Source organism: Synechococcus sp. GEYO (assembly GCF_900473955.1).
In the GTDB taxonomy this organism is placed as follows: domain Bacteria; phylum Cyanobacteriota; class Cyanobacteriia; order PCC-6307; family Cyanobiaceae; genus Synechococcus_C.
The window spans coordinates 1-170106 of the sequence record NZ_UCNL01000006.1 but is presented as its reverse complement, the minus strand read 5'-3'; the positions used below and the strand labels follow the sequence as shown (position 1 = coordinate 170106).

Here is a 170106-nt window from a genome sequence, read left to right as displayed (position 1 = left end):
ACGATTCAGGTCAACTGAATCGGAAAGCCCCCTCTCACGAGGGGGCTTTTTGCTGGCTAGCTGGTCGGTCAGTGAGCTGTTGGGTCAGTCATTCAGTGATCCGCTTTGCCATTGCAGGCTTCTGCGGCGAGCCACGGGAAAACCAGAAACACTCACCTGCGCAGGGAGATCATCACTGTCCATGGGCTGCATGGTGTTGAGATCAATGGTCGTTTCCCGAATCAGCTTCGAGGGTCGAGACCACTCAAGAAGCGTCAGAGATGGTGGTGAAGTCACACTGCTGCCGATGATTCGGCGTGGTCCGCTGCCCATTGCTCCCAGGCTTAGCAGCCGTAAACCCAGTGATTCAGAGGGGTACCAGGCGTGGTGGTGACCAGAGATCACCAGATCAACCCCACCCCTCCGCATTAAACCGGCTAGCTCCTGAGGATTGGCGATGCATTCTCCAGAGCGCGCCCGTCCTTCGCTGAAGGCTGTGAGTGGCAGATGGCCCATCACCAGGCAGAGATCGTCAGGTTGGCGATCGGTGCAGTTCAATGCTGCTTCGATCCATCGTCGTTGTGAAGAATCAACGTTGGCTGAAGAGGCATCGATTACGACCAAAAACAGCCCAGGACGTCTCCATACGTACTGAAAGGGAAATCGCTCGCTTTGAATGAACCCGGATTGCAGATCTCCGCGATTCTCGTGCCAGAACAGACCAGCCTGCTGGCGCTCACGCCCATAGATCCAGCCTCCTTGATCTTTTTGACTCGATCCATCGTGATTGCCAATGGCGGGGAGCAAAGGAATCCCTGCTTGCTGAAGCGGTGCTCGAACCGTTTGTTCAAGACCAGCCCACATCGCCTTGAGCAGGCTGTTGGTCAGCGATCTTTTCTGGCCAGCCACCATGTCTCCAGCACAAAGCACGAGGTCGGGTTGTTGCCGCAACAGCAACGCCACTCCACGCTCAACGGCCCTGCTGTAACTCGTGCTTCCGTAGGAACCGTTGAGGTCGCTGATCAAGCCCAGTTTCAACCCGTCAAGGGTCTGAGTGGAGGCTGAGCCCAGTTGTTGTGATCCTGTCTTTCGCGACAGGCTATCCAGGATGCCGCCTGAAAGCGCTGCGCCAGCGATCAGCCTTAGAAAAGTTCGGCGTCCGGTCGGGTTCATCTGCCGAGTTTATGGCCGGAATCAATGCATGGATGGCATCAGATTCCGGATGATTTGCTGAAGGTTGAGTCCTGTAATCACTTCAACAGCTGGCAAGAAGATGTGTCCACTCAGTAAAACTGTCATGGGAGCATCGAACGCATTGCCGGAATTTTGTGACAGCGGATTGTTTTCGGGCTGGCTAGTCTCAGCCTGTTTGATTAGCGAGGGTCGTTCGATCTCAGGTTGCTCGAATTCCTGAGCAGGAGGAATTACTTTTTCGGCCCAACCACATCGACAGCGGTGCGTTGGACGACAAGCTGGTAATTACTCTGTAAGAGTTTGTTGATCTCCTCTTGTACCAAGGTGACCTGTTTGTAGCTCGGAAGGTCGGGATCTGTCACACGAACAATGATCCGAATAATTCCTTCTTCTTGACCCTTACCCTTTTGGGTTGTTTTCCAGTCAATGTCAACATGTTCCACATCAACTAATTCCGAGTCGCTGAAGGTCAGAGTTTCATTGACAAGAAATTTACGAACCGTTTGTTCGACCATGGATTGCCTATTTTCTCGATTGGCTTGAGTCAGTAATCCGATGAAGCTGCCTCCCAGCGGAATCAGCAACAGGCCTGTGAGTGTGAAGCTGGCCACACTTAGTCGACTTCGGATCAGCTCATGGCGGAATTCGGGGTCTTTCCAGGCCATCAGGACCAACCCGCCCGTGAGAATTCCCAGAAGATTGGTGGCGAAAAGCAATCCAGCTCCGCGGGCATCACTCCAGCTCTGGTGAGAGAGCAACAGTCCCATCACGCAGACAGGAGGCACTAGAGCCACGGCGATTGCCGTTCCCGCCAGCGAACTCACGGCATCGCTTCGCAACTTCGCATAGGTCGCTAGACCTCCTGCCACGAGTGCGATTCCCAGATCAAGCAAATTGGGCGAGGTCCTGGCCAGAACCTCAGTGCCGAACTGTGGCAAGCCAGTCACCGAACCGAGCAGAAAGGAGAGCAACGTGGTGCTCAAAACCCCCACCAGTAGAGTGCGCAGAGATCGACCCAGCAGCCTTACTTCCCCCAGCAGGATGGCGAAGGCTGCCGCCCTGAGAGGCATGATCCATGGCGCCACCACCATGCCGCCGATGACCACTGCAGAGCTGTTAGCAAGCAGGCCCAGGGTCGAGATCAGGCTTGCTCCAATACTGAGCACAATGAACACCTCGTCCAAGGTGGCATCGCGCATGTGACTGCGACGTAGTTGACTGATTTTGCGGCTGGACAAGCTGCCCGACTCCATGAACTCGTCAATGGTGAGAGCAGTCTGATTGTTGGCGCTCACCTGTTCAGGTTCGAGTGACGCAAAGATTTCCGATCTAAGGATTCACGAATTGTTCTGAGCTTTTCAACGGTTGGTTGTCTGCTGTTCTGTGCATCACAAGCTGAGCCAACGACTCAACGAATGCAATGACGTCACTGCTGTACATCGTTTTATGAGTTTTTCTGGATTGTCGGAAGGTCGTGCTTTTGGCAACGAGCGATGGGGAGAGTTCACTCAGCCAAAATCAAGGGTGATCGTATTCGCCAGTGCTAACTTCCAAATCATTAAAGATTTTATTGCTGTTGTAATGCTGGATTCCAGCAGTCCTTCCATTAAGTTGTGGAGCCGTCTTCTGCGCGATGTCTCCCTCTGACTTGTCTTCTTTGGAGTGGGAAGCAGATGGCGAAATGTCTGCCCAAGACACCTGGGATCTTGTGAATCGTTTGGCGAAAGTTGAAGAACAGGAAAAAGCATCGAGTTTGTTGCAGCTGTCTTCAAAGCACAGCCATTCCAAAGGGAGGAAGTCTCAGCTTGAAAACTAATTCGGCAGCTGTCAAATTTTAAACATCAATGAATGTTTTCTTGAATTGAGTCATAAAGACTTTAAAGCGGTTAGTTGGTGTGAATTAGCATCATTCTTTTTTTATTGGCTCGCTCCTTGATTGCATTGTTTTGGGTTTCAGGAGGATGACTCGTTTAATGTCTTGCCTTAATCAAAATCTTTGTGCGAAGCATAGTAAGGCTTGATATTTGAGCTAATTGAGGTTGCTACTTCAACTCTCAACCATTGCTTCTGCTGTCTCTTACCAACTGTTCTGTGAAGTCACAGGCAACATTTATTTGCGACGCTTGGTCAGATCACCGAAGTCATCGTCGTTGGGTTGCATGAATTGCCACACGACTGGCACCGTGAACACCACAACAAGCCCGATGGTGGCCCAAATTGCAACGGTGTAGTCGCCCATTGAATCCATTCCTGCAGCGGTGACCATAACGGGAAACCGTCTGAACAGGCCATCATCCGCAATCCATGATTCCCAGCCAGTGAGGATGCGATGCCTTGATCGCGCTGTTATCCATTGTCTGGATTCAGTTGATGCCCTTGTGTGGTCTTTGTCCGCCGACGCTTCCAGGAGGTGTGTGCATCGCGCTTGGTGTTCCTCTCCAGCAGGCTCTCCAATGCTTGGAGCCATGACCTATGGCACTTATGGGGCTTGAATCGTGCTCTTGTGGACAGTGCGGTCTTCCTGGGACAAGTTGTTCGGCATTCACCTCTACATGTCCCACTGGATCGATTAGGATTAGATCACGTTGGCCCTAAGAAGGGCGCAGTTCGATCTCAAACAGGCAACGGGGTTTGAGGCGCTGTAGGAGGTTCTAATGAACACCCTCGCAATGATCAAAGAGAAAGAGCTTAAAGCTCGTCGTCTTCATGACGCTCAGCATTCTTTTGCTGCTTCGTCTGAGGGTTGTGATGTCACGTCGGCACACATGTCACCCACCAAGCTGGTGGATTGCACAATCTGATTTCAGTGATCGGATTTCGTGAATCCTTGCCCCGCCAATGCGGGGCTTTTTTTATGCGAGCAAACTTGCTTCATGCTCATTGCCGACGGACGATATCTGAGTGGGTGTCTTGATTGTGTTCGTTTAGAACCCTCCGAATCGAAGGCACACTTCCAGGGCTCCAAGTCCGAACAGGAACGTGCCACCAAGAAACGCCAATTCTTTTTTACTCTTAGCCATTAGTCGAAGGGCGGGGCCCAGAAACAACGTTGGGCCAAATCTAAAGGAAATCTGAAGACCCAGCATTTCGAAAGGTTGCCGTTTTAGCGCTCTCGCCTGCTTGCTTTGCACAGGTTCATGACATAGGCGTCACAAACCAGCTGGTTTGTGGTGTTGCTTGACAGATCTAAATACTTTTCAGAAGGAATAATCCGGAGCTACCAACCTTTGCGCTGAAATTTCAGGAGAGGCTGCGGGCTGAGCTGTTTGGGTTGGGCCACGATCTCTCTAACCCGTGCGTCAGCTCCAAGCCGATCTCTTAGAAGCGGATGCATGGAAGCCGGAGCTGCAGGCAGAGCAGGGTGAAAGAGGGCGAGACGGTCTGTTTTGGTTGGGCGTCAAAAAAAACCTGTTCCAGCCGAAATCTTCGACTGCAACAGGGTTCAACACCGAAGCCGATGACCTGACTTGAACAGGCGACCCACGCTTTACGAAAGCGTTGCTCTACCGGCTGAGCTACATCGGCGACTTTAGGAAATTAACATTCAGGTTCACGCAAACAGCTTTTGAGCGCTGAACCCGAGGGAGATCAGGGGTTGGACCCGGCCATGCGGGAACGGCTGCTGCGTGAATCACGCACCCCCTGGCGTGGGCTGCGACGGTTGCTCTGGATCGCCTTGTTCGCTTCCGGAGGTCTCGGCCTCTTTGTAATGAGCTTCAGCATCAGTGCTGGCACCCGTGATGTCGGGACCGACCTGGCCATTCAGGTCGGGGCTGTGGTCCTCTTCGGGGGACTGCTCTGGTTCGATCGCGATCGGGGCGACGGCTGAAGCTATTTCATCGTCGTTTTCTGCAGAGCTGATTTTGCTCTTTTCCGAGCTCCGTTCAGGTAAGTCTGAATTGGCTGCCGTCTCTGCGGATTCTGATTGGGTGCTCAGTTCTGAATCGCGAGCTGGTTGCTGAGTACATTGCTGATCAGTTTCAGCATTGCTGCCGGTGACATCGCTGTCTGCAGCGCCCGCGCCATTCTGATTGTCGTCGTCGGGCTCTTTGAGGAGCTCTTGTTCAACGTCGAAGGCTTCGACGTCAATAGAGGCCACTGCGTCATCCGCGTCTTGATCGTCTGCTGAGATGACCTCTTGATCCTCGTTGTTCGTTTCAGGCAAGTCCTTCACGACGACCTCATCAGCATCGGTTTCAGCAGGATCAGTTTGGGGATCGGGCGCTGGATCAGGTGCTGATGGCTTGAGTTCGTCTTCGCTCTCGTCTCTGGGTGATGCGTTTGATGGCTGTCCAGGTTTCTCTGCGGCCTCCCATTCCAGAAGCGGCGGTTGCAGCAGCCCAAGGCCAAGGGACAGGTGGGTGGTCTGCAGCTCGGCAGGGATGATTGGTGTGAGGTCTGTGAAGCTCTGGTCGCTGCGCGTCAACAGCCAGATGGCCTGGAAGAGCTGTTGCCATTGCCAGAGGATGAGCGTCAGCAACGGTCCAGCCAGCAGCAACGCCGTCAGCCGGCTGCTGTTCTGCGTGGGCGAGAAGTTCACGACCAATAGAGCCGATTGGTCGACCCACCAAAACAGCGGCAGTAACAGCGCAATGCAGATGATCAAAGCTGCTTTCAGGCCAAGTGGCTGCTGAATGGCGCTGATGCGGCATTGATCAAGACTTCGCTTGGCAGGCGCAATGCGAACCAGGAGCAGTGATGCCCAGTCCGCGGAGCGCCGCCACAGCAGCACGCCAGGTGCGACGACAGCCAGGCCCCAGATCAGCAGACGCTCGAGAGCTGGGACCGGACCGTATGCAGGTCCGGCCAAGATGAGCCGCATCAGCTCGAGCTCCAGAGGAATGACGGCTAGCGCCATCAACTGAAGCCAGAGCAGTGGCTCTCGGCGGCTGATCATCAGGTGGTGAGCTTGCGGCGCTGAGTGACCATCTTGAAGGCTTCGATGCGATCGCCTTCTTGCCAGTTAGCGAAACGATCGGTGCCCACACCACACTCGAAACCAGTGGCCACTTCCTTGACGTCGTCTTTGTTGCGACGCAGTGAGTCGAGATCGCCGGCATAGACAATCTCCTTGCCGCGGTGGACCCGAACCTTGCAGTTGCGCTGAATTTTGCCAGTGGTGACATAACAACCGGCCACAGCACTCTTGCCAATGGTGAACACGGCGCGGACTTCAGCTTCACCCAGGGCTTCCTCGACAAGCTCGGGTTCGAGAAGACCTTCCATCGCCAACTGGATGTCTTCCAGCAGCTTGTAGATCACGTCGTAATCACGGACATCCACGCTGTTGGCATCAGCAGCCTTTCTGGCGCCTGAAGCCATCGAGGTGTTGAAGCCAATGATCACGGCTCCGGAAGCAGCCGCGAGGTCCACATCGGTCTCGGTGACTTCCCCAGGTGCTGAAAGAAGAACTCGCACTTGGACTTCGTCCTTGGGCAGCTGCTCCAGAGAACCGAGAATGGCTTCCACAGAACCTTGGACGTCGGCTTTGAGGATGAGGTTGAGCTCCTTGAGTTCTCCTTCATTGGCCTGTCCAGACATTGCCGTGAGCGAAACCCTGCGAGACGCCATTTGCTGGGCGAGGCGGGTCGCTCGGGCGTCGGAGGCTCGATCGCCGACAACGGCCCGTGCGGACTTCTCATCTGCGTAGACCTCGAATTCATCGCCGGCGGTGGGGACTTCGCTGAATCCGAGAGCTTCCACTGCGAAGGAGGGACCGGCGTCCCTCAGGCGCATTCCCGCATCGTCGACCATCGCCCGTACTTTTCCAAGCACTGGCCCAGCTGCCACCACATCACCTGTGTGCAATGTGCCGTTCTGAACCAGGAGCGTGGCCACAGGACCTTTGGCCTTGTCGAGGTGCGCTTCGATCACCGTGCCGCGGGCCATGCGATCGGGATTGGCCTGCAGGTCTTCCACTTCGGTGACCAGCAGCAGCATTTCCAGCAGCTTGTCAATGTTCTCTCCCTTGATGGCGCTCACAGGCACCATCACCACATCGCCGCCCCACTCTTCTGCAAGCAGGTTTTGTTCAGATAACTCCTGCTTGACGCGGTCAGGAGAGGCTCCTTCCTTATCGATCTTGTTGATGGCCACCACGATCGGCACTTCTGCGGCGCGGGCGTGGCTGATGGCTTCCAGCGTCTGCGGTCGGACACCGTCATCGGCTGCCACCACCAGAACCGCGACGTCCGTGACCTTGGTTCCCCTTGCACGCATAGCCGTAAAGGCTTCGTGACCAGGCGTATCCAGGAAGGTGAGCTTGCGCGCTGCGTTGTTGTGTTCGATCTCGACCTGATAAGCACCGATGTGCTGGGTGATTCCACCGGCTTCTCCAGCGGCGACCCTTGCTTTTCGGATCGCATCCAGAAGACTTGTTTTGCCGTGATCGACGTGGCCCATCACGGTCACGACGGGTGGACGTCGGATCAGGTGTTCCCGATCTGCTTCTTCGATCATCTCGACGGTCTTCTTGGCCGCCTCCTCAACGTCGTCTTGAAGGACCGGCACACCGAATTCCTCGGCCACCGTTTCGATCGTTGGCATATCCAGGGTCTGGGTGACCGTGGCGATGATCCCCTTGAAGAATAGGGATTTGATGATTTCTGAGCTTTCCACGCTGAGCATGTCGGCGAGCTCCTGCACCGTGAGGTTGTCCTCCGGCACAACAATCATCTCCGGCCGCACTTGCTTGGCTTCTCGTGCTGCACGCAACTCCATGGCCCTGCGGCGCTGACGCTGGCGAGCGGTTTCCTTGCGCCGCTTGCGCATGGCCGCCACAGGTTTGGGTGTGGTTCTCTGCTGGGATTTGGGTTTGGCGGGACGAGCAAGGCTCGCCGACAACACCATGTTTTCCTGTTCACCGGCAAAACCACCGGTCTGCGCTGCCAGCGAATCATCGTTTTCGCCGATGATGTGGACCTTCTGGCGTTGCTTCTGAGGAGAGCGATTGCGCAGTGCCTCGAGCTTTGCACTGTCATCCCAGTCGGGGCGGCCGGGGCGTCGTTGTCCGCCAGGACCTGCTCCAGGACGGAAGCCCGGACGACGTGGGGCCGTTGCAGGAGAGGGGGTTGGCCGATTAACCGGTGGTGTGGCCTTGGGGCCATCCCCACGGGGAGAGACAGGAGTGCCATCGGGACGGCGCGGTGGCGGTACGGCTGGTCGACCCGTGGGCTTCTGCAGTTGCATGAGCTCACCGGGAGCCACCGGCTTACGCATGCCGGGCGGCATTGCAGGTCGATTGGAGCCAGCTCCACTGCGAGGCCCCGCACCAGGCCGCCCTCCTTCACCGCGGTTGCTAGTGCTATCGCGACGGATCGGCTTTCCCACCAACTCAAGGGTGCTTCCGGGGCGTCCGGCACCTGGGCGGCCAGATGGTGAACCCGGTCGAGTGGGTGCGCCTGGACGTTGTGCTCCAGCTGGCCGCTGGGGTGAGCCGGTGCGCTGACCAGCGGGAGCTCCGGGTCGGGGAGCCCCTGGTCTTGGGGGGGCACCTGTTCCAGGCCGCTTCGGTTGGGGGCGTCCAACCAGTTCAGGCTTAGCCAGCCTCTGCGGGGCTGGCACTGTTCGGTTCACCGGTGATTTGGGCTGGGGCCGCCCCGGTGGTGGAGAAGTTGGGCGCGCACCTCCTTCGCTTTGCGCCCGACGGATCGGCGCCGTATTGCGGGGTTTCGCTGCTGTTGAGGGTGAGGGCGCACTGGGTCTGGACGGCGGCGCGGTTGGCCTGCTTGCCGTGCGATTTGGTGCTGGGGCAGCAGCGGGTCGAGGTTTCGGCTGCTGGGGTGCCTGAGATTGGCGTTCAACCGGTTTCTGAGCAGGCTGCTTTAGAGGAGGTTCCTTGCGAACCAGTGTCTGTGGTGGTGCTACAGGTTTTTGCGCCGTTGTTTTCGGGGGCGCACCGGCCTGAGGTGCTGCAGGTTTTGCAGGAGCGGCGGGCCTTGCAGGCGGTCGCTGGGGCGAAGCTGCAGCACGGGTGGGTGCTGCTGGAGCAGGAGCCGGTTTCGGCTGTGCTGGCTTGACTGGTGCAGAGGCTTCAACGCCGGCGGCCTTCTTCACCGAAAGGATTGACTTCCCGGGTGCGGGTTTCGAGGGAGCTGCAGCAGGACGGGGAGCACCACCGCTCTTCAACATCGTGCGGATCTTGCCTGCCTCGGATTCGCTGATCGAGCTGCTGTGGCTCTTGGCCGCAATGGACAGCTTCTCAGCGGCATCCAGCACGTCTTTGTTGTCCAGGCCAAGGTCCTTGGACAGCTCATAGATTCTGACTTTGCCGCTGCTGGTCATTCAGGTCTCCGGTCGGTCCGGGCACGTGGTGCTCGGGGCACCACACAAGGTGGGGCCAGTGTTCATCTTGCCTCAGCGGCTGATTCCTTGTCTGGTTTCAGCCGCGTTCTCAGCTCCTCAATCGCGCTGTCGGGCACCTGGCATCGCAGGGCTTTGTGCAGGCGTTTTCGGCGCTGTGCTTCCTCAAGACAGCTCTCCTTACGACAGAGATAGGCCGAACGACCCATGCCCTGATCCAGGAGAACCCCGTCCCGATGGTCGCGGATGACCCGCCAAAGAATGCTGCGATCAAACAGCTCTCGGCAGGCGACACACCGACGCAGGACAGGGCGTGAGGTGTTCACCGGGTTCCTTCCTCGTTGGAATCACTAACCACCTCTTCAGTCTCACCCTCTTCCTGCTCCGTGGCAGCGTCCGATGGCTCTGAGTCAGCGGCCTCTGATTCAGCTGACTCCTCGTAAACGTCAGCATCAGCCATTGCTTCTTCCGATTGTTCGCCGTACTCCTCCTCGTCTTCCGGCAGGGGATAGAGCTCGCGCAGGCGGGCATCTTCTTCCGCTCTGGCGGCCTGCTCAGCAGCGAGTCGTTCCTCGGCTTCATGCTGCAGGGCCTCCTCCTGCTCGCGTTGGGCGATCAGTTCCGAAACAACGGCATCCTCGGCGGCCTGGTCGTATTCGCTCGCGTTTTTAATGTCGATCTTCCAGCCGGTCAGTCGTGCTGCCAGCCGCACATTCTGACCTTCGCGCCCAATCGCCAGGCTCAACTGATCCGGGGGAACCAGCACGTGGGCATGTTGACCGACGGGGTCGACAAGCCGAACGACATCAACTCTTGCGGGACTGAGCGAGTTGGCGATGTACTGGCCAGGATCCTGTGACCAGCGGATCACATCGATTTTCTCTCCGCGGAGTTCATTCACCACCTGTTGAATCCTGGAGCCGCGGGCGCCGATGCAGGCTCCGACAGGGTCCACTTCGCGCTCGATGCTGTCCACGGCAACTTTGGTGCGGGGACCCACAGACCGTGAAGGGGGATTGGCTTCCCTCGCTACGGCAACGATGCGCACGGATCCTTCTTGGATTTCCGGCACCTCATTTTCAAAGAGATACACCACAAGACCGGCATTGGCTCGGCTCACGAACAGCTGAGGACCTCGCCTTGGTACCTCGCTGACCTCTTTGAGGAAGACTTTGAAGGTGGCGTTAGCGCGATAGTTGTCATTGGGTAGCTGATCACGACGAGGAAGCTCCGCTTCCACTTCAGGGCGCCCCAAGCCTGAACTCACAGCCATGATCACGGACTGGCGTTCAAAGCGGATCACTCGGGCCGTCAGGACTGGATCTTCAAGGTCGGCGAATTCCTCCTGAATCATCCGCCGCTGTTGATCACGCAGCTTCTGGGCCAACACCTGCTTGGTTGTGGCCGCAGCCATGCGGCCGAAATCCTCTTTCTCGGGTGTGACATCCAGGACAACCGTGTCTCCCGCCTGGGCGTCTTCAGCCACCTGCATCACTTCAGCCAGTGCGATCTGATGGTCTTCGCTCTCAACCTCCTCGACGATGATCTTGCTGGCGAGCACCCTGTAGCCCTCTTCTTCCAGATCGAGAGCGACGTCGAAATTACTGAAGTATTCCTCGTCGAACGGGTCTTCCCCGATGCCCAGATACAAAGTGCGGCGGTAGCGCTCATAGCCCTTGAGCAGTGCTTCCCGCAAAGCGGCTTCAACCACCTGAGGAGGAAGCTTCTTCTCCTCACTGATGTCATCAATCAGGTTGGTGAGGCCGGGAAGAAGAACGAGTGCCATGGCGGTGACGAGGAGGAGTGAAGGAGAGGAAAATCGGGAGCGGTTGTGATCTGTTCAGCCTGTGGGGCTTGTGAGTTCAACGCTGATCACTGAATCCCTCGGGATCCGTTTGACCCGGCCGCGCATGTTGATTTGCACGTGGTCTTCGGTGCGTTCCAGCAGGGTTCCCGACAAGCGCTGCTCCCTGCCTTCGTCGTCCTGATGGACGACATCAACGGGATAGCTCCGGAAGGTCTGAAAATCCCTGTCCGACTGGAGCCTGTCCCCAATCCCGGGGCTGCTGATTTCCAGAACATAGGCCTCCGTGAGCAAAGCAGAGGCTTCGATGGCCTCTCCCATTGGTGTACTGAAACCAGCGCAGTCATCCAGGGAAACGTCATCTCCATTGCCGCGTCGGATCTGCACCTGCAGAGTCATCGGCTGCAAATGGGTCAGTACTTGGGCACTAACCAGTGCAAATCCATGGCTTTCAGCCGTGGCCTTGGCCAAAGAAATGAGATCCGGAAGAAGTGGATGAGGCAAGGGCGCGGGAAGGGTGGTCTCGGGCTCAGGCCCGATGGTGGATGCGTTTATCACCCTCCCGGAGAGAGGATCTCACCGGGCCGTGATTTCATTTTAAAGGATTGCCAACCCCCCAATTTCCGTGTGGAGTTCGCTCACCTTTAGATCCGATGCGTCGCTCAGTGGCCGGCTGCTGTTTCCAGCTTCTCCAGCAGCACATCCACGGGGATCTGACTGGAAAAACGACACGCAAATGTTTCTGTGGCATCCAGACTGCCGTGCTCCCAATACTTATTGCTTCCGGTTCCACCACCGCAGAACCCGTAGTACTCACACTCTTGTTTGCATCGCATCATCCCGGAAGACATGTCACGAAGTAGTTTCTGAAACGGCTCTGTCTGGGTGGCTTCCATCAGCGACACATCGCGGATGTTGCCCAGATTGAACAGGCCATAGCGTTCGGTTTCGACCGACAGCAGTTCTGGATCGAAGGTTGAGAAGTTTCCTTTGGCGTCCACGCTGAGAATGGAGTAGGGACGATTCATCTCGTTTTGCAGTAGGCGTTGGCCTCCGGCGATCATGCCCATCACCTGATCGAACTCACGAACCTGGAGAGGGAAACCATCCTTTTCATTGCAGGCCCAGAACCGTGAAAGGAAGTTTCGATAAAGCCTTTCCTTCAACAGGCCCTGCATGGACGAGCTGGTGTGTACTCCCTCCTGCTCTTCCACGTTGAAACCGAGTTGATGAATCCCTTCATCACGAAAGAAGCTGTACATCCGGTCTGGTTGCTCCAGAGCATCAGCGGTCAGCACGGCAATCGCATGGAAGTTGATGCCGCGCTCGCGCAGTGTGCGGATACCGCGCATGGTCTGGGCGTAAGAACCCTTGCCGTTCCTGAAACGTCGGTGGCTGTCGTGAATGTCTTCAGGCCCGTCGACACTCACTCCAACCACAATCTTGTTGCGCACAAAGCAGTCGCACCAGTCTTCGTTGATGAGCGTTGCGTTGGTTTGCAGGTGTTGTTCGATCACCACCCCTTGCTCTTGCAGGTCGGCGGTCTGGCGCTGGATGATCGCGCTGGCCTGGTCATAGAAGCTGGTCGGTAGCGTCAGTGGCTCACCGGCGTGCCAGAGGATCGAGAGATGGGGCCCCCAGAACGGGCTTTCATAAACTCTCTCCAGCAGTAGTGGTAGCTGCTGCTGAAGGTTGAACACATTGCGCCGCTGGCGATCCGGCAGGTAGCAGTAGCTGCAGTCGAGGTTGCAGAGCGACGTCGATTGGATCACCAGCAGGCCGATCGGGCCGTAATCGGAATGGTTCACCAGTTGGCGAATCCACCGCGGTAGCCGTTGGCGAAGCCTCCGCCACCATTGCCCCAAGCCCGTCGCCGGACTCCGCCGCCATTGCCCCAGGCCCGGCCGCCGCCGTTGCCCCAGGCACGAGCGATCTCCTCGTCAGTCAGAACGCCATTGCGTTGCATGACGGCCCAGGCCTCAGGACTCATGCGCTCGATGCGTTGTTCGAGAGAGTTGTCCAGATCGGGTTCGTTGTGCACGGCGGCTCTGGACGATTCACAGAGCACCGCACTTGTTGCCAGAACGGCGGCGAAGGTGAGAAGGCTTGTCTTGTTCATTGTTGAGAGAAACGATGGATCAATCAGAAATCAAGGTCAGGACTGCGGATTGAATTCAGCGGTAGTGGAGAGCACGATCGTGAAGAAGCGGTTGATTTGTTCGTCCTTCAGGCCCACGGTGCTGCCAGTGCCGATCCAGGTGTTGATGGCCGAGCGGACTCCGTCGTCGTCGTTGATGTATCCCGAGAGCAGACGGCCGATGCCCAGATTGCTGATGTTGAGCAGATGGGGCGTGGTATCAGCCACAACGCAACCCACTCCGGAGCGGGCATAGGGCCTGTCAGGCACCAATGAGGCTTCCGGTGCCGTCGCAGCCTTATTCGCTCTCAGCCAAAGACTGTCGCCGCCAAGAATCTCAACGCTGCCGTCCTTGACGGCCGCCAGAGCTTGATCAGGCGTGTCGAAAAACTGGAAATTGGCGTCATCCACCGATGCCGCCAGCACGTTGGCCGCCATGCTGTCTTTCACGACACCGACCGTTTTGCCGTTCAGGCTCTTGGGAGTGCCATCGATGCCCGCTGGGGCCAGGAGCCTCACGCCGCCTACGGAGAACGGCAGTGTGTAGGTCAGTGAGCGCTGTCTCTGCCAAGTGAAGGCAACACCGCAGGCGATGTCAGCAGCTCCGGAGCGGATCATGTCCAGGCCGTCGCGGGCGGAACTTGCAGCGACTGGCTCAATGCTGACGTCTAAATCTTTTTTCTTCGGCGAAACATTGATCTGATCCCGAATCGCTTCGAGAACCACGAATGACAGCCCGTCGTAGTTGTCACCGTCCTTCTTGATCATCGGCAATGAATCACCAATGACCACAGCTCTCAGCTTGCCGGTGTCATAGACACTCTTCGCTGAGGAACTCTGGCTGGAGTTATCCGCTGCAGGCTTCTCGATCTGACAGCCCACAAGGGCGATTGTGGACAGAGCGAGCAGGCCTTTTGCGGCCTTCTGGATCAGGTGCATGGTGATGACACCGTCGGATCGGTTTGATCACACCACTAGGCACGGCTGACCGATGCGACCAGTTCGACAAATTGGAAACCTGCCCGATCAGGATCATCCTGTCGTTTTGATCAATCCCTGCGGCTGAGCACCGATCGGCCAATGGAAGGCCGAATTCTGCACAGCTCTTCCGGTGAATGACCCCAATTCTGGATTCGCTCTCGTTGATTCAGCCCAAATGTTCTGATTTGCCCCCCTAGCGTAAGCGAAGTTATTTCGCTCTTGTCTGTGGTTCCTGGCCGATTGTCCAAGCAATGGGTTCTCAGGTGGTTGGGAACCCTTTCCATTGCTCTGTCATTCATTTTCCTGCCGGCCAGGGTGCTTGCAGCCAATGCACTTCCCGGTACTCACAGTTTTGTGGCAGATGCAGTGCGCAACGTTGCTCCGGCAGTGGTCCGAATCGATACGGAGCGGGTCGTGGAGCGCCAGCCCTTTGATCCCAATCTGATCGACCCGCTGCTGAGGGATTTGCTCGGAGAGCCCGGCTATGGACCGGAGCGTCAGCGTGGTCAGGGTTCCGGAGTTGTGATCGACCGGGAGGGGTTGGTGCTCACCAATGCCCACGTTGTGGAGCAGGTGGAGGAGGTCAATGTCACCCTGGCCGACGGCGATCAACGCGATGGTGTTGTGATCGGGCGTGATCCAGTCACGGATCTGGCGCTGGTTAGGCTGGAGGGTGGTGAGTCTCCTAAGCCGGCCAGGCTCGGTGACTCCGATGCGTTGGATGTAGGTGACTGGGCCATTGCTCTGGGCACGCCCTATGGCCTCGAGCGAACCGTCACCCTGGGAATTGTCAGCAGCTTGCATCGCAACATCAGCAGCCTCGGTTTCAACGACAAGCGTCTCGATCTGATCCAGACCGATGCAGCGATTAATCCTGGAAACTCTGGCGGTCCACTGGTGAATGCTGATGGTCGCGTGATCGGCATCAACACCCTGGTGCGATCTGGCCCTGGAGCGGGACTTGGCTTCGCGATTCCCATCAATCTGGCGAGCCGTGTTGCTGAACAGCTGCAACAGGCCGGAGAGGTCGTTCATCCCTATCTCGGTCTTCAATTAATTCCTCTCACGGCCAGAATCGCTAGGGAGCACAACCGCGATCCCAATGCCCTGGTTGAGCTGCCTGAACGTTCCGGTGCTCTGGTTCAGTCTGTTCTGCCTGATAGTCCTGCTCAGCGAGCCGGCCTGCGTCGCGGTGATTTGGTGGTCAAGGCAGGAGAGGTTCCTGTGGATGATCCCCAGACACTGCTTCAGCAGGTCGATCAGGCTGAGATCCATCAGCCGCTCACACTGCAGATCATCCGTGGTGAAAAAGACCTTCAGCTGCCTGTCAAACCTGAACCTTTGCCGGGATTCGGCTGAAACCCTTGCTACGGTCTCGCCGGTTTATACCTGAGCGATGTCAGATCTTCAGAACCAGATGAAACAGGCCGTCGCAGAAGCGGCGGTGGAACAGTTCCGTGACGGCATGATCGTGGGGCTGGGATCGGGTTCCACAGCAGCTCTGATGATCAAGTGTCTCGGGCAGCGCCTGGCATCCGGACAGCTCAAGGACATCGTCGGTGTCACCACGTCGTTTCAAGGTGAGGTGCTTGCTGCAGATCTTGGTATCCCCCTGCGCAGCCTGAATGCTGTAGATCGAATCGATCTGGCCATCGATGGTGCCGATGAGGTGGATCCTGCGTTCCAGCTAATCAAGGGCGGCGGTGCATGTCACGTCCAGGAGAAGCTTGTCGCGGCTCGCGCTGAACGTTTCGTTGTTGTTGTGGACTCCACCAAGCTGGTGGACCGCCTGAATCTTGAATTTCTTCTGCCCGTTGAGGTTCTGCCGGGAGCCTGGCGTCAGGTCCAACAACAGTTGGCCGCGATGAATGGACAAGCCGAACTGCGCATGGCTCATCGCAAGGCCGGTCCAGTGGTGACCGATCAGGGCAATCTTGTGCTGGATGTTCGCTTCGAAGCAGGGATCACCAATCCTGTGAATCTGGAACGAAGCATTAACAACATCCCCGGTGTGTTGGAGAACGGTTTGTTTGTGAACCTCGCTGATGAGGTGCTCGTTGGTGAAGTGAACGACGGCGTGGCCGATGTTCGTCGATTGGACAAAGCCGGCTGATCGTCAGTTCAGCCGGACCTTCACCGAATTCGCGTGGCTGTGCAGTCCTTCGCTGTCGGCGAGTTCCACCACAGCTCCGCCCGTGGCTTCGAGGGCTTCCCGGCTGAATTCGATCATTGAGGTGTGGCGCATGAAGGTTTCCACGCTCAGAGCGCCGCTGTAACGCGCCGAACCGCACGTGGGCAGGGTGTGATTGGGGCCGGCTAGATAATCACCGACCGCTTCCGGGCTCCAGGGACCGATGAAAATGGCGCCTGCCTGCTGAATGCGATCCGCCAACATCCTCGGTCGCTCCACAAGTAGCTCCAGGTGTTCCGGTGCAAATCGATCGCTGAGGCGTGCGCAGGTTTCAAGGTTGTCGCAGACCACGACCAGCCCCCACTCACCGAGGGATTGCCTGCAAATGGCCTCACGGGGATGCCTGCTGAGTTGAGCTTCGAGCTCCACAGGCAGGGCATCAGCCAGAGACTGGGACGTGGTGAGCAGGATGGCGGCAGCCAGTGGATCGTGTTCTGCCTGCGCCAGAAGATCCGAAGCGACCTGAGCAACGCTGGCCGAGCCGTCGGCGATGACCAGCACTTCGCTGGGGCCAGCGAGGGAATCAATTCCGACCTGCCCGTAGACCAGCTTTTTAGCGAGGGTCACGTAGAGATTTCCTGGACCACTGATGACATCGACGCGGGGGATGGTTTCGGTGCCCAGGGCAAGAGCCGCGACCGCCTGGGCGCCTCCGATTCGATAGACCTCTTGCACCCCTGCCAGGTGAGCTGCCGCCAACACTGTGCGGTTCACCTGTCCAGTCCTTCCTGCTGGAGTGACCATCACCACTTTTTCCACACCGGCTGCTCTTGCAGGCACTGCATTCATCAGCACCGTGCTCGGGTAGGAGGCCCGCCCGCCAGGCACATAAAGACCTGCGGCCTGCACCGGTCGCCATCGCCGCCCCAGTCGTTCGCCATGAACGCCTTGCACATCAAGATCCTGAGGCTTCTGACGCTGGTGAAAATCCTGGATCCGACGATGGGCGAGTTCCAGGGCGTCTCTCAGATTTGCCGGGCTGCTCTCCCAGGCTTGTTGCAGCTCAATCGCTGGAACGCGCAATGGTTCCGGACGGAAACCGTCGAACTGTTCAGTCAGCGCAATCAGGGCATGATCACCTTCATGGCGGACGCGTTCGATGATGGCTTCGACCGTTGCCGTCGCCTCCCTCTGGGCCTGACCAGTGGTGCGGGTTGAAATCCGATCGAGCTGTTGCTCAGCCCCGGCTGCGCTCTCGAGGCACCTGGGCAGACCGCTCGCCGCTGGCTCCGTGCTCAGGGTGCTCATCAACGCCAGTCATCAGGTCTCTTCACGCTAGGGCCACTGCGTAGGACTTCGATGAGGAGCCAAGTGGTCCTGAGTTAGGGTTATGGATCGTCGATGAGAAATCCGCCTCTGTGGCCAATAACAAGTCCTCAAAGAAGCGCGTTGAGATCGCTGAGCGCAATCGCCTCGAGAACAAGGCCTATAAATCGGCCATGCGCACTCTGATGAAGCGTTGCCTGAGTGCCTGTGACGCTTACACCGCCACACCCGGCGATGAAGCGAAAGCTGGCGTTCAAAACAGCATGAATGCTGCTTTCAGCAAGATCGATAAGGCTGTCAAGCGTGGCGTGCTGCACCGCAATACCGGCGCTCACCAGAAAGCAAGGCTGACGGTTGCCGTGAAAAAAGCGATTGATCCAGCTCCCGCTGCGGGCTGACTCGCGATGTCCGGATCGGGTCTAAGCACTCAATCCCTGCAAAATGGATCCTGAAGGCGCGTTTCAGGATCCGATGGCCACTCCGGTGTTAATCGACAGCCACTGCCACATCGTCTTTCGAACCTTCGAAGAGGATCTTGAGGCTGTGGCCGAACGTTGGCGGGGGGCCGGTGTGACGTCGCTACTGCATGCCTGTGTCGAGCCGAGTGAGATCCCGGCCATCCGCTCGCTGGCGGATCGATTTCCGGAGATGCGTTACTCCGTAGGTGTTCATCCATTGGATACCAAACACTGGAGTCAGGACACACCCGATGTGTTGCGCCTGGCAGCACTCGATGACAGTCGGGTGGTGGCCATCGGCGAGCTCGGTCTCGATCTTTTCCGAGACAAGAATTTGGATGAGCAGCTTGCGATCCTGCGGCCCCAGCTCGATCTTGCTGTGGAGCTCAACCTGCCGGTGATCATCCATTGCCGCGATGCAGCAGAGCCGATGTTGACTGAACTGCGTGCGCGACGGCTCGAAGGACGTTGTCCGGCCGGCGTGATGCATTGCTGGGGAGGAACCCCTGAGGAGATGCACCAGTTTTTGGAGCTGGGGTTCTACATCAGCTTTAGCGGCACCGTGACGTTCCCTAAGGCAGTGCCGACCCATGACTGTGCGCGGGAGGTTCCTCAGGATCGATTCCTGGTAGAGACCGATTGTCCGTTCCTGGCGCCGGTGCCTCGTCGGGGCAAACGCAATGAGCCTGCGTTTGTGGCTTCGGTGGCCACACGTGTGGCCGAACTACGCCAGCAGTCGCTTGAGCAGGTCGCCCAGGACAGCACTGCCAATGCAAGGCGTCTGTTCAGGCTTCCCTGACCTTGGAGGTTGCTTCAACACGAAAGTGTAAGATGACTTATTGGCCTGGCCAAGCATGGTTTTCTGTGCTTGGGCTCCCGAAGCGTCCATTACCGTCCGGTGCATTGACGACGTCAGCTGTTCTGACCCGAGTCTTCTGAAGCCAGCAATTGCGGAGGTCGTCCCTGCCTAAGGGGCGGCAGCCGCTGTTTTGGTTGAAAGCTCACTCCACGGTTGAACCGGCTGCCTCCTTCAGGCCCCACTGTCCCCTCCGATACCTGCAGGTCTCCGCATGAGCAGCAGCGCGATTCAGGTCGCCAAGACCGCCACCTATCTGCCTGATCTGGTGGAGGTACAGCGTGCCAGTTTCAAGTGGTTTCTTGAGAGAGGTCTAATCGAGGAGCTTGAAAGCTTCTCGCCGATTACCGATTACACCGGCAAGCTCGAACTCCATTTCGTAGGTAGCGAGTACCGGCTGAAGCGCCCTCGCCACGACGTGGAAGAGGCCAAGCGTCGTGATGCGACGTTTGCTTCACAGATGTATGTGACCTGCCGTCTGGTCAACAAGGAGACCGGCGAGATCAAGGAACAAGAGGTGTTCATCGGCGAGCTGCCATTGATGACTGAGCGGGGGACGTTCATCATCAACGGCGCAGAGCGCGTGATCGTGAACCAGATCGTGCGCAGCCCTGGGGTCTATTTCAAAGATGAAATGGACAAGAACGGACGTCGCACCTACAACGCCAGCGTCATCCCGAATCGCGGAGCTTGGCTGAAGTTTGAGACCGACAAGAACGATCTTCTGCACGTTCGGGTTGATAAGACCCGCAAGATCAACGCTCACGTGCTCATGCGTGCCATGGGCCTCTCGGACAACGATGTGATCGACAAGCTCCGGCATCCGGAGTACTACAAAAAGTCGATTGAAGCCGCCAACGACGAGGGCATCAGCTCCGAGGATCAGGCTTTGCTTGAGCTCTATAAAAAGCTGCGTCCGGGTGAGCCGCCATCAGTCAGTGGGGGACAGCAGCTTCTGCAGACCCGTTTCTTTGATCCCAAGCGCTACGACCTCGGTCGAGTGGGTCGCTACAAGATCAATAAGAAGCTCCGTCTCACGATTCCAGACTCAGTGCGCACCCTCACCCACGAGGATGTGCTGTCCACCCTGGATTATCTGATCAATCTTGAGCTGGATGTTGGTGGTGCCAGTCTCGATGACATCGATCATCTGGGTAATCGCCGGGTCCGCTCCGTGGGTGAGCTGCTTCAGAACCAGGTGCGTGTTGGTCTGAATCGCCTTGAGCGAATCATCAAGGAACGGATGACGGTCGGTGAGACCGACTCGCTCACCCCTGCCCAGCTGGTCAATCCCAAGCCGCTCGTCGCAGCCATCAAGGAGTTCTTCGGCTCCAGTCAGCTGAGTCAGTTCATGGATCAAACGAATCCATTGGCTGAACTCACGCACAAGCGTCGTATTTCAGCTCTTGGTCCAGGAGGTCTGACCCGGGAGCGTGCAGGCTTTGCTGTGCGTGATATCCATCCTTCGCACTACGGCCGTCTCTGCCCGATCGAGACGCCTGAAGGCCCTAACGCCGGCCTCATCAATTCACTTGCCACCCACGCCCGGGTGAATGAATATGGTTTCATCGAAACCCCCTTCTGGAAAGTCGAGGAGGGGCGGGTTCTCAAGCAGGGCGATCCGATTTATCTGTCGGCTGATCTTGAGGACGAATGTCGTGTCGCCCCTGGAGATGTGGCGACCGACAGCGACGGAACGATCCTCGCTGATCTGATTCCTGTCCGATACAGGCAGGATTTTGAGAAGGTCCCCCCCGAGCAAGTGGACTACGTGCAGCTCTCACCCGTGCAGGTGATCTCTGTTGCTACCTCCTTGATTCCTTTCCTGGAGCACGACGACGCCAACCGCGCATTGATGGGCTCCAACATGCAGCGTCAGGCTGTGCCGCTGTTGCGTCCGGAGCGTCCGCTGGTCGGGACAGGCCTGGAAACTCAGGTTGCCCGCGACTCGGGGATGGTCCCGATCTCCAGGGTGAATGGCACCGTCACCTTCGTTGATGCCACCGCGATTGTGGTGCAGGACGAAGAAGGTCTCGAACACACCCATTTCCTCCAGAAGTACCAGCGTTCTAATCAGGACACCTGTCTGAACCAGCGTCCGATTGTTCGCCAGGGAGACCCGGTGATCGTGGGTCAGGTGCTTGCCGATGGTTCCGCCTGTGAAGGCGGTGAGATCGCTCTTGGTCAGAACGTGTTGATCGCTTACATGCCCTGGGAGGGTTACAACTACGAGGACGCAATCCTTGTGAGTGAGCGTCTGGTCAACGACGACCTCTACACCTCGGTGCACATCGAGAAGTACGAGATAGAGGCTCGTCAGACCAAGCTGGGGCCAGAGGAGATCACCCGAGAGATTCCCAACGTTGCAGAGGAAAGCCTCGGCAACCTCGATGAGATGGGCATCATCCGCATCGGTGCATTTGTGGAGAGCGGCGACATTCTTGTCGGCAAGGTGACGCCGAAGGGTGAATCCGATCAGCCCCCTGAGGAGAAACTGCTGCGCGCGATCTTTGGTGAAAAAGCCCGTGACGTGCGTGACAACTCACTGAGGGTGCCGAGTACCGAACGTGGACGTGTCGTGGATGTACGCATTTACACCCGCGAACAGGGTGATGAGCTGCCCCCCGGCGCCAACATGGTGGTGCGTGTGTATGTGGCTCAACGCCGCAAGATCCAGGTTGGCGACAAGATGGCCGGCCGCCATGGCAACAAGGGAATCATCAGCCGCATCCTCCCGCGTGAGGACATGCCCTACCTCCCCGATGGCACTCCTGTGGACATCGTGCTGAATCCTCTCGGCGTTCCCAGCCGAATGAATGTCGGCCAGGTGTTCGAGCTCCTGATGGGTTGGGCCGCTTCCAATCTCGACTGCCGAGTGAAGGTCGTGCCCTTCGATGAGATGTATGGCCCTGAAATGTCCCAGCAAACCGTCGAAACCTTTTTGAAGACAGCGGCCAAACAGCCTGGGAAGGAGTGGATCTACAACCCGGATGACCCCGGCAAGCTTCAGCTGATCGATGGCCGCACCGGTGAGCCTTTTGATCAGCCTGTGGCGGTGGGTTACTCCCATTTCCTCAAGCTGGTTCACCTGGTGGACGACAAGATCCATGCCCGCTCAACCGGCCCCTACTCCCTGGTCACCCAGCAACCTCTGGGGGGCAAGGCCCAGCAGGGTGGTCAGCGTCTCGGAGAGATGGAGGTGTGGGCTCTCGAGGCCTACGGCGCCGCTTACACCCTCCAAGAGCTGCTGACTGTCAAGTCCGACGACATGCAGGGACGCAACGAGGCTCTCAACGCCATCGTTAAAGGCAAGCCGATACCCCGCCCTGGGACGCCGGAATCGTTCAAGGTGCTGATGCGCGAGCTTCAGTCGCTGGGTCTTGACATTGCCGTGTTCACCGATGAAGGCAAGGAAGTGGACCTGATGCAGGACGTGAATCCACGTCGCAGCACCCCCAGTCGGCCTACCTACGAATCTCTGGGTGTCGCTGACTACGACGAGGACTGACGGATCAACGAACGAACCGACAAACCGCTCCCTCTTCCTTAACCGTCAATGACCAACAGCAACCTCCGGACCGAAAACCACTTCGATTACGTCAAGATCACACTCGCCTCACCTGATCGGGTGATGGAGTGGGGTCAGCGCACCTTGCCCAATGGCCAGGTGGTGGGCGAGGTCACCAAGCCTGAGACCATCAACTACCGAACCCTCAAGCCCGAGATGGACGGGCTGTTCTGTGAAAAGATCTTCGGTCCTTCCAAAGACTGGGAATGCCATTGCGGCAAATACAAGCGGGTGCGTCACCGCGGCATTGTCTGTGAGCGATGTGGCGTTGAGGTCACTGAAAGCCGGGTGCGCAGGCACCGCATGGGCTTCATCAAGCTTGCAGCCCCTGTCTCGCATGTTTGGTATCTGAAGGGCATCCCCAGCTACGTGGCAATCCTGCTGGATATGCCTCTGCGCGATGTGGAGCAGATTGTCTACTTCAACTGCTATGTGGTGCTGGATGCCGGTGATCACAAGGATCTCAAATACAAGCAGTTGCTTACTGAGGACGAGTGGCTGGAGATCGAGGATGAGATCTATGCCGAGGATTCTGAGATTGAGAACGAGCCGGTGGTAGGTATCGGTGCGGAAGCACTGAAGCAGCTGCTCGAAGATCTCACCTTGAATGAGGTGGCTGAACAGCTGCGTGAGGACATCGCCAGCAGCAAAGGTCAGAAGCGCGCCAAGCTGATCAAGCGCTTGCGCGTCATCGACAACTTCATTGCCACCAATGCCCGCCCCGAGTGGATGGTGCTCGATGTGATTCCGGTGATTCCTCCTGATCTGCGCCCGATGGTGCAGCTGGATGGTGGTCGTTTCGCCACCTCAGATCTCAATGATCTCTATCGCCGGGTGATCAACCGCAACAACAGGCTTGCGCGTTTGCAGGAGATCCTTGCCCCAGAGATCATCGTTCGCAATGAAAAGCGGATGCTGCAGGAGGCCGTGGATGCCTTGATCGACAACGGCCGCCGTGGTCGCACCGTCGTCGGTGCCAATAACCGTCCTCTGAAGTCACTCAGCGACATCATTGAGGGCAAGCAAGGTCGCTTCCGTCAGAACCTGCTCGGTAAGCGTGTCGACTACTCCGGTCGTTCCGTGATTGTGGTCGGTCCGAAACTGAAGATGCATCAATGCGGCCTGCCGAAGGAGATGGCGATTGAGCTGTTCCAGCCGTTCGTGATCCATCGTCTGATCCGTCAGAACATCGTTAACAACATCAAGGCCGCCAAGAAGCTCATCCAGCGTGCGGATGACGAGGTGATGCAGGTCCTTCAGGAGGTGATCGAGGGGCATCCGATCATGCTCAACCGAGCACCGACTCTGCACCGACTCGGCATTCAGGCTTTTGAGCCCAAATTGGTGGATGGCCGTGCCATCCAGCTCCATCCTCTCGTCTGCCCTGCGTTCAACGCTGACTTCGACGGTGACCAGATGGCTGTTCACGTGCCCCTGGCGATCGAAGCCCAGACCGAGGCCCGCATGCTGATGCTGGCGAGCAACAACATTCTCTCTCCCGCCACAGGCGAACCGATCATCACCCCATCGCAGGACATGGTGCTCGGTACGTATTACCTCACGGCGCTTCAGCCGCAGATGAGTCCGATTGAATTCGGGGACCGCAGTCGCACGTTCTCTGGTTTAGAGGACGTCATTCATGCTCTGGAAGACAATCGTCTGGGACTGCATGAGTGGGTCTGGGTTCGCTTCAACGGTGAGGTTGAGGACGACGACGAGCGCGACGAGCCCCTGAGCAGTGAAACCCTCTCCGACGGCACGAGGCTTGAGCAGTGGACTTACCGCCGTGATCGTTTTGATGAAGATGGAGCTCTGATCAGCCGCTACATCCTCACCACCGTGGGCCGTGTGGTGATGAATCACACCATCATTGATGCAGTGGCAGCCACCTGAACGATCAAGACCGACCTACTCCAACAACACGATTTCTCAGCGCTGTCATGACCTCCACTCCTTCCAAATCCCGTAAATCCTCCAAGTCTTCCAAGGCTGCCAAGGCCGCTAAGGCCGCAGCAGCAGCCGCTCAGGCGGCGCGTGCCCTAGCCAAAACTCCCCCACCCTTCCGCAACCATGTGGTTGATAAGAAGGGCCTTAAGCAACTGGTTGCCTGGGCTTTCAAGCATCACGGCACGGCGGCCACGTCTGCCATGGCAGACCAGCTCAAGGATCTTGGCTTCAAATACGCCACTCAGGCTGCGGTTTCCATTTCTGTGGATGATCTGAAGGTCCCCGAAGCGAAGCAGGATCTTCTAGGGGAGGCGGAAGAGTTGATCACGGCTACTGAGGAGTCTTATCGCCTTGGTGTGATTACGGAAGTTGAGCGTCATACCAAGGTCATCGACACCTGGACGGAGACCAACGAGCGTCTGGTGGATGCGGTCAAGAAGAACTTCAACCAGAACGATCCACTCAATTCGGTGTGGATGATGGCCAACTCCGGTGCTCGGGGCAACATGTCCCAGGTGCGCCAGCTGGTTGGCATGCGTGGCCTGATGGCCAACCCTCAGGGGGAGATCATTGACCTGCCGATCCGCACCAACTTCCGTGAAGGCTTGACCGTCACCGAATACGTCATCTCCTCCTATGGCGCCCGTAAGGGTCTTGTGGATACGGCACTGCGGACAGCTGACTCCGGCTATCTCACACGCCGGCTGGTCGACGTTGCCCAGGACGTGATCGTGCGCGAGGACGACTGCGGCACTATGCGTCGGATCGTGGTGAAGGCAGAGAACGGCAAGTTCGGCAATCGTCTGGTGGGTCGTCTCACTGCTGATCAAGTGTTGACTGGCGAGGGTGAGGTGCTTGCCGAGCGCAACACCGAAATCGATCCCCCCCTCTCGCAGCGGTTCCAGAAGGCCGGGGTGGAGGCAGTGAGCGTCCGCTCACCGCTCACTTGTGAAGCCAACCGCTCGGTTTGCCGCAAGTGCTACGGCTGGGCACTGGCACACAACGAGCTGGTGGATCTCGGCGAAGCCGTCGGCATCATCGCTGCTCAGTCGATTGGTGAGCCAGGAACGCAGCTCACCATGAGAACGTTCCACACAGGTGGTGTGTCAACCGCCGAATCCGGCGTGGTCCGCTCCAAGGTTGAGGGCACCGTTGAGTTCGGTGCGAAATCACGCGTGCGTCCTTACCGCACCCCCCATGGGGTCGACGCCCAGCAGGCTGAAGCTGATTTCAAACTCACCATCAATCCCTCCGGCAAGGGCAAGGCTCAGAAGATCGAGATCACCAGCGGTTCGCTGCTGTTTGTAGACAACGGCCAGGAGATCGCCACGGACGTGACCGTCGCTCAGATCGCTGCTGGTGCAGTCAAGAAGAGCGTTGAGAAGGCCACCAAGGACGTGATCTGTGATCTGGCTGGACAGGTCAGCTACGACCCCACGATTCAGCCCAGGGAAGTCACCGACCGCCAGGGCAACATCACGCATAAAGCACAGCGTCTCGGAAGGATGTGGGTGCTCGCCGGGGATGTGTACAACCTTCCCCCCAATGCCCAGCCTGTGGTCACCGCTGGCGCGCAGGTCACGGAAGCTCAGGTGCTCGCGGAAGCAAGTCAGGCCAGTGAGTACGGCGGTGCCGTCCGCCTGCGTGAAGCCCTTGGAGATTCACGTGAGGTGCAGATTGTCACCACGTCGATGACCTTGCGTGACTTCAAGCTGCAGGGTGAATCCACTCACGCTGGTGAGATCTGGAATCTGGAGGCCAAAGACGGCACTAGATACCGCCTCAACACGATCCCCGGCAGCAAAATCGGCAGTGGCGAAGTTGTCGCCGAACTCAACGACGATCGCTTCCGCACCCAGACCGGTGGACTGGTGCGTTTCGCTCCTGGTCTCGCCATCAAGAAAGCCCGATCTGCCAAGAACGGCTACGAGGTCAACAAGGGCGGAACCCTGCTCTGGATTCCCCAGGAAACCCATGAGATCAATAAGGACATCTCCCTGTTGATGATCACTGACGGTCAGTGGATCGAAGCCGGTACTGAGGTGGTGAAAGACATCTTCAGCCAGACGGCTGGCATCGTCACCGTCACTCAGAAAAATGACATCCTGCGCGAGATCATCGTGCGCAGCGGCAGCTTCCATCTCTGCACTGAGAAAAAAGCTCTTGAGCGTTTCACCGGTGACGGTGTGATGGTCAATCCCGGTGAACCGATCGCCAAGGGCATCAGCACCGACGCCATGGTGTACGTGCAGACCGTTGAAACCCCAGAAGGCTCAGGTCTGCTGCTGCGTCCAGTTGAGGAATACACCATCCCCAACGAGGCACAGCTCCCTGATCTTGGACATGTCAAGCAGCCGAATGGTCCTCACCTCGGCCTGAAGGCAACCCAACGCCTTTCGTTCAAAGACAACGAGCTGGTTAAGTCCGTTGAGGGTGTGGAGCTGTTGCGCACACAGCTGATGCTCGAAACATTCGACACCACGCCACAGATGACGGTGGATGTGGAACGCGTGCCAGACAGGCGTGCCAAGACGATCGAGCGCCTTCAGCTCGTGATCCTGGAGAGCATCCTGGTCCGTCGCGACACGATTTCCGATTCCAGTCACGGTTCCACCCACACCGAACTCCAGATTGAGGACGGTCAGTCGATCAAGGCTGGTGACGTGGTGGCCACCACGCAAATCCTCTGCAAGCAGGAGGGTGTGGCTCAGATGCCTGAAGCCACTGAAAGTGAGCCGGTGCGCCGCCTGATTGTTGAGCGCGCGGAAGACACCGTGACCATCAGCACGTCCGCCAAGCCTGCGGTGACGGTGGGTCAGCGCATTGTTGACGGCGATCTTCTCGCCGAAGGTCAGCCCGCTGATTGTTGCGGCGAGGTGGAACAGGTGGATGCCAAGTCCGTGACGCTGCGCTTGGGGCGTCCCTACATGATTTCACCGGATTCCCTCCTGCACGTCCGCGATGGCGATCTGGTGCAGCGGGGAGACGGTCTTGCATTGCTGGTGTTTGAACGTCAGAAGACCGGTGACATTGTTCAGGGTCTGCCCCGAATCGAAGAGCTGCTGGAAGCCCGGCGCCCGCGGGAGTCAGCGATCCTCTGCAAAAAGCCCGGCACCGTTGAGATCAAGCAGGGCGAAGATGACGAAACGACTGTGGTGACAGTCATCGAGACCGACGATGCCATCGGCGAGTATCCGATCCTGCTGGGCCGCAATGTGATGGTCAACGATGGCCAGCAAGTGACGGCCGGCGAGCTGCTGACGGACGGTCCGATCAACCCCCATGAGCTGCTGGAGTGTTTCTTCGAGGATCTGCGCAGCCGCAAGCCGTTGATGGATGCTGCCCAGGAGGCAATCGCCAACCTGCAGCATCGTCTGGTGACGGAGGTTCAGAACGTCTACAAATCCCAGGGCGTGTCAATCGATGACAAGCACATCGAGGTGATCGTGCGTCAGATGACCAGCAAAGTGCGGGTCGAGGATGCGGGCGACACCACCTTGTTGCCTGGTGAGTTGATTGAGCTTCGTCAGGTGGAGGACACCAATCAGGCGATGTCGATCACTGGCGGAGCTCCCGCCGAATTCACCCCGGTTCTGCTGGGGATCACCAAAGCCTCCCTCAACACCGACAGCTTCATCTCCGCTGCTTCCTTCCAGGAGACAACACGGGTTCTGACTGAAGCTGCCATCGAGGGCAAGAGCGACTGGCTCCGTGGTCTCAAGGAGAATGTGATCATCGGCCGTCTGATTCCAGCAGGCACCGGTTTCAGTGGCTTTGAAGAGGAGCTTCGTGCCGAAGCCGGTCCCCATCCCGACATCCTTGCCGAGGACCCCGTCGGTTACCGCCGTATGCAGAACCTCCGTCCGGACTACACCGTCGACATGCCTGCAGCTCCCGTCAAAGATGCCACTGCGGTTCTGGATGACCCGAGCGATGCCGATCTTGAGGCCACCCGCAGCCGTCATGGCATCGAGGGGGGTGCCAACTTCGCCGCTTTTGCCCGCCCTGATGCTGACAATGAGCTGAAGGAAGAGCAGGTGGTCGATGCTGAGGCGGTTGAGGGGCTTCAGGAGGAGGGACTTCTCAGCGATGAGTGAAATCTGTGGTCGCCTTCGCGTCCATCACCCTGTCCCTTTCAAACTGTGCGCTGAAGCCGGCTCTGTCCATGCTTGAACCCACCACGATTCCCGTTCGTCGTCTGCCTCGGTATGGGTTCCACACTCACACCGAGCGTCTGAATGGACGCATGGCCATGCTCGGTTTCATTGCCTTACTTGCGGTGGAAATCAAGCTTGGACACGGTCTTCTGATCTGGTGAGCAAAGCTCTGCTCGGTTGCAGCGCAGCCGAGCTCCAGGACTGGGTGGTGTCCCAGGGGCAGAAAGCCTTCCGCGGACGTCAGCTTCACGACTGGCTCTATTCCAAGGGTGCACACTCCTTGGATGACATCACTGTTCTGCCCAAGGCCTGGCGAGCCACGCTCAACGATCAGGGGGTGAGCATTGGTCGCCTGAAAGAGGTGCATCGCTCTGTGGCTTCCGATGCCACCACCAAGTTGCTTTTGGCCACTGATGACGGTGAAACCATTGAAACTGTGGGTATTCCCACGGACCAACGTCTGACCGTTTGTGTGTCCAGTCAGGTGGGCTGCCCAATGGCCTGCCGTTTTTGTGCCACGGGAAAAGATGGGCTGCAGCGTTCATTGCGGACCCACGAGATCGTCGACCAGGTCCTCAGTGTGCGGGAGGTGATGGATCGCCGTCCTTCTCACATTGTGTTCATGGGAATGGGCGAACCTCTTCTCAACAGCCGTGCAGTGCTGGAGGCGATCCGCTGTCTTAGTGATGATTTGGGAATCGGCCAGCGCCGGATCACAGTGAGCACCGTTGGCGTGCCAAAAACTTTGCCTCAGCTTGCTGAGTTGGCCATTGAAACCCTCGGCAGAGCTCAATTCACCCTGGCGGTGAGTCTGCACGCGCCCAATCAGCAGCTGCGGGAAGATCTCATCCCCACCGCCAAGGCCTATCCCTATGACGCTCTGCTCGATGACTGCCGCCACTATCTGGAGGTCACCGGCCGGCGGGTGAGCTTCGAATACATCCTGCTTGGACAACTCAATGACCGCCCGGAGCATGCCGAGGAACTGGCTGATCGTGTAGGCGGCTTTCAGAGTCACGTCAATCTGATTGCTTACAACCCAATTGAGGAAGAGGAGTTTCAGCGGCCATCACGTGAACGCATTGAGGGATTTCGCCGCGTGCTGGAACGTCGTGGCGTCGCTGTCAGCCTGCGCTCCAGCAGAGGCCTTGATCAGGATGCGGCTTGTGGTCAGCTGAGGCGATCGCGACAGAAGTAAGGGAGACTGCGAAGATCTGCGCGCCTCCATGGCTCCGATCGACTGGATCATTCTGATCGTGTATTTGGCGGCGACGCTGGCCCTCGGTCTCTGGTTGGCGCGACGCAATCGCGGTGAGGACGATTACTTCGTGGCAGGCCGGCGGCTCAGCGGCTGGCTCGCCGGTGCGTCAATGGCGGCCACCACGTTTTCGATCGATACCCCTCTTTATGTTGCGGGCATCGTGGGCACGCGGGGCCTTGCGGCGAACTGGGAGTGGTGGGGCTTCGGCCTGGCGCACGTGGCTATGGCCGTGGTGTTTGCTCCGTTATGGCGACGTAGCGGCGTGCTCACTGATGCCGCATTCACGGAGCTGCGATATGGAGGCCCTGCTGCTGCCTGGCTACGCGGTATCAAGGCTTTTCTGCTGGCGTTACCGGTGAACTGCATCGGCATCGGTTATGCCTTCCTCGCCATGCGCAAGGTGGTCGAGGCACTGGGCATCGTCTCCGATCAGCCGATTCAGGCAGCCGCTGGCCTCTCCGACACGTTGGTGCTGCTGATCATCGTGGCCGCCCTTGTGCTCGCATACACCGTTGCCGGTGGATTGTGGGCCGTGGTGATCACCGATTTCATTCAGCTCCTGCTGGCACTGCTGGGGGCAGGTGCTGTGGCGTGGGCTGCTGTTCATGCTGCCGGGGGAATGCAATCACTGCTGGATCAGCTGGATGCGCTGGGCCGCCCTGAACTGTTATCGATCGTGCCCTGGCGCTGGGGATCCGATGGTTTCGACTGGATCGGTGGTGCGGGGATCAGTGTCTCCACCTTTCTGGCTTATCTCACCGTGCAGTGGTGGAGTTTCCGCCGCAGTGACGGCGGTGGTGAGTTCATCCAACGGATGCTTGCCACCAAGGATGAACAGCAGGCGCGGCTCGCAGGCTGGGTGTTCCTGGTGGTCAACTACCTGCTGCGCAGTTGGCTCTGGGTGATTGTGGCTCTGGCTGCCCTGGTGCTGCTTCCTGACCAGGCCGACTGGGAACTCAGCTATCCGACACTCGCGGTTCAGTTTCTGCCCCCGGTGGTGCTCGGACTGGTGGTGGTCTCTCTGGTGGCTGCCTTCATGAGCACCGTGAGTACATCCGTCAACTGGGGAGCGAGTTACCTCACTCACGATCTGTATCAGCGCTTCCTGCGGCCCAATGCTTCTCAGCGTGAGCTTCTGTTGGTGGGTCAGCTGATGAGCGTGTTGCTGCTGGTACTGGGTGTGGTCACCGCGTTGATCAGCGACAGCATCGGCACGGTGTTCCGGCTGGTGATCGCCATCGGCACCGGCCCGGGTGTCGTCCTTGTGCTGCGCTGGTTCTGGTGGCGGATCAATGCCGCAGCCGAGCTGGCCGCCATGCTCTGCGGGTTTGTGGTGGGCCTGGTGACCTCGGTGGTTCCTCTGCTTCAGATCGCTGACTATGGAGAACGCTTGATTGTGACCACAGGCTTCACGGCGGTGGTCTGGATCACGGTGATGCTGTTGACCCCGCCGGAGTCCCCGGCTGTTCTGGAACGGTTCGTGCTGAAGGTTCGTCCTCCGGGACCTGGCTGGAGCCAGTGGCGCCGTGGCCTTGAGGCGACCGCATCAGAATCCCTCTCAGATCTGCTGGCTCGTTTTCTATTCAGTTCGGGGTTGCTGTTCGGAGCTTTGCTTGGATCAGGCGCATTCCTGTTGCATCAGCAACTGATGGGTTGGTTCGGCATGGTTCTGGCAGTGGTGTCTTGGATGCTTCTGCGCTGGACCGGACGATCCGCTGCTCCGGTCTGATCGGGCGCCAGTCACAATGCTCAGACATCCGGCAGCGATTTGGCTTTTTTCCGCAGCACCTTGCTTCCCATCTTGATCGTGGCACTGTTCGCGCTCGCCCTTATCGCTGTGAGCGCTCGCATCTGGCTCCCAGGCGACATGCTGGCGCCTGCTCCGATCAGCTGAGATTACGATCGGTTGATGGGCGATTCATCCAGCATCCAGAACGAGGACCCCATGGCTGAGCTGGCCATTGATCCTGATGTGCTGGCGCGTGAACTCGCCGCAGAGCTCATGGGCGATCCCCTCGATGAGATTGCCCCGGATGATCCGGAAGGCGATGCCCTAGAGGCGGTTCGAGCTTGTGATGAGGGCCTGGAATGGCTCAAGCAGGGGCATGACCAGCGCCTTCAGGGACTGAGGGTGTTCTGTGAACATCGCGACCCCCGTGCCGTTCCCTTGCTCCTGCCACTGCTCGATGAAACCTGTCCAGTGGTGCGGATGAGTGCTGTTTATGCACTGGGTCGGAACCCTTCCCTGCAGGCTGTGGAAGCTCTGCTGCGGCTTCTGCAGCTCGACAGCAATGCTTACGTCCGTAAGGCCACGGCCTGGAGTCTTGGTAATTACCCGGATGCGCCCGTGCTCAATCCATTGATCAGGGCCCTGCAGGTGGATGTGGCATCCGTGCGTCTTTGGGCTTCTGTGTCACTCGCGGAGGCCGGCAGCACCTCTCCAGTGAAGGCTGATCTCGCGGCAGGTCAGCTGCTGCTGAGCCTGAAGATCGACAGTGAACCCGTTGTGCGCAGCAACTGCATTTGGGCCCTGGGACGGCTTCACGATCAGCTTGTGAAACCCCGCCAGGATGAGATGGTTGAAGCATTCGTGGCAGCTCTGCTTCAGGATCGTGAAACTACGGTGCGTGATGAAGCCCGCACTGCCCTTGAGCAGCTCGATAATCCCGAGCTCGTGGATCGTCTTCAGACTCTGCTGGACGAAGGTCTGTTGATCTGATCCGATCACGTAACAGGGAACTCCGGCTCCTATCACTTCCCCTTAACATGCGTTTAATTCTGTGATGGAGCATGCCTCAGCGCACAGTGCGATTTCGCATTCGCCCCGATGGTCGTGTTGAAGAGCGGGTTGAAGGGGTCACCGGTGAAGCCTGCCTGCAACTCACGGATCGTCTTGAAACAGCGCTAGGCACTGTTGAACGACGCCAGCCCACTTCCGAAGCTTTCACTTCGACCCAGCCCGTCACTCAGTCCCAGTCCCAGTCCGTCGAGCCTTCCTGATGTCTCATTTCAGTACCGTTAAAACCGAACTCCGTCAGCTGGCTCCGCTGCGTGGAGCTCTCGAGGATCTGGGCTACACGCCCGGCGACAGTCAGCAGACTGTGCGTGGTTACAAAGGGCAGACTGTCGAAGCTGAGCTGGCAGTCGCCGTTGACGGTGGTGCCGACTTTGGGTTCCGATGGAACGAATCGAATCATGCCTACGAGTTCGTCACTGATCTGGACCTGTGGCGTCAGCCTGTGCCTGTTGAGCGTTTTCTCTCCCGTCTGACGCAGCGCTATGCACTGAGGTCAGTGCTGGAAGCCACGCGTCATGAAGGATTTGATGTCACAGAGCAGCGTGATTGCCAAGATGGATCTATCGAGCTGGTGGTGACCCGTTGGGACGCCTAAACCAGGTCTTTTGTCCAGAAGGTTGATCCTGTGAATAATCCAGCGGCTGTCGCCTATGTCGCAACTTCCTTTGATCAAGACGAGCGAACAGGATTGGAGCCTGTTCTGGGTGGCAGGCTTCAGCCCAAGGCGGTGTGGGTTGATGAAGCGGCCTGTATTGGTTGCCGTTACTGCGCGCATGTGGCCACGAACACCTTTGTGATTGAGCCTCATCTCGGGCGCTCCAGGGCAGTTCGTCAGGATGGCGATACCTCTGATTGCATCCAGGAAGCGATCGAGACCTGTCCTGTGGACTGCATCCACTGGGTTACTTTTAATGATCTGCCAGGGCTCAAGCGTCAGCTGGATGCCCAGGAACTGCTGCCGATGGGTGTTCCGTCGCCAGCTCGACCACGTCGTCAGCTTCCTCGCAACACTCATCACGGCTGATGGGGAGTTCCGGTCTGCCAACCCGTCGCTTCGGGCGCACCGAGATTTCAATGCCAGTGCTGTCACTGGGAGGCATGCGCTTTCAGCAGAGCTGGAGTGATCTTGAGGCCGATGCGATCACAGCTCAATCCCAGCAGTTGTTGCGCAGCACGCTGAAACGAGCAGTGCAGAAGGGGTTTCATCATGTGGAAACCGCCCGCCACTATGGCAGTTCAGAGCGACAGCTCGGCTGGGCCCTGCCGGATTGTCCTGATCCATCGCGAATCTTGCAGACCAAGGTTCCACCTCAGTCAGATGCGGCGCTTTTCGAAGCTGATCTTGAACTGTCCTTCACCCGTCTCGATGTGGATCGTGTGGATCTGCTTTCGATTCACGGTATCAATCTCCATTCCCATCTCGATCAGACGATCCGACCAGGAGGCTGCCTTGATGTCGTGCGTCGCTGGCAGGCCGAAGGCAGGATCGGTTATGTGGGCTTCTCCACCCATGGAGACACCGATCTCATTGTTGATGCCATCGAAACGGGCGTTTTCGATTACGTGAACCTGCACTGGTACTTCATCCGTCAGGACAACGAGCCGGCGATCGCAGCAGCCAGTCGTCAGGACATGGGCGTGTTCATCATCAGTCCCACCGATAAGGGAGGGCACTTGCACACCCCCGGACCCCGCCTGCTGGAGCTCACGCAACCCTTGCATCCGATTGTGTTCAATGATCTCTTCTGCCTCCGTGATTCGCGGGTTCACACGTTGAGCATTGGTGCTGCACGTCCCCAAGACCTTGATCTGCATCTCGAGGCGGTTTCTCTGCTGGATCAGGCGGAGGAGTTGGTGGCGCCGATCGAATCTCGCCTTCGACTTGCGGAATGCGATGCCCTTGGTGCCTCATGGCTGACAAGTTGGAGAGAGGGATTGCCCGAATGGCAGGACACGCCAGGGGAGATCAACCTGCCGATGCTGCTTTGGCTTCACAACCTGCTTGAGGCATGGGATCTGGAGGGCTTCGTCAAGGCGCGTTACGGCTTGCTGGGTCGTGCCGGTCATTGGTTTCCGGGAGCCAATGCCGATGCGCTTGATGCCAGCGTGAGTGAGGAGCTGCTGTTGTCGGTTTTGAATGACAGTCCCTGGAGGGACCATATTCCCAGCCTTCTGCGCAGACTGCGTGAGCGGGCGGGCGGCTCTGCTCAGGAGCGACTGTCGTCGGCTTGAACCCCGAGGGGCATTTTGCTGGGCATGCCTGTGGCCCGTGGGTAGGCCCTGGGTGTTGCCGCTTCAGGACCAATCCTGATCAGGGTGCGAGCTCCTCGCTGGCAGGGCAGTTCCATGCGTTGCAGCCTCATAGAGCGAGCTCTCAGCAGTTTCAGTGCTGATTTCAGCTCCATGTCATCCGTGTCCTGCCAGCGCCCGCGATAGAGCAAGCCCTCTCCGCTCCTGCGCAACAACGGCACGAGGTATTCCGCCACCACCGGAGCTGCGCCCACGGCACGGGCCATCGCAAGATCAAACGTGCCTCGACAGCTGGGATCCTGACCCGTGCGTTCCACCCGTTCTGTGCGGACCAGCACCCGATCGCCGAAGCCCATCGACTTCGCCATTGCAGCCACGGCAGCGGTCTTGCGTCCCACTGAATCCACCAAGGTCAGCTCAGCGCCTGGAAGAGCAATGGCCACAGCCAGGCCAGGGAAGCCTCCGCCTGTGCCCACATCGATGCAGCGGCGAGCAGTGTCTGGGCTCATCAGCTCGGGTAACAGAGGCCAGAGGCTGTCAAAAACCTGAGCAATCCAGAAATCTTCCCCCTCCACCAGCCGGGTGAGATTGACGCGGCTGTTCCAGTCTTCAAGCAGCTGCTGAAGCTCAATGAACTGTCTTAGCTGTCCGGCATCAGGGCTCCATCCGAGCAATTTCCAGAGCTCGGGTCCCGGATTGGCGAACGGCGATGTGTCCGGCATGGCGGCCTAACCGTCACACCTTTCTAGAATGGCGTTGATGCCCAGGTGCTGCCCAACGCAATGGCCCCTCAGGCTCAGGACATCACCTATTACGAGCGACTGGGTGTCTCTCGCAGTGCTGATGCTGATGCTTTGCGCCAGGCCTTCCGTCGCTTGAGCAAGGCGGTGCATCCAGACACCACCCGTTTGCCGGCACAGGATGCGGCTCGCCAATTTCGGCTGCTGCGAGAAGCGTATGAGCAGCTCGCCGATCCACGTCGTCGTCGTTTGTACGACGCTGCGCTGCGGGAAAGGGACGCGATACAGCAGACCGTGATGCCTTCCCTGCCGGTTCCTCATGCGATCGGTCAGCGTCGTCCCCTCTCCGGTGGTGAATGGCTCTCACTGCTCTTGTTGCTGGGGTCTTTGCTGCTCTGTCTGCTGCTTGGCGTTGGTGTGGCCTGGAGCCGAGGACTTGAACTTCAGGTGCAGCCGAGTTGGCTAGTGGAGGAGCAGACTCAGCTCATGGATGCGCAGCCCGGTGATTCCGATGGCATCACTTCCTTCAGCGGACACGCCGCTCAACCAGCATTCCCTGCAGGCACTTGAGCAGTGGTTGCAGTCGCTGGGCGCCACCCGCAGTAATCAGGACCCCTGCGACTGGGTCTGGGAGCAGCCAGCCTGGAGTGCACTGCTGAGGCTCGATCAGCAGGATCTTGGAGTGATCTGGACTTCGGAGCAGCCAACCCGCTCCTGTTCCTACCCCTATGGCCTGACCCGAGAGGATGTGGAATCTGCACTCCGTCTTGGTCCGTGAACATCGGTGGTTTCGACCAGGGCTCATCGGCCAGGCAGAGCATCAAGCCCACTGTGCAGAGCGTCGTAGCACTGATCCAGCTGGTCGTCGCTGATGCAGAGCGGCGGCAGCAGGTAAACCACATCCCCGAGAGGACGGATCAGCACGCCCTGATCTCTCACGAGGCCGCGGAGCACCTTGCCTGCAGGATTGAGATACCCCTGCTCACCGTCGGTGACGAGATCAAAGGCGGCGATGGTGCCGCAGAGCCTGACGCGTTGCACCCTGGGATGGTCGGACAACCGCTCCAACCTGACCTGATGGCGTTGTTCGAACTGCTCATGACAGGCAGGGTCCGCTTCGAGCAAATCCAAGCTGGCATTGGCCGCTGCGCACCCGAGTGGGTTGGCCGTGAAGCTGTGGCCATGCCACAGGGTTTTGGTTGGATCGCTGCCGAGGAATTCCTGAAAGATTGCTTCGCTGGCCATCGTGATGCCCATCGGCAGGAATCCGGCAGTGAGTCCTTTGGATAGTGCCACCAGATCCGGCTGGATTCCCGCTCGCTGGGATGCCAGCAGGCGGCCGCAACGACCAAAACCGGCGAGGACCTCATCGGCGATCAGCAGGCTGCCGGCGCGTCTGACCTGTTGTTCCACGGCCTGCAGAAACTGAGGCCGAACCATGCGCATGCCGCCAGCACCCTGGATGAGCGGTTCGAGAATCACCGCCGCGGTGGGCGTTTGCAGAGCCAGTGCCAGGTCATCAAGAGCCCTCTGTTCACTGGCTTCTACCGTTTGGTCATTCCAGTGGGTCTGTGGCCAGGGAACCCGTCGCACCGGAAACAGCATTGGATCGAACGGTTCACTAAACAGACTGCGTGCTCCGACCGCCATCGCTCCGAAGGTGTCGCCGTGATAAGCCCCATCGAATGCGATGAGTTGCTGGCGTGGTTCGCCGCGGTTGTGCCACCACTGCACGGCTGTTTTGAGGGCTACTTCCACCGCGGTGGAGCCGTTGTCTGAGAAGAAAACACGATTCAGTCCAGTTCGCTGGGCCAGGCGTGATGCCAGTCGTTCCGCCTGAGGATGGGTGAATTCCGCGAAGATCACCTGCTCAAGCGTGGCGGCCTGCTCAGCGATTGCAGCAGCAACCACCGGGTTGGCATGGCCGTGAAGCGTGACCCACCAGCTGCTGATCGCATCAATCAGTGGTGGTCCTTCAGCTCGATAGAGCAGGGCCCCTTCACCGCGTACCACCTGCTCCAGAGCCGGCGTGGTGGTGATCGACGTGAAGGGTGGCCAGAGGTTGGGGTGATGGTTCCGTGACACTGGGCACGCTTGAAGGCCTGTGGTCATCATGGGCGCAGGACTGCGAGGCCAGCTATGGCCATGAATCAGACAGACACCCATCGAGTGCGTTCAACATCCAATCGATTTGTGGAGCCGGCTTTGCAGCGCCCTCGCTGTGGACCTGGCAGCGATGGTTGTCGAAGCATTTTTTTTGAAGGTGGATGGCCCTCGATCAAGGCGCGGCTTGAAATGCGTGGCTGGTCACCTTCCCAGATTGAACAGATTCATGAACAGCTTCGTCAGGGATGGACTCTGTCCATGGCCGTGCGCCACGTGGCCCTACTGATGGGCAGATGCCCTTTGAGATCTCGACCCATGGGTTGAAATCACTGCCTGAGCTCTCTACTCGCAGACCTTGCTGTCTTGTTCTCCGAGGGTTGCGATCGGCCCGCAGTTGAACCAGCGCACAAGCTGCACTTCAACATCGGTGAACAGCACGAGGATGCCGCCGCAGAGGAGCGCAACGGCCACTGTGGCCCAGGTCTGACGTCTTGTCATCGGTTGTCCGGAAGGTTCGCAAATGCCTCGAACTTAGGGCCGAGGCCCTGGTTGCACCATGCATGGCGCAGAGTTTCCGCATTGAGAGGATGCAGGGGGGGCAGTTCCGCCAGCACAGGAACATTGCCAATCTCACTGAGAGTTCGCGGATTGTCGGCATGGGCAGGACCATTCAGAATCAAGCCGACCACAGGGATCTTGCGGTTGCGTAGCGCTTCAAGACTGAGCAGGGTGTGATTCAGTGTGCCCAGCCCGCTGCGGGCCACCAGAACAACGGGCAGCATCCACTCCTGCAGCTGATCGATCTGCTGCCAGGAGCGAGTGAGTGGGACATGCAGTCCGCCGGCGGTCTCCACCACCAGTGGCCTGGTCCCCGTCGCTGGAAGCGTCAGTTGCGTCGGATCAAGGCGTCTGTTTTCGAGTTCCGCTGCCCAATGGGGTGAAACAGCTGCCTGGAAGGCATAGGTCTCGGCGATCCAGCGATTGGAGGGAAGGTCGATCAGCTCCACCACCCGCTCACGATCACCGCCGTTCTCCAGACCGCTCTGCACCGGTTTCCAATACACAGCATTCAGCCCCTGGACCAGCAGTGCACTGACCACTGTTTTGCCCACATCCGTGTCGGTGCCGCAGACCACAAGGCGCAGTGCAGCTGAGCTCGGTCTCATCGTTGGATCAGCAGCAACTGGATCACCCAGGTGAGTCTGAGCTGTCCCGCACTATCGTGATCGGGCCAGGCCTGCTGCAGTGCGCGCCAGTCTCGAACCGGCAGCGACGGCTGCGTGCTGCAGTCCGCTCCAACCTTGCGTAGCGGTTTCAGCAGCTTGGTCAGGGTTGGAGCTACAGCATTGCAGTGCATGTCTTCCTGCATCCTGATCTGATCCGCCCTGACCCATCGGAGCAAGGCTTCCATCTCTGGGAAGGCAAGAGCTGTGCAGGGGACGCCGGTGGTTTCCGCGGCCCGATGCCACTGAGGGAAGCAACCTTCGACCGGCAGTGCTACCGCCAACCATCCCCCCGGAGCCAGCTGATGCAGCCAATGCCGGATCACCTCACCGGGTGTCGGTAACCAGTGCAAACAGAAGCTCGATGCCAGAAGACTGGGAGCCTCAGGCCATCGTGGCAACGGTCTTCTCAGATCCCATTGCTGGGTTTTGGAGGAGAGCGGTTGTTGGCGAAGCATGGCCTCGCTGCCGTCCACACGCAGCACGCGTTGCCCTGGGTGCCGGGCTTCCAGCGCCTCAGCCAGGTGTCCGGTGCCGCTGCCGAGGTCGACCCACAGTCCTCTGGGGACGACCTGTTGTCTGCAATGATTCGCCAGCTGACCGGCCACAGCATGCTGCAGCGTTGCTGAGGCGTTGTAGTTCTGCGCCGACTGATCGAAACGGCTGAGGACTTTGTCGCCCCAGTTGTCGATGGGGGCCATCAGTTTGCTCGACAGTTGTGATCCAGCCACTGCTGGACCCGCACGAGCAGATCCGGGACCAGCAGTGCGTGACCGACATCCTGGAGCTGCCATTGCTCGGGCGCATCCTGCAGGTGGCTCGTGAGGGCTAAAAGGTGTTCACGGCTTGCTGCCGGCGCAACGATCGCATCATCCATCCCATCCACCACCAACACACGGGCGGTTTTTGGCAGGCCCGTTGGCAGGCCCGAGGTTTTGATCAGGCGCTCAAGATCATCTTTTAGACAGTCCCTCCCACGCTGGGAGAGTCCGTGCTGTTCCGGTCCAGGTGGCAGATCGCACAGATCAGCGGGTTGCGCTGCGCGTTTCAGGAAGGTTCTGAGCATCTTGGCCTCACCGGGACTGCCGATCGCGTTCTGCATGCCCCGAAGGCCAGTGCGCAACGCCCTCCCCTCTGGCCCCTGCGGAACGAATCGCCCGAAGCTGGCGAGCAGCACCACATCCGTGGCCTGGTTCAGCACAGAGGGTTCCAGCAGATGGGGGCCGAGGGAATGGGCGATCACGACCCTGCGCTGCATGGCCCTGCATGGGTTTGTGCCGCCGCTGGCTGGCTCTGCCCAGTTTGGATCGCAAGATCGCCTGTTGCCGTAGCCGCGTTCGCCGCTTTGCCAGAGCCAGCCGCGATGGCTGAAATGACGCTCCCATGGAGCCCAAGCTGTGCTGTCGCTGCTCCAGCCATGCATGGCGATGACCTGTTTCATCAGGAAACGCGGCCATCGGAGAGGGCCCTCAGCAGTGATTCCAATGTCTCATCGGGAAGGAGGCGATGCAAAACCAGACGTAGCCGGGCACTGCCTTCCGGAACGGTGGGTGGGCGGATTGCAGCGGTCAAAAGGCCCGAGAGTTCGAGATGGCGTTGCAAATTCAGACATCGCTGATCCTCTCCAACGAGCAGTGGCACGATCGGCCCGCCACCTGTCGGTCGCGCCCAGCCTGCTTCGACGAGGCGGTCACGCCAGGTGTTGCTGCGTTGCACCAGTTTCTGGCCCCAGTCCGGGTTGTTTCGCATCAGCTCCAGAGCGGCAAGAGCTGCTGCAGCCAGTGGTGGTGCCAGTGCAGTTGTGTAACGGAAGGCTCCGCTTTCCTGAAGCAAGTGCTCTCCAAGCTCGCCATTGCAGGCCAGGAAGGCTCCGCCGCTGCCGAAAGCCTTGCCGAAGGTGCCGCTGAGCATCGTCACTCTCCGTTCTCCAAAGCCGAGGCCACGGCCTCCTTCGCCAAGTACACCGAGGGCATGGGCCTCATCCAGGAGCAGGCTCGCGTTATGGCGCTCGCAGAGTGTTGCCAGCTCATGCACCCTTGGACTGGTGCCTTCCATGCTGAACAGGCTTTCAGTGATCACCAGCAGGTGCGCGTCTGGATGCTCGCTGCGACAGCGCAGCATCAGACGCTCCAGCGATTCAAGATCGTTGTGGACAAAACGCCGGAGTCGGGCACCGCTGGCTTGCACGCCCACCAGCAGTGAGTGATGAATCAGCCGATCCGCGACAACGGTGGTATGCCTGTTCGCCAGGGCTTTGACCGCCGCAAGATTTGCCTGAAACCCGCTTGGGAACAGCAACACTTTGTCGCGGCCGAGCCATTGCGCCAGCTCTGACTCCAATTGGTCATGCACAGGCCGGCTGCCGCTGACCAGCCGTGAGCCGCCTGCTCCCACGCCGCTGCATCGCAATTGCGCCTCGGCCGCGGCGATCAGGGAAGGATGCCGGCAGAGGCTCAGATAATCGTTGCTCGCCAGGTCAAGCAGCTCCGGGCCACATGCCGAACCAGCGTTGACGGCCTGCACAAGCTCCTGCTTCCTGGCAGGCGACCAGGTGCGCAGCTGACGGCGACGGGCCGGAGGAGTGCTCATGCATGCAGTCTCGGTCCACGCCGATCGTGTTGGGGATGCACTGCCCTTTTGGCGGCGTCCCTAGGATTGACTCATGGCGGATCAAGACAACCAGCCTTCAGAGCCCGTGCAGGGAGGGTCGCCGGATCCGTCGCAGTTGTTTCCTTTTCCGCTGGATGACTTTCAGCTGGAGGCGATCGACGCTCTGAACCAAGGCCATTCCGTGGTGGTCAGTGCGCCCACAGGATCTGGAAAAACCCTGATCGGTGAGTACGCCATCCATCGCGCCATGGCACATGGCCAGAAAGTTTTTTACACCACACCGCTGAAAGCTCTTTCCAATCAGAAGCTGCGCGATTTCCGAGAGCAATTTGGTGCGGAGAACGTGGGCCTGATGACCGGTGATCTGAGCGTTAACAGGGATGCCTCAATCGTGGTGATGACCACGGAGATCTTCCGGAACATGCTCTATGCCGAGGCGGACGAGCACGACGATCCACTCGCCGACGTGGAGGCCGTGGTGCTGGATGAGTGCCACTACATGAATGACTCTCAGCGCGGCACCGTTTGGGAGGAATCAATCATTCACTCACCGCCGCCTGTCCAGCTCGTGGCGCTCTCGGCCACGGTGGCCAATGCCGGGCAGCTCACAGATTGGATCGAAAAGGTGCACGGTCCCACCACGCTTGTGCTGAGTGACTTTCGGCCTGTGCCATTGCATTTCGGTTTCTGCAGTGCCAAGGGGCTGCACCCGTTGCTCAATGAGCACGGCTCAGGCCTTCATCCCAACTGCAAGGTCTGGCGAGCTCCCAAGGGACACAAGCGCAAGGGCCGTTCCCCCAGGCCTCCCCAGCCCGAACCGCCACCGATCAGCTTTGTGGTGGCCCAGATGGCCGAGCGCGATATGTTGCCAGCCATCTACTTCATCTTCAGTCGTCGTGGTTGCGATAAGGCCGTTCGCGACCTGGGGGTGCAGTGCTTGGTGACCGAGGCGGAGCAGGCCCGAATCCGTGAGCGTCTCAACGCCTACACATCAGCCAATCCTGAAGCTGTTCGCGATGGCATTCACGCTGATGCCCTGCTGCGTGGCATTGCTGCGCACCATGCAGGAGTCCTCCCGGCCTGGAAGGAGCTGATTGAGGAGTTGTTCCAGCAAGGTCTGGTGAAGGTGGTCTTTGCCACAGAAACACTGGCGGCGGGCATCAATATGCCCGCGCGCACCACAGTGATTGCGTCACTGTCCAAACGCACAGAGCGTGGCCATCGCCCCTTGATGGCCAGTGAGTTTTTGCAGATGGCTGGTCGAGCAGGACGGCGTGGACTTGACTCCCAGGGCTATGTGGTCACGGTGCAGAGCCGTTTCGAAGGAGTTCGCGAAGCCGGTCAACTGGCAACGAGTCCTCCAGATCCGCTGGTGAGCCAGTTCACCCCCAGTTATGGGATGGTCCTCAACCTGCTGCAGCGCCATGATCTGGCCAAGGCGCGCGAGCTGGTGGAACGCAGCTTCGGCCGCTATCTGGCCAGCCTGGACTTGGTCGAGGAGGAGGAGATCCTTGAGCAGTTGCGTCTGCAGCTTGGGCAGTTGCAGGGGGCGGCCGGTGATGTGCCGTGGGAAGACTTCGAGGACTACGAAAAACGGCGTGGGCGCCTGCGCGAAGAGCGGCGACTGATGCGCATCCTTCAGCAACAGGCCGAGGAAACCCTGGCGCATGAGCTCACGCTGGCTCTGCAGTTTGCGAGCGTCGGAACGCTGGTCAGCCTGAAGGCCCCGCAACTGCGTGGTGGCGTTACTCCGGCGGTGATCGTGGAGAAGTGCGAGGGGCCGGGACAGTTCCCGCTGCTGCTCTGCCTCACCATCGACAACGTTTGGTTGATGTTGCCCTGTCAGGCGGTGGTGAGCCTGCATGCGGAGCTGAGCTGTCTGCAAGTGGATGGCGTCTTAGCTCCAGAACTCGGTCGTTCCGGTGAGCTCCGCCATGGGGATCAGAGCAGCGGTGGTCTGGCTCTGGCAGTGGGGCATATGGCTCAGCGCCATGACATGACGACTCCTCAGTACGACCTGGCAGGGGAAGTGCTCTCCCAGGCGCAGACGGTGCAGACCCTTGAAGCCGATCTCGAAGCTCACCCCGCCCATCGCTGGGGAGACCGTAAGCAACTTAAGAAGCACCGCCGGCGCATGGAGGACTTGGATCTGGAGATCGCCGAGCGGCAGCAACTGCTTCACCATCGCGCCAACCGTCACTGGGAGACCTTTCTCGCTTTGATGGAGATCCTTCAGCACTTCGCAGCTCTTGATGAGCTCGAACCCACGGAGATCGGTCGCACCGTGGCGGCTCTCCGAGGCGACAACGAACTCTGGCTTGGTCTGGCCCTGATGAGCGGTCACCTTGATGATCTGCCGCCGTCAGAGCTAGCCGCCGTGTTTGAAGCGATCAGCACGGAGGTGAACCGTCCGGACCTCTGGAGCGGATTCCCAGCGCCACCCCTTGCCGAGGAGGCACTGCACGACCTCTCCGGTTTGCGACGTGAGTTGCTGCGCGCACAGGAACGTCATCAGGTTGTTGTCCCGGCCTGGTGGGAGCCCGAGCTGATGGGACTGGTGGCGGCATGGGCCAGTGGCACGGCCTGGAATGACCTGATTGCCAACACCTCTCTGGATGAAGGTGATGTGGTGCGGATCATGCGCCGCACGGTGGATCTGTTGGCACAGGTTCCCTACTGCGAAGCGATCAGTGAGCAGCTACGCAGCCATGCCCGTCAGGCCCTCAAGGTGATCAACCGTTTTCCTGTTGCCGAAGCTGATGATCTGCAGAAGGCTGCCGCAGCGGAGTCAGAGGGTCTCAATCCCGCTACGGAACGGGCCGCCTGATAGCGGTTTCTTCAGCTCTGCTGACGTGCCATGTCAGCGGGATCGACGATGCGGTCGAAGTCCTCAGCGCTGACATAGCCAAGGTCCAGAGCCGCATCGCGCAAGCTCAGACCCTGCTCATGGGCGTATTTCGCAATTGAACTGGCCTTGTCGTATCCGATCATCGGAGCCAGAGGTGTCACCAGCATGAGGGACTGCTCAACATCACGCTGAATCCTGGCCCTGTTCGGTTCGATTCCCTCGACCATGGCCACCCGGAAGCAGCGGCAGGCATCCGTGAGCAGGGTGATCGAGCGAAGCAGATTGAAGCCGATCAGCGGCTTGTAGACATTCATCTGTAGGTGGCCGCCAGCTCCGGCCATCGCCACTGCAGCATCCAGGCCGATCACCTGAGTGCAAACCATGGCCATCGCTTCGCACTGGGTTGGGTTCACTTTGCCCGGCATGATTGAACTTCCCGGCTCGTTCTCGGGCAGATGCAACTCTGCGAGTCCTGCGCGCGGACCACAGGCGAGAAGGCGGATGTCATTGGCGATCTTCAGCAAGCTCCCGGCAAGCAGGCGCAGCTGTGCCATCGCATGGACTAGCCCGTCGTGGCTTGCCATCACAGCAAATTTGTTAGGGGCTGAGCTGAAAGCGAGTCCCGTGAGTTGCGCCAGTTCCTGAGCAGCCTGTTCGGCGAAACCATCGGGAGCATTCAGGCCTGTTCCCACCGCGGTGCCGCCGAGTGGCAATGGATAGACCTCCGCGAGACTGCATGCAACGCGAGCGCGGGCGGCCGCGATCTGGTCGCGCCACGCTGAAGCCTCCTGTCCAAGGGTGAGCGGAACCGCATCTTGCAGATGGGTGCGGCCGATCTTCACAAGGTCTTTCCAGAGCTCGGTTTTGGCTGCGAAAACATCGATCAATCGATCGAGTTCAGGAAGCAGTCGATGTTCGACACCAGCGGCGGCTGCCACGTGAATTGCCGCAGGGAAGGCATCGTTTGTGGATTGGGAACGGTTGACATGGTCATTGGGGTGCACCGGCCGGTGGCTGCCAAGCGGCTCACCGGCAGCCTGAGCCGCCAGGTTGCTGATCACCTCATTGACGTTCATATTCGTCTGGGTGCCGCTGCCGGTTTGCCAGACGCGCAAGGGGAACTGATCATCATGCTGACCGTCTGCAATTGCTGAAGCCGCCGTCGCGATGGCGGCACAGTCGCTCTCACTGATGACGCCGAGGCGGGCATTCACCCTCGCTGCGGCCTGTTTGATGCGGGCGAGGGCATGAATCAGCTCCGCAGGCAAGAGGTCATCAGCAATGTCGAAGTTCTTCAGAGACCGTTGTGTTTGCGCTCCCCAGAGAGCCTCTGCGGGGACTTCCACGGCCCCCATGCTGTCGTGTTCGATCCTGGTCGCTTCTGACATCGCAGGGCAGGTGAATGCGTTAAGAACGTGGACCCGCTCCGGGTCTGAGCACGAGGACAATGATCAGCAGCATGCCGCTGACGCTGACGACCACGTAAATCCAGTCTGCATAGGGGGTCCAGAACATGGTTCAGACCGGGCCTCAAAGCCCCAGGCGTTCCCAGATCACCCCCAGATTTGCCTGGTGTAGATCGGTGCTGAAGCAATCGTCTAGTTGCTGGGGGCTCAGCTTGGCTGTGACTTCGGGGTCAGCTTCAAGGTTGCGGCGGAAATCCCCCCCATCGTTATTCCAGGCGCTGTGAGCATTGCGCTGCACCACTCGATAGGCATCTTCCCTGCTCATACCTGCATCCACCAGCCCGAGTAGCACCCGCTGGCTGAACACCACGCCGCCGTACACGTTCATGTTGCGGAGCATGTTGCCCGGGTACACCCCTAGACCTGCCACCACAGCTGTCATCTCCCGCAGCATGAAATGCAGTGTCACCGAGCAGTCGGGGAGCATCATTCGCTCGGTTGAGCTGTGGCTGATATCCCGCTCATGCCAAAGCGCCACATTCTCCAATGCGGCGATGACATAGCTGCGCAGCACTCTGGCCAGGCCGCTGATGCGTTCACTGCGAATGGGGTTGCGTTTGTGCGGCATGGCCGAGCTGCCTTTCTGACCTTTGGCAAAGCTCTCTTCCACCTCGAGCACGTCCGTCCGCTGAAGGTTGCGGATTTCAGTGGAAAAGCGATCCAGTGAGGCGCCGATCAGTGCCAGGGTCTGGACATAATCCGCATGTCGATCGCGAGAGATAACCTGGGTGCTCGCGGTATCGGGGGTGAGGCCCAGCCGATCGCAGGTGAGACGTTCCACCTCTGGGTCAGTGTTGGCATAGGTGCCCATGGCTCCGCTCACCTGACCCACTGCCACATCCCGCTCCAGTCGTTCGAGTCGCTCGGCATTGCGGCGGGTCTCGGCCAGCCAGCCAGCCAACTTGAAGCCAAATGTGATCGGTTCACCATGAATGGCATGGGAACGACCGATCATCACGGTGGACTTGTGTTCAGACGCCAGTTTGGTGATGGCCGCGTCGAGGGCGCTGAGTTCCTTCCTCAGCAGAACGACGGAAGCCTTGAGCTGCAAGGCCAAACCGGTGTCCAGCACATCGCTGCTGGTCATTCCTACGTGGATGTAGCGACCTGCATCGCCGACGTGCTCGTTGACGTTGGTGAGAAAGGCGATCACGTCGTGACGCACTTCCGCTTCGATTTCGAGGATCCGTGCTGGCTCAAAAGCCGACTTGCTGCGGATGTCCTCCATGGCCTCGTTGGGAACGCGTCCCAGGCTGCAGTTGGCCTCACAGGCAGCCACTTCAACATCAAGCCAGCTCTGGTACTTGGCCTGATCGGTCCAGATCGCGCCCATTTCGGGCAAGGTGTAGCGCTCGATCAAGGAATCGCAGACAAACGGTCAATCCTCGAACATACGGCGACGCAGGTTCTTTTCCAGGTTCTCAGGCAGAACGCAGGCGCCGATGTTCCACTTCCCATTGCACGTGCTGTCCCCACGCTTGTTGTCGAACCGTGCAGCGTCCACCTCGACATTCGATCACTTGGAAGGGGGGGAGATCGTTTGGGTGATTTTCGATGATGACGAAAGTTCCGGGATGCAGGAGTTCCACCACGTTGAGAGGGCTGGGGCGGTTCCGTGGCTGCTGCTTGGCGGACATAACCGTGTCGCGGTTCGGGTCGATCCTCAAGGAGTTGTCTGGGTTCTTGGAAGAACCACGCAGGTTTGTTCGGATTTCGCCTCTGCTTTTATGAAGAAATGGCTCGTAAACGCCGACTGGATCTGCATCTGCTCACTTTGGGCCTGGCTGCATCACGCCAGCAGGCCCAGCGATTGATTCGTGCCGGCAAGGTTCGTGATGTTCATGGACAGCGTCTTGAGAAGCCCGGCCAGGAAGTGGCGGAAGAGTCGCTGGTTCAGGTGGAGCAACCGCCGCGATTCGTTTCAAGGGGTGGAGACAAGCTGTTGGGCGCTTTGCAGGTCTTCCCCGTTGAGGTGAACGGACGCGTCTGTCTCGATGGTGGAATCTCAACTGGTGGTTTTACCGATTGCTTGCTGCAGCACGGCGCTAGCCGTGTCTATGGCATTGATGTCGGTTACGGCCAGACCGCCTGGAGCCTGCGCACCGATGAGCGAGTGGTCTTGCGTGAACGGACCAACTTGAGGCGTCTGACAGCCGAGGAGCTGTATGGGGAAGCCGATCAACGCCCGACACTGGCCGTGGCCGATGTGTCGTTCATCTCGCTCTCGTTAGTACTTCCAGCTCTGCGTGGTCTCATGATCACTGAGGATCTTGATGCCAAGGACTGCGAGGCCATCGTGTTGGTGAAACCTCAGTTTGAGGTTGGACGGCAGAGGGTCGGTAAAGGCGGTGTGGTGCGTGACCCAGCGGCCCACATTGATGCCATTACTGACGTGATCGAAGCTGCTCAGCCGCTTGGCTGGAAGCCATCGGGGCTGGTGGCGTCTCCCCTGACCGGACCAGCCGGTAACCATGAATATCTGCTGTGGTTGACCTCTTACATCGACCACGAGGTCGACACGCCAATGATTGAGAAGCTGGTCTCAGCAACCTTGAGTGAGTGATGTCAGCAGCATCTGACTCAGAGCGCTGATCCGTCGCGATCGCCTGTACGGATCCGAACCACGGTGTCAACCGGTGAGATAAAGATCTTGCCGTCTCCGATTTCACCGGTCTTCGCGGCTTCGGCAATGGCATTGACCACGGTGTCAACACGAGCATCGTCGATGACCACCTCGATCTTGAGCTTCTGCAGGAATTCCACTGTGAATTCGGAACCGCGATAACGCTCAACCTGCCCTTTCTGGCGGCCGAAACCACGGACTTCGCTCACGGTCATCCCGACGATTCCCGCATTCACCAGTGCCAGCTTGACGTCTTCAAGCTTGAAAGGGCGGATGATCGCTTCGACTTTTTTCATTGCTGTTATCCGGCTTTGGACAAGCTAAGAGCTCAGGCGTGTTGGGTAGGGATCAGGGAAGGAAGTGGATTCATGCTCAGGCCGGCTGCGGAGGCGTCAAACATCAGTGTTTCAGCATCCGTCCGACTCACAATCACGTGACCTTCGGCGAGGAGTTCCCAGTGCTCGGATTCGAAATGGGTCTGAAGCCAGAGGATTCCATGAACGCTGGCTGGGACCAACCGGAAGGAAGGGCCTTCAGCGAGCAAGCGGAGATCCATGTAGAAGCCTCAGTCGACAACCCCATTACGGCTTGCCGATGCTTTCGCGGATGTACGCGTTGATACCGAATCAGGAGTTGAGTGGCTTCTTGGCCTGTTCGCGGCGGTGCTGATAAACGCTGCCGCGGTAATGGAGTTCCACTGTTGACTCAGCCGCCGCTGCATGGCAAAGAGGCGCGTCGTAGTGCTGACCGCGATAGGTGTGATCAACCCTGGCCGGGCTTAGGCGCTCATGCTGCGCCGGGTTGTAAGGGATGCCGCGATAGGTGCGTTGTGTCGTGGTCATAGGAGTGGCCTCGAAGAGGGTGGTGAGTGCTCCGATCGTTGATCGGGACCGCTTCGTGGGAAGGAGCGTAGCTTCGCCACGCGGGTGGCTACTTCCGGCTGAAGAGGTCTGTAAGAGCAGGCCCGAGCCCAACGATTTGTCCTTCAATGCATTACTACCGTATAAATGTTGTTCATGGTGAACAGTTTGGAGTGAATCAAGGCTCGAAATCGCGAATTTCCAAGGTTTGTTCTGCGCTTGCGACACTCATGTCGGGTTTTAAGGTCTTCACAAACCGTTGTGTCGTCTCTCGATCATGAGCGCATCCCCCGCGGAGACCACCCGCACTCCCCTTTATGGGGAACGGGCCATTGCCGATGCAGAGCTCCTCTGTTTTGAGAATCCTCGCCAGGGCCGTGCCTATGAGGTCTCGATCGAGCTGCCGGAATTCACCTGTCTCTGTCCTTTCTCTGGTTACCCCGATTTCGCTGTGTTGCGACTTCTGTATCAGCCTGGGCCTCGGGTCGTTGAGCTCAAGGCCATCAAGCTCTACGTGAACAGTTACAGGAATCGCACCATCTCCCACGAAGAGGTCGCCAATCGCATCCTCGATGACTTGGTTGAGGCTTGCGATCCGGTTTGGATGCAGTTGGAGGCTGATTTCTATCCCCGCGGAAACGTGCACACCGTGGTGCGCGTCAGCCATGGAGAGCGCCAACCCTGTTAATTATCAGGGGAAGCTCTGTGGCAAAGCCCGCAAGGTTTCGATTGCAAAGGCCGCCGACGTGAAGCTTGGCTTGCTGTGTCTCAGCAACAGCCCAGATCTGGCGTGTGGCCACCATGCTCAGCCCACCCCCTAGCAGCGTGATTGCAAAGCCTGCATAAACCAGTGGCACGCCTGGATCACGCTTGAGCAGCAGTCCGCTGGCCGGCATGATCTCGACCACTCTCAGCGGCAGTCCTCGCACCTCAGCCCCGTCTCCACCGGGCCTGAGATTGGTGATCAAACTTCCGTCTGAGTCAAACACCTGCACCGGACCTTGTTCACTGCCGGTGCTGAGGAACACCGGTTCACTCCCATCTGGACGTGTGGGGAGCACGAGTCCCCAGATCTGGTCGCCAAGTTCTGGAAAGTTGCTTAATGGCAGTTGCAGCAAGGGGCTGCGGCCAAGCTGCACTGTGATCGTCGCCAGCGACCAGTCCGCTTGGTAAACGGTGATGCCCTGATATCGCAACGGATGATTCACGCTGATCGTGCGTTCCTCTGGTTGATTCCCTTTAGGGCTGAGCAGCAAAGTCGAGCTGAATTGTTCCGGTCGGCCGGCGGGATCTCTCTCAATGGCGAAATCCTGCAGGGTGAGGCTCAGTCTGTTCTCGCCGGCTGGACTCAGCAGATCAAGTGAGCGTCCAGGGGCGAGAAAGCGCTCAAGCCGTTGTCCTGCCAGTGCACCCCAGGCTGCTCCAATCAGCAGCAGGACCAGACCTGTATGAACCAGCAAAGGGCCCACGCGACCGACGACGCCTCGTCGGGCGGCGAGTCGACCGTTCTGCTGTCTCACGTTCCAGCCCTGTTCCCTGAGCTCCAAGGCCAGATCATTCAGTGCGGCGCTGCTGTCGCTGCAGGCGACGGTCTCTGCCAGGGCCAGTTTGCTCAGTTGGCGTGGGCGGGAATAATCCGTCCAGCGCAGAGCCGCTTTCAGTGACGGCCATTGACGCCTCCAGCTGCACAAGGTGAGTGCCAGCCCGAGCAGTGCCAACAGTGAGAGAAACCAGACGCTTGAGTAAACGTGATTGAGCTGCACTTGCAGCATCAGGTTTCCGTTGATCAATCCCAGCCATGGGTCGGCATTGAAGCGTTCCAGGTAGAGCTCAGGTGCTTCCTGTTGAGGGATGATCGTGCCTACGGCACTGGCCAGTGCAATCAGCAGCAACAGCAGAATGGCCAGACGCAGGCTCGAGAGCAGTGCCAGCAGTCGTTTGAACAAACGCATGCTTAGACCAGCCTCGTCAGCAAAGTGAGCGTGCCGATCGTGAGCAGCACGACACCACTGATGCTGGGGATCCAGCGACTGATCGAGCGCATCGCCATGAGCTTGGGAAGGGACGCCGCCATGCTTCCAGCAAGCAGCAAAGGCAGCACCTGGCCGATTCCGAAGCTGCTGAGATAAACCAGTCCTGTGATTGCGTTGCCACTGCTGGCAATCCAGCCCAGCAGAACGGCCAATACAGGGGTAGTGCAGGGAGAAGCGGCAAGACCGAAGGCCAGGCCAGCGGCAATCGGTGCCAGCGGTGCTGGCACCTTGCGGCTCCAGGCATTGGGATCCGGGCCTGCCGGCAGGGGCAGTCGCACAACTCCAAGTAGGTTGAGCCCCATCACCACGGCCAGCAACGCAACCAGGGTGGGGATCAGACCAGGCACCTGACCGTAAATGCCACCCAGCAGTCCGCTCAGGCTGCCCAGCATCACCAGGGCCCCCACGATGCCTCCGCAGAAGGCAAGGCTTCGCTGCCAAGCAGGTTGATCGCTTTCAAATCCGGCCAGGTACGCCAGCGTCACCGGCAGCAGCGACAGTGAGCACGGTCCAAGGCTGGTGAGGGCTCCCACGACCAGAACGGCACCAAGACTGAGCGGACCAGGCTGCTGAAGTGCATGGTTCAGTAGGTCTTCACCGCTTCGGGCCAGATCGGACAGTGCCAGGTCGAGGAAGGCGATGGTGAAGCCGGTTCAGAAAAACTCAGAGTTCAGCCTATCGATCAGGGCGTGAACGGCGTTGATCCGATGCCAGTCGTTGAGCTTGGCCCCGCCCACCGATCAAGCCTGTGGATTCCAGAGAGCAGCGGATCAGAAGTCCCACGATCATCAAACTCGAAAGCAGTGAGTTGCCTCCATAGCTCACCAGCGGAAGTGGCAGTCCGGTGGTCGGCATTGCTCCGGATGCCACGGCCACGTTCATCACCGATTGGCCTACCAGGAGTGCCGCGCAACCGATGGCAACGAGCCTGGCCTGATTGCTGCGGCATCGGAGGGCAACGCGCAGTCCCAAATAGCCGATCAACATCAGGAAGAGAAGCAGCAGCAAGGAGCCCACCAGTCCGAATTCTTCGGCGTAGACCGCGAAGATGAAGTCGGTGCTCTGAATCGGCAGATATTGAAGTTTCTGGGTCGAGAGACCAAAGCCCTGGCCGAAAACCCCGCCCGAGCCGATCGCCAGCAAGCTTTGAATGAGTTGATATCCATCACCCTGCGGATCCTTCCATGGATTCAGAAAGGAGATCACGCGTAGACGTTGGTATTCGTTGATCAGGATGCTGGCGGTGCCCAGCAGTGCTCCTCCGATGGCCGTTCCGAACAGCTGAAACAGCGGAAGTCCTGCTGAGAAGGCCATTAGCCAGATCAGAAGGCCGCTTAACGCAGCTGTGCTCAGGTTGGGTTGCTTGAGAATCAGCAGCACCAGAATCCCAAAACTGCCCAGCCAAAGCAGCTTCTGATCCAGCCCGGTCCGTTTCCAGTGTGCAAACAGGTTTGCAGCTTGCAGCACGACAAACGGTTTCACGAGTTCGGAAGGCTGAATCTGAATTGGTCCGATCACCAGCCAGCGGCTGGCGCCGTTCACGGTGGTTCCCATCACCAGGGTCGCTGCAATCAATAGGCAGCCGATCCAGAGTGCGGGCCCCGCCCATTTCAACCAGCGCCGCAAATTGATCGATGCGGTGAATGACATCAGGCTCCAGCTGGCTGCCATCCACACCAGCTGCCTTTTGACGTAGTACGCCCCTTCTCCTTGTTCACGGGCCGCGACCCACCAGCTGGCTGACGCGAGCACCAGCAGGCCTGCCAAGCTCCAGATGGCCGTGAGTGTCAGCAGCAGGCGTGCTTCCGCAGGCCAGAGCGACCAGTCGAGCGGAAGAAACCGCTCCCAGAAAGACTTGGATTCAGCAGCAGCCTTCTGCTGTTCCCGCAGGGTGCCCTGACGTGAGGATCGACTCCTTTTGGAGATCACGGTGGGGCTGCTCAAAACGATCGGAGGTGTTGCATGTATTGAGCCGTCCTTAGGCCGGTTTGCCAAGGGATCACAACAAAAAACCCGACCAGAGGCCGGGTTTGAACACACCTTTGAATTGAATTTCAGTTGCCGACGTTGACCTGTTGCCCGCCGGTGCAGAGCTCCACCTTAATGATGCGTCCACCCTGTTTCTGGATGCGCTGTTGTTCAGCGAACCAGCTGTCGTAGGGAACCCACTTGGTGAAGAAGGTGTTCTGCAATTCGCGCTGCGTCCGAACCTTCTCAGGGCTGGGGATGCAGGCGGTGACTTTGAACAACCGCATGGGGCTCAGTTGCCGAGACCGGAACAGATGTAGTCGAAGTACACACCCATTTCGTTGCCAGCATCAGGGCCAACCAGTGAGGCGGTGACCTCTTTCATGGCCTGAATCGCCTGAACTGTTGCTCCGATGGGGACTCCCAGGGAGTTGTAGGTCTCTTTCAGACCATTGAGCACACGCTCGTCAAGAATGGAGGTGTCGCCAGCGAGCATGGCGTAGGTGGAGTAACGCAGGTAGTAATCCAGATCGCGGATGCAGGCTGCATACCGGCGAGTGGTGTACATGTTGCCACCAGGACGAGTGATGTCCGAGTACAGGAGCGCCTTGGCCACAGCATCGCGGATGATGGCGGAAGCATTCGCACTGATGGTTGCGGCAGCCTTCACGCGCAGTTCACCGCTTGCGAAGTAGCTCTCGAGGTTGCTCATGGATGCCGTATCCAGGTAGAGACCTTGGACGTCGGACTTGTTGATGACGTTGGTGATCGCGTCTTGCATGGACTCAGGAGTGACGTGAAGGGGCGTTGGTTCCGGTGATCAGGCGAGAGCGCCCACCACGTAGTCGAAGTAGAAGCCGGCTTCCTCGGCATCAGCACCACTAAGGATGCCCATTGCCACGGTTTTCATCTCACGAACGGCTTCAGCCATGGCCTCGAGGGGAGTTCCGAGGGATCGGTAGAGCTCACGGGCTCCGATCACGCCGATCTCCTCGATCGGGGTCACGTCACCAGCGACTACGCCGTAGGTCACAAGACGGAGGTAGTAGTCCATGTCCCGCAAACATGTTGCGGTCATGGCTTCTCCGTAGGCGTTGCCGCCAGGAGAGATGACATCAGGACGCTTCTGAAAGAGCTGTCCGCCTGCAGTCTTGACGATGCGTTCACGGCTCTCGCTGAGAACCTGAGCGACTCGCAGGCGACGTTGGCCTCCGCTGACGAACGCCTTGATCTGGTCCAGTTCTCCTGGACTCAGATAGCGGGCTTCGGCGTCCGCGTTGATGATCGAGTTGGAGACGATGCTCATGCAGTTCTACCTCGAAGCAAGCAGCCACCCGTAGGAGGCCGATATCCGGTGAGTGGTGTGGTGATCTCGATTGAGATCGTGAAGCAGCTTAAGGGCCGCAGTGCCTCGAATCGCGGAGATCCGAGTCGGAATGCCATCAGATGTTGTATCTGTTGATCTTCCGTTGTGGAATGCATGCTCCTCGCAAGGCGAGGGACACATCTGCCTCCTTAATTCTCAGGCAGCGATCTGGAGAGTCTGTGTCCTGGTAACAGATCTTCATTGCCAGTGTGCCTTGCGCTGTTTGAACTTCTTGTTGTTTATTGAGGTTCTTTTTTATAAACAGCCAGCACAAACTAGGAGGGCTTAGTCAATTCGACTTTTACGTTAATTGATGTTATTTGACAGTAAAACTCTCTTTTGAACGGAATGCTCAGAGTGCTTTGTCGGGTCGTGGGGTCAGGCCCGCATTGCCGCCGTAGAGACTTGCCGTTCGAGTGATGGTTGACTGCGGCACGCCACTGCGTGAGCTCAGTGTGCTGAGCCCAGGTACATCCGAAGGCTCAGAACCGTTTTCGGCGCGGAGTTCCAGCAGATTGCGCACGGCAGTCGGTTGGCCAGATGCAGCTCTCACCTGGAGGAAACGGCTGGTCTCCGATGGGGTGGAGGCTCTCCCAAGCAGAGCGATGCTCGCTGCGGTGGCAGCACGAAGTGGCGCCATCCGCGAGAGTCGATCCTGAAAGGGTTCGCTCAGGGCAACTGATTCGACGAAGCCATCGAGATCAATCTGCCCGTTTCTGAGCAATGACTCCGCTGAGGTCAGGCGCTCTGTTTCCAGTGGCACGCGATTCAACAGTTGTCGGTAAGTCGCATCAAGGATCTCGCGCAGCTCGGATTCACTAGACACCCGCGCGAGGGATGCCTGGGTGGGAAGGCCCTCGCGTCGCTTGTAACCACTGGCATCGCCAAGAGGAAGTGCCGCCTGAAGCCCAGCTTGTCCACGGTTGGACTGGGATGGACGGGACCACTGGTTCAGCGTGGCTGCGGAACCGGATGAGCGCCGAAGCATGAAAGCGGCCAGCTGTTCCGGGGGAGTGAAGCCGCTGATGTCGGCTGTCCACTTTCCGCCGAAGCGGCTGCGCTGACTCTTGTCAGCGATATTTCTCTTGGTGACGTCACCGGTCGTTCGGAGTGCTTCGCGACGGATCGCTTCTGGCCGTGGAGTCATTGACACGTTGACTCTGGCCCCGATCGAGGGATCCAATGCCCTGCGTAATCCCGGAGCACGACGGGTGGTCAGGTCTTTGGGCGTAATGAAGCGTTCGTATGGAACGGTGTCTTCACCGAAGCAGTCGCTGTAGTCCTTGCTGTCGATCAAGGCATCGACCAAGCCGTAAAACCCTCGGCGAGCTGCGGTGTCGAAGAGAGCATCGATCTCCCAGCGACCGAAGGTAGGCCTGCCCAGAAGGCGGCGGTGCATCACTTCGATGGACTTGGCGATGTAAAGGCCTTCCCAGTAGCGACGGCGAAAGGCATCCGAGCTAGCCACGCTACGGATGAAGTCGCGGAGGCTGATGTCTCCGTTTTCCAGACGGGCTTCCTGGGAGTTGAGGCGTTCTCCTTCGTAGCCGGAGTTGCCAAGCACCTGGATGTAGACGGCTTTGATCACTGCCTGGGTTGAGGATTCGGTGTTGCGAATACTCGGCTGGCCGCCGCGGCGTGGAAGGGCCGAACCGCCTGTGGAGATCTGTTGGAGTCGAACCACTCGCGGTCCCACCTTGCGAGGCCGGCTGCCCCGGAACTGAGGACTGTCCATTTGTCCCGGTTGCGCCATGCCATTGCTCACCAGCAGGCGGCGTGTGTCATAGCTGAAGGGTGCGGGACGCGTCGTCACCGAAGCCGTGTCTGAAGGGAAGATCGCTCCGTACTGATTGCCGACGGGATCATTGCCGCCGCCGTAAACATGCTGATCAGCAAGAGGCTGCCGGTAAGAGGCATATAGCGTGACGTATTGGGGTGCTCCCTCGAACGGTGCGCTGAAGCGAAACAAACGTCGGTTCGAGCCCCAGCCAGCACTCTCCTGTGCCTCTTCACCCAGGTCGCGCAAGTAAGGAACAGTCTCCTCACCAAAAGTTTGCGCATATTCGCTGCTGTTCACGATCACATCAATCAGACCTTTCAGTCCCTGGTTGCTGACGATCGAAAAGGCTTTGCGGAATTCCTCGAGCGAGCTGACGCCGCGTCCAAGGAAATGGCGGTAGGCCAGTTCCACCACCCGGCTGTTGACAAAGGGGCCGTAAAACTGATTCCGGTATTCCTTGCTTCGGCCCAGCGCGCGGATGAATTCCCGCATTGAAATCTTGCCCTGCACCAGCTGGCTGGCTTCTGAAGGACAGGGGGTCTGGGAGTAGCCCTTTGCGATGTCGCGCTCAAAGACCTGTCTGTAGGCGGCTCGAATGATTTCAGCTTTCTCCGCTCCGGACAGGCCAGGGCGCATTTCGAAACGCTGTGCTGATTCGGATGCCAGGGCGTAGATCGCTGGGAGCTGAAGCCCTTGGCTGACACGGCTGCCGAGTTTCTGTTTTGTGGAAGGCGTCGCAATGGCGAGTTCCTTCAGGAGCACGTTGAAGCAGTCGATGGTGAGTCGGCGGGCCTCTGGGCGCTCCCGAAGCAGCTCTGCGCAGGCTCCTCGCATCTCCTGAAGGGCCACATTGGTGGCGGTCAGAGAACAGTTCTTGAGAAGGATGTCGCGCAGTCCGCGCGTATTCACCGCAAGGATGCTTGGATCTCCGGCCACCAATGCATAGCCCACATAGCGAAGAAACCAGCCCAGGTCGCGCACAGATTTGCGCATGAATGCAGGGCCGTACTTGGCCACGCTGATGGCGGTGAAACCCGTGGGCAGAACGACGCGTACATCGGCATCGCCGCCACCGACATCGAGGAGCCGGGTGAAGAAATTGCCGCGCTTGGTGATGCTGCTGTCACCCGTGAAGGTGCGCACGGATTGTTCGAAGGCGGCCTGGTCAGCCGCCAGCGGGGCGGTATCGACGGCCTGTGCCCGGGACACTTCGCCTGTGCTGAGTGGCGCCTCGAGGAACGAAAGTGGAGTTCCTCCGACAAAAATCCTGTTGGCCGCGCGGGCAACGATCGCTTCAGCGTTGCTGGCGATGATCTTTGAAGCTTCCAGGCGGTCATTGCCGCTGCGGAAGAACGTGATCAACGTGTCGAGTTCGCCCCCGTCAGGGAAACGGTCCTGTTGTTCCGCCTGACGAACGCTGGAGAGCGGCAGGGTGTCGAACAGCTGTGGGGAAACCCTTGGGCTGCCGCTGCTGGCGGTCACGGTCATGAACGGGAGCAAGCCGGATTCGGCCACGTTACGGCTCGTCCCGAGGGCTCTCGAACAGGCATGAACAAATGTTTGCAGGGGTTGCTCCTTCAGACCCGTTTTCGATGCCCACCCTGAAATGGTTCAGACCGAATAATGAGATCGGAAACCGACGCGCCGATGAACCCCAAGCCCTCGGATGCCGCCACCCCTGTGGTGAGTGACTTTTATGACCGGTTCCCATATCCGGGGGATCCGCTTCAGGACGGCCCGCCTCCTGGCTACAACTGGCGCTGGTGCCATGAAAGCGTTCTGGCAGCAGTGCATGGTGCAGTGCCGTCGCAGGCTGATCCAGCGGCTTCTCTGCGAATTCTTGATGCGGGTTGTGGGACGGGCGTCAGCACGGATTACCTCTGTCACCTCAATCCAGGAGCGCAGATCCTGGCGGTGGATATCAGTGCGGGAGCTCTTGAAGTAGCCCGTGAACGCTTGCAGCGATCCGGTGCCGCGGATCAGGTGGATGCGTTGCGTCAGGAGCAGCGCAGTCTTCTCGATCTCAAGGGTGAGGGACCCTTTGACTACATCAATTCCGTGGGGGTTCTGCATCACCTGCGCGAGCCGCTGGCGGGAATGAAGGCTCTGGGTTCGCTGTTGGCAGAAACAGGATTGATCCACTTGTTCCTATACGCCGATGGGGGACGTTGGGAGATTCATCGAACCCAGCGTGCGTTGTGCCGATTGGGTGCTGGTAGCGGAGCCGAAGGTCTGCGTCTTGGCCGTGAACTCTTTCAGGTTCTGCCAGAGGGCAATCGTCTGCGCCAGAGCTATGAGCAGCGTTGGCTGATCGATACCGCAGCCGATTCGAATTTCGCTGATATGTACCTCCATCCGCAGGAGACCAGTTACGACCTCAGGCGCCTGTTCGACCTGATCGAAGCCGCCGGACTTCAGTTCGCCGGCTTCTCGAATCCCGCCGTATGGCATTTGAGCCGTTTGCTGTCAGGTGAACTGCTGGAGCGTGCAGCCATGCTCCCTGAGCGTGAACAGTGGCTGCTGGTTGAAGACCTCGACCCCGAGATCAGTCATTTCGAGTTCTTTGTGGCCAAACAACCCGTGCAATCCAACCGCTGGGAGGACGATTCAGCCTTGCTCCAGGCCATTGGTCGGCGACAGTCGTGTTTATGGGGTTGGCCTTCCTCCAGCCTTTTGGGTCCGGATCTGGAGCCGATTGCTCTCTCGGCATCCGAGCTGGCATTGCTTGCAGCTGTTGAGCGCCAGCCCAAAACGGCTTTGGGTGACCTCAACCTCGGGCCTGAGACCGTTTCAGTGGCAAGAGGTCTCTTGTCGCGCCGGCTGCTGCTTCTGGAAGCTTCCAGAACCTGAGCGTGAGAAAACGCGTGATAGATTCCGCGCGCTTCCTCAGGCACTGTTTGCTGGCTAACGACCCCACAGAATCACCCGCGGCAACCGTTGCGATCGATTCTGGAATGGCCGACTACGCCAGACTTCAACAACGCCTGATGCTGGCCACTCTGGCGGTTTCACTAGTTGCGGTTCTTGTCGCTCTGGTTGGTTTCGACGCCATGGTTGCCCGCAGCCTGTTGGTGGGTTCTTGCGCTGGTGTTCTCTACCTGCGCCTCCTCGCCCGCAGCGTGGCTCGGCTCGGCGGAGGTTCCCGTCAAGTGGGTCGGTTTCAGCTGGTTGTGCCTGTGCTGCTCGTTGTTGCAGCGGCCAAGTTCCCTCAGCTTGAGATCCTTCCTGCTTTCATCGGCTTCCTTCTCTATAAACCCGCCTTGATTCTTCAGACCGTCATTGACGGCTGAGCTCGCGCATCCCCTTCTGCTTTCAATGGCTTTGCTGCCTTTCACACTGCCTTTCGCTGAACTGGAGGTCGGGAACCATCTGTATTGGCAGATCGGCAACCTCAATCTTCACGGCCAGGTCTTTCTGAGTTCCTGGATCCTGATCGGCGCTCTCCTTGCTCTCGTCCTTGTTGGTACGCGCAAGTTGGATCGCGACCCAAGAGGCGTGCAGAACCTGCTCGAATTCCTCTGGGATTACTTGCGTGATCTCGCTCGTGATCAGATCGGAGAAAAATATTATCGAGAGTGGCTGCCCTTCATTGGAACCCTGTTCCTGTTCATTTTCGTGAGCAATTGGGGTGGCGCTCTGATCCCTTGGAAAGTTTTTGAACTTCCTGAAGGTGAACTGGGTGCTCCTACGGCAGACATCAACACCACAGTGGCGATGGCTCTGCTCGTCTCTCTCGCTTACTTCTATGCGGGATTGAGCAAAAAAGGTCTGAGATTTTTTGAGCTCTATGTAGAGCCAACTCCGATCATGCTTCCCTTCAAGATCATTGAGGAGTTCACAAAACCTCTTTCACTGTCTTTCCGACTTTTCGGAAACATCCTGGCAGATGAACTTGCGGTTGGAGTTCTTGTTTATCTGGTTCCTCTAATCGTTCCTCTGCCTGTGATGCTGCTTGGATTGTTCACCAGTGCGATCCAGGCTCTTATTTTCGCGACATTGGCTGCCTTCTATATCGGTGAAGGTCTGCATGAACACCACTAGGTGACAAATGCTCGCCGTTAAGGCGATCTGCTAAACACTTCTGCGCGTAGGTCCGACGCTCATGACTCGGGCCCGCTCTCTTGCAACAGAGAGTGTCCCTGCGCAGGGGGAACCAATCCCCACTTCATTTGCTCAGCGCTACTGCGCATCCCCCCCCAACGCTCTCAACATGGATTCCATTACTTCCGCAGCTTCCGTCGTTGCTGCTGGCCTGGCTGTTGGCCTGGCGGCTATCGGCCCTGGTATCGGTCAGGGCAGCGCTTCCCAAGGTGCTGTTGAAGGTATTGCCCGCCAGCCTGAAGCTGAAGGCAAGATCCGCGGCACCCTGCTGCTTTCTCTGGCATTCATGGAGTCGCTGACGATCTACGGCCTGGTTGTGGCTCTGGTGCTTCTGTTCGCCAACCCCTTCGCCGGTTGATCCATCTCCTGGGAGCTCCCTCAGCTTGATGGCAGCTCCCAGGTGTGATCCTTCTTCTCTTCATCAGCTTTTCCTCAGCGCTCCTCTTTCATGACCTGGCTTCTGCTTGCTGAAGCAGCGGTGCCGGAGGGAGGTCTTTTTGACCTCGATGCCACCTTGCCTTTAATGGCAGTCCAGGTGGTTCTCCTGACCTTCCTGCTCAATTCCCTCTTCTTCCGGCCGGTCGGCAAGGTCGTGGAAGATCGTGAGGGTTACATCTCCACAAGCCTTGCTGATGCCAAGCAAAAGCTTGAGCAAGTCCAGCGTCTTGAGGCTGAACTCACTGAACAACTCCGAGGCGCTCGCCAGGCCGCTCAGGCCGCCATCCTCGAAGCTGAGCAGGAGGTCGACAATCTGTATCGCGAGGCCATCGCGACAACTGAAGCTGATGCCAATCGCACGAGGGAACAAGCCCGTCGTGAGATTGAGGCACAGCGAGAGCAGGCTCAGTCGCAGCTGATGGGCAAGGTCGATGAGTTCAGCACAAAGATCATTCAACGTCTGCTGGCTGTTTCATGATGTCTCTTGTCACCTTGTTTGCTGCAGAGGGTGGTTTCGCGATCAACCTCAATCCCCTTGAGACAAACCTGATCAATCTGGTCATAGTTATCGGGTTGCTCGTCTACTTCCTCAAGGGATTGCTTGGCGGCATCCTTGAGCGTCGTCGTGAATCGATTCTCAAGGAATTGAACGATGCTGAAAACAGGCTCAAAACTGCTACCGCAGAGCTGAGCAAGGCGCAGGCCGACCTCGGTTCTGCCAAAGAAAAAGCTGAGAAGATCCGTGCCGATGGCCAAGCCAGGGCACAAGCCATCCGTACGGACGGTGAGCAGCGAACCATCGCGGCAATGGCTGCCCTCAAGCAGGATGCCCTTGCTGATCTGAACGCCGAAGGTGCTCGTCTGACCGAGGAGCTACGGCGTGAAGCTGCTCTGGCCGCCATCGACAAAGTGATGGCCGATCTGCCCGGACGTCTCGATGCTTCGGCTCAAGCCCGTCTCATCGACGCCTCCATCAATAATCTGGAGGATGCCTGATGCCCCTTCTCAATACCCTGGCCACCCCTTACGCCGAAGCGTTGTTGCAGGTGACCAATGCTCGCAATGAGTCTGATGACGTGGCAGCCCAGTGCAAGGAGCTCATTGCTCTCTGGGACAGCAGTGAGTCACTGCGAGGTGCCATGACCTCTCCGGTGCTTGAGCCAACGGCCAAGAAGAAAGCCCTTGAGCAGCTCCTGAGCGAGCAGATCCAGCCTTCATTGCTGAATCTGCTCAAGGTCCTGGCCGATCGCTACCGCCTCACCGCTTTTGATGCCGTTCTGAGTCGTTATCTCGAGCTTTACCGCGAATCCCGCAAGATTTCGCTGGCTCATGTCCGTTCGGCTCAGGCCCTGACCGACACTCAAAAGGCATCGCTGACCGCCAAGGTTCAGTCCATGGTCGGCAGCGGGTCCGTTGAGATTGATCTCACCATAGATCCGAGCCTGATTGGCGGCTTCGTGATCAATGTGGGCTCTCAGGTCATCGACGCTAGTCTTTCCGGCCAAGTAAGGCGACTCGGTCTCTCGCTTGCTAAGGCGGGCTGACCGTTTTTTTCTTCACCCTTCAGATTTTTCTCTTATCCCCCGTCAAAGGGTTTACCAGCCATGGTTTCCATCCGTCCCGACGAGATCAGCGCGATTCTCAAACAGCAGATTGAGGACTACGACAAGTCTGTATCTGTCAGCAACGTTGGTTCTGTCCTGCAGGTGGGTGATGGCATCGCCCGCGTTTACGGCCTCCAAGAGGTGATGGCCGGCGAGCTCGTTGAATTTGAAGACGGCACTGAAGGCATTGCCCTCAATCTCGAGGATGACAATGTCGGCGCCGTGCTGATGGGTGAAGGCCTCGGCATTCAGGAGGGCAGCACCGTCCGTGCAACCGGCAAGATCGCGTCGGTTCCTGTCGGCGATGCTCTGCTGGGGCGTGTCGTGAATTCCCTTGGAGTTCCTCTCGACGGCAAAGGTGATCTCGCAACGACTGAGACTCGTCTGATTGAGTCTCCCGCTCCGGGCATCATTCAGCGCAAGTCGGTGCATGAGCCCATGCAGACCGGCATCACCGCCATCGACGCGATGATTCCCATCGGTCGAGGCCAGCGTGAGCTGATCATTGGTGACCGCCAGACCGGCAAGTCTGCTATCGCGATCGACACCATCCTGAATCAGGCCGATCAGGACGTGATCTGTGTGTATGTCGCCATTGGTCAGAAAGCTGCAAACGTCGCCCAGGTGACGGAGGTTCTGCGAGAGCGCGGCGCACTGGATTACACGGTGATCGTTGCTGCAAACGCCTCCGATCCTGCTGCACTGCAATATCTCGCTCCATACACGGGTGCTTCGATCGCCGAAGCCTTCATGTACAAGGGCAAGGCCACCCTGGTCATCTACGACGACCTCTCCAAGCAAGCTCAGGCTTACCGCCAGATGTCGTTGCTGCTCCGTCGTCCGCCCGGACGTGAGGCCTACCCCGGCGACGTGTTCTATTGCCATAGCCGTTTGCTCGAGCGAGCTGCCAAGCTTTCCGATGCCATGGGCAAGGGTTCCATGACGGCTCTGCCGATTATTGAGACCCAGGCTGGTGACGTTTCCGCCTACATCCCCACCAATGTGATTTCGATCACAGATGGTCAGGTGTTCCTCAGTTCAGATTTGTTCAACTCGGGTCTGCGTCCTGCCATCAACGTGGGTATTTCAGTGAGCCGAGTTGGTGGTGCTGCCCAGACCAAGGCCATCAAGAAAATTGCTGGCACCCTCAAGCTCGAGCTCGCTCAGTTCGATGAGCTGGCTGCGTTCTCGCAGTTCGCTTCCGATCTTGATGCAGCAACGCAGAAACAGCTCGGACGCGGCAAGCGTCTTCGCGAGCTTCTTAAGCAGCCTCAGTTCAGCCCACTGATCCTGGCTGAGCAGGTGGCCATTGTTTATGCAGGCGTTAAGGGCCTAATTGATGATGTCCCCGAGGATCAGGTGGTTCAGTTCTCCCGGGAGCTCCGCGAGTACCTGAAGAGCAACAAGCCTGAGTTCATCAAGAAGGTTCAGGACGAGAAGGTGCTCAGCCCTGAGGCGGAAACCATTCTCAAGGAGGCTATTTCCGAAGTCACCTCCACCATGTTGGCTTCCGCCAACTGAGGCCCTGAGACATGGCAAATCTGAAGGAGATCCGAGATCGGATCAAATCTGTCAAGAACACCCGCAAGATCACTGAGGCCATGCGTCTCGTGGCTGCGGCCAAAGTTCGGCGTGCTCAGGAGCAGGTCCTGCGCAGTCGCCCATTTGCGGATCGGCTGGCTCGTTTGCTTGAAAACCTCCAGGCACGTATGCGTTTCGAAGATGCCGATGCTCCCCTTCTCGAGCAGCGCAATGTCGAGACCATCACCCTGGTCGCTGTCACCGGCGACCGAGGTCTCTGTGGCGGCTACAACGCCAACATCATCAAACGCACTGAGACGCGTTTTGCTGAACTTCAGGGCAAGGGGTACAAGGTTGATCTGGTGTTGATCGGTCGTAAAGCCATCAGCTATTTCACGAATCGGAGTTACCCCATTCAGGCCACCTTCACTGGTCTTGAGCAGGTCCCGACAGCTGATGAAGCAGGATCGATCGCCAATGAGGTGTTCGCTGAGTTCCTCTCCGAGAGCACCGATCGTGTTGAGATCATCTACACCAAGTTCATCAACCTGGTGAGCTGTAATCCTGTTGTGCAGACTCTGCTCCCCCTTGATCCTCAGGGGATTGCTGAGGCTGATGACGAGATTTTCCGTCTCACGACCAAAGACGGAGAGCTCCGGGTTGAATCGGGTGCAGGGCCGGCTAATACCCAGCCCCAGCTGCCTTCGGACATTGTGTTTGAGCAGAGCCCTGACCAATTGCTCAATGCCCTTCTGCCCCTTTACCTGCAGAACCAGCTGCTGAGATCTCTTCAGGAGGCTGCAGCATCTGAGCTTGCAAGCCGAATGATGGCGATGAACAATGCCAGCGATAACGCCAAGGCTCTCGCCAAGACGCTCACCCTTGATTACAACAAGGCGCGTCAGGCGGCGATTACGCAGGAAATTCTTGAGGTTGTGGGTGGCGCCGCTGCAATGGCTTGATCCGCTTGCGGACTGATGCCTCATTTTTTCGATCGTTCAGCCGGCCATGAGGCCGGCTTTTTTTTGCCAGCGCTGATGCAATGACGCTGAGGTGGATTCAGGCGGCCTTTACGCTGAGCAGAAGCCATCGTTGGGAGTGTTCCAAGAAAGATGAGCGACACCACATCTGCTATTTATGCCATCACCCTTGAGCTTGATGGCCAGCGTCACCATTTTCAGTGCCGTGACAACCAGACCGTGTTGTCCGCTGCTGAAGAGGCCGAAGTGCCCGTGCCCAGTTCCTGTTGCGCGGGAGTCTGCACCACCTGTGCTGCACGCATCCAAGAGGGTGAGGTTCACCAGCCTGATGCGATGGGGGTCAAGGAGGATCTGCGCAATGAGGGCTTCGCTCTTCTCTGCGTTTCCTTCCCTCGTAGTGACCTCATGGCGGTGGCTGGCCAGGAGGATGCCCTGTATCAGGCTCAGTTCGGTCAGTATCAGAGCTGATTCTTCAACAGGGTTCTGTTCATCTCTCAGCAGGGATGTTTTCAAACCTCGGCGTTCAGCAGTTCCATGAAGCTGTCGTAATCCATGCCGCGCAGCTCTTTGCCGCTGCTGGAATGCAGCTTCTCAAGTGCCTCCATCACATCTGTTTGAGGAAAGAGTGTTTGTCGGTGTTGCTGGCTTGCTCGAATGCACCGGTCAATCCGAGCACTGAGGCCTGAAACTTGCGCAGTGGATCGGTTGCGAGGATCACAGCGATGGCACCTGATTTGTTTTCGGTCTTTGCCTTTTGGTCATGAAGCTCAGTTTCAGGAGGTTGTCGCTGATCAGTCTCGAGTTGTGCGCTATCGACGATCTTCGCTCCTGGGTTCTCGAGCAGCTTCAACGGGAGGGTGAGCCGTTGCGGTGGGCGATCACCTCCATCCAACGCTCCTCTGAAACATCCCAGGTTGTGCTTGAGGTCGAAGCCGTGCTGATCAACCCATGACGGTCCTCGCTGCGCCGTTGCCCACGCTCATGGTTGTGCCGACGGGTATCGGCTGTGAGATCGGTGGGTTCGCTGGCGATGCCCTGCCAAGTGCCCGCCTGTTGGCAGCAGCCAGCGGTTGCCTGATCACCCATCCCAATGTGATCAATGGAGCCTCGTTGTACTGGCGTGATCCACGCATTCACTATGTGGAGGGTTACGGCCTCGATCGTTTTGCCTCAGCTGCCTGGGGACTGCGCCCGAGGCGCAGTCAGCGCATCGGCCTGTTGCTGGATGCTGGCATCGAATCGGACCTGCTGCTGCGACATCGTCAGGTCGCGGAGGGCTGCAGGGCCAGTCTTGGCCTTGATATCAACGCGATGGTCCGCACTGATGAGCCTCTGGGTGTGCATCTGGCTGCCGGCGACAGCGGCACAAGTTGGGGGACTTTGGACCGACCCGATACGCTCCTGAGAGCGGCAGAGCGCCTTAAGGCGGCAGGGTCTACCGCCATTGCAGTGGTGGCTCGATTCCCCGACGATCTGGACACTGAGACGTTGGCGGCCTATCGCCACGGCACTGGTGTCGATGCTCTCGCCGGCGCTGAAGCGGTGATTAGTCATCTGCTGGTTCGGCATCTGCAGATTCCCTGCGCTCATGCGCCAGCGCTGGAGGCCTTGCCCCTCGACGTTGACCTTGATCCCCGTGCTGCAGGGGAGGAACTCGGCTACACCTTTCTTGCCTGTGTGTTGGTGGGTCTGAGCAGGGCGCCTGATCTGCTGGATCTGTCCTCAGGCTGTTCGGTGGCTGGAGATGATCTCGTCGCCGACCAGCTGGGCGCCGTTGTGGTGCCGGATGGTGCGCTTGGAGGGGAGGCTGTGCTTGCCAGCCTGGAACGTGGCGTTCCTGTGATCGCGGTGAACAATCCAGGCGTGCTGTCGGTCAGTGCAGAGGCTCTGGGTTGTGGGAATCAGATCCTGAAAGCCGTTTCCTACGCAGAAGCCGCGGGCCTGGTGACCGCCCTGCGCGAGGGCATCGCCACGGCGTCTCTCGTTCGACCTCTGCCCTCCATGCAGGAGCTGAATTGATGGCATTGGGCTTTGCAAATTCCGGAGACCGTCCCTGTCCATGTGGAAGCGGAGATCCACTGCTTCAGTGCTGTGGACCGCTTCACCGAGGCAGGCTGAAGGCGGAGACCGCCGAACAATTGATGCGATCCCGCTACTCCGCTTACGCGCTTTCGGAGGTGGATTATCTGATCGCCACCCACCCTGTTGCCGCCAGTGCAGTTGCTGAGCGAAGGCGAGAACTGCGGGCCAGTTGCCGCCAGACCCGATGGCATGGCCTCAAGGTGCTGGCCTCTGAGGCTGGGTGTTCGGATGATCTTGAGGGAACCGTGCGTTTCGAGGCCGTTTTCAGCTCCGGTGGGCAACGCCACGTGTTGAAGGAACACTCGCTGTTCCGTAGGCGAAATGGAGTGACTACAGGGGAGTGGCTCTACATCCGCTCACTGGATTGAACGATCAGCGCAGGCAGGCCATCGGGTGGCGCGGTGGAACCCCCAGAGCTTTAGCGACTCCTGGATGGCAGACCGCTCCCTTGACAGTGTTCAGACCCGAGAGCAGTTCTGGACGCTCGGTGACGGCCTCCTCGAGGCCTCGGCCTGCGATGCCGAGGATGTAGGGCAGGGTCACGCTCACCAGAGCTTCGGTGGAGGTGAAGGGTACGGCCCCGGGCATGTTGCCAACGGCATAGTGCTGTACGTCGTGGATGAACACCGTTGGATCCGTGTGCGTGGTTTCACGGCTCGTGGCCACACACCCTCCCTGATCAACAGCGACGTCGACGATTGCTGATCCTGGCGTCATCTGCTTGACCATCTCCTCATCCACCAGAGTCGGTGCCCGGCCGCCAGGGGTCAGCACCGCACCGATTAGCAGATCCGCGGTCGGTACCAAACGCTCCAGCAGTCCACGACTGCTGACCATGCTGATCAGCCGCCCACGGCGGTCGGCCTCAAGGCTGCGTAACCGCTCGGGGGAGCGATCCAGAAGCAGCACCTCGGCATCCATCGCTGCAGCGAGTCGTGCCGCATTCCAGCCCACCGTGCCGGCTCCCAGCACCACAACGCGGGCCGGACGCACGCCGGTGCAACCACCCATCAAGACGCCGCGGCCGCGATTGGGCCGTTCCAGAAGCCTTGCTCCCACCTGCGCAGCGAGTCGTCCTGCGATTTCGCTCATCGGGGCCAGTAGCGGCAGGCTCCCGTTCTCCAACTGCACCGTTTCGTAGGCCACACCTGTGGTGCCGGCATCCAGAAGGGCCTCTCCCACCTGGCTGTAAGCCGCCAGATGCAGGTAGGTGAACAGCACCATGTCGTCCCGCAGAAGACTGAACTCCTCCGGCTGCGGCTCCTTCACTTTCACCACCAGGTGAGCCGCCCAGGCTTCCTCGCGGTTCACAAGCCTGGCTCCTGCCGCTGCAAAAGCGTCGTCACTAATGCCTGCCCCGGCCCCGGCTCCGTTCTGAATCCGCACCTCAAGGCCGTGGGTTACCAGTTCGCGGACCGCATCCGGGGTGAGCGCCACACGCTGTTCATCGGCCTTGATCTCAGTGGGTACACCGATACTGGCCATCGGGGCCGTCAGAACGGAATGGGCCATGGAGGACGGAGTCGTCTCTTCAATGTGGCTCAGACGGCGGCGATCGGCAGCCGCCAGCCACTGCCGAAGGCCTGGGCACTCACCTTCAGCAACGGTGCTGCCTGCCTGCGCTTGAATTCAGCCCTTCTGAACAGGCTCTCGATCCGTTGCACCTCTGCAGGATCGTGGCCAGCAGTTATCAGCTGCTGGCCGCTAAGGCGGTGTTCGATCATGTCGATCAGCAAAGGGTCAAGACGGTCGTAGTCGGGGAGTGAGTCACTGTCTTTCTGATCTGGCCGCAGTTCGGCACTGGGAGGTTTCTCGAGGATTGCGCTGCCGATCAGCGCTCCCTCGGCAGGGAGTGCCAGTTGCTGGCGGCACAGGCTTGCCTCGCTGCTGTCGATCCATTGGCACAACGCAAACACGGTTGATTTGTACAGATCACCGATCACGGCCAGGCCGCCGTTCATATCGCCATAGAGGGTGCAGTAGCCCACTGCGAGCTCCGATTTGTTCCCGGTGGTGAGCAGTAGCTGTCCCTGCTGATTGGCCATGGCCATCAGAAGAGTGCCGCGGATGCGCGACTGCAGATTTTCGGCTGTCACCCCTGAGGGAACGCTCTCCAGGGCTGGGGTCAATGTCGTTTGGAAACCATCCATCAGGGTTTCGATCGGAACGATGGTGTGAGTGATTCCCAGTCGATCCGCAAGGTTGAAGGCATCTGCGAGTGAAGCTTCCGAACTCCACGGAGATGGCATCAGCAGAGTTTGCACCTGATCGGACCCGAGGGCCGCGGCAGCGATCACCGCCACCAGCGCTGAGTCGATTCCTCCACTCAGGCCGAGCAGGACGTTCTGGAAGCCACATTTGCCGGCATAGTCCTTCACTCCAGTCACCAGAGTGCGGAACAGCGCTTCCATCTCCTGCTGTTCAGCCTGGATTCGCGGCGTCGCGGTTGATTGATTGGCTGCCGATGGTGCCCTGTCTGCGGAATTCCAGATCTGTATCGCTTCACGGCAGTCCGGAAGCTGCAAAAGCGGCGTCTCGCAGTTGCTGCCCATCACGAAGCTGGCTCCGTCGAACACCAGTTCGTCATTACCTCCAACCTGATTGACGTAAACCACTGGGCAGCCAAGGCGCTGCGCCGCACGTGCGGCCAACTGACGCCGCAGGGCAGCCTTTCGGCGGCCAAAGGGTGAGGCTGAGCAGTTGATGAGTGCATCGATCCGCGCGGGGATCAGATCGGCCACAGGGTCTGGTCCCACGAGGCGACGGCCATGTAGTTCTTGGTCGACCCACAGGTCTTCGCAGATGGTGATCCCCAGTCGCCAGTCGCGGTCTCCGTTATGGAGTGTGATCTGTCCAGCTCCATGGCTTGGCCTGAAATAACGCGTTTCGTCAAAGACGTCGTAACTGGGCAGAAGTTGCTTACGGGCCACCACCTGATCACCGCCGACTTGCACGAGGGTGATGGCGTTGTACAGAGCAGGATGCAAGGCATCGTCTGCTGGATCAGCGACTCCCACCAGAAGCGCGATGTCCGACTGACGGGCGGCCAGGCCACTGCGGAGCGTGTCGAGGGCCTCCCGTTGCCGTTGCAGGTGCGTGGGGCTGAAGAGAAGATCCCTTGGTGGATATCCCCAGAGCGACAGCTCGGGCGTGACCAGCAGGTCCGGTTGGCGGCTCGTGTTCTCGATCAGGCTGTCGAGGCCTTGCAGAATGCGGGTGGCATTGCCCAGCAGGTCGCCCACAACAGGATTGATCTGGGCCAGGGCAACGCGCATCGGCACTCAAGGGTTGGTGGCATTGAATCCATAAAGATTGTGCTTCAGCAGCAGCGGCCAGAGGCATTCCGGCACCTGATGTCGTTTCTGCTTTTGTTTCACCTGTGAACTGGCAGCAGCGGGAATCACCAGAGGCAGCACTCGCGCAGAGGCACCCATCTGGTGAAGGGTCTCCAAAGTGCACGGTTCCAGGGGCCATCCCTCACGGGGCACGATGCCGAGATTGCATTGCTGCAACATGCGCTGAGACTCTTTCCATGCTGGGATCTGTTGAGCGAGATCGCTTCCCACGACAAAACAGAGGCGGTGGTCAGGCCAACGTTCGCTGGCTCGTTTCAGTGTTGTAACGGCAAAGGGGCTGCTCAGCTCCTGGGCCAGTTGAAGCCGGGGGCTGGCGATCGATTCAACCAGGGTTTTCAGCAGGTCAAAACGCTGACCAAGATCGGCGTCATGGCGTTTCATCGGGTTGTCACTGGCCCATGTGGCGACTCGGTCAAACTGGGTTAACAGTCCTTCCAGCAGGGCCTGATGGCCCACGGTCGGAGGGTCGGCACTGGTTCCGAGCAGTGCAATCTCAGCTCTGGCAGTTGTCGCCATGGTCAGGGCAACAGCGAGGGCAGCGGTGGACGTGTCTGCTGCTGGGGCCACTCCTGCATCAGCTCGACGATGCCGTGATCCGACTGTGCAAGCCGTCGCATCAGAGTGGCTGGCCCTGGCTGAAGTCGGCGCCCTCGGCCCCGTTCCTCCAGTAGCCAGCGTGCCGTCATCCGACCGGTGCGTCGTGTCGTGTGCACGGCCAGTGCCGCCTGGGCCAGTGCCACGGGTGCGGCAGGGGCCAGTGTCAGGCCAGCACTGAAGGGTGCTGCCAGCAGTAACAGCTGGCGCAACGCGCCCAAGACGACCTGGAGCCCCAGCTGTGCTCCCCCCAGCAGAGCGTTCTGTCCACTCAGTTGGCGGATCAATTTGCGGGCCGCTGGTCCCCCAAGAGGAAGGCCATACAGAGAGCAAAGCTGGCGGACAAGGGCCGCATCACAGGCGAATCCCCCAGCCAGATCCAAAAGCAGCAGCGGGTTGGCAGCAACGCCGGTGGCCTTGAGCGCGGCGTAGCGCCCGATCAGTCCCTGGGCTTCCCTCCGGCGTCGCTGCAATCTGCCTGTCTCCAGCTGTTGCTGAATGCGTGTGGCCTGCTTCAGGCTGTTGAGCAACAGCAGGCTCTGACCGTGTTGTTCCAGCAGACGGCTGAGACCGCTCGCCAGTGCGTCCACGTCGGCCGGTTGCTCACGGCTGCGGATGCGGCCATCGCTCAGTTGAACAGCCCGGCGCGGTGCGGCGGACACCGCCAGTGGAGTCGGCAGTCCTGCTGGAAGTCGGCTGTGGATGCTGCGCAGCAGATCCGGCAGTTGATCCTCTGGCCAGCAATCGCTGCGGTTCAGCACCGTCAACACCGGCTTGCCCATGGTCTGGAGCGTATCCAGGGCCTCAAGTTCCACGCGTGTGATGTCGCCGTCCAGTACGAGAAGCACCAGATCGGCATGCAGCGCCACCCTGGCCGCCAGTCGGGCCCGAGCCGGACCATCCACTTCGTCGATGCCAGGGGTGTCGACCAGTTCGACGTTCAGCAGGCCTGGAACAGTTCTTGGCCAAGCCACGGCCTGTTGCTGACGCGTGCAGCCGTGGGCCACATCCGTGGCCATCAGCTGCTGACCGACCAGGGCATTCACCAAGCTGGACTTGCCGACGCCCACTCGGCCGAAGACCGAGATCCGAAGCCTGCTTTGATCCAGGCGTTCAAGCTGGCGATCCAGAAGCTGGAGCGCGCCGGCCAGAAGACCCTGTTCGCGCCGATTCAGTTCAAGCTTGTCTCTCCAACCCTGCAGCAGATCTCTGCAGCGATCCTCCATGGCCCTCATGGCGCTACCTCGCCTGAGGTCTTTCTCCACCAGCCGGCCAGAACGGCCAGTACGGCCTCCGGGCCAATCACGCCAACGAAGCCACCGAATTCATCCACCACGACACGTACACCGCTGTTGTCGCGATGGAAGCCGGTCAGCAGGCGGTCGGCTCGGATCATTTCGGGAACGAACTCAGCCGGCTCACTGAGATCGGCTGGCGTGAGATGTCCCTTGTTGCGCACCAGGGCGCTCAGCAAACGGTCACGGTTGGCGACGCCGAGAACCTTGTCCACCGCGTCACCCAGGACCACCCACCACTGCGCTTCGTTTTCAAGCAGTTCAACACGCAATTTCTCGATGTTGCAGGCGCCATCCAGTGTTGGAGCTGCCACTCGCGGTGTCATCAGATCACGCGCAGTGAGGTCATTGAGCAGGAAGACCTTGGAGATCATTGCGGCTTCATCGGCCTCGATCTGCCCTTTCTGAGATCCGAGTTTTGCCAGCAGCCGGATCTCTTCCTCATCCGTGCTGATCTCACTCTCTTCGGTAATCGCCGGAAGCAGTCGCTCCAGCAGTAGCACCAGTGGTCGCATGATCACGCCCAGCCAATGCAGAACCGGAGCGCTTGCCAGGGAGACCGGCAATGCCAGGCGGCTTCCGATCGCTTTGGGCAGGATCTCCCCAAGCAGGATCACCAGAACCGTGAGGCTGACCGAGAACAGAGCCAGAGCTCCATTGCCCGCGTCCATCTTTTCCGTGAACACCCAGGAGGCGTAGCCACCGAGCATCAGGCTTCCGAAGATGTTGAAGCCGTTATTGGTGATTGCCAGCACCGACAGAGTCCGACCCAGACGCAGCCTCAGCTGGGCCAGCCTGCGTGCTCCGGCTACCGGTTTCGGCCGGGCTGCAAGTTCATGCACGCGCACCGGATTCACGGTGAGCAGCGCTGCTTCCACTCCGGAGCAGAGGGCGGATCCGGTCAGCACCACTACCACCAGCAAGAGAAGTATCAGCAGGTCGGAGGTCATGCTCGGGCGCTTTGACTGCCATCCTGACGTTTCTCCGGTGCCCTGTCTCTGTCGTGGCTGATCTCGCCCCTGTTTTTGATGCTCAGCTGTTCGCGGATCGGCGTGAGCGGTTCTTGGCTGAACTGGGCGGGGTCGCCGCAGTGATCCCTGCCGCGACGCTGGTCACCCACCATGCGGATACGGAGTGGCCGTTCCGCCAGAACAGCGATTTCTGGTATCTGACAGGGTTTGATGAGCCCGATGGCGTGGCCCTGTTCCTGCCACATCGCCCTGAGGGTGAGCGGTTTGTGCTCTTCGTGAATCCCCGCGAGCCGGCTGCTGAGGTCTGGACCGGTCGGCGCTGGGGTTGTGAGGGTGCGGTGGAGCGCTTCGGAGCTGATCTCTCCCATCCGCGCGTGGAGCTCGATGCCCTCCTTCCTCAGTACCTCGATGGTGCGGAAGGCATCGCCTTTCGAGTTGGTAGTCATCCATCGATCGAACCTCTGGTGTTGCGTTCGTGGGGTGCGCAGCTCGATCGGGTTTCACGCACCGGCAGTGCCGCGCAGGCTCTGTTGGCGCCCTGCCCGCTGCTGCATCGGATGCGCTTGCGCAAGCAACCCGCTGAACTGGAACGGCTCCGTGAGGCGTGCAGGATCTCCGCCTCCGCCCATGAGCTGGCCAGGGCTGCCGTGCGTCCTGGAATGACCGAGCGGAAGATTCAGGCTCTGATCGAACAGCATTTCCTCGAGCTAGGAGCCCGTGGAGCCGCCTACGGCTCGATCGTTGCCGGCGGTGACAACGCCTGCGTGCTGCACTACATCGACAACAGTGCAGTCCTACAGGACGGGGATCTCCTGCTCATTGACGCCGGCTGCTCCCTCCGCGACTACTACAACGGCGACATCACACGGACATTTCCGGTGAGCGGCCGTTTCAGTGGAGAGCAGCGGGAGCTTTATTCCCTGGTGCTTGAGGCACAGGAAGCAGCGATTGCCAGGGTCAAACCCGGTCACACCGCCGAGGACGTGCATGACGCGGCTGTGCATGTTCTGGTGCAGGGTCTTGTGGATCTGGGACTGTTGGTGGGAGAGGTGGATGGCTTGATCGAGCAGGGAAGCTACCGGCATCTGTACATGCATCGAACTGGCCACTGGCTCGGGCTGGATGTTCACGACGTCGGTGCCTATCGGCTCGGCGAGCATCATGTGCAGCTGGAACCAGGCATCGTCCTAACCGTGGAGCCTGGTCTTTACATCAGTGACCGTCTTGCGGTTCCCGAAGGACAGCCTGCGATTGACGAGCGCTGGAAGGGGATCGGTATCCGCATTGAGGACGATGTCGCGGTCAGGGACCTTGAGGACGTCTCCTGTGGTCATGAAGTACTCACTGCCGGAGCTCTCAAGGCGGTTGCAGACATGGAGCGCTAAAGGTCGGACTGCGTCAGCGAATGGACGCTGAGTGCCCCTGGCTGTCAGCTCCTTTGCTGCCCTTCGACCATTGAATCGCTGCTTCAGTACTGGGCAGGATCAGATCCGCACCGGCGGACATCAGCTGCTGCTCATAAGCGCTTCGTTCCTGACTTCCGGGCAGAAGATGTGGTGGTGACACTGCGAGACTGATCCACTGCCGATCGGGTCGTTGGGTTCTGGCGTTGAGAACAGTCTGAACATCAGCAACCGTGTCACCCAGGTAGGCGATAACGCCTCCACTTCGATGGGGTAAAAGTCTGTCGCTGAGTTGCACAAGACCTGTGGGGTCAGGTTTGTCAGGGGCATCGCCCATGGCGATCAGGGGGGGATTGACCAGTTCCAGACGCTGCTGCAGCACGAAGCGTGCCGAAGGAGGTTCCGCGCCACTCACGAATCCCCAACCCCAGCCGTTCTGGTCCAGCGCGGTAAAGAAGTCGCGTTGCACCCGTAAGGGTTCATCGCCGATGTACCCCGTCCATGCGCCTGGATCGCCATCGGGATCGCCGCCAAAATAGAAATTGCTGAAGACATCAATCAGGTCGTGTCTGGCTGGCAGTGATGTGCCGTGCCTGCGCAGCAGCTCGAGGCTTGCATCCCAGTCGTTGTTCCAGCGTCCTTCGCCCTTGAGAGCATCAATGCAGGCCGGAGCGGGCAGCCAGCCGCTGTAGTGCTGAACGGTTGCCTGGAGGGCTCTGCGATAACTGCCTGACACATCACGGATCACTCCGTCGATATCGAACAGCAGAAGCTGGCTGGTGGATGCGTGCCTGTCCAGGGGAGTGGGTTTTGGCGGCTGGTAGGTTAGTTCTTTGTCCTTGATTCTTGAGCGCTGACACCATGACGGTTTCCGAAGGCGCTGCCGTCGACCAAGAGGTCGCTACCGAGGCAGCAGCAGCTGATCAGGCTCCTCAGAGCACGGAGACTCCTAAGAGCGCAGAGGCCGATCAGCAGCAGGAGCCGAAGGAAGGTCGTCCAGTGATGCGTGGCGGCAGTGCTGCATTGGCATCAGCCACGATCGATGCTGATGGTGTGCCATCGGGATACACCCCGAAGGCTGATGAGGGGCGTTTCCTGCTGAAGATTCTCTGGTTGCCCGACAACGTGGCGCTTGCCGTTGATCAAATTGTTGGTGGCGGGCCCAGTCCTTTGACGGCCTATTTCTTCTGGCCTCGTGAAGACGCCTGGGAAACTCTCAAAAGTGAGCTCGAAGGCAAGTCTTGGATCACGGATAACGAACGTGTTGAGGTGTTGAACAAAGCCACTGAAGTGATCAATTACTGGCAGGAAGAGGGCAAGGGCAAGAGTCTGGACGATGCCAAGCTCAAGTTCCCCGATGTGACCTTCTGCGGTACCGCTTGATTCAGCTCAATCAGCATTGTGTTGAGTTCAGCAGGCAATCAATTGCCTGCTTTTTTATGTCGAGAAATCGTTTTTTAGGGCAATTTCATTCAGTTTTTGCCTCAATGACTGGATGACTTGGAACGCCTGCTCGGCGCCGATTTGAATTGATTGTGTGCAGCGATGCTTTGCTCTTGTTGCCTGCAGCCTGGAATAGTGTGTTGCTTCAAGTTGGGTCTTCGATGAGTGGGTTTTGATGCTGCCACTCATCAGAATGATTGCTGGATTCTTTGATGGTGATATTGATCACCAATTGCGTCGAATTTGACCGTCAGGTCTCCGCAATAGTCTGTTACAGTCTCGCGGAATATTTTTAATGGGTTGATTTCCTTCTTTTCTTTATTCGCGCTTGGGCTGTCCTCTGCAACGTTTGCGGTGACATCCAGTGTTGATATTTTGAATAGACTCGCTCCATTCAAGATTCAGGAATCTGAGAAGTCAGTCCTTCATGTCAGGAGTGGGAAAAATATTTTTCAGGTTCATTCGCCACTGTTGAATTCGCCACTGCTGAACAAGCGATCCATGGCCGCTTTGTTTGAGGAGCATTGTTTGCATGAGTCTGCCGCAGTCGAGGTCGCTTCTGCCCCGTTGCCAGATTCTTTTGCTGAAGTCTGTTCGTTTGCATCCTTCGCCGACTACCTGAATGAGTTGTCGCTTAAGGCCTATTCTCTGCCCGCTTCAGGTGTTTTCACTTCGGGCTTTGGGCCGCGCTGGTCGCGGCATCATTCAGGTATCGATATCGCTAATCACGTTGGAACGTCCATTTTTGCTGCAAGGCGTGGAGAGGTTGTCTTCGTGGATTATCTCGGTGCTTATGGATTGATGCTTGAAATTAAGCACCCCGATGGCTACAAGACGCGTTATGCGCATTGCAATGAAGCTCTTGTTCGAGTCGGTGAGACTGTCAGTCGGGGTGATTTGATTGCAAGGATGGGAAACACAGGCCGTAGTACAGGTCCCCATCTTCATTTTGAGATCAGATCGCCTGAAAATATCGCGCTGAATCCAGCATCATTCCTGAAAGGAATCCTTATTAATCAAAAGGTGTAAGCCTTTTGCTGATTGCTGGTGAATCTCAAACTTGAACAGCATTAATTTACGAGATCAAACATTTGATCTCGTAAATCAGTCTCTGCCTTGAGAGTGATCCCTCAAGGCAATGCATCGATTATCAACTCTAATTGATTGCTGCCTGGGCGCGGGCTCTTGCGCGGTTCAGGCTCTGTTGGGCCTTCACTTTTTCAGGCGAGGTTGGCTGGCCTTCCAATTTGCTGACTGCGCTAAGTGCAGCCTGCAGTTCGCTTTCAGCAGAACTGCCATCAATCGAGCTTCCCAGTTCAGCGGAGTTCACCAACACAGTGACATCATCCGCTTCCACTTCCGCAAACCCACCCATCAGCGCGATGGATTTCCAACCGCCGTCCGCACGGACACGCAAAACGCCCACATCAAGCGCTGCCAGGAGCGAAACGTGGCCGGGAAGAATGCCCAGCTGCCCAGTGGTGCTGGGGAGAATGACCTCATCAGCAGAGCCATCGAACACGCTCTGGTCTGGTGCCAGCACGCGGAGGGTGAGGGACATGGATATGGAGTGTTTGGGTTAAAAGCTTGGGCTCAAAATGAAAGGGACTGGGGCATGAATCTCATGCCCCAGATGCCATCACTTGGCTTCTTCGGCCATCTTTGCAGCCTTGGCCTTGACTTCGTCGATGTTGCCAACGAGGTAGAAAGCCTGTTCAGGGAGGTGATCCAGTTCACCAGCAAGAATCTGGTTGAAACCACTGATGGTTTCCTCGAGCTTCACGTACTTGCCGGACATGCCGGTGAAGATCTCAGCCACAAAGAAAGGCTGAGAGAGGAATTTCTCGATCTTGCGAGCACGGTCAACGGTGCGGCGATCGTCCTCGGAGAGTTCGTCGAGACCGAGAATCGCGATGATGTCCTGGAGCTCCTTGTAGCGCTGAAGAGTGGATTGCACGCTGCGAGCTGTGCGGTAGTGCTCGTCTCCCACAACAGCAGGCTGAAGCATGGTGCTGGTGGAGTCGAGCGGGTCCACAGCGGGATAAATGCCCTTGGACGCGAGGCCACGGTTCAGCACCGTGGTGGCGTCCAGGTGAGCGAAGGTGGTCGCGGGAGCTGGGTCAGTCAGGTCATCCGCAGGGACGTAAACCGCCTGGATCGAGGTAATGGAACCTTCCAGAGTGGAGGTGATTCGCTCCTGAAGTTCGCCTACGTCGGTGCCGAGCGTTGGCTGGTATCCAACAGCGGAAGGCATTCGTCCGAGCAGTGCGGACACCTCCGAACCGGCCTGAACGAAACGGAAGATGTTGTCAATGAACAGCAGCACGTCCTGCTTGTTCACGTCACGGAAATGCTCGGCCATCGTCAGAGCCGAGAGGCCCACACGCATGCGAGCACCGGGAGGCTCGTTCATCTGCCCGTAGCAGAGCGCCACCTTGGACTTGGAGAGGTCATCGGCGTTGATCACGCCTGAATCCTTGAATTCCTCGTAAAGGTCATTGCCCTCACGAGTGCGCTCACCCACACCGCCGAACACGGAAACACCACCGTGTTCCTTGGCGATGTTGTTGATCAGTTCCTGGATCAGCACGGTTTTGCCGACGCCGGCACCACCGAAAAGACCCACTTTTCCGCCCTGGCGATAGGGAGCCAGGAGGTCAATCACCTTGATGCCGGTCTCAAAGACCTTGGGCTTCGTTTCCAGTTCAGTCAGTTTGGGAGCTGAACGGTGGATCGGAGCTGTCGTATTGGATTTAACCGGCCCCTGTTCATCGACAGGCTCGCCGAGAACATTGAAGATGCGGCCAAGGGTTCCTTCGCCGACAGGCACTGAAATCGGTGCACCGGTATCGAGGGCCTCCATGCCACGGACAAGTCCGTCGGTGGCACTCATGGAAACGGCGCGAACACGGTGATCGCCCAACAATTGTTGGACTTCAGCGGTCAGAGCAACCGCCTGCCCGGCGGTATTGGTGCCTTCGATGCGGAGAGCGTTGAGAATTTTGGGCAGCTTGCCGGCGGGAAATTCCACGTCCAGAACCGGGCCAATCACCTGGCGGACAACGCCCTTGGTACCGGCGGAGGCGGGAGCAGCAGCGGCCATAAGTAAGGGGGTGTGAGAGGGAAGCGTCTAGAGCAATCCCTTCCTGAGCGGGGCAACGATACCACCGTCGCGAGAGAGGGGGGGAGTGGTTCGGTCACCCGCACGCTTGTCCCGTGGCCGAAGTGCAGAACCCGGACATAGGTTGGCACTCGACGACCTTGAGTGCCAGCTCGAGTCGCATCGGCGCTTCGGCGCACTGTCCCTGCTCCTGCAAGAACCCATGGCAGCTGTTTCTCTCAGCGTCTCCACTGTTAAGCCCCTCGGCGATCGCGTTTTCGTCAAGGTTTCAGAATCCGAGGAGAAAACCTCCGGCGGCATCCTGCTCCCCGACACCGCGAAGGAAAAGCCTCAAGTGGGCGAAGTTGTTCAAGTTGGCCCTGGTAAGCGCAACGACGACGGTTCCCGCCAGTCTCCTGAAGTGGGCGTCGGCGACAAGGTCCTCTACAGCAAGTACGCAGGCACCGACATCAAGCTCGGAAGCGATGAGTTCGTGCTCCTTTCCGAGAAGGACATTCTCGCCATCGTCAACTGACCGGCTCCTGACTGCCACACGCCTGAGACAGGTCGGTAGTCACCATCTATTCCTTTCCATCCATTTCCGCCCCCATGGCCAAGCGCATCATTTACAACGAGAACGCTCGCCGCGCTCTTGAAAAGGGCATTGACATCCTGGCCGAGTCCGTTGCTGTGACTCTCGGGCCCAAAGGTCGCAACGTTGTTCTTGAAAAGAAGTTCGGTGCTCCCCAGATCATCAATGACGGCGTCACCATCGCCAAAGAGATCGAACTCGAAGACCACATCGAGAACACTGGTGTTGCTCTGATTCGTCAGGCTGCATCCAAGACTAACGACGCAGCCGGTGACGGCACCACCACTGCGACCGTTCTTGCCCATGCCATGGTCAAGGCTGGCCTGCGCAACGTTGCTGCCGGAGCCAATGCCATCACCCTGAAAAAGGGCATCGACAAAGCATCGGATTTTCTGGTCGAAAAGATCAAAGAAAACGCCAAGCCGATTGCCGATAGCAATGCCATCGCCCAGGTGGGCACCATTTCCGCTGGTAACGACGAGGAAGTGGGTCGGATGATCGCCGACGCCATGGACAAAGTTGGCAAGGAGGGCGTGATTTCCCTGGAAGAGGGCAAGTCGATGACCACTGAGCTGGAGGTCACCGAGGGAATGCGCTTTGACAAGGGGTACATCTCTCCCTATTTCGCCACCGACACTGAGCGAATGGAAGCCGTCCTGGACGAGCCCTACATTTTGCTCACCGACAAAAAGATCGGCCTCGTGCAGGATCTCGTGCCCGTGCTCGAGCAGATTGCTCGCACTGGCAAGCCTCTACTGATCATCGCTGAGGACATTGAGAAGGAAGCTCTTGCCACTTTGGTGGTGAACCGTCTGCGCGGTGTCCTGAACGTGGCTGCGGTGAAGGCTCCAGGTTTTGGTGACCGACGCAAAGCCATGCTGGAAGACATGGCTGTGCTGACCAATGGTCAATTGATCACCGAAGACGCCGGTCTGAAGCTTGAGAACGCCAAGATCGAGATGCTTGGCACTGCGCGTCGCGTGACCATCAACAAGGACACCACCACGATCGTGGCCGAAGGCAATGATGTTGCCGTGAAAGCGCGTTGTGAGCAGATCCGTAAGCAGATGGACGAAACCGAGTCCACGTACGACAAGGAGAAACTTCAGGAGCGACTTGCCAAGCTCGCCGGTGGTGTTGCCGTGGTGAAGGTGGGTGCTGCCACCGAAACCGAGATGAAGGACAAGAAGCTTCGGCTTGAGGATGCCATCAACGCGACCAAGGCTGCTGTTGAAGAAGGCATCGTTCCTGGAGGTGGCACCACCCTGGCTCACCTGGCTCCCACACTCGAGCAGTGGGCATCGTCCAGCCTGGAGGGAGAGGAGCTGATCGGAGCCAACATTGTGGCTGCAGCTCTGACTGCACCACTGATGCGCATCGCTGAGAACGCAGGCGTCAACGGTGCTGTTGTGGCTGAAAACGTGAAGGCCAAGAACTTCAACGATGGCTACAACGCGGCCAACGGTGACTATGTCGACATGCTGGCTGCCGGCATTGTCGATCCCGCCAAGGTGACGCGTTCCGGTCTCCAGAACGCTGCGTCAATCGCAGGCATGGTGCTGACCACCGAATGCATCGTTGCAGACATGCCCGAGAAAAAAGACGCCGCACCAGCCGGTGGCGGCATGGGCGGTGGCGATTTCGACTACTGAGTCGCAGCTTCTCGATCAAAGCCGCCTCGGCGGCTTGTTAGGCCCCGCTATTGCGGGGCTTTTTTGTTGTTAGCTCGGGATTGAATTCAGGCGGCCCGTGGCGCTTTTGTCGACGTCTCGGTTCTGGACGCCTCCAATCCTCTGCTCCTCAAAATGTTCGCAGTGAACAGTTTTTGGCGCAGAGGGTCTGAAATGGTATCGAGGGTTACTGAAAACACGTGTTTCAGCCTCGTCTGAGGCGATTTTTGATCGCCCTTCTGGTGGTTCCAGCATTTCAGCTGCTGAGTTCTGCCCTGCTGCCTGCTTACGCAGGTGATGCCTCACTTTCGGCTGCCGACAACACTCTGATCCTCACCTCGGCGGCACTTGTGCTGCTGATGACTCCTGGATTGGCGTTTTTCTACGGAGGATTCGTTCAGGCTCGCAATGTGCTCAACACGATGGCGATGAGCTTCGTGATGATGGGCATCGCCACGCTGGTGTGGGTCAGCTTCGGATTCAGTCTTGCCTTCTCCGACGGCGGAGCTCTGAATGCCGTCATTGGTAATCCCTTCTCCTTCGCCATGTTGGAGAACGTCCCTGACATTTGGCCTGGCCTGGCGATACCTGGCCTCAGCTTCGCTCTCTTTCAGGGCATGTTCGCGATCATCACTCCGGCTCTAATTTCAGGGGCCTTGGTGGAGAGGATCAGTTTTCGCTTCTGGTGCGTCTTCACCCCTGTTTGGCTCCTGGTGGTGTATGCCCCTCTTGCCCATATGGTCTGGGGAGGTGGTTGCCTTGGGAAAGACCTTGATTTCGCTGGAGGCACGGTGGTGCATATCAGCTCTGGTGTTTCTGCTCTCTTGCTTGCTGGCCTTGTTGGCTGGCGCAAGCAGTGGCCCAATTCGGTGCGCCCACCTCACGATGTGACTCAGATCTTGCTCGGCACTGGTCTGCTCTGGTTTGGCTGGTTCGGTTTCAACGGCGGCAGTCAGCTGAGTGTCAGTGGTGCGGAACTCCCCTTCACTACGACGCATATCTCTGCAGCAACTGGCTTGGTCGCTTGGTCATTGATCGAGACATGGCGTGATGGCAAGCCCACTGCTGTCGGTATGGCGACCGGGGCTGTGGCCGGTCTGGTGGGCATCACCCCTGCGGCTGGGTTTGTGACGCCAGCTGCTGGGATGGCGATCGGTGCGATCACTGGTCTGCTTTGTTATTGCTCTGTGCAGCTCAAGGTTTCGCTGCGTTTTGATGATTCCCTCGACACCTTTGCCGTCCACGGTGTCGGTGGCACAGTCGGCGCGATTCTGACCGGTGTCTTCGCTAGTACTGAGCTGATCGCCACTCACCCCGCAGCGCAGGTTTTTGCTGAGAAGGGCAGAGTTGGCTTGATTGTTGATCAGTTTCAGGTTGTGCTTGTGGCCTATGGGTTGGCGGCCCTTGGGACGCTGCTGATCGCAGCAGTCTTAAGAGGTCTTGGCCTTCCGTTCCGAGTGACGGAAGAGTCTGAAAACCTTGGCGTTGATGTCCGTGAGCACGGTGAAGAGGCCTATCCGGAAAGGATTGGTTCTCCCCAATTTCATTAAGTCGCGATCCGCTTGGACCTGTTGTTGTCGGCCCGGCTGATTTAGTTCAGCCAGCCGGCACTCAGGATCACAGCCAGCGTCAGAAAGATGGCCAGGGTGGTCCAGGTGATGCGGTTGAGAGTCGCTTCAGCGCTGCTGGCACTGGTAAACGACGTACTACCACTGGCGGCGAGCCCACCCATGCCATCACCCTTGGGGCTGTGCAGCAGCACAAACAGGATCAGCAAAAGGCCGCTGCCGATCCAGATCCAGGAAAGAACGGTAGTAATCATGGGCAGATCTTATGTCCGAGCCGATCAGACCGGTTGTGGCAGGCGAGCGGTGGAGGGCACAGGTGTCTCGATTGGTTCGATCAGGGTGCTGCCGGTCATGGCATCGGGTTTCTCGAGATCGAGCAGCTGCAGAAGGGTGGGTGCGATGTCGGCCAGCCCGCCGTTATCCCGCAGGCGGATTGCATTGCCCATGCCGCGCAGTTTTCTGCGTTCTCCCTCCACGAGGATCAATGGCACAGGATTGGTGGTGTGGGCCGTCCAGGCTTGACCGTCATCGCCTTGCATTCGCTCGGCGTTGCCATGGTCTGCAGTGATGATCATCGTTCCTCCCATGCGTCCCACGGCATCGAGCAACCGTCCGATGCAATGGTCAACCGTTTGAATCGCCTCAGTTGCGGCTTCCATCACGCCGGTGTGTCCCACCATGTCTGGATTGGCGTAATTGATCACCACCAGGGAATAGATCCCCTTCTCGATGGCTTCAATGCAGCTCACGGTGAGTGTTTCAGCGTTCATTGCAGGGGCCTGGTCATAGGTTGCTACCCGCGGAGAGGGCACCAGATGGCGGTCTTCCCCCTCGAGAGGCTGCTCAACACCACCATTCATGAAGTAGGTGACGTGGGGGTATTTTTCGGTCTCTGCTGTTCTGTATTGGCGCAGTCCGCGTGATGCCACCACCTGGCCCAGCAGGTCATCCAGGGACTCGGGTGGGAATGCCACCTCCACGGGGAGGCCAGCCTCGTACTGCGTGAACGTGACCACATCCAGCCGAGGCTGATGGGGGCGCTCAAAATCAGAGAAATCCGTTCTGGCCAGGCACTGAATGATCTGACGAGCTCTATCAGGTCTGAAGTTGAACATCAGTAAGGCATCGCCATCGTTGAGATGGGTTGCCTGTAGACGCGTGGGTTCCACGAACTCATCGGTGATGCCGCTGTCGTAACTGGCCTGCAGCGCCTCAGCGGCTGACATCTGGCTCACCGGAACGTCAGGAGAGGTGAGCAGTTCATGCGCGCGGGCTGTGCGTTCCCAGCGGCGGTCGCGGTCCATGGCCCAGTAGCGACCGCAGAGGCTGGCGACTTCACCCACTCCACTGGCCTGGATGGCCTCCTCGACTTGTTTCAGATAAGCCGGAGCACTCTGAGTGGGGGTGTCACGTCCGTCGGTGATCGCATGGATCGCCACATGTTTCAGGCCTTCGTCGGCTGCCCATCGCAGGAGTCCACAGAGGTGATCCACATGGCTGTGCACACCACCGTCCGAGCAGAGGCCCAGCAGGTGAAGCGTGCCGTTGCTTGCACGCAGGCGTTCGGCCAGTTCACGCAGTTTCGGAACAGCACGCAACTGGTTGTCGCGAACCGTGTCGCCGATCCGCACGAGTTCCTGGCGGATGATCCTGCCCGCGCCGATTGTGAGGTGCCCGACTTCGGAATTACCCATTTGTCCATCAGGCAATCCCACATGGGAGCCGCTCGCCTGGATCAGTGTCTGGGGATAGGCATGACGCAGCGCATCCATCACAGGAGTGCTGGCAGCTCGGATGGCGTTGTGGTCAGTGTCGCTGCGTTCGCCCCACCCGTCCAGGATCGCCAGAACAACGGGAGCAATGGATCGCTCCCTGCTTGGTCGTCCTGTATGGCGATCGGCAACGTTCACTCAGCTCTATCCGTTCTTAAGGTCTTCTCTAGATTCATAAGTTACCCCCGGATCCCGCCCCCGGTGAACTCCTGTGCTGACGATGGTCAGCTTTTGCGGATCTGACAGGTGATAACCGACATACAGTCGTCTATCTCACTGCATCGGTCATGGTGACGTCTGGGAACAGTGAGCGGATCGAGATCCTTTCAGCCGAGGACGTCGGCAGAACTCTGTCGCGCCTGGCTTCCCAGGTTCTTGAATGCGTGGGAGAGGTCGAGCAGTTGTTGCTGTTGGGAATTCCCACCCGTGGCGTTCAGTTGTCAGCAGTGCTGGCGCGATTCCTTCAAGAGCAGAGCGGTCAGGCGATTGCCCAGGGCACCCTCGATCCGACCTTCCATCGCGATGATCTCGAGCGAGTGGCCATGAGGCCTGTGCAGGCGACTGAGCTGCCGGTGAGTGTCGAAGGTCGTGATGTGTTGTTGATTGATGACGTGATTTTCACCGGCCGAACCGTGCGTGCTGCGCTGGAAGCGATCCAGGCCTGGGGACGGCCCCGCAGGGTGATGCTGCTGGTGATGGTGGACCGCGGCCATCGGGAGCTGCCGATTCAGCCTGATTTCTGCGGTCGATCCGTTCCCACGCGGCGGACCGAAACCATCGAGCTCAGGCTGCTGAATATTGATGGGGAAGAAGGCGTTTTTCTGAGGAGTGTTCAGGCGGAGAACTGAATTTCCTCCCTGCTCACGGTCTTCATCGTCTCTTCGCTTTACAGAGGCTCTCTGGTCCTTCCTCAACAAGAACGCCGCCCAGATCAGCACACCCGGCAACGAAGGCACTCCACGGATCCATGCCGCTGGACAGCCGCTCTTCGACAGCTGTATTCAGACGTTCAGGATCCACCGTGTGAGCCGGTAGAGCCCCATGGCTGTGATGTTCCTGCCGATCGCGCAGATTCTGGATGGCTTCCTCCACCTGTCTGCGAAGAGGTAGGGCATGGTCCTGCCACCAGGGGTGGTCCAGTTGATTCAACACGCTCAGTGCTTCCCACCACTGCTGTCGTTGCACTTTCTCCCTCAGCCGCTCGTGATCGACTTGGTTGCGGTTCCAGGTCTCGCGCAGGCTGTCGCTCAGCTGTGTTCCCGGCCTCTGGCCCTTTTGTTCCAGAGGCTGGAGGGTGATGAGGGCCAGTCTGAGATCTCCTGCTCGGAACTGATCCAATGCCCGCTCACGCAGGGTCTGCCGCCACACGAGCAATCTGGATTGATCTTTGCGTCGCTGCTCTTCGCTGCCCACATTCGAATTAACAAGCTGTGACTGCAGGGTGAGTGCTTGACTGCTGTCGCCTCCTTTCCAGGCAAGTTCAGCCTGGCGGCGACGGCAGACCGCCTGCTCACTGGGTGCTTCTCGGTCCAGCCATCGCAGTGCTGCCAGCTGTTCGCCATAGCGCAGGCAGGCCTCAAGATCTTCCCGTGAAGCTGCTTCACGAAGGCGACCCGGTAACTGCTGTTCCCACCAGTACGCATAACCACAAAGGGCTGCGACACCGCCCAGTGTGGCGATCAGCCAAAACCTTGGGAGATGGCGACGCAGCTCCAAGGGTGGTCAGGGAACGACAAACTCCTTTCTATAAATGTTGTCGCCAACACACACGTTCTTGTGGACGGCACGATCACCGCACGGTCCCGAGTGGTCTCGGGTCCAGGCTTTCTCCGGTCCGCAGATCCTCTCCCTCCAGGATCAGTTCCGCCTGATCATTGAGATGGAAACGAAGTTTCAAGCAATCTTCTCCAGGCTGTCCAGGAGGGTCCAGGGGGAGCTCACAGGCGGTGTCTGGCCGCCTTGTGATGTCATCCCATCCATCGGTTTTTTCAATGACCTTGGGTAGTCCATTGATCATCACCACTTCATGTCTCGTTTCTCCCCTGGATTCTCCAAGCACCAGCTCAAGTGATTGCTGGTCAGGACCACTGGCGCTCAAGATCAATTCCAACGGCTTGCTGGAGGGCCAGGGCTGACCCGGTAGGAACAGTGGATGCCAGTGATGGGTGTTGCTGCGTTGGTTCCAGCAGCGCAGTGAGATTCCCCGCTGCAGCAGGTCCTGCATGCGAACTCCTGGAGTGAGGCTCAGAGCGCCGCAGGCCACCGCCTCCATTGGTGGCGGTGTCAGCAGTGGTGTGGGCGCAAGCTTCTCGGTGAGCCAATCGCGCAGCTGGGGAAGATGGGCGCCCCCTCCGACCACCACGACACCATCGAGATTTTCGGCAGGACAGCCGTTGAGTTCTGCATCACGCAAGGTCTTGTTAAGCAGTCCTTCGAGGGCGTCAAACAGCCCTCGCTCCTGGAGCAGTCGACTGAACTTGTGTCGATCCATCGAGAGCTTGCTCGGCGCGTCAAGATCAGGGCTATTGGCTGATTCTGTGAGGCTCTCCCGATTGGGGATATTGGGATCGCTAAGGCGACATTTGAGGCGTTCCGCTGCATTTAGCAGAGCCATCAGACCATTGCCTTCCTCCGGCAGGCCCTCTGGACAGAGTTCGTCGAGAATCCAGCGATCAAGATCCCTGCCACCTAGGTCGATGCCGGCTTTGCCGAGCACTTTGGCCTGACGAAGTGTCTGACGGCTGTTGGTGAGGTTCTGGCCGCGGAAGCGAAGCAGCTGGGCCACTGGGGCAGCACGACCTTCACCTCCCTCCAGAGCGACCAGGGAAAGATCCAGAGTTCCTCCACCGAGATCGACCACTAAAAGCTTGGATCCAGCTTCCAGGCCAGCGCCGAGTGCAGCTGCCGTTGGCTCATCCACCAGGGCGATCTCTGCAACCTGCATCGGTTCGCAGGCTTTGAGAAGCCAGTCGCGATAGCCAGAGCTCTGATCCACAGGGGCTGTCAGCACCAGGCGTTCGATGCTGAGTTCAGGGGGCATCCGCTTCCAGATTTCAGTCAGAAGCCGCGCGCCAGCCTGTTCCGGGCTGAGCCGTCTCTCGGCACTCTGCGGATCTGATGCCATGCCGATCCAACGCTTGAAGTCGCGGTGGAGCTGAGGGGCATCGCGTTCATGCAGGCCGTTTTCCAGCACCTCTAGCCCGACCAGTGCAGGACCCGAGACCGCATCCTCCGCCCAGATCAGCGATGGGATCGCTCCTGTCTCACGGGTAATGGCAGGTAGATCGAGCAGATCTATTTCAGACCGCTCAGCAGACTGAAACGCCACCACCGTGGTGGTGCTTCCTAGGTCGATCGCCAAGGTGCCGACGTTGTAAGACGCGTCGGAAACCTGAAGGTTTTGTTCGGCAGCGAGGGGCTGAACCACCGCTATGGGCAGGTTGGAGTCAGGTCGAGGCTACGGGGATCAACGATGGATCGCTTAAGACGGCTGGTGTTTTCCTTTTATCGGGAGGATCCGCAGATCGAGGCTGAGCTCGAACCGCTTCGAGACTGCAGGATGTCACGCAGCTGGGGCAGCATCCGCATCGAGTGTGTAGATGCGCAGCACCTCGAGGAGGTGAGCGCACTACTCAGTTATTTACGTCGACCTCTGGCAGCGATGGGGCTGGGTCGCCAAATCGTTCTTAGGGTTCCAGGGCGTCCGCAACGCAGCTATCCCATGCATGTTCCTTTCCACAGCGATCTGCTCACTTAAGATTCAGGATTCTTGTGTTGTTGGCATGCTCTCTGCCGGAGTCGATCATCAGGATCTCGCTAAGCGCGGTGAAAGCCTGATCCGTCAGTCCAGCAATCGTTATCTGACCACTGTTCGGATTGCCTTCCGTGCCAAGCAGCGTCGCTTCGACGATTTCGATGGTCTGCTTGAAGAGTCCAGTGTGAAGCCTGTGCAACGCGCCATCGTTGAGCTGAGTGACGAACAGGATCAGCCTGATCTCCTTCCTGGATGATTCAACAGGAGGGCCCAGGCTGGAGATTGTCCAGGGACCCCTCCCGCTCAGTGTTTTCCGTCCTCATTGGTGGAGAAAACTGGGCTCTCGAACTCACGGAGAGTGAGGCCTGCGAGCTGGCTTCACTGATCGCTGATCTGACAGATCAACATCGCTCCATTTGCGATCAGCTCATGGCGGAGGAATCCATCAGCGTGGAATTGGAGCGTGGCAGTTGGTGGGCTTGCCTTGAAGGTGATCGTTCGCGCTGGTCGCTTCGCGGTATCTGCCGCGGTGATGGTGTTCAGGCTCGTGGCCTCGAGGTCTGCTGGCCTGACCCTGCTGCGCAGGCCATTGCCGAGGCGATGAGAACGGTGTGGGACAGCAGTAAAGATTAGAGTAGCTAATCAATGAATCTTCATTGATTTTCCCCCGGTCTTTCCCACGCTGGAAGGGGTGTTTTCCACAGGCTTCAGAGCGTTTGGGTTGGTATGGCCGACGTCTGTGGAAAACCGGATTCAGGGGGGCGGTTTTGGTTGACGAATCACGCCGATGGCTCTTTCGCAGCTAGGTAAGGAGATCGCTTGCTGGAAATGATTCTGGCTGCTGCAGTCTCACTGGGAGAGCCAGTGGGAATGGCTCTTGAGCTGCTTCTTGACTCGGGCCGGCATCTGTGGAGAACTAGTTGGCATTCGAAGCGTTTGCATGCAGTTGGCCGATCAGTTGAAGCAGGCTCAGGCATCAGCACCAGACCAGATTGTCGAGGCGCCCACTGCTGCTGAGGAGTCAGCAGTGAGCTTTCAGTCCGAGCTTCCTCAGCCCTTGCAGCAAGCCATGGTTGCGTTCATTGAACGCTGCCCGAACTGGGATCAATACCGTCTGGTTCAGGCCGCTCTGGCCGGATTCCTGATTCAGCACGGAGTGGAGTCAAGAGAAATCACGCGCCTTTATGTGGGCAACATGTTCCGTCGAGAATCCCTGACCCAGGGCGTCTGAGTCCTGCAACTTGCCATCAGCAGTAAGGCGCTGAACGGAAGACTCAGCAGCAGGCCGATGAAGGCTCCCATCAGGCCAATCAGGTTGACCCCGATCAGCAGACCAAGCAGAGCCAGGACTTTCAGCCGATTGGTCTGAACCAAGCGGCGACTGTGTTCCATCGCGGCTAGTGGACGATGACCGTGATGGATCAGAAGAGGAAGGGCCAGGATCTGGCTCAGGGTCCAGAGGCTCAGTGCAAGTGCTCCAGCGATCAGAAACAGAGTCGAGAGCACGCCGCTCTGCCTGGCAATCAGTGCGCCGATGATCCTGATGGAATTCAGGCCTCCGATCAGGATCACTCCTTCCAGTAGCACTAGGGCGGCTGTATGCCGGAAGATCCATCGCAGTTGTTGACGCTCCTGGGCAGGCTCGTCCTGTTGTGCCGTTTGGATCGAAGGAAGCAGTTTGTCGGCCAGGCGCAGCAAGGCCACAACTGCTAGGAGCGTCGTGGGAATCGTTGTAAGGAAGAGCACATCGCTGATGGTTGTCTGCCACCAGCCATCTCCCTGCTGAAGATCCTTAGAGATCAAACTCAGGCCTGTGACAGTGATCAGCATCAGAGCGGTGAGGCCCACAAAGCGCCAGGGAGCCTGGCTGAAACCGACCCAGGCTCTGGGAATGATGGTTGTGAGAGGAATTCGCTCTGTCAGGCGATGTTCCCTTGGTTCATTGAATTGAGCCAAGTCGCTTGAGGAGGTCTTGGGCGATTCGGTCATCCACAGGAAGAATCGAAAGTCGATTGCCTCGTCGAACGACGGCTAGTTCTTCCGGTTGATAGGACTGACGCAAGTCCTCAAGACTCAAGATGTCTTGAAATCTGCCTCGATAGGCCAGACGCACGCAGTCCCAGCGTGGTGCCTCGGGTTTCGACGCAGGGTCGTGATATTTCGATGATGGATCGAATTGAGTGGGATCTACCAGTCCTGTTTCCGTCACCTCCATCAGGCCGATGATCCCAGGGGGCTTGCAATTGGAGTGATAGAAGAAGGCCTGATCGCCAACAGCCATCGTGCGCATGAAATTACGCGCCTGGTAATTGCGAATTCCGTCCCAGAGAGTTGTCTGCTCCTGCTCAAGATGATGAATCCCGTAAACATCGGGTTCACTTTTCATCAGCCAGTAGGCCACGCGTTCTACGAAATTTTTCCCAGACTAGGTTGATCGATTCGTTTCGATCAGCTTCCGGAAGTGATTGCCACGAGCTTCAAAATCGGAGTACTGATCAAAGCTGGCGCATGCAGGCGATAACAGAAGGCTTTCAGCCTGCTGCTGTCGGGCCAGTTCCAGAGCGTGCGGAACAGCCTCATCTAGGCCTCGATGCGTGCTGACAGCACCCGGGAAGGCAGATGCTTCGATCAGGCCGCGCAGTTCGTCTGCTCCGGCGCCAAACAGCACAACAGCGCTGCTGCGCTCCTTCAGAAGTTGTAGCCAATGCTGAGCGTCGCCTTGCTTGGTCTGACCTCCTGCAAGCAGCACGACCGGATTGGGTACGGACTGCAGACCTACGGCAGCTGCGTCGTAGTTGGTTGCCTTGCTGTCGTTGAAAACAGCAACGCCTTGAACGGTTCCGAGCGATTCGAGTCGATGGGGAACCCCATCGAAGCAGCGCAACGCTGATTCAATGGTTTCCGGGGGTAATCCAGCCTCGAGAGCCGCTGCAGTAACCAAAAGCATGTTCTGAAGGTTGTGCTTTCCAGGCATGGCGAGAGCATTGGCGCAGAAGAGCTTTCGCTCTCCTGCGCAGACCCAGCCGTCATCACTCAAGCTCAACCGATCGCTGGCGCTGTCTGAGCACGTCTGGCCGGTGCTGACCCAGCTCACTTGGGTTTCTCCCCAGCCGCCGCGAGTTCGGCTGATATCAGGGTCATCGCCATTGAGAATTGCCAGCTGGGACCGTTCAAGCAGTCCGCGCTTGATCGCTCGATAGGCGTCTAACGATCCATGTCGCTCCAGGTGGTCAGGGGTCAGCGTCGTCCAGATCCCAATGCGCGGAGCGACGCCGTTGGCCGCTTCAATCTGATAGCTGCTCATCTCCATGACCACCCAGTCGGGCAGAGGGCTGGAGCCTTCAAGGCAACCCAGAGCTAGTTCAGCGGCGGAATACCCCACATTCCCGGCCATAGGAGCTTTTAACCCCCCATGCTTGAGCACGTGGTGGAGGAGATGGGTCACGGTGGTTTTCCCATTGGTGCCGGTGATGCCAATCCAGGGATGTTTCTTGAGGGTCTCCCAGGCCAGAGCCATTTCTCCCTTCACTGGAACTCCCCGGGTTCGTAACGCCTCGAGAGTTGGATGAGTCCAGGCGATGCCAGGACTGATCACTACCTGATCGATCTCATCGAGCCAGGGCTCGAAACTGGAGATCTCCAGAGGTTGTCCGAGCTGGACATCAATGCCCTGCTGTCTGAGCTCTGCGGACTTTCGCGTGCAAGCGTCGTTCTCAGCTTTCTCGAGAACCACCACCTCAGAACCCTGGGCCTTGAGCAGACGGGCTGCCCCGATTCCAGAGCGTCCGAGTCCGATCACGACACTCAAGGTCATGCTTTTCGTTCTCTGCTCACGAGGGAAGTGGGCGATACTGGAATCGAACCAGTGACTCCTACCGTGTCAAGGTAGTGCTCTACCTCTGAGCTAATCGCCCGCATTATTCACCCTTCAGAGGATCTGCGGTGACGGTTGAGCGCTTGCCAACCGGATGCGACTGAAGTTAGCAGCTCACCGGCGCAGCATCTCCACTCGCCAGCGATCGCGTTTGGTGATTTCGAGATTTAAAACTTCCACGCTTCCCCGGTCCTGAAGCTGGAGTCGGTCGCCGACTTTCAGCTCACGACTCGCCTGCCGGACGGGATGCCAGTTGAGCCGCAGCTTTCCATCCTTGATCTGACGAATCACCTTCGAGCGTGAAAGTCCGAAACCCGCTGAGGCGATGGCATCTAGGCGGCAGGATGCCTCCACGCTGGTCAATTGTTTTGGCAGTCTTTGGGCGGGCCATTGCAAGCCGTCGATACTCACCGCCTCAACGGTCAGCATGACGTCGCGCACTTGTCCGGTCAGGCCGTTGAGATGAAGTGCGGCCTCTGGTGTGCAGACGGCCTGGGCGCCACGATCTCCCCGAAGCCAGAGATCGCCGAGGTCATCAGCTTTCACACCAAGATCAATCAGGGCCTTGCGCATGTCTTGCGGTTCAGCCCGATCAAACAGGAAATTACCCTCAAGCCTCAATCCAGAGATTGGAGTCGGTTCAAGTGGTAGTTCCTGATCGCTGCGACTGAGTTGGAGACGACAGCGTTCGGTGCCTGGTCTTCCACCGTCACGGACCACTCGCAGTTCAGTGAGCGATTCGAGGCGGCGCGAGTCCTCCAGTTCAGGTCCGCTTAAAAAGCTGCTCCAGCTCGGTTGCCAGGTGCGCAGCACTTCTTCCGCCTGTTCGATCAGGCGATGCATGGCCTCTGGCTCAGCGAGCCCTTCGATCAAGGTCTCACGGGGAAGACTCACAGCTCACTCAGGCGGACCACTTGCTGAGGACGAACTTTCTGAACGAGTTGCCAGGGCACTTCAAGCCCTGCTGGCGTCTCGAGCAGCAGCAACCAGAACCGCTCGTTATGCCGGTTGCGCAGGATCCGGACTCCGTCCTCATTGTCGGAGGGAACACTTGCTGCCGCGGCGTAGCTCCCCATCAATCCTGACCCCATGCCGAGCAGGCCTCCGATCAGTGCTTCTCCAACAGCACCGAAGCGCGCAAAGGTATCGAGTGTGGTGATCTGAGTGAAGGTCAGTCCAGCCATGAAGCCGAAGGGCATCAACCAGCGAGACATGGAACGCTGGCGGCGGCTGCGGGCCATGCTCGGGTTCAGCAGATCGACCTGGTCAATCTGCTCCGCCTTGAGGCGGCCTGCTTCAGTCCCTTCATCCGCTTCAGGCGCGACCAGCACGACTTGGATGAGTGGTTTACCGGACTCCTCAAGGTCCTGGACAAGAGTCTCGGCGGCGGCGCGTTCTTTGAGCACCAGGACGCAGACAGGCATAAGCGGAGAGGTGCGGATAGCCATTCTCCACGGAAGTTCAGGACTTCAGGGGGAAGCTTGGCTTCGGAGCACGTCAATCTCCCTTCCCAGCAGTGATGTTCGGACCGATCTCTAAACTTCTGAACGGCTTTCTCTCCGCCGCTGGATGACCAAAGTTCTTGTTTCAGACCCCATTGATCAAGCTGGGATCGACATCCTCGGGCAGGTCGCCCAGGTGGACCAGCGGACAGGCCTGTCTCAGGACGAGCTCAAGTCAATCATCGGTGACTATGACGCTCTGATGATTCGCTCGGGCACTCAGGTCACTGCCGATGTGATCGAGGCGGCGGACCGTCTGCGCATCATCGGTCGGGCCGGCGTGGGGGTCGACAATGTTGATGTTCCTGCCGCCACCCAGAGAGGTGTGCTGGTTGTGAATTCACCCGAGGGCAACACGATCGCGGCTGCGGAGCATGCCCTGGCCTTGTTGTTGTCTCTGTCTCGCCACGTGCCTCAGGCGCATGCATCGATGCGAGCCGGTGCCTGGGACCGCAAGAAATATGTGGGCAATGAGCTCTACAAAAAGGTTCTTGGGGTTGTGGGTCTGGGCAAAATCGGCTCACACGTCGCCAAGGTTGCCAAGGCGATGGGGATGGAGGTGATCGCGTTCGATCCCTTCATCTCCGCTGACCGGGCTCAGCAGATGCAGGTCCGACTCACAACCCTGGAGGATCTGTTCCGTCAGGCCGACTACATCACGCTGCACATTCCCAGAACGCCCGATACCGAAAATCTCGTGAATGCGGAACTTCTGCGCTCAATGAAATCGACGGCCAGGATCGTGAACTGTGCTCGGGGAGGCATTGTTGATGAGGCTGCCATCGCCGCAGCCATTGATAACGGTGTGATTGCCGGTGCCGGTTTGGATGTCTTCGCCTCTGAACCTTTGGACCAGGACTCTCCACTGCGTGCAGTCGAGCGCGGGCTGGTGTTGACGCCTCACCTCGGGGCTTCCACCGAGGAAGCCCAGGAAAATGTGGCCACCGATGTGGCTGAGCAGATCCGCGATGTGCTGCTTGGACTCCCAGCTCGCAGTGCCGTCAATATTCCAGGTCTCAGCGCCGAGATTATGGAGCGTCTCAAACCCCACCTGCAGCTCGCCGAAACTCTCGGCCTACTCGTGAGCCAGCTGAGCGGTGGCCAGGTGCAGGAACTGGAGGTGCGTCTTCAGGGTGAGTTCGCCAACCATCCCTCCCAGCCCCTTGTGGTGGCAGCACTCAAGGGATTGCTCACAAGCGCTCTCGGAGAGCGCATCAACTACGTCAATGCCTCTCTCGAGGCCAAGGGGCGCGGCATTCACGTGCTGGAGGTTAAGGACGATGCCAGCCGCGATTTTGCGGGGGGGTCCCTGCAGCTCACCACCCGCGGTGGACAGGGTGGTCACAGTGTGACTGGTGCGGTGTTCGCGGATGGTGAACTGCGGGTCACCACCATCGACGAATTCCCGGTGAATGTGCCGCCGAGCCGACACATGTTGTTCACCCGCCATCGGGATATGCCTGGAATCATTGGCCATCTCGGATCGCTTCTGGGTGAACACAACGTGAACATCGCCTCAATGCAGGTGGGGCGCAGGATTGTGAGGGGAGACGCCGTAATGGTGCTCAGTATTGATGACCCGATTCCGCCTGCGCTTCTGGCCACCATCAACGGCATCAACGGGATTCAGGAAGCCCATCCCGTCACGCTGTGATGTGGTGGCGTTTGTCTCTGCCGGTTCAGACTGAGCTGGAGGAGTCGCTTCTCTGGAAGCTGAACGTTCTCGGTCTACACCGGGTGGCCATACAACATGCACCTGAGACGCCTGATCAACGCACTCTTCTGGCCTGGTTGCCGGCCCATGAATGGCCTGAGGACCAGCGATCTGAGCTAATCAGCAGCCTGATCCCTCTGGCTGAAACCTTCGGCCTCGCTCTGGCTCAGCCGGTTTGGGATGAACTTGCTGATGAAGACTGGAGTCTCAGCTGGAAACAGCACTGGCAGCCAGACCCTGTGGGTGAGAGGCTGCTCATCCTGCCGGCCTGGCTTGATGTGCCTATCGAGCATGCTCAAAGGCTTGTCTTGAAGATGGATCCAGGCAGTGCATTCGGGACCGGCAGCCATCCCACCACCCGCCTCTGTCTTGAAGCACTTGAGCAACAGCCCCCCTCAGGCTTGAGGGTTGCGGATCTGGGTTGCGGAAGTGGAGTGCTTGGACTTGCGGCACTCGGGCTTGGGGCTCGTCAAGTGCTGTCTGTCGACACCGATTCCCTGGCTGTAAGAGCAACGACGGACAACGCAGTTTTGAATGACCGTTCTCTGGATGCGCTCAGGGTGAGCCAGGGGTCGGTAGAGGTGCTGGCGACGCTGCTTGAGGGTCAGCCTGCAGATTTGCTTCTCTGCAACATCCTTGCTCCGGTGATTGAGGCCCTTGCTCCTCACTTTCAATCGGTGCTCCGGCCTGGGGGGCGGGGGCTGCTGAGTGGCCTGCTGGTGGAACAGGCACCGAGGCTCACAGAAGTGCTGGGGAGCCTGGGCTGGTCGGTTGAGCCGCTTGCCGAGCAAGGTCGATGGGGCTTGCTCGAGATTCGGCGCTAGCCTTGATAAGCGAGCCTTATAAATTCTTCTGTTTTGATTGGCCTTACACCGAAACAGGCGTTCAAGCGTGTGCCTTGACGCCTAAACGATGTAGAAATGATCAGTCCGGCAGGCTCGTTTGTTACGAGCATCTGCAAATTCACTCTATCCATGGCTTCTTACAAGGTCACCCTGGTCGCCGAAAGCGAGGGTCTCAACAAGACCATTGAGGTTCCCGATGATCAGTACATCCTCGATGCCGCTGAAGAACAAGGCATTGACCTGCCTTACTCCTGCCGTGCGGGTGCCTGCTCGACCTGTGCAGGCAAGATCACCTCGGGAACTGTTGATCAGTCCGACCAGAGCTTCCTTGACGACGATCAGATCGAAGCAGGATTCGTGCTTACTTGCGTGGCCTACCCCACCTCCGACTGCACCATCAAGACCCATGCTGAAGAAGAGCTCTACTGAGCTTCAGGACTTTTGATCCCCAGCCCTGACGACAGGGTTCATTGCCACCTCCCCGCGGGGGTGGCTTTTTACTGTCAGTGTGGTGTCACATGGCTCTCTTGCCGATGACCGCCGTTCCCGCTGCACCGCTGAGCCCTGAGGTGGAACGGTTGCTCGACCATGGATCGGTTCACACCAGTCCTGGAGGCCAGTACAGCTTTCGAGTGATTGGGCCTTGCTGCCGTCTCTACGACCGCGAAGAACTCCCCTGGCCTTGTTGTCGGCTGGCATGGCGCAGCAAGGAGCCAAGCTGGCGCCGTGTGGGCCGTCGCTTTGTCGCTGATCTTGGTTCGCGTCGTTGTCCGTCTTATTCCGTTGAACTGCTTCAACCTGGATCGAGACCAACGGTCACTGTGCTCACTCTTTTCCCCATGCGCTTCTCGGCTGAGATGCAGGAGTGGTGGTACAGCCGTCGACCTAGATCCATGGATCCGGGCAATCTTGCGCCCTGAAGGCCTACATGTTGTCCAATCAGTTCAGCTGATCGATCCGGTCAACGCCTGATCGATCCATATGAATCAGAAGTAAATTTTGCCGCCGCCCCATTCCTGGCCGAGAACTTTCGGCGCCACCAGGATGTAAGCCGACATCAGCTCTAGATCTTCGTCGGTGAGATCACGCATCGCCGGATACAGGTCACGGCTGCGCATGCTGGGGTGAAGATCGGCAATGCTGTACTCGCCGTCGTAGGAGGTGGGGTCCTGCATGTAGTCCACCAGCGCGGCGATGTTGTCTCGGGATGGTGTGGCCAATGCCAGGGTCTCAGGATCGAGGCCAACGTTTTGGTTGGTCTTGGTGATGCCGCCGGCATGGCATGTGCCGCAGCTGGTGTTGAACACTTTGCGCCCCGCCTTGACCTGCTGCTCGCTGAAGGTCACTGCGGTGCCTTCAGGGTCGGAAGGAACGGTCAGTGTCTCGGCATCCCACTGGGCGGCCTGAGCGGGGGAGCTGATCCACAAGACAGCTAGCACCGGCAGGACGATCAGCAGTCGGCTCAGCGACTGTCGCAGGTTGGAGAGAAAAGGAACCATGAAGGATGCCAGAGACTGATGGATACAGCGCACCAAGCTCTTGTATCACGCTGCAGTATCAAAGTGACGCTGTTCAGGCTCCACCGATCACGAACTGTTGCAGCATGCAGTCCTTGATGAAGCGGTCACATCGAGGCAGAGGAAGTCTTTCGCTAAGACCGTGTTCGGGAAAATTGCTTTGGCTTCTGCCAGTAGATCGTCTGCTGTCACTGGGTTTCCAGGCGCATAGCGGGGGCTGAGATGGGTGAGCACAAGTTGGCCGACACCCGCTTCAGCCGCGGTCTGGGCTGCCATCGTGCTGGTGGAGTGCTGACGCTGGAAGGCCATGTCGGCCTCCGCATGGGAAAAGGTGGATTCGTGAATGAGCAGGTCGGCACCCTTCGCCAGGCTCACGGCCGCTTCGCAGAACACGGTGTCCGTGCAGTACACAAGGCTTGCTCCGGCTCTCTCCGGCCCGCTCAGCGTTCTGCCGTCGATCCGCCGTCCATCCTCCAGGGTGACCGTTTCCCCCCGCTTGAGGGAGGCATAAACGGGCCCGGGGGGGATAGCCAACTCCTGTGCTTTTTTGATGTCAAAGCGACCCGGCTTCGGTTTTTCCTCAACGCGATAGGCATAGGCAGGAACGCGATGGTGCAGCGGTGTGGCTCGTACGGTGAGATCTGCGTCCTCAAAAACGATCCGATTCGCTTCAGCGGCACTGCGGACCTGGTGCACCTCGAGGGGATAGCCAATCCTGGTTGAGCTGGTTCGCAACACTCCCTCCAGATAGCTCTCGAGGGGATCGGGTCCGTATAGATCCACCCCACCACTGCTGCCGCTCAGGCCGAGACTGGCCAGCAGGCCTGGAAGACCAAAAACGTGGTCACCGTGCATGTGCGTGATGAAGATCCTGCGCAGCTGCGACAGCCTCAGATCACTGCGCAGGAACTGATGCTGGGTTCCTTCACCACAGTCGAACAACCACAGTTCCGAGCGCTGAGCCAGTCGCACGGCCATGGCTGAAACGTTGCGGGCTCGGGTTGGGACTCCAGAACTGGTGCCCAGAAAGGTGACCTGCACGGCATGGTGGGCTCAATGGTCAATCTGCCATGAAGGCCTGGCTGCAGTCCGCTGGGCGGGGCACACTGAGCAACCATCGGCCTCCCGAGTGGTTCTGCACATCTCCATCGGTCGGGCTGCTGCTGGAGTAGCTCTGATGCTGCCAGTTGCAGTAGTTGCTCTGGTTGCTGAAGCCAGGACTGCGGTGACCGCTCAGGAGCCGCAGATGCGTGTGTTGGTGGCCGAAGGCTCGGAGTTGATCCTGCGCGCCGATGGCGATCACCCCCTGATGGTGCAAGGCCTCGCCAATAACGAACGCCGCCTCCAGCGTCTGCAGGTTCGCTTGCGGGATGGTCGCTTGACGATCGCGGATGGCCAGGCCGATGGCCATTCCTCGCTTCGGATTAGCACGACTGACCCTCGCGGCATCTGGCTCGGGCGCCGCCGTTATCGCGGTGACCTGCTGCTGGTGGTCCGCGGCGGCAGGATCCAGGCGATCAATCAGCTGGGTATCGAGACGTACCTTCCCAGTGTTGTGGGCAGTGAGATGCCAGCAAAGTGGCCTCTGGCAGCTCTGCAAGCTCAGGCCGTCGCTGCTCGGACCTACGCCCTCCGACAACGAGGACGCAAGGCGGATTTCGATGTGAAGGCCACGGTGAGCAGCCAGGTCTACAAGGGAATCGAATCTGAAACTCCAAGAACCAGGGAAGCGGTTGCCACAACGCGCTCGCTGGTTCTGGTGCATGGCGGCCGTTTGATCAATGCTGTTTTTCACAGCAGTTCAGGGGGATCCACTGAGCCCAGTGGCGAGGTTTGGCAAAACCAGCTCCCCTACCTCGTGAGCGTTCAAGATCACGACCAGCACAGTCCTTTGCATCGCTGGAACCAGCGTTTCGAGGCCGGTGATCTACGCCGCCGCTTTGAGGAGACTGGCGGACTGGAGCGGTTGAGTGTGCTCAGCACCAGCTCCACCGGCAGGGTGCGTTCAGCGCGGATTCAAGGCCCGCTTGGATCATTGGTGCTCACGGGTCGTCAACTGCGACAGCGCCTGGGCTTGAAGAGCACGATGGTGAGCTTTTCCCTGCTGCAGGGAGACCGCGGAGATGCAATCGAGTCCATCGATCCTGTGGATCATGGTTCGGAATCACCGCCGCAGCTGATCGGACTCTGGCGTGATTCCGCCAGCGGTCTCAGCGGAGCGGCTGATCAGGGCCCAGCCGGTCGCGTCATTGCAGCACCCCCCTTGCCTCCTCCTCCTCCTCCACTCAGCTCGCGCCGAGCCTCATTGATCCCCGCTGGAAGAACTCCAAGAACTTCTCGCGGCACGATTGTGCTTAAAGCAGAAGGCCAGGGTTATGGCCACGGTGTGGGCATGAGCCAGTGGGGAGCCCACGGTCTGGCCAGTCAGGGCGCTGATTTCCGTGAAATTCTCCATCACTACTACCGCGGGGCAACGATCAGGCCGTACCGACCGGCTGATGACCCATCAGTGGCATTCAGGGCCGGTTCGGAGCCAGCCTTGATGGGTTGACCTGCCGCGATCGTTGCGTGCCCCAGTTTCTGTCCAGATGTGCGGTGCAGCACCGCCCGGATCCGCGCGCATTAATGGAGGCGATTGTGGATCATGTGGCTGCCTATCTCGCCACGGCCCTTGACCATGAGCGCTTTAAGCCGCTGGGAATGGCGACCGGAAGGACCATGGAACCCTTTTACGCGGCCCTGGTTCAGCGTCTGATGACATGGCCGGCGCCGCAGCTTGAACAGTTGAAGCGCTGCTGGCTGAGTTTCAACCTTGATGAATACGTTGGCCTGCCGCCAGGCGATAGCCGCAGCTTCGCCGCCTACATGCATGCCCAGTTGGGTTGTCATCTCGATCTTTCTCCCTGCCAGTTGCAGCTGCCGGATGGAACGGCCAAAGATCCTGCCGAGGAGGCGAGACGCTATGGATCTGCGCTGCATCACGCAGGGGGGATCGGCCTTCAGCTGCTGGGCCTAGGTGGTAACGGTCATGTGGGTTTCAATGAGCCGCCATCTCCAGCCGGCAGTCGCTGCCGCGTGGTGACGTTGCAGCAAGACACGCGAATTCAGAATGCCAGTGCTTTCGGGGGAAACTCCGAAGAGGTGCCTGAGCAGGCCATCACCCTTGGTCTGGATGAGATTCTTGCTGCCGATGAGATCCATCTGATCGTGACCGGAGCGGCCAAGGCGGAGATTCTGCGCACAGCGTTGCTGAACCCTTGTAGTGCCGACGTTCCCGCCAGCTGGCTGCAAAGCCACTCAAGCGTGCATCTCTGGGTAGATGATGCGGCCGGTGCCCATCTTCCGCTGTTGTTTTGAACCGCTGGCAGTTCTGGATTGACCGTGGCGGCACGTTCACCGATCTGGTGGCACGTCATCCTTCTGGCCAGCTGTTGGTGCGCAAAGTGCTGTCGGAGCAGCCGGACGCTCCCGGAGATCCGGCTGTTGCGGCCATGCGCGAGTTGATGGGGCTCACTCCGGAGCAGCGGATTGATCCTGGATTGATCGAGGAACTGCGTTTGGGCACCACCGTGGCCACGAATGCATTGCTTGAGGCAGCTGGTGAGCCTGTGTTGCTTGTGACCAATCGCGGTCTGGAGGACCTGTTGCTGATCGGTGACCAGCACCGTCAGCATCTTTTTGCGTTGGCAATTCCCGAGCCACCTTCGTTGCTGGCCGCCGTTGAAGAGGTCCCCTGTCGTCTGGATGCGGAAGGGAGGGAGTTGGAAGCACTGCGGCTCGACGATGGGTTCATGCAGAGGCTTGTGCGTCATCACGAGGCCGGGATCCGCTCTTGTGCCATCGCTCTGATGCATGCCTGGCGTGATCCTGTCCATGAAAAGGCTCTGGCGAAGCTGGTGCGAACCGCGGGGTTCAAGACGGTGGTCTGTTCCCATGAGGCCAGTCCATTGCCGCGCCTGGTTCCCAGAGGACAAACCACGCTGGTGGAGGCTGCCGTGAGGCCTGTGCTGTCCGCCTACCTGGCACAGGTCCAAGCCGCTTTGGGGGATCAGACCCGATTGCGGGTCATGACATCCAGTGGGGCTTTGCAGCACCCCAGTTCGCTGCTTGCCAAAGACACGATCCTGTCGGGTCCGGCCGGCGGCATGGTCGGAGCTGTTGCTGCCGCTCAACAAGCTGGCCTTGGTGCTTCCGCCCTGGTGGGTGTGGATATGGGTGGCACGAGCACGGATGTGTTTTGCCTGCCGGCGGGCGCTGCCGACCGGGAGTGGGAACGGAGTGCTGAAACGGAGATTGCCGGATTTCAGCTGACAGCGTCGCGGCTGCCGATCCACACCGTGGCGGCAGGAGGGGGATCGATTGTCAGTGGCGATGGCGGTCGCCTCACGGTGGGTCCACGCTCGGCAGGTGCTGACCCAGGCCCAGCCTGCTACCGCCGAGGTGGACCTCTGGCCATCACGGATTGTCATTTGCTGCTGGGCCGGCTTCAGGTGACTGCCTTCCCGGCGGTGTTCGGACCGGGCCTCGATCAGACTCCTGATCTTCAGGCGACCCGGGATCAGTTCCAGGCGCTTTCATCGCAACTGGGTCAGGCTCCCGAGCAGCTGGCCGAAGGTGCTCTTGACCTCGCTGTCGAGGCGATGGCGGGAGCGATCCGCCACGTGTCGCTGTTTCGTGGGCATGACATCCGTGGAGGTGCACTGATTGCCTACGGCGGTGCCGCAGGGCAGCTGGCTTGTCGCTTGGCCGAATCTCTGGGGCTGGGTCAGGTGCTGTTGCATCCTCTGGCGGGTGTGCTCTCGGCTTATGGCCTTGGGCAGGCCCGTCAGCGTCAGCTGCATCAGCGGTCGATCCGCCGTCCTCTGGATGCTGCTCTGCTCGCTCAGCTGCCCGCCATGGTCAGGTCGGATCTGAACACGGCGTTCCTGGAGCTGCAGAAGCTCACGGCAGCTTCCACAACAACACCAGAGCATCAGATCAGGCTTGAGCTGCGCGATGCCTCTTCGGAACAAGGGCTGATGCTCTCCCTGGTATCAGCTGTGGAAGAGCTGGATCAGGATCAGCTGGAAAGCTTGTTTGACCAGGCGCATCAACGTCGGTTTGGCTATGCGCCGCCTCGCATGGGTCCTCTGATCGCCGAACGCCTCGAGGTGGAGGTGCTGGATGCGATCGCGGAGAGCTCCTCGCCATCAACCTTTGAAGGTCATAGAACCGCAGCCACTGCATCGGTCACTCGATCAACCATTGTTCAGCGTGCTCGCGTTCATTGCAGAGAGCAGGGCTGGTGTGAGGTGCCTGTGCTGGAGCGATTGCAATTGAAGCGCGATCAGCCTCTATCGGGGCCCGCGCTCATCCTGGACCCCACGGCGGCCATCGTCCTGGAGTCAGGTTGGATGGCCAGGCTGCTGGTTGATGGCAGTGTGCTGCTCGAGGCTTCATCGAGGCCTGCCGCTGAACGGTCCTCTGCCGGGGGGGATGCCAGTGGAGTGAGTTCCGACCAGCACTCGGACCCAGATCCTGTTGATCTCAGCCTCTTCCATCACCGTTTCATGCAAATTGCTGAGCGCATGGGAGAGCGGCTGCGTCAGACCAGTCGTTCCGTGAATATGCGGGAGAGGATGGATTTCTCCTGTGCGCTGTTCGATGCACAGGGGGCGCTTGTCGCCAATGCTCCTCATATTCCCGTGCACCTGGGTTCGATGGGTGATGCGGTTGAGGATCTTCTCGGTCAGATCCGCCAAGGGGAGAGGCCTGCGTTGTCGGCCGGAGACACCGTGATCAGCAACGATCCATTCCATGGTGGCACCCACTTGCCCGACATCACCGCGATCACACCCTGCTTCGTGGAGGGAGACCCCGATCCCTTCGCCTATGTGGCCTGTCGCGGGCACCACTCGGATGTAGGCGGTCTGACACCAGGTTCGATGCCTCCCTTCAGCTCCAGCATTGAGGAGGAAGGTCTGCTGGTGCGCAATCACTTCTTGACCTCACGGGGAACACCCGATCGTTCGGCTTGGAATCAGTGCCTGGAGGGGGTCAGCTCACCTCCCAGAGACCCCGAACTGCTCTGGGCAGATCTTCAGGCCCAGGCAGCCGCCAATCATCTGGGGGCTGAACTGTTCGATCAGCTTCTGCAGCTTGAGGGCCGCCAGCGTGTTCGGCGCTATCTGCAGCACGTTCAGGACCATGCGGCGCGAACCGTTCAGAGGCTGATCGGCTGCTTTGAGGACAGGACCTTTGAGGTTGCGCTCGATAACGGTGCCAAGCTCAAGCTGGCCTTGACGATCGATCGGAAACGGCAACAGGCCTTGCTCGATTTCCGTGGGACAACTCCCCAGGGCACGCACAATTTCCATGCTCCACTGGCGGTGACCAAGGCTGCGGTTCTGTATGTGATCCGTTGTCTGGTTCAGGAGCCGATTCCCCTGAATGCCGGATGTTTCCGGCCATTAACCCTGATTGTCCCGGAGGAATCCCTGCTCAACCCCAGCGCATCGGCTGCAGTGGTCGGCGGCAATGTGGAAACCTCGCAGGCTCTCTGCAATCTGCTGTTTGCGTCGTTCGGAGTGATGGCCGCGGGCCAGGGAACGATGAACAACCTCACCTTCGGTGACGGGCGTCGGCAGTACTACGAGACCATCGCCGGAGGCGGAGGAGCAGGCAAGGGTTTCTCTGGATCATGCGGTGTACAGACGCATATGACCAACTCCAGGCTCACGGACCCGGAGATTCTCGAGCAGAGATATCCAGTGAGGTTGGAACGTTTCGGCTTCCGCCGAGGCAGCGGTGGAGCTGGTCGCTGGCGAGGAGGAGACGGCCTTGTGAGGGAGTTCCGCTTTCTGGAACCGATGACTGCAGCGTTGTTGTCTGGTTCCAGGACCGTCGCCCCTTTTGGTCTGAACGGTGGAGAACCAGGTGCAACGGGAACGGCTCTGTTAACCCGTCCTGATGGAACTGTGCAGGTGCTGGATGGTTGCGTGCAGCTTCAGGTCAAACCAGGGGATCGATTGCTGATCGCCACTCCCGGTGGCGGTGGCTTTGATCCAATCACTCGCTCAGCTCATCCCTCAGTTCGTTCTTCAATTCGAGGTTTGCGCTGACATTGCAGATGTCGTCGAGGTCCTCCAAGGCATCCAGCAACTTCAGACACTGTTGGATGTTGTCCTCATTGTCCGGTCTCACCTGAGTGAGAGGGTGCCAGTAGTGCGACCATTCCGAGACTCCCCAGCCTTGATCGCGGAGTCCGTTCTGGAGGGATTCGAGTGCTTCAAAGGGACCATGGACCAAGGCCTCTTCGCCGCTTCTGAGTTCATAACCATCGGCCTCCAGATTCAGCAGGCATTCCAGCAATGCCTCCTCATCAATGACTGGGCCCTGGAGGGTCACTTCACTGCGGTGCTGGAAGAGATAACTCACGCATCCGCTTTCACCGAGGTGGCCGCCATGTTTGCTGAACGCCAACCGCACAGCCGCTGCTGTGCGGTTGCGGTTGTCGCTAAGTGCCTCCACCAACACAGCCACTCCGCCCGGGCCGTAACCCTCGTAGCGGATTGATTCAAGCTGTTCCGTGTCACCAGCCTTGCCAGAGCCTTTGGCGATGGCACGTTCGATATTGCTCGCTGGTACGCCAGCGGCCTTGGCCTTGACGATCGCGGTGCGCAGCTGGAAATTGCCATCGGGGTCACTGCCCTGGCGTGCAGCCACCGTGATTTCGCGTCCGATCCGGGTGAACACAGCACCTCGCTTGGCATCCACCACCGCCTTGGTGCGTTTGATCTGGGACCATTTGCTGTGGCCTGCCATCGGATGCTTCGGCGTCCGTCTGCTTCAAAGCAAATTACTGAGGTTGCAGCATCAGCCCCGAGCTTCAAACACCACCTTCGGTTTCAGCCCATCTTCTGCATCGGGCACACCGAGTCCGAGCATGCGCCCACCCTCACTGAGAATGACTACAGCATCCGCCGTGCCGCTGATGCCTGTAGTGATCCTGCGCCCACAGCTCCAGTCCAGCTGTTCGCTGGCAGTGAGCAGGCGCTGAGGCAGATGCGGCAAGGCCAGCTCGGGTCTTAGCAAGGTGATTTCGCCTTGGCCGACCATGTCTGGAGCATCAGGCAGAGGTAGCGCCTGGTGGTCATGGAAGCCGAGGGCCTGGGTACGCCTGAGACTGGCCAGACAACCTCCGCATTCGAGTGCTGCTCCGAGATCTCTGGCCAGTGAACGGATGTAGGTGCCTGCTGAGCAGTGCACCTCCACGCTCAACTGGGCTAGTGCAGCGTCCCATCCCAAGAGATGCAGTTTATGAATGGTCACAGGCCGTGCTGCAAGCTCCATCTGCTCGCCGCGACGGGCTCTGGCATAAGCACGCTCACCATCCACGTGGACCGCTGAAACCTGAGGGGGCTGTTGGCGAATGGCTCCGCGGAACAGACTGAGTGCCTGATCCAGTGTTTCTGAGGCCAGATCGGGGACGGATTGTCTGGACAGTTCCTCACCTTGCAGGTCGTCGGTGTTGGTGCTGATCCCTAGCTGGATCACGCCTCGATAGGTTTTCTCACCAGGTAGGTACGGCAACAGTCGTGTCGCCTGTCCCACGGCGATCGGCAGCACGCCTGTCACCGCTGGATCCAGAGTGCCGCCATGACCAACCCTGCGGATGCCCAGCAGCCGCCTGATGCGTGCGACGCAGGCATGGGAGGTCAGCCCAGCAGGCTTGTCAATGACGGCGAAGCCGATAGGCGCAGTCAAGGTGCAAGCCATGTCCAGCTGTCGACTGTGGCACTTTGCCTTTGGCATCAGTGGGCTCGCACGTAGGTTTGCCCGGTCGCGTCCTGAAGCTCCATGCAGCCACTCAATGCCTCCGCTGGTGTGGATATTCAGGAGTTTCTCGAGAATGGCTTCTCCGTGAAGGAGCATCTGGCGTCTTATCTGTCGCTCTCAGCGGCGGATGTTGCCGAGCGATTGCCCCAGAGCACGGAGGATCTGGCGGCGATGCATCCGGGAGCTTTCGACCCCGAGCGAGCTGCTGATTTCTATGAGGACACCGTTGGCACCGGCCATTTGTTCGAATTGGCAGCATGGCATCTCAGCAGTGCCGACTACATCGCCGACACCCTGCGGTTGCAGCAGCAGTTTGCGCATGGTGACGTGCTTGATTTTGGAGGCGGGATCGGAACGCATGCTCTGGCTGCAGCGGGGCTGGAGAGCGTTCGGCATGTCTGGTTTGTCGATCTCAATCCACAGAACCGTGCATTCGTGCAGGATCGTGCGTTCCGTCTGGGACTTCAGGAGCGTGTGAGTGTCCATCGCGATCTCGACAGCCTTCCGGGGCGGCGTTTCGACACGGTGGTTTGCCTTGATGTGTTGGAACACCTCCCCGACCCCTCGGCGCAGCTCATGGAGTTTCACCGCCGCCTCACTCCCGGCGGTCGAGCCCTACTCAACTGGTATTTCTTCAAAGGGCATGACGGTGAGTACCCCTTCCATTTCGATGAACCGCAGTTGGTGGAGGATTTTTTCCTCTGCCTTCAGAGTCGCTTCCTCGAGCTGTTTCATCCCTTACTGATCACAACAAGGGTCTACCGTCCGCTTGAGAACGTCTAGCCGAAACTATCGATGCCACAGATCGCCGGACAAGGGCGCTTGCTGGTTCGCTTAATTGTGATCAAGAAGCTGCTGCTCGCCGGGGCTCTGTTCGCGATCAGCCTGGCCGCCGTGTTTGGTGATGTTCATTACGCCGAACTCTCTGATTTCGCCGAAACCTGGGGGAATGCGGACCGTCAATTCCTTTCTTCGCTGGCATCGAAGGGAACCCTGCTGGGCCCAACGCGTCTGATGCGTCTGGCCTTGGTCTCAGGGCTCTATGCCGCTTTGATCCTCCTAGCGGCCTGGGCTACCTGGGTTGGACGCCGCTGGGGCGAGTGGTTGCTTGTCGGGGTGCTCGGTCTCGCTCTGCCTCTGGAACTTGCGGATGCCCTGCATAAACAAAGCCCCAGAACATGGGTTGTTCTGGGGCTCACTGTGATTGGTCTTGTGTTGACAACCCGTCTGGCGCTGAGCTCGGAGCGGAGCCCGTGACGGTAGAGGTCGTTCTGGTCAGACCGCAGCTGTGATGTTGATGCGCTTGCGATTGCGCAGACCGCGCTTGATCGTCTCGAACTTCACGACGCCATCGGTCAGAGCAAAGAGAGTGTCATCTTTGCCGTGACCCACGTTGACTCCAGGCAGCACGGAGGTGCCGCGCTGACGGATCAGGATGGATCCGGCGGTGACGGATTCTCCGCCGTAAGCCTTCACGCCGAGACGCTTGGAATTGGAATCGCGGCCGTTACGTGTTGAACCTGTGCCTTTCTTATGAGCCATGGGGAGGGTTTTGAAGAGGAGAACGTTCGTTGAAGTGGATCTGGATGATCAGCTGATGGCTTTGCCACTGACGGAAATCGACTGAACCATGACTCTGGTCAGCTCCTGACGATGACCATTCTTGCGACGGGTCTTCTTTTTGGGGCGCATTTTGTAAACGATCACCTTGGGGCCGCGGCGGTGCGCCATCACCTTCAGCTCAACACTGGCGTCCTTGACATAAGGCTTGCCAAGAGTTGTGCCCTTGGAATCCTTCACTAAGAGAACGTTGTCGAGGGTGACGGTTGCGTCGACCTCAGCATTGAGCCGGTCGAGATCGTAGTAACGATTGGCCTGCAGCCAGAACTGCTGACCGGAGGCCTCGACGATTGCGTAGGCCCCTGTTTCGGGAGCTGCAGAGGTTTTGGAGCTGGTTTCGGCCATGTGCTGAGAGACGCGGTCAGGCTCGGACAAACCGATTTGGCCTGAACCGCAATCGAAAGACAAACAAAGATCCTCGGTGTTCTTAGTCCCTTTCGTCAAGATTCAGCTCAGGATCTTGTCGCGGTGGATGGCTCGTCCGGCACTCACGATCGCTTTGCTGCTTCAAACGAGAGATCTCGTTGAGGTTTGTTGTCAATGGCTGCCGGTGAATCGCTACTCACCCGTGGATCTCGGTGCCGTCGAATCTGGTCAGGGTGTTGTGGAACTGCTTTCCCGCCAGCGCGAAGCGGTGGATGCCGTTGTCATTGAGCAGTGCTTGCTGGACGACAAGACCCGTGATGCCCTCAGCAGCGAGGGTTTGTTGTTCCCCGCCGTGGTGGTGGGTGAGTTGATGGGTCGCGTGGATTACCACCCTGAAGAGCTCCATCTGCCAGGAGATCAGCTGGAGCAGCTTGGGTACAACGTTGATGCCTCCATTTCACGCTTCCTGCGCCAGGGCCAAAAGGATGCCAGGCCCGAAGACGGTGCTGAACAGAACGCCATGCCTGCGATGGAAGGCAGTGCCTGGAAGCTGTCCAGTCGTCTGCAGGAGCGCCTCGGCTATCTGGGCGTCTTCTACAAGCGAGACCCCTCGCGCTTTCTTGCCAATCTGCCTCCTGATGAGCAGCGGGACCTTGTTCAGTCGCTGCAGCGCACTTACCGGGACCTGTTGATCAGCTACTTCAGGGATCCGGCTGCGGCCAACCAGGCACTGGAGAGTTTCGTGAACACAGCCTTTTTCGGTGATCTGCCCATCACCCGAGCTGTGGAGATCCACATGAATCTCATTGACGACTTCTGGAAGCAGCTCAGACTTGAAGGGCATAAAAACGATTTTCTTCAGGACTATCGCCTCGCTCTGCTCGATGTCATGGCTCACCTCTGCGAGATGTATCGACGTTCGATCCCTCCTGAGGTCTCCCTGACACCCGCGGCCGGGGAACGTCGCGTTCTCACCGATCCGGAGGTGGCCCCATGAGCCCACGCAAGACTTACATCCTCAAGCTCTACGTGGCCGGCAACACGCCGAACTCCATGAGGGCGCTCAAGACTCTGCGCAACATCCTCGAGACGGAGTTCAAAGGCGTCTATGCCCTGAAAGTGATTGATGTGCTCAAAAATCCGCAGTTGGCGGAGGAGGACAAAATCCTCGCGACACCGACTCTGTCCAAGATCCTCCCGCCGCCGGTACGTCGGATCATCGGCGATTTGTCCGATCGCGAGCGAGTGCTGATCGGTTTGGACCTTCTCTACGACGAACTCACCGACAACAACCTCACCTCATCGTTGATGGATGCGTTGGAAGAGGCGGAGACAGGCGAATCAGATTCTTAAGCCTGCCCGTGCACTCGCAGGTGATGACTCGTTTTTTCCTTACCTTGCATCCATAAGAGCGTCGTTATGCAGATCTCCAGCTCCAGTGGTTCTCCACAGATGCAGGTTCAGAAGCTTCCGACAGGGATCGAAGGTTTTGATGATGTGTGTCATGGCGGCCTTCCTATCGGTCGCAGCACGCTGATCAGCGGTACCTCCGGTACCGGCAAAACGGTTTTCTCTCTTCATTTTCTGCACAACGGCGTCGCCCACTTCGACGAACCAGGGATCTTTGTCACCTTCGAAGAGTCGCCGCTCGACATCCTCCGCAATGCCGCCAGCTTCGGTTGGAATCTGCAGGAGATGGTTGAACAGGACAAGCTATTCATCCTTGATGCTTCTCCCGATCCCGATGGTCAGGATGTGGCCGGAAGTTTCGACCTGTCCGGTCTGATCGAGCGGATCAACTACGCCATTCGCAAATACAAGGCGAAACGGGTCGCGATCGATTCGATCACCGCGGTGTTTCAGCAATACGACGCTGTGTTCGTTGTCCGTCGCGAGATCTTCCGTCTGATTGCTCGTCTCAAGGAAATCGGCGTCACCACCGTGATGACCACAGAGCGCATCGACGAATATGGGCCGATTGCTCGCTATGGGGTTGAAGAGTTCGTCTCCGACAACGTGGTGATTCTGCGCAATGTGCTCGAAGGAGAACGCCGGCGGCGCACCGTGGAGATTCTCAAGCTGCGCGGCACCACGCACATGAAGGGAGAGTTCCCATTCACGATGGGTGCGCATGGGATCAGCATCTTTCCGCTTGGTGCCATGCAACTCACCCAGCGCTCCTCCAATGTACGGATCAGTTCGGGCGTTCCCCGTCTTGATGAGATGTGCGGCGGGGGGTTCTTCAAAGACTCGATCATTCTCGCCACCGGAGCCACGGGCACTGGCAAGACCCTGCTGGTCTCGAATTTCATCGAGGATGCGTGCCGCAATAAAGAACGCGCCATCTTGTTCGCTTATGAGGAGTCGCGTGCCCAGCTGCTACGTAACGGCACTAGCTGGGGCATTGATTTCGAACAGATGGAGCAGGACGGGCTGCTCAAGATCATCTGCGCTTATCCGGAATCGACAGGCCTCGAGGATCACCTGCAGATCATCAAGACGGAGATCAGTCAGTTCAAGCCTTCACGGATGGCGATTGACTCCTTGTCTGCCCTCGCTCGCGGCGTCAGCCATAACGCCTTCCGTCAATTCGTCATCGGTGTGACCGGATACGCGAAACAGGAAGAAATCGCTGGTTTCTTCACGAACACCTCAGAGGAGTTCATGGGCAGCCATTCGATCACTGACTCACACATCTCCACCATTACCGACACGATTTTGCTCTTGCAGTACGTGGAGATCCGTGGAGAAATGGCCCGTGCCGTCAACGTGTTCAAGATGCGTGGTTCCTGGCATGACAAGGGCATCCGTGAGTTCGTGATCACCGGCAACGGTCCGCAGATCAAGGATTCCTTCTCCAACTTTGAACGGATCATTTCTGGGGTGCCGAATCGGGTCAGCAGTGATGAGCGCAGTGAGCTCGCGCGCATCGCCCGCGGCGTCGCTCCCGACGCCTGATCAGCTTTCTGTGTTCTGCGTCAAAGCCAGGCGTTCGTCGTCACTTTGTCGTTCAGCTTTCCACCTCAACTCCTCAGGATCTTCCTGAGCTAGCGGCAGCTCAAACCAAAATGTGGTGCCAACGTCAGGCTCACTTGCCATTGAGATCATGCTGCCGTGTTTTTCGAGGATGCCTCGAACGATCGACAGTCCAAGGCCAGTGCCCACCTCGGTGTGAACAGCATTCTCAACCCGGTAAAACCGCTCAAAGATGCGTTGCTGGCTTTCTTCACTGATGCCATAGCCGGTGTCACAGACTTCAACCCGGATCTTCGGCAATGGTGAACTCAGAGTGCAGGTGGGCCCATCGTTGCTGTGGATCTCTGCTTCCGAAGGTGTCATCTGACAGCTGTCTGGCCAGGTGTAAGCCCTGACCGTTAATCGCCCGCCGCTGCGACTGAACTTCAGAGCATTACCGATCAGATTGTCCAGCACCTGCAGGATCAGGTCCCAGTTACCCAGAACATCGGGGAGGTCGCGGTCAGCTTCCAGGCTCAGCTCAACCTGCTTGTCGCTGGCGTTGAGTTGATAGCTGCGCAGGGCTTGCTCCAGGCCAGGACGGAGATCGACTGGAGAAAACTGCACAACGCGATTGGATTCCAGCCTGGACAGATCGAGAACGTCGTTCACGAGTCGGGTGAGGCGATCTGTCTCCGAATTGGCAACGCCCAGAAATTCTTTTCGATCCTCTTCGCTGAGCTGGTCTCCCATGTCGTGGAGAGTCTCCACGTAACTCTTGATGTTGAACAACGGTGTGCGTAGTTCGTGGGAGACGTTGCTGATGAAACGGCTCTGAGCGGCATTCAGCTCCACTTCCCGTGTGAGGTCCTGGATGGTGACGGCGATGCCCTTGAGGGTGTCGCCGCTTGGTTCGCGCACCGCCTGGATCACGAAACGCAGGGTCCTCGGTGGATCGCCAACACTGCTGCGCAGCTCATTGGTGTCCGTTTGCTTCGAGAACACGGCATCGAGCGGATCATGCAGTTCAACGGACAGCAGTTCCGGCAGCTCATTGAGAAAGTCTTGGCCCTCGAGATTGCGACCTTCCCAGCGGAACAAGCGTCGCGCCGTCGGGTTGACGAGCACGATGCGACCATCACCGTCGAGCAGTACCGCGCCGTCGGCCATGGTGGCGATCAGCGACGCCTGCTTGACCTGAGCTGCCTGTAGTTCTTCGATGTTCGCGGCGTCATAGTCCTGCAGCTGTGAGGCCATGGCGTTGAAGCCATCCAACAGTTCTCCTAATTCGCCACCCATCGGCAGGCCGATGCGAGCGCGGAAGTCACCATCACCAATCGATCGGACGCCTCTCAATAGCTCCTTGACCGGACGCGTGATGGTCAGCGCGTTAAAAACAGCGCCCAGAATCACTAGAACCCAGATTGAGATGAACACAGCCACCGTGACCTCACGGGTGAGGGCGGCACTGGCGAGAGCGGTCTCATTAGGGTTTACGCCAAGAGCCAGCACGCCGAGGTAGTTGTTGTTCTCCACCAACGGCACGAACACATCCGTGACTTGCCCCTGAGGAGTCATGTGCTGGCGGACCAGCGGATTCTGAGTTCGGTTGCGCAGTTCATCAGGCAGTTCCAGACGCCGGCTCAGGCGTAGATCTGCATTGCTGGCATCATCACTGCCGCTGACGGGAATACCCAGATAGACAATGCCGTCAGGGTCGGCGAAAAAGATGTAGCGGAGGCTTCTGCTCGAGCGCCAGAAGGTTTCTGTGACATTGGCGAGTTCGCGATCACGACCTTCAGCCACCAGCTCGCTGACATTGCCCGCCAACAGCAGGCCTAGATCCCTCGCGTAACGGGTGTCGTTCATCGCCGTGTCGCGCTGAATTCCATTCAGAGCGAAGAAGGTGATGCCCGTCATCATCAGGCTCACCACCAGGGTGGCCACAGCTAGCAGTTTGGTCTGAAGGCTGAATTCGGCCCACCAGGAGCGGGCCTGCGGCCAAAACCCCCTCGTGGTTGTTTGCTCAGCTCCGGCGATTGGAGTTGCCCATTCCGCAGGGGCCTCGTTCTGAGCCGTGGCTGGATCGCTGGCCATTCCGCCGAATCACATCGACCTAGCCTAGGACCGGCGCACCTGGTGACCGATGTCGCGACGGAACTGCATCCCGTTGAATCGCACCAATGCGAGTCCTGCGTAGGCGCTGGCGAAGGCTTGATCAAAGTCTGCCGCTTGAGCGACCTGCGTTAGTACCCGTCCTCCGGCAGTCACCACCTGGCCATCGTCCTGACGATGTGTACCGGCATGAAACAGTTGCCGCTGTTGGTCGGGATCAGGCTGCAGCTGAATGAGATCTCCCTTGCGTGGAGTCTCGGGATAGCCCTCAGCGGCTGCGACAACACAAGCGCTGCATGTTTTGGCAACCGAGAGTTCGGGTGCCTGATCCAGGCATCCGTAGGCGCAGGCCTGCAGAACCTTCGCGAGTTCAGGACCCATCAGGGGCATCAGGGTCTGGCATTCAGGATCACCGAAGCGACAGTTGAATTCGATTACCTGGGGCCCCTGTTGGGTCAGCATCAGGCCGGCATAGATCACTCCCCTGTACTGGATTCCCCGTTCTTTCAGGGCCTGAAGAGTGGGTTCGAGCACAAGCTGCTGCACCTGATCGAGCCCGGCCTGATCAAGCAATGGAGCGGGTGCGTAGGCGCCCATGCCTCCGGTGTTCGGTCCCCGATCGCCCTCGAGCAGCCGCTTGTGGTCTTGAGCCGGCGGTAGTAGCACCATTCGATCGCCATCGCACAAAGCGAAAACGGACACCTCAGGACCTTGAAGGCGTTCTTCCAGAACCAGCCGCTCGCCTGCGGAGCCGAAGTGTCCAGCAAAGGCCTCACGGATCGCTGCGGCGGTTTCTTCGAGGGTTTCGGCGACAGTCACTCCCTTGCCGGCTGCTAAGCCATCGGCTTTCACCACCAGTGGTCGTTGCAGCTCTTCCAGCAGCTCCAGCCCCTCACTGGCGCTCGTGACAGTCCAGTGCCCCGCGGTGGGAATTTTGGCTTCGAGCATCAAAGCCTTCGCCCAGGACTTGCTCGCTTCCAGTTGGGCTCCTTCGGCGCTGGGGCCAAACACCACCAGCCCTGCATCTCGTAAACGATCGGCCACCCCGGCGGCCAGGGGTGCTTCCGGTCCGATCACTACCAGATCGATCGCCTGCTCCCTGCAGGCTTTGATCAGGCCCGCGGCATCCTGTTCCCCAACCGCTAGCGATTTGCAGTCGTCGAGGTCTTCGGTTCCTCCATTTCCAGGAGTCACCCACACAGCTTCAACTTCTGGGCAGCGGCGGAAGGCCCAGGCCAAAGCCTGTTCACGGCCACCACCACCCACCACGAGCAAATGACGGAGCGGAGGCAGGGTCTGAGGACGGGAGTTGGAATGGGCCATGGAGGCAAGCGTTTCGGGCGGAGGCCCTTAGGTTTGAACGTCCCTCCGCTGTTGTTGATGGCGGAGAGATCGTTCCATCTTTGTTGAACGCCTTCCGGCCCATGGGTTTGCTCCCTCTGCCTCTTTCACTTCTCTTGGCGGCGGTGCCAGGCTCTGCCGGGCCTGGCTCCTTGGTGTCGCTCCAATCCGCAGCGCCAATGCCTCAGCAGGCCTTTGAGATTGTGCTGATCGAAGGAGGTCTTGCTGATCTGAAACTGGCCTGCGAGCAGTCGGCCAGCTTTGGAGCCAATGAACGTCTCCAGTTGCTGCGTGATCGACTGATGCTGGTTGCGCCAGCCCCGCAGACATTTGATGTGGTGATGGCCAATGCCAGGGCTCTGATGTCCTGCAAGGCGCCAGATAGCGCACAGGTGGTCCTCAGTCGCTACGGACCCGGTCCAGGTCCTCGCCGTCGGGATTGGTTGCTGTTGTCCTGGCAGGCTGCCAGTGCGGCATTGGACCAGGAGCGCATTGTCCTGGCGCTGTTGCGTTTGGCAGAAGGAGATCTCACCAGGCTTGATGCGGAGCAGCTTGTGGTGGGTCTGGATGGGCAAGGAATGCCCACCACTCGATCAGCTCTTGATCTTCTGGCCGAAGCGCAGATCGCCTCCGGGCAGCCCGATCAGGCTGCGATCACCTTGCTTGCCGGGCGGACGACAGGGGTCATTGCGGCACGTCGGCTGGGTCTCGCGGCTGAACTGCTGGGTGTGATGGATTCCGAACGCAGCGCATCGTTGATCGAGGCGGCTCTCGATCAGGCGGCGGCTAGGCAAGCCTGGAACCAGGCGGAGGACTTGCTGCGGTTGCAGCTGCGACTTGAGCTTGCCAGTGGCGGCAGCGGTGATCGTCCCCGGGAACGTCTGCGACGGCTGGCAACCAGGGTGGATGATCGCTTCACTCTGTTGGATCTTGATCAGGATCTGCCAGGAGTGTCTCTCGAGAAACGCCAGCAGCTGCAGCAGGAACTGCGTTCTCCACGGGCACCGGGTGGCCACGCCGCGCTGGGAGAATCACCATCACCTGAAGCCGGCGCGACCGGCGTCAACGAGCAGCCATGACCATTCCCCACGGCGACCTTCTCTACGAGGGCAAAGCCAAGCGCATTTATGCCGGTTCAAGCGACCAGCAAGTATTGGTGGAGTTTAAGAACGATGCCACTGCTTTCAATGCTCAGAAAAAGGCTCAGCTGGCAGACAAGGGGCGTCTCAACTGCAGGATTTCAGCCTGTTTGTTCGAAGTGCTGGAGCGGGCGGGAATTTCCACCCATTACTGCGGAATCGCTGAGGAGACTTGGATGGTTGTCCAGCGCGTCGAGGTGATTCCAGTTGAGGTGGTGCTGCGCAACATCGCGACCGGCTCGCTTTGTCGCGAGACGCCGATCGCACAGGGCACAGTCCTTGAGCCGGCTTTGCTCGATCTGTATTACAAGGATGATGGTCTCGGAGATCCGTTGCTGACGGATGCTCGCCTAGAGCTGCTTGGTTTGGTTTCCACTGAGATGCGTGGACGGATCGAGGTGCTCGCCAGAAAAGTCAATGCGGTGCTGATTCCTTTCTTCAAGGAAATCGGCTTGCAGCTGGTGGATTTCAAACTTGAGCTTGGACTGAATGCGGCCGGTGAGCTGCTTGTGGCTGATGAGATCAGCCCTGATACCTGTCGGCTCTGGGACCTGTCGTGCATGGATGCCGAGGAGCGCATTCTCGACAAGGACCGATTCCGTAAGGACCTAGGTGGAGTGATCGAGGCCTACGGGGAGGTCTGCAAACGGGTACAAGGGGCCTGCCCGACACCCCACAACTGCAGTTAAGTTCAGCGACGTTTGTGGCCGGCCCGGCCGACTTCCGTCTCCCCAATGGTCGCTTTCTCCTCCAGCCGAACCAAGAACGCCGTTCGGCGAGGTGCAGTGGGGTTTGCCCTCGCTCTGCCCTTGATTAGTGGCCTGCCCCTTCAAGCCCAGGCTGAAGATATTCAGGTGGCTGCTGAGGCAGAAGCGGTTGATCCACAGGGTGTAGAGGCAGAGATAACGGAAGAGCAGATCGAGGTCGAGCAGATTGAGCTCACCCCCGACCCTGCAGCAACACCTGTTGCCGAGCCGATTGACGAAGGGCCTGAATTGCCCAGGGTGCTGATCACCGAGGTGATCATTGAGGGCATCGATGGACACCCCGAGCAGGAGCGTCTCGAGCTAGCTGCTTACGACGCCATGCGTGTACGACCTGGTAGCCGGGTGACGAGGGAGGAACTGAAGCTTGATCTCGATGACATCTACGCCACCGGATGGTTTTCAGACGTGCGCATTGAGCCGGTCAACGGTCCCTTGGGTGTTCAGCTTGCTGTTCAGGTGCTGCCCAATCCTGTGATGACTGAGGTTGTTCTCGAGCCTGAGGACAACAAGATTGAGTCCCAGGTTATTGAGGACACCTTCAGTTCCGATTACGGCCGCACGCTCAACCTCAATGAGTTGCAGCTGCGCATGAAGCAGCTGCAGAAGTGGTACGCCGATCAGGGTTATTCACTCGCCCGTGTGAGTGGGCCCACCAGGGTGAGTCCTGATGGCGTCGTGCAGCTGAAAGTGCTGATCGGCAGCGTCGCGGGTATCGAGGTGAAATTCATCAACAAGGAAGGGGAAGACACCAACGAAAAAGGAGAGCCGATTAACGGCAAGACCAAGCCTTGGGTTGTGAGTAGGGAGATCTCCATCAAGCCAGGCGAACCCTTCAATCGCAATCAGCTCGAGAGCGACATCCGGCGTTTGTACGGCACCTCGCTGTTCAGTGATGTGAAGGTGACCTTGAGACCTGTGACTGGTGAGCCAGGTTTCGTCACCATCGTTCTCGGTATCGTCGAGCAGTCCACTGGCTCGCTTTCAGGCGGTCTTGGTTACAGCCAAAGTCAGGGTGTCTTTGGTCAAATTCAGCTTTCCGACAGCAATCTGTTTGGGCGAGCCTGGGACCTGGCACTCAATGTCACTTACGGTCAGTTCGGCGGGCTTGCGAACCTCACCTTCTCCGACCCTTGGATCAAAGGAGACAGCCACCGCACCTCTTTCCGAACTTCCGTATTTCTGAGCCGAGAAGTTCCTCAGGTCTTCCAGAGCCAGAACGACGGAGATATTCTCAGCCTTAAGGATTATGAGAATAACAATTCCAAATACGCTTATTCAATCGATTCCAGCAACAATCCTGCTGACAGTCGCTTCAACAATGTCAGCCAGGCTGGTAATGAGTTCCCCAATACAAGTTGGTTCGACTACGAGGGTGACTCAATCGCGCTTGAGCGGATAGGCGGCAATGTTATTTTTTCGCGTCCTCTCAATGGTGGTAACCCGTTTAAGAAGGTGCCCTGGCAGGTCCTGACAGGATTGAATCTCCAGGCGGTTCGCCCGATTAACTACGCCGGTGATACCAGGCCATACGGGGTTCCAAATAGAAAGATTGAGAATGACCGAATCGATAATGATGAGATTATCTGTACTTCTTTTAATTGTGCTGAGCAAAATACGCTAGCCAGTATTCGTTTTGCGACTACCTACAACACATTGAACGACGGTCGCAATCCGACCTCAGGCAACTTCTTCAGCTTTGGCACTGAGCAGTATCTCTCGATTGGCGAGAACTCTCCAACCTTCAATCGCATCCGAACGAGTTACACCCATTTCATTCCTGTGAAATGGCTGAAGTTCGCCAAAGGCTGTCGTCCCAAGGAGGGTGAACCAGAAAACTGCCCTCAGGCGCTGGCTTTCCAAATTAAGGCTGGCACCGTAATTGGTGATTTGCCTCCCTATGAAGCCTTCTGTCTGGGTGGATCCAATTCAGTTCGTGGCTGGTTCGATTGTGATTTGGCCGTCGGTCGCAGTTTCGGAGAAGCAACCATTGAATATCGCTTCCCCATCTTCAGCATCTTCGCTGGTGAAGTGTTTATTGACGCAGGTACCGATTTCGGCTCTCAAGCCAATGTCCCTGGTAAACCTGGCGAGCTGCTCGACAAACCTGGATCGGGTGTTTCTCCAGGCGTTGGTGTGATCGTCACCACGCCCGTTGGACCTCTGCGTCTGGAGGTTGCCAGTCAAAACTTCACTGGAGAGTACCGCTTCAATCTTGGCGTCGGTTGGAAATTCTGATGGGCTTCTGGCCTCAGGATTACGACGGAGCCTGGACCCTGGAGGGACCAGCCAGCCGCAGTGGCATCGGCCTGCACAGCGGTGATCAGGTCTCCGTAACCCTTCAGCCTTCGCCTCAGCCGGGCGTCTGGGTGAGCTGGCCAGCTAACGGCGGTGAGCCGCTCAAGCTCAAGCCTTCTCAGGTGCGAGACAGTCCGCTTTGCACCACCCTTGAGCTGGGTGATCGCAAACTCGCCACGGTGGAACATCTGCTCGCAGCCATCGCCGGGTGTGGTCTCACGCACGTGCACCTCGAAGTTGAAGGCAGCGAGATCCCCCTCTTGGACGGCTCTTCTCAGGGATGGGTGGAAGCCATCGCTGAGGCTGGTCTTGCCCCGGCATCAACACCTGCTCCCGCTCGGCCGCAACTGCAGCAACCGATCGCTCTGCATCGAGGCAGCAGTGTGATCACTGCTACTCCTGCTGAACAGTTCATGCTGGTGGGTGTGATTGATTTTCCCCAGCCGGCCATCGGTCGTCAGCAATGTGCCCTGGAACTGACGCCAGAGAGCTTCGTGGCAGAGATCGCTCCAGCCCGCACCTTCGGCTTCCGTGAGCAGGTGGATCAACTGCGTGCAGCGGGGCTGATTCAAGGTGGAGCACTCGATAATGCCCTGGTCTGTGATGGCGACCAATGGCTGAATCCACCTCTGCGCTATCCCGATGAGCCGGTGCGCCATAAGCTTCTGGATCTGATCGGTGATCTGGCCCTTGTGGGTTTTCCGCGGGCGCAGGTGCTGGTCTACCGCGGCTCCCATGGTCTGCATACCGACCTGGCAGCGGTCCTGGCCGATCGATCCGATGCTCAGCGCTGAAACGATTTGACTTCTTCCTCCGCTACCGCCGCAGCTCAGCCTCTGCTTACCGCGGAGCAGATCATGGGTCTGCTCCCCCATCGCTATCCCTTCGCGCTTGTGGATCGCGTTCTGGAGCATGTGCCCGGTGAAAAAGCAGTGGCCATCAAGAACGTCACGCTCAATGAGCCTCAGTTCCAGGGCCATTTCCCGGGGCGCCCGTTAATGCCCGGGGTGTTGATCGTCGAGGCCATGGCACAGGTGGGCGGCCTGATCGTCACCCAGATGCCCGATCTGCCTAAAGGTCTGTTTGTGTTTGCTGGTATCGATGGCGTTCGCTTCCGCCGTCCGGTGATTCCCGGTGATCAGTTGCTGATCACCTGTGAGCTGCTGAGTCTCAAACGCAAGCGTTTTGGCAAGGTAAAGGCGGAGGCCACGGTGGATGGTCAGCTGGTCTGCTCAGGCGAGCTCATGTTCTCGCTGGTTGACTGAGCATGATGAGTGAACAGCGATCCCCCGCCGTGACTGCTGAGGACCGTCCTCCCCAGATTCATCCGCTTGCGGTGGTCGATTCCCGTGCTGAGCTCGCCGCCGGTGTCGTGATCGGTCCTGGTGCCGTTGTGGGTCCTGATGTCCGCATCGGCTCAAACACCTGGGTCGGGCCTCACGCGGTGCTTGATGGTCGACTTGTGATCGGCGACCACAACAAGATTTTCCCCGGTGCTTGCCTCGGGCTGGAGCCTCAGGATCTCAAGTACAAGGGAGCTCCGACAGAGGTGGTGATCGGACATCACAACACCATTCGTGAATGCGTCACGATCAATCGGGCGACGGACGAGGGTGAGCAGACCCGCATCGGAGACCACAACCTGTTGATGGCCTATTGCCATCTGGGACACAACTGCCTTCTGGGCAACGGCATCGTGATGTCCAACGGCATCCAAGTTGCCGGTCATGTTCTGATCGAGGACAAGGCTGTGATCGGTGGATGCTTGGGAATTCACCAGTTCGTGCAGATCGGCGGGATGGCCATGGTTGGAGGCATGACAAGGGTGGACAGGGATGTGCCTCCCTATTGCCTTGTTGAGGGTCATCCTGGAAGGGTGCGCGGCCTCAACCGTGTGGGTCTGCGCAGGCGCGGACTTGATCGCAAGGATCAGGGTCAGGAAATCAAGCAGCTTCAGGATGTTTGGGCACTGCTCTATCGCTCAGACCACGTCATCGCTGAGGGCCTGCGGCTGGCCCGTGAGCAGCCCCTGATGCCTCTGGCCGATCATCTCTGCTCCTTCCTCGAGGGATCGATCAGTCAGGGACGGCGTGGCCCCATGCCTGCTGTCGGTGGCCGCTGATGGTGCGTGTGCTGATCAGCACCGGTGAGGTGTCTGGTGATCTTCAGGGAAGCCTTCTGGTTCAGGCTCTTCATCGCCAAGCTCGCCTGAGGAGCCTCGATCTCGAGGTGCTTGCCCTGGGGGGACCACGGATGCATGCAGCCGGTGCGGAACTGCTTGCCGATACGGCTCCACTGGGTTCGATCGGTCTGCTGGAGCATCTCCCCCAGGTCATGCCGACGTTGAAGCTGCAGTCGCGTGTCAATAAGCAGCTCAGTGCTAGGCCTCCCGATGCAGTGGTGCTGATTGACTACATGGGCGCCAATGTGCGTCTGGGCAAGCGTCTGCGCCGCAAATTGCCTGAGGTGCCGATCACCTACTACATCGCCCCACAGGAATGGGCTTGGCGCATGAATGACAACGGCACGAGCAGCCTTTTGTCTTTTACCGATCGCATCCTGGCAATCTTCCCCCAGGAAGCATCCTTCTATGCATCCCATGGTGCGCAGGTCACCTGGGTTGGTCATCCTCTGCTTGATCTTGCTGCAGGCAAGCCCGACCGCGCTGAGGCTTGTCGACAGCTCGGTCTTGATCCGAAAGGACGGCTGCTGTTGCTGATGCCCGCATCCAGGCCGCAGGAGCTGCGATATTTGATGCCAGCGCTTGTTGAGGTGGCTGCACGTTTGCAGGCACGTGATCCCCAGCTGATGGTGATGGTGCCTGCAGGCCTCAGTCGGTTCGAGCGTGACCTGCAGGAAGGGCTTGCAGCCGCCGGTGTGCATGGACGGGTTATTCCAGCCGCTGATGCGGATGCGCTGAAACCGGCCCTGTTCAGCGCGGCGGATCTCGCGCTTGGAAAGTCGGGAACAGTGAATATCGAGCTGGCTCTACAAGGGGTGCCCCAGGTGGTGGGGTACCGGGTGAGCCGGTTGACGGCCTGGGTGGCGCGCAATGTGTTGGGCTTCCATGTGGATCACATTTCGCCTGTGAACCTGCTGCTCAATGAGCGTCTGGTTCCCGAATTTGTGCAAGAAGACTTTGCTGCCGACCAGTTGCTTGCCCAAGCCATTCCGCTGTTGGAGAACCCTGAAGCGCGCCAAACGATGCTGAGTGGCTATGAACGATTGCGCCAAACGCTTGGGGAGCCGGGAGTGACCGATCGCGCTGCTGCCGCCATTCTCGATCAGCTGTCTACTTGAGCTCGCTTGTGATTCAGATCCTCTTGTCGATGGTTGTGGGAGCTCTGCTCCTGGTCTCACCTGCTTCAGTGCTTGCTGAGGAGCAGGGTGCCGTGCTGGCTGGGGGCTGTTTCTGGTGCATGGAGAGTGATCTGGAGAAACTTCCAGGAGTGATCTCGGTGGAAAGCGGCTACAGCGGCGGCAGTGTTTCCGAGCCGACTTACAACCAGGTGAGTGCTGAAACCACCGGGCATCAGGAGGTGGTGGAAGTGCTGTTTGACTCCGAACAGATCAGTTATCCGAAGCTTCTCCAGTCGTATTGGCGCAATGTGGATCCCCTCGACGGTGCAGGTCAGTTCTGTGATCGCGGCGACTCCTACCGACCGGTGATCTTCACCGGTGATGATCAGCAGACCAGCGAGGCTCTTGCCAGTCAATTAGCAGCTGCCAAGGAGCTCGGTGTGTCTGAATCCGCTCTCAAGGTGGAGATCAAACCTCTTGAAAAGTTCTGGCCTGCTGAGGATTACCACCAGAATTTTGCCGAATTGAATTCAGTGAAGTACAAGTACTACCGCTGGGCTTGCGGACGAGATAAACGCCTCGATGAGGTCTGGGGTGACCTAGCTCGCAGCGGAGATGCTTGGACGAATTGATAGTTGTCGACAGCGGGGCGCATCAACTTCTGATGGTTTGATTGCGGGAATCTGAGGAAATTCTGTAGCGATCGTTGCGCTCCGATTCAGAAACTTCTCAGTGAAGGTGCGGGTTTTACGCCATCGACGATACAGATTGGGCTGCGTACCATTCCGAAGTGAGTTGTGAAAGGTCTGTATGTATCTGCTGACCATCAAAGACGGTCTCGTGACGCGTCATGTTGGTCCGTATCCATCCCCGAAACAGGCTTCCGACGATTTAGATCGCGTCATGGCCAGTTGTTCGGAGAGGGCACGCTGGCAGATTCATGCGCTCGAAAATCCTCGCTCTCTGACGATGGTTGCTGCGTCCTGAGAGAGATCAGGTTCTGAAGAGTCAGATCATTCGGCTTCTCAATCCTGCGTTTCTGGCCTTGTTTTTTGGCGCCCGGGATAACCACGTAGAAGTCCGGATTCGATCATCAGCCCTACGCCCGCGTTAATGGCGATCAGGCTTAGCGTGCCGTACCACCACCAGGGACCACCGTCGCTTCCCGCGAGCTGGAGTGTTCTGCGGCTGACGGCCTCCCCGAACAGGCATAGACCTGCCGGAAATAGCAAAACACCCAGCTGGGCGCGTACATACCAGCGAAGAGGGCTGGAGGCCATGCAGCTTGATCGGCTTAGAGATGAATTTAGGCCTCGGCGGTTGAGGCCTGTTTCATGACCCAGTTCACCAGCGTGCGTACCCCGTAGCCAGTGGCGCCGGAGGGATTCATTCCGCGACCTTTGTCACTCCAGACCGTTCCGGCAATGTCGATGTGGGCCCAGGGAATGCCGGCATCCACGAACTCTTTGAGGAACAGGGCGGCGGTGATAGATCCACCGGGGCGAGGTCCGGTGTTCTTCATATCGGCCAGCAGCGATTTGAGGCCTTTGCGATAGGAGCTGTGCATCGGCATGCGCCAGAGTCCTTCTCCGGCATCGCTTGCAGCGGTTTCCAGATCACTCGAGAGCGCATCATCCGGGGTCCAGAGTCCGGCGATCTCATCACCGAGGGCGACCACGCAAGCACCTGTGAGTGTTGCCAGATCAACAATGGCGTCGGGCTTGAGCTTGGAGGCATACACCAGGGCATCGGCGAGGGTGAGGCGTCCCTCCGCATCGGTGTTGTTGATCTCGATTGTGGTGCCGTTGGATGCAGTGACGATGTCGCCGGGGTGAACCGCGGAGCCGTTGATCATGTTTTCGCAGGCGGCCACCACCATGTGCACCTCCACTCCTGCAGGGCGCAGCTCAGCAATGCTGCGCATCGCTCCGAAGACCGACGCGCTTCCGCCCATGTCGAACTTCATCATGTCGATCTGGGCGGCACCGACCTTGAGGTTGTATCCGCCGGAATCGAAGGTGAGTCCCTTGCCCACCAGAACCAGTCGTTTCTTGGCGACTCCGCTGGGCCGATAGGTGAGGTGGATGAATTTAGGAGCCATGTCCGAGCCCTGGCAGACCGACAGGTAGGAGCCCATGCCTCGCTCCTCGCAGTCGGAGCGTTCGAGCACGGTGAGCTCAAGACCATGCTCATGGGCCAGAGCTGCCGCGGTGCGGGCGAGTTCCTCCGGGGTGACGCTGTTGGGTGGTGCCGCCACCAGTTCCCTGGCCAGCTCCACGCCGGCGCAGATCGGATGAACTGTTTCCAGCGTCTGCGTCAGGCCCGCTGGCCATTGGCCCAGCAGCTCCACCTGTTCCGGCCGTGGGCTGGGTTCGGGCTTGCTGCGAAAGCGCAAGTCGCTGTAGAGCGCCAGGCGCACAGCTTCAGCAGCGGCAGTGGCATCAGCGATGGGGTCTACGGATCCCCACGGCAGCAACAGCCCAAGGGAGCCTCCCTGCCCCTGTGCTGCGCGGGCGGCGGCCGCTGCGGCCATGCGCAGGCTGTCGCGTTCGATGGATCCGGCCTCTCCCAGCCCCAGCAGCACCAGGGTGGTGCAGTCACCGCGCAGCAATTGAAGGCTGGCTAAGTCACCACTCTTACCTGTGAAGGGCTTCTGCTTCAGCCACTCCTTCAGCTGAATGTTGAAGCGCTGTTCCATCGCCTCCACCAGGCATTGGGGATCGTCCTGGGGTATGCCGAGCGCCAGAACCGAACCACTCCAGGCCTCAGGGGTGGCCGGAGAGAGGGAGATTTTCATGGAGAGCTGATGCCTGAGCCGTTGCCTGAACCGATGCTAGGAGCTGTGCTCAATCGGCTTGAAACGGCGTGGCCCAGCGATCGCGCGTTTCCTTGTTGAACGGCGGCTGCCAGCGACGGATCAGGGTCTGTTCCAACTGCCGCCGCGCCTTGGTGGCTCTGGGCACATCGCCCCAGAAACGAATGCTGGTTCTGCAGCTCAGACCGCAGTGCACGCAGGCTTCCTGATAAGCCGCGAGGTAAGCCTTGCAATCGTGCTCCCCCTTCCAACGCCGATCGGCCGCCATGGTTTCTCCGATGTAAAGCAGGATCGGGTGTTTCAGGCCGGCGGGTCGATCCATGACCCAGTACAACGCCGCCCCTTGATGGGGGCTTTGCGGCCAGCGCCAGAAACTCAGCGGCAGTGGTTTGAGAGACAAAGGCTGAACCCCTGCCGCTTCAGCCTCTTCACTGACGAACAGGCTGCTTTGCTCTTGTCTGGGGCTGTCGGATTCAAAGAGAGGGCTCTGGAAGCTGTGGATGCGTTCCTGCCAGCTTTGTAGCTGCTGCTCATTCAGTGCCCATTCAGCAGGTTCGTTTTCATGAGAAGCAGGTGCGGGCTGCTCGAAAAGATTGCCCTGGCGAGGAGGGGAAGGCATTGCCGTCAACCTCGCGGCGGCAGGCTCGGGCCGGCTGGTCTGGCCCCGAAGCGGACACGCCCGATCAAAGCCTCCACCGTCGCCGGGGGCAGGCAGAGTCGCTCCTGTAGATCCGCGAGGTTCTGAAACGGTTCGCGCCGTCGTTCGGCGATCAGGCGTTCCAGCCGCTCATCGGGCCACGGGAGGGTTTTGGCCAGCAGGGTGGGGCTGGCGGCATTCAGATCAAGCGGTGACTGCGCGGGTAACTGCGGGGCATCGCCGTGCCAGCGGAAAATTAGATGGGGTCTCCACTGCTCGCAGAGACTCTCCGAGATGTCGAGCAGCTGAGCCAGATCCTCGATCTGGCTGAATTGCACCCCGCCCTGCTGTAAACGCAGTAGCTGATCCACCATTACTTCGCTGCAGCCGGGTAACTGGCGCCACTGTTCCGCCGTGGCCCTGTTCACGTCGATGCACCAACTCGGAACGACCGTTGTTTCTTCTGCAGGCAAGGGGCTGGTGTCCACGCGCACTGGGTCCTTGGGTAGATCACCCATGGCCTGGAGCACCTTGCGGGCTAGTGGATCGAGCCAGTGCCGGCGAGCCATCGCCGCGTTTCTCCCTTGCAGCCTGGCCAGGACCCTAGGTCCAGCGCGGCGGCCTGGTGGGAACCTGCACCAGCCCCTCACGAAATGCTGTGACAACAGCCATGGTTCGGTCCCGGGCCGGCAACTTTCGTAGCAGGCTGCCGACATGAGTTTTCACGGTGTCAATCGACACGACTAAAGCGTCGGCGATCTCCTGATTGGTCATGCCTCGGCAGAGGCCGCGCAGCACGTCCTCTTCCCGCATGGTGAGTTCCTGCAATGGCACTTGATCGCCGCTGCAGCGCAGCCTGCTGTGGTGCAACACGCCACTAATCAGTGGATCGAGATACTGCCCGTCGGTGTCGATGGCCGTGAGCGCTGCCGCCACCGTGCCCGTTCCGGTGGCCTGCGCCGAACAGATCCCATGGCAGCGGGCATCGATGGCATCCAGGATCGTGCGCGGGATGGGGCGCTGAAGCATTATCAACACCTTGATTTCGGGGTTGTCGTCTCTTGCCCGACGCACGAGGCTGGTGCCACTGCCGCCCTCGAGGGTGTCCGTACACAGCAACAGATTGGCCGCGCTGCTTTGAAGCCTCAGGAGGCAGTCGTCCTCGCTGGTGCAGGCCGCCACCAGAGGTCCCTGGCCTTCGAACCAGGCCGTCCAGCTGCTGAGCAACACAAGGTCGGCGGAAGCGATGGCGGTGCGACTGCGCTTGAGCAGGCTGTGGCCCTGGCGTGACCGGTGCTGCAGAGACGGGATCCGTTCGCTGAGATCCAAGGAAGGGAGAGGCTCGAGGCCATTGCCGCTGACCAATTCATGTTGACCCGAATCAGGGGGCGTGGATCCGCACTGTTACGGGGCGCTCAAATTGTTCAGAATCACGTCAGTTGATCGGTGGGCCATGGCGTTCTTCGACTCAGACATCGTGCAGGAGGAGGCAAAGCGTCTGTTTGGCGACTACCAGCAGTTGATGCAGCTGGGTTCCGATTACGGCAAGTTTGACCGCGAGGGCAAAAAGAAGTTCATCGACACGATGGAGGAGCTCATGGAGCGCTACCGCGTGTTCATGAAACGCTTTGAGCTATCGGAAGACTTCCAGGCCAAGCTCACGGTGGAGCAGCTGCGCAGCCAGTTGGGCCAGTTCGGGATCACCCCGGAGCAGATGTTTGAGCAGATGCAAGGCACCCTGGAGCGGATGAAAAGTCAGCTGGAACAGCCACCCAGCTGAAGCGGCCCGTACGATTCAGCCCGCAATCGCTCCCTTGCCCATGGCCTCGACACCGTCTCTGCCGGCATGGCTGTCGCGTGGAATGGCCGATCTTTTTCCAGCCGGCGATGGTGATGAAGCCGATCAATCGCTGGCGGCGCGGCTGAGGCAGGCAGAGCAAGAGAGCCGGCCCCTGCGCATCAAGCTGGGAATCGATCCAACCGGCAGCAACATCCATTTGGGCCACAGCATCCTGTTCCGCAAGCTGCGGGCTTTTCAAGATGCGGGGCATACAGCGGTGTTGATCATCGGCGATTTCACTGCCCGCATCGGCGACCCCACCGGCAAGAGCGCCACAAGGGTGCAGCTCACCGCTGAAGAGGTTGAGGCCAATGCCGCCACCTATCTGGCTCAGCTCGGCCAGGGCCAGCCAAAGCAGACGGCACTGCTTGATTTCGAGACCCCTGGCCGCCTGGAGGTGCGCCGTAACAGTGAGTGGCTGGCAGGTCTGGATCTTCCTCAGGTCATTGGCTTGTTGGGTACGGCCACCGTGGGTCAGATGCTCGCTAAAGACGATTTCTCCAAGCGTTACGGCAGCGGTGCACCAATCGCCCTGCATGAATTTCTTTATCCACTGCTGCAGGGCTACGACTCTGTTGCGGTGAATGCCGATGTGGAGCTGGGCGGCACTGATCAGAAGTTCAACGTGGCCATGGGCCGCGATCTGCAGCGCCATTTCAACAAGGGCACCCAGTTCGGGTTGCTGCTGCCGATTTTGGTTGGCCTGGATGGCGTACAGAAAATGAGTAAAAGCCTTGGCAACACCGTGGGTCTGGAGGAAGACGCACTGTCTATGTATTCCAAACTCGAGAAGGTCGGCGATGCCGCGATTGATGACTATGTGACGTTGCTGACGGATCTGAGTCCGCAGGATTTGCCGGACAACGCACGCGAGAAGCAGAAGGCGATGGCTCTGGCGGTGACCGCCAGCCGGCATGGCATGGAGGCAGCCCAAAAAGCCCAGAGCGATGCGGCCACCCTGGTGAGCAGTGGCGGTGATGCTGGAGCGAATGTGCCTGAGGTCTCTCTTTCGGCAGTGAATTTTCCTGCTAAGGCGTTTTATCTGCTCAGTGCTGTGGGCATCTGCGCCAGTAGTAGCGAGGCCAGGCGTCAGATCAAAGGCGGCGCTGCTCGGCTGGAAGGGGAGAAGATCACTGACCCGAATCAGGAGTTCGCATCGGCGGCGGAGCTGGACGGCAAGGTGCTCCAGCTCGGCAAGAAAACCTTTCGCCGGCTGGTGGGCTGATGGCCATTAATCCCGCCGATCGGATCATCGTGGCCCTCGACGGCATGGCCCCGGATCAGGCCCTGGTCTTTGCCACTCAGGTGGAGGGATTGTGCTGGGTGAAGGTGGGTCTGGAGCTGTTCGTCCAGGCTGGCCCTGAGGTTGTGGCGCAGCTGCGCGATAAGGGCCTGCGGGTGTTTCTCGATCTCAAATTCCACGACATCCCTGCCACCATGGCCGGCTCCTGTCGTCGTGCGGCGGCCCTGGGCGCGGAGTTGATCACGGTGCATGCCTGTGCCGGCAGCGAAGCGTTGCAGGCGGCTCAGGCTGCAGCGGTGGAGGGTGCTCAGCAGGCTTGCCTCAATGCTCCAACGCTGTTGGCGGTGACGGTGCTCACCAGCTGGGAGGAGCAGCGTTTGCAACGTGAACTCGCCATTAGCCAGGGCATCGCCGAGCGCGTGCCGGCTTTGGCGCAGCTTTCGGCAACTGCTGGCATCGGTGGCTGTGTGTGTTCACCTATAGAGGCCGCGGCTCTGCGTTCACACCACCCGAATCCATTTGCATTGGTGACGCCGGGTATTCGATCCAAAGGCGCTGCGGTGGGTGATCAGGCCCGGGTGATGGGTCCTGCTGAGGCGATTGCAGCAGGAGCGAGTCAGCTGGTGATCGGTCGCCCGATCACCAGGTCAGCAGACCCCAGTGCTGCCTTCTCTGCCTGCTGCACGGAGCTGTTGGATTGACGAGAGCCTCCTGTGGAGACCATCTCAGGTACACCAGCTGCACTCAAGATTTCTGGCCCACCTTGGGTTCGGTGCCGTTGATCAGCCGTTGAATGTTGCTGCGGTGTCGCCAAAGCACCAGCGCCATCGCGACCAGGGCCACCACAAGATTGGCGTTGCTCCCTGAGCCGGCGGCCATCAGCAGCGGCAGGCTGATCGCTGCCACCACGCTGGCGAGTGACACGATCCGGCTGAGGCTGAACATGGCCATGAACATCCCGAAGCAAGCCAGCCCCACTGGCCAGGCCAGGCCGAGGAACAAACCAAGCCCGGTGGCCACGGCCTTGCCGCCTTTGAAGCCGAGCCATACAGGCCAGATATGGCCGGCCAGGGCTGCAAGACCGGCCAGCACCTGGATCCAATCGTTGAGTGGATTGTTCTGGGTCAGGGCGCTAGCGATCAGAACCGAAGCTGCTCCTTTGGCTACATCCACCAGGAATACAACCAGCGCAGGGCCTTTGCCCACGTTGCGCAGCACATTGGTGGCGCCGGTAGAGCCGGAGCCGATGGTGCGCAGGTCGATCCCCTTGCACCATTTACCGGCCAGGAAGCCGCTGGGTAGGGAGCCGAGCAGGTAACCCAGCAGCAGCGTGAAGAAGGGCATCAGAGCAGGTCGTCTTCGTAGTCGTAGGTTTCGCCTGGACCGGCGGCAAAGGCCAGCCAGAGCGGGAACTGAAGCACGGGAACATCCACCACCCGTTCGGCTGCATCGATCAGGATCAGGGGGACTTCACCGCGCTCCTCCAGCCGGTCGGCTCGCTCTACGAGAGCATCTCCACGTTCAAACAGCACGATGCCGCTGCTTGGGCCGAAATCTTCCCGCCCCAGGCCGAGCGCATCCTGCAGGCCTCGTCGCCAGTCACCGAGGCGTTCGGGTTGTCCCGCTAGAACCAGCGTCTGGAACTGATCGCCGTAAAGCTCGCCGATGATGGCGATCAGGGCAGCCCCCAGCAGCACGTTGCGAGGTCGACTTCCGCGGCTGGCTTGAGCACCCCTGCCGCCCTGATTGAAAAACCAGTCTTCGAGTACAGCGATGTCGCTGTCGTCGAGGCTGCGGCGCAGTTTCCAGGGTTCGGCATAGAAGTCAGGCTGCTCCAGAAAACGCCTGAGGTTGGTTCGGATCAGCTCTTCGTCAGGACGGAAGGTGTCGGCCAGAGCCGGCGCGCCGCCGCTGTTCGCCATGGCCTGTTCGGCGGCGGCTTCGGCTGCCTGGGCATCCAGTGGTGAAGGCTTCACCACCACAGGCTGCGCCACTAGCTCCAGGGTCTCCACCGACTGGGCCAGCCCCTGCAAGGCTCCACCCAGATACTCCTGAAACCCCTTCACACGTCTGGCGATTGCATCGGATTGGCCAGCAAAGCTGGCGGCCATGTCTTTCTCCAGTTGCTGCTTCCGCTGTTGGAGGTTTTCAATCTCCTGTTGCAGGCCATCGCGCCGCGTCTGCAGATCCACCAGGGCCAGTTGGATGAGCGTTTCAGACGCAGGCTGTACGTCTTCGCTGGCTGCCTGGGATGCCTCGCTGGATGCATCATTGGCTGCCTCCGTGGATTGCGGCGTGTCTTGGAGTGGCAGATCGTTGTCGTCAGGCATGGTCGGCTTCTCCTCAACTCATTTCAGCGGATTACGGGGCTCATGGCCCAAACACAACGTTCTCGTTGTGTCCAAGTGTTGGTTTGGCTTAGGGCTTCGGGGTTTCCAGGGAGCCGACCCGTTGTTCCAACTGTTGCCGCAGCTCAGCAGGGTTGAAGAGGATCGGCAGGAAGTGGATGCTCTTGATTTCGCGGAAATAAAACAGTCCTGGCAGCCAGGGGGCAAACAGTCTCCAGCTCTGCCATTCGGCGTAAGGGAAGCTGCGCAGCTCCTGCTGGCCTCGCCACACCACCAGCGTGTCGTTAGTGAATTCCAGCCGCAGGCTGTAGGTCTGCACCAACAGGAAAACACCAAATAGCCCCACCACCACGGTCGGCCATGGATTGAATGGCAGTGGCAGCAGGCAGAGGCTGAAGACGATGATCAGCAGCGCCAGACGGGGGCTGGAGCTGATGCTCACGCTGTTTTGGTCAGGTTCAGAGGGTGTTGTGGTCATGGAGTTAAGAGGTTGCTTCAGCCTCCGAAGAGGATCTGAGTCAGGAAGACGTCCATCAGGGCCACGGTGACCAGGATCATCACCACGGCACCTGTTGTGCTGGTGCCAACCTCTTTCGGCCCTCCTTGGGTGGTCATGCCCCAGCCGCAGGACAAAACCGCAATTTGAAGGCCGAAAATCAAGGCTTTGACCAGCATGAACGGCAAATCGTCAGGATCGAGCCAGGTGCGCACTGAGGTCCAGAAAACAGCGGGCGGAATCTGGTAAATCTCAGTGCTGCTGATCTGGCCTCCAAGGATTGCCACAGCGAAGAACAACAGACATTGCACCGGGGCCATCACCACCATGGCGATGAGGCGGGGAACGACCAGGTACTCAACCGGGTCGGTGCGCAACATTGTGATGGCATCAACCTGTTCAGTCACCTTCATGGTCCCCAGCTGTGCCGCGTAGGCGGTCGCCACCTTGCCTGTGAGCAGGGTGGCCGTCAGCAGAGGGGCAATCTCACGAGCTAGGCCAATCGCCAGGACACCGCCAACCGTGGAGTTGGCGCCCATGTTGCTGAGTTCCTTAGCGACCTGGATGTTGAACACCGTGCCCGCAGCTAGTGCCGTGATGATCACGATGAGGAAGCTTCCAGGTCCGGCTTCCTGGAGTTGATCCAGCAGATCAACAGTATTAATCCTTCCCTTGGCGGTGGCGGTGACTGCCTGTCCGCCAATGATCAAGCTGCTGCCCAGCCTCTTTAACCAGCGGGGCGATTGGATGCGGGCTCGGAGGCGGGAAGACATCATGCGCGTTGCAGATGGGCGCCGCGGTCAGGCCAGCGTCGCATCACCACAAGTCCCAGAGCCACTAAAAATGCTGGAATGAGGCCCATGCAAAGGCGGATGGCAATCAGAGCTGTTTGAGGCTGTTCGATGAAATTTAAGGCTCCGTCGCAACTCTTGGTGGAGATGTATCCCGTAAGAGAGAGCAATGTGCCAAACACGCTCATGCTCAGCCCGATGATCAGTTTTTGTCCGAACACCATCCATGCGGTGTAAAGACCCGCGGGGTGTGTTGGATCAGCATCGATCGCATCGGGAAGCAAAGACCAAGGAATCAGGTATGCCGTTGATGCGCCTAGCCCAACCAGCATGATCAGTGTGACAACGGGAATCAAAGCGTTTCGGCCACTGTTTTCAGCGATTGGAGATAGGGCCAGCGAGAGCAGGCAAGCGGTGATCCAGATGCTCGACCCCCAGCCGAGAGCCTTGATTCGCCCATGGCGGTTGGACAGCACGCTCCAGAGTTGGAGTCCGATCAAGGCCGCAATGTTGAAAGCGAGCAGGAGCAAGGTGGCGATACTTGCCGGAACGTGAATGACTTGAACAAGCCAGATCAGTGCAACAACCTGCATGAGCTGGAGGCCAAACCACAGCAGCAAATACAGCCCCAGCACCATCAGAAAACGGGAATTGGAGCGAATGCGATGAAGTTGTTTGCGTAGAGGCTCCTTATTGCCACTTGGTTGTTGAGCTTTTTTGGCATAGGGGGCCAAACCCCAGCAGCAGAGCAAGGTCGCTAATGCAGCGATCGTGCCAGTGATTTGTCCCATCAAGACATAGCCGCCTCCGCCTTCGCGCAAAGCAAAAAAGGCAACGAGCAACCCCATCGTTCCTGAGATGATGGAACCGGTGAAGCGAGCTGCGTTGAGACGGGTTCGGATTGCAGTGTCTGGGCTGAGTTCTGTAGAGAGCGCGGCAAAGGGCAGATTCACGCTTGTGTAAGCAGTCATCAGCAGGATGGCCATCAGCACGTAATACAGCGTGCGTTGGGTGATGTCTCCCTCTGGAACCCACCACATGGCGGCCAAGCTGATGCCTAACGGCATGGCGGCCCCAAACATCCAGGGAAGTCTTGGTCCCCAACGGCTTTTGGTGTGATCGCTCATCCAGCCGATCAGCGGATCATTCACGCCATCCCAGATTTTGATCACCGTGAGCAGTGAGCCAGCAATGAAAGCTGGAAGGCCTGCTGCACAAGTGAAAAAGGGAAACAGGTAAAAACCGAGTGTTGTCGCGGCGAGTCCGGTCCCTGCGTCTCCAAGTCCATACGAAAACATCAGACGGCGGCGGGAGCCCTCAGGGCGAGCTGCAGAAGTGGTCAATCCGAATGAGTGGGCTCGCTGACCGTCATAATGCTTGGGGATATGAACGCACCAGCTCCGCCCTCTCGGAGGTTAGTTCGTTTGTATCAATGCGGGCGTAGTTTAGTGGTAAAACCTCAGCCTTCCAAGCTGATGATGCGGGTTCGATTCCCGCCGCCCGCTTTGTTTCATTGCTCCAGGCCTTTGGGCTTGCTTCTTAGAGCTTGATGTTGTCGGCGTACTCCCGAGCCACCAACACCACCAGACTTCGGGCTTCGAGGGGGACGCCGTCCTGACTCCAAGGCTCCAGGGTCTGGGGAAGGTCCTCACCTGCAGGAAGGGCCGTATCGATCAGGCGATGCCAGGGAGATGCCGGCTGGGGCAGATCAAAGTTCATGGCCTTGAAGTAAGCGTTGAAGCCAGCCCAGAGAACTGCTCCCCGTTTGCCGCGATGCAGGCTCATTGCCAGGCAATGAGACCAGCTGGCCCAGTCGGGTTTGCCCAATTCCACCCCATGCCACTGGCGCCACAAACCATCGGGATCGCTGTTGCGGCGCTGCTGATGCGGTTCGTAGTGGCTCATCACTGGGTTCAACAGCTCGGCGAGCTCTGAGCGCAGTCGCAGCAGTCGCTGCAAGAAGGTGAGCAGCTCTGTATCGCAGTGCTCCTCGGACCAGATCATCCAGCTGAGCGGTGTGTCCTGGCACCAGGTGTTGTTGTTGCCTCCCTGGCTGCGGCCAACTTCGTCGCCCATCAACAGCATTGGTACGCCGCGCGCCAGCAGCAGGGTGCTCAGCATGTTGCGTTGCTGACGCTTGCGCAGAGCAGTGATAGCAGGGTCACTGCTGGGACCTTCAACTCCGTGATTCCAGCTGTTGTTGTGATTTTCACCGTCGCGGTTGTCTTCACCATTGGCGAGGTTGTGCTTCCTGTTGAAGCTCACCAGATCCATCAGTGTGAAGCCGTCGTGGGCCGTGAGCAGATTCACGGAGCGGCCTAAACCTGCGGGTTTGCCGTCATAGAGATCAGGGCTGCTTCGCAGGCGCTGTGCCATGGCCCAAGTGCTGTCATCGTCGCCTTTCCAGAAGCTGCGCAAGGCATCACGAAACCGCCCGTTCCAGGTCCCGATGCGCCGAGCCGGGAAGTCATTCAGTCGATAGAGACCACCGCAGTCCCAGGGCTCGCTCACAAGTTTGAGCTCACTGAGTAGCGGGTCAGCCTCCATCGCTTCGAACAGTGCGGGTTTGTCCAATGGCTTCAGACCTTCGCCGCGACTCAGGGCAATGCCGAGATCGAAGCGAAAGCCATCCACTCCCAGTTCCAGCGCCCAGCAGCGCAGCGACTCCAGAATCAGTTCACGGCTGAGCGGATGGTGGGCGGCAATGGTGTTGCCACAGCCACTTACGTCTTGGTAATCACCCTTATCGGTCTGGTGGTAGTAGGTGCGATCGGCGAAGCCACGCCAGCTCAGGGTGGGGCCATCAGCGTTGCCTTCGGTGGTGTGGTTGTAGACAACATCAAGCAACACCTCCAGGCCAGCGTCGTGACAGGCCGCCACCAGATCGCGCATCTGATCTCTGGCATTCATGGGGTCACCGCCGCCCACATAGCCCTGATGCGGAGCAAACCAGCTCAGTGGGCTGTAGCCCCAGATGTTGTCTCGCCCAGGAGGCGCATCCTGGGGATCGAAGGCCTGCACGGGCAGCAGTTCGATCGTGGTGACGCCCAACTGCTTGAGGTACGGGATCTTGTCGATCACTCCCAGCAGGCTGCCCTGTCGATCATGAGCTACGCCGCTGTCGCTGCGTTGGGTGAAGCCTCCAACATGCAGCTCGTAGATCACCGTCTGCTGCCAACTATGTCGAGGTCTGGGATGCGCATCGAAATCGAAGCGGTCCCGTTCGCAGACCAATCCCTTCAGGCAGCAATGGGTGTTCGGTGAAGCACCCGTGGCGGCTTCGCGTTGATAAATCGACCAGCCCGTGATCGCGCGCGCACATGGATCCAACAGCACTTTCGCGGGCCGGAAGCCATGGCCTCCCGGTGCGAGCGGCCCGAACACTCGATAGCCATAGCAGCAACCTGCCGTCAGTCCCTCCACCTCCACATGCCAGTAATCGCCAGAACGGTGGTTGCTGTCGTTGAGATCGATCAGTTGCTCGGGACTGCTGGCTTCAGCGGTGGTGAAAATCAGCAGTTCAACCCGGTTGGCACCTGGCGCTGCCACCGAGAAATTCACACCATCGGCGGTGATGCTGCTGCCAAGAGGCCAAGGCTTGCCTCGCCGGACCGTGCTCAAAGATCCACTCCCAGGAGGCGGGTGAAGCCTTCAAAGTAGTAATAGCTCCGGTGATTCATCGTGTCTGTGATGACCTCCTCGCTGGAGCCAGGCCGCCCGCCTGTGAAAATCCGGCCTGATCTCTGGCTGTTTCCGCCTAACCGCGACTGTCGTGGCGGCTCTTCCTGGTGGCTCGACGTCGACCCTGAGCCCGTTCTGATCGACTGTCCTCCGCTCAGCGAAGCCACCTTGGAGGCTCTGCAGGAACTGGCGCAAGGCCGTTGTGCCCGCATCCTTCTCACCAGTCGAGAGAGCCATGGGCGCTTGCGGAGTCTGCAGCAGCGCATGCAATGGCCCGTGCTCGTCCAGGAACAGGAGGCCTATCTGTTGCCGGGCGTTGAGCAGCTCGAAACGTTCTCCGAGGAGACCGTCACGCGTTCAGGCCTGCGACTGCTCTGGACGCCAGGTCCTACGCCTGGTCATGCCGTTGTGCATGCGCCGATGCCTGTGAATGTGCTGTTCTGCGGACGTTTGCTTGTGCCAGTGGCCAAGGATCAATTGGCACCTTTACAGAACCGGCGCACCTTTCACTGGCCTCGGCAGCAGCACAGTCTGCGTCAATTATGCCGGTGGCTTCCTTCAGAAGCCACTCCAGCACTGGCTTCTGGAGCTGGTCTAGGTGCTCTACTTGGTAGTCATCTGGCTCCCTTCAACAGCTGGAATCAGCAGGCCAATGCAGCATTTGACACGACCTGATTCACATGAGATTCGGTGAAAGCATTGCGGCACGGTGTTTTTCGGTTGCAGCACAGCGATTGTCTCCATACGATTAGCCCGCCTAGGGAAGCCGTGCGGATGTCGACCTCCGCATCGTCGATCCAACCGCTTCCGCCACTTTCCCCCACCCAATGAACAAAGCCGATCTCGTCAACCTGGTTGCCGCCCGCACCGAGCTCACCAAGACCGATGTGTCTCTGGTGGTGGATGCTGCAATCGAAACCATCATCGATTCCGTTGTGGAGGGCAAAAAGGTCTCCATCCTTGGTTTCGGTTCCTTCGAGCCTCGTGAGCGCTCTGCCCGTCAGGGTCTGAACCCCAAGACCGGCGAAAAGATCAAGATCCCCGCCAAGCGCGTGCCCGCTTTCACCGCAGGCAAGATGTTCAAGGATCGTGTTCAGGGCTGATTGACTGCCTGAACGCTTGATCGGGGTGGCCCTCTCGGGCCACCCTTTCTTGTGTGGACCTTCCTGATTGTCTCCGTGCCGTTTTTGAGCAGGGGCGTCAACAGCGTCTCCTGGGTTATCGCGGCCGTTTCGCTCCGACTCCCTCTGGTCCCCTGCATCTGGGCAACCTGCGCACGGCGCTGATCTCCTGGTTGCAGGCCCGTCTTCAGGGTGGTGAATGGTTGCTGAGGATTGATGATCTCGATACTCCGCGCATCCGGCTTGGCGCGGTCGACTCAGCTCTCGAAGACTTGCAATGGCTTGGACTGCACTGGGATGGTCCAGTGATCATGCAGAGCCAGCGGCTTGGGCTTTACAACTCCTGCCTTTCTGCACTTCGGCGTGACCAGCTGCTGTATCCCTGCCGATGCAGTCGTCGTCAGCTGGGTGCCGGTCGGCGCTATCCAGGAACCTGTAGGGAGATGGCAAGGGGCTGGGGTCTGCAGGATGGACGTCTGCCGGCCTGGAGGCTGAAAGTGAAGGCCGTGGATGAACCCCGCTGCGGTGATCTGGTTCTGCGCCGAGCCGATGGATTTATCGCCTATAACCTTGCAACGGCAGTGGACGAGCTGGCACTGGGTATCACCGAGGTGGTTCGGGGCTCTGACTTGGCTGCAGTGTGTATTGCCCAGCAGGCGGTGATCGCTTCGTTAGAGGAGCAATCGCCCAGCTATCGACACACACCGCTGCTTTGCGATTCGAAAGGGCAGAAGCTCTCCAAACGTGAACAGGCCGAAGGGTTGGCACCTCTTCAGGAGAAGCAGTGGTCATCGCAGCAGGTGGTGGGATGGCTGGCCGCTTCGCTGGGTTTGGTCGACGAGCACTGCTCCTTATCGGCTTGTGAGCTGCTGCAAGAGATTCAGGCTCGACCCCTGCCGCTGCAGGGATGTTGGGATGAGCCAAATTCTTAAGGAATCCTTCGGGATCGCAGTCGCTTGTGGCTTCCACACTGAAGTTGGGTTTTTTGGTTCAGGCATGGCGATCTGCTCCAGCTGCGGAGGCAGTGGAATTAAACGCATCAGCGAGCAGCGCTTCCGGACCTGTCATGACTGTCTGGGCAGAGGTGTGCTTCGGCCTGTCGCCTCTCCCACAAGATCAACATTCCCAGCGCGTTCTGTCGTTGGCTCCCTCGAGGAGGGATCTGAAAAGCTCAAAGAAGTGGTCATCAAGAAAGCGGTGATTTCCGTTTTTGCCAAATAAAAAATGCCGCTGCTGCCACGACAGCCAACAGGGGTACAGCCGTGAACAGTAAGAGTGCGACTGCGGTCCAGTCGGTATACATCCGATCATCGATCGAGTGATCTCATTCTTTCAGTTGTTCTCGCGGCCAGCTCAAGAGTTGGTTTGTGAATGCTTGGAAGTACGTCAAGTCGTTGCTCTCTTTACACCTCTTGGGTAACAACCTCTTGAACAATTTGCTCAGGGCATGGATATCTGGAACGATCGCTCTTGTGATTGGCAGTGTTGCAGCGCCGGTTCATGCAGCGTCTCTGGATGGAGTGCGTCCGCTTCTTTTGGCATGTTTTAAGAGCGCTGATGCATCCAGCTGTGATCGAGCTCTGATGCTCACTGAGGCGATGCAGCGTCGCGCCGCCGATCGCCAGCTCTATCCCTGCCAGACCCTGCTGCTTGGTGTGCAGGCGGAAGTGGTGATGGTGCAGCTTGGTGAACAACGGGGTCAGAAAGTTTTTGAGACATTGCGGGACAGTGAACGCCTCTGTGCAGGCCTTTGATCCACTGCTCAGTCCCATTCACAATGGGGTTCCATGCACCAAGCGTCGTGCGCTTGTTTTTAACGAGCGTTGTCGCTCTGGTCACGATCGGCACAAGTCTGGCCAATCCTGTTCGGGGGCAGGTGCGTTTTGATGACTGCCAGCCTGTTGCGGGTGGTGGGATCACTTGCAACACAGTTCCTTATGGCAACACCCGGGCCGACATGATTGACGGTGAGTTCGGCCTGATGGATCAGGCCAGTCCTGGCTGGGCGGAATACAACTCCTATGAGGGGTACGACGACATGCTGGGTGGCAACCAGACGTGATGGACCACCCTCAGCTTGCTGGCTGCACCACCTTGCTGAGGAAGTCATGCATGTGTTCAACAGCCAGATTCAAGTTCTGAAGTTCGCTATGCCCTGATTTTTTGCGTGGTTTGAAGCTGTGATCACCATCGGGCATCCAGGCGAGTTGTATTTGCTCTGACAGCGCATAGTTGTTCACGTCTTTCCTGTTGCCCATCGCATCCCGCTCTCCCTGTATCACCAGGGTTGGCGTTTGCAGATTCTGCAAATGTTCCACGCGCAATGTCTCTGGTTTGCCAAGAGGGTGAAAGGGATAGCCCAGACAGATGCATCCCAGAATCCTGTTTTGGCTCCACAACGCATCAGCAAGCAGGCTGGCGATCCTTCCACCCATGGATTTGCCTCCGATGATCAGCGGCTGCTTGGCAGGAAGAGACTGGAGTTGCTCGGCATAACACTGCAACAGGATGTCAGCTTTGTTGGGTGGTCTTTTGCGACCACTGACGCGCTGCTGGGCCATAAAGGGAAATTCGAAGCGGATTACCTGCCACCCTTGCTGCGCAAGTCCTTCGGCCATGTGCTGCATAAAAGGACTCTCCATGCCAGCGCCGGCACCATGGGCCAGCACCACGGTTGCTGACCCGGTTGTAGGCCCGCACACCAGCGTGTTGTCCATGTGGTTATCAGGCGGGTCGTGAGTCTTTGTTCACCCAAGGCTGTCATGCCCTCACTGTGCAGAGAAGCCTGTGGGCTTGAGTTTGCTATTTCAGACTTGTGCTCAAGTTGTGCCTTGATCAATCAGGACATTCGTTAAGCAAGCTGACCCAATTTCTTGCCTGTCAATGAACCAATATGTTTCTTAAAGATGCTCGAATGTCTCAGCTATACAAAGCATTTGCTTGAAACATCTGTATCGACAGCGCGTAAAATAATGAGTCAAAATTGATGTGTATGTTGCTCGTTGACGCATCAGGATTGGCGTTGTTGATGTAAATCAAGGCGGATCGATCAATTTCCCACGATTTTGTAGCGCAAATGATGCATGGATGCCTGAAAAAATCACCTTGTCGCTATCAATTTGATTGATAAAAATGAGTCAATGCAGGTGAAGCATTGAGGTCAAAATTGCGCATCAATCAATACTTAGAGAGTATGACGTCCTTCTAATCTGTTTCAAACGACGTTGTTGTTGTGTTCAACTACAAGATCCTATTGGTTGCTTCCCCAATAGCCTTCTCAGTAATCAGCACCGCGTTCTGGCTAACCCGATGGGAAATTCTTGTCTGGGGAAAACAGTTTTTTGGCGTGCCTTCGATTCAGAATCGTAAAGAGTGGATCGATAGCCCTTTGGCACCTTTCAAAAGGAAAGATGGAGGCTACCCTGTGTTTACCGTTAGGACTCTGGCAGTGAATGCATTGGGTATCCCAACAGTCTTCTTTTTAGGAGCGCTTGCTGCGATGCAATTTATCCGTAGAGCAACGCTTTACTGAGCACATGAATTCATTTGAATTTGTTGAAGAGTTTGTCTTTGCCGCTGTTTATTTCTCGGCTTTGATTTGGCTCTCTATGAATTTGGTGTCTGGCTATATCTATTTGGTAGGTTGATAGCTACAGTCTTGGTTTTGGATTGAGTTTTTATCTTCTTTGCTCATTGTTTGACTGCACTTTTTGCATTCATTGAAAATATTTGGCTTTATTGCAAAGTTGACGCTATATTTTCGATGATATTTTGCTCCTGAAGAGTGTAGATAGCTCTGTAAAGTGCTGAGTCGGCACCTGCTTCGCCACTGTGGATTCTGATAAGAGCTTGTCGAATCAGTTCTGCAAGCAGTGCCTGAGTTTGATCTTCCAATTTTGGTAGAGAACTCTTCTTTTATCTTACGTTGCGCACAATTTTTGATTCATCATCTTGGTCCTTTGCAGGCGATCGATGAGATTCAACGTAGTGAGATTTTTCGCTCGTCACTGCTCGATTTGTTTCGTCTCAGCGGGTCATGTTGTCAAAGTGCCGCACTTGCTTGCCTTAGGTTTTTCAATAAAAGGAGTGCATGATGAAATTAGTTAATAGCATTGTTAGGCCGTTTGTTCGAACCTTGGTTGCGATTCTGTTCGGCGCACTGCTGATGCTGCCATCAAAGGCATTGGCGATTTATCCCAGTGGTGGAGGTCTTCCAGATCTCGGGCTTGATCGAAGTCTGCAGGGAAGCGATCAGGCCACAGAGGCCTTCAAGGAAAAGTTTCCTTTCTACGAACGAGATGAGGATGGAAAGCCGATCACCAAGGAGTTTGTTAAATATGATTTGGCCAATTATGACTTGTCTGGTCTTGACCTGAGAGGTGCCTTATTTAGTGTGGCGACTCTGAAAAGAGCAGATCTCGAGGGAGCAAATCTTGAGGGTAGTATCGCCTATGCAACGCATTTTGAAGAGGCAAACCTCACCAATGTGAACTTTAGAGATGCCGTTTTGACCAAGAGCTTCTTTATGGCAACGACAATCGATGGAGCAGATTTTTCCGGAGCCATTATTGATGCCCCTCAACGAGAGGAGATGTGCTCGAGGGCTACTGGCGTCAATCCAGACTCTGGTGTTGAGACCTACGACAGTCTTGATTGCATAAGCCTGAATATTCGTTCTGCAAAGTCGTAAGTTTTTAAATCATTCTCAGAATCTCTTTGATTGTCTGATAATGCCTTTGATGTTTATTTCTTCCAAGGTTAGATTATTCTGAAGGCAATTCATTAGTCTAAATTGACCCTTGATGGCTTTTGCTGGCTATTCAGTCATTCTACCAAGGCGGAGTTGGCGTTGGATGACGTTCTGAAGGTGTTCCACTTTCCTTTCAAGTTCCTCCACTCGTTGATGAAGTTGATCTCCCTGACTTCGATTTTCAGCTTTCATATTCTGTCTGCCTTTGTTCATCATTTCTGAGTAAGTTAGCGCTCTATTCATTTCACTATTGTTGGAATTAGATGCTGAATTGTCTGGTGTCATCTGAGCGAAAGGCTTGGAGAAAAAATTAGAACGATATGGTTGAAGATCGAAGAGTATTCTTGTCGATTTTCAAGGTAAAATAATCGTGAGCACGATACCAACGATGATCCCTTTCGCAAAAGCTAGCCACAAGATCTGATAATCAGAAAGTCCAGTCTTTTGTTGTATTTTGACGATCAATCTCTTGTGAGCACGAATGAGGCGGTGGCTCATCAAGGATGCTTGCAGTTAGGAACATCATGAGCACGACTTGCTGGGATGGCAAGTCTTTGCGATCTGCTTGGTTCAGGATCGCCTGTGATCAGGTTCCCAGCTCTCCCTCTTGTTGAGCGGTTCAGAAGCTTGTGAGTATTCAAGGCGTGGGCTTGACGATTGAGCTGGGGTCAGTTCGCTCAACGTTAGAAACCCTTTTCAGGTGTTTCGAACTCTCTGAACAGAGCACCGGCTTCTTCAGCACAATCCTGATTGATCAGTGCACGAATGCGAGCCTCCCACCATGGCCCAACGCTGGCCTGAGCATGTTGGAGAAACACTGGATCAATGAATTGAGGCTTCGCGTTCTCAGATTCTGTGAAATCGCGTTTTGACAAGACTGATCTCTGTGATGGCGAAAAAATTACCGCCCTGCTCAGAACAGCATGTATTGATCAGATCACGCTCAAGTAGCGATTGAAATCCCTGGTCACTACTGCGATGCGTTGTTAAGGACGTCTATTTCGCTAGTAGCTGGCTTCAAAGCGGCTTGCATCGCTGCCATGACGCGCCATGCTGCTTCTGTTGTGCAACGCGTGAGGGGTTATGAAGTGCATCCCAGGGATTGGGGTCTTGGCGCTGCTCGGTCTCAGTTTTAACAGCTTTGCACTTGCCAATATCAAAGACGAGTTTCAACGTGCTCAGGGTTGTGACTTTTTTAAAGCCGAGTATGTCAGCGATGTTGGTGTTTATAAGGATTCCAAGGTGCGTTTTTGCATCAGCGCTGATCAGCAAGAATTGATCTATGTGATGGCAATGGGTACATCATGGGTGGTTCCATTTAATCGTCAATATCGTTCTAGAGGCATCCTGAGTTTGAATACATTGGAAGAGAACCGCCTTGTTCTTTATCAGAAGGAGGACGGTGTGGTGACGAGAAAAGTGCTTGGGCGCAAGCGTGGTTCTTGATCCGCTGAATCGGGTCGTCCAGCCCAGTCGCTCGTTCTAGTCCGCATGTTTGTTGGGGCTTTGCTGATCTGTTCTTGCTACTGGCGTCGTCGATGAACTGTTCGATCGTTAGCTATTTGACAGTCTTCCTGGGATTTCGATGAAAAGCTTTCTGAAAACGGATTAACATGGCGTACCAAGCGCGGAATTCTCAGGCTCCACGGCGAGGTTCTATGCCTCCGAAGCACCAAGATTCCACAAACTTGAAAATTGCCTCGTCAACTTCATTGACTGAAGAATGGCAGCCAAGCCAGTCACAGCTTGAAAATCAAATCAATAGTGCGATCGAAGATATTCGCATGAGTCTTCAAGCCCTTCAATCTGACATTGGAGCGAGCGATCGCTATCTCTTAGGGCTTCTGGATGTTGTTGCCGATGATTACCGCGCACAGTTGCCATCTGGAAAATCCTGATCATTTTCTATTGTGGGTATCGAAGAAGGGAGGCCGGCTTGATGCTCTTACGGAATGGAGAATTGATACGAATGCACGTTAAAAATATTTGGCTGCTCGTTTATCCCGATAAATGATTTTCGCCTCTGGTTCATATGACACTATCTCGGATTGCATCTAGAAGATGATGTCTGATTAGTTGATGCAAGCGAGTCGTTACGGCATGGTGTTTCTTAGTGCTCTGATTGGCGTCTCACTGATTTTTTGGTTCACGATCGGGTTTTTCAGTCACGTCAGCTGGTTTCAAAACACTTTTAGGCGTGAGGCTGAGAAGATCGACCGTCAACAGTTGGCAAGTCAGGGTCAAAGCCAAATCGTGACTGGTGGCGGAAGCCTGACGGCCAAAAAAGGATTTGTTGTTGCCTATTGGGACGATATCAATCAATCGTTCTCTTCTAGTGTTTCTCAGAATGCGGAGAGGAGTCCGATTGTCTTCGATATTGCAGCCATTAATCTCGTGGCATTCACTTCGATTTGCATCCTTGCGTTCGTTAGCAGAGGTCTATTCCATTCTTTAGGATTAATGTAAAACTGGCAATGATAATGCCATTCGTTTCGGTTTTGATCTGATCTTGAGATTGAGCGTTAGTCGTCGATTCGCTCTAGTAAGATGTTGCATTGTCGGTCCATCTTTACATCCCATTTTTGGTTGTGTTTGATGGCTTCGAATTCGTAGAGCCCATCATCAATATCTTTGTCGATCACATTAAATCCTCGCGCGGTGAGTTTTTGTGCGCACTCGGAAATTGTCCGGGGTTGGGCATGCGCAGTGGTTACTGTCATTCCCACCATTCCCACTGCGATCAATAGTGAAGACTTGAAGAAAAGTCTCATGGATGATCCCTTGCTGACTACTCGACGTCTAGCAACGGATCTTTGATTCTGCTAAGGGCTAGTCATTAAGATTGAGGATTGATCGGAGCTCACTTTTTTCTGCAATAGCCGGCTCCGATATTCATCCACCCTTCCTTGCAGGCTTCTCCATTCGTGGGTGCAACCTGATAGTAGATCGGTGAAACACAGTTTGTACCAAGTGTGTTGACGTAACCCAGGGGGCATTGGTTATGTCCCTGAGCTTTGGGGATTTTTTTCTGGGCGAGGGCAGCACTCGGTGCCACGAGCAGAGCGAGCAGAATCAGGAGTGATGGGCGCATCGTTAGCTTTGGTTGTTCTTGGACATGTGATTGAAGCCAGGTCTACCGTAACGGCTAGTGATCCGACTAAATCCAGTTCTCCTGCAGGCTCGCTGGTCGACCCGTAACAACGCATGGTCGTGCGTGGGCTGAGTCACGGATCGCGCCCGAAGACTTGCTTTGATGCCGTTTGGGTCTCCTCAGCTTGATTTCGATAGCTTGGTTTTGATGGCTTGATCCAATCGCATTCATCACTGTTGCTTTTGCCAGCGTCCAGGGAGTGGCGTTTGTTGCGATGTTGCCTCGACGCAGCGATGGAGGTTACTGTTAATGCATCGCAATGTTGAGTTGTTTCCTCCCGCATAGCATGAATGGTTTGGTGATTGGAAATCTTGAACTTGATGCACTGACTTCGACTGTTTTTGTGATTGCAACAGTATTCTTTTTGGGCAGTTTTATCTTCGTTTCTAGGACCAATGACATGATTGGTTCCTTGAAATCTTTGTTGCCTCAAAGGAAGAACAGGAAGCCTTTGCCAGGTCCTGACGAGCCACTCTGATTTTGTATTAATTTGATTATTTCAGTTGATTGTTTTTGCCGGTTGTCACTATTCGGACACCTTGCTTAGAAGCGGGTTCTGCAGCGAGCGGCATGAATTTGTAGCTCGCTTTCAAAGCGATTGTGCGACGGAGTGTAAGCATGCGGAGCTTTATTGCCCGTGTCTAATGCTCCGGCTGAGCAATCAAATCTCTGCTGATCAATGTTTAATTGAAAGGTGTCTATTTGCAGGTTTGGTTTTTGTTTGGGTATGGGTTTTGGCTTTTCCAAGGGTGGCATCGGCGGTGTGACTGCTCCTGTTAAAAGCAATGCGAACCACATACAGCCCTCTTGGTCATGGCCGATTGTGTCCTATGGCAGCGGTGAGCGGAAGTGGGCTAGGCCTAAACAGCGATGAGCTCAAGCCAAAGCAGGCCGCTGAGAGACAGCGCTGCAATGGCAAGCGAAAGCCAATTGTCTTTGAGAACGCGAGTCATTCAGCGTGCGCATCTGCATCAATAAACCGAGCTCTGGTTCAATGAGCAAGTTTTTGAAGCGTGCGAGCTGATTCCTGAATCTGGGTTCAATGGTCAGACTGGTCTCTGCTGCTTCGGTTGCATGTCACAGGAGATCCCGCTTCAGGAACAGGTGCGCAAATGGTTTCGTAGTCACCTTTTGGGCCGTGAGGTGGAGCTTCAAGAGCTCTATGAGCTTCCTCAGAGTGAATTAGATCTGCTCATGGCAGAAACCGCAGAAATCCGTTCAGACGTTGAAAACCGTGCTCGTAGCCATGGTCGCTGGTGTACTGCTGGATACATGCTGGAACTGGCCCGGATCATTGATGCCAGGAGGGCAGAGGTTTGATGAGCACCTCGCTCTTCTGGTTTCAGCCCGAGCTGCGGTCCATCACTTTGTTGAGCACGGCTGTTTTGATGCGAGCGCGGTCTCGCTCTACATAGATCGCAGCCCAGTGCTCCGGCTTGTTTGTGTCATGGATCGCCTTGATTTCATCATCAAGCTTGTCAAGCATTTCATCGACAAATGCTTCCGGGACGTCCCCAAACGTGTCATGCTTGCTCAGCGATTTGTCGAGTTTTTTGAAGAGTTTCGTAGCTCGCGACATGAATTAGGGCGGAAGTTCTCTTGATCATGCCTCTTTGCGGGGTGAGGAGCCGACTTGATCCGAGATCGCTGATTCTTGCTGCCGCCGATCGCCGATCAGCAGTGTCGCTGCTGATCAATTAGAAGGAGGTGGTCTGGTGCCGATGTTCATTCATGTCTAAGACTTCTTCCCAAGCCTCCGTATTCAATCCACTCGCCATGGTCGACATGTGGCAAGACATGCGTGCTTTGGTTGAGCAATGGGAATTAAAATATAACTCCAGCCCGGCAGATTCAGCTGCTGCTTTTCAAGAATTCTCTGCAGCTCTTGTGGATCAGCCGCAAAGTGCATGAATGCGAAGTGAAGGCTAGTTCAAGCTTTTTAAATGACAATGGCTTTGCTATCGCTTTGCAGGTACACAAGCACCATCAGGCTGTCAGCCATGGCGATGTATTTCTTGTCTGAGCCATTGGTCTTGTTCTTAGCCTAATTTAGTCTGCAAATTAAGAGTATGCTTCGCGATCTATCTAGATCCATAGTCTCCCGGTGCATCGATAAAGTGATCGTCTCCAAACTCATTCTTCTCTGATTCTCTCTCAGAATCAGTCCAGGATCCTTAAGTCGAGCTGACGCTGCACCTGCACTCACCGGACATGATGCATTGGCTGTCGATCGTGGCCTTGACGCAGGACTTCAACTGTTGAGCTAACAGATTGCTGGTTTCGCCAACCTCTTACCAGACCACGCCGCCCTTCGGCAATGAGTATGTGACCTCAGGCACATGTTCTATGCGATACACATACTGAAGGCAGGAGAGGCGTCGAGCACTTCTCCTTTGGTGATAGGTAGACGGAGGCCGCGAAGGCCTCCTTTTTTCTCTGGCAGCTGCTGCGGAGAATCAATTAATCCTCGAACCCATCCCAGCCTTCCTGCCCAATTCCGTCGAGTCCGTGCAGAACGTGGGTCACCTGGGTCGGATGAACCCAGCGAATGGCTCCGTCATCAACGTCCGCGACCTGAAAAAGCGAGTGAAGTCTTGAATGTTTCTCCCATCCCTCGCAAAAAATCACCTGTCCAAGCCACCAGTTCTTTTCGATATCAACTCTTTCGCTGGCATGAGTCAGCTCCCTGACGATGACAAACTGACCAGGTCGGACCGACAGAAAAGACGAAGCTGCATCAATGAGGTTTGAGGTGGGTGGCCCCAAGGGAGGATAAGTTGGCATGGAAGTACGTTTGTTCTTCCTCTGGTCTAACCCTGGTTCGACGCCCAAGGAAAGAGTAAACACACGCACTTGCAAGGATTAGGTATTACTTCCCTGCTGCCCTGCCGATGTCGTGTAATGACCGGGCTTCAAGCCATCCTCCGCTAGGAACTCAGCGTGCGCGTGGTTTCGCCTAGTCCGATGCTTCCATTGAGTGGAAGCATCGGAGTCGCAGTTAGACGACCAATCGAACCTGTCGACGATTGGATTGACAACCTGGCATCAGTTGGTCTCAACTCCCGGCATCGCATGCTGCATGAAAAGCAATGAATTGAGCCACCAGGCCTTGCATTTGTGCAGCACTGGCCTCGATCAGCAAGCTTCCAGTTGCTGGCTGTCAGACCAGTCTTCTGACAGTGTGCTCAGCAGATCGCGAATCGCATGATTGGAACATGCCGTGTCCTGAACAAGGTCATCAAGGATCTGTTCAATCTGATCACAGGCTTGATTGACTCGTTTGAGCTGCTCCTCAACGGGCCAATGCTCCTCCATTGCCAGTGTGGTTTCGTCCATGGACCTGAGACGGCGGCAGTTCAACCGATCGTCACCACAATCAACCCATCTGTCGACCCGCATCTCTACCGGTTCGAAGGTCTCAGAAATGATGTTGCCCTTGATGCCGTTAGGCAGCCTTGTTCTGGCCCTCAGAGAGCTTTCTATGAGCTTTATCCGCTTTGCGAATGATTTTTTGAGCTTGCTCCCTGGTTAAGCACTCTTCCGCTTTCAGCTTGAGCCTCACAAGTTTGCGGTGCTGTTTGTCTGGGTTCATCTATTTCACCTGCTTTCAGTGGCTTGTCGCTCGAGCGTGCTTTGAAGGTTAAAACGCGGTTAAGCAATCTCATCGTACAGCCAGTCACGGGGCGAATGCGCTGTTGTTGAGCGTTGTTTGATCATTCAGAGATCAAATCATCAGGTGTTGGCTCCTTCGCTGAGCCATGGGTGATGCCAAAGGTCTGTTGAGCTTTCGTTGTCGCACCAGCTCATGGCCATGATCTCAGCGCTGCATGGCTTGATCTGCTATTGCCAAAAGTCAAGAGATTGACTATGCAATGGCCGGCTCTTTTGCCACGAACGCACTCTCGCTCCTTTTCTCTCGTCATAACGGTTTTAGAGTTCGTCGATGTTCGTAGAAGTTCGCCGCCAAAGCCCGCCGGGGGACTGTTGATTATTTTTTTTGAGAAAAATGCCTAGCGGCAGTGTCGAAGTCATACTTTTGCATGTTTTGCTGCGCATTTGCTCACGTAGATCTGCATCTTGTTGTCTTGCTGTTGGTTGCATTCGCTCAATATGGGTACAAGGAATTAACGCGTGAGTGTTAATCTTTAAGGGCTGTATTGATGCCAATTGTAAATGTTTGACGAAGCAATCGTTACAGCACAAGTTTTTTGCGCGGCCAAGATTCAGTCAGCATGACAAAGGATTCATGGAGCTTGTAAATCAAGATCTTTCTGCATATTTAATGATTGGTTCTTTGGCTGTTTTGGTCTTAGGAACGCTCTTGTATGGGATTTACACCGCATTTGGTGCTGGCTCTGTGCAGTTAACAGATCAGATTGAAGAGCATTCAAGGCTGCATAAGCTCGGCATTGCGCATTCTCATCAAGGCCAAGGCAGGGCTGTCGCACGTGGCGGGCATGCTCATTCAAGCCATGATGTCATCAACTCCTGAGCTCTTGAGTTGTTCCATGTCCGTATCGAATATCCTTTGCTTTGGCCAATGAAACTGGTGCACCTCGGTTCCTTAGGCTTTCGCAGGTGATTGAGATGACCGGTGTTGGCAAAACGTTTATTTATACTCACATGGAAAAAGGTAGTTTTCCAAAGCAGATACAAATTGGTTCACGGACAGTGGTGTGGTTAGAGCAAGATATTATTGAATGGATGAAGAGTAAGATTCATCAGAGTTAAAGGTTGTTAGGACGCGCGAATGAGTCCCTTCGAAGTGTCACAATCTAATCTTGCCGTCTAGTCCGACACTGCAGAGGAGCACAGTGTCGGCTGTTTTGTAGACGACCAATCGCATCCTGTCGAGACCACGATCAGGTCTTCAAAATGGCATGAAGTTCTTGATCAGTCTGCATCACTTGTATCTTCACGCATGGTGAAATGACCTTCTTGGATTCGTGGTTGACTTCTTGCGTTCACGGCGCTAAATCTTCGTCAAACTCAGTGGTCGAGCTTGTCTCCTTCCTCAAGAATGCTGAAACAGGCTTCGCTGTTGTTCGTTCTTAATCGAATCATATCCTTATATTCAGGTGCTGCATAGGCCGCTTTCGCTGCTTCAACGCTCGCAAATTCAATCAGAACAATGAGATGGTCAGGGATCCCTTCCTTTACAGCAGTGTGCGCATCTAAGATAAACATTTTTCCCCACATTTCTAGAGATATGGTTCGGCGGCGGCTGCGTAAGCCATGAAGCCTCTTGGATCGTTGATGGTGCCTGTTGCCAGCCAGCAGCCCTTCGCCATGAATTGATCAATCTCTATTCTTCATTCTGATGATCGCGTTTGATTCATGCAGTTCTCGTTGTTTTCAGCCTTGTTTGCTCAAACACAGTGATTGATCCCTTGGCTTGCGATCAAGGGGTGCACCCGTTGGTTATCTCTCACCGTCTGACAAGCAGAAAGAGAGAAGCAGCAGCAGGGCTACGGCGATCAGCATCAGCTGTCTGGATTCATCTCATCATCCCGGAAGCGGAAATAAACCGCGAGCACAAACACCCAGAACAAGGCTAGAAACGCAATCATTGTCAGATCGTCAGTGCGTTAAACCGGTGGATCCCAGCAATTATGAATGGCCATGAGTATTTATACTGTGTTCTGCGAAACCTCAGGCGGATATCAGCTCACGGAAGCCTGTTCGGCTCAGATGTGAGTGAGTCTTTGATTGAGAGGTCTTGTCCTGCGGCTGCTTCGTCAATGTGTCTCGAGGGAACGGGCTGTTCTGCCGTTTTGAGTTTCAGCCCTGTCCATGACAAGGACTCAGCCGCTAATCATGGCCTGCTGGGTCCGATGACCAGTGGCTCAGTCATTGGCTGTTTGATGATGATGGTGTGACTTTGACGGGTAGCGATTTTTTCCAAAGGTTCGTGGATCACCAAGCCTGCTCCGAAGATGCAAAGACCAGTGAAGGCGATTGAAACAGGTAGTACCCACGTTGCAGGTGTTTTTGGATGTGATTGATCCATCTGTAACTGCGAGGCTTTGCAGTATTTAAACTGCTAGAACTGACGATTAGGATGAGAAATGGTGCTTTCTCACGTAACAAGGTTTATCATCATGTGATGTCGATTGGTTTGATGCACTTTATATCTGCGGTCTTTTTATAAGTTGTGAGAACTTTGGAATCGCTTAATCGATTCCCATGACTTTTTTGTAGGCAGGTCTCTGTTTGGTTTCCTCGATGAGTAAGTCAATCTGCGGATAAGGACTGAGATCATCATTCGGAAAAAATAGCTTGATGTAGGCAAGATAAGCTGTCACCGCGCAGTCAGCAGCACCCCAAGTATCGCCGACAAGAAAGCCCTTTGACAGCTGCATGTTGAGTTGCTGCAGCAGTCTCGGGAGTACTTTCGCTTTTTGGTCTGGGACAAAAATGGCAAAAGCTAGGGTCGAATTAGCGAAATGAGTCCACTGGCTGATCAGAGACTTTTCAGATGCAGTCATCGCTTCTCTGCCGTGATGTTCGGCAAGGTGAAGCAGAATGGCACCTGATTCGAACAAGGTGGTCGGCCTTCCTTCTGTATCTGTGACCGACTGGTCGCACATTGCCGGAAGTTTCCCAAAAGGGTTCACCGAAAGGAAGTCAGCTTGTAAGTTCTGACCAGAACTCAGAGCGATGTCGATGAGTTCATAGGGAATTCCTTTCTCTTCCAGGTACCACCTGGGGATTGATGCACGCGTTTGCGGCCCTCCGTAAATGGTGATCAGCATTGATGGCCAGGTTTCATTGAAATATTGAAAGTATCGTTCACAACAGCAGAGTAATTCTACAGGCTCTTTTAGATCATATGGCGAGGCAGGCCATTGCTGCGAAAAGTGCTATGCCTGTCGATTTTTTCCTCGTTATGAGTAATTAGCGTCTGTCTTTGTGGGGTTATACCCGAAGATATCCAGCATTTGATTTCTCAAATTAGCTGCAGTTTTTATCGCTGGCAGCAGGCGCTTCTCTTGAGCGGGTCTTTTTTTGATGACGTATTCAATGTCTTTTAAAACCATGTGAATCATGTTCATTGCCAGGATGCACTGGGCTTCTTCACAATGATTTTGTCGGGTGTCTGTGTACATTGCAACAACTTCTTTGATGTAGTCTATGAAAATAGTTTTTGAGTTGTCTTGGGCGAATGCATCCTCAGGCTTCCATCCCAAATGTTCAATCAGTTCTCTGCAGCTAACAAGCGCAGAGCGAGTTTGTGCGTCCTCTTGAATCTGTGACTTGATGAAATGATAAATGTTTGATATGCAGTATTGTATTCCATAGATAAGGCTATCTTTTTCCTCTAAATCGTTTTGGATCCTCGACCAGACAATTCTTGCGATTCGATCATCTGGAAGCATTTTCGATAATTCTTCTAATTCAATTGTGCGTGAATTTAGCTCTTCATTGAGATTATGATTCATAATGATATTTCAATGGCCATGGGCAAGATCTATGGCTTGAGCGCATAAGATATTTCAGATCAATACTAGCTTGACTGCTCGATCCCAAGCATCCGACGGGATTAACGATTCGCGACTGAACCAGCGGGAACGCTGACAGACCCGAGGATCATGTCTATTGAGGAGAGGGATGCATGTTTTGCTCAATGGATCCAAGCAAACTGTCCGGCCTTGTCTTGGTTATCGTTGGCGCCGTCCTTTTTGTGACTGCTGTTCAGCTTTACAGCTTCTGGGTAAGCGAGGTCCTACTGGCTTCACCAAGGAAGAGGTTGAACGAGAAGGTCGAGACTTTCAAACGCTCCATACCGAATTTTTCCTTGCGACGACGTAAGGCTGCATAACAGCCGCTGAGCTTGAAGACATGACGTTGTGAATGTCTTAAATCCTTTCAGAAGCCTTTGATGTTGATGATCAACCATCAATGATTTCAATCTTAGGAAGAGCGCTCTTCCATGACCTCGGTTAGGCGTGTGATGGCTGATGCCAGTTGAGACTGGGGGTCAGGCTTTGATGATTCAACGACTTCTTCTTGACGCTTCATTTTTTCAACAACTCTCACAACAATAAAGCAGGCAAAAGCAATGACAATAAAATTAATCGTCGCCACAATAATTTCTCCCCCTGGCAATTGCTCTAAGGATTGAACATTCGCTTTTTCCAATGCTGGTTCAAGTGCATTGCTCATGATTAACTTGACAGTTGTATTAACCACCTTCCCGAATGCACCTGCGATGATCACAGCAACGGCTAAGTCGACTACGTTACCTTTGTTGATAAAGGCTTTGAAATCCGAAAGGAATGTTGTCCTTTTTGCCATGGTGACATGATCGTCTCTCCTACTCTTTAGCTACAGATTGCCCAACGCCCCATGATTGGAGTCATCAACATATGTCCCTGCCTCTTGACGAAGGCGTTGATGGTTCTTTCTGCTCTTGTTTAATCACATATTCGGTCGCCCATTGGACCGATGAACACCAATTTGGAGGGTTTGTTTGATGGTTCATGCTTGGTTTGATTGATATTGATTCTAATTAAGCGATGCTGTTTTTTCGAACCAGGCTGGTAAATTCCCTGATAAGCATATTGTTTGATCAGGTTCAATATGATCCTTTTCAGTAACGACAAACCATTTTTCCTTGGCATTTTCTGGTCCGTCTTCAAGATAGAGGTCGCTCGGTGCCCTGCTTGGGCATTTGCCCGTCATCAGCACGATCTGATCGGCTGCATCAGCAACGGGAACAAGTAAGATTCGTTCCGCATTGAGCCCATAGAATTCATCGGTAACGACGTTGTATTTTTGCGTATTTGCATTTGCGCTAGCGGGCGATGTCAGTAATAAGACAGCTACCATAATCAAGCCCCAATTAAAATGAATCAACGATGCCAATCTTTTGTTGAATGTCTTGGGTGACATGTGATGATTTATTGATGCTTTCATTGGTTGATGGTGATTATTGAATATTTATTTCTTTGAGTAGATCTGATCTAGAAAAGTGGCGGTTTCTTCAACTTCCAGCATTAAATCATCCATCGACATGATCAGTGTCCATGCCGCGATGGCTGCATCTTGATCCGTCACATAAATTGCCATGAGTCTTTTTCTCCATTGCTCCGGCTGTCCGTCATAGTTGGCTTTAAATTCGTAGAAACTTGGCCTCATGGAATCATCTCTTCTTCTGTCATTGATTAACACTGCGCTTTGACCGTGCATGAGTGCCTTCATACGCAAGGTTGTAGCATTTGATTGCCCTTCTGTTTGTGTGGCACTCCCGCTGAGTTTTTTAAACAGCAATTCATCGTTCTGGCGACTAGGACTGAGCCAAGCTCTCTCTTATTCTGTTCTGTTGATCTCTGTGTGACGTGATGTTTTGAATAGTGCCGTCATTTCTTGGCTTAATGATGTTCAAGCGATCCAGATTCATAGTTGTGATGATCTTGATGGTCACAATATGAATCTGTCTCAGAGCTGACAGGGCCTTATGCTGACGAGGTCTTTGGCCTGAGTCGTGCGCGTGATCCAGTGGATTTGATGTTCTTCATCTGTTCCCCTGCGCGCCAGGATCAGCATCGGTACTGAAGGTAGACCTCGTTCAATCTGGTCACGGTAAAGGCTTATAAGATGTCGATAACGTTGCGCTGACCAGCCATGGTTCGTTCTGTCGCGACTTTGCCAGTAGGCATTCAGAGCCCGTTGACAATCTTCCATCCCAAATTCCTGCCAACAATTCTGTTGAGCCAGTAGTGGATCGATGCCTTGCGCGATCAGTTGCTGGTAATGCATCAGCTCAGGCGCCTCATCGCGTCCATCAGGAGGGATGTATCGCACCAGCTCGCTGAGTCGTATCCGATCGAGTCGCAACCAGCATCGATCTCTTAGGAGCACTGGAAGCTCCCATGACCAGCCTGTGGCTTGGCTGACATCCAGTAAGACATCACGTAGTCCAAGGCGTTGGTTCTCGGTGAGCCCTGCTAGAGGCTGAGTGTTGGATGCCACTGGTCCCGCGCCCCTCTGCAACTCCATGATGATGTCTTTTTAGATCTGCTTCCCGTGGCCTCGGCTCACACCATCACGTGGATCATTCGATCAGTGCTGATGAGCTCTGGTAGGGGGGGGAGGGCTGAAGACGCACGTCAATTCAAGGATGATTCGCTCTTGACCCAATGCTTAAGGTTCGACATCTCAAGTGAGGAGGTCAGCTTGGGGCTTGATCAGATTGCCAGACGTCTGACATTGGATCCCGCACCGGCTTGGTGTAAGAGCCGCCTAGCTCCTGTTGGGGTCGTGTGATTCCAAGTTCTTGATGACACTTCTTGGCGATCTGACTGGATTTCTGGTGGAATTCCTTCCAATGAATCAGTCTCTTTTAATTCCAGATTTTGGGGTAATCCGGTTGCATCGAAGATTTGATCGAATTCATTTATTTATTTGTAGATCCTCTGGTTATCATATTTGTTCTGAAGCGTGGAATTTTGATGAGCTTTTGAAGAGTGCTTTCTCTATACATATTTCGAATGAATGTGTTAATAGCGTTTATTTTTCCCAGCCTTTTTGACCTGAATCAATCATTAGAGATAACAGGGCATTGAGAAGCACGATTCCTGAAATTAAGTTTGGGAGACCTGGATGATGCTTGTTGCTTTGCTCTGGCTGTCTGCTCATTTAACTTTCTTCACGCTCATCCTCTGACCAGTGGCACAACTTTGTTCTGCTCCATGCCTGCTAGGCTTAATCGTGTGGTCTGTTCGGCATTAACATGTCGAAGCTCTCCACTGTCGGTATCGACAACAGCCAACATCTTCACACTGTGAATCTCATTGAATTGATCTAGATTGCCAACGATCCATCCTATCCACCAGTCAGTATCAGTTGGGTCAGGATTGAGCGTTGATTGCACGAGAACCAAGTCTCCTGCTTTGACCCCGATAAAGGGAGGTCGGTTATTTCTTGATGGCATGGCTCTCCAGCTTTGCTGTTCAGAACCTCACAACCTGCTGTCGCCAAAGGCGTAGGTGTTTTTTAAGGTCTGAATTTGGAAAGGGCCATAAGCATTAGAACCTATTCAAAGATTGAGTGTTGTTGTTTGGCAGGCATGCTTCATTTTTCTCTACAGTGAGTTGCTTCAAGAGTTGATCCTCATGCTGACCAACGACGAACAAGAAGAGCTGCTGGCCGCAGAAAGGCGTCAATTTCCTGGCAATGCTGATCTTGGTCGTGTCGATACCCAAAAGGCGACCATTCTCGGTCAGGCTTGGGTCAAGTGGCGTCGTGCAGAGATTCAGCGAGAGGCATCCTCTCAGGGCAGGCCATCTTGACGCTTAGTTATGGATGAATCGGGTGTCTGAGAACCCCTTTGGCCTTACTGAATTGACTTGATGTGAATTGTGTTCAGATCAAGCTTATGAATGTTTTGTGGATGGATAGTCATAGTTTTGGGCCTCGCTTTTGATTGAGCCTTTGGCCTTAACTGCGCTTCGTATGTTGTTCGAGCAGCGTGCGGGTTGCTGTGCCTGCCATCCTCTGACTTGAGTGGCCAAACTTTGTTGGTTTTGAGGACTTTCTTATGGCAGCTGGTTAGGCCTCATGGCTCAACGCCAGACGGATCAGATGGCTGCTCTGGCAGTTCGTCAAATTCAGTCAGACAAGATTGGATGGATTTGCGGACACCGACGTGTTGTGTGTGTAACTTTTGATGGAGGACCGTTGGAAGACCATGGCTTTTGAAGCGAAGGACAAGACTGAGAGGTTTATGGATGCCGCTAAGGAGCGTGCCAGGGCTGCGATGCACGAGACCTCTCCCAAGCTGACGTCTCTTGAGAAGGGGATGCTGAAGGCTCTGAAAAGCCGTCAGCGACCTGTTAAGCACAATCAAAAGACCACGGTCCGAGGTTGAGCTGCTGTTGAAGCACCCCTTGTTCAGATGGAGTGTTGCAGCTAAATCCTGATGTCACTGAACTCAGCTGAGTTCGGTGACTCACCCTCTTGTTTTCAGGATCAGAAGGATTTGCTGATGATTCCGCCTGAGCCCTGTCTCTGTCATCCCATCCAACGTCAATAGTTGCAGTGATCAGCTTGCAGTGACTTTTGATTCAAAAGTAGCGTGCTGATCATCATTCGCCATTCAAAACGTAAACGGTGTCTTTGTTTTTTTGCAGCGAATTGCGTCTCAGCGCTTTCTAGTGCGAATTATTTCAACAAAATTCTTAATATTCGTGAGTGGAGCCAACGCAAATAAGCTTGAGTGGGAACTAATTGATGACCTCATTTTGATTCCAAGTTTTTGCAATCTTTCTATAATGCCCGTTTTGCAGTGCTGGTAATTGATGCGATCTTTTGATATCAAGCTGCTTTAAAAAATGGACTCATCGCATCGCGACTCGGCGGTGAATCAAGAGCAGGTCTGCGATATCGAGTTTTTCCATTTCTTCTAAGAGCTCTTCGTAGTTCAAGGTTGACGTCGCTTGAGATGGGATTTGCGAGTTGACCATCTGATACCAACTTTAGATTGTAAATAAAATAGTCGAACCGTAACGGTTTGTAAACGGTCAAATGTTGCAGTGTTGGCCAGCGTGGCCTTTGAAGGAGTTTTTGCGTATGCAGAGCAGTCGCCCTGTCGCGCTTTTGGCAGAGGCTTTCCATCGCATGCTTAGAGCAGGTCAGCATGAAGTTTCAGTGTGCTGAAGGTCCTGCGTTATTGAAGCGATAAAGCGCTTCTGGTTCGGTCGCACACCCCATAGGTCAGAACTGGTGATCTTTCTTGTGGGTGTCTTTGCAGTGCCAGAACCCAAAACACCATCATTCCCAGACGTGCCTGCACACGGCTGTCATCGGTTGAGGTATCGAAGACAGGTTGATCGTCTCGAGAATGGATGTTGGGAATGATTGCTCTCAATTGAGGACGGTCTTCTATCACGCCTGGTTTTAGGTCGATGTGCCGAATTGGCCCCCTGCGGTGCTTCCGGCTGTTTTTGTTGCACGTCACTTGCCAGCCTTGCTTGTTGAGCCTTTTGGCTCCGATGGATGCTTGTTCCGTTGGCACTTCAATGAGGCGGAATCCTTCGCCTTTGCTGCAATACAGCCTGGTTTGTCCAATCACAGCCTTGCCTATCGATGTTTGAGCACAGCCAATTCGCCTCATTCCTTGTCTCGAGCAAGGTCCTGAAGGCGAACTTGCTTGGAGGCCTTTCCCAGTTCGTCATCGACCACCAGCGCGAATCAACTGACACGTTCTGAATTGAACGTCACCATGGTAAGGGCAATATTTTCACTGCATCTCTTGAATGTGCTTCAAATGAAAGAGCAAGTATTCAGTGGGGCCTTAATGATAAGAATGTGGGCTTCACTCGTATCGCTTTGGTAAGCTGATTGCAGGAGCAAAGGCCTTGGTTGTTCATCGAGCTAATGATGAAATCGCTGTCCATCACCCTGCTTTCGATCAGTCTTATGGGATGTTTTTATTCATCTGAGCAGAAAGCAAAAGAAGCCTGTGAAAAGTGGAGAGTGAAGCGAGCTGAGGTTACGATTACTAGCTTCAGAGATGAGCAGCCAGCTCAACCAGTCGATAGAGCTAAAGAGTTGAAACTCGCTTTGAGTGCAATCGACAAGGAAGATTTAAGCTCTTACAGAGATGCCGAAAAGTTTCGCTCAGAAACAAGAGCATTCCAGATTGATTTTTTCGATGCTCTTGTGGAGGAGGATCAGAAGGGTCTTGAAATGATTGATCATCAAGTCACTGCTCGCTGGTGCAGAACAGACAGCGCGATCAGCCAAATCCTCGGTTATGAAAATAAAAAAGTCATCACAAGAGTCTGGCAGAATAAGCAAGGAGAAAAGGGCAAGGGTGAAGTGGCCAAGCGCTACCGTTATTGATTGCAGCAGATCATTGACCAGTGTTATTTGATGAAGTTAGCAGGGTAAATTGTTGCCATTCTTTCTGGGTGCTATTTTGAGTTAAATGCTTCTGTCGCTGGCATCGCTTCGTTCTGTTCACTGGTGTTGGTCATCATTCCTTGAGCGATTGCTAGTAGGCCCACGAGTACGCCCAGAGATAAAGCGGTCAGTATTAGTCTGTTTGTCCTCATTGATCTGCACTTTTTTAATCAGCTTTGTTGCTTGCTTGGTAGTCTTTCTGTAATGCCAGGTCTGTCATGAACCAATTGTTTGCGGAAATTGCAAGAATTGTAGGCCTTGCTGTTTGTCTGCAGTTGTACGGTCTTGTGCATACTCTTGCAGCTAATTATGGTACCGATGAAAATAAAGCAAAGAAGATTGAAAGAGATGGTTTCTTTTCCAGTCACACCTGGAAGGTGGCGTTTGGAGGAGCTGTTTTCTTTTGGGTCTTGGTGTTCAACTGGGGTAAAACGTGTCTCGCGACTTAGGTTTTAGTCAATGCCTGCGAGCGGCTTGATGTCTTCGACCTCTTCATTCTGTTTGCTGTGAATCTCTTCTTGCTCTTTGGCCTCTGGTCTTCGCTGACTCGCCGGTTTTTTAGCTCTTGGATGGAATTTGGAATAGTGCTTTGGCGTTTTCAGCTAACTGATGCCAGTCGGCTACATGCTCGGCATAGCCATTCCAAATGTTGTCTTCAATGCGAAGGCTAAGAATTACTTCTCCTGATTCAGATGTGATCTTCAGTCTGATTCCTCCATTCCGATGAAGAACCCATGCTCCATCGCCATTTTCTTGGTCGATAAGGGCATCGTGCTCTTCTTTTGTGATGCACTTAGTCGTTAATTTGTTTTTAGTGCAGTAATCAGCCAGTGCCATGAGTTCTGAAATTCCATTCAACCTGTGCATTCGCTGAATGGTTTGAAGTCTCTCTTCAATGCAGTTAGCGGTTTGGTGCCACTCCATATCGTTCCAATGGCTTTTCTCTTGTTTATCTATTACTTCTTGCTGGTTGAGTGCAACGTGAAAGCAGCCTCGGACAGGCAACAAAAAGGGTTCCCGGTATTCCGGAAAACCCCGTAACGACTGACGCCCCCTGATGGATTCGAACCATCGACCGACTGCTTAGAAGGCAGTTGCTCTATCCAGCTGAGCTAAGGGAGCATTCTGGGCATTCTTGCAGTCAAACCAAAGAGCTGCATCTAAGGTTGAAGGCTGCTCAAATTGCTCCATGGCACCCAGCCGGCTTACTGACAGTCAAAAGCAGGAGCTTTTAGTCCGTTATCGCGCCGGCGAGTCCAGCGCTGCCCTCGCTGCGTTTTACGGATGCAGTCCCAACACGGTCAGCCGCACGGTTCGCGCTCTGCTGACTCCAGAGCAATACGACGAACTCAAGTCAGTGCGCGCTCGAGCTGCCACAACCACACCCGAGGCTGATCCCGTGGCTGCCCCTGAGCTGCCTGAAGCTGCAAATGGTCCTGGTGAGCAACCCTCTGAACGGCTTGTTGAGCCTGAGCAGTTGGAGGCAGAAGACGGCGATGGCAGTGCGCCGCTTGCCCTTGATGATGCCGACGATTTTGGAGGCGACGATGCTGATGATGTCGGGGATGACGAGGCCTTCGATAGGCCATCGGATGATGTCTTTCAGGAGATCGCCGTTCTGCCTGTGGATCTGCCGCAAGTCAGTAGGGAGCAGGTCAGCTGTCGACCTTTTGCCGCCGGCGTGCTCCCCGAGAGTGTTTACATGCTGGTGGACAAGACCGTTGAGCTGGATCCAAGGCCGCTCAGTGAGTTCCCTGAATTGGGTGTTCTGAATCCCGAGGAGCTGGTCCGCCAGGCCCTCTGTCTGTATTCCAGCCCACGCTCTGCAAAGCGTCAGTGCGGACGCAGTCAGCGCGTGATCAAGGTTCCTGATACCAAGGTGTTTGAGAGCACGTCTCGCCACCTGCTTGCCAGGGGTATCACCCGCCTCCTGCTCGAAGGCGCCCTGTATTCACTCGACGCCTGATTCAACGTTGTGAGTTCGGCATCAATACCACTGCGAGGCTGCCACCGCTGATCACTCCCAGCACAGTGCTGACGCCAACAATGAACCCTGCAGGGAGTGGGGCTGTCGTCCCAACGCCCAGTTTCAGCCTGTAGCGCTCACTCAAGTTCTGTGCTCCAAGGCAAAGCACGACAAGCAAGGCGACACTGCCGCCCAGGGTGATCAGCAGCAGTCTCAGGCGCAGCAACATGCCGCGGGTTCCGCGCAGCTTTGCTCAGTCTGCCTGTTTCTGCTCCTCATGCAGTAGTGCGTAGAGCTCGCGTCGTGATCGTCCGGCGCACTTGGCCAGATCCTTCGCTGCATCACCAGGCTTCATGCCTTGCTCGATCAGTGCTGCGAGTTGCTCACGGCATTGAGCGTCATTCATGGCGACTTGCTCCTGTTGCGGAGCCCCACCCAGGACCAGGGTGAATTCACCCTGGGGAGGGTGTTCTTTGAAATGCGTCAGGGCAGCGATCACGGTTGGTCCCACCTGTTGTTCATGTCGCTTGGTCAGTTCACGGGTCACCTGTAGAGCCCGTTGATCACCACAGAGTTCCTGTAGTTCTTCCAGAAGTTTCAGCATGCGATGGGGAGCCTCGTAAAGCACGGTGGTGCGTTGTTCTGCAACCACTGCAGTCAATCGTTCGCGTCGCTCGCGCCCCTTGGCAGGCAGAAACCCTTCAAAGCAAAAGCGGCCACTGGGAAGGCCACTGCTGACCAGCGCTGTGGTGGCAGCGCAGGGGCCAGGAATACAGATCACGGCATGGCCGGCTTGTCGTGCTGCAGCTACAAGGTCTTCTCCAGGGTCACTGATCCCGGGTAATCCGGCATCGCTAATCACGGCAACGCTGTGGCCGCTGCTGAGTTCATTCAGCAACTGGGGAATGCGGCTGTGCGTGTTGTGCTGATGAAAGCTGCAGCGGCGCGCTTTCGATCCCAGGGCTGTGAGTAGTTGTCCGCTATGTCGGGTGTCTTCGCAGGCAATCGTGTCTACGTCGATGAGCAGTGCCCGCGCTCTTGGTGAAAGGTCACCCAAATGACCGATCGGTGTGCCCACCAGATACAGAACACCAGCTTCCGGTTCGGCGCGCTGCTTCACAATGGCTCCGCCCAGATCACTCCATGATGCCGACTGCGATGAACCTGCCTGCCGGCATCAGTCAGGACAGCCTCCTAGAGGCACTGCGCCCTCTCTGCTGGGGAGCTGCAGACATCCTGCGGGCCTATGCCCGCGGTGAGCAGCCTCCCCATGGCTTTTCACGGGCACTGAGTGTTGACCATGGTGGTGAGGGACCTGTGTCTGCGGCGGATCTGGCCGTGAATCAATGGTTGCTGGAGGGTCTGCATGCAGCGTTTCCTGATGCTGGTTGGACCTTGCTCAGCGAGGAGACGGCAAAGGAGCAACTCACGGAGGGCGAGCCATTGCCTGCTGAATGGCTCTGGATTCTCGATCCTCTGGATGGCACCAAGGATTTTTTGCAAGGCACTGGTCAATACGCGGTGCATCTGGCGCTGGTACAGGGTCAGCGTCCGGTGCTGGGTGTGGTGTTGCTTCCGGAGGCGGATGAGCTGTGGTTCGGTCTGGTTGGTTATGGCAGCTGGTGTGAAGATCGGATCGGTCAGCGCAGCCCCGTGCGCTTCAGCGACCGCAGTGCTGAGGGCGAACTGATCATGGTGGCGAGTCGCAGTCATCGGGATGATCGCCTCGAGCGACTGATCGCGGCTCTGCCTCTCTCCGGCTCCAAGGCAGTCGGCAGCGTGGGCTGCAAGGTGGCCACGATCCTGCGCGGTGAGACCGATCTCTACATCTCGCTCTCAGGCAAGAGTGCTCCCAAAGACTGGGATATGGCAGCCCCTGAGGCCGTGTTGCTGGCGGCTGGTGGTGCCTTCACCCATGCGGACGGTCGACCGCTCTCTTACAACAACGGTGATGTGCGTCAGGCGGGTTGTCTGATTGCCAGCCATGGAAAAGCCCATGCCGCGCTTGAGAAGCGTGCGACGCGGGCCATGGGCGAGATCGATCCAGGCTTTCAGGTCTGAGGTCTGATCAGTTGGTGGGCACTGGCTGAACCGATTGTTAGCTGGTGATCTCTCGTGCGGTTCCCAGTGTTGTCTTGAGCTTCAGAGCCAGGGCTTGCCTACCCAGTGCAATTATCTTGAGCGTGTCTTCGTGGAATTTCAGTTGGCTGTCGGCCACGCGAACCCCACGAATCAGCTCTTGTGCCTCTTGAGACAGGGAATCGATTGCATATTTTTTTCCGTCAAAGGTAAGGACAGACTCCGATTGGCCTGGTGTGGATTGCTGACCAGCAGTGGTTGAGACAACCATGTTGAGTGCCCCTCAAGCGCAAAAAGAAGGTGATGGGCTTGGCCCATTATTTTTGTCGTAGCACAACAAGGGTGGTGTCGACATCAGTCACTCCTTGGAAAGCACGCGGTGGAACCGGCCGAAAGCACCAGTCTTTAGGTTTTGCACGGATTTGAGTATTTATGCTGTGTCGCGATGGACTCGTTTTGCGATAAACATCCCCATGCTCGGGCGCTATTGGCCTTCCAGGCTTTTGGTGCCCATACGCGAATGCGTCCAATTGGTCCGTCAACTAGGGAAGCGCCATGCCGGAAGACAACCGCAGCATCGAGCTGGATCTGGATAAAGATCAACCGGTTGAAGCGAAGAAGGTTGAGGGGGTATGGGGGCTGTACGAAGAGTTAGCCAAGGCCAAGGAAGAAAACGGAACGACGCCACCCGTTGCTGATTTCGGCATTGCGCGTGAGGCAGATACCAATGGAGTGGACTGGCTCAATGGCCGTCTCAATTTCTTCGATGGAGATGGTGAGCAACTTTCAGGAGACGAATGGTTCTCGATGAATGGTGGCATCAGCTCTGGAGGTGTCGTTTCAGCCGGGGCTGTGGATGCATTTCAAGATGATGTGGTCTTGGGTGATGAGGCCTTCAATCAGGCAACCACCAATGATTTCAGTCAACTTAATAGGGCCACTAATAGCCTTTTAGATCAATTGGAGGTGGGTGAAACTGGCACGATTGCCTTCAAACCTCAGGATTTAAGGCTTGAGGGTGATAATCAGAATTATTATCCAACTGATGAAAATAACGATCTGGCGAACGGCATACCAATCGCTGAAGTCACAAAGATTGATGAGCAGTTGAAGCGTGCCGATGATCAGGAGGTGCGCTTCTCAACCTCTTGGCAGGGTACGGGCACAAACGAGTTGGTGCTCGATTCAACCCCTGTCAATGGAGCCGACTTTGCCCAGAAGCTCAATGCGCTGATCAGCACGGACGACAACCTTGGTCCCTTTAGCTGGTCGAACATCAATTTGAGGCCGACTGAGGAGACCCGTGAAGATGGCATTAACCGCCACATTTACTTAGACCTCAAGGACATTGATGATCCTGAGGGAGCAGGGCGTTGGATGCCCAATCAACAGATCGGAGCTTCAAACCAGCCGGATGGAGATTCTGATGCTTACTCCTATGAGTATTCATCCACAAACAGCTGGAATTTCAAAGAGGTTTACTCGAGTCTCAAGGAAGGGGAGTCTGCGACATGGGAACTGGAGCGAATCCATATCAACGCTGGTAATAACTGGACTGATGTTCGCTCAGATAGTGAGCGAATTGATTCGCCACTGAAAGTCACCTTGGTGGAGACTAACCCCAATCCCACCAGCAGCAGTCTTGATTTGGAGGGTCTTTCCTATGAGATTGACTCTGAGATCGCAATTCAGACGATCTTTGATGAGCAAGGGGTGCTGGATAAATCGTTTATCGATTCATTGATTAAGAGTGATGAGCAATCGGTCGATTTCTGGAGTAATTATCGTGCGGATGTAAATGGACAAAGTTTCCATTTCTACTCTAGTGCTCGAGAAACAGAGTGGAATGGAAAGCAGTTGCAGGAAGAGTTCAATCTCCCCTGGAACTCACTTGATTTTATCAATGCTGCCATCGAGAGCGGTGTTGAAGAGATTGAGTTGACGAGAGATTGGCATGGCATGAACGTCAATTCTGACTCTGTTGTTGAGAGTTATCATGGAAGTGTCAATAGAGATGGTCATATTCGTAAAGACCATCGCCTTCCCAATGATTATGAGGGCGCTGCTATTGATCCCGTTGATCCTTCGTCAATGTTGAAGGCTCCGGAAACGATCACCCTCTCGATGGGGGACCTTCAGGGTCTGGCTGAGAAATTCACGAGTGATGAATCCCGACCAGAGGTTTTGCGTTTTGGCGATTATGAACTCTCCAACAATCTACTGAGTCTTGATAATGCCCTGGTCGACAGTCTTTCTGGTGATGCCGTTGAGTATGTAGCTGTCTTGGGTAGCCAGGCTGAGCGTGCTGGTGATTACCGATTAGATATTACGGCTGAATCACTGTCCGAGGTGCACAATTTGGAAGCGGTTGAAGTGACGATTCAACTGGATCCAAAGCTGTTTGAATCGATCAATCTAAGTGATGTTCAGATTTCGAGCCAATTGCCAATTCAGAATGCAATTCAAATAGATAATGAGTCTGGCACCGTCACCTTGAGTGGTGCGAGCTTGGCGAATCTGGGCCAGGGATCGATGATCAATGGTGAAGAAGCTCTAGCATCGATTAATCTGAATTTTGATAACGAGTATCTAGAAACAGTTGCATATAATGAAGTTACTGGTGAGTTGGAGTTATCGCCGATTTCCTTCCAAATGAGTGTTGGAGATGAGGAGGCGGTGTTCTCGCGTAATTTCACCGATTCAACTGGTCAGTTAAATCGTGATATTCAGAGCTTGGCCGAGCTGAATGGTGATGTGGCTTTAAACAGTGATCGTGTGTCGCTGATCAAAGAGATCGTGCGGATGGAGGAAGAGAGTGGTTTGACGTTGGGAACACAGCGCACGATTGGTGTGAAGGGTGAATTCACCAATCTTGTGCGTGAAGGAGCCACGCTTGAGGCAACAACGGAATGGCGGAACACTGGTAACACAACGGTGAATGGTTTGGAGGTGCAAGGAATTGAGAATGAGAATGCTCGGCTCCTGGATGCGCATTTCTCAGAAGGTAAGGATTATTTAGCTAGTGGTCGATTTATCAATGGTGACTGGAATGCCGAGGCTGCGGGATCAACGGAAATCACCGCCAAGGTGGAGGTGACGGGTAAGGCTGGTAATGTGCTGGACCTCAGTGAGGGAATCCTTGGTGTCTCGACAGAGACATCCGAAGAGGTGTTTGAGAACGAGGAAGGTTCCAAGAACCTCATTACCTATCAGGGCGATTTGAACTACGACGGCCGAGTGTCTTTCAAGGACTTGGCCTATCTCAATGCAGGTGCTGCTCGCCAGGAACTGGTGGACAAGGTTGATGCCAGTGGGAAAGAGGCGACCAATGAATTCGGCAGTGTCGAACAGGTCGCGACAAAGGAGAGCTACGCCAGTGATGTGGATGCGAACTACGACGGCAAGGTATCGATTGCTGATTTGAGTGTTCTTGAGAAGGACTGGGGCAAATCGCTGCACACCGGTGATGAGTCATTCCTGGGTTCTGGTGAGAAGCTTGATTTTGAAAGTATTGATGGTGATGGAACCTGGGATAACTCAAGCTTCAAGCGAGAAAATGCAGTGGCAGCCGAGCAGATTGCTGAGGCACAAGAGGCTGCAGGTGCTGTGACGGAAGCAGTGGATGAGGGAGTTGGTGGTGGTTTGAGTGATAGCCCAGTGGAGTTGAAGGAGGACGATGGGCTGCTTGGAGCAGAGCTGTAGAGGGTTGATTCGATTTTATCTGTTGATGGCTTTTCAATTAATGTTTTATGGAACGTTTATCACTAAGTAAAACCTCTGATCTTCAGAACGGATTGCCTGAAGACACAGCACTGTCAGCTGGTCTCTTTGGTAAATATGCGTACTTCAGTGGTGAGCATGATTCAGAGTCCTATGAGTACATTCGCGTCTCCGACGACTCTGTTCTGGAAGCCCTGCAAGGGGAGGGGACAATCTCAGCCTGGCTGTTCCGTGATGTTGAAGAACAAGATAGTGACTGGCGGAATGTGTACGATATTCCTAACTCGCATCTGTTGGAATTTTCGCCATCAGGTGGCTTTGATTGGCGTGCAGAGAATGGACATCAAGACTTTTTCAACGTTAATGGACCCAAGCTCGGCCTTAATGAGTGGGTCCATGTAGCTGTCACCATGAGTGAAGATGATGATGGTGGCTATGTTCCCTCTATCTATGTCAATGGGGACCTGACAGAAGAATCAACAAATTGGCAGATTGGTGAACAGGGAAATGAGAATGGTTTGCACACCACAACAGATGATTTGTATTTAGGTATTCTGTGGAGTCAGAATGGTGAGGATGGTAAGAGGGGTAATCCAGATCCATGGAAAGGTGGTATAGACGAATTCAAGGTATGGAAGTCAAGCCTTTCTCAGTTAGAAGTAAAAACCCTTTTTGCTGGTGAGTCGGATGTAAGAAAAGAAGATCTTCTGATCCATTTTGACTTTGAAAATGTCTCTGATGGGCAAGTTGTTGATATTGGTGGACATAACGTGATTGGTGAAGTTGTGGGTGATGTTGCCTTTTTAGGAGAGCCTGCCTTGCCTCCGGTTACAGATAATTTTCTGTTGAAACTTGACAATGCCCTGGTCGACAGTCTTTCTGGTGATGCCGTTGAGTATGTAGCTGTCTTGGGTAGCCAGGCTGAGCGTGCTGGTGATTACCGATTAGATATTACGGCTGAATCACTGTCCGAGGTGCACAATTTGGAAGCGGTTGAAGTGACGATTCAACTGGATCCAAAGCTGTTTGAATCGATCAATCTAAGTGATGTTCAGATTTCGAGCCAATTGCCAATTCAGAATGCAATTCAAATAGATAATGAGTCTGGCACCGTCACCTTGAGTGGTGCGAGCTTGGCGAATCTGGGCCAGGGATCGATGATCAATGGTGAAGAAGCTCTAGCATCGATTAATCTGAATTTTGATAACGAGTATCTAGAAACAGTTGCATATAATGAAGTTACTGGTGAGTTGGAGTTATCGCCGATTTCCTTCCAAATGAGTGTTGGAGATGAGGAGGCGGTGTTCTCGCGTAATTTCACCGATTCAACTGGTCAGTTAAATCGTGATATTCAGAGCTTGGCCGAGCTGAATGGTGATGTGGCTTTAAACAGTGATCGTGTGTCGCTGATCAAAGAGATCGTGCGGATGGAGGAAGAGAGTGGTTTGACGTTGGGAACACAGCGCACGATTGGTGTGAAGGGTGAATTCACCAATCTTGTGCGTGAAGGAGCCACGCTTGAGGCAACAACGGAATGGCGGAACACTGGTAACACAACGGTGAATGGTTTGGAGGTGCAAGGAATTGAGAATGAGAATGCTCGGCTCCTGGATGCGCATTTCTCAGAAGGTAAGGATTATTTAGCTAGTGGTCGATTTATCAATGGTGACTGGAATGCCGAGGCTGCGGGATCAACGGAAATCACCGCCAAGGTGGAGGTGACGGGTAAGGCTGGTAATGTGCTGGACCTCAGTGAGGGAATCCTTGGTGTCTCGACAGAGACATCCGAAGAGGTGTTTGAGAACGAGGAAGGTTCCAAGAACCTCATTACCTATCAGGGCGATTTGAACTACGACGGCCGAGTGTCTTTCAAGGACTTGGCCTATCTCAATGCAGGTGCTGCTCGCCAGGAACTGGTGGACAAGGTTGATGCCAGTGGGAAAGAGGCGACCAATGAATTCGGCAGTGTCGAACAGGTCGCGACAAAGGAGAGCTACGCCAGTGATGTGGATGCGAACTACGACGGCAAGGTATCGATTGCTGATTTGAGTGTTCTTGAGAAGGACTGGGGCAAATCGCTGCACACCGGTGATGAGTCATTCCTGGGTTCTGGTGAGAAGCTTGATTTTGAAAGTATTGATGGTGATGGAACCTGGGATAACTCAAGCTTCAAGCGAGAAAATGCAGTGGCAGCCGAGCAGATTGCTGAGGCACAAGAGGCTGCAGGTGCTGTGACGGAAGCAGTGGATGAGGGAGTTGGTGGTGGTTTGAGTGATAGCCCAGTGGAGTTGAAGGAGGACGATGGGCTGCTTGGAGCAGAGCTGTAGAGGGTTGATTCGATTTTATCTGTTGATGGCTTTTCAATTAATGTTTTATGGA

183 protein-coding genes, 4 tRNA genes and 1 pseudogene are annotated in these 170106 nt (G+C 57.0%); 99 read left to right on the top strand and 89 right to left on the bottom strand.

The genetic code is table 11. From position 1 onward, the window contains the following. Positions 1–84 precede the first annotated feature (84 nt). Together DXY37_RS04985 and DXY37_RS04980 are read right to left on the bottom strand one after the other, a co-directional pair. Positions 85–1152, bottom strand: coding sequence for a metallophosphoesterase (locus tag DXY37_RS04985; RefSeq protein ID WP_115125627.1), 1068 nt, complete (start codon positions 1150–1152; stop codon positions 85–87). A gap of 251 nt (positions 1153–1403) precedes the next feature. Further along, the gene (locus tag DXY37_RS04980) at positions 1404–2468 is read right to left on the bottom strand and encodes a DUF389 domain-containing protein (protein ID WP_244276882.1); all 1065 of its coding nucleotides are present in this window, start codon (positions 2466–2468) and stop codon (positions 1404–1406) included. 70 nt (positions 2469–2538) lie between these two features. On the opposite strand from DXY37_RS04980, the gene DXY37_RS13045 reads away from it, so the two are divergent. Continuing rightward, positions 2539–2820 (top strand): hypothetical protein, encoded by a 282-nt coding sequence (locus DXY37_RS13045; protein WP_136975556.1) that lies wholly within the window; start codon positions 2539–2541, stop codon positions 2818–2820. Further along, on the top strand, positions 2807–2989 hold the full coding sequence (locus DXY37_RS04975) for a hypothetical protein (RefSeq protein ID WP_115125626.1): 183 nt from the start codon (positions 2807–2809) through the stop codon (positions 2987–2989). Before DXY37_RS13045 ends, DXY37_RS04975 begins: the two co-directional genes overlap by 14 nt. Positions 2990–3283: 294 nt before the next feature. Here the strand turns inward: DXY37_RS04975 and DXY37_RS13270 are convergent, their stop codons facing one another. After that, complete coding sequence (locus DXY37_RS13270; RefSeq protein ID WP_170951776.1) at positions 3284–3439, bottom strand: hypothetical protein; 156 nt, start codon at positions 3437–3439, stop codon at positions 3284–3286. A gap of 388 nt (positions 3440–3827) precedes the next feature. Here DXY37_RS13270 and DXY37_RS13265 point away from each other — a divergent pair, with 388 nt between their 5' ends. Further along, on the top strand, positions 3828–3974 hold the full coding sequence (locus DXY37_RS13265) for a hypothetical protein (protein WP_170951786.1): 147 nt from the start codon (positions 3828–3830) through the stop codon (positions 3972–3974). Between the two features lie 493 nt (positions 3975–4467). Next, the gene (locus DXY37_RS13260; RefSeq protein ID WP_170951785.1) at positions 4468–4644 is read left to right on the top strand and encodes a hypothetical protein; all 177 of its coding nucleotides are present in this window, start codon (positions 4468–4470) and stop codon (positions 4642–4644) included. Here DXY37_RS13260 and DXY37_RS04960 read toward each other — a convergent pair. Then, positions 4626–4698 (bottom strand) — tRNA-Thr (locus DXY37_RS04960). The genes DXY37_RS13260 and DXY37_RS04960 overlap by 19 nt on opposite strands. An 82-nt stretch (positions 4699–4780) precedes the next feature. Here DXY37_RS04960 and DXY37_RS04955 point away from each other — a divergent pair. Beyond that, positions 4781–5002: a DUF3493 domain-containing protein gene (locus DXY37_RS04955; protein ID WP_115125651.1), complete on the top strand. Its 222-nt coding sequence runs from the start codon at positions 4781–4783 to the stop codon at positions 5000–5002. A 513-nt stretch (positions 5003–5515) separates the two neighbouring features. Here DXY37_RS04955 and DXY37_RS04950 read toward each other — a convergent pair. The 8 genes and pseudogenes from DXY37_RS04950 to grrP form a co-directional block, all read right to left on the bottom strand. Then, positions 5516–6070, bottom strand: a pseudogene (locus DXY37_RS04950) (low-complexity tail membrane protein); the annotation flags it as partial. Beyond that, positions 6070–9456 carry a translation initiation factor IF-2 gene (gene infB, locus DXY37_RS04945; protein ID WP_115125623.1) on the bottom strand — a complete coding sequence of 1129 codons (3387 nt, stop codon included), beginning with the start codon at positions 9454–9456 and terminating at the stop codon, positions 6070–6072. The gene infB and the pseudogene DXY37_RS04950, both read right to left, overlap by 1 nt. 62 nt (positions 9457–9518) lie before the next feature. Next, positions 9519–9800, bottom strand: coding sequence for a YlxR family protein (locus DXY37_RS04940; protein WP_115125622.1), 282 nt, complete (start codon positions 9798–9800; stop codon positions 9519–9521). Continuing rightward, entirely contained in the window at positions 9797–11260 is a 1464-nt protein-coding gene (gene nusA / locus DXY37_RS04935) for a transcription termination factor NusA (RefSeq protein WP_115125621.1), read from the bottom strand. The genes DXY37_RS04940 and nusA overlap by 4 nt, the downstream gene beginning before the upstream one ends. Positions 11261–11314: 54 nt before the next feature. After that, a complete protein-coding gene (gene rimP / locus DXY37_RS04930) occupies positions 11315–11782 on the bottom strand; it encodes a ribosome maturation factor RimP (protein ID WP_115125620.1) in 468 nt (155 codons plus the stop codon). 158 nt (positions 11783–11940) lie between these two features. Beyond that, positions 11941–13086 carry a cyclophane-forming radical SAM/SPASM peptide maturase GrrM/OscB gene (gene grrM, locus DXY37_RS04925; RefSeq protein WP_115125619.1) on the bottom strand — a complete coding sequence of 382 codons (1146 nt, stop codon included), beginning with the start codon at positions 13084–13086 and terminating at the stop codon, positions 11941–11943. Then, entirely contained in the window at positions 13083–13397 is a 315-nt protein-coding gene (grrA, locus tag DXY37_RS04920; RefSeq protein WP_115125618.1) for a GrrA/OscA1 family cyclophane-containing rSAM-modified RiPP, read from the bottom strand. The genes grrM and grrA overlap by 4 nt, the downstream gene beginning before the upstream one ends. Positions 13398–13433: 36 nt before the next feature. Then, complete coding sequence (gene grrP, locus DXY37_RS04915) at positions 13434–14354, bottom strand: extracellular substrate binding-like orphan protein GrrP (protein ID WP_115125617.1); 921 nt, start codon at positions 14352–14354, stop codon at positions 13434–13436. A 330-nt stretch (positions 14355–14684) separates the two neighbouring features. Here grrP and DXY37_RS04910 point away from each other — a divergent pair, with 330 nt between their 5' ends. Then, on the top strand, positions 14685–15755 hold the full coding sequence (locus DXY37_RS04910; RefSeq protein ID WP_244276888.1) for a trypsin-like peptidase domain-containing protein: 1071 nt from the start codon (positions 14685–14687) through the stop codon (positions 15753–15755). 37 nt (positions 15756–15792) lie between these two features. Further along, on the top strand, positions 15793–16509 hold the full coding sequence (gene rpiA, locus DXY37_RS04905; RefSeq protein WP_115125616.1) for a ribose-5-phosphate isomerase RpiA: 717 nt from the start codon (positions 15793–15795) through the stop codon (positions 16507–16509). 3 nt (positions 16510–16512) lie between these two features. On the opposite strand, the gene hisD is transcribed toward rpiA, so the two are convergent. Beyond that, the gene (hisD, locus tag DXY37_RS04900) at positions 16513–17835 is read right to left on the bottom strand and encodes a histidinol dehydrogenase (RefSeq protein ID WP_115125615.1); all 1323 of its coding nucleotides are present in this window, start codon (positions 17833–17835) and stop codon (positions 16513–16515) included. Between the two features lie 110 nt (positions 17836–17945). Here hisD and rpsT point away from each other — a divergent pair, with 110 nt between their 5' ends. The 14 genes from rpsT to DXY37_RS04835 all read left to right on the top strand — a co-directional run bounded on the left by rpsT (position 17946) and on the right by DXY37_RS04835 (position 35129). Then, positions 17946–18251 (top strand): 30S ribosomal protein S20, encoded by a 306-nt coding sequence (gene rpsT, locus DXY37_RS04895; RefSeq protein WP_115125614.1) that lies wholly within the window; start codon positions 17946–17948, stop codon positions 18249–18251. Positions 18252–18324: 73 nt separating this feature from the next. Beyond that, positions 18325–19110: a TatD family hydrolase gene (locus DXY37_RS04890; protein ID WP_115125649.1), complete on the top strand. Its 786-nt coding sequence runs from the start codon at positions 18325–18327 to the stop codon at positions 19108–19110. Between the two features lie 271 nt (positions 19111–19381). Continuing rightward, complete coding sequence (rpoB, locus tag DXY37_RS04885; RefSeq protein WP_115125613.1) at positions 19382–22675, top strand: DNA-directed RNA polymerase subunit beta; 3294 nt, start codon at positions 19382–19384, stop codon at positions 22673–22675. A gap of 48 nt (positions 22676–22723) precedes the next feature. Further along, a complete protein-coding gene (locus DXY37_RS04880) occupies positions 22724–24628 on the top strand; it encodes a DNA-directed RNA polymerase subunit gamma (RefSeq protein WP_115125612.1) in 1905 nt (634 codons plus the stop codon). Between the two features lie 47 nt (positions 24629–24675). Then, positions 24676–28779, top strand: coding sequence for a DNA-directed RNA polymerase subunit beta' (locus tag DXY37_RS04875; RefSeq protein WP_115125611.1), 4104 nt, complete (start codon positions 24676–24678; stop codon positions 28777–28779). Positions 28780–28847: 68 nt separating this feature from the next. Next, positions 28848–29000 (top strand): high light inducible protein, encoded by a 153-nt coding sequence (locus tag DXY37_RS04870; RefSeq protein WP_066911119.1) that lies wholly within the window; start codon positions 28848–28850, stop codon positions 28998–29000. Continuing rightward, positions 28997–30037: a 23S rRNA (adenine(2503)-C(2))-methyltransferase RlmN gene (gene rlmN / locus DXY37_RS04865; RefSeq protein ID WP_115125610.1), complete on the top strand. Its 1041-nt coding sequence runs from the start codon at positions 28997–28999 to the stop codon at positions 30035–30037. Before DXY37_RS04870 ends, rlmN begins: the two co-directional genes overlap by 4 nt. A 28-nt stretch (positions 30038–30065) precedes the next feature. Continuing rightward, positions 30066–31829 (top strand): sodium:solute symporter family protein, encoded by a 1764-nt coding sequence (locus DXY37_RS04860; protein ID WP_115125609.1) that lies wholly within the window; start codon positions 30066–30068, stop codon positions 31827–31829. Between the two features lie 39 nt (positions 31830–31868). After that, positions 31869–31994, top strand: coding sequence for a hypothetical protein (locus DXY37_RS13665; RefSeq protein WP_256377362.1), 126 nt, complete (start codon positions 31869–31871; stop codon positions 31992–31994). A gap of 15 nt (positions 31995–32009) precedes the next feature. Further along, positions 32010–32819: a HEAT repeat domain-containing protein gene (locus DXY37_RS04855; RefSeq protein WP_115125608.1), complete on the top strand. Its 810-nt coding sequence runs from the start codon at positions 32010–32012 to the stop codon at positions 32817–32819. A gap of 71 nt (positions 32820–32890) precedes the next feature. After that, positions 32891–33100, top strand: coding sequence for a DUF2997 domain-containing protein (locus DXY37_RS04850; protein WP_067095710.1), 210 nt, complete (start codon positions 32891–32893; stop codon positions 33098–33100). Next, a complete protein-coding gene (locus DXY37_RS04845) occupies positions 33100–33492 on the top strand; it encodes a DUF1257 domain-containing protein (RefSeq protein ID WP_115125607.1) in 393 nt (130 codons plus the stop codon). Before DXY37_RS04850 ends, DXY37_RS04845 begins: the two co-directional genes overlap by 1 nt. Positions 33493–33522: 30 nt before the next feature. Next, complete coding sequence (locus DXY37_RS04840) at positions 33523–33921, top strand: ferredoxin (RefSeq protein WP_115125606.1); 399 nt, start codon at positions 33523–33525, stop codon at positions 33919–33921. Beyond that, positions 33921–35129 (top strand): aldo/keto reductase, encoded by a 1209-nt coding sequence (locus DXY37_RS04835; protein ID WP_244276880.1) that lies wholly within the window; start codon positions 33921–33923, stop codon positions 35127–35129. Before DXY37_RS04840 ends, DXY37_RS04835 begins: the two co-directional genes overlap by 1 nt. On the opposite strand, the gene DXY37_RS04830 is transcribed toward DXY37_RS04835, so the two are convergent. After that, positions 35105–35869: a 16S rRNA (guanine(527)-N(7))-methyltransferase RsmG gene (locus DXY37_RS04830; protein WP_115125605.1), complete on the bottom strand. Its 765-nt coding sequence runs from the start codon at positions 35867–35869 to the stop codon at positions 35105–35107. The two genes, DXY37_RS04835 and DXY37_RS04830, sit on opposite strands and share 25 nt — an antisense overlap. Positions 35870–35929: 60 nt before the next feature. Between DXY37_RS04830 and DXY37_RS04825 the strand changes: the two genes are divergently transcribed. Beyond that, positions 35930–36457, top strand: coding sequence for a J domain-containing protein (locus DXY37_RS04825; protein WP_115125604.1), 528 nt, complete (start codon positions 35930–35932; stop codon positions 36455–36457). After that, the gene (locus DXY37_RS04820; RefSeq protein ID WP_244276878.1) at positions 36399–36665 is read left to right on the top strand and encodes a DUF3143 domain-containing protein; all 267 of its coding nucleotides are present in this window, start codon (positions 36399–36401) and stop codon (positions 36663–36665) included. Before DXY37_RS04825 ends, DXY37_RS04820 begins: the two co-directional genes overlap by 59 nt. 23 nt (positions 36666–36688) lie before the next feature. Here the strand turns inward: DXY37_RS04820 and bioA are convergent, their stop codons facing one another. Further along, positions 36689–37999, bottom strand: a complete 1311-nt coding sequence (gene bioA, locus DXY37_RS04815) for an adenosylmethionine--8-amino-7-oxononanoate transaminase (protein ID WP_170951790.1) — start codon at positions 37997–37999, stop codon at positions 36689–36691. A gap of 33 nt (positions 38000–38032) precedes the next feature. On the opposite strand from bioA, the gene DXY37_RS04810 reads away from it, so the two are divergent. Then, positions 38033–38317, top strand: coding sequence for a hypothetical protein (locus DXY37_RS04810; RefSeq protein ID WP_244276876.1), 285 nt, complete (start codon positions 38033–38035; stop codon positions 38315–38317). A gap of 18 nt (positions 38318–38335) precedes the next feature. On the opposite strand, the gene DXY37_RS13255 is transcribed toward DXY37_RS04810, so the two are convergent. Genes DXY37_RS13255 through DXY37_RS04790 form a run of 5 tightly spaced genes read right to left on the bottom strand, consistent with a single transcriptional unit; the run spans position 38336 to position 41805 of the window. Continuing rightward, positions 38336–38491 (bottom strand): hypothetical protein, encoded by a 156-nt coding sequence (locus DXY37_RS13255; RefSeq protein ID WP_170951783.1) that lies wholly within the window; start codon positions 38489–38491, stop codon positions 38336–38338. Continuing rightward, positions 38488–39159 (bottom strand): dethiobiotin synthase, encoded by a 672-nt coding sequence (gene bioD, locus DXY37_RS04805; RefSeq protein ID WP_115125601.1) that lies wholly within the window; start codon positions 39157–39159, stop codon positions 38488–38490. Before bioD ends, DXY37_RS13255 begins: the two co-directional genes overlap by 4 nt. After that, positions 39156–39917 carry a methyltransferase gene (locus DXY37_RS04800; protein WP_115125600.1) on the bottom strand — a complete coding sequence of 254 codons (762 nt, stop codon included), beginning with the start codon at positions 39915–39917 and terminating at the stop codon, positions 39156–39158. Before DXY37_RS04800 ends, bioD begins: the two co-directional genes overlap by 4 nt. Continuing rightward, entirely contained in the window at positions 39917–40657 is a 741-nt protein-coding gene (locus DXY37_RS04795; protein WP_115125599.1) for an alpha/beta hydrolase, read from the bottom strand. The genes DXY37_RS04800 and DXY37_RS04795 overlap by 1 nt, the downstream gene beginning before the upstream one ends. Continuing rightward, positions 40657–41805 (bottom strand): aminotransferase class I/II-fold pyridoxal phosphate-dependent enzyme, encoded by a 1149-nt coding sequence (locus tag DXY37_RS04790; protein ID WP_115125598.1) that lies wholly within the window; start codon positions 41803–41805, stop codon positions 40657–40659. The genes DXY37_RS04795 and DXY37_RS04790 overlap by 1 nt, the downstream gene beginning before the upstream one ends. Before the next feature lie 73 nt (positions 41806–41878). Here DXY37_RS04790 and DXY37_RS04785 point away from each other — a divergent pair, with 73 nt between their 5' ends. Continuing rightward, entirely contained in the window at positions 41879–44653 is a 2775-nt protein-coding gene (locus tag DXY37_RS04785) for an RNA helicase (protein ID WP_115125597.1), read from the top strand. Between the two features lie 11 nt (positions 44654–44664). Here the strand turns inward: DXY37_RS04785 and fumC are convergent, their stop codons facing one another. The 4 genes from fumC to DXY37_RS04765 form a co-directional block, all read right to left on the bottom strand. Next, a complete protein-coding gene (fumC, locus tag DXY37_RS04780; protein ID WP_115125596.1) occupies positions 44665–46062 on the bottom strand; it encodes a class II fumarate hydratase in 1398 nt (465 codons plus the stop codon). 19 nt (positions 46063–46081) lie between these two features. Next, positions 46082–46189 carry an adenylosuccinate lyase gene (locus tag DXY37_RS04775; RefSeq protein ID WP_115125595.1) on the bottom strand — a complete coding sequence of 36 codons (108 nt, stop codon included), beginning with the start codon at positions 46187–46189 and terminating at the stop codon, positions 46082–46084. Positions 46190–46204: 15 nt separating this feature from the next. Beyond that, positions 46205–47500: an adenylosuccinate lyase gene (purB, locus tag DXY37_RS04770; protein ID WP_115125594.1), complete on the bottom strand. Its 1296-nt coding sequence runs from the start codon at positions 47498–47500 to the stop codon at positions 46205–46207. Between the two features lie 61 nt (positions 47501–47561). Continuing rightward, entirely contained in the window at positions 47562–47777 is a 216-nt protein-coding gene (locus DXY37_RS04765; RefSeq protein WP_115125593.1) for a hypothetical protein, read from the bottom strand. 98 nt (positions 47778–47875) lie between these two features. Here DXY37_RS04765 and DXY37_RS04760 point away from each other — a divergent pair, with 98 nt between their 5' ends. Then, positions 47876–48703 carry a TlyA family RNA methyltransferase gene (locus DXY37_RS04760; RefSeq protein ID WP_115125646.1) on the top strand — a complete coding sequence of 276 codons (828 nt, stop codon included), beginning with the start codon at positions 47876–47878 and terminating at the stop codon, positions 48701–48703. Positions 48704–48720: 17 nt separating this feature from the next. On the opposite strand, the gene DXY37_RS04755 is transcribed toward DXY37_RS04760, so the two are convergent. The 3 genes from DXY37_RS04755 to DXY37_RS04745 all read right to left on the bottom strand — a co-directional run bounded on the left by DXY37_RS04755 (position 48721) and on the right by DXY37_RS04745 (position 49605). Next, complete coding sequence (locus DXY37_RS04755; RefSeq protein ID WP_067095755.1) at positions 48721–49059, bottom strand: P-II family nitrogen regulator; 339 nt, start codon at positions 49057–49059, stop codon at positions 48721–48723. Between the two features lie 32 nt (positions 49060–49091). Continuing rightward, a complete protein-coding gene (locus DXY37_RS04750; RefSeq protein ID WP_115125592.1) occupies positions 49092–49319 on the bottom strand; it encodes a hypothetical protein in 228 nt (75 codons plus the stop codon). Positions 49320–49389: 70 nt separating this feature from the next. Then, positions 49390–49605, bottom strand: coding sequence for a DUF4278 domain-containing protein (locus DXY37_RS04745; protein ID WP_067095989.1), 216 nt, complete (start codon positions 49603–49605; stop codon positions 49390–49392). A 295-nt stretch (positions 49606–49900) separates the two neighbouring features. Here DXY37_RS04745 and queF point away from each other — a divergent pair, with 295 nt between their 5' ends. Then, a complete protein-coding gene (gene queF, locus DXY37_RS04740; RefSeq protein WP_115125591.1) occupies positions 49901–50311 on the top strand; it encodes a preQ(1) synthase in 411 nt (136 codons plus the stop codon). Here the strand turns inward: queF and DXY37_RS04735 are convergent. The 7 genes from DXY37_RS04735 to DXY37_RS04705 form a co-directional block, all read right to left on the bottom strand. Further along, positions 50283–51575: a cytochrome c biogenesis protein ResB gene (locus tag DXY37_RS04735; RefSeq protein ID WP_115125590.1), complete on the bottom strand. Its 1293-nt coding sequence runs from the start codon at positions 51573–51575 to the stop codon at positions 50283–50285. The two genes, queF and DXY37_RS04735, sit on opposite strands and share 29 nt — an antisense overlap. 2 nt (positions 51576–51577) lie before the next feature. Beyond that, entirely contained in the window at positions 51578–52243 is a 666-nt protein-coding gene (locus DXY37_RS04730) for a cytochrome c biogenesis CcdA family protein (protein ID WP_244276886.1), read from the bottom strand. A gap of 88 nt (positions 52244–52331) precedes the next feature. Further along, entirely contained in the window at positions 52332–53600 is a 1269-nt protein-coding gene (locus tag DXY37_RS04725; protein ID WP_115125588.1) for an FtsW/RodA/SpoVE family cell cycle protein, read from the bottom strand. A gap of 110 nt (positions 53601–53710) precedes the next feature. Continuing rightward, positions 53711–53911 carry a phycobilisome linker polypeptide gene (locus DXY37_RS04720; RefSeq protein WP_006851140.1) on the bottom strand — a complete coding sequence of 67 codons (201 nt, stop codon included), beginning with the start codon at positions 53909–53911 and terminating at the stop codon, positions 53711–53713. A 5-nt stretch (positions 53912–53916) separates the two neighbouring features. Continuing rightward, positions 53917–54405 carry an allophycocyanin subunit beta gene (gene apcB, locus DXY37_RS04715; protein ID WP_067095780.1) on the bottom strand — a complete coding sequence of 163 codons (489 nt, stop codon included), beginning with the start codon at positions 54403–54405 and terminating at the stop codon, positions 53917–53919. 39 nt (positions 54406–54444) lie between these two features. Further along, positions 54445–54930: an allophycocyanin gene (locus tag DXY37_RS04710; protein WP_067095786.1), complete on the bottom strand. Its 486-nt coding sequence runs from the start codon at positions 54928–54930 to the stop codon at positions 54445–54447. A gap of 412 nt (positions 54931–55342) precedes the next feature. Beyond that, on the bottom strand, positions 55343–58258 hold the full coding sequence (locus DXY37_RS04705) for a phycobilisome rod-core linker polypeptide (RefSeq protein WP_115125645.1): 2916 nt from the start codon (positions 58256–58258) through the stop codon (positions 55343–55345). Positions 58259–58417: 159 nt separating this feature from the next. Here DXY37_RS04705 and DXY37_RS04700 point away from each other — a divergent pair, with 159 nt between their 5' ends. The 13 genes from DXY37_RS04700 to DXY37_RS04640 all read left to right on the top strand — a co-directional run bounded on the left by DXY37_RS04700 (position 58418) and on the right by DXY37_RS04640 (position 67864). Continuing rightward, on the top strand, positions 58418–59620 hold the full coding sequence (locus DXY37_RS04700; protein ID WP_115125587.1) for a methyltransferase: 1203 nt from the start codon (positions 58418–58420) through the stop codon (positions 59618–59620). 104 nt (positions 59621–59724) lie between these two features. After that, the gene (locus DXY37_RS04695) at positions 59725–60060 is read left to right on the top strand and encodes a hypothetical protein (RefSeq protein ID WP_066911091.1); all 336 of its coding nucleotides are present in this window, start codon (positions 59725–59727) and stop codon (positions 60058–60060) included. A gap of 25 nt (positions 60061–60085) precedes the next feature. Further along, complete coding sequence (gene atpB / locus DXY37_RS04690) at positions 60086–60811, top strand: F0F1 ATP synthase subunit A (RefSeq protein ID WP_067095994.1); 726 nt, start codon at positions 60086–60088, stop codon at positions 60809–60811. Positions 60812–60980: 169 nt separating this feature from the next. Further along, a complete protein-coding gene (gene atpE / locus DXY37_RS04685; RefSeq protein WP_007098848.1) occupies positions 60981–61229 on the top strand; it encodes an ATP synthase F0 subunit C in 249 nt (82 codons plus the stop codon). A 90-nt stretch (positions 61230–61319) separates the two neighbouring features. Beyond that, positions 61320–61787 carry a F0F1 ATP synthase subunit B' gene (locus DXY37_RS04680; RefSeq protein ID WP_067095796.1) on the top strand — a complete coding sequence of 156 codons (468 nt, stop codon included), beginning with the start codon at positions 61320–61322 and terminating at the stop codon, positions 61785–61787. Next, entirely contained in the window at positions 61784–62305 is a 522-nt protein-coding gene (locus DXY37_RS04675; RefSeq protein WP_115125586.1) for a F0F1 ATP synthase subunit B, read from the top strand. Before DXY37_RS04680 ends, DXY37_RS04675 begins: the two co-directional genes overlap by 4 nt. After that, entirely contained in the window at positions 62305–62853 is a 549-nt protein-coding gene (atpH, locus tag DXY37_RS04670; RefSeq protein ID WP_115125585.1) for an ATP synthase F1 subunit delta, read from the top strand. Before DXY37_RS04675 ends, atpH begins: the two co-directional genes overlap by 1 nt. Before the next feature lie 60 nt (positions 62854–62913). Continuing rightward, entirely contained in the window at positions 62914–64434 is a 1521-nt protein-coding gene (gene atpA, locus DXY37_RS04665) for a F0F1 ATP synthase subunit alpha (RefSeq protein WP_067095805.1), read from the top strand. Positions 64435–64445: 11 nt separating this feature from the next. Further along, positions 64446–65396 carry a F0F1 ATP synthase subunit gamma gene (locus DXY37_RS04660; protein ID WP_067095810.1) on the top strand — a complete coding sequence of 317 codons (951 nt, stop codon included), beginning with the start codon at positions 64446–64448 and terminating at the stop codon, positions 65394–65396. 150 nt (positions 65397–65546) lie between these two features. Next, positions 65547–65882, top strand: coding sequence for a 2Fe-2S iron-sulfur cluster-binding protein (locus tag DXY37_RS04655; protein ID WP_115125584.1), 336 nt, complete (start codon positions 65547–65549; stop codon positions 65880–65882). A 292-nt stretch (positions 65883–66174) separates the two neighbouring features. Continuing rightward, positions 66175–66366 (top strand): hypothetical protein, encoded by a 192-nt coding sequence (locus DXY37_RS04650; RefSeq protein ID WP_115125583.1) that lies wholly within the window; start codon positions 66175–66177, stop codon positions 66364–66366. Next, positions 66363–67433, top strand: coding sequence for a DUF3326 domain-containing protein (locus DXY37_RS04645; protein WP_244276874.1), 1071 nt, complete (start codon positions 66363–66365; stop codon positions 67431–67433). Before DXY37_RS04650 ends, DXY37_RS04645 begins: the two co-directional genes overlap by 4 nt. Continuing rightward, entirely contained in the window at positions 67433–67864 is a 432-nt protein-coding gene (locus tag DXY37_RS04640; protein WP_115125582.1) for a YchJ family protein, read from the top strand. The genes DXY37_RS04645 and DXY37_RS04640 overlap by 1 nt, the downstream gene beginning before the upstream one ends. Before the next feature lie 4 nt (positions 67865–67868). On the opposite strand, the gene ald is transcribed toward DXY37_RS04640, so the two are convergent. Genes ald through DXY37_RS04615 form a run of 5 tightly spaced genes read right to left on the bottom strand, consistent with a single transcriptional unit; the run spans position 67869 to position 73691 of the window. Continuing rightward, a complete protein-coding gene (ald, locus tag DXY37_RS04635; RefSeq protein ID WP_115125581.1) occupies positions 67869–69008 on the bottom strand; it encodes an alanine dehydrogenase in 1140 nt (379 codons plus the stop codon). Between the two features lie 29 nt (positions 69009–69037). Then, a complete protein-coding gene (locus tag DXY37_RS04630) occupies positions 69038–70771 on the bottom strand; it encodes an NAD+ synthase (protein WP_115125643.1) in 1734 nt (577 codons plus the stop codon). Positions 70772–70777: 6 nt separating this feature from the next. Continuing rightward, positions 70778–71368, bottom strand: a complete 591-nt coding sequence (locus DXY37_RS04625) for a nicotinate-nucleotide adenylyltransferase (protein WP_115125642.1) — start codon at positions 71366–71368, stop codon at positions 70778–70780. Between the two features lie 2 nt (positions 71369–71370). Further along, positions 71371–72681 (bottom strand): GTP-binding protein, encoded by a 1311-nt coding sequence (locus DXY37_RS04620; RefSeq protein ID WP_115125580.1) that lies wholly within the window; start codon positions 72679–72681, stop codon positions 71371–71373. Then, positions 72678–73691, bottom strand: coding sequence for a CNNM domain-containing protein (locus DXY37_RS04615; protein ID WP_115125579.1), 1014 nt, complete (start codon positions 73689–73691; stop codon positions 72678–72680). The genes DXY37_RS04620 and DXY37_RS04615 overlap by 4 nt, the downstream gene beginning before the upstream one ends. 53 nt (positions 73692–73744) lie before the next feature. On the opposite strand from DXY37_RS04615, the gene DXY37_RS04610 reads away from it, so the two are divergent. Then, complete coding sequence (locus DXY37_RS04610; protein ID WP_115125641.1) at positions 73745–75097, top strand: aminopeptidase P N-terminal domain-containing protein; 1353 nt, start codon at positions 73745–73747, stop codon at positions 75095–75097. Between the two features lie 13 nt (positions 75098–75110). Here the strand turns inward: DXY37_RS04610 and DXY37_RS04605 are convergent, their stop codons facing one another. Next, positions 75111–75863 carry a TIGR01548 family HAD-type hydrolase gene (locus tag DXY37_RS04605; protein ID WP_244276872.1) on the bottom strand — a complete coding sequence of 251 codons (753 nt, stop codon included), beginning with the start codon at positions 75861–75863 and terminating at the stop codon, positions 75111–75113. Positions 75864–75976: 113 nt separating this feature from the next. Between DXY37_RS04605 and DXY37_RS04600 the strand changes: the two genes are divergently transcribed. Together DXY37_RS04600 and DXY37_RS04585 are read left to right on the top strand one after the other, a co-directional pair. Beyond that, positions 75977–76498, top strand: coding sequence for a 30S ribosomal protein PSRP-3 (locus DXY37_RS04600; RefSeq protein WP_115125577.1), 522 nt, complete (start codon positions 75977–75979; stop codon positions 76496–76498). A 414-nt stretch (positions 76499–76912) separates the two neighbouring features. Further along, positions 76913–77587: a M23 family metallopeptidase gene (locus tag DXY37_RS04585; protein ID WP_244276868.1), complete on the top strand. Its 675-nt coding sequence runs from the start codon at positions 76913–76915 to the stop codon at positions 77585–77587. A 127-nt stretch (positions 77588–77714) separates the two neighbouring features. On the opposite strand, the gene atpC is transcribed toward DXY37_RS04585, so the two are convergent. Together atpC and atpD are read right to left on the bottom strand one after the other, a co-directional pair. Further along, positions 77715–78119, bottom strand: a complete 405-nt coding sequence (gene atpC / locus DXY37_RS04580) for an ATP synthase F1 subunit epsilon (protein WP_115125573.1) — start codon at positions 78117–78119, stop codon at positions 77715–77717. A 78-nt stretch (positions 78120–78197) separates the two neighbouring features. After that, a complete protein-coding gene (atpD, locus tag DXY37_RS04575) occupies positions 78198–79661 on the bottom strand; it encodes a F0F1 ATP synthase subunit beta (protein ID WP_067095848.1) in 1464 nt (487 codons plus the stop codon). Between the two features lie 220 nt (positions 79662–79881). Here atpD and groES point away from each other — a divergent pair, with 220 nt between their 5' ends. The 3 genes from groES to DXY37_RS04560 all read left to right on the top strand — a co-directional run bounded on the left by groES (position 79882) and on the right by DXY37_RS04560 (position 83470). Then, positions 79882–80193 (top strand): co-chaperone GroES, encoded by a 312-nt coding sequence (gene groES / locus DXY37_RS04570; protein ID WP_066911278.1) that lies wholly within the window; start codon positions 79882–79884, stop codon positions 80191–80193. A gap of 74 nt (positions 80194–80267) precedes the next feature. Further along, positions 80268–81902: a chaperonin GroEL gene (gene groL, locus DXY37_RS04565; RefSeq protein ID WP_115125572.1), complete on the top strand. Its 1635-nt coding sequence runs from the start codon at positions 80268–80270 to the stop codon at positions 81900–81902. Between the two features lie 218 nt (positions 81903–82120). Further along, positions 82121–83470, top strand: a complete 1350-nt coding sequence (locus DXY37_RS04560; protein ID WP_115125571.1) for an ammonium transporter — start codon at positions 82121–82123, stop codon at positions 83468–83470. Positions 83471–83511: 41 nt separating this feature from the next. Here DXY37_RS04560 and secG read toward each other — a convergent pair whose 3' ends face one another. Both secG and gpmI read right to left on the bottom strand, forming a co-directional pair. Continuing rightward, the gene (secG, locus tag DXY37_RS04555) at positions 83512–83742 is read right to left on the bottom strand and encodes a preprotein translocase subunit SecG (RefSeq protein WP_067095859.1); all 231 of its coding nucleotides are present in this window, start codon (positions 83740–83742) and stop codon (positions 83512–83514) included. Positions 83743–83766: 24 nt separating this feature from the next. Beyond that, a complete protein-coding gene (gene gpmI, locus DXY37_RS04550) occupies positions 83767–85398 on the bottom strand; it encodes a 2,3-bisphosphoglycerate-independent phosphoglycerate mutase (RefSeq protein ID WP_115125570.1) in 1632 nt (543 codons plus the stop codon). A gap of 149 nt (positions 85399–85547) precedes the next feature. Here gpmI and pyrR point away from each other — a divergent pair, with 149 nt between their 5' ends. Continuing rightward, the gene (gene pyrR, locus DXY37_RS04545) at positions 85548–86108 is read left to right on the top strand and encodes a bifunctional pyr operon transcriptional regulator/uracil phosphoribosyltransferase PyrR (protein WP_115125569.1); all 561 of its coding nucleotides are present in this window, start codon (positions 85548–85550) and stop codon (positions 86106–86108) included. Between the two features lie 22 nt (positions 86109–86130). Here pyrR and DXY37_RS04540 read toward each other — a convergent pair whose 3' ends face one another. Then, the gene (locus tag DXY37_RS04540; protein WP_115125568.1) at positions 86131–86976 is read right to left on the bottom strand and encodes a hypothetical protein; all 846 of its coding nucleotides are present in this window, start codon (positions 86974–86976) and stop codon (positions 86131–86133) included. 73 nt (positions 86977–87049) lie between these two features. Then, a complete protein-coding gene (locus DXY37_RS04535; protein ID WP_115125567.1) occupies positions 87050–88693 on the bottom strand; it encodes an Hsp70 family protein in 1644 nt (547 codons plus the stop codon). A gap of 39 nt (positions 88694–88732) precedes the next feature. Here DXY37_RS04535 and DXY37_RS04530 point away from each other — a divergent pair, with 39 nt between their 5' ends. The 4 genes from DXY37_RS04530 (at position 88733) to DXY37_RS04515 (ending at position 90245) form a co-directional block, all read left to right on the top strand. Next, the gene (locus DXY37_RS04530) at positions 88733–89017 is read left to right on the top strand and encodes a hypothetical protein (RefSeq protein ID WP_067095869.1); all 285 of its coding nucleotides are present in this window, start codon (positions 88733–88735) and stop codon (positions 89015–89017) included. Between the two features lie 25 nt (positions 89018–89042). After that, positions 89043–89270 (top strand): DNA-directed RNA polymerase subunit omega, encoded by a 228-nt coding sequence (locus DXY37_RS04525; protein ID WP_067095871.1) that lies wholly within the window; start codon positions 89043–89045, stop codon positions 89268–89270. Next, positions 89267–89647: a DUF1818 family protein gene (locus DXY37_RS04520; RefSeq protein WP_115125566.1), complete on the top strand. Its 381-nt coding sequence runs from the start codon at positions 89267–89269 to the stop codon at positions 89645–89647. Before DXY37_RS04525 ends, DXY37_RS04520 begins: the two co-directional genes overlap by 4 nt. A gap of 307 nt (positions 89648–89954) precedes the next feature. After that, the gene (locus DXY37_RS04515) at positions 89955–90245 is read left to right on the top strand and encodes a DUF2811 domain-containing protein (RefSeq protein ID WP_244276866.1); all 291 of its coding nucleotides are present in this window, start codon (positions 89955–89957) and stop codon (positions 90243–90245) included. On the opposite strand, the gene DXY37_RS04510 is transcribed toward DXY37_RS04515, so the two are convergent. The 6 genes from DXY37_RS04510 to DXY37_RS04485 all read right to left on the bottom strand — a co-directional run bounded on the left by DXY37_RS04510 (position 90197) and on the right by DXY37_RS04485 (position 94312). Then, a complete protein-coding gene (locus tag DXY37_RS04510) occupies positions 90197–91003 on the bottom strand; it encodes a hypothetical protein (protein ID WP_244276864.1) in 807 nt (268 codons plus the stop codon). The two genes, DXY37_RS04515 and DXY37_RS04510, sit on opposite strands and share 49 nt — an antisense overlap. Next, complete coding sequence (locus DXY37_RS04505) at positions 90954–91400, bottom strand: EVE domain-containing protein (protein WP_115125640.1); 447 nt, start codon at positions 91398–91400, stop codon at positions 90954–90956. Before DXY37_RS04505 ends, DXY37_RS04510 begins: the two co-directional genes overlap by 50 nt. A gap of 39 nt (positions 91401–91439) precedes the next feature. Beyond that, positions 91440–92828: a UDP-N-acetylmuramoyl-L-alanine--D-glutamate ligase gene (murD, locus tag DXY37_RS04500; protein ID WP_115125564.1), complete on the bottom strand. Its 1389-nt coding sequence runs from the start codon at positions 92826–92828 to the stop codon at positions 91440–91442. A 28-nt stretch (positions 92829–92856) separates the two neighbouring features. Beyond that, a tRNA-Val gene (locus tag DXY37_RS04495) sits at positions 92857–92928 on the bottom strand. A gap of 74 nt (positions 92929–93002) precedes the next feature. Continuing rightward, complete coding sequence (locus DXY37_RS04490) at positions 93003–93782, bottom strand: photosystem II S4 domain protein (RefSeq protein ID WP_115125563.1); 780 nt, start codon at positions 93780–93782, stop codon at positions 93003–93005. Further along, entirely contained in the window at positions 93779–94312 is a 534-nt protein-coding gene (locus DXY37_RS04485; protein ID WP_115125562.1) for a hypothetical protein, read from the bottom strand. Before DXY37_RS04485 ends, DXY37_RS04490 begins: the two co-directional genes overlap by 4 nt. A 145-nt stretch (positions 94313–94457) precedes the next feature. Here DXY37_RS04485 and serA point away from each other — a divergent pair, with 145 nt between their 5' ends. The 4 genes from serA (at position 94458) to DXY37_RS04465 (ending at position 97869) form a co-directional block, all read left to right on the top strand. Beyond that, positions 94458–96044 carry a phosphoglycerate dehydrogenase gene (gene serA / locus DXY37_RS04480; RefSeq protein WP_115125561.1) on the top strand — a complete coding sequence of 529 codons (1587 nt, stop codon included), beginning with the start codon at positions 94458–94460 and terminating at the stop codon, positions 96042–96044. Then, a complete protein-coding gene (prmA, locus tag DXY37_RS04475) occupies positions 96044–96928 on the top strand; it encodes a 50S ribosomal protein L11 methyltransferase (protein ID WP_115125560.1) in 885 nt (294 codons plus the stop codon). Before serA ends, prmA begins: the two co-directional genes overlap by 1 nt. A 150-nt stretch (positions 96929–97078) precedes the next feature. Beyond that, a complete protein-coding gene (locus DXY37_RS04470) occupies positions 97079–97378 on the top strand; it encodes a ferredoxin (RefSeq protein ID WP_115019479.1) in 300 nt (99 codons plus the stop codon). A 104-nt stretch (positions 97379–97482) separates the two neighbouring features. Next, positions 97483–97869: a hypothetical protein gene (locus tag DXY37_RS04465; RefSeq protein WP_115125638.1), complete on the top strand. Its 387-nt coding sequence runs from the start codon at positions 97483–97485 to the stop codon at positions 97867–97869. 66 nt (positions 97870–97935) lie between these two features. Here the strand turns inward: DXY37_RS04465 and psbV are convergent, their stop codons facing one another. Continuing rightward, entirely contained in the window at positions 97936–98448 is a 513-nt protein-coding gene (gene psbV, locus DXY37_RS04460) for a photosystem II cytochrome c-550 (protein WP_222930431.1), read from the bottom strand. A gap of 87 nt (positions 98449–98535) precedes the next feature. Then, on the bottom strand, positions 98536–99507 hold the full coding sequence (gene rnz, locus DXY37_RS04455) for a ribonuclease Z (protein WP_115125558.1): 972 nt from the start codon (positions 99505–99507) through the stop codon (positions 98536–98538). Positions 99508–99643: 136 nt separating this feature from the next. On the opposite strand from rnz, the gene DXY37_RS04450 reads away from it, so the two are divergent. The 3 genes from DXY37_RS04450 to DXY37_RS04440 are packed head-to-tail and all read left to right on the top strand — an operon-like array spanning position 99644 to position 105566. Further along, entirely contained in the window at positions 99644–101017 is a 1374-nt protein-coding gene (locus tag DXY37_RS04450; protein WP_115125637.1) for a SpoIID/LytB domain-containing protein, read from the top strand. A 17-nt stretch (positions 101018–101034) separates the two neighbouring features. Beyond that, complete coding sequence (locus DXY37_RS04445; protein ID WP_244276862.1) at positions 101035–101823, top strand: glucosamine-6-phosphate deaminase; 789 nt, start codon at positions 101035–101037, stop codon at positions 101821–101823. After that, on the top strand, positions 101820–105566 hold the full coding sequence (locus DXY37_RS04440) for a hydantoinase B/oxoprolinase family protein (protein WP_115125557.1): 3747 nt from the start codon (positions 101820–101822) through the stop codon (positions 105564–105566). The genes DXY37_RS04445 and DXY37_RS04440 overlap by 4 nt, the downstream gene beginning before the upstream one ends. On the opposite strand, the gene DXY37_RS04435 is transcribed toward DXY37_RS04440, so the two are convergent. Together DXY37_RS04435 and truB are read right to left on the bottom strand one after the other, a co-directional pair. Beyond that, positions 105514–106269 (bottom strand): YebC/PmpR family DNA-binding transcriptional regulator, encoded by a 756-nt coding sequence (locus DXY37_RS04435; protein ID WP_115125556.1) that lies wholly within the window; start codon positions 106267–106269, stop codon positions 105514–105516. The genes DXY37_RS04440 and DXY37_RS04435 overlap by 53 nt on opposite strands. A 51-nt stretch (positions 106270–106320) precedes the next feature. Next, the gene (gene truB, locus DXY37_RS04430; protein ID WP_371637858.1) at positions 106321–107259 is read right to left on the bottom strand and encodes a tRNA pseudouridine(55) synthase TruB; all 939 of its coding nucleotides are present in this window, start codon (positions 107257–107259) and stop codon (positions 106321–106323) included. Positions 107260–107304: 45 nt separating this feature from the next. Here truB and DXY37_RS04425 point away from each other — a divergent pair, with 45 nt between their 5' ends. Both DXY37_RS04425 and DXY37_RS04420 read left to right on the top strand, forming a co-directional pair. Then, the gene (locus tag DXY37_RS04425) at positions 107305–108066 is read left to right on the top strand and encodes a bifunctional 2-polyprenyl-6-hydroxyphenol methylase/3-demethylubiquinol 3-O-methyltransferase UbiG (RefSeq protein ID WP_115125554.1); all 762 of its coding nucleotides are present in this window, start codon (positions 107305–107307) and stop codon (positions 108064–108066) included. A gap of 12 nt (positions 108067–108078) precedes the next feature. Continuing rightward, positions 108079–108540: a DUF2127 domain-containing protein gene (locus DXY37_RS04420; RefSeq protein WP_115125553.1), complete on the top strand. Its 462-nt coding sequence runs from the start codon at positions 108079–108081 to the stop codon at positions 108538–108540. An 18-nt stretch (positions 108541–108558) separates the two neighbouring features. Here DXY37_RS04420 and rpmA read toward each other — a convergent pair whose 3' ends face one another. Next, positions 108559–108825, bottom strand: coding sequence for a 50S ribosomal protein L27 (rpmA, locus tag DXY37_RS04415; protein ID WP_114994614.1), 267 nt, complete (start codon positions 108823–108825; stop codon positions 108559–108561). A gap of 48 nt (positions 108826–108873) precedes the next feature. Further along, positions 108874–109248, bottom strand: a complete 375-nt coding sequence (gene rplU, locus DXY37_RS04410; protein WP_115125552.1) for a 50S ribosomal protein L21 — start codon at positions 109246–109248, stop codon at positions 108874–108876. A gap of 127 nt (positions 109249–109375) precedes the next feature. Here rplU and DXY37_RS04405 point away from each other — a divergent pair, with 127 nt between their 5' ends. The 3 genes from DXY37_RS04405 to kaiC all read left to right on the top strand — a co-directional run bounded on the left by DXY37_RS04405 (position 109376) and on the right by kaiC (position 112227). Continuing rightward, on the top strand, positions 109376–110266 hold the full coding sequence (locus tag DXY37_RS04405; RefSeq protein ID WP_115125551.1) for a circadian clock protein KaiA: 891 nt from the start codon (positions 109376–109378) through the stop codon (positions 110264–110266). Next, a complete protein-coding gene (gene kaiB / locus DXY37_RS04400; protein ID WP_067095928.1) occupies positions 110263–110622 on the top strand; it encodes a circadian clock protein KaiB in 360 nt (119 codons plus the stop codon). The genes DXY37_RS04405 and kaiB overlap by 4 nt, the downstream gene beginning before the upstream one ends. Positions 110623–110688: 66 nt before the next feature. Then, entirely contained in the window at positions 110689–112227 is a 1539-nt protein-coding gene (kaiC, locus tag DXY37_RS04395; RefSeq protein WP_115125550.1) for a circadian clock protein KaiC, read from the top strand. On the opposite strand, the gene DXY37_RS04390 is transcribed toward kaiC, so the two are convergent. Continuing rightward, positions 112228–114321 (bottom strand): ATP-binding protein, encoded by a 2094-nt coding sequence (locus DXY37_RS04390; RefSeq protein WP_115125549.1) that lies wholly within the window; start codon positions 114319–114321, stop codon positions 112228–112230. Between the two features lie 24 nt (positions 114322–114345). Further along, positions 114346–115662 carry a phosphoribosylamine--glycine ligase gene (gene purD / locus DXY37_RS04385; protein ID WP_115125548.1) on the bottom strand — a complete coding sequence of 439 codons (1317 nt, stop codon included), beginning with the start codon at positions 115660–115662 and terminating at the stop codon, positions 114346–114348. Positions 115663–115763: 101 nt separating this feature from the next. On the opposite strand from purD, the gene DXY37_RS04380 reads away from it, so the two are divergent. The 8 genes from DXY37_RS04380 to msrA are packed head-to-tail and all read left to right on the top strand — an operon-like array spanning position 115764 to position 123813. Then, the gene (locus DXY37_RS04380; protein ID WP_115125547.1) at positions 115764–116759 is read left to right on the top strand and encodes a hypothetical protein; all 996 of its coding nucleotides are present in this window, start codon (positions 115764–115766) and stop codon (positions 116757–116759) included. After that, a complete protein-coding gene (gene purC / locus DXY37_RS04375; protein ID WP_115125546.1) occupies positions 116756–117508 on the top strand; it encodes a phosphoribosylaminoimidazolesuccinocarboxamide synthase in 753 nt (250 codons plus the stop codon). Before DXY37_RS04380 ends, purC begins: the two co-directional genes overlap by 4 nt. Before the next feature lie 45 nt (positions 117509–117553). Continuing rightward, positions 117554–119821 carry a BamA/TamA family outer membrane protein gene (locus DXY37_RS04370; protein ID WP_115125545.1) on the top strand — a complete coding sequence of 756 codons (2268 nt, stop codon included), beginning with the start codon at positions 117554–117556 and terminating at the stop codon, positions 119819–119821. After that, the gene (gene lpxC / locus DXY37_RS04365; protein ID WP_067095941.1) at positions 119821–120675 is read left to right on the top strand and encodes a UDP-3-O-acyl-N-acetylglucosamine deacetylase; all 855 of its coding nucleotides are present in this window, start codon (positions 119821–119823) and stop codon (positions 120673–120675) included. Before DXY37_RS04370 ends, lpxC begins: the two co-directional genes overlap by 1 nt. Positions 120676–120717: 42 nt before the next feature. Next, the gene (gene fabZ / locus DXY37_RS04360) at positions 120718–121146 is read left to right on the top strand and encodes a 3-hydroxyacyl-ACP dehydratase FabZ (RefSeq protein WP_067096030.1); all 429 of its coding nucleotides are present in this window, start codon (positions 120718–120720) and stop codon (positions 121144–121146) included. 5 nt (positions 121147–121151) lie between these two features. Next, positions 121152–122003, top strand: coding sequence for an acyl-ACP--UDP-N-acetylglucosamine O-acyltransferase (lpxA, locus tag DXY37_RS04355; RefSeq protein WP_115125635.1), 852 nt, complete (start codon positions 121152–121154; stop codon positions 122001–122003). Further along, a complete protein-coding gene (gene lpxB / locus DXY37_RS04350) occupies positions 122003–123181 on the top strand; it encodes a lipid-A-disaccharide synthase (RefSeq protein ID WP_115125544.1) in 1179 nt (392 codons plus the stop codon). Before lpxA ends, lpxB begins: the two co-directional genes overlap by 1 nt. A 29-nt stretch (positions 123182–123210) precedes the next feature. Beyond that, entirely contained in the window at positions 123211–123813 is a 603-nt protein-coding gene (gene msrA / locus DXY37_RS04345) for a peptide-methionine (S)-S-oxide reductase MsrA (protein ID WP_115125634.1), read from the top strand. Between the two features lie 393 nt (positions 123814–124206). On the opposite strand, the gene DXY37_RS04340 is transcribed toward msrA, so the two are convergent. The 5 genes from DXY37_RS04340 to DXY37_RS04320 are packed head-to-tail and all read right to left on the bottom strand — an operon-like array spanning position 124207 to position 127962. Beyond that, complete coding sequence (locus DXY37_RS04340) at positions 124207–124461, bottom strand: hypothetical protein (RefSeq protein WP_115125543.1); 255 nt, start codon at positions 124459–124461, stop codon at positions 124207–124209. Positions 124462–124487: 26 nt separating this feature from the next. After that, the gene (locus tag DXY37_RS04335) at positions 124488–125978 is read right to left on the bottom strand and encodes a leucyl aminopeptidase (protein ID WP_115125542.1); all 1491 of its coding nucleotides are present in this window, start codon (positions 125976–125978) and stop codon (positions 124488–124490) included. A 49-nt stretch (positions 125979–126027) separates the two neighbouring features. After that, entirely contained in the window at positions 126028–126615 is a 588-nt protein-coding gene (locus tag DXY37_RS04330; protein ID WP_115125541.1) for a GIY-YIG nuclease family protein, read from the bottom strand. A gap of 5 nt (positions 126616–126620) precedes the next feature. Beyond that, positions 126621–127202: a helix-hairpin-helix domain-containing protein gene (locus DXY37_RS04325; protein ID WP_115125540.1), complete on the bottom strand. Its 582-nt coding sequence runs from the start codon at positions 127200–127202 to the stop codon at positions 126621–126623. 34 nt (positions 127203–127236) lie between these two features. Then, complete coding sequence (locus DXY37_RS04320; protein WP_115125633.1) at positions 127237–127962, bottom strand: response regulator transcription factor; 726 nt, start codon at positions 127960–127962, stop codon at positions 127237–127239. 124 nt (positions 127963–128086) lie between these two features. Here DXY37_RS04320 and DXY37_RS04315 point away from each other — a divergent pair, with 124 nt between their 5' ends. The 3 genes from DXY37_RS04315 to pyrF are packed head-to-tail and all read left to right on the top strand — an operon-like array spanning position 128087 to position 130417. Continuing rightward, positions 128087–128413, top strand: coding sequence for a DUF1825 family protein (locus DXY37_RS04315; protein WP_067095958.1), 327 nt, complete (start codon positions 128087–128089; stop codon positions 128411–128413). A 40-nt stretch (positions 128414–128453) separates the two neighbouring features. Beyond that, positions 128454–129698, top strand: a complete 1245-nt coding sequence (gene tyrS / locus DXY37_RS04310) for a tyrosine--tRNA ligase (RefSeq protein WP_115125539.1) — start codon at positions 128454–128456, stop codon at positions 129696–129698. After that, positions 129698–130417, top strand: coding sequence for an orotidine-5'-phosphate decarboxylase (gene pyrF / locus DXY37_RS04305; RefSeq protein ID WP_115125538.1), 720 nt, complete (start codon positions 129698–129700; stop codon positions 130415–130417). Before tyrS ends, pyrF begins: the two co-directional genes overlap by 1 nt. 43 nt (positions 130418–130460) lie before the next feature. Here the strand turns inward: pyrF and plsY are convergent, their stop codons facing one another. The 5 genes from plsY to DXY37_RS04280 form a co-directional block, all read right to left on the bottom strand. Continuing rightward, on the bottom strand, positions 130461–131060 hold the full coding sequence (plsY, locus tag DXY37_RS04300; protein WP_115125537.1) for a glycerol-3-phosphate 1-O-acyltransferase PlsY: 600 nt from the start codon (positions 131058–131060) through the stop codon (positions 130461–130463). Next, positions 131060–132046 (bottom strand): DUF3086 domain-containing protein, encoded by a 987-nt coding sequence (locus DXY37_RS04295; protein WP_115125536.1) that lies wholly within the window; start codon positions 132044–132046, stop codon positions 131060–131062. The genes plsY and DXY37_RS04295 overlap by 1 nt, the downstream gene beginning before the upstream one ends. Before the next feature lie 88 nt (positions 132047–132134). Next, positions 132135–132542, bottom strand: a complete 408-nt coding sequence (locus DXY37_RS04290) for a DUF3119 family protein (protein WP_115125535.1) — start codon at positions 132540–132542, stop codon at positions 132135–132137. Positions 132543–132559: 17 nt separating this feature from the next. After that, a complete protein-coding gene (locus DXY37_RS04285; RefSeq protein ID WP_067093108.1) occupies positions 132560–133309 on the bottom strand; it encodes an ABC transporter permease in 750 nt (249 codons plus the stop codon). Positions 133310–133332: 23 nt separating this feature from the next. Next, positions 133333–134649: an MFS transporter gene (locus tag DXY37_RS04280; RefSeq protein ID WP_115125632.1), complete on the bottom strand. Its 1317-nt coding sequence runs from the start codon at positions 134647–134649 to the stop codon at positions 133333–133335. 136 nt (positions 134650–134785) lie between these two features. Between DXY37_RS04280 and DXY37_RS04275 the strand changes: the two genes are divergently transcribed. Next, a tRNA-Gly gene (locus DXY37_RS04275) sits at positions 134786–134856 on the top strand. Between the two features lie 34 nt (positions 134857–134890). Here the strand turns inward: DXY37_RS04275 and DXY37_RS04270 are convergent. Beyond that, entirely contained in the window at positions 134891–136972 is a 2082-nt protein-coding gene (locus DXY37_RS04270) for a glycogen-debranching protein (RefSeq protein ID WP_115125534.1), read from the bottom strand. A 69-nt stretch (positions 136973–137041) separates the two neighbouring features. Between DXY37_RS04270 and DXY37_RS04265 the strand changes: the two genes are divergently transcribed. The 6 genes from DXY37_RS04265 (at position 137042) to DXY37_RS04245 (ending at position 140215) form a co-directional block, all read left to right on the top strand. Next, positions 137042–137707, top strand: a complete 666-nt coding sequence (locus tag DXY37_RS04265; protein WP_115125631.1) for an MBL fold metallo-hydrolase — start codon at positions 137042–137044, stop codon at positions 137705–137707. Between the two features lie 152 nt (positions 137708–137859). After that, positions 137860–138135, top strand: a complete 276-nt coding sequence (locus DXY37_RS04260) for an HU family DNA-binding protein (protein ID WP_006043393.1) — start codon at positions 137860–137862, stop codon at positions 138133–138135. A 53-nt stretch (positions 138136–138188) separates the two neighbouring features. Next, positions 138189–139085: a tRNA glutamyl-Q(34) synthetase GluQRS gene (gene gluQRS, locus DXY37_RS04255; RefSeq protein WP_115125533.1), complete on the top strand. Its 897-nt coding sequence runs from the start codon at positions 138189–138191 to the stop codon at positions 139083–139085. Positions 139086–139149: 64 nt separating this feature from the next. Beyond that, complete coding sequence (locus DXY37_RS13250; RefSeq protein WP_170951782.1) at positions 139150–139374, top strand: hypothetical protein; 225 nt, start codon at positions 139150–139152, stop codon at positions 139372–139374. Between the two features lie 206 nt (positions 139375–139580). Further along, complete coding sequence (locus DXY37_RS04250) at positions 139581–139907, top strand: hypothetical protein (protein ID WP_244276858.1); 327 nt, start codon at positions 139581–139583, stop codon at positions 139905–139907. A gap of 23 nt (positions 139908–139930) precedes the next feature. After that, positions 139931–140215, top strand: a complete 285-nt coding sequence (locus DXY37_RS04245) for a lactate dehydrogenase (protein ID WP_244276856.1) — start codon at positions 139931–139933, stop codon at positions 140213–140215. 10 nt (positions 140216–140225) lie between these two features. On the opposite strand, the gene DXY37_RS04240 is transcribed toward DXY37_RS04245, so the two are convergent. Continuing rightward, complete coding sequence (locus DXY37_RS04240) at positions 140226–140870, bottom strand: alpha/beta fold hydrolase (protein WP_115125532.1); 645 nt, start codon at positions 140868–140870, stop codon at positions 140226–140228. Positions 140871–141541: 671 nt separating this feature from the next. On the opposite strand from DXY37_RS04240, the gene psbF reads away from it, so the two are divergent. The 5 genes from psbF to DXY37_RS04210 all read left to right on the top strand — a co-directional run bounded on the left by psbF (position 141542) and on the right by DXY37_RS04210 (position 145369). Further along, positions 141542–141685 (top strand): cytochrome b559 subunit beta, encoded by a 144-nt coding sequence (gene psbF, locus DXY37_RS04235; RefSeq protein WP_066910550.1) that lies wholly within the window; start codon positions 141542–141544, stop codon positions 141683–141685. Positions 141686–142288: 603 nt separating this feature from the next. Further along, positions 142289–142843 (top strand): pentapeptide repeat-containing protein, encoded by a 555-nt coding sequence (locus DXY37_RS04230; RefSeq protein WP_170951781.1) that lies wholly within the window; start codon positions 142289–142291, stop codon positions 142841–142843. Positions 142844–144013: 1170 nt separating this feature from the next. Beyond that, positions 144014–144349, top strand: a complete 336-nt coding sequence (locus DXY37_RS04220; RefSeq protein WP_244276854.1) for a hypothetical protein — start codon at positions 144014–144016, stop codon at positions 144347–144349. A gap of 212 nt (positions 144350–144561) precedes the next feature. Next, entirely contained in the window at positions 144562–144801 is a 240-nt protein-coding gene (locus DXY37_RS04215; protein ID WP_115125528.1) for a hypothetical protein, read from the top strand. Between the two features lie 181 nt (positions 144802–144982). Continuing rightward, positions 144983–145369 carry a hypothetical protein gene (locus DXY37_RS04210; RefSeq protein ID WP_136975553.1) on the top strand — a complete coding sequence of 129 codons (387 nt, stop codon included), beginning with the start codon at positions 144983–144985 and terminating at the stop codon, positions 145367–145369. A gap of 56 nt (positions 145370–145425) precedes the next feature. Here DXY37_RS04210 and DXY37_RS04205 read toward each other — a convergent pair whose 3' ends face one another. Together DXY37_RS04205 and DXY37_RS04200 are read right to left on the bottom strand one after the other, a co-directional pair. After that, positions 145426–145674, bottom strand: coding sequence for a PepSY domain-containing protein (locus DXY37_RS04205; RefSeq protein WP_115125526.1), 249 nt, complete (start codon positions 145672–145674; stop codon positions 145426–145428). A gap of 89 nt (positions 145675–145763) precedes the next feature. Then, positions 145764–145994: a hypothetical protein gene (locus DXY37_RS04200; RefSeq protein ID WP_115125525.1), complete on the bottom strand. Its 231-nt coding sequence runs from the start codon at positions 145992–145994 to the stop codon at positions 145764–145766. A 1134-nt stretch (positions 145995–147128) separates the two neighbouring features. Between DXY37_RS04200 and DXY37_RS04195 the strand changes: the two genes are divergently transcribed. The 3 genes from DXY37_RS04195 (at position 147129) to DXY37_RS13035 (ending at position 147965) form a co-directional block, all read left to right on the top strand. Further along, positions 147129–147374 carry a hypothetical protein gene (locus DXY37_RS04195; protein WP_067092664.1) on the top strand — a complete coding sequence of 82 codons (246 nt, stop codon included), beginning with the start codon at positions 147129–147131 and terminating at the stop codon, positions 147372–147374. After that, positions 147352–147657 carry a hypothetical protein gene (locus DXY37_RS13245; protein ID WP_170951780.1) on the top strand — a complete coding sequence of 102 codons (306 nt, stop codon included), beginning with the start codon at positions 147352–147354 and terminating at the stop codon, positions 147655–147657. The genes DXY37_RS04195 and DXY37_RS13245 overlap by 23 nt, the downstream gene beginning before the upstream one ends. A gap of 128 nt (positions 147658–147785) precedes the next feature. Continuing rightward, positions 147786–147965, top strand: a complete 180-nt coding sequence (locus tag DXY37_RS13035; protein WP_136975552.1) for a hypothetical protein — start codon at positions 147786–147788, stop codon at positions 147963–147965. A gap of 549 nt (positions 147966–148514) precedes the next feature. On the opposite strand, the gene DXY37_RS04185 is transcribed toward DXY37_RS13035, so the two are convergent. Together DXY37_RS04185 and DXY37_RS04180 are read right to left on the bottom strand one after the other, a co-directional pair. Further along, positions 148515–148907 carry a DUF3104 domain-containing protein gene (locus tag DXY37_RS04185; RefSeq protein WP_244276884.1) on the bottom strand — a complete coding sequence of 131 codons (393 nt, stop codon included), beginning with the start codon at positions 148905–148907 and terminating at the stop codon, positions 148515–148517. A 282-nt stretch (positions 148908–149189) separates the two neighbouring features. Continuing rightward, entirely contained in the window at positions 149190–149390 is a 201-nt protein-coding gene (locus DXY37_RS04180; RefSeq protein WP_136975551.1) for a hypothetical protein, read from the bottom strand. 910 nt (positions 149391–150300) lie between these two features. Between DXY37_RS04180 and psbN the strand changes: the two genes are divergently transcribed. Together psbN and DXY37_RS04170 are read left to right on the top strand one after the other, a co-directional pair. Then, positions 150301–150546: a photosystem II reaction center protein PsbN gene (gene psbN / locus DXY37_RS04175; protein WP_244276852.1), complete on the top strand. Its 246-nt coding sequence runs from the start codon at positions 150301–150303 to the stop codon at positions 150544–150546. A 41-nt stretch (positions 150547–150587) separates the two neighbouring features. Further along, the gene (locus DXY37_RS04170) at positions 150588–150785 is read left to right on the top strand and encodes an AlpA family transcriptional regulator (RefSeq protein ID WP_256377360.1); all 198 of its coding nucleotides are present in this window, start codon (positions 150588–150590) and stop codon (positions 150783–150785) included. A 258-nt stretch (positions 150786–151043) separates the two neighbouring features. On the opposite strand, the gene DXY37_RS04165 is transcribed toward DXY37_RS04170, so the two are convergent. The 8 genes from DXY37_RS04165 to DXY37_RS04125 all read right to left on the bottom strand — a co-directional run bounded on the left by DXY37_RS04165 (position 151044) and on the right by DXY37_RS04125 (position 156990). Then, entirely contained in the window at positions 151044–151253 is a 210-nt protein-coding gene (locus tag DXY37_RS04165; protein ID WP_115125520.1) for a DUF1330 domain-containing protein, read from the bottom strand. A 974-nt stretch (positions 151254–152227) separates the two neighbouring features. Next, entirely contained in the window at positions 152228–152809 is a 582-nt protein-coding gene (locus DXY37_RS04160; protein WP_115125519.1) for a glutathione S-transferase family protein, read from the bottom strand. A gap of 132 nt (positions 152810–152941) precedes the next feature. After that, positions 152942–153496: a hypothetical protein gene (locus DXY37_RS04155; RefSeq protein ID WP_115125518.1), complete on the bottom strand. Its 555-nt coding sequence runs from the start codon at positions 153494–153496 to the stop codon at positions 152942–152944. 472 nt (positions 153497–153968) lie between these two features. Next, positions 153969–154352, bottom strand: coding sequence for a large conductance mechanosensitive channel protein MscL (gene mscL / locus DXY37_RS04145; protein WP_115125516.1), 384 nt, complete (start codon positions 154350–154352; stop codon positions 153969–153971). Positions 154353–154562: 210 nt separating this feature from the next. Further along, positions 154563–154949 carry a hypothetical protein gene (locus DXY37_RS04140; RefSeq protein WP_115125515.1) on the bottom strand — a complete coding sequence of 129 codons (387 nt, stop codon included), beginning with the start codon at positions 154947–154949 and terminating at the stop codon, positions 154563–154565. Positions 154950–154997: 48 nt separating this feature from the next. Then, positions 154998–155327, bottom strand: coding sequence for a hypothetical protein (locus tag DXY37_RS04135; protein ID WP_136975550.1), 330 nt, complete (start codon positions 155325–155327; stop codon positions 154998–155000). A 168-nt stretch (positions 155328–155495) separates the two neighbouring features. Continuing rightward, the gene (locus DXY37_RS04130; protein ID WP_244276850.1) at positions 155496–156029 is read right to left on the bottom strand and encodes a hypothetical protein; all 534 of its coding nucleotides are present in this window, start codon (positions 156027–156029) and stop codon (positions 155496–155498) included. A 682-nt stretch (positions 156030–156711) separates the two neighbouring features. Beyond that, the gene (locus DXY37_RS04125; protein ID WP_115125512.1) at positions 156712–156990 is read right to left on the bottom strand and encodes a DUF3104 domain-containing protein; all 279 of its coding nucleotides are present in this window, start codon (positions 156988–156990) and stop codon (positions 156712–156714) included. A 181-nt stretch (positions 156991–157171) separates the two neighbouring features. Between DXY37_RS04125 and DXY37_RS13240 the strand changes: the two genes are divergently transcribed. From DXY37_RS13240 to DXY37_RS13235, 4 genes are all read left to right on the top strand, one after another. Further along, complete coding sequence (locus DXY37_RS13240; RefSeq protein WP_170951779.1) at positions 157172–157348, top strand: hypothetical protein; 177 nt, start codon at positions 157172–157174, stop codon at positions 157346–157348. 377 nt (positions 157349–157725) lie between these two features. Beyond that, on the top strand, positions 157726–157926 hold the full coding sequence (locus DXY37_RS04115; RefSeq protein ID WP_244276848.1) for a hypothetical protein: 201 nt from the start codon (positions 157726–157728) through the stop codon (positions 157924–157926). 1511 nt (positions 157927–159437) lie between these two features. Further along, positions 159438–159902: a hypothetical protein gene (locus tag DXY37_RS04105; protein ID WP_170951778.1), complete on the top strand. Its 465-nt coding sequence runs from the start codon at positions 159438–159440 to the stop codon at positions 159900–159902. 278 nt (positions 159903–160180) lie between these two features. Further along, positions 160181–160411: a hypothetical protein gene (locus tag DXY37_RS13235; RefSeq protein ID WP_170951777.1), complete on the top strand. Its 231-nt coding sequence runs from the start codon at positions 160181–160183 to the stop codon at positions 160409–160411. 109 nt (positions 160412–160520) lie between these two features. On the opposite strand, the gene DXY37_RS04095 is transcribed toward DXY37_RS13235, so the two are convergent. Next, positions 160521–160967 carry a hypothetical protein gene (locus tag DXY37_RS04095; RefSeq protein WP_136975548.1) on the bottom strand — a complete coding sequence of 149 codons (447 nt, stop codon included), beginning with the start codon at positions 160965–160967 and terminating at the stop codon, positions 160521–160523. 43 nt (positions 160968–161010) lie between these two features. Then, positions 161011–161084 (bottom strand) — tRNA-Arg (locus DXY37_RS04090). 67 nt (positions 161085–161151) lie between these two features. On the opposite strand from DXY37_RS04090, the gene DXY37_RS04085 reads away from it, so the two are divergent. Further along, on the top strand, positions 161152–161928 hold the full coding sequence (locus tag DXY37_RS04085) for a helix-turn-helix domain-containing protein (RefSeq protein WP_115125506.1): 777 nt from the start codon (positions 161152–161154) through the stop codon (positions 161926–161928). Position 161929: 1 nt separating this feature from the next. Here the strand turns inward: DXY37_RS04085 and DXY37_RS04080 are convergent, their stop codons facing one another. Then, entirely contained in the window at positions 161930–162157 is a 228-nt protein-coding gene (locus tag DXY37_RS04080; protein ID WP_115125505.1) for a hypothetical protein, read from the bottom strand. Positions 162158–162181: 24 nt separating this feature from the next. Beyond that, complete coding sequence (gene rsmI, locus DXY37_RS04075) at positions 162182–163048, bottom strand: 16S rRNA (cytidine(1402)-2'-O)-methyltransferase (RefSeq protein WP_115125504.1); 867 nt, start codon at positions 163046–163048, stop codon at positions 162182–162184. A 23-nt stretch (positions 163049–163071) separates the two neighbouring features. On the opposite strand from rsmI, the gene DXY37_RS04070 reads away from it, so the two are divergent. Further along, positions 163072–163989 carry a 3'(2'),5'-bisphosphate nucleotidase CysQ gene (locus DXY37_RS04070; RefSeq protein WP_115125503.1) on the top strand — a complete coding sequence of 306 codons (918 nt, stop codon included), beginning with the start codon at positions 163072–163074 and terminating at the stop codon, positions 163987–163989. 37 nt (positions 163990–164026) lie between these two features. On the opposite strand, the gene DXY37_RS04065 is transcribed toward DXY37_RS04070, so the two are convergent. Next, positions 164027–164278 (bottom strand): DUF6447 family protein, encoded by a 252-nt coding sequence (locus DXY37_RS04065; RefSeq protein WP_115125502.1) that lies wholly within the window; start codon positions 164276–164278, stop codon positions 164027–164029. A gap of 284 nt (positions 164279–164562) precedes the next feature. Between DXY37_RS04065 and DXY37_RS04060 the strand changes: the two genes are divergently transcribed. Together DXY37_RS04060 and DXY37_RS04055 are read left to right on the top strand one after the other, a co-directional pair. Further along, a complete protein-coding gene (locus DXY37_RS04060) occupies positions 164563–167709 on the top strand; it encodes a hypothetical protein (protein WP_115125501.1) in 3147 nt (1048 codons plus the stop codon). A 92-nt stretch (positions 167710–167801) separates the two neighbouring features. Next, positions 167802–170054, top strand: a complete 2253-nt coding sequence (locus tag DXY37_RS04055) for a LamG-like jellyroll fold domain-containing protein (RefSeq protein ID WP_206749756.1) — start codon at positions 167802–167804, stop codon at positions 170052–170054. The last annotated feature ends 52 nt before the right edge of the window (positions 170055–170106 follow it).

Coding starts and splice junctions, on each gene's coding strand:
- atpC (WP_115125573.1), bottom strand. CDS start 78,119: ATGTCCCTCACCCTCCGCGTGCTGGCACCAGACCAGAGCGTGTTCGAT.
- DXY37_RS04660 (WP_067095810.1), top strand. CDS start 64,446: ATGGCAAATCTGAAGGAGATCCGAGATCGGATCAAATCTGTCAAGAAC.
- DXY37_RS13265 (WP_170951786.1), top strand. CDS start 3,828: ATGAACACCCTCGCAATGATCAAAGAGAAAGAGCTTAAAGCTCGTCGT.
- DXY37_RS04630 (WP_115125643.1), bottom strand. CDS start 70,771: ATGCGCGTTGCCCTGGCCCAGATCAATCCTGTTGTGGGCGACCTGCTG.
- DXY37_RS04325 (WP_115125540.1), bottom strand. CDS start 127,202: ATGGCTCGCCGGCACTGGCTCGATCCACTAGCCCGCAAGGTGCTCCAG.
- DXY37_RS04600 (WP_115125577.1), top strand. CDS start 75,977: ATGACGGTTTCCGAAGGCGCTGCCGTCGACCAAGAGGTCGCTACCGAG.
- DXY37_RS04105 (WP_170951778.1), top strand. CDS start 159,438: ATGAAATCGCTGTCCATCACCCTGCTTTCGATCAGTCTTATGGGATGT.
- DXY37_RS04215 (WP_115125528.1), top strand. CDS start 144,562: ATGCCTCCGAAGCACCAAGATTCCACAAACTTGAAAATTGCCTCGTCA.
- DXY37_RS04425 (WP_115125554.1), top strand. CDS start 107,305: ATGCAGCCACTCAATGCCTCCGCTGGTGTGGATATTCAGGAGTTTCTC.
- rpiA (WP_115125616.1), top strand. CDS start 15,793: ATGTCAGATCTTCAGAACCAGATGAAACAGGCCGTCGCAGAAGCGGCG.
- nusA (WP_115125621.1), bottom strand. CDS start 11,260: ATGGCACTCGTTCTTCTTCCCGGCCTCACCAACCTGATTGATGACATC.
- DXY37_RS04985 (WP_115125627.1), bottom strand. CDS start 1,152: ATGAACCCGACCGGACGCCGAACTTTTCTAAGGCTGATCGCTGGCGCA.
- DXY37_RS04465 (WP_115125638.1), top strand. CDS start 97,483: ATGACCGCCGTTCCCGCTGCACCGCTGAGCCCTGAGGTGGAACGGTTG.
- DXY37_RS04340 (WP_115125543.1), bottom strand. CDS start 124,461: ATGGCCTCCAGCCCTCTTCGCTGGTATGTACGCGCCCAGCTGGGTGTT.
- DXY37_RS04790 (WP_115125598.1), bottom strand. CDS start 41,805: ATGAGCACTCCTCCGGCCCGTCGCCGTCAGCTGCGCACCTGGTCGCCT.
- fumC (WP_115125596.1), bottom strand. CDS start 46,062: ATGTCAGAAGCGACCAGGATCGAACACGACAGCATGGGGGCCGTGGAA.
- mscL (WP_115125516.1), bottom strand. CDS start 154,352: ATGGCAAAAAGGACAACATTCCTTTCGGATTTCAAAGCCTTTATCAAC.
- atpD (WP_067095848.1), bottom strand. CDS start 79,661: ATGGCCGCTGCTGCTCCCGCCTCCGCCGGTACCAAGGGCGTTGTCCGC.
- psbN (WP_244276852.1), top strand. CDS start 150,301: ATGGAGCTTGTAAATCAAGATCTTTCTGCATATTTAATGATTGGTTCT.
- DXY37_RS04080 (WP_115125505.1), bottom strand. CDS start 162,157: ATGTTGCTGCGCCTGAGACTGCTGCTGATCACCCTGGGCGGCAGTGTC.
- DXY37_RS04800 (WP_115125600.1), bottom strand. CDS start 39,917: ATGGCCCCCATCGACAACTGGGGCGACAAAGTCCTCAGCCGTTTCGAT.
- DXY37_RS04335 (WP_115125542.1), bottom strand. CDS start 125,978: ATGAAAATCTCCCTCTCTCCGGCCACCCCTGAGGCCTGGAGTGGTTCG.
- lpxB (WP_115125544.1), top strand. CDS start 122,003: ATGGTGCGTGTGCTGATCAGCACCGGTGAGGTGTCTGGTGATCTTCAG.
- ald (WP_115125581.1), bottom strand. CDS start 69,008: ATGGCCCATTCCGTTCTGACGGCCCCGATGGCCAGTATCGGTGTACCC.
- DXY37_RS04435 (WP_115125556.1), bottom strand. CDS start 106,269: ATGGCAGGCCACAGCAAATGGTCCCAGATCAAACGCACCAAGGCGGTG.
- groL (WP_115125572.1), top strand. CDS start 80,268: ATGGCCAAGCGCATCATTTACAACGAGAACGCTCGCCGCGCTCTTGAA.
- plsY (WP_115125537.1), bottom strand. CDS start 131,060: ATGCCCTTCTTCACGCTGCTGCTGGGTTACCTGCTCGGCTCCCTACCC.
- DXY37_RS04675 (WP_115125586.1), top strand. CDS start 61,784: ATGATGTCTCTTGTCACCTTGTTTGCTGCAGAGGGTGGTTTCGCGATC.
- groES (WP_066911278.1), top strand. CDS start 79,882: ATGGCAGCTGTTTCTCTCAGCGTCTCCACTGTTAAGCCCCTCGGCGAT.
- DXY37_RS04265 (WP_115125631.1), top strand. CDS start 137,042: ATGACCTCCTCGCTGGAGCCAGGCCGCCCGCCTGTGAAAATCCGGCCT.
- DXY37_RS04880 (WP_115125612.1), top strand. CDS start 22,724: ATGACCAACAGCAACCTCCGGACCGAAAACCACTTCGATTACGTCAAG.
- DXY37_RS13270 (WP_170951776.1), bottom strand. CDS start 3,439: ATGGTCACCGCTGCAGGAATGGATTCAATGGGCGACTACACCGTTGCA.
- DXY37_RS04760 (WP_115125646.1), top strand. CDS start 47,876: ATGGCTCGTAAACGCCGACTGGATCTGCATCTGCTCACTTTGGGCCTG.
- murD (WP_115125564.1), bottom strand. CDS start 92,828: ATGACCTTGAGTGTCGTGATCGGACTCGGACGCTCTGGAATCGGGGCA.
- DXY37_RS04525 (WP_067095871.1), top strand. CDS start 89,043: ATGCTCTCTGCCGGAGTCGATCATCAGGATCTCGCTAAGCGCGGTGAA.
- DXY37_RS04155 (WP_115125518.1), bottom strand. CDS start 153,496: ATGAATCATAATCTCAATGAAGAGCTAAATTCACGCACAATTGAATTA.
- DXY37_RS04890 (WP_115125649.1), top strand. CDS start 18,325: ATGGCCACTCCGGTGTTAATCGACAGCCACTGCCACATCGTCTTTCGA.
- DXY37_RS04955 (WP_115125651.1), top strand. CDS start 4,781: ATGCGGGAACGGCTGCTGCGTGAATCACGCACCCCCTGGCGTGGGCTG.
- DXY37_RS04825 (WP_115125604.1), top strand. CDS start 35,930: ATGGCCCCTCAGGCTCAGGACATCACCTATTACGAGCGACTGGGTGTC.
- kaiC (WP_115125550.1), top strand. CDS start 110,689: ATGCAGATCTCCAGCTCCAGTGGTTCTCCACAGATGCAGGTTCAGAAG.
- apcB (WP_067095780.1), bottom strand. CDS start 54,405: ATGCAAGACGCGATCACCAACGTCATCAACAAGTCCGACGTCCAAGGT.
- DXY37_RS04195 (WP_067092664.1), top strand. CDS start 147,129: ATGTCACAGGAGATCCCGCTTCAGGAACAGGTGCGCAAATGGTTTCGT.
- DXY37_RS04830 (WP_115125605.1), bottom strand. CDS start 35,869: ATGCCGGACACATCGCCGTTCGCCAATCCGGGACCCGAGCTCTGGAAA.
- atpH (WP_115125585.1), top strand. CDS start 62,305: ATGCCCCTTCTCAATACCCTGGCCACCCCTTACGCCGAAGCGTTGTTG.
- grrA (WP_115125618.1), bottom strand. CDS start 13,397: ATGAACAAGACAAGCCTTCTCACCTTCGCCGCCGTTCTGGCAACAAGT.
- pyrF (WP_115125538.1), top strand. CDS start 129,698: ATGGCCATTAATCCCGCCGATCGGATCATCGTGGCCCTCGACGGCATG.
- DXY37_RS04085 (WP_115125506.1), top strand. CDS start 161,152: ATGGCACCCAGCCGGCTTACTGACAGTCAAAAGCAGGAGCTTTTAGTC.
- DXY37_RS04870 (WP_066911119.1), top strand. CDS start 28,848: ATGCTTGAACCCACCACGATTCCCGTTCGTCGTCTGCCTCGGTATGGG.
- DXY37_RS04745 (WP_067095989.1), bottom strand. CDS start 49,605: ATGACCACGACACAACGCACCTATCGCGGCATCCCTTACAACCCGGCG.
- DXY37_RS04295 (WP_115125536.1), bottom strand. CDS start 132,046: ATGCCTGACGACAACGATCTGCCACTCCAAGACACGCCGCAATCCACG.
- DXY37_RS04845 (WP_115125607.1), top strand. CDS start 33,100: ATGTCTCATTTCAGTACCGTTAAAACCGAACTCCGTCAGCTGGCTCCG.
- DXY37_RS13035 (WP_136975552.1), top strand. CDS start 147,786: ATGTCTAAGACTTCTTCCCAAGCCTCCGTATTCAATCCACTCGCCATG.
- DXY37_RS04200 (WP_115125525.1), bottom strand. CDS start 145,994: ATGCGCCCATCACTCCTGATTCTGCTCGCTCTGCTCGTGGCACCGAGT.
- prmA (WP_115125560.1), top strand. CDS start 96,044: ATGTGGTGGCGTTTGTCTCTGCCGGTTCAGACTGAGCTGGAGGAGTCG.
- DXY37_RS04785 (WP_115125597.1), top strand. CDS start 41,879: ATGGCGGATCAAGACAACCAGCCTTCAGAGCCCGTGCAGGGAGGGTCG.
- DXY37_RS04615 (WP_115125579.1), bottom strand. CDS start 73,691: ATGACCTCCGACCTGCTGATACTTCTCTTGCTGGTGGTAGTGGTGCTG.
- DXY37_RS04380 (WP_115125547.1), top strand. CDS start 115,764: ATGGGTTTGCTCCCTCTGCCTCTTTCACTTCTCTTGGCGGCGGTGCCA.
- msrA (WP_115125634.1), top strand. CDS start 123,211: ATGGTTGTGGGAGCTCTGCTCCTGGTCTCACCTGCTTCAGTGCTTGCT.
- DXY37_RS04520 (WP_115125566.1), top strand. CDS start 89,267: ATGATTCAACAGGAGGGCCCAGGCTGGAGATTGTCCAGGGACCCCTCC.
- DXY37_RS04245 (WP_244276856.1), top strand. CDS start 139,931: ATGGGGTTCCATGCACCAAGCGTCGTGCGCTTGTTTTTAACGAGCGTT.
- DXY37_RS04700 (WP_115125587.1), top strand. CDS start 58,418: ATGAACCCCAAGCCCTCGGATGCCGCCACCCCTGTGGTGAGTGACTTT.
- DXY37_RS04115 (WP_244276848.1), top strand. CDS start 157,726: ATGGAGGACCGTTGGAAGACCATGGCTTTTGAAGCGAAGGACAAGACT.
- DXY37_RS04165 (WP_115125520.1), bottom strand. CDS start 151,253: ATGTGGGGAAAAATGTTTATCTTAGATGCGCACACTGCTGTAAAGGAA.
- lpxA (WP_115125635.1), top strand. CDS start 121,152: ATGAGTGAACAGCGATCCCCCGCCGTGACTGCTGAGGACCGTCCTCCC.
- DXY37_RS04795 (WP_115125599.1), bottom strand. CDS start 40,657: ATGAAACAGGTCATCGCCATGCATGGCTGGAGCAGCGACAGCACAGCT.
- kaiB (WP_067095928.1), top strand. CDS start 110,263: ATGAGCCCACGCAAGACTTACATCCTCAAGCTCTACGTGGCCGGCAAC.
- DXY37_RS04975 (WP_115125626.1), top strand. CDS start 2,807: ATGTCTCCCTCTGACTTGTCTTCTTTGGAGTGGGAAGCAGATGGCGAA.
- secG (WP_067095859.1), bottom strand. CDS start 83,742: ATGATTACTACCGTTCTTTCCTGGATCTGGATCGGCAGCGGCCTTTTG.
- atpB (WP_067095994.1), top strand. CDS start 60,086: ATGGCTTTGCTGCCTTTCACACTGCCTTTCGCTGAACTGGAGGTCGGG.
- DXY37_RS04140 (WP_115125515.1), bottom strand. CDS start 154,949: ATGTCACCCAAGACATTCAACAAAAGATTGGCATCGTTGATTCATTTT.
- DXY37_RS04810 (WP_244276876.1), top strand. CDS start 38,033: ATGAATCAGACAGACACCCATCGAGTGCGTTCAACATCCAATCGATTT.
- DXY37_RS04625 (WP_115125642.1), bottom strand. CDS start 71,368: ATGGCGACAACTGCCAGAGCTGAGATTGCACTGCTCGGAACCAGTGCC.
- DXY37_RS04070 (WP_115125503.1), top strand. CDS start 163,072: ATGATGCCGACTGCGATGAACCTGCCTGCCGGCATCAGTCAGGACAGC.
- DXY37_RS04420 (WP_115125553.1), top strand. CDS start 108,079: ATGCCACAGATCGCCGGACAAGGGCGCTTGCTGGTTCGCTTAATTGTG.
- DXY37_RS04510 (WP_244276864.1), bottom strand. CDS start 91,003: ATGACCGAATCGCCCAAGACCTCCTCAAGCGACTTGGCTCAATTCAAT.
- DXY37_RS04750 (WP_115125592.1), bottom strand. CDS start 49,319: ATGGATCTCCGCTTGCTCGCTGAAGGCCCTTCCTTCCGGTTGGTCCCA.
- DXY37_RS04695 (WP_066911091.1), top strand. CDS start 59,725: ATGGCCGACTACGCCAGACTTCAACAACGCCTGATGCTGGCCACTCTG.
- DXY37_RS04240 (WP_115125532.1), bottom strand. CDS start 140,870: ATGGACAACACGCTGGTGTGCGGGCCTACAACCGGGTCAGCAACCGTG.
- DXY37_RS04515 (WP_244276866.1), top strand. CDS start 89,955: ATGCAGTTGGCCGATCAGTTGAAGCAGGCTCAGGCATCAGCACCAGAC.
- DXY37_RS04530 (WP_067095869.1), top strand. CDS start 88,733: ATGGATCGCTTAAGACGGCTGGTGTTTTCCTTTTATCGGGAGGATCCG.
- DXY37_RS04775 (WP_115125595.1), bottom strand. CDS start 46,189: ATGTTCTGGACCCCCTATGCAGACTGGATTTACGTGGTCGTCAGCGTC.
- DXY37_RS04620 (WP_115125580.1), bottom strand. CDS start 72,681: ATGAGGGCCATGGAGGATCGCTGCAGAGATCTGCTGCAGGGTTGGAGA.
- DXY37_RS04680 (WP_067095796.1), top strand. CDS start 61,320: ATGACCTGGCTTCTGCTTGCTGAAGCAGCGGTGCCGGAGGGAGGTCTT.
- DXY37_RS04205 (WP_115125526.1), bottom strand. CDS start 145,674: ATGAGACTTTTCTTCAAGTCTTCACTATTGATCGCAGTGGGAATGGTG.
- DXY37_RS13255 (WP_170951783.1), bottom strand. CDS start 38,491: ATGACAAGACGTCAGACCTGGGCCACAGTGGCCGTTGCGCTCCTCTGC.
- rpmA (WP_114994614.1), bottom strand. CDS start 108,825: ATGGCTCATAAGAAAGGCACAGGTTCAACACGTAACGGCCGCGATTCC.
- rplU (WP_115125552.1), bottom strand. CDS start 109,248: ATGGCCGAAACCAGCTCCAAAACCTCTGCAGCTCCCGAAACAGGGGCC.
- DXY37_RS04735 (WP_115125590.1), bottom strand. CDS start 51,575: ATGCGTTTGTTCAAACGACTGCTGGCACTGCTCTCGAGCCTGCGTCTG.
- DXY37_RS04315 (WP_067095958.1), top strand. CDS start 128,087: ATGGCGTTCTTCGACTCAGACATCGTGCAGGAGGAGGCAAAGCGTCTG.
- tyrS (WP_115125539.1), top strand. CDS start 128,454: ATGGCCTCGACACCGTCTCTGCCGGCATGGCTGTCGCGTGGAATGGCC.
- DXY37_RS04655 (WP_115125584.1), top strand. CDS start 65,547: ATGAGCGACACCACATCTGCTATTTATGCCATCACCCTTGAGCTTGAT.
- purD (WP_115125548.1), bottom strand. CDS start 115,662: ATGGCCCATTCCAACTCCCGTCCTCAGACCCTGCCTCCGCTCCGTCAT.
- DXY37_RS04765 (WP_115125593.1), bottom strand. CDS start 47,777: ATGTCCGCCAAGCAGCAGCCACGGAACCGCCCCAGCCCTCTCAACGTG.
- DXY37_RS04755 (WP_067095755.1), bottom strand. CDS start 49,059: ATGAAAAAAGTCGAAGCGATCATCCGCCCTTTCAAGCTTGAAGACGTC.
- rpoB (WP_115125613.1), top strand. CDS start 19,382: ATGAGCAGCAGCGCGATTCAGGTCGCCAAGACCGCCACCTATCTGCCT.
- DXY37_RS04505 (WP_115125640.1), bottom strand. CDS start 91,400: ATGAAAAGTGAACCCGATGTTTACGGGATTCATCATCTTGAGCAGGAG.
- hisD (WP_115125615.1), bottom strand. CDS start 17,835: ATGAGCACCCTGAGCACGGAGCCAGCGGCGAGCGGTCTGCCCAGGTGC.
- truB (WP_371637858.1), bottom strand. CDS start 107,259: ATGCCAAAGGCAAAGTGCCACAGTCGACAGCTGGACATGGCTTGCACC.
- DXY37_RS04060 (WP_115125501.1), top strand. CDS start 164,563: ATGCCGGAAGACAACCGCAGCATCGAGCTGGATCTGGATAAAGATCAA.
- queF (WP_115125591.1), top strand. CDS start 49,901: ATGAGCGCATCCCCCGCGGAGACCACCCGCACTCCCCTTTATGGGGAA.
- DXY37_RS04645 (WP_244276874.1), top strand. CDS start 66,363: ATGACGGTCCTCGCTGCGCCGTTGCCCACGCTCATGGTTGTGCCGACG.
- purC (WP_115125546.1), top strand. CDS start 116,756: ATGACCATTCCCCACGGCGACCTTCTCTACGAGGGCAAAGCCAAGCGC.
- atpA (WP_067095805.1), top strand. CDS start 62,914: ATGGTTTCCATCCGTCCCGACGAGATCAGCGCGATTCTCAAACAGCAG.
- DXY37_RS04390 (WP_115125549.1), bottom strand. CDS start 114,321: ATGGCCAGCGATCCAGCCACGGCTCAGAACGAGGCCCCTGCGGAATGG.
- DXY37_RS04180 (WP_136975551.1), bottom strand. CDS start 149,390: ATGGACGAAACCACACTGGCAATGGAGGAGCATTGGCCCGTTGAGGAG.
- grrP (WP_115125617.1), bottom strand. CDS start 14,354: ATGCACCTGATCCAGAAGGCCGCAAAAGGCCTGCTCGCTCTGTCCACA.
- DXY37_RS04855 (WP_115125608.1), top strand. CDS start 32,010: ATGGGCGATTCATCCAGCATCCAGAACGAGGACCCCATGGCTGAGCTG.
- DXY37_RS04210 (WP_136975553.1), top strand. CDS start 144,983: ATGCAAGCGAGTCGTTACGGCATGGTGTTTCTTAGTGCTCTGATTGGC.
- psbV (WP_222930431.1), bottom strand. CDS start 98,448: ATGGTTCCTTTTCTCTCCAACCTGCGACAGTCGCTGAGCCGACTGCTG.
- infB (WP_115125623.1), bottom strand. CDS start 9,456: ATGACCAGCAGCGGCAAAGTCAGAATCTATGAGCTGTCCAAGGACCTT.
- DXY37_RS04710 (WP_067095786.1), bottom strand. CDS start 54,930: ATGAGCATCGTCTCCAACTCGATCATCAACGCGGACGCCGAAGCCCGC.
- DXY37_RS13250 (WP_170951782.1), top strand. CDS start 139,150: ATGGCGATCTGCTCCAGCTGCGGAGGCAGTGGAATTAAACGCATCAGC.
- pyrR (WP_115125569.1), top strand. CDS start 85,548: ATGGTGACGTCTGGGAACAGTGAGCGGATCGAGATCCTTTCAGCCGAG.
- DXY37_RS04125 (WP_115125512.1), bottom strand. CDS start 156,990: ATGCCATCAAGAAATAACCGACCTCCCTTTATCGGGGTCAAAGCAGGA.
- DXY37_RS04720 (WP_006851140.1), bottom strand. CDS start 53,911: ATGCGGTTGTTCAAAGTCACCGCCTGCATCCCCAGCCCTGAGAAGGTT.
- lpxC (WP_067095941.1), top strand. CDS start 119,821: ATGGGCTTCTGGCCTCAGGATTACGACGGAGCCTGGACCCTGGAGGGA.
- DXY37_RS04835 (WP_244276880.1), top strand. CDS start 33,921: ATGGGGAGTTCCGGTCTGCCAACCCGTCGCTTCGGGCGCACCGAGATT.
- DXY37_RS04065 (WP_115125502.1), bottom strand. CDS start 164,278: ATGGTTGTCTCAACCACTGCTGGTCAGCAATCCACACCAGGCCAATCG.
- DXY37_RS04705 (WP_115125645.1), bottom strand. CDS start 58,258: ATGACCGTGACCGCCAGCAGCGGCAGCCCAAGGGTTTCCCCACAGCTG.
- DXY37_RS04640 (WP_115125582.1), top strand. CDS start 67,433: ATGGCATTGGGCTTTGCAAATTCCGGAGACCGTCCCTGTCCATGTGGA.
- DXY37_RS04330 (WP_115125541.1), bottom strand. CDS start 126,615: ATGCCTTCCCCTCCTCGCCAGGGCAATCTTTTCGAGCAGCCCGCACCT.
- DXY37_RS04820 (WP_244276878.1), top strand. CDS start 36,399: ATGGCATCACTTCCTTCAGCGGACACGCCGCTCAACCAGCATTCCCTG.
- DXY37_RS04370 (WP_115125545.1), top strand. CDS start 117,554: ATGGTCGCTTTCTCCTCCAGCCGAACCAAGAACGCCGTTCGGCGAGGT.
- DXY37_RS04405 (WP_115125551.1), top strand. CDS start 109,376: ATGGCTCGTCCGGCACTCACGATCGCTTTGCTGCTTCAAACGAGAGAT.
- DXY37_RS04260 (WP_006043393.1), top strand. CDS start 137,860: ATGAACAAAGCCGATCTCGTCAACCTGGTTGCCGCCCGCACCGAGCTC.
- DXY37_RS04470 (WP_115019479.1), top strand. CDS start 97,079: ATGGCTTCTTACAAGGTCACCCTGGTCGCCGAAAGCGAGGGTCTCAAC.
- DXY37_RS04290 (WP_115125535.1), bottom strand. CDS start 132,542: ATGACCACAACACCCTCTGAACCTGACCAAAACAGCGTGAGCATCAGC.
- bioD (WP_115125601.1), bottom strand. CDS start 39,159: ATGAGACCGAGCTCAGCTGCACTGCGCCTTGTGGTCTGCGGCACCGAC.
- DXY37_RS04280 (WP_115125632.1), bottom strand. CDS start 134,649: ATGTTTTCGTATGGACTTGGAGACGCAGGGACCGGACTCGCCGCGACA.
- DXY37_RS13235 (WP_170951777.1), top strand. CDS start 160,181: ATGAACCAATTGTTTGCGGAAATTGCAAGAATTGTAGGCCTTGCTGTT.
- DXY37_RS04485 (WP_115125562.1), bottom strand. CDS start 94,312: ATGCCTGTCTGCGTCCTGGTGCTCAAAGAACGCGCCGCCGCCGAGACT.
- DXY37_RS13240 (WP_170951779.1), top strand. CDS start 157,172: ATGCTGACCAACGACGAACAAGAAGAGCTGCTGGCCGCAGAAAGGCGT.
- atpE (WP_007098848.1), top strand. CDS start 60,981: ATGGATTCCATTACTTCCGCAGCTTCCGTCGTTGCTGCTGGCCTGGCT.
- DXY37_RS13245 (WP_170951780.1), top strand. CDS start 147,352: ATGCCAGGAGGGCAGAGGTTTGATGAGCACCTCGCTCTTCTGGTTTCA.
- DXY37_RS04160 (WP_115125519.1), bottom strand. CDS start 152,809: ATGCTGATCACCATTTACGGAGGGCCGCAAACGCGTGCATCAATCCCC.
- bioA (WP_170951790.1), bottom strand. CDS start 37,999: ATGACCACAGGCCTTCAAGCGTGCCCAGTGTCACGGAACCATCACCCC.
- DXY37_RS04860 (WP_115125609.1), top strand. CDS start 30,066: ATGGCTCCGATCGACTGGATCATTCTGATCGTGTATTTGGCGGCGACG.
- DXY37_RS04450 (WP_115125637.1), top strand. CDS start 99,644: ATGCTGCCAGTTGCAGTAGTTGCTCTGGTTGCTGAAGCCAGGACTGCG.
- DXY37_RS04850 (WP_067095710.1), top strand. CDS start 32,891: ATGCCTCAGCGCACAGTGCGATTTCGCATTCGCCCCGATGGTCGTGTT.
- DXY37_RS04650 (WP_115125583.1), top strand. CDS start 66,175: ATGAAGCTCAGTTTCAGGAGGTTGTCGCTGATCAGTCTCGAGTTGTGC.
- DXY37_RS04875 (WP_115125611.1), top strand. CDS start 24,676: ATGACCTCCACTCCTTCCAAATCCCGTAAATCCTCCAAGTCTTCCAAG.
- serA (WP_115125561.1), top strand. CDS start 94,458: ATGACCAAAGTTCTTGTTTCAGACCCCATTGATCAAGCTGGGATCGAC.